General features: G+C 62.9%; 197 protein-coding genes, 4 tRNA genes, 1 pseudogene and 1 riboswitch. Of the genes and pseudogenes, 85 read left to right on the forward strand and 117 right to left on the reverse strand.

The features are described 5' to 3' along the window. Position 1: 1 nt before the first annotated feature. Positions 2-77: transfer RNA gene (locus VC352_RS07770), tRNA-Glu, on the reverse strand. 222 nt (positions 78-299) lie between these two features. Between VC352_RS07770 and VC352_RS07775 the strand changes: the two genes are divergently transcribed. Further along, complete coding sequence (locus tag VC352_RS07775; protein ID WP_322979010.1) at positions 300-1,067, forward strand: hypothetical protein; 768 nt, start codon at positions 300-302, stop codon at positions 1,065-1,067. Positions 1,068-1,125: 58 nt separating this feature from the next. Continuing rightward, a complete protein-coding gene (locus tag VC352_RS07780; RefSeq protein WP_322979011.1) occupies positions 1,126-1,788 on the forward strand; it encodes a glutathione S-transferase family protein in 663 nt (220 codons plus the stop codon). Positions 1,789-1,806: 18 nt separating this feature from the next. Here the strand turns inward: VC352_RS07780 and VC352_RS07785 are convergent, their stop codons facing one another. After that, the gene (locus VC352_RS07785) at positions 1,807-2,289 is read right to left on the reverse strand and encodes a GAF domain-containing protein (RefSeq protein WP_322979012.1); all 483 of its coding nucleotides are present in this window, start codon (positions 2,287-2,289) and stop codon (positions 1,807-1,809) included. Further along, positions 2,286-3,176 carry an ATP-binding protein gene (locus tag VC352_RS07790; protein WP_322979013.1) on the reverse strand — a complete coding sequence of 297 codons (891 nt, stop codon included), beginning with the start codon at positions 3,174-3,176 and terminating at the stop codon, positions 2,286-2,288. Before VC352_RS07790 ends, VC352_RS07785 begins: the two co-directional genes overlap by 4 nt. Before the next feature lie 110 nt (positions 3,177-3,286). Between VC352_RS07790 and VC352_RS07795 the strand changes: the two genes are divergently transcribed. Next, the gene (locus VC352_RS07795; protein WP_322979014.1) at positions 3,287-5,593 is read left to right on the forward strand and encodes a response regulator; all 2,307 of its coding nucleotides are present in this window, start codon (positions 3,287-3,289) and stop codon (positions 5,591-5,593) included. Here the strand turns inward: VC352_RS07795 and VC352_RS07800 are convergent. The 3 genes from VC352_RS07800 to pdxB all read right to left on the reverse strand — a co-directional run bounded on the left by VC352_RS07800 (position 5,582) and on the right by pdxB (position 7,909). Next, the gene (locus VC352_RS07800; RefSeq protein ID WP_322979015.1) at positions 5,582-6,049 is read right to left on the reverse strand and encodes a MarR family winged helix-turn-helix transcriptional regulator; all 468 of its coding nucleotides are present in this window, start codon (positions 6,047-6,049) and stop codon (positions 5,582-5,584) included. The genes VC352_RS07795 and VC352_RS07800 overlap by 12 nt on opposite strands. Beyond that, positions 6,046-6,531, reverse strand: coding sequence for a glutathione peroxidase (locus VC352_RS07805; protein ID WP_017679255.1), 486 nt, complete (start codon positions 6,529-6,531; stop codon positions 6,046-6,048). The genes VC352_RS07800 and VC352_RS07805 overlap by 4 nt, the downstream gene beginning before the upstream one ends. 247 nt (positions 6,532-6,778) lie before the next feature. Next, positions 6,779-7,909, reverse strand: a complete 1,131-nt coding sequence (gene pdxB, locus VC352_RS07810) for a 4-phosphoerythronate dehydrogenase PdxB (RefSeq protein WP_322979016.1) — start codon at positions 7,907-7,909, stop codon at positions 6,779-6,781. Between the two features lie 124 nt (positions 7,910-8,033). Here pdxB and VC352_RS07815 point away from each other — a divergent pair, with 124 nt between their 5' ends. Both VC352_RS07815 and VC352_RS07820 read left to right on the forward strand, forming a co-directional pair. Next, positions 8,034-9,407 (forward strand): MATE family efflux transporter, encoded by a 1,374-nt coding sequence (locus VC352_RS07815; RefSeq protein ID WP_322979017.1) that lies wholly within the window; start codon positions 8,034-8,036, stop codon positions 9,405-9,407. Positions 9,408-9,449: 42 nt separating this feature from the next. Continuing rightward, positions 9,450-10,508, forward strand: a complete 1,059-nt coding sequence (locus VC352_RS07820; protein WP_322979018.1) for a DUF3080 domain-containing protein — start codon at positions 9,450-9,452, stop codon at positions 10,506-10,508. A gap of 109 nt (positions 10,509-10,617) precedes the next feature. Here the strand turns inward: VC352_RS07820 and tusA are convergent, their stop codons facing one another. Next, positions 10,618-10,869, reverse strand: coding sequence for a sulfurtransferase TusA (gene tusA, locus VC352_RS07825; RefSeq protein ID WP_003460892.1), 252 nt, complete (start codon positions 10,867-10,869; stop codon positions 10,618-10,620). Positions 10,870-11,080: 211 nt separating this feature from the next. Continuing rightward, complete coding sequence (gene rlmM / locus VC352_RS07830) at positions 11,081-12,136, reverse strand: 23S rRNA (cytidine(2498)-2'-O)-methyltransferase RlmM (protein WP_322979019.1); 1,056 nt, start codon at positions 12,134-12,136, stop codon at positions 11,081-11,083. 191 nt (positions 12,137-12,327) lie between these two features. Between rlmM and acnA the strand changes: the two genes are divergently transcribed. The 7 genes from acnA (at position 12,328) to VC352_RS07865 (ending at position 19,773) form a co-directional block, all read left to right on the forward strand. Then, positions 12,328-15,069: an aconitate hydratase AcnA gene (gene acnA / locus VC352_RS07835; protein WP_322979020.1), complete on the forward strand. Its 2,742-nt coding sequence runs from the start codon at positions 12,328-12,330 to the stop codon at positions 15,067-15,069. A gap of 178 nt (positions 15,070-15,247) precedes the next feature. Next, entirely contained in the window at positions 15,248-16,813 is a 1,566-nt protein-coding gene (locus tag VC352_RS07840) for a PAS domain-containing methyl-accepting chemotaxis protein (RefSeq protein WP_322979021.1), read from the forward strand. A 287-nt stretch (positions 16,814-17,100) separates the two neighbouring features. Then, a complete protein-coding gene (locus tag VC352_RS07845; protein ID WP_322979022.1) occupies positions 17,101-17,799 on the forward strand; it encodes a hypothetical protein in 699 nt (232 codons plus the stop codon). A 325-nt stretch (positions 17,800-18,124) separates the two neighbouring features. Continuing rightward, on the forward strand, positions 18,125-18,448 hold the full coding sequence (locus VC352_RS07850) for a hypothetical protein (protein ID WP_322979023.1): 324 nt from the start codon (positions 18,125-18,127) through the stop codon (positions 18,446-18,448). 83 nt (positions 18,449-18,531) lie between these two features. Then, on the forward strand, positions 18,532-18,768 hold the full coding sequence (locus VC352_RS07855) for a helix-hairpin-helix domain-containing protein (RefSeq protein WP_322979330.1): 237 nt from the start codon (positions 18,532-18,534) through the stop codon (positions 18,766-18,768). Between the two features lie 31 nt (positions 18,769-18,799). Next, positions 18,800-19,162 carry a VOC family protein gene (locus VC352_RS07860; RefSeq protein ID WP_322979024.1) on the forward strand — a complete coding sequence of 121 codons (363 nt, stop codon included), beginning with the start codon at positions 18,800-18,802 and terminating at the stop codon, positions 19,160-19,162. Between the two features lie 74 nt (positions 19,163-19,236). Continuing rightward, entirely contained in the window at positions 19,237-19,773 is a 537-nt protein-coding gene (locus VC352_RS07865) for a DinB family protein (protein ID WP_322979025.1), read from the forward strand. A 4-nt stretch (positions 19,774-19,777) separates the two neighbouring features. Here the strand turns inward: VC352_RS07865 and VC352_RS07870 are convergent, their stop codons facing one another. The 6 genes from VC352_RS07870 to VC352_RS07895 form a co-directional block, all read right to left on the reverse strand. Then, entirely contained in the window at positions 19,778-20,974 is a 1,197-nt protein-coding gene (locus tag VC352_RS07870) for an N-acetylmuramoyl-L-alanine amidase (RefSeq protein ID WP_322979026.1), read from the reverse strand. Between the two features lie 184 nt (positions 20,975-21,158). After that, the gene (locus VC352_RS07875; RefSeq protein WP_322979027.1) at positions 21,159-21,866 is read right to left on the reverse strand and encodes a type 1 glutamine amidotransferase; all 708 of its coding nucleotides are present in this window, start codon (positions 21,864-21,866) and stop codon (positions 21,159-21,161) included. A gap of 79 nt (positions 21,867-21,945) precedes the next feature. After that, complete coding sequence (locus VC352_RS07880) at positions 21,946-22,308, reverse strand: ribonuclease E inhibitor RraB (RefSeq protein ID WP_322979028.1); 363 nt, start codon at positions 22,306-22,308, stop codon at positions 21,946-21,948. A gap of 222 nt (positions 22,309-22,530) precedes the next feature. Beyond that, a complete protein-coding gene (locus VC352_RS07885; protein WP_322979029.1) occupies positions 22,531-23,292 on the reverse strand; it encodes an SDR family oxidoreductase in 762 nt (253 codons plus the stop codon). Further along, on the reverse strand, positions 23,289-24,221 hold the full coding sequence (locus VC352_RS07890; RefSeq protein ID WP_322979030.1) for an alpha/beta hydrolase: 933 nt from the start codon (positions 24,219-24,221) through the stop codon (positions 23,289-23,291). Before VC352_RS07890 ends, VC352_RS07885 begins: the two co-directional genes overlap by 4 nt. Continuing rightward, complete coding sequence (locus tag VC352_RS07895) at positions 24,205-25,680, reverse strand: NAD(P)/FAD-dependent oxidoreductase (protein WP_322979031.1); 1,476 nt, start codon at positions 25,678-25,680, stop codon at positions 24,205-24,207. Before VC352_RS07895 ends, VC352_RS07890 begins: the two co-directional genes overlap by 17 nt. A 98-nt stretch (positions 25,681-25,778) precedes the next feature. On the opposite strand from VC352_RS07895, the gene VC352_RS07900 reads away from it, so the two are divergent. The 3 genes from VC352_RS07900 to VC352_RS07910 all read left to right on the forward strand — a co-directional run bounded on the left by VC352_RS07900 (position 25,779) and on the right by VC352_RS07910 (position 28,409). Next, entirely contained in the window at positions 25,779-26,798 is a 1,020-nt protein-coding gene (locus tag VC352_RS07900; RefSeq protein WP_322979032.1) for an AraC family transcriptional regulator, read from the forward strand. 231 nt (positions 26,799-27,029) lie between these two features. Then, positions 27,030-27,908, forward strand: a complete 879-nt coding sequence (locus VC352_RS07905; protein WP_322979033.1) for a DNA-3-methyladenine glycosylase — start codon at positions 27,030-27,032, stop codon at positions 27,906-27,908. 3 nt (positions 27,909-27,911) lie between these two features. Continuing rightward, positions 27,912-28,409: a methylated-DNA--[protein]-cysteine S-methyltransferase gene (locus tag VC352_RS07910; RefSeq protein ID WP_322979034.1), complete on the forward strand. Its 498-nt coding sequence runs from the start codon at positions 27,912-27,914 to the stop codon at positions 28,407-28,409. A 5-nt stretch (positions 28,410-28,414) separates the two neighbouring features. On the opposite strand, the gene VC352_RS07915 is transcribed toward VC352_RS07910, so the two are convergent. The 5 genes from VC352_RS07915 to aroC all read right to left on the reverse strand — a co-directional run bounded on the left by VC352_RS07915 (position 28,415) and on the right by aroC (position 32,026). Continuing rightward, the gene (locus VC352_RS07915; protein WP_099523074.1) at positions 28,415-28,972 is read right to left on the reverse strand and encodes a histidine phosphatase family protein; all 558 of its coding nucleotides are present in this window, start codon (positions 28,970-28,972) and stop codon (positions 28,415-28,417) included. Continuing rightward, positions 28,969-29,160, reverse strand: a complete 192-nt coding sequence (locus tag VC352_RS07920) for a PLDc N-terminal domain-containing protein (RefSeq protein WP_099523075.1) — start codon at positions 29,158-29,160, stop codon at positions 28,969-28,971. Before VC352_RS07920 ends, VC352_RS07915 begins: the two co-directional genes overlap by 4 nt. A 61-nt stretch (positions 29,161-29,221) precedes the next feature. Next, positions 29,222-29,761 carry an acireductone dioxygenase gene (locus VC352_RS07925; protein WP_322979035.1) on the reverse strand — a complete coding sequence of 180 codons (540 nt, stop codon included), beginning with the start codon at positions 29,759-29,761 and terminating at the stop codon, positions 29,222-29,224. Between the two features lie 16 nt (positions 29,762-29,777). Further along, positions 29,778-30,938, reverse strand: a complete 1,161-nt coding sequence (locus VC352_RS07930; RefSeq protein ID WP_322979036.1) for an MFS transporter — start codon at positions 30,936-30,938, stop codon at positions 29,778-29,780. After that, complete coding sequence (aroC, locus tag VC352_RS07935) at positions 30,935-32,026, reverse strand: chorismate synthase (protein ID WP_322979037.1); 1,092 nt, start codon at positions 32,024-32,026, stop codon at positions 30,935-30,937. The genes VC352_RS07930 and aroC overlap by 4 nt, the downstream gene beginning before the upstream one ends. Positions 32,027-32,293: 267 nt before the next feature. On the opposite strand from aroC, the gene VC352_RS07940 reads away from it, so the two are divergent. Together VC352_RS07940 and VC352_RS07945 are read left to right on the forward strand one after the other, a co-directional pair. Beyond that, complete coding sequence (locus VC352_RS07940; RefSeq protein ID WP_322979038.1) at positions 32,294-33,286, forward strand: alpha/beta hydrolase; 993 nt, start codon at positions 32,294-32,296, stop codon at positions 33,284-33,286. A 36-nt stretch (positions 33,287-33,322) separates the two neighbouring features. Beyond that, positions 33,323-34,117: a hypothetical protein gene (locus VC352_RS07945; protein ID WP_322979039.1), complete on the forward strand. Its 795-nt coding sequence runs from the start codon at positions 33,323-33,325 to the stop codon at positions 34,115-34,117. 141 nt (positions 34,118-34,258) lie between these two features. Here the strand turns inward: VC352_RS07945 and prmB are convergent, their stop codons facing one another. Continuing rightward, the gene (gene prmB / locus VC352_RS07950; protein ID WP_322979040.1) at positions 34,259-35,179 is read right to left on the reverse strand and encodes a 50S ribosomal protein L3 N(5)-glutamine methyltransferase; all 921 of its coding nucleotides are present in this window, start codon (positions 35,177-35,179) and stop codon (positions 34,259-34,261) included. A 351-nt stretch (positions 35,180-35,530) separates the two neighbouring features. Here prmB and VC352_RS07955 point away from each other — a divergent pair, with 351 nt between their 5' ends. The 5 genes from VC352_RS07955 (at position 35,531) to VC352_RS07975 (ending at position 38,218) form a co-directional block, all read left to right on the forward strand. Next, positions 35,531-36,127 carry a cysteine hydrolase family protein gene (locus tag VC352_RS07955; protein ID WP_322979041.1) on the forward strand — a complete coding sequence of 199 codons (597 nt, stop codon included), beginning with the start codon at positions 35,531-35,533 and terminating at the stop codon, positions 36,125-36,127. Positions 36,128-36,211: 84 nt separating this feature from the next. Further along, the gene (locus VC352_RS07960; RefSeq protein ID WP_322979042.1) at positions 36,212-36,532 is read left to right on the forward strand and encodes a hypothetical protein; all 321 of its coding nucleotides are present in this window, start codon (positions 36,212-36,214) and stop codon (positions 36,530-36,532) included. A gap of 81 nt (positions 36,533-36,613) precedes the next feature. Beyond that, positions 36,614-37,174, forward strand: a complete 561-nt coding sequence (locus VC352_RS07965; RefSeq protein WP_322979043.1) for a Smr/MutS family protein — start codon at positions 36,614-36,616, stop codon at positions 37,172-37,174. 68 nt (positions 37,175-37,242) lie between these two features. After that, complete coding sequence (folE, locus tag VC352_RS07970) at positions 37,243-37,788, forward strand: GTP cyclohydrolase I FolE (RefSeq protein ID WP_115297457.1); 546 nt, start codon at positions 37,243-37,245, stop codon at positions 37,786-37,788. Positions 37,789-37,849: 61 nt separating this feature from the next. Continuing rightward, complete coding sequence (locus VC352_RS07975; RefSeq protein WP_322979044.1) at positions 37,850-38,218, forward strand: glutathione S-transferase N-terminal domain-containing protein; 369 nt, start codon at positions 37,850-37,852, stop codon at positions 38,216-38,218. A 6-nt stretch (positions 38,219-38,224) separates the two neighbouring features. On the opposite strand, the gene VC352_RS07980 is transcribed toward VC352_RS07975, so the two are convergent. From VC352_RS07980 to VC352_RS07990, 4 genes and pseudogenes are all read right to left on the reverse strand, one after another. Further along, positions 38,225-38,815, reverse strand: coding sequence for a tRNA-uridine aminocarboxypropyltransferase (locus VC352_RS07980; RefSeq protein ID WP_322979045.1), 591 nt, complete (start codon positions 38,813-38,815; stop codon positions 38,225-38,227). 75 nt (positions 38,816-38,890) lie between these two features. Then, complete coding sequence (locus VC352_RS07985) at positions 38,891-39,910, reverse strand: methyl-accepting chemotaxis protein (RefSeq protein ID WP_416340126.1); 1,020 nt, start codon at positions 39,908-39,910, stop codon at positions 38,891-38,893. A 267-nt stretch (positions 39,911-40,177) separates the two neighbouring features. Further along, positions 40,178-40,456, reverse strand: a pseudogene (locus tag VC352_RS25365) (PAS domain-containing protein); the annotation flags it as partial. A 140-nt stretch (positions 40,457-40,596) separates the two neighbouring features. Further along, positions 40,597-41,490 (reverse strand): LysR family transcriptional regulator, encoded by an 894-nt coding sequence (locus VC352_RS07990; RefSeq protein ID WP_322979047.1) that lies wholly within the window; start codon positions 41,488-41,490, stop codon positions 40,597-40,599. A gap of 316 nt (positions 41,491-41,806) precedes the next feature. Here VC352_RS07990 and VC352_RS07995 point away from each other — a divergent pair, with 316 nt between their 5' ends. The 10 genes from VC352_RS07995 to VC352_RS08040 all read left to right on the forward strand — a co-directional run bounded on the left by VC352_RS07995 (position 41,807) and on the right by VC352_RS08040 (position 53,572). After that, the gene (locus tag VC352_RS07995; RefSeq protein ID WP_322979048.1) at positions 41,807-42,649 is read left to right on the forward strand and encodes a sugar phosphate isomerase/epimerase family protein; all 843 of its coding nucleotides are present in this window, start codon (positions 41,807-41,809) and stop codon (positions 42,647-42,649) included. Positions 42,650-42,658: 9 nt separating this feature from the next. Next, the gene (locus tag VC352_RS08000) at positions 42,659-43,699 is read left to right on the forward strand and encodes an isopenicillin N synthase family dioxygenase (protein WP_322979049.1); all 1,041 of its coding nucleotides are present in this window, start codon (positions 42,659-42,661) and stop codon (positions 43,697-43,699) included. A gap of 56 nt (positions 43,700-43,755) precedes the next feature. Next, positions 43,756-44,562: an ABC transporter substrate-binding protein gene (locus VC352_RS08005; protein WP_322979050.1), complete on the forward strand. Its 807-nt coding sequence runs from the start codon at positions 43,756-43,758 to the stop codon at positions 44,560-44,562. A 125-nt stretch (positions 44,563-44,687) separates the two neighbouring features. Next, on the forward strand, positions 44,688-46,202 hold the full coding sequence (locus VC352_RS08010) for an amino acid ABC transporter permease/ATP-binding protein (RefSeq protein ID WP_322979051.1): 1,515 nt from the start codon (positions 44,688-44,690) through the stop codon (positions 46,200-46,202). Further along, complete coding sequence (locus VC352_RS08015; RefSeq protein WP_322979052.1) at positions 46,199-46,921, forward strand: class II aldolase/adducin family protein; 723 nt, start codon at positions 46,199-46,201, stop codon at positions 46,919-46,921. Before VC352_RS08010 ends, VC352_RS08015 begins: the two co-directional genes overlap by 4 nt. Before the next feature lie 176 nt (positions 46,922-47,097). After that, positions 47,098-48,057, forward strand: a complete 960-nt coding sequence (gene speB, locus VC352_RS08020) for an agmatinase (protein ID WP_322979053.1) — start codon at positions 47,098-47,100, stop codon at positions 48,055-48,057. A 90-nt stretch (positions 48,058-48,147) separates the two neighbouring features. Beyond that, positions 48,148-49,530: a sodium:solute symporter gene (locus tag VC352_RS08025; protein WP_322979054.1), complete on the forward strand. Its 1,383-nt coding sequence runs from the start codon at positions 48,148-48,150 to the stop codon at positions 49,528-49,530. 96 nt (positions 49,531-49,626) lie between these two features. Further along, a complete protein-coding gene (locus tag VC352_RS08030; RefSeq protein WP_322979055.1) occupies positions 49,627-51,228 on the forward strand; it encodes a 5-guanidino-2-oxopentanoate decarboxylase in 1,602 nt (533 codons plus the stop codon). A gap of 179 nt (positions 51,229-51,407) precedes the next feature. Further along, complete coding sequence (locus VC352_RS08035) at positions 51,408-52,748, forward strand: cytosine permease (protein ID WP_322979056.1); 1,341 nt, start codon at positions 51,408-51,410, stop codon at positions 52,746-52,748. A 92-nt stretch (positions 52,749-52,840) separates the two neighbouring features. Further along, positions 52,841-53,572 (forward strand): MBL fold metallo-hydrolase, encoded by a 732-nt coding sequence (locus VC352_RS08040; RefSeq protein ID WP_322979057.1) that lies wholly within the window; start codon positions 52,841-52,843, stop codon positions 53,570-53,572. 6 nt (positions 53,573-53,578) lie between these two features. Here VC352_RS08040 and VC352_RS08045 read toward each other — a convergent pair whose 3' ends face one another. Next, positions 53,579-53,710: a PA1414 family protein gene (locus VC352_RS08045; protein WP_017362870.1), complete on the reverse strand. Its 132-nt coding sequence runs from the start codon at positions 53,708-53,710 to the stop codon at positions 53,579-53,581. Between the two features lie 233 nt (positions 53,711-53,943). Continuing rightward, positions 53,944-55,662 carry a bifunctional isocitrate dehydrogenase kinase/phosphatase gene (gene aceK, locus VC352_RS08050; RefSeq protein ID WP_322979058.1) on the reverse strand — a complete coding sequence of 573 codons (1,719 nt, stop codon included), beginning with the start codon at positions 55,660-55,662 and terminating at the stop codon, positions 53,944-53,946. 204 nt (positions 55,663-55,866) lie between these two features. Between aceK and VC352_RS08055 the strand changes: the two genes are divergently transcribed. Next, positions 55,867-56,757 carry a DMT family transporter gene (locus VC352_RS08055; RefSeq protein WP_322979059.1) on the forward strand — a complete coding sequence of 297 codons (891 nt, stop codon included), beginning with the start codon at positions 55,867-55,869 and terminating at the stop codon, positions 56,755-56,757. 228 nt (positions 56,758-56,985) lie between these two features. On the opposite strand, the gene cysK is transcribed toward VC352_RS08055, so the two are convergent. Beyond that, positions 56,986-57,957: a cysteine synthase A gene (gene cysK / locus VC352_RS08060; RefSeq protein ID WP_322979060.1), complete on the reverse strand. Its 972-nt coding sequence runs from the start codon at positions 57,955-57,957 to the stop codon at positions 56,986-56,988. A 207-nt stretch (positions 57,958-58,164) separates the two neighbouring features. Here cysK and VC352_RS08065 point away from each other — a divergent pair, with 207 nt between their 5' ends. Continuing rightward, positions 58,165-59,010, forward strand: coding sequence for an AAA family ATPase (locus VC352_RS08065; RefSeq protein ID WP_277700451.1), 846 nt, complete (start codon positions 58,165-58,167; stop codon positions 59,008-59,010). 127 nt (positions 59,011-59,137) lie between these two features. Continuing rightward, a complete protein-coding gene (locus VC352_RS08070) occupies positions 59,138-60,316 on the forward strand; it encodes a VWA domain-containing protein (RefSeq protein WP_322979061.1) in 1,179 nt (392 codons plus the stop codon). 66 nt (positions 60,317-60,382) lie between these two features. On the opposite strand, the gene VC352_RS08075 is transcribed toward VC352_RS08070, so the two are convergent. From VC352_RS08075 to VC352_RS08095, 5 genes are all read right to left on the reverse strand, one after another. Next, positions 60,383-61,444, reverse strand: coding sequence for a DUF2167 domain-containing protein (locus tag VC352_RS08075; RefSeq protein WP_322979062.1), 1,062 nt, complete (start codon positions 61,442-61,444; stop codon positions 60,383-60,385). Positions 61,445-61,573: 129 nt separating this feature from the next. Next, positions 61,574-62,098 (reverse strand): DUF2937 family protein, encoded by a 525-nt coding sequence (locus VC352_RS08080; protein ID WP_322979063.1) that lies wholly within the window; start codon positions 62,096-62,098, stop codon positions 61,574-61,576. 34 nt (positions 62,099-62,132) lie between these two features. Continuing rightward, entirely contained in the window at positions 62,133-62,906 is a 774-nt protein-coding gene (locus tag VC352_RS08085) for a class II glutamine amidotransferase (RefSeq protein ID WP_322979064.1), read from the reverse strand. Positions 62,907-62,909: 3 nt separating this feature from the next. After that, a complete protein-coding gene (locus VC352_RS08090) occupies positions 62,910-63,356 on the reverse strand; it encodes an HIT family protein (protein ID WP_322979065.1) in 447 nt (148 codons plus the stop codon). Positions 63,357-63,422: 66 nt separating this feature from the next. Then, the gene (locus VC352_RS08095; RefSeq protein ID WP_322979066.1) at positions 63,423-63,899 is read right to left on the reverse strand and encodes an MFS transporter; all 477 of its coding nucleotides are present in this window, start codon (positions 63,897-63,899) and stop codon (positions 63,423-63,425) included. Positions 63,900-63,988: 89 nt separating this feature from the next. Between VC352_RS08095 and VC352_RS08100 the strand changes: the two genes are divergently transcribed. Then, a complete protein-coding gene (locus VC352_RS08100) occupies positions 63,989-66,031 on the forward strand; it encodes a S9 family peptidase (protein ID WP_322979067.1) in 2,043 nt (680 codons plus the stop codon). A gap of 65 nt (positions 66,032-66,096) precedes the next feature. Here the strand turns inward: VC352_RS08100 and VC352_RS08105 are convergent, their stop codons facing one another. Next, on the reverse strand, positions 66,097-66,411 hold the full coding sequence (locus VC352_RS08105) for a hypothetical protein (protein ID WP_322979068.1): 315 nt from the start codon (positions 66,409-66,411) through the stop codon (positions 66,097-66,099). An 88-nt stretch (positions 66,412-66,499) separates the two neighbouring features. On the opposite strand from VC352_RS08105, the gene VC352_RS08110 reads away from it, so the two are divergent. Further along, positions 66,500-66,841 (forward strand): YajD family HNH nuclease, encoded by a 342-nt coding sequence (locus VC352_RS08110; RefSeq protein WP_104729658.1) that lies wholly within the window; start codon positions 66,500-66,502, stop codon positions 66,839-66,841. 47 nt (positions 66,842-66,888) lie between these two features. Beyond that, entirely contained in the window at positions 66,889-67,359 is a 471-nt protein-coding gene (locus tag VC352_RS08115; protein WP_322979069.1) for an RNA methyltransferase, read from the forward strand. 22 nt (positions 67,360-67,381) lie between these two features. On the opposite strand, the gene VC352_RS08120 is transcribed toward VC352_RS08115, so the two are convergent. From VC352_RS08120 to rnd, 5 genes are all read right to left on the reverse strand, one after another. After that, a complete protein-coding gene (locus tag VC352_RS08120) occupies positions 67,382-68,617 on the reverse strand; it encodes a hypothetical protein (protein WP_322979070.1) in 1,236 nt (411 codons plus the stop codon). A 102-nt stretch (positions 68,618-68,719) separates the two neighbouring features. After that, on the reverse strand, positions 68,720-69,169 hold the full coding sequence (locus VC352_RS08125) for a YcgN family cysteine cluster protein (RefSeq protein ID WP_322979071.1): 450 nt from the start codon (positions 69,167-69,169) through the stop codon (positions 68,720-68,722). 75 nt (positions 69,170-69,244) lie between these two features. Next, positions 69,245-70,177 carry a D-2-hydroxyacid dehydrogenase gene (locus VC352_RS08130; protein ID WP_322979072.1) on the reverse strand — a complete coding sequence of 311 codons (933 nt, stop codon included), beginning with the start codon at positions 70,175-70,177 and terminating at the stop codon, positions 69,245-69,247. A 3-nt stretch (positions 70,178-70,180) separates the two neighbouring features. Then, positions 70,181-70,474 (reverse strand): YcgL domain-containing protein, encoded by a 294-nt coding sequence (locus VC352_RS08135; protein ID WP_322979073.1) that lies wholly within the window; start codon positions 70,472-70,474, stop codon positions 70,181-70,183. Next, positions 70,471-71,604, reverse strand: a complete 1,134-nt coding sequence (rnd, locus tag VC352_RS08140; RefSeq protein WP_322979074.1) for a ribonuclease D — start codon at positions 71,602-71,604, stop codon at positions 70,471-70,473. The genes VC352_RS08135 and rnd overlap by 4 nt, the downstream gene beginning before the upstream one ends. A 128-nt stretch (positions 71,605-71,732) precedes the next feature. On the opposite strand from rnd, the gene VC352_RS08145 reads away from it, so the two are divergent. Next, on the forward strand, positions 71,733-72,797 hold the full coding sequence (locus VC352_RS08145) for an SMP-30/gluconolactonase/LRE family protein (RefSeq protein ID WP_416340118.1): 1,065 nt from the start codon (positions 71,733-71,735) through the stop codon (positions 72,795-72,797). A gap of 135 nt (positions 72,798-72,932) precedes the next feature. Here the strand turns inward: VC352_RS08145 and VC352_RS08150 are convergent, their stop codons facing one another. Continuing rightward, positions 72,933-73,613, reverse strand: a complete 681-nt coding sequence (locus tag VC352_RS08150) for a hypothetical protein (RefSeq protein WP_322979075.1) — start codon at positions 73,611-73,613, stop codon at positions 72,933-72,935. A gap of 132 nt (positions 73,614-73,745) precedes the next feature. Then, on the reverse strand, positions 73,746-75,083 hold the full coding sequence (gene gdhA, locus VC352_RS08155) for an NADP-specific glutamate dehydrogenase (protein ID WP_322979076.1): 1,338 nt from the start codon (positions 75,081-75,083) through the stop codon (positions 73,746-73,748). Between the two features lie 390 nt (positions 75,084-75,473). Here gdhA and VC352_RS08160 point away from each other — a divergent pair, with 390 nt between their 5' ends. The 3 genes from VC352_RS08160 to VC352_RS08170 all read left to right on the forward strand — a co-directional run bounded on the left by VC352_RS08160 (position 75,474) and on the right by VC352_RS08170 (position 78,420). Next, positions 75,474-76,328, forward strand: coding sequence for a sulfurtransferase (locus VC352_RS08160; protein ID WP_322979077.1), 855 nt, complete (start codon positions 75,474-75,476; stop codon positions 76,326-76,328). 202 nt (positions 76,329-76,530) lie between these two features. After that, positions 76,531-77,010, forward strand: coding sequence for a hypothetical protein (locus tag VC352_RS08165; protein ID WP_322979078.1), 480 nt, complete (start codon positions 76,531-76,533; stop codon positions 77,008-77,010). A gap of 150 nt (positions 77,011-77,160) precedes the next feature. After that, the gene (locus tag VC352_RS08170; protein WP_322979079.1) at positions 77,161-78,420 is read left to right on the forward strand and encodes an OmpP1/FadL family transporter; all 1,260 of its coding nucleotides are present in this window, start codon (positions 77,161-77,163) and stop codon (positions 78,418-78,420) included. A 783-nt stretch (positions 78,421-79,203) separates the two neighbouring features. Here VC352_RS08170 and VC352_RS08175 read toward each other — a convergent pair. From VC352_RS08175 to VC352_RS08245, 15 genes are all read right to left on the reverse strand, one after another. Next, positions 79,204-79,755, reverse strand: a complete 552-nt coding sequence (locus VC352_RS08175; protein WP_322979080.1) for a glutathione peroxidase — start codon at positions 79,753-79,755, stop codon at positions 79,204-79,206. Between the two features lie 62 nt (positions 79,756-79,817). Further along, positions 79,818-79,943: a hypothetical protein gene (locus tag VC352_RS08180; protein WP_322979081.1), complete on the reverse strand. Its 126-nt coding sequence runs from the start codon at positions 79,941-79,943 to the stop codon at positions 79,818-79,820. Beyond that, positions 79,940-81,145 carry an MFS transporter gene (locus VC352_RS08185; RefSeq protein ID WP_322979082.1) on the reverse strand — a complete coding sequence of 402 codons (1,206 nt, stop codon included), beginning with the start codon at positions 81,143-81,145 and terminating at the stop codon, positions 79,940-79,942. The genes VC352_RS08180 and VC352_RS08185 overlap by 4 nt, the downstream gene beginning before the upstream one ends. Positions 81,146-81,195: 50 nt before the next feature. Next, positions 81,196-81,600, reverse strand: coding sequence for a MarR family winged helix-turn-helix transcriptional regulator (locus VC352_RS08190; protein ID WP_322979083.1), 405 nt, complete (start codon positions 81,598-81,600; stop codon positions 81,196-81,198). A 72-nt stretch (positions 81,601-81,672) separates the two neighbouring features. Next, positions 81,673-82,404 (reverse strand): adenosylcobinamide-GDP ribazoletransferase, encoded by a 732-nt coding sequence (locus tag VC352_RS08195; protein ID WP_322979084.1) that lies wholly within the window; start codon positions 82,402-82,404, stop codon positions 81,673-81,675. Next, complete coding sequence (gene cobC, locus VC352_RS08200; RefSeq protein WP_322979332.1) at positions 82,401-82,976, reverse strand: alpha-ribazole phosphatase family protein; 576 nt, start codon at positions 82,974-82,976, stop codon at positions 82,401-82,403. The genes VC352_RS08195 and cobC overlap by 4 nt, the downstream gene beginning before the upstream one ends. Beyond that, positions 82,973-84,028 carry a nicotinate-nucleotide--dimethylbenzimidazole phosphoribosyltransferase gene (cobT, locus tag VC352_RS08205; RefSeq protein WP_322979085.1) on the reverse strand — a complete coding sequence of 352 codons (1,056 nt, stop codon included), beginning with the start codon at positions 84,026-84,028 and terminating at the stop codon, positions 82,973-82,975. Before cobT ends, cobC begins: the two co-directional genes overlap by 4 nt. Then, positions 84,025-84,546, reverse strand: a complete 522-nt coding sequence (gene cobU / locus VC352_RS08210) for a bifunctional adenosylcobinamide kinase/adenosylcobinamide-phosphate guanylyltransferase (RefSeq protein WP_322979086.1) — start codon at positions 84,544-84,546, stop codon at positions 84,025-84,027. Before cobU ends, cobT begins: the two co-directional genes overlap by 4 nt. Positions 84,547-84,586: 40 nt before the next feature. Then, positions 84,587-86,038 (reverse strand): cobyric acid synthase, encoded by a 1,452-nt coding sequence (locus VC352_RS08215; RefSeq protein WP_322979087.1) that lies wholly within the window; start codon positions 86,036-86,038, stop codon positions 84,587-84,589. Then, entirely contained in the window at positions 86,038-87,048 is a 1,011-nt protein-coding gene (gene cobD, locus VC352_RS08220) for a threonine-phosphate decarboxylase CobD (RefSeq protein WP_322979088.1), read from the reverse strand. The genes VC352_RS08215 and cobD overlap by 1 nt, the downstream gene beginning before the upstream one ends. Further along, the gene (gene cbiB, locus VC352_RS08225; RefSeq protein ID WP_322979089.1) at positions 87,041-87,949 is read right to left on the reverse strand and encodes an adenosylcobinamide-phosphate synthase CbiB; all 909 of its coding nucleotides are present in this window, start codon (positions 87,947-87,949) and stop codon (positions 87,041-87,043) included. The genes cobD and cbiB overlap by 8 nt, the downstream gene beginning before the upstream one ends. A 3-nt stretch (positions 87,950-87,952) precedes the next feature. Continuing rightward, on the reverse strand, positions 87,953-88,606 hold the full coding sequence (gene bluB, locus VC352_RS08230) for a 5,6-dimethylbenzimidazole synthase (RefSeq protein WP_322979090.1): 654 nt from the start codon (positions 88,604-88,606) through the stop codon (positions 87,953-87,955). Then, entirely contained in the window at positions 88,603-89,895 is a 1,293-nt protein-coding gene (locus tag VC352_RS08235) for a cobyrinate a,c-diamide synthase (protein ID WP_322979091.1), read from the reverse strand. Before VC352_RS08235 ends, bluB begins: the two co-directional genes overlap by 4 nt. Continuing rightward, the gene (cobO, locus tag VC352_RS08240) at positions 89,895-90,506 is read right to left on the reverse strand and encodes a cob(I)yrinic acid a,c-diamide adenosyltransferase (protein WP_322979092.1); all 612 of its coding nucleotides are present in this window, start codon (positions 90,504-90,506) and stop codon (positions 89,895-89,897) included. The genes VC352_RS08235 and cobO overlap by 1 nt, the downstream gene beginning before the upstream one ends. A gap of 175 nt (positions 90,507-90,681) precedes the next feature. Beyond that, positions 90,682-90,892: riboswitch (cobalamin riboswitch) on the reverse strand. 234 nt (positions 90,893-91,126) lie between these two features. Continuing rightward, on the reverse strand, positions 91,127-91,321 hold the full coding sequence (locus tag VC352_RS08245; RefSeq protein WP_322979093.1) for a hypothetical protein: 195 nt from the start codon (positions 91,319-91,321) through the stop codon (positions 91,127-91,129). Positions 91,322-91,360: 39 nt separating this feature from the next. Here VC352_RS08245 and VC352_RS08250 point away from each other — a divergent pair, with 39 nt between their 5' ends. After that, positions 91,361-92,806, forward strand: a complete 1,446-nt coding sequence (locus tag VC352_RS08250; RefSeq protein WP_322979094.1) for a diguanylate cyclase — start codon at positions 91,361-91,363, stop codon at positions 92,804-92,806. Between the two features lie 8 nt (positions 92,807-92,814). Here VC352_RS08250 and VC352_RS08255 read toward each other — a convergent pair whose 3' ends face one another. The 5 genes from VC352_RS08255 to moaB form a co-directional block, all read right to left on the reverse strand. Further along, the gene (locus tag VC352_RS08255) at positions 92,815-93,339 is read right to left on the reverse strand and encodes a C40 family peptidase (protein WP_322979095.1); all 525 of its coding nucleotides are present in this window, start codon (positions 93,337-93,339) and stop codon (positions 92,815-92,817) included. Between the two features lie 85 nt (positions 93,340-93,424). Further along, on the reverse strand, positions 93,425-94,057 hold the full coding sequence (locus tag VC352_RS08260; RefSeq protein WP_322979096.1) for a C40 family peptidase: 633 nt from the start codon (positions 94,055-94,057) through the stop codon (positions 93,425-93,427). Positions 94,058-94,113: 56 nt separating this feature from the next. Further along, positions 94,114-94,893: an NAD-dependent deacylase gene (locus VC352_RS08265; protein WP_322979097.1), complete on the reverse strand. Its 780-nt coding sequence runs from the start codon at positions 94,891-94,893 to the stop codon at positions 94,114-94,116. Between the two features lie 4 nt (positions 94,894-94,897). Beyond that, a complete protein-coding gene (gene glp / locus VC352_RS08270) occupies positions 94,898-96,112 on the reverse strand; it encodes a gephyrin-like molybdotransferase Glp (protein WP_322979098.1) in 1,215 nt (404 codons plus the stop codon). Then, positions 96,109-96,648: a molybdenum cofactor biosynthesis protein B gene (moaB, locus tag VC352_RS08275; protein ID WP_322979099.1), complete on the reverse strand. Its 540-nt coding sequence runs from the start codon at positions 96,646-96,648 to the stop codon at positions 96,109-96,111. The genes glp and moaB overlap by 4 nt, the downstream gene beginning before the upstream one ends. Before the next feature lie 65 nt (positions 96,649-96,713). Here moaB and mobA point away from each other — a divergent pair, with 65 nt between their 5' ends. The 5 genes from mobA (at position 96,714) to VC352_RS08300 (ending at position 99,475) form a co-directional block, all read left to right on the forward strand. Beyond that, positions 96,714-97,295: a molybdenum cofactor guanylyltransferase MobA gene (gene mobA, locus VC352_RS08280; protein ID WP_322979100.1), complete on the forward strand. Its 582-nt coding sequence runs from the start codon at positions 96,714-96,716 to the stop codon at positions 97,293-97,295. Positions 97,296-97,380: 85 nt separating this feature from the next. Continuing rightward, positions 97,381-97,602, forward strand: coding sequence for a YgdI/YgdR family lipoprotein (locus tag VC352_RS08285; protein ID WP_322979101.1), 222 nt, complete (start codon positions 97,381-97,383; stop codon positions 97,600-97,602). 118 nt (positions 97,603-97,720) lie between these two features. Then, positions 97,721-97,797: transfer RNA gene (locus VC352_RS08290), tRNA-Pro, on the forward strand. Between the two features lie 169 nt (positions 97,798-97,966). After that, positions 97,967-99,196, forward strand: a complete 1,230-nt coding sequence (locus tag VC352_RS08295) for a tyrosine-type recombinase/integrase (protein WP_322979102.1) — start codon at positions 97,967-97,969, stop codon at positions 99,194-99,196. Positions 99,197-99,259: 63 nt separating this feature from the next. Continuing rightward, on the forward strand, positions 99,260-99,475 hold the full coding sequence (locus VC352_RS08300) for a hypothetical protein (protein ID WP_322979103.1): 216 nt from the start codon (positions 99,260-99,262) through the stop codon (positions 99,473-99,475). Here VC352_RS08300 and VC352_RS08305 read toward each other — a convergent pair whose 3' ends face one another. The 3 genes from VC352_RS08305 to VC352_RS08315 all read right to left on the reverse strand — a co-directional run bounded on the left by VC352_RS08305 (position 99,476) and on the right by VC352_RS08315 (position 108,708). Continuing rightward, the gene (locus tag VC352_RS08305; protein WP_322979104.1) at positions 99,476-106,753 is read right to left on the reverse strand and encodes an LPD38 domain-containing protein; all 7,278 of its coding nucleotides are present in this window, start codon (positions 106,751-106,753) and stop codon (positions 99,476-99,478) included. A 468-nt stretch (positions 106,754-107,221) separates the two neighbouring features. Beyond that, entirely contained in the window at positions 107,222-107,818 is a 597-nt protein-coding gene (locus VC352_RS08310) for a KilA-N domain-containing protein (RefSeq protein WP_322979105.1), read from the reverse strand. 230 nt (positions 107,819-108,048) lie between these two features. Continuing rightward, positions 108,049-108,708: a DUF3800 domain-containing protein gene (locus tag VC352_RS08315; protein ID WP_322979106.1), complete on the reverse strand. Its 660-nt coding sequence runs from the start codon at positions 108,706-108,708 to the stop codon at positions 108,049-108,051. A gap of 160 nt (positions 108,709-108,868) precedes the next feature. On the opposite strand from VC352_RS08315, the gene VC352_RS08320 reads away from it, so the two are divergent. Further along, complete coding sequence (locus VC352_RS08320) at positions 108,869-109,312, forward strand: hypothetical protein (protein ID WP_322979107.1); 444 nt, start codon at positions 108,869-108,871, stop codon at positions 109,310-109,312. 4 nt (positions 109,313-109,316) lie between these two features. Here VC352_RS08320 and VC352_RS08325 read toward each other — a convergent pair whose 3' ends face one another. The 43 genes from VC352_RS08325 to VC352_RS08535 form a co-directional block, all read right to left on the reverse strand. Beyond that, on the reverse strand, positions 109,317-111,374 hold the full coding sequence (locus VC352_RS08325) for a hypothetical protein (RefSeq protein ID WP_322979108.1): 2,058 nt from the start codon (positions 111,372-111,374) through the stop codon (positions 109,317-109,319). Further along, positions 111,322-113,508, reverse strand: coding sequence for a hypothetical protein (locus VC352_RS08330; RefSeq protein WP_322979109.1), 2,187 nt, complete (start codon positions 113,506-113,508; stop codon positions 111,322-111,324). The genes VC352_RS08325 and VC352_RS08330 overlap by 53 nt, the downstream gene beginning before the upstream one ends. Then, the gene (locus VC352_RS08335; RefSeq protein ID WP_322979110.1) at positions 113,505-114,155 is read right to left on the reverse strand and encodes a hypothetical protein; all 651 of its coding nucleotides are present in this window, start codon (positions 114,153-114,155) and stop codon (positions 113,505-113,507) included. The genes VC352_RS08330 and VC352_RS08335 overlap by 4 nt, the downstream gene beginning before the upstream one ends. Continuing rightward, positions 114,155-115,099, reverse strand: coding sequence for a hypothetical protein (locus VC352_RS08340; protein WP_322979111.1), 945 nt, complete (start codon positions 115,097-115,099; stop codon positions 114,155-114,157). Before VC352_RS08340 ends, VC352_RS08335 begins: the two co-directional genes overlap by 1 nt. A gap of 3 nt (positions 115,100-115,102) precedes the next feature. Further along, positions 115,103-116,920 (reverse strand): hypothetical protein, encoded by a 1,818-nt coding sequence (locus VC352_RS08345; RefSeq protein WP_322979112.1) that lies wholly within the window; start codon positions 116,918-116,920, stop codon positions 115,103-115,105. 11 nt (positions 116,921-116,931) lie between these two features. Next, entirely contained in the window at positions 116,932-117,375 is a 444-nt protein-coding gene (locus VC352_RS08350; protein WP_322979113.1) for a hypothetical protein, read from the reverse strand. Positions 117,376-117,386: 11 nt separating this feature from the next. Further along, positions 117,387-117,884 carry a hypothetical protein gene (locus tag VC352_RS08355; RefSeq protein WP_322979114.1) on the reverse strand — a complete coding sequence of 166 codons (498 nt, stop codon included), beginning with the start codon at positions 117,882-117,884 and terminating at the stop codon, positions 117,387-117,389. Beyond that, positions 117,881-119,086 carry a hypothetical protein gene (locus VC352_RS08360; protein WP_322979115.1) on the reverse strand — a complete coding sequence of 402 codons (1,206 nt, stop codon included), beginning with the start codon at positions 119,084-119,086 and terminating at the stop codon, positions 117,881-117,883. Before VC352_RS08360 ends, VC352_RS08355 begins: the two co-directional genes overlap by 4 nt. Positions 119,087-119,239: 153 nt before the next feature. Beyond that, a complete protein-coding gene (locus VC352_RS08365) occupies positions 119,240-121,117 on the reverse strand; it encodes a hypothetical protein (RefSeq protein WP_322979116.1) in 1,878 nt (625 codons plus the stop codon). Between the two features lie 3 nt (positions 121,118-121,120). Beyond that, the gene (locus tag VC352_RS08370) at positions 121,121-121,804 is read right to left on the reverse strand and encodes a hypothetical protein (RefSeq protein WP_322979117.1); all 684 of its coding nucleotides are present in this window, start codon (positions 121,802-121,804) and stop codon (positions 121,121-121,123) included. A 10-nt stretch (positions 121,805-121,814) separates the two neighbouring features. Then, positions 121,815-122,276, reverse strand: coding sequence for a hypothetical protein (locus VC352_RS08375; protein WP_322979118.1), 462 nt, complete (start codon positions 122,274-122,276; stop codon positions 121,815-121,817). Then, entirely contained in the window at positions 122,273-122,884 is a 612-nt protein-coding gene (locus tag VC352_RS08380) for a hypothetical protein (RefSeq protein WP_322979119.1), read from the reverse strand. The genes VC352_RS08375 and VC352_RS08380 overlap by 4 nt, the downstream gene beginning before the upstream one ends. A 10-nt stretch (positions 122,885-122,894) precedes the next feature. Beyond that, complete coding sequence (locus VC352_RS08385; protein WP_322979120.1) at positions 122,895-123,398, reverse strand: hypothetical protein; 504 nt, start codon at positions 123,396-123,398, stop codon at positions 122,895-122,897. Then, positions 123,395-123,889 carry a lysis system i-spanin subunit Rz gene (locus VC352_RS08390; RefSeq protein WP_322979121.1) on the reverse strand — a complete coding sequence of 165 codons (495 nt, stop codon included), beginning with the start codon at positions 123,887-123,889 and terminating at the stop codon, positions 123,395-123,397. Before VC352_RS08390 ends, VC352_RS08385 begins: the two co-directional genes overlap by 4 nt. Continuing rightward, positions 123,886-124,440 (reverse strand): glycoside hydrolase family protein, encoded by a 555-nt coding sequence (locus tag VC352_RS08395; RefSeq protein ID WP_322979122.1) that lies wholly within the window; start codon positions 124,438-124,440, stop codon positions 123,886-123,888. The genes VC352_RS08390 and VC352_RS08395 overlap by 4 nt, the downstream gene beginning before the upstream one ends. Next, entirely contained in the window at positions 124,437-124,703 is a 267-nt protein-coding gene (locus tag VC352_RS08400; RefSeq protein ID WP_322979123.1) for a holin, read from the reverse strand. Before VC352_RS08400 ends, VC352_RS08395 begins: the two co-directional genes overlap by 4 nt. 77 nt (positions 124,704-124,780) lie before the next feature. Continuing rightward, positions 124,781-125,437 (reverse strand): DUF6682 family protein, encoded by a 657-nt coding sequence (locus tag VC352_RS08405; protein ID WP_322979124.1) that lies wholly within the window; start codon positions 125,435-125,437, stop codon positions 124,781-124,783. A 3-nt stretch (positions 125,438-125,440) separates the two neighbouring features. After that, on the reverse strand, positions 125,441-126,307 hold the full coding sequence (locus VC352_RS08410) for a RyR domain-containing protein (protein ID WP_322979125.1): 867 nt from the start codon (positions 126,305-126,307) through the stop codon (positions 125,441-125,443). A gap of 57 nt (positions 126,308-126,364) precedes the next feature. Further along, entirely contained in the window at positions 126,365-126,847 is a 483-nt protein-coding gene (locus tag VC352_RS08415) for a hypothetical protein (protein ID WP_322979126.1), read from the reverse strand. Positions 126,848-126,907: 60 nt separating this feature from the next. After that, positions 126,908-128,200 (reverse strand): DUF4043 family protein, encoded by a 1,293-nt coding sequence (locus VC352_RS08420; RefSeq protein WP_322979127.1) that lies wholly within the window; start codon positions 128,198-128,200, stop codon positions 126,908-126,910. A 32-nt stretch (positions 128,201-128,232) separates the two neighbouring features. Beyond that, a complete protein-coding gene (locus VC352_RS08425; protein ID WP_322979128.1) occupies positions 128,233-129,288 on the reverse strand; it encodes a hypothetical protein in 1,056 nt (351 codons plus the stop codon). A gap of 160 nt (positions 129,289-129,448) precedes the next feature. Beyond that, positions 129,449-131,743: a hypothetical protein gene (locus tag VC352_RS08430; protein WP_322979129.1), complete on the reverse strand. Its 2,295-nt coding sequence runs from the start codon at positions 131,741-131,743 to the stop codon at positions 129,449-129,451. An 11-nt stretch (positions 131,744-131,754) separates the two neighbouring features. After that, positions 131,755-133,035 carry a PBSX family phage terminase large subunit gene (locus VC352_RS08435; protein ID WP_322979130.1) on the reverse strand — a complete coding sequence of 427 codons (1,281 nt, stop codon included), beginning with the start codon at positions 133,033-133,035 and terminating at the stop codon, positions 131,755-131,757. Continuing rightward, positions 133,032-133,595, reverse strand: a complete 564-nt coding sequence (locus VC352_RS08440) for a hypothetical protein (protein ID WP_322979131.1) — start codon at positions 133,593-133,595, stop codon at positions 133,032-133,034. Before VC352_RS08440 ends, VC352_RS08435 begins: the two co-directional genes overlap by 4 nt. Before the next feature lie 126 nt (positions 133,596-133,721). Continuing rightward, positions 133,722-134,000, reverse strand: coding sequence for a hypothetical protein (locus VC352_RS08445; protein ID WP_322979132.1), 279 nt, complete (start codon positions 133,998-134,000; stop codon positions 133,722-133,724). A gap of 65 nt (positions 134,001-134,065) precedes the next feature. After that, entirely contained in the window at positions 134,066-134,359 is a 294-nt protein-coding gene (locus VC352_RS08450) for a hypothetical protein (RefSeq protein WP_322979133.1), read from the reverse strand. A gap of 10 nt (positions 134,360-134,369) precedes the next feature. Further along, entirely contained in the window at positions 134,370-134,537 is a 168-nt protein-coding gene (locus tag VC352_RS08455; RefSeq protein ID WP_322979134.1) for a hypothetical protein, read from the reverse strand. Between the two features lie 157 nt (positions 134,538-134,694). Then, complete coding sequence (locus VC352_RS08460; RefSeq protein WP_322979135.1) at positions 134,695-135,063, reverse strand: hypothetical protein; 369 nt, start codon at positions 135,061-135,063, stop codon at positions 134,695-134,697. A gap of 111 nt (positions 135,064-135,174) precedes the next feature. After that, positions 135,175-135,765, reverse strand: coding sequence for a hypothetical protein (locus VC352_RS08465; protein WP_322979136.1), 591 nt, complete (start codon positions 135,763-135,765; stop codon positions 135,175-135,177). Between the two features lie 26 nt (positions 135,766-135,791). Continuing rightward, a complete protein-coding gene (locus tag VC352_RS08470; protein WP_322979137.1) occupies positions 135,792-136,007 on the reverse strand; it encodes a hypothetical protein in 216 nt (71 codons plus the stop codon). Continuing rightward, the gene (locus VC352_RS08475) at positions 136,000-136,740 is read right to left on the reverse strand and encodes a hypothetical protein (protein WP_322979138.1); all 741 of its coding nucleotides are present in this window, start codon (positions 136,738-136,740) and stop codon (positions 136,000-136,002) included. The genes VC352_RS08470 and VC352_RS08475 overlap by 8 nt, the downstream gene beginning before the upstream one ends. Beyond that, positions 136,733-136,972, reverse strand: coding sequence for a hypothetical protein (locus VC352_RS08480; protein WP_322979139.1), 240 nt, complete (start codon positions 136,970-136,972; stop codon positions 136,733-136,735). Before VC352_RS08480 ends, VC352_RS08475 begins: the two co-directional genes overlap by 8 nt. Further along, on the reverse strand, positions 136,969-137,628 hold the full coding sequence (locus tag VC352_RS08485; RefSeq protein WP_322979140.1) for a recombination protein NinG: 660 nt from the start codon (positions 137,626-137,628) through the stop codon (positions 136,969-136,971). Before VC352_RS08485 ends, VC352_RS08480 begins: the two co-directional genes overlap by 4 nt. After that, positions 137,625-137,816 (reverse strand): hypothetical protein, encoded by a 192-nt coding sequence (locus tag VC352_RS08490; RefSeq protein ID WP_322979141.1) that lies wholly within the window; start codon positions 137,814-137,816, stop codon positions 137,625-137,627. The genes VC352_RS08485 and VC352_RS08490 overlap by 4 nt, the downstream gene beginning before the upstream one ends. Then, positions 137,813-138,379 carry a hypothetical protein gene (locus tag VC352_RS08495; protein WP_322979142.1) on the reverse strand — a complete coding sequence of 189 codons (567 nt, stop codon included), beginning with the start codon at positions 138,377-138,379 and terminating at the stop codon, positions 137,813-137,815. The genes VC352_RS08490 and VC352_RS08495 overlap by 4 nt, the downstream gene beginning before the upstream one ends. After that, positions 138,372-139,010: a hypothetical protein gene (locus VC352_RS08500; RefSeq protein WP_322979143.1), complete on the reverse strand. Its 639-nt coding sequence runs from the start codon at positions 139,008-139,010 to the stop codon at positions 138,372-138,374. The genes VC352_RS08495 and VC352_RS08500 overlap by 8 nt, the downstream gene beginning before the upstream one ends. After that, entirely contained in the window at positions 139,007-139,333 is a 327-nt protein-coding gene (locus VC352_RS08505; protein ID WP_322979144.1) for a hypothetical protein, read from the reverse strand. The genes VC352_RS08500 and VC352_RS08505 overlap by 4 nt, the downstream gene beginning before the upstream one ends. Then, positions 139,330-139,680 carry a hypothetical protein gene (locus tag VC352_RS08510; RefSeq protein WP_322979145.1) on the reverse strand — a complete coding sequence of 117 codons (351 nt, stop codon included), beginning with the start codon at positions 139,678-139,680 and terminating at the stop codon, positions 139,330-139,332. Before VC352_RS08510 ends, VC352_RS08505 begins: the two co-directional genes overlap by 4 nt. After that, complete coding sequence (locus VC352_RS08515; protein WP_322979146.1) at positions 139,677-139,850, reverse strand: hypothetical protein; 174 nt, start codon at positions 139,848-139,850, stop codon at positions 139,677-139,679. Before VC352_RS08515 ends, VC352_RS08510 begins: the two co-directional genes overlap by 4 nt. Further along, positions 139,840-140,589 (reverse strand): replication protein P, encoded by a 750-nt coding sequence (locus VC352_RS08520; protein WP_322979147.1) that lies wholly within the window; start codon positions 140,587-140,589, stop codon positions 139,840-139,842. Before VC352_RS08520 ends, VC352_RS08515 begins: the two co-directional genes overlap by 11 nt. Continuing rightward, entirely contained in the window at positions 140,586-141,575 is a 990-nt protein-coding gene (locus VC352_RS08525; protein WP_322979148.1) for a DUF1376 domain-containing protein, read from the reverse strand. The genes VC352_RS08520 and VC352_RS08525 overlap by 4 nt, the downstream gene beginning before the upstream one ends. Next, complete coding sequence (locus VC352_RS08530) at positions 141,562-141,759, reverse strand: hypothetical protein (protein WP_322979149.1); 198 nt, start codon at positions 141,757-141,759, stop codon at positions 141,562-141,564. Before VC352_RS08530 ends, VC352_RS08525 begins: the two co-directional genes overlap by 14 nt. A gap of 2 nt (positions 141,760-141,761) precedes the next feature. Continuing rightward, complete coding sequence (locus tag VC352_RS08535) at positions 141,762-141,965, reverse strand: transcriptional regulator (RefSeq protein ID WP_322979150.1); 204 nt, start codon at positions 141,963-141,965, stop codon at positions 141,762-141,764. Positions 141,966-142,301: 336 nt separating this feature from the next. Here VC352_RS08535 and VC352_RS08540 point away from each other — a divergent pair, with 336 nt between their 5' ends. Then, positions 142,302-142,775: a helix-turn-helix transcriptional regulator gene (locus VC352_RS08540; protein ID WP_322979151.1), complete on the forward strand. Its 474-nt coding sequence runs from the start codon at positions 142,302-142,304 to the stop codon at positions 142,773-142,775. 46 nt (positions 142,776-142,821) lie between these two features. Further along, complete coding sequence (locus VC352_RS08545) at positions 142,822-143,196, forward strand: hypothetical protein (RefSeq protein WP_322979152.1); 375 nt, start codon at positions 142,822-142,824, stop codon at positions 143,194-143,196. A gap of 126 nt (positions 143,197-143,322) precedes the next feature. Here the strand turns inward: VC352_RS08545 and VC352_RS08550 are convergent, their stop codons facing one another. Continuing rightward, positions 143,323-143,583 carry a hypothetical protein gene (locus tag VC352_RS08550; RefSeq protein WP_322979153.1) on the reverse strand — a complete coding sequence of 87 codons (261 nt, stop codon included), beginning with the start codon at positions 143,581-143,583 and terminating at the stop codon, positions 143,323-143,325. Between the two features lie 92 nt (positions 143,584-143,675). Between VC352_RS08550 and VC352_RS08555 the strand changes: the two genes are divergently transcribed. From VC352_RS08555 to VC352_RS08680, 26 genes are all read left to right on the forward strand, one after another. Then, positions 143,676-143,885, forward strand: a complete 210-nt coding sequence (locus tag VC352_RS08555) for a hypothetical protein (RefSeq protein ID WP_322979154.1) — start codon at positions 143,676-143,678, stop codon at positions 143,883-143,885. Positions 143,886-144,065: 180 nt separating this feature from the next. Beyond that, positions 144,066-144,425, forward strand: a complete 360-nt coding sequence (locus VC352_RS08560; RefSeq protein ID WP_322979155.1) for a hypothetical protein — start codon at positions 144,066-144,068, stop codon at positions 144,423-144,425. After that, positions 144,422-144,574 (forward strand): hypothetical protein, encoded by a 153-nt coding sequence (locus VC352_RS08565; RefSeq protein WP_322979156.1) that lies wholly within the window; start codon positions 144,422-144,424, stop codon positions 144,572-144,574. The genes VC352_RS08560 and VC352_RS08565 overlap by 4 nt, the downstream gene beginning before the upstream one ends. Then, the gene (locus VC352_RS08570; RefSeq protein WP_322979157.1) at positions 144,567-144,836 is read left to right on the forward strand and encodes a hypothetical protein; all 270 of its coding nucleotides are present in this window, start codon (positions 144,567-144,569) and stop codon (positions 144,834-144,836) included. Before VC352_RS08565 ends, VC352_RS08570 begins: the two co-directional genes overlap by 8 nt. Next, a complete protein-coding gene (locus VC352_RS08575) occupies positions 144,829-144,972 on the forward strand; it encodes a hypothetical protein (protein WP_322979158.1) in 144 nt (47 codons plus the stop codon). Before VC352_RS08570 ends, VC352_RS08575 begins: the two co-directional genes overlap by 8 nt. Positions 144,973-145,072: 100 nt before the next feature. Beyond that, positions 145,073-145,306, forward strand: a complete 234-nt coding sequence (locus VC352_RS08580; protein ID WP_322979159.1) for a helix-turn-helix transcriptional regulator — start codon at positions 145,073-145,075, stop codon at positions 145,304-145,306. An 11-nt stretch (positions 145,307-145,317) separates the two neighbouring features. After that, positions 145,318-145,980, forward strand: a complete 663-nt coding sequence (locus VC352_RS08585) for an ERF family protein (RefSeq protein ID WP_322979160.1) — start codon at positions 145,318-145,320, stop codon at positions 145,978-145,980. Beyond that, positions 145,977-147,635 carry a YqaJ viral recombinase family protein gene (locus VC352_RS08590; RefSeq protein WP_322979161.1) on the forward strand — a complete coding sequence of 553 codons (1,659 nt, stop codon included), beginning with the start codon at positions 145,977-145,979 and terminating at the stop codon, positions 147,633-147,635. Before VC352_RS08585 ends, VC352_RS08590 begins: the two co-directional genes overlap by 4 nt. Positions 147,636-147,708: 73 nt before the next feature. Continuing rightward, on the forward strand, positions 147,709-148,293 hold the full coding sequence (locus VC352_RS08595) for a 3'-5' exonuclease (protein ID WP_322979162.1): 585 nt from the start codon (positions 147,709-147,711) through the stop codon (positions 148,291-148,293). Between the two features lie 10 nt (positions 148,294-148,303). After that, entirely contained in the window at positions 148,304-148,798 is a 495-nt protein-coding gene (locus VC352_RS08600; protein ID WP_322979163.1) for a zinc-finger-containing protein, read from the forward strand. A 15-nt stretch (positions 148,799-148,813) separates the two neighbouring features. After that, positions 148,814-149,227 (forward strand): hypothetical protein, encoded by a 414-nt coding sequence (locus VC352_RS08605; protein WP_322979164.1) that lies wholly within the window; start codon positions 148,814-148,816, stop codon positions 149,225-149,227. Between the two features lie 10 nt (positions 149,228-149,237). Then, complete coding sequence (gene rdgC, locus VC352_RS08610) at positions 149,238-150,158, forward strand: recombination-associated protein RdgC (RefSeq protein WP_322979165.1); 921 nt, start codon at positions 149,238-149,240, stop codon at positions 150,156-150,158. 28 nt (positions 150,159-150,186) lie between these two features. Continuing rightward, entirely contained in the window at positions 150,187-151,200 is a 1,014-nt protein-coding gene (yejK, locus tag VC352_RS08615) for a nucleoid-associated protein YejK (RefSeq protein ID WP_322979166.1), read from the forward strand. Then, positions 151,193-151,405, forward strand: a complete 213-nt coding sequence (locus tag VC352_RS08620; RefSeq protein ID WP_322979167.1) for an Arc family DNA-binding protein — start codon at positions 151,193-151,195, stop codon at positions 151,403-151,405. The genes yejK and VC352_RS08620 overlap by 8 nt, the downstream gene beginning before the upstream one ends. 2 nt (positions 151,406-151,407) lie before the next feature. Then, positions 151,408-151,659 carry a hypothetical protein gene (locus VC352_RS08625; protein ID WP_322979168.1) on the forward strand — a complete coding sequence of 84 codons (252 nt, stop codon included), beginning with the start codon at positions 151,408-151,410 and terminating at the stop codon, positions 151,657-151,659. Continuing rightward, a complete protein-coding gene (locus tag VC352_RS08630; RefSeq protein ID WP_322979169.1) occupies positions 151,656-154,169 on the forward strand; it encodes a DNA methyltransferase in 2,514 nt (837 codons plus the stop codon). Before VC352_RS08625 ends, VC352_RS08630 begins: the two co-directional genes overlap by 4 nt. Beyond that, positions 154,166-154,999 (forward strand): phosphoadenosine phosphosulfate reductase, encoded by an 834-nt coding sequence (locus VC352_RS08635; protein WP_322979170.1) that lies wholly within the window; start codon positions 154,166-154,168, stop codon positions 154,997-154,999. Before VC352_RS08630 ends, VC352_RS08635 begins: the two co-directional genes overlap by 4 nt. Further along, positions 154,996-156,606: a DNA cytosine methyltransferase gene (locus VC352_RS08640; RefSeq protein WP_322979171.1), complete on the forward strand. Its 1,611-nt coding sequence runs from the start codon at positions 154,996-154,998 to the stop codon at positions 156,604-156,606. Before VC352_RS08635 ends, VC352_RS08640 begins: the two co-directional genes overlap by 4 nt. Continuing rightward, the gene (locus VC352_RS08645; RefSeq protein ID WP_322979172.1) at positions 156,603-157,028 is read left to right on the forward strand and encodes a hypothetical protein; all 426 of its coding nucleotides are present in this window, start codon (positions 156,603-156,605) and stop codon (positions 157,026-157,028) included. Before VC352_RS08640 ends, VC352_RS08645 begins: the two co-directional genes overlap by 4 nt. Further along, positions 157,025-157,390: a VVA0879 family protein gene (locus tag VC352_RS08650; protein WP_322979173.1), complete on the forward strand. Its 366-nt coding sequence runs from the start codon at positions 157,025-157,027 to the stop codon at positions 157,388-157,390. Before VC352_RS08645 ends, VC352_RS08650 begins: the two co-directional genes overlap by 4 nt. Positions 157,391-157,535: 145 nt before the next feature. Continuing rightward, the gene (locus tag VC352_RS08655) at positions 157,536-158,522 is read left to right on the forward strand and encodes a hypothetical protein (RefSeq protein WP_322979174.1); all 987 of its coding nucleotides are present in this window, start codon (positions 157,536-157,538) and stop codon (positions 158,520-158,522) included. Next, positions 158,519-159,082: a hypothetical protein gene (locus VC352_RS08660; protein WP_322979175.1), complete on the forward strand. Its 564-nt coding sequence runs from the start codon at positions 158,519-158,521 to the stop codon at positions 159,080-159,082. Before VC352_RS08655 ends, VC352_RS08660 begins: the two co-directional genes overlap by 4 nt. Further along, on the forward strand, positions 159,079-159,489 hold the full coding sequence (locus VC352_RS08665) for a hypothetical protein (protein ID WP_322979176.1): 411 nt from the start codon (positions 159,079-159,081) through the stop codon (positions 159,487-159,489). The genes VC352_RS08660 and VC352_RS08665 overlap by 4 nt, the downstream gene beginning before the upstream one ends. Continuing rightward, entirely contained in the window at positions 159,489-159,644 is a 156-nt protein-coding gene (locus VC352_RS08670) for a hypothetical protein (RefSeq protein WP_322979177.1), read from the forward strand. The genes VC352_RS08665 and VC352_RS08670 overlap by 1 nt, the downstream gene beginning before the upstream one ends. Continuing rightward, positions 159,641-160,147 (forward strand): hypothetical protein, encoded by a 507-nt coding sequence (locus VC352_RS08675; RefSeq protein ID WP_322979178.1) that lies wholly within the window; start codon positions 159,641-159,643, stop codon positions 160,145-160,147. The genes VC352_RS08670 and VC352_RS08675 overlap by 4 nt, the downstream gene beginning before the upstream one ends. Then, complete coding sequence (locus VC352_RS08680; RefSeq protein ID WP_322979179.1) at positions 160,144-160,689, forward strand: DUF4406 domain-containing protein; 546 nt, start codon at positions 160,144-160,146, stop codon at positions 160,687-160,689. The genes VC352_RS08675 and VC352_RS08680 overlap by 4 nt, the downstream gene beginning before the upstream one ends. Positions 160,690-160,782: 93 nt before the next feature. On the opposite strand, the gene VC352_RS08685 is transcribed toward VC352_RS08680, so the two are convergent. Next, a complete protein-coding gene (locus VC352_RS08685) occupies positions 160,783-161,019 on the reverse strand; it encodes a glutaredoxin family protein (protein ID WP_322979180.1) in 237 nt (78 codons plus the stop codon). Positions 161,020-161,066: 47 nt separating this feature from the next. Continuing rightward, complete coding sequence (locus VC352_RS08690) at positions 161,067-162,197, reverse strand: DUF5610 domain-containing protein (protein ID WP_322979181.1); 1,131 nt, start codon at positions 162,195-162,197, stop codon at positions 161,067-161,069. 241 nt (positions 162,198-162,438) lie between these two features. On the opposite strand from VC352_RS08690, the gene VC352_RS08695 reads away from it, so the two are divergent. After that, positions 162,439-163,770 (forward strand): OprD family porin, encoded by a 1,332-nt coding sequence (locus VC352_RS08695; protein WP_322979182.1) that lies wholly within the window; start codon positions 162,439-162,441, stop codon positions 163,768-163,770. Between the two features lie 87 nt (positions 163,771-163,857). After that, a complete protein-coding gene (locus tag VC352_RS08700; protein WP_322979183.1) occupies positions 163,858-164,133 on the forward strand; it encodes a Rho-binding antiterminator in 276 nt (91 codons plus the stop codon). Positions 164,134-164,140: 7 nt separating this feature from the next. Here the strand turns inward: VC352_RS08700 and VC352_RS08705 are convergent, their stop codons facing one another. The 7 genes from VC352_RS08705 to VC352_RS08735 form a co-directional block, all read right to left on the reverse strand. Beyond that, the gene (locus VC352_RS08705; RefSeq protein ID WP_322979184.1) at positions 164,141-164,680 is read right to left on the reverse strand and encodes a DUF2058 domain-containing protein; all 540 of its coding nucleotides are present in this window, start codon (positions 164,678-164,680) and stop codon (positions 164,141-164,143) included. A 119-nt stretch (positions 164,681-164,799) separates the two neighbouring features. After that, positions 164,800-165,630, reverse strand: a complete 831-nt coding sequence (gene mazG, locus VC352_RS08710; RefSeq protein WP_322979185.1) for a nucleoside triphosphate pyrophosphohydrolase — start codon at positions 165,628-165,630, stop codon at positions 164,800-164,802. An 89-nt stretch (positions 165,631-165,719) separates the two neighbouring features. Continuing rightward, complete coding sequence (gene relA, locus VC352_RS08715) at positions 165,720-167,963, reverse strand: GTP diphosphokinase (RefSeq protein WP_322979186.1); 2,244 nt, start codon at positions 167,961-167,963, stop codon at positions 165,720-165,722. A gap of 114 nt (positions 167,964-168,077) precedes the next feature. Beyond that, a complete protein-coding gene (gene rlmD / locus VC352_RS08720; RefSeq protein WP_322979187.1) occupies positions 168,078-169,430 on the reverse strand; it encodes a 23S rRNA (uracil(1939)-C(5))-methyltransferase RlmD in 1,353 nt (450 codons plus the stop codon). Continuing rightward, positions 169,430-170,335, reverse strand: a complete 906-nt coding sequence (gene cysM / locus VC352_RS08725) for a cysteine synthase CysM (protein ID WP_322979333.1) — start codon at positions 170,333-170,335, stop codon at positions 169,430-169,432. Before cysM ends, rlmD begins: the two co-directional genes overlap by 1 nt. Before the next feature lie 183 nt (positions 170,336-170,518). Further along, positions 170,519-171,856, reverse strand: a complete 1,338-nt coding sequence (locus VC352_RS08730; RefSeq protein ID WP_322979188.1) for a histidine kinase sensor domain-containing protein — start codon at positions 171,854-171,856, stop codon at positions 170,519-170,521. Next, positions 171,853-172,563, reverse strand: coding sequence for a response regulator transcription factor (locus tag VC352_RS08735; RefSeq protein ID WP_322979189.1), 711 nt, complete (start codon positions 172,561-172,563; stop codon positions 171,853-171,855). Before VC352_RS08735 ends, VC352_RS08730 begins: the two co-directional genes overlap by 4 nt. Positions 172,564-172,684: 121 nt before the next feature. Between VC352_RS08735 and VC352_RS08740 the strand changes: the two genes are divergently transcribed. Genes VC352_RS08740 through VC352_RS08755 form a run of 4 tightly spaced genes read left to right on the forward strand, consistent with a single transcriptional unit; the run spans position 172,685 to position 177,310 of the window. Continuing rightward, complete coding sequence (locus VC352_RS08740) at positions 172,685-175,441, forward strand: response regulator (protein ID WP_322979190.1); 2,757 nt, start codon at positions 172,685-172,687, stop codon at positions 175,439-175,441. An 11-nt stretch (positions 175,442-175,452) separates the two neighbouring features. Then, a complete protein-coding gene (locus VC352_RS08745) occupies positions 175,453-176,448 on the forward strand; it encodes a 2-hydroxyacid dehydrogenase (protein ID WP_322979191.1) in 996 nt (331 codons plus the stop codon). 27 nt (positions 176,449-176,475) lie between these two features. Next, complete coding sequence (locus VC352_RS08750) at positions 176,476-176,907, forward strand: hypothetical protein (RefSeq protein ID WP_322979192.1); 432 nt, start codon at positions 176,476-176,478, stop codon at positions 176,905-176,907. A gap of 1 nt (position 176,908) precedes the next feature. Then, positions 176,909-177,310, forward strand: a complete 402-nt coding sequence (locus tag VC352_RS08755) for an META domain-containing protein (RefSeq protein WP_416340121.1) — start codon at positions 176,909-176,911, stop codon at positions 177,308-177,310. A gap of 84 nt (positions 177,311-177,394) precedes the next feature. Here VC352_RS08755 and dinB read toward each other — a convergent pair whose 3' ends face one another. Further along, on the reverse strand, positions 177,395-178,447 hold the full coding sequence (dinB, locus tag VC352_RS08760; protein WP_322979193.1) for a DNA polymerase IV: 1,053 nt from the start codon (positions 178,445-178,447) through the stop codon (positions 177,395-177,397). A 136-nt stretch (positions 178,448-178,583) separates the two neighbouring features. Between dinB and VC352_RS08765 the strand changes: the two genes are divergently transcribed. Both VC352_RS08765 and VC352_RS08770 read left to right on the forward strand, forming a co-directional pair. Further along, a tRNA-Met gene (locus VC352_RS08765) sits at positions 178,584-178,660 on the forward strand. Positions 178,661-178,774: 114 nt separating this feature from the next. Beyond that, positions 178,775-178,851 (forward strand) — tRNA-Met (locus tag VC352_RS08770). Positions 178,852-179,028 lie beyond the last annotated feature (177 nt).

Here is a 179,028-nt window from a genome sequence, read left to right on the forward strand (position 1 = left end):
GTGGCGTCCCCTAGGGGACTCGAACCCCTGTTACCGCCGTGAAAGGGCGGTGTCCTAGGCCACTAGACGAAGGGGACACACCCCGGAACATCAAGCAACTTTCCGGCTTCCTTCGCTTCGCTTTAGGCTTTGCGCTGGAAGTGGCGCGCATTCTATGGAGGCTTTTAGAGGTCGTCAACCTCTCTCTAAAAAATTTTTAAAATCAAAGACTTCAAGCCTGAAATGGAGTTAGCGCTAGGAGCCTCGCAAGCAAGCCACTACACTCGGGCGAAAAGCCAGTAGTCGAGAGGTTCCAAGCAGTGTCCCCACTCGTGATAACCCTGCTGATCGTCGGTGGCATCGCCCTGCTGATGGTGATCGCGTACGTCAATCATGCTGTCGAGAATGGCAAGCTCGAGAAGGCCCGCCAGCGCGCCGACCTGCTCGACCGCATTCGCCGCTGCCAGGATCTGTCCGAGCGCATGCCCGGTCAGTTGATGACTCCGCGCCTCAAGCTGCTGCTCTGCCAGTTGCAATTGCAGCTCAGCGAGCGCCTGCAAACGCTGGATAAACAGAACACCGAACTGGGCAAGAGCATCGAAGCGCTACGCGCCCTGGTCGTGCAGGGAGAATCGATCAGCGTAAACAACCCGCCGCAGCCGATCCTCAACGAAGCCAAGGCCAAGGAAGTACGCTTCATCCTGGAAAACCTGCAAGGCCTGATCACCGGCTCGGTGCAGATCAATCTGCTGCCCATGGGCGAAGGCAAGCTCTGGCTCAAGCAGATTCGCCAGATGCTGGTGCAGGTCTATATAGAGTGCTTCAACACGCTCGGCCAGAGCGCCATGCAGCAGAATCGCCCCGGCCAGGCCCGCCTGGCATTCGAGCGCGCGGTGCAATACTTGCGCAAGCAACCCGAACCCGCGCTGTATCAGACCCAGCTCAAGCGTTTCGAGGAACTCCTGGCTCGTGCCAATGCCATGGTGCTCAACGCTCCGCCACCGGCCGTAGACGAGACCAGCGAACTGACCGAAGGCCTGAAAGGCCTGGACGACGAAGACTGGAAGAAGAAGAACATCTATGACTGAGCGCCGCTGACCGCGCTCGGCCCTCTAATTCCAAAAGCAGACGACGAGGCCAGACTCCATGAGCATGACCGTATACGGCGCCCCCCTCTCTCCGTTCGTTCGCAAGCTGTGCCTGTGCCTGATCGAGAAAGGCCTGGCTTACGATCTCGAACCAGTCATGCCGTTCAACCAGCCCGATTGGTTCCGCGAGCTCAACCCACTGGGCCGTATTCCCGCCTTTCGCGACGGAGATCTCACGCTCGCCGACTCCAGCGTGATCTGCCAATACCTCGAAGAACACTATCCGCAGAGTCAGCATCTCTATGGGGAAGATGCCAAGCAGCGCGCCACGGTACGCTGGCTGGAGAAGTACGCCGACTACGAACTCGCACCGCTGTGCACCTTCAGCGTGTTCCGCAACCGCGTACTGAAAACCAGCATGGGCCAGCAGTGCGACGAAGATCAGGTGCAGCAGACCCTCAGGGACAAACTGCCGAAGCACTTCGATTACCTGCAGGCGACCCTCGGCGAGGGGCCATATTTCCTCGGCGAGCAGTGCTCCATGGCAGACCTGGCGCTGGCCTGCCAACTGATCAACATGGAGCACGGTGGCGAAACCCTCGACGCGAGCCGCTGGCCAGCACTGGCCGCGCACTATCAGCGCGTCAAGGCACGCCCTTCGGTACAGCAGGTGCTGCCGCGCGAGCTGCGTACGCTGGAGAAGCTCGGCATCAAGCGCTGATCAACCGGCGCCCCCAACTCAGCAATCGCTGGCCGCGAGGAAGATTGCGGCCAGCGCTTCGATGCCGGCCTGATCGACCTCACTGAAACGCCCGACCTGCGGGCTGTCCAGATCCAGCACACCGACCAGACGCCCCTCCTTGATCAGCGGCACCACCAGCTCGCTGTTGGACGCACTGTCGCAGGCGATATGCCCCGCGAAAGCATGCACATCCTCCACGCGCTGGGTCTGCAGACTGGCAGCCGCGGCCCCACAGACACCACGGCCGAAGGGAATGCGCACGCACGCCACCTTGCCCTGGAACGGGCCAAGCACCAGCTCGCCCTCCTTGGCCAGGTAGAAACCGGCCCAGTTAAGGTCGGCCAGTTCGTGAAAGATAAACGCAGAAAACTGCGCCGCATTGGCGATGAAGTCACGCTCGCCACTGAGCAGCGCCTGTAATTGCGCACTGAGCAAACCATAGCCCTGCAGGCCGGCTCCGCTTTCGGAAAGATCGATCATGCGCGCTGCTCCAGCAGTTGCAGGCCAACCCAGTGGCGGGCGAACTGATAGGCACAGCGCCCATTGCGATTGCCACGCCCCAGCGCCCAGCGGATTGCCGCCTTTTCCAATGCCTCGTCCCATTCCCAGGCCAGCCCGACCTGCCGCGCCTGAGCCGTCACCCAGTGGCGCACCACGATCAGGTAATGCTCCTGGCTGAACGGATAGAAGGACAGCCACAGGCCGAAGCGGTCGGATAAGGCGATCTTGTCCTCGACAGCCTCGTTCGGATGCAGCTCGCCATCGACCATCTTCCAGTTGTCGTTGTCGCTCTGGCGCTCGGGCACCAGATGACGGCGGTTCGAAGTGGCATACAGCAGCACGTTGTCCGGCGCCTGTTCCAGCGAACCATCGAGCACGCTCTTGAGCACGCGATAATCGCCCTCGCCCGCCTCGAACGACAGATCGTCGCAGAACAGCACAAAACGCTGCTCCAGCCCCGCCAGGCATTCCACCACACGCGGCAGGTCGGCCAGGTGATCACGCTCGATCTCGATCAGGCGCAGGCCCGCCGCCGCATGCTCGGCCAGCAGCGCACGTACCAACGACGACTTGCCGGTACCACGCGCGCCCCACAGCAAGGCATGGTTGGCCGGCAGCCCGGTGACGAATTGCCGCGTATTGCGCGCCAGTTGCTCACGCTGCGCATCTACGCCAAGCAAATCGCTCAACGCCAGGTCGAGGCTGACGTCCAGCGGCTGCAGAAAACCACTGCGCCCGTCACGCACCCAACGCGCCGCCACGCAGTGGCTCCAGTCCACGTGCGGGCGCAGGGCCGGCAGCAGGGGCTCGATGCGCTCCAGCACCTGTTCGGCGCGGGTGAGAAAATCCAGCAATCGGGAATCCACGATCTACTACTCCTTTTGCGCAGAGCCGCACGTTGCAGGCTCTGCCGGTACAGGGTCGCTATCAGCTATGCTTGGCAAGCGCCCAAGGATCAGAGACGACGCACACATTCATGGATATTTCGCTCACCCATCGCCTGTCATTCAAACAGGCCGGCTTGACCGTTCTGGTGGCGTTCATCCTTGGCACGTTGCTCAGCATCATCCAGGTGGCGATCGATTATGCCAGCGAGGACGCCTCCATCAACCGCGAGATTCGTGCGCTGCTGGAAATCAGCCACAATCCGGCAGCCCGTATCGCCTACAACATCGACGCCGAACTGGCCCAGGAGCTGGTGCTCGGCCTGTTGCGTTCACCGGCCGTCACTCGCGCCGAACTGATCGACAGCAACGGGCAGATGCTCGCCAGCGTCAGCCGTCCACGCGCCGAGAGTCGCTATCGCGTCTTCAGTGACAGCCTGTTCGGCGCGCAGCGCGTATTCCAGGATCCGCTCTATGTCGCCCATTCGCCCAGCGAAGCGCTGGGTGTCCTGCGCCTGGAAGTCGACACCTTCGCCTTCGGCAATCACTTCCTAGAGCGTTCGCTGCTCACCCTGCTCACCGGTTTCGCCCGCAGCCTGTTGCTCTCGCTGATCCTGCTGGTGCTGTTCTACTTCATGCTGACGCGCCCGCTGGTGGACGTGATCGGCGCCCTGAGCCGGCGCAACCCGCAGGACACCGAACACAAACCCGTGCCCTGCCCCAAGGGCCACGAGCGCGACGAAATCGGCATCCTGGTGCAGGTCACCAATCGTCAGTTGTCGAACATCGCCGAGGAAATCGAGCAACGGCGCAGCGCGGAAGATCGCCTTACCCAGTACCTCGGCGAGCTGGAGAACATCGTTTCGGCGCGTACCGCCGAACTCAAGGCCACCAACGTCCGCCTCAGCCAGTCCAACCGCGAGCTGGAAGCGGCGCGCACCACAGCGCTGAACATGGCGCAGGCGCGCTCGGCCTTTTTGGCCAACATGAGCCATGAGATCCGCACCCCGCTCAATGGCCTGCTGGGTATGCTGGCCCTGGCGCTGGACGGCCCGCTCAGCGCCGAGCAGCGCCAGCAACTGGGCATTGCCCATGACTCGGGCAAGGTACTGGTCGAGCTGCTCAACGATATTCTCGACCTGTCCAAGTTCGAGGCCGGCCAGCTCGAGCTGGAAGCCATTCCCTTCGACCTCGGCGTACTGGTCGAGGAAACCGCCAGCCTGCTGTCGCAGAACGCCGCCGCTGCCGTCGAGCTCACCTGCCTGGTCGACCCGAGGCTACCGCCCCAGGTGGTCGGCGACCCGACCCGCGTACGCCAGATCGTCAGCAACCTGCTATCCAATGCGCTCAAGTTCACTCGCTTCGGCCGTGTCGACCTGCTGGTCGAGCATGACGCGGCCGGCATTCGCATCCGTGTTCGCGATACCGGCATCGGCATTGCCGAGGATGCCCAGGCGCGCATCTTCCAGCCCTTCGCCCAGGCCGAGGTGGGGATTACCCGAGAGTTCGGCGGCACCGGCCTCGGCCTGGCCCTGACTCGCCGCCTGTGCGAAGCGATGCACGGCAGCCTGACGCTGCAGTCGAAGGAAGGCTTCGGCAGCGAGTTCTGCGCCCTGCTGCCGCTCGCCGGGCAAGGCCAGCCGGCCAGCGTTCGACTCGGCGGCGATATCGTGGCGATGACCCCCAGCAGCAGCGGCCTGCACCAGATGCTCGAACGCTGGCTACCCGTCTGGGGCCTGAACTACCGACGCCTGGACACCGACGCCAGCCTGTTCGGCGTCCAGACCGACCTCTTGATCAGCGACTGCCCAGAGTGCCTGCTCGGCCTGCGCCCGACGCTGGACATTCCGATTCTGCTGGTCACCGCCTATGGCAACTTCCTGCCGCAGGAGCAGGCGCAACGCCTCGCCCCTCTGCAGCAGATCGCCCGCCCATTGGCTCGCAGCAGCCTGCTGCAGGCGCTGCGCCATGGTTTGCAGCACGACGCAACGGACAACCCGGCACCACACGCCAGCGACAGCCTGGAGAAACGTCGTGCACGCGTGTTGCTGGTCGAAGACAACCCGGTCAATCAAATGGTGGCCAAGGGCATGCTGGCCAAGCTCGGCTGCGAAGTGCTGGTCGCCAGCCACGGCGGCGAAGCCCTGGAGCAACTCGAACAGGAGCCCATCGACCTGGTGCTGATGGACTGCAACATGCCGGTGATGGACGGTTACGAAGCCACGCGGCGCATCCGCCTCAACGGGCGCTGGCCAGAACTGCCGGTCATCGCCCTGACCGCCAATGCCCTGTCGGACGAACGCGAACGCTGTCGCGCCGCCGGCATGAGCGACTACCTGGCCAAACCCTTCCGCCGCGAGGAACTGGCCAGCCTGCTGGAGAGCTGGCTACCCGCCTGACGCATCGAGACGCGCCAGCAGCCGATCCAGGCGCTGGCGCAACCCTTCCAGCTCGACCAGTTCGGCCTCTTCGATCTGACAGATCAACTGCGCCTTGAGCGGCATGACCTGCGCATGCAACGCTGCGCCGTGCTCACTCAGCGCCAGATGCACTTCGCGCTCATCCAGCGCGGCGCGGCGGCGCAGCACCAAGCCGAGGGATTCCAGACGCTTGAGCAAAGGCGTCAGTGTGCCGGAATCGAGCTGCAGGCGTTGCCCCAATGCCTTGAGCGTCGGCTGCGCCGGAGGCTGCGCCTGCCACTCCCACAGCACCAGCATGACCAGATACTGCGGGTAGGTCAGGCCGAGCCCATCGAGCATCGGCTTGTAGGCGCGGATCACCGCACGGGACGCGGCGTAAAGCTTGAAGCACAGCTGGTTGTCCAGTTGCAGCCCGGCGCTATCGAAAGCAGTCATTTCAACAGGGCTTCAATCTCGCTGCTCAGCTCTTCGGGCTTGGTGGTCGGGGCGAAACGCTTGACCACCTTGCCGTCCTCGCCAATCAGGAACTTGGTGAAATTCCACTTGATGCCCTGGCTGCCCAGCAGGCCTGGCGCGCGCTTCTTCAGTTGCACGAACAGCGGGTGAGCATCGCTGCCGTTGACGTCGACCTTCTTGAACAGCGGGAAGCTCACGCCGAAATTCAGCTCACAGAACTCGGAGATGGCGCCCTCGTCACCCGGCTCCTGCTTGCCGAACTGATTGCAGGGGAAGCCGAGCACCACCAGCCCCTTGTCCTTGTACTGCTGCCAGACGCTTTCCAGGCCCTTGTACTGCGGGGTAAACCCGCATTTGCTGGCGGTATTGACCACCAGCACGGCCTTGCCGCCGAAATCGGCCAGGGTCTTCTGCTCGCCCTTGATGGTGGTAACCGGGATATCGAAAAGCGCATTGCTCATGGGGAATCGTCCTGAATGGGCTGAAAGTGACGAACAAAGTAGCGAGCAATTAAATTGCATGCAATTTAATTGCTGCAAAATAAGGCACGCGAATGCATGCCATTCCGTAGGGTGGGTTAGCGGCGCCGAACACCGGACTTCAAGACCAGATGAAGGTGGTGCGCCGCGTAACCCTCCAGGCGGTGTGTCGCGCTGCACCGCTGGTGGGCCCGGCATAGCGAGCTGATCGACAACCGCGACAGGCGGTCTACGAAACAGTGGCGCCCAAGGCTCGCACCAGAGCCGCCAACGGCGCTGAATCCCCCTCAATACGCACCCGCAGCCCATCGATCTCACGGCGCATCGGGTAATGCTTGCGCAAGCGGTCGAAGGCCACACGACGCGCCTCGGCATCCCCCACCAGACTGCGACGAAAATCCGCATCATCGCGGCGCGGGTCATACACCGCACGGCACAGGCTGGCCAGCGCCCAGGCGGGATCGGCGCCGCCATCCACCGTCATCTCACTCAGCCAGGGCGCCGGCAGAAGATCGTCCAGACGCACCTGCTCGGGCACACCGAGCGCCCGGCAGCAGGCCTGGTAGATCTGCGCCGTGCCACGCAGCTTGCCGTCCAGGCTGTAACCGGCGATATGCGGCGTTGCCAATTGGCACAGTCCGGCCAGCTCGACATCGGCCTGCGGCTCGCCCTCCCAGACATCCAGGACGGCCTTCAGGTCGGTGCGTTGCAGCAACCGCGCACGCAGGGCAGCGTTGTCCACCACCGCGCCACGGCTGGCATTGATCAGCCAGGTGCCGGGTTTGAGCGCAGCCAGGCGCGCCGCATCGAACAGGTGTCGCGTCGATGTGTCCAGCGGTGTATGCAGGCTGATTACATCGCACTCATTGATGATCTGCTCCAGGCTGACGAAATCGCCCGCCTCGGTCGCCTGCCGCGGCGGGTCGCATACCCGCACCTCCCAGCCCAGGCCACGCAGCACTTCGACCAGACGCCCTCCCACCTGCCCGGCACCGACCACGCCGTAGATACGCCCGGCCGGGTCGACGCCTTCGCGCTCGGCCAGGGTAAGCACGCTGCCCAGCACGTAATCCACTACGCCACGGGCGTTGCAGCCTGGTGCGCTGCTCCAGGCGATGCCCGCCTCGGCGAAGTAATCGAGATCCAGGTGATCGGTGCCGATGGTGCAAGTGCCGACGAAGCGCACGCGGCTGCCCGCCAGCAGCGCCCGATCCACACGGGTTACCGAGCGCACCAGCAACAGATCGGCATCTCGTACATCCTGCGCGCTGATGGCACGGCCCGGCAGACGGCGGATTGCCCCGAAACCGGCAAAGAATTCATCGAGCAGGGGAATGTTTTCGTCAGCGACTATCAGCATGAGGCAGCTCCACGGCAAGGCGCGCATTGTACGCGAGGCGCCAGGCAACGTCGCATTCAGACTTTTCTGACCGGGGCGTCAAGGCGTAAACTGCGCGGTCTTCCGCCTCCCACGAAGACACGAAATGCCCAGCGAAAGCCGCCTGGGGCGCGTGCGCACGGAATTGCGTAACCTGCTCATTCTGGCCACCCCGATCATCATTGCCCAACTGGCGCACACCGCCATGGGTTTCGTCGACACCCTGATGGCCGGGCGCGTCAGCCCGCAGGATCTGGCCGCCGTCGCCCTGGGCAACTCGATCTGGGTGCCGGTGTTCCTGCTGATGACCGGCATTCTCCTGGCCACCACGCCCAAGGTGGCGCAGCGCTTCGGCGCCGGTGACGAAGCGGCCATCGGCCCACTGGTACGCCAGGCATTGTGGCTGGCCCTGGCCGTCGGCGGCAGCGCCGCGGCCTTGCTGTGGAACACCGAGGTCGTCCTGCATGTGATGAATGTCGACCCGGCGCTGGTCAACCCGGCCATGGGCTACCTGCGCGCCGTGGCCTGCGGCTTCCCGGCCGTGGCGCTGTATCACGTGCTGCGCTGCTGCAGCGATGGCCTCGGCCACACCCGCCCGAGCATGGTGCTGGGTATCCTCGGCCTGCTGCTGAACATCCCGGCCAACTACATCTTCATCTACGGCAAGTTCGGCCTGCCGGCCATGGGCGGCGTCGGTTGCGGCTGGGCGACGGCTCTGGTGATGATCTTCATGCTGCTCGGCATGCTGGTGTGGGTGAAGTGGGCGCCCTACTACCGCGCCAGCGCCCTGTTCGCCCGTTTCGACTGGCCGCAATGGGTGGTGATCAAGCGCCTGCTGAGCATTGGCGTGCCGATTGGCGTGGCGGTGTTCGCCGAATCGAGCATCTTCGCGGTGATCGCCCTGCTCATCGGCGGCCTCGGCGCCACCGTGGTGGCCGGCCACCAGATCGCGCTGAACTTCAGCTCCATGGTGTTCATGATCCCCTACTCCCTGGCGATGGCGGCCACCGTGCGCGTCGGCCAGGCGCTGGGCCGGGGTCAGCCGCGCGAGGCGCGCTTCGCCGCCGGAGTGAGCATGGGCGCGGCACTGGCCTACGCCTGTCTGTCGGCCAGCCTGATGTTTCTGCTGCGCGAACAGATCGCGCAGATCTACACACCGGACAAGGCCGTGATCGCAGTCGCTGCGACACTGATCGTCTATTCGGCGCTGTTCCAGTTCTCCGACGCCATCCAGGTCACCGCCGCCGGCGCCCTGCGCGGCTATCAGGACACCCGCATCACCATGCTGCTGACCCTGTTCGCCTACTGGGGCATTGGTCTGCCGGTGGGCTATGCGCTGGGGCTGTCTGAGCTGTTCGGCGAGCCCAGTGGTCCGAGCGGTCTGTGGCAAGGCCTGGTGGTCGGCCTGACCTGCGCCGCCGCGATGCTCACCCTGCGCCTGGCGCGCAGCGCGCGCAAACGTATTCGCCGCGCCACCTGAGCGCCACTTGGAGCCGGCAATGACGGCGTCTAGACTGGCGACATGACTCGCCTCTTATTCCTGATCAGCCTTTGCCTGCTGGCCGCCTGCCGCCCGGGTGACGACGGCCTGGCGCTGCAGGACGACTACCTGCAGCGGCTAGACAACGCGTTGGAAACCGATGGTTTCGCCGCGTTCGAGCCAAGCAGCCTGAGCCATTACCGCCTGCCGCCACGCCGCGAACGCCTGATCGACGTGCCCGAGCTGCGCATCAGCCTGCTCGACCTGGTCATCGACGCCCATAGCTGCCCTCGCCTGCAGCAACTGATCAGCCAACGCAACAGCAGCCTCGGCAAGCAACTGGTGCCCAGCCAACGCCTGGGCTACGAGGGCGATCTGCTGCGCGCCATCGACGACTGCCTGCCCGCGCTGCCGCCCGACACGGCGCTCCGCAACACCTTGCAGCAACTGGCAGGCGACAAGCGTCAGCAATTGCCGGCCGTGTTCTGGAATGCGCTCAACGGCAGCCAGGAGTTCGAGCGCTACCTGCGCTTTGCCGACCAGGCCCTGGCCGTCACGCCAAGCGAAGACAGTGCTGCACTCGACGCCCTGGAGCAACTGGCGCGCATCGGCGCCGCGCTGCCCGAGCGCCTGCCGCCCTCGGCCGGCGAGCTGGAGCCCTTGTTCTTCGCCCTCTATGCCAGCGAACAGGGCGGCCAACTGATCACCAGCCTGGCCAGCCTGCGCCACAGCCTCGACAGCGGCAGCGAGCTGCTGGAGCAACGCCAATCGCGCCGACCGATCTGCCCGCAGGGGCGGCCAACCCCAAGTGGCCGCATCCTGCAGAACATCTTCGTCAAGTTCTACGCCGGCGGCCTGCAGCCCTACCTGGCGCAGGTCGATCAGCGTGGCCAGCGCTGGCAGACGGCGCTGCAGCACCTGCAGGCCGTGGACGGCATTCCGCCGACCACGCGCGATTACCTGGAGCGCCTGGCGGGCGAGCAGGATTCGTTATGGCAGGATTTCCGAGCCGCCACGGCACGGCACGTCAAGGCCTGGCAGACGCTGCTCAACAGCTGCGGCCTGGCGCCGGGGCAGGCAGGATGGAATCGCGAGAGCTAACAAACCGTAGGTCGGGTGCAACCCGCCATCACGACCAACGACATCCGCTATTTGGCGGGTTGCACCCGCCCTACGAAAGCCGACGAAGCGAACAGCCCGCCAAAGCTGCCTAATCCGCCTTCTTGCGAATCCAGTACAGGTAGGTGCCGTCTTCCTCGGCCTGGCCGAGCAACTCGTGACCGAGAAACACGCAGAACTTGGGAATATCGCGACGGGTCGAGGGATCGGTGGCGATCACCTTGAGCAGCCCGCCAGGGGACAGGTCACGCACCTTGTTGTGCAGCATCATCACCGGCTCGGGGCAATTCAGGCCGCTGGCGTCGAGCAGGTCATCGTGATTGAGGGTCAGGGCTTCGGACATAAAGGGCTCCACAGGCAGGCGCGCATTGTCGCGCAAAGGAGCCCTGGCGGTCACCTGATGCGCACAACCTTGGATGGGCAGCGCCACCCAGGCATCTGAGGCAAGCTGCCTGCGCTCCAGCCTGCCAGGACGGCGCGCACGCCAGTACCGGGAGGAACCCGGTGCGAAGCGGGAGCCCGGGCCGGACAACGTCCGCGCCCGGCCAGTTACCTCACTTGCCGAGCCGGCGCAGGTGACAGGTCACTTCCTCGCGGTCGTGATAGAGCTGCTTGCAGCCGATGCTGACCTTCATGCCGCGCTCTGCCAGCCCCGCCTCGACGCGGTCGAGCAAGCGCCGTACCTCGGCGTAGCGCTGCTTCATCGGCAGCTTGAGGTTGACCACCGCCTCTCGACACAGCCCTTCACCCAACCAGGCCTCCATCATCGCCGCCGTGCGCGCCGGCTTCTCGACGATGTCGCAGACCATCCAATGCACCGGATGGCGTGGGCGGAAGGTGAAGCCATCGGCACGCTGGTGCACCACGAAACCCGAATACATCAGGCTTTCTGCCATCGGCCCGTTGTCCACGGCGGTGACGCGGATTTCCCGGTTGACCAGCTGCCAAGTCCAGCCGCCGGGCGCGGCGCCCAGGTCGACAGCGGTCATGCCGGCGGCCAGGCGCTGATCCCACTGATCACGCGGGATAAAGTGGTGCCAGGCCTCCTCCAGCTTGAGCGTGGAGCGGCTCGGTGCTTCACGCGGGAACTTCAGGCGCGGAATGCCCATCGGCCACATTGCCAGGTTGTCTGCCTCGGCGATGCCGGCGAACACCTCACGGCCGCTCTTGAAGGTCAGCAGCAGACGCGGCTTCTTCGCATCGTCCACCAGCTTGCCGGCCTTGAGCAGCGCCTTGCGCAGCGGCGCTTCGAACTTCTTGCAGAAGGTCGACAGCTCCTTGCCGTCGTTGGTGTCGAGCACCTCCAGCCACAGACTGCCGCACACCGGGTAATCGGCCAGGGCTTCGAGCAAAACGCTGATGCGGTCGCTTTCCGGCAGGCTGACGAAAGCACCGCGTGCCCACTGACGGGGGAAGATCAGGCGGTTGAAACGCGTCTGACGCATCAGACGCTCGGCACCATCGTCCTCGCTGCAAACGAACTCGGCGCAGGCGCTGCCGGGCTTGCTCTTGGGGTAGCCGGCGACCTCCAGCTGGGCAGCGAGGTCGGCGATCTCAGCGCACACCTCGCCCTCGAAACCGGGCCGGCAATGCAGAAACAGGGTATTCATCGAACGGACTCCTTGGGCCGGCCATGATACCCGAGGCGGGAACCTAGAGCCTGCTAACCTGTCCAGTGACTATGTGCCAGCAACCTTTGCCACGACGCTGGAACACCATGAAAGGATAAGGCTGCCTGGCGTTCTTGAGCCAAACAGCCACCGACCACGGCCCGAACCGTGTGGGCCTAAGGAGACGTGCAATGCCCTCCCTCAACAGCCTGAACTGCCGCCGCGAGCTGAAGATCGGCGACGCCACCTACCACTATTTCAGCCTGCCGGAAGCCGCGCAGCGCCTCGGCAACATCGACCGCCTGCCCAAATCGCTCAAGGTGCTGCTGGAAAACCTGCTGCGCAACGAAGACGGCCAGACCGTAATGCCGCAAGACCTGCAGGCCATGGTCGACTGGCTGGACAAGCGCGCCTCCGACCGCGAGATCCAGTACCGCCCGGCGCGCGTGCTGATGCAGGACTTCACCGGCGTACCGGCGGTGGTCGACCTGGCCGCCATGCGCGATGCCATGGCCAAGGCCGGCGGCGACCCACAACGAATCAACCCGCTGTCGCCGGTGGATCTGGTCATCGACCACTCGGTGATGGTCGACCGCTACGCCTCCTCCAGCGCCTTTGCCGACAACGTCGAGCTGGAAATGCAGCGCAACGGCGAGCGCTACGCCTTCCTCCGTTGGGGCCAACATGCCTTCGACAACTTCAGCGTGGTGCCACCGGGCACCGGCATCTGCCACCAGGTCAACTTGGAATACCTGGCGCGCACCGTGTGGACGAAGGAAGAGGACGGCATCACCCTCGCCTATCCGGACACATTGGTCGGCACCGACTCGCACACCACCATGATCAACGGCCTCGGCGTACTCGGCTGGGGCGTCGGCGGCATCGAGGCAGAAGCGGCGATGCTCGGCCAGCCAGTGTCGATGCTGATTCCCGAGGTGATCGGCTTCAAGCTCAGCGGCAAGCTGAAAGAAGGCATCACCGCCACCGACCTGGTGCTGACCGTCACCCAGATGCTGCGCAAGAAGGGCGTGGTGGGCAAATTCGTCGAATTCTACGGCGACGGCCTGGCCGACCTGCCGCTGGCCGACCGCGCCACCATCGCCAACATGGCCCCGGAATACGGCGCCACCTGCGGCTTCTTCCCGGTCGACGACATCACCCTCGGTTACCTGCGCCTGTCCGGCCGTCCGGACGCCACCGTGCAACTGGTCGAGGCCTACAGCAAGGCGCAGGGCCTGTGGCGCGAACCCGGCGACGAGCCGTTGTTCACCGACAGCCTGAGCCTGGACATGGGCAGCGTCGAAGCCAGCCTGGCCGGGCCCAAGCGCCCGCAAGATCGCGTCGCCCTCAGCCAGGTTCATCAGGCCTTCGACGACTTCGTCGGCCTGCAACTCAAGCCTGCGGCAAAGGAAGAAGGCCGCATGCTCAGCGAGGGCGGCGGCGGTACTGCCGTCGGTGGCGACCAGCAGAGCGGCGGTATCGACTACGAAGACGATGGCCACACTCATCGCCTGCAGGACGGCGCCGTGGTGATTGCCGCCATCACCTCTTGCACCAACACTTCCAACCCCAGCGTGATGATGGCCGCCGGCCTGCTGGCCAAGAAGGCGGTGGAAAAAGGCTTGCAACGCCAGCCCTGGGTGAAAAGTTCGCTGGCGCCCGGCTCCAAGGTGGTCACCGAATACTTCGACGCAGCTGGCCTGACGCCCTATCTGGAGAAACTCGGTTTCGACCTGGTGGGCTACGGCTGCACCACCTGCATCGGCAACTCCGGGCCGCTGCGCGAGCCCATCGAAAAGGCCATCGCCAAGGCCGACCTCACCGTCGCTTCGGTGCTCTCCGGTAACCGCAACTTCGAGGGCCGCGTGCACCCGCTGGTGAAAACCAACTGGCTGGCCTCGCCGCCGCTCGTGGTGGCCTATGCCCTGGCCGGCAGCGTACGCCTCGATCTGACCCGCGATGCCCTCGGCACCGGCAAGGACGGCCAGCCGGTGTATCTCAAGGACATCTGGCCGACTCAGGCCGAGATCGCCGACGCCATCGCCAAGGTCGATACCGCCATGTTCCGCAAGGAATACGCCGAAGTCTTCGCCGGCGACGAGAAATGGCAGGCCATCGCCGTGCCCAAGGCCGACACCTATGCCTGGCAAGGCGATTCCACCTATATCCAGCATCCGCCGTTCTTCGAGAACATCGCCGGTGACCCGCCGCGCATCACCGATATCCGCGAAGCGCGCATCCTCGCCCTGCTTGGCGACTCGGTGACCACCGACCACATCTCGCCAGCCGGCAACATCAAGGCCGACAGCCCCGCCGGGCGTTACCTGAGCGAACACGGCGTGGACAAGGCCGACTTCAACTCCTACGGCTCGCGCCGCGGTAACCATGAAGTGATGATGCGCGGCACCTTTGCCAACATCCGCATCCGCAACGAGATGCTCGGCGGCGAGGAAGGCGGCAACACCCTGCACGTACCCAGTGGGGAGAAGCTGGCGATCTACGACGCAGCCATGCGCTACCAGGCCGAAGGCACGCCACTGCTGATCATCGCCGGCAAGGAATACGGCACTGGCTCCAGCCGCGACTGGGCGGCCAAGGGCACCAACCTGCTGGGGGTCAAGGCGGTGATCGCCGAGAGCTTCGAGCGCATCCACCGCTCCAACCTGGTGGGCATGGGCGTGCTGCCGCTGCAGTTCAAGCCGGGCACCGACCGCAACAGCCTGAAACTCACCGGTAAGGAAGTGCTGGCCATCGAGGGTTTGGAAGGCGTGGAACTGCGCCCGCATATGCCGCTGACGCTGATCATCACCCGTGAAGACGGCCAGCAGGAGAAAGTCGAAGTGCTGTGCCGCATCGACACCCTGAACGAGGTCGAGTACTTCAAGGCCGGCGGCATCCTGCACTACGTGCTGCGCCAGATGATCGCCAGTTGATGCTCTACCCTGCCGCCACGCGGCAGGGGTACGCACCGTCGGGCCAGGGACGGCCGATGTCGCGACAAAAATGTGACGTCATTCAAAAAGCGATTACACTCGCGAAAACGGACTCTGCCCCTCAACTTTACCGTCAGGCGGTCGACTTAAAGGGGCATAACAACGACGGACACTTGCCATGCGTAACAACCAACCGGTCACCCAGCGCGAGAAGACCTTTCCATCGCAGCAACGCTTGATCTCCACCACCGACCTCAAGGGGCAGATCACCTACTGCAACGATGCTTTCGTCGAGATCAGCGGTTTCTCCCGTGAGGAACTGATTCGCGCACCGCACAACCTCGTCCGTCACCCCGACGTACCACCGGCCGTGTTCGACCATATGTGGACGACCCTGAAGAAGGGCCGCCCGTGGATGGGCATCGTCAAGAACCGTTGCAAGAACGGTGATCACTACTGGGTCAACGCCTACGTCACGCCCATCACCGAAGGCGACAAGGTGGTCGGCTACGAGTCCGTGCGGGTCAAACCGACCGCCGAGCAAGTGCGCCGCGCCGAAACGCTGTACGCCCGCATCAATGCCGGCAAATCCGCCATTCCGGCCAGCAACCAGTGGCTACCCATCGTCCAGGCCTGGATGCCCTTCATCCTGGTCAGCCAGATCGGCTTTCTCATCGGCCACTGGATGGGCAGCAACTGGGGCTTCATCCTCGCCGCCTGCCTCTCCGTGCCGCTCGGCCTGGCCGGCATCGCCTGGCAGACACGCGGCATCAAGCGCCTGTTGCGCATCGCCGAACAGACCACCTCCGATCCGCTGATCGCCCAGATGTACACCGACAGCCGCGGCGCCGAAGCGCGCCTGGAAATGGCCATGCTCAGCCAGGATGCGCGGCTGAAAACCTGCCTGACCCGCCTGCAGGACACCGCCGAGCAACTGACCCAGCAGGCCCGCGAAGCCGACAAGCTGGCGCACAACAGCTCAGCCGGCCTCGAACGCCAGCGCAGCGAGACCGAACAGGTCGCCACCGCCGTCAATGAAATGGCCGCTACCACCCTGGAAGTGGCCAGCAACGTCGCCCGTACCGCCATCGCCACCCAGGAGGCCAACCGCCTGACTGGCGAAGGCCGCTCCATCGCCGCCGAAACCCGCGAAGCCATCCAGCGCTTGTCGCAATCGGTGGGCGATACCGGTGAAACCGTCACCCGCCTGGCCCAGGACAGCAACGAAATCGGCGGCGTGGTCGACGTGATCAAAGGTATCGCCGACCAGACCAACCTGCTCGCCCTCAACGCCGCCATCGAAGCCGCACGCGCTGGCGAAATGGGCCGTGGCTTCGCCGTAGTGGCCGATGAAGTACGCTCGCTGGCCCAGCGCACCGCCGAATCCACCGAACAGATCCACGGCCTGATCGCCAAACTGCAACGCACCGCAGAAGAAGCGGTGATGACCATGGAAATCGGCCGCAAACAGGCCGACGAAGGCGTCGAACGAGTACTGAAAGCCGACCAGGCCCTGGCCGGCATCAGCGACGCCGTGGCCAACATCACCGACATGGCCAACCAGATCGCCGCCGCCGCCGAGGAGCAGAGCGCCGTGGCCGACGAGATCAACCAGAACATCACCACCATCGCCCAACTGGCCGACCAGACGGCAGGCGAAGCGCAGAACACCGCCAAACTCAGCCAGGCCCTGACCGGGACGGCGCAGGGGCAATATGCACTGGTGGAGCGGTTTAACCGCTGAAACGAAAGGCGCGGCGGTTAAACCGCTGCGCCTTCCTCTCCCCACTCTGCTTCTGTAGGAGCGAGCTTCCCTACTCTCTTCCAAACTTACCCCGCTTTTGCGTAACTGCCACTTGCCAGCAGTTATCCGACATGGTGTATAACCTGCAAAACACAGCGCCGCCTCACTGCAGTCTGCGAGCTAGTGAACATTCTTGAACATGGCCAGCTATCTACCCCAAATTACCATCTAGGTCATGCGCCATCAGGCATCTATTTATAGTTAGCCTCACGAGTTAGAGATCGAACATGGAAGAAACCTGGGCATCTGGCTCATTAGAATTATTGAGGCATGCTGATTCGCACATTCAGCTTGACACTGCTTTTGATAGCAGAATTGCCTTCATCAGCATTGACAACTCAGTTGAGACCTCTATCAGAACCTTCCTATCTCTCCCTGAAAAAATATCGGGCGTAAAATTTCAACGAAGGGAAGTAGAGGAAGCCGGAAATAGCTTTCCCAAAATGGTTGACCTTCTTTTTAGTAAAGCACGACCAAAACTTACTGGCCTAGATGATGGTGATATTGAGCACTACCACCGCATCAGAAATCAGTTGTATCACAACGGAACTGGCTTAGGCGTGGATCGTCGATATTTGGATGCTTACAGACAAATAGCAGCTGTTCTACTGAATAATCTTTTTGGCGTTAAGACCAACCCGAAAAGCTCAGAGACCACACTAGAAAATCTTATATTTTTATTTAACGAAGTGGAGACATTGATTCGCAAGGCACTCGATGACTCAGGCATTGAAACAGGCCATACATTCAAATGGGAAATAGCAATGCGCGAGGGGATATTAAAAATAGAAGATATCAATCAGCTTACTGAATTACGCACAATTCGAAACAACCAAGTACATTCCACAGCCGAGAATATCGATAAAAAGCGCATCAAACTCGGCATCGAAATTGCTGAGACATTAATCAAAAAACTGAAACCCTAACAAGGTATTACACCGAGCAAGCAGAAAAATTGGGACAGATTTATTTATATCACAGCGCCACTAGCCCAAAAATAAACCTGCTCCCTTTTCCACTCTACAAATATCAGCCACCATGCAATTTCAAAGCCCAGCCGGGATAATAACCCTGCTAAACGAGCCTTCCTATTCGTTCGGCTCTACCGACAATCATCGACAATACCCTATCGAGCAGCTACTTATCTCCTCTCACTCGCCGAATTCTATTCACGGGATTTTGTTAAACGACCGACCACTTATAGTCCTTGGCGATTCAGGCGGATGCACTGGAATTCATGAGCACTCGCTTATGCTGCATAACGAAGCTGTCTACGTGGCAGTTGGCCGTCACGTGGTCAAGCTAATTTTGCGCCCCTTCTCTGTTGCATGGGCCTTGCAGGTAGACGATGCGACTTGCTTCGGCGTATACATCAACGTGGAGCGCAATGCGTTAATGTCGCATGGAGAGATGACTGTATGTCGATTCTCTGAAACCGGTGCAGTCATCTGGTCAACTCACGGCGCCGATATTTTTAGCGAGGGATTTTCATTACACCCTGAGTACGTTCAAGTAATAGACTTCAACCATAACAGCTACAAATTTAGCTATGACCATGGCGATTCATGCTTCTAAGCAATAATTGACTCATAGCATTCACCTAGCGCCTCATGATCGGCTCTACCCGCCTACAACTCAATCACCTGGTGAGAACCCCAGTGCCCTTCCCAACAGAAGAACACCAAGCCCTTTTAAACATTAAAGGCGTAGGCCCAACTGTCGTGCAACGGCTCGAACAGATCGGCATCAACTCGCTTCAGGAATTGGCCGAAGCCAGTGTCAGCGATATTGTCGCTGCGGTAGCCGCTCAGCTTGGCTCGACCTGCTGGAAAAACAGCCCGCAAGCACGTACGGCTATTCAGGCCGCTATCGACCTGGCCAAATCACGTCAGTAATTCCCATTTTTTCATTGCCAAGGAACCCGGCATGCCCGCTCACGAAAAGATCAACTACGTCGAATACCCCACCCGCGACCTGCCCGCCACCAAGGCCTTCTTCCAGGCCGCTTTCGGCTGGCGCTTCACGGACTACGGCCCTGATTACGCCGCCTTTGCCGACGAGGGCCTGGATGGTGGGTTCTTCAGTGCCGAGATGTCCGCGCGCAGCGACAACGGCAGCGCGCTGATCGTGTTCTACAGCGCGCAATTGGAAGACACCCTGGCCAAGGTAGAGGCGGCGGGTGGGGCGATCATCAAACCGATCTTCGCCTTCCCCGGCGGCCGGCGCTTTCACTTCGTCGAGCCGGGCGGCAACGAGTTTGCCGTGTGGTCGGAGCCGGCCGCGAATTAAGCGCGCAGCTGTATCTGTCGATGCATCCGCCGCCGATGCATGCTGTTGCCTTTCATGGCTGAGGAGAGGCGATCATGCAACGCAGCGAACACGTGCAGCAGATGGCGGCTTATAACGCCTGGATGAACGAGCGGCTGTACGAAGCTGCGCGCAGTCTTCCCGACGCGGAGCTGGCGGCTCAGCGCGGCGCCTTCTTTGGTTCGATCTTGGGTACGCTCAACCATCTGGTCGTCGCCGACCGTATCTGGCTCGGGCGTTATGCCCGGCATCCCGCCTGCACAGAGGTGCTGGCGCCAATCGAACGGATCACGCCCGCTGCGCGTCTGGATCAGCCCATGGCCGACGACATTCGCGCGCTGGGCACATTGCGCGCGGGGCTGGACGAACTGATCACACGGCTGGCGCAACACCTGACCGAGGCCGACCTGGACAGCACACTCGCCTACCACAACACCAAGGGCATCGCCGCGCAGAAGAACTTCTTCGCCCTGCTGATGCATCTGTTCAACCACCAGACGCACCATCGCGGGCAAGCCACGACCCTGTTGCGGCAGGCGGGCGTGGATGTGGGCGTGACCGATCTGCTGGCGCTGATAGCGGACGCGCCCTGAGTCTTCAGGCCTGCTGCTTCGCCGCCATGGTGGCGATCAGGCTGCCGGGTGGCGGGCGCTTGCGGAAGTAACCGTCCACCCCGGCGAAGATGGCGTCAGCCAGGTTGCGCTGGTGACGGGCGTCATGCAGGCGCTGGCAGTCGCCGGTATTGGAGATGAAGCCGGTTTCCACCAGGATCGATGGCACCGCAGCAGACTTGAGCACGGCAAAGCCGGCCTGCTCGACCCGCGATTGATGCACGCCCGCAACCGAGCCCAGCCGCTGCAACACCTGATGCCCCAGATCCAGGCTGGTGGAAATGGTGGCGGTCATGGACATGTCCAGCAGTACGCCGGCCAGCATCGGGGCGCTCTGTTGCATCGCCGCCGGCAAGCCGCCACCGATGAAGTCGGCCTCGTTCTCGCGCTGGGCGATCCAGCGCGCCATCGACGAGGTCGCGCCTCGCTCGGACAGGGCGAACACCGAAGCACCGGAGGCGGTACGCCGTGGCGCGGCATCGGCGTGTACCGAGACGAACAGGTCGGCGTTGAGGCGCTGTGCCAGTTCGGCCCGCTTGCGCAGCGGGATGAACACGTCGCTACTGCGCGTCAGGCGCGCCTTGTAGCCCTTCTGTGCGTTGATTTTCCGAGCCAGCAGGGTGGCGATCTGCAGGGCGACGATCTTCTCCTGCTCACCCTTGGCACCAAGCGCCCCGGGGTCTTTGCCGCCATGGCCGGGGTCGATCACGATCAACAGGTCGCGATCAGTCGGCCGCCCCGCCGGCTGCGTCTGGCTGGCAACGGTCGGGCGCTGGCCGACCACCGGCGTCGATGCAGGCAATTGCAGTTGCAGAGTCGAACCGAGATTCTGCAGCGGCGGGATTGCCGCAAGGGCCTTGGCATCGATCAGATCCAGCACGATGCGCAGATCACCACCAGGCGTCAGCCCGCTGCGCAACGCGGTGATCGGCGTGCCGGCAAGAGGCAGACCATCGAGCGATGCGGCCAGCGTGGCGTTGTGCAGGTCGATCACCAGCCGCGGTGGCGCGTCGAGGCTGAAGCTGTTGGCCTTGACCGGCCCGGAGAGTTCGAGTTGCAGAAGGGTTTTGCCGCCCGCCTGTTGAATCCCGATACGGCGCACGGCCTGGGCGGCCTGAGCGCGGAGCGAGACCGGCAAGGCCAGGCCGGCGAGTAGCAGTTGCAGCAGTTTTCGTCTGTCCATGCAGGTTTCACAGCCTGAATGTGCGGGTGATCAGGGCTTCCCTACTCGGGCCGGGACGGTGACCGAGGAAGCGCCTTCGCAAAAACGCAACTTTATAACATCGTTATCAAAAACGATACGCTCAAGCTGAACGTATGCCAAACTAGCTTAAGCCTTTGAAAAGAAACACTATTAACCCGAATACTCAGAGCCCGGCCAGATTCAGCCAATGCGCATAGAAGCCTTCGGCCACCTGATTCAGCGCTTTCACCTTCTGCGCCAGGTGCACGCGCATTTGTTCGAGGCTCTGCTGGCTGGGCTGACTCGGGTCGAGGAGGTGCGACCAGTCCGTCAGCCATTGTTCGATCAGGGCTTCGGTCATCTCCGGGTGGCCTTGCAAGGCCAGTACCCTGTCACCCCAGGCAATGGCCTGGTTGGCGCACCAGCGGCTGGAGAGCAGCGGTTGCGCGCCCTCCGGAAGGGCGAAGGTGTCGCCATGCCATTGAAAGATTTCCACCTGCTCCGGCAGATGCGCGAGCCAAGGGCTGGACGCTGCATCGGGCAGACGCTGCAGGGGCTGCCAGCCGGATTCGGTGTAAGGCATGCGCGTGACCGGCGCCCCCAATGCACGCGCCAGCAACTGACCGCCCAGGCAATGACCGATGACAGGCACGTCGCGGGCAATCAACTGACGCAGCGCCTCGATTTCATCGGCGATCCACGGCAGCGGGTCGTTGACGCTCATCGGCCCGCCCATCACGGCGACAGCCTTGGGCCGTTGCAGGTCATAGCCCTGCAGCTCGCCGAGATCGACGCGCAGCACGTCATGGGGGATGCCACGGCGATGCAGCACCTCGGCCAGGTGCGCCGGAGGGCAGTAATCGATATGGGTGAGGATGAGAACATCAGACATGCCGCGCAGTGTGCGCGATGGCGAGGGGACAAGTCGAGCGCGCGAATCGGCCAGCAAAGGCCGATCCGCACAACTATCGCTATCTTGCTGGCTGCTGTAGATCCGACTTGCTGGGCCGAATCTCCTGAGTGACACCCCAACCGTCGAGCATGCCCCCCAGCGGGGCGACGATGGACTCCAGGTTCTGCTCGAACGCGCCGATACCGGCCTGGGTGGCGTACATCACTTTACTGATCTGCAGGTGCCAGATCCCGTCCTCGCGGGGCGTGACCTGAGCGTTGAGCGATTCGCCGCGAAACTGCCCGGCTACCATCCGTGCCCGCTCCTCATCGGGGAAGATGGCGTAGAACTCGATGGGGTGAAACTGGGCGAAATCGAAACCGCCCTCCTTCATCCGGCGCAGCACCGAGGTGCTGGCATCTTCATGCAAGGCTGTGCTCATGAAACGACTCCTCTCAGGCGATGGATGGATGTTCCCATTGCAACCGCTCGAACCGAGCGGTGGCGCGGCTGCCAGAGGCGCCGCCCCGAGGATCAAGCTGAACTTGAAGTGTGTTCCGAAGCGCAACGACGACCGCCCGGCGAAAATGCCGGACGGTCATCTACAGACTAGACGCTGCCAGTGAAGTTCGTCCACTCACACCACACAAGAGGCCGGCTGACGTCAGGGTCGACTCAGCCAGGCCATCATTGTGCGGGTAATCGCCGCCGGGGTGATCTGCCCGAGCGCATGGAGCAGGCCGAACTGCACACCGACGGTACGGTGTACGCGATGGTTCTGTACCTGCTGCCAGGCAGCCTCGGCGATATGCTCGGCCTGCAGGCGCACGCCCATGCGCCGAATGATCGGTGGACGCTGGCTTTGGCTGGCAACCATCGGCGTATCGACGAACGGCGGCATCAGATCGCCGACGCGAATGCCGTGAGCGCGCCACTCCAGCTCCAGCGCCTCGGTAAGCCCGCGCACGGCGAACTTGCTGGCCGAATAGCTGGCCATCAACGGTACGCCGTACAGCCCAGAGGCCGAGCCCATGTTGATGACCTGTGCGCCCTGCGCGGCCTTCAGGTAGGGAAAGGCCGCATGGATCAGGTTGAGCAGGCCCAGCACGTTGATCTGCAGCAGGCGCTGGTGTTCTGCCAGGTCGATGCTCTCGAACGCGCCGGTACGCAGGATGCCGGCACCGTTGAACAGTACGCGCAGCCGCCCGTCATGCAACTGGCAGAACGAGGCCAGCGCCTGTCCGACCGCCTGGGCATCAGTGACGTCCAGCACCCGACACCAGACGCCGCCCAGCTCGTCGGCCAGGCGGCCCAGCGCTACGCCATCCATGTCCAGCAGACCGACCTGCCAGCCACGCGCATGAAACAGCCGAGCCGTCGCTGCACCGATACCGGAGGCCGCTCCGGTGATAAGTATATTGTTCATGGCCAACCCCGTTCGTGGAGAAAGTCGACAGCCCGGCCAATGGCCTGATCAGCCGCCTGTAGCAACCCGACATGAGCCTGAAAGACGTGCCATAGCTGCGGGTAGCGCTCCAGACGCACCTCGACGCCAACAGCATGAGCGCTGGCGGCGAGGCGCAGGCTGTCGTTGCACAGCACCTCGTCTTCGCCCACCTGCAGCAGGGTCGGCGGCAAATCGCGCAGATCGGCATAGAGCGGCGATAACGCCGGATCGCCAGGCCTGGTGCCCTTGGGTACGTAGAGAGCGACGGCCTGTTCGAGCCAGCGCGGATGGATCAGCGGGTCGCCGGCAGCCGGCTGGTGCAATTGCCCGCAACCAAGGTCGGTAAAGGGCGAAAAGCACAGCAGCGCAGCCGGTGCCGGCAGGCCCAGTTCGCGGGCTCGCAGACACGCGATCAGGCACAGATTGCCGCCGGCCGAGTCTCCGGCGAAGGCAATCTGCTGCGCGGTATAACCAGCGTCGAGCAGAGCGCGATAGGCCGCCACGGCATCGTCGCGCGCAGCCGGAAAGGGATGTTCCGGTGCCAGGCGATAATCCAGCGCGCAGACCGCGAAGCCGCCGCGACTGGCCAGATGCGCGCAGATGGCGCGATGGGTGTTCGCCCCGCCGATCATGAAGGCGCCACCGTGCAGGTACAGTACCACCCGGTCGTTGCCGGCTGGCGGGCGATGCCATTCGCAGGGCCGTCCAGCCAGGACTTCGGCCGTGCGCTGCACCTTGCCGGGCAGCAGCGTGGCGAACGTGAGCAGGCGCAAGACCAGACGCTGCCCGGCAACCGGCATGGGCGGACGCACCAGGCCACGAAACAGCAGACGCAGCAAACCGCGCAGCACCAGACGCATCACCTTCTGCCCCGGCACGGGCGCGACGAACTCAGCGAACGCAGTCATAGTCGGTCATCTCCGGCATGCGAGTCTGCTGGCGATAGGTGAAGGTGTACCCTGGCCAGTTGTTGGTGTGCTTGCCGGCCGCCGTCTGGTACCAGCTGTGGCAGCCCTGCGCCCAGATGGTGCGCTGCGTTTCGGCCTGCAGATGCTGGTTGTAGCGCCGCTGCGCAGCCGGCTTGAGGTCGAGGTAGCGCAGCCCCTGCCCGCTTAGCGCCCGCAGGCAGCCCAGCACATAGGCGAACTGGCTTTCCAGCATGTACAGAATCGAGTTGTGACCGAGGTTGGTGTTCGGCCCATAGAGCAGGAACAGGTTGGGAAAACCACTGACGCTGATGCCCTTGTAGGCCTCTGCGCCGTCCTGCCACGCCTGGTTCAGTTCCAGGCCATCGAGGCCACGAATACGCATCGGCGCGAGGAAATCGCTGGCAGTGAAGCCGGTGCCGTAGATCAGCACGTCGCACGGGTGCTCACGGCCGTCGGCGGTCACCAGGGCGTGCTCGCGCACCTCGCGAATCGCCGTGTCGACGATCTCGACGTTGCCCTGTGCCAGCGCCGGAAAATAATCGTTGCTGATCAGAATGCGCTTGCAGCCCATGGGGTAATCCGGCTGCAAGCGGGCGCGCTTGGCGGCATCGGGCATCTGCCGCTGCAGGTGATCGGTGAAGCGCCCACGCATCAGGCGCAGCAGCCAAGGCCACTGCACGAAGGCCACTGCACGCGCTTCATGATGCAGATACTGCAGCAGGCGCACGCCGCGCTGCAGCCAGGGCAAGCGGCGCATCAGCGCGATTTCCCAGGCGTGATAGGCGCGATCCGGCTTGGCCAGCACATAAGCCGCCGACCGCTGGAACAGGCTCAGGCTGGCCACCTTGGGCTGGATCTGCGGCACGAACTGGATCGCCGAAGCACCGGTACCAATCACTGCCACGCGCTTGCCGGTCAGGTCGAGGTCATGGCGCCAACGCGCCGAGTGGAAAGCCTCACCTAGAAAGCGCTCCAAGCTAGGCAATTTCGGGTAGGCCGGCCGATTGAGCTGGCCGCAGGCACTGACCAGCGCCTGTGCCTCGATTACCTCGCCACCCGCCAGCTCGACACGCCAGAGGCCACGCTCAGCATCGAATTCGGCGCCGAGCACTTCGCTGTTCAGGCGGATATGCGGGCGCAGCCGATGCTTCTCCACGCACTGCAGGATATAGGCGTGGATTTCCGCCTGCGGCGCGAACTTGCGCGACCAGTCGTGCTTGGGCTCGAAAGAGAACGAATACAGGTACGAAGGCACATCGCAGGCAGCGCCCGGATAACTGTTGTCGCGCCAGGTGCCGCCGACCTCGCCGGCCTTTTCCAGCACCAGGAAATCGTCCTCACCGGCCATGCGCAACTGCATGGCCAGGCCTAGACCGGCAAAACCGCTGCCGATGATCAACACGCGCCAAGGCGCGTTCGTACGGGGATTGTTATGCATTGTAGTAACCCGTTTATGGTGACGAGCCGATGCTACTTGCGCCTCCGCGCTCAAGTTATGGCATAGTCGGCCAGGATATTGTGATTTTCGGACAATCTATGTCAGCCCCCTGGCCCGCCCGACGCAGCATTATCAGCATCCAGTTGCTCACCCAACTGGGGCTCGATCTTGGCCTGAGCCTGGATCGCTGCCTGCATGAAACGGGGCTCAGCCCGGTGCAGTTGGCCAGTTTGAATGGGGAGATCGAAGCGCACCGCGAACTGCAACTGATCGCCAACCTGATCGAGGCGCTACCCGCAGTCGCAGACCTGGGCCTGCAGGCCGGCCGACGCTACCACCTGACCACCTATGGCGCCTGGGGTTACGCCATTCTCAGCAGCGCCACGGTGCGCCAGGCCGCCGAGCTGGGCTTGCGTTATCACGGCCTGACCTATGCCTTCACCCGCATCAGCCTGAGCGTGGATGATGCCGTGGCCAGCCTGAGTTTCGACGACAGCGCCCTGCCCCCGGCGCTGCATGATTTCATCGTGCAGCGCGACATGCTCGGTGCCCTGGTGGTCGTGCGTGAATTGCTCGGCAGCTCGCTGCAATTGCTGACCGTGGAACTGCGCCAAACGGCGCCGGCTGATATGGCACCGTTCATTGCCGCCTTCGGTCAGGCGCCGCGCTTCGGTGCACCTTGCAATCGCATGGGCTTCGCCGCCGAGCTGCTGGACGCCCCACTGCCACGGGCCAACCCACAACTGGTCAGCGCCTGCGAGCAACAATGCCAGGCCTTGCTGGCGCGCCATCAATGGCATCAGGGCCTGGCCGGGCGCGTGCGCCAGTTGCTGTTGCAGTCGCCGGGGCAGATCGCCGATATGGAGCAGGTCGCGGAGCGTCTGCACCTGAGCAGCCGTACTCTGAGGCGCCGCCTGATCGACGAAGGCACCAGCTTTCGCGCCCTGCAGGATGAAGTGCGCCAGGCACTGGCCGAAGAGCTGCTGGCAGGTGGCGGCCTGAGCCTGGAGGAAATTGCCGAACGCCTGGGTTATGGCGAGCTGTCGAACTTCATCCACGCCTTCAAGCGCTGGAAAGGCATGACGCCGGGGCGTTATCAACGGGGGGCGATGGTGTAACCGTAAGCGCTGGTGGACTGTTCGCTACGCTCCTGAGTCCACCCTACGAGCTGGCGCTACGAATGATCGGCATTCAGATCCACCCTATGCTGGAAAGGTATGACGCCGGGGACTTAGATGTAGGGCGTACTCGCGAAGCAGTACGCCATCATGGAGTGGTCGCGGGCCTGCCGAGATTTGAAAGTCATCTTCACGCTGACAAGCCGCAAGCACCGCGCTAGGGTGCCAGCCATGAACATCATCACGCTGCTTCTGCCCTACCAACCTCCCTGGCACTGGCAACAGTTCCATAGCCATTTCGCCCTGCGCGCGATTCCCGGGCTGGAGACGCTGAGTGCGTACAGCTACAGCCGGGGTTTCAGCATCGACGGCACACCCGGCTGGTTCCGAGTTGCCCCGCTGCCGGGGCAGAACGCGCTGGAGTTGCGCTGTCGCCTGGCCTCGCCCGCGCATCTGGATCAACTCGAACGACGCGTACGGCGCATGTTCGATCTCGACAGCGATCCCGAAACCATTGCCTTGCACCTGAGCACTGATGACTTGCTCGCGCCACTGCTGCTGCCCAATCCCGGCCTGCGCCTGCCGGTGGCGTTCGATCCGTTCGAGCAGGCGGTTCGCGCCATCGTCGGTCAGCAGGTCACGGTCAAGGCGGCGGTCACCATCGTCGGGCGCCTGGTGCAGCGTGTCGGCACGCCCATCGAGACACCGGAAACGCTGGGTATCAGCCATCTGTTCCCCTCGCCGCAGGCGCTTGCCGAGTCTGATCTGACCGGCATCGGCATGCCCGGCAAGCGTGTGCAGTGCCTGCAGCATTTCGCTGCACGCATCGCCGATGGCAGCCTGAAACTCGATCTGCAAGACGGCAGTGCGGCGTTGATCGAACGACTCTGCGCCCTGCCCGGTATCGGCCCGTGGACAGCGGAGTACATCGCCCTGCGAGCGTTCGGTGAGGCCGACGCCTTTCCCGCAAGCGACCTAGGTCTACTCAAGGCGCCAGTGTGGGGAACGGAAGGTATCGACGCACGGCGCCTCAAGGCTCACGCCGAGGCCTGGCGTCCGTGGCGCGCTTATGCGGCGGCGCATCTTTGGCACAACTACTCGGGAGGCTGAAGCATGCATTACCGCTACCACGACAGTCCGGTCGGCCCGCTGTTTCTGGCAGCCGACGACAGCGGCCTGCAATTGCTGCTGATGGAGCTGGACAGCCGCCCCTGGCACATTCAAAAAGACTGGCAGCCCGCCGGCCGTGAGCTGGACGCTGTATGCAGCCAGCTGGACGAATACTTCGCCGGCAAGCGTCGCCAGTTCGAAGTGCGCCTGGCGCCCAAGGGCACGGCATTCCAGCAGGCGGTCTGGCAGGCGCTGCAGACCATTCCCTATGGCCGCACCTGCAGCTATTCCGAGCTGGCCAGCGTCATCGGCAGACCGCAGGCCGTGCGTGCGGTGGGAACCGCCAATGGCGCCAACCCGATCTCCATCATCGTGCCCTGCCACCGCGTGATCGGCCGTGACGGCAGCCTCACAGGCTACGCCGGCGGCCTGCCACGCAAGCAGCAATTACTGGAACTGGAAGGCGTGTTGCAGCCGGCGCAGGCGCAACTGGCTTTGTAGCCCTCTCAGGGCGCAGGTATACGTGCCAGTGGCTGAACCCGAGGGCGCAGCGGTAAAGGCAAAATCAGCCCCTCGCCCGAAGCGGGAAAGATGCCCGTCAAGGCAGTGATATTGACCTGATGGGAAACCAGCACCAACGGCGCACCCGCAGGCAACTCGTTGATCTGGCGAATTAGCTCGGCGGTCTGCTCGCTACCCTCCTCTGGCTGACCAAAGAACGAATCCAATGCCGGGAATGGCTGCACCGGGCCGCGCTGCATGGTGCTGGCCGTATCCTGCGCGCGGCACCAGCGACTGCTGAGAAGGCGTGGCTGCTCGATCCCCTGGCTAGCGAGCAACTCGCCCCAACGCCGGGCCTCGGCACGCCCTTGATCGTTCAGGTTGCGCTGGGTTTCGCATTGTCCCAGGCGAAAGTTCGCCGGGTCGCCCGTACCTGGCGCCGTGGCATGGCGCATCAGCAACAGCGCCCGGCCCTCGCGCAGCGCCTGCCAGGCGTCGGCGTTGTCTGCTGCCACACTGAACAGCGGCAGCAGCACGAGGGCCAACAGCCACAGGCGCTTCATATCCTGACGTTGCCGCGCGGCCCCATCAGCGCCCAGATGATCAGGCCGACCACAGGCAGCAGCACGATCAGCAGAATCCATAGAATCTTGATCCCGGTCTCGGCGCTGCTCTTGATCACGTTGAGGATGGCCCAGATATCCAGGGCAAGGATGACCAGGCCAATCAGGCCATTGAACATGGAACCCATGACGACACTCCTGTCTGAGAAGTTGCCTTCATAGGATAGTCAGCGACCGGCGCCGGTTCCCTCAATCGCCGAGGCGGGCAAAACGGCTGGCGATATCGTCATCGGTGCGCACGGGCGCTTGCGCGCTGGCGCTCAGGCGCACCACCAGCGCATGCGGCTCCTCACCCAAGTCGAACCAGTGGCGCGTGCCAGCCGGCAGACTCAGCAGATCGCCGCGCTCACCACGCAGGACATAGACGTAGTCATCCAGGCGCACACTGAGCTGGGCGAAACCACCGATGAACAGCCAGGCACTGGCGCTCGCCTGTGCCTGCTCGTCGAGATGACGTGCGCGCAGCTCCAGCTTCTGCGGATGATTGCGCTGCAGGTTGAACAACTCCTGCTGCACATGGCCTTCCTTGCTCATCAGCGCCTGCAGCCACAGGCCATAAGCCGCATCGAACTCGGCCTGCTCGCAGCCGGGGCGCAATTCGGCCGGCAGCTCCACCTGGCGATAGTCGATACCCTCCGCCGCCAGGGTGCTGGCGATGTCGTCGGCGTGGTTCAGTACCTTGTTCGGCAGTTCCGGAGCGGTGTGCAGATGGACGGCGAGGCTGCTCATGACGGGTTCACTCGATTCAGGGCCGCTCGGGCGGCAAGCGGGTGGCAATGATGAAGGCGGCGAGCAAGGCTACCAGACTGGCGATGGCAAACGTCCAGGCCGAACCCAGGCTCTTCCAGCTGTAACCGGCATATAGCGCACCGAAGGCTCCGCCGATCCCGGCCAGGCTGACATACAGCGCCTGGGCCTGGCCCTGCTGGCGGTCGGCGAAACTGCGCTGCACGAAGTGAATGCAGGCGGCATGGAAGGCGCCAAAGGTAGCGGCGTGCATGCACTGCGCCAGCAGCAGCACCGGCAGGTACTGAGGCAGATTGCCCAGCAGCAGCCAGCGCACGGCGGTGATCAGGAAGCTGGCCAGCAATACCGCACGCAGCGAATAACGCTGCAGCAGCCGCGCCATGATCAGGAACAGCAGAATCTCCGCCACCACTCCCAGCGCCCAGAACAGACCGATAGCGCCGCGGCTGTAGCCGACGCCCTCCAGGTGCAGGGTAAGGAAGGTGTAGTACGGGCCGTTGCTCAGTTGCATCAAGCCAACACTGGCGTAGAACGCGAGGATGCCTGGGCGACGCAGCTGGCGCAGAAAACCCTCCGACTCCAGCGTGCTCGGGCGCAGCACAGGCTGTGCATTGGGCACCCAGAAACTGCTGGCAACGATACCGGCCATGATCACCAGCAGCGCTGCCGGATAGGCATCCAGGCTCAGCCACTCGAAGAGCAGACCGAGGCCGACCACGGCGACGATGAAACCAATGCTGCCCCACAGGCGAATCTGGCTGTAGCGCGCCGCCTGCTCGCGCAGATGGGCCAGGGTAATGACCTCGAACTGCGGCAGCACCGCATGCCAGAAAAAGGCGTGCGTGGCCATGATCAGCGCCAGCCAGGCGTAGCTCTGGCTGAAGAAGATGCCGGCGAAGCAGACCAGGGTGCACAGCGCGCCAAAGCGCACGATCAGCAGGCGCTGACCGGTGTGATCACCCAGCCAGCCCCACAGATTCGGTGCCAGGCAACGCATCAGCATGGGAATGGCGATCAGCTCGCCGATCCGCGCCGGGGAGAAGCCCAGGTGATCGAAGTACAGCGCCAGGAACGGCGCCGTACCCCCGAGCAGGGCGAAGTAGAAGAAATAGAAGCCGGACAGCCGCCAGTACGGCAGGGCCGCGCCCGCCCGGATCACAGTTGCGGCAGCACCGGCGTGGCGACGCGCACGTCGGCGTTCTGCCCACGGTGGCGCAGCAGGTGATCCATCAGCACGATGGCCATCATTGCCTCGGCAATCGGCGTGGCGCGGATGCCGACGCAAGGGTCGTGACGCCCCTTGGTGATCACGTCCACCGGGTTGCCATCGACATCGATGGAGCGCCCCGGCGTGGTGATGCTGGACGTCGGTTTCAGTGCCAGATGGGCAACGATCGGCTGGCCGCTGGAGATGCCGCCGAGGATGCCGCCAGCGTTGTTGGAGAGGAAGCCCTCCGGGGTCAGCTCGTCACGGTGCTCAGTGCCGCGTTGGGCGACGCAGGCGAAGCCGGCGCCGATCTCCACGCCCTTGACCGCGTTGATGCTCATCAGCGCATGGGCCAGTTCGGCATCGAGGCGGTCGAAGATCGGCTCGCCAAGACCCGGCATGACGCCTTCAGCGACCACGGTGATCTTCGCGCCGACCGAATCCTGGTCACGACGCAGTTGATCCATGTAGGCCTCGAGTTCCGGCACCTTGTCCGGATCGGGGCTGAAGAAGGCGTTCTCCTCTACCGAATCCCAGGTTTTGAACGGGATCTCGATGGGGCCGAGCTGGCTCATGTAGCCACGGATGACGATGCCCTGGCTGGCCAGGTACTTCTTGGCGATGGCACCGGCCGCCACGCGCATGGCGGTTTCCCGCGCCGAGCTGCGGCCGCCGCCACGGTAGTCGCGCAGGCCGTACTTGTGGTGATAGGTGTAGTCGGCATGGGCCGGGCGGAACAGATCCTTGATCGCCGAATAGTCCTTGGACTTCTGGTCGGTGTTGCGGATCAGCAGGCCGATGGCGCAACCGGTGGTCTTGCCCTCGAACACACCGGAGAGGATTTCCACCTCGTCGGCCTCCTGGCGCTGCGTGGTGTGGCGGCTGGTGCCCGGCTTGCGACGATCGAGGTCGCGCTGCAGGTCTTCCAGGGAAATCTCGACACCGGGCGGGCAACCGTCGACGATGGCGACCAGCGCCGGGCCATGGCTTTCGCCAGCGGTGGTGACGGTGAACAGCTTGCCGTAGGTATTGCCGGACATGGGAAGACGCTCCGCGAGATTCAGCATCGACCTGCCACTGCGCAGGCCCGATTCACAAGGTGGGCGAGTATACCTGCCGCCTACTTGCAGTTCACCCCGAACGGGCATTTCTAAAAACGTAGGCGAGGCAGTCAGCACAAGGCTGAAAACAGGCGAAAAGCGGAGTTTACAGGCGTAAATGAGCATTTGAGCCTGTTTTCTAACGCAGTGATGACAACGCAGCTAGTTTTTAGAAGTGCCCGAACCTTGGCCGTCCGGACGCGTCCAATGCCAACCTGCCACTACCCTGCCATCATCATGCTGCGAGCCCTGCTCTTGTCCCTCACCCTGATCACCGGCCTGGCCCAGGCCAGCACCACCCGGCAACTGCCCATCAGCCTCGACACCGACCAGGGCACCCTGTACGGCAGCCTGCTGGTGCCACAAAGCGACAAGCCTGTACCGGTGGCGCTGCTGATCGCCGGCTCCGGCCCCACCGACCGCGACGGTAACAACCCCGAAGGCGGCCATAACGATGCCCTGAAGAAGCTGGCCCAGGTGCTGGCGCGCAACGGCATCGCCAGCCTGCGCTACGACAAGCGCGGCGTGGCCGCCAGCCGTGCCGCGACGCCGGATGAGAAAGACCTCAGCGTCGAGCGCTACGTCGCCGATGTCGAAGGTTGGGCGAAGTTGCTCAGGGCAGCCCCACGCTTCAACCGCCTCATTCTCATCGGCCACAGCGAAGGCGCGCTGATCGCCAGCCTGGCCGCGCCCGCCAGCCAGGCCGATGCACTGGTGTCGATCGCCGGCCCCGCCTACCCCATCGGTCAGGTGCTGGACATGCAATTGGCCATGCGCCTGCCGCCGCCTCTGTTGGCCGAAAGCCGGCACATCCTCGCCAATCTGATTCGCGGCAAGCTGCAGCCGCAAGTACCGCAAGAGCTGCAAGCGATCTACCGGCCCAGCGTGCAGCCCTACCTGATCAGCCTGCTGCGCCAGGATCCGGCGGAGAATTTCGCCGCACTGCAGATGCCCGCGCTGATCGTGCAGGGCACTCATGACGCTCAGGTCAGCCCGGACAACGCCGAGTTGCTCAAGCAAGCCAAACCCGATGCCGAGCTGGCGCTGATCCCCGGCATGAACCATGTCATGCGCATCACAGCGGCTGCCTGGAACGAACAGGTAGCGTCCTACAACGATCCAAAGCTACCCTTGGCCCGTGCGCTGGGCGAACGGATAGTTGCCTTCATTCGCTCCAGTGCCGAGGAAAACGGTCGATAACTGACTTGACCACTCCAAGACGCGCACAGGACGCCCATGAGCGAGAACCCAGCCCCGGAGGCTCAAACCACCGAAGCCGCCACAGCAGACGAAACGCCCGTCGCGCATCCCTGGGCTGATCTGCCTGCCGAGCAGTTCAGTCTGCTGCGCCTGGCGCCACTGCCGATCGACCGTGAAACCGGGCCTAGGCCGCTGCGTTTCGTCCAACTGGGCCGCGTGGAGCGTCATGCCAAGGATCTGAGCATGCTGCGTCTGACCCTTCAGGTACCGGGTCAGCGCCTGCATCGGCAGCAGAATCTGCTGGAAGTCTGGGCCGACCATCAGCGCAAGGAAGTACGCTTCGGCCCGGACAAGGGACTGAGCGTGGAGCCGGCCAATCGCGGCCTGGGGCGTTTCCTCATGGCTCAGGGCATCGCCTGGGCACGCAAGCAGTTTGCCCACTACAGCGTGGAGGGCGGCGCGCTGCCGACCAAGGACAACTTCAACGGAGCGGCTCGCGCCCGCCGCGATCACGCCGTCAAGGCGCAGGGCTTCACCATCGAATACAGCGATCCGCTGCAACTCAAGCCCTTCTACAGCGCGCCACGGGTCAGCTCGCTGCATGGCGACTGGCACGCCGAGAAGATACAGATCGTCGAGCTGCTGGATGCCGCCGCGATGCTGCAGCAGGCCGACCAGAACCTGCAGGAGCAAGACGCTGCGCTGCGCAAGCTGCAGGATCGGGTCGACCGCCTCAAGCGCGAGGACAGCGGCCTGCGCTTCACCATCACCTGCCTGGTGGCCTTCAGCCTGTTTCAGGCGGGGTTGCTGATCTGGATTGCAACACGCTGAGCAAGCGAATCACCCAAGCGCACCCGTAGGGTGGATCGCGCTCTATCGGTCCACCGCTGTGGTGGATGTAAAAAGCGACATCCACCCTACGCAACTACGCGCCCCCTGTAGGAGCGGCTTCAGCCGCGAAAAACCTTCCGCTCAGCCCTTCACTCGAGAACGGAACAGCTCCTGATGCTCTCGGCACTGCTTGGCTGCCAGCAGGAACACGCCGTGCCCACCGCGCTGGAAGTCCAGCCAGGTGAAGTCCACTTCCGGGTACAGCGCCTCGACATGCACCTGGCTGTTGCCCACTTCGACGATCAGCACGCCACGCTCGGTGAGGTGATCGGCCGCTTCGGCCAACATGCGTCGCACCAGATCCAGGCCGTCAGCACCACAGGCCAGGCCCATCTCCGGCTCGTGCTGGTATTCGGCGGGCATGTCGGCGAAATCCTCGGCATCGACATAAGGCGGGTTGGACACGATCAGATCGAAACGCTGCCCCGGCAGCTCAGCGAAACCATCGCCCTGCACGCAGTAGACGCGCTCTTCCAGGCCATGACGTTCGATGTTCTGGTTGGCCACCTCCAGCGCGTCGAACGACAGATCGCCCAGCACCACTTCCGCCTCGGGAAACTCGTAGGCGCAGGCGATGCCGATGCAGCCGGAGCCGGTGCACAGGTCGAGAATGCGCGCCGGCTCGGTCGGCAGCCAGGGCGCGAAATGACGGTCGATCAGTTCGGCAATCGGCGAACGCGGCACCAGCACGCGCTCGTCGACGATGAAGGGCAAGCCACAGAACCAGGCTTCGCCCAGCAGATAAGCGGTAGGCACCCGCTCCTCAATCCGACGTTTGAGCAATGCCTGCAGGTGGGCATGCTCGTCGTCTTCCAGGCGGCAGTCGAGGTAGGCATCGGCGATTTCCCAGGGCAGGTGCAGCGCACCGAGCACCAGTTGACGGGCCTCGTCCCACGCGTTGTCGGTGCCGTGACCGAAGAACAGTTGCTCGGCCTGAAAGCGGCTGACAGCCCAGCGAATGTAGTCGCGCAGGGTGCGTAAACGGGTGGTGAGAGCAGTCACAGGCGGCCTCCGGGTGAAAAAGCCCAGCAGTGTAGCCCAAGCCAGGTCGGGCGCACACAGGCCAACGGCGCCGACCGGCCTCAACGAAGCGCGCTACTCCTGCTCGTCTTCGCGGCGCAGCTCACGCCATACCGCGATAGCGACGGCCAGGGAGAACAGCAACCAGAAATACGGCGATATCTGCGAGATCAGTGACATGAGCAACTCCTTTTGCGTGTGACCTTCCATTTTCCCGGCGGGTTCCGGCCATCGGAAGTCTCTACACCAGCAAGTATTGCCGCGCAAGAGGTTCACAGAGCGCGTCAGCAAGCGGACAATGGCACTTCATCACCATCAGCCAGGAGCCCAGAGATGTCTCTTCCGCAAACCATGTTCCAGCTCACCGGTCGCGGCCATGCTCCGGCCTCCCTGGCGAATGCGACCCTGCTGATCATCGATGCTCAGGAAGAATATCGCAGCGGCGTGCTCGCCCTGCCCGGCCTGGATCCGGCGCTGGCCGAGATCGCCAGCCTGCTGGCCGCAGCCCGCGCCGCGGGTACCGACATCGTGCACGTCAAGCATCTCGGCATTCCCGGAGGCCTGCTCGACCCGAGCGGCCCGCGTGGCCGCCAGTTGCCGGAAACCGCACCACTGCTAGGCGAGACCGTGGTGGAAAAACGCCTGCCCAACGCCTTCGCCGGTACCGAGCTGCATGATCGTCTGCAGGCGCTCGGCCATCTGGATCTGATCGTCTGCGGCTTCATGACCCATTCCAGCGTCAGCACCACCGTGCGCGCCGCCAAGGACTATGGCTATCGCTGCACCCTGGTCGAGGCGGCCTGCGCCACTCGCGACCTGCCTGCACCGAACGGCAGCGTGATCGCCGCCGACGAGGTGCATCGCATCGAGATGATCGCCCTGGGCGACAACTTCGCCACCCTGGTGCCGAACGCCAAAGCATTGATCTGAACCGAACGGCTGCCCCCACAGACGGCGAGGAACCGGGGGGCACGCTCGCAGGTCTACCGCCGACAGCCCGCTGAGAGAACCGCCATGAAACTCTCCGACGATTTCGACGCCCGCAGGCTAAGGCCCCGCCAGCCTGGGAGCTGGCGTCTGCGTATCGGTGCCATGTTCGGTGCGCTGTTCGCCGCCTTCGGCATCCTTTTGTCCATGGCCGGCATCGCCTCGCTGGCCGGGCGCGGGCCGACCCTGGGCGCACTCAACGACTCGACAGGCGAGGCCATCGTGATGCTGGCGTTCGGCCTGCTGCTGCTCTGGGCCGGTATCGCCTTCTGGCGTCGCTGCAGACGCCGCCTGCGCCGGCCCGGTGGCCTGGGTCTGTCGCCGCATCTGTTGAAGAAGCGCAACTGAAACAGCGCCAAGACCGCCCCAGCGGGTGACTGCAAGCAGCGGCAACCCCTAAAATGTCTGCCTGTTTCGCGGAGCACTCCCATGCAAGACGACGATTTCTCCCTCTTCCAGGCCGAACTGCGCGGCGTCAAACCGATCAAGTACGACCGCGCCGACACCGGCAAACCCAAGGCTGATCGCAAGCAACTGGGCGCCCTGCGCCAGGCAGCGACCATCAGCCAGGGCGAGATCAAGGTCGATGGCCTGTCCGACCAGTTCGTCATCGACGTCGGCGCCGAGGATGCCCTGTACTGGGCCGCCAACGGCATGCAGGAAGGCCAGATGCGTAAGCTCAAGCTTGGCCAGATCCCCTTCGACGGCAGCCTCGACCTGCATGGCATGAGCGTGGAAAAGGCGCGCGATACGCTGTGGGAGTTCATCGCCGAGGCGACCAAGCTGGAGGTGCGCTGCGTGCGCGTGACCCATGGCAAGGCCGCGCGTATGGACGGCCGCAAGCCGATGATCAAGAGCCACGTCAACACCTGGCTGCGCCAGCACCCCTCGGTGCTCGGCTTCACCTCCTGCCAGGCCAAGCACGGCGGCACCGGCGCGGTTTACGTGATCCTCAAGCGCACGATGATGGACGGCCGCGACGAATACTGACCGAGCGCCCTTGCCAGCCAACCGGCGGCGCCCTACCCTGCGCCCTTCGTTACCCAACAGGAATCTCCATGTCCCTGGAACAACACTACACCGCCATCCTCGGCCAACTCGGCGAGGACGTCTCCCGCGAGGGCCTGCTCGACACGCCCAAGCGCGCTGCCAAGGCCATGCAGTACCTCTGCCGCGGCTACCAGCAGACGTTGGAGGAAGTCACCAACGGTGCGCTGTTCAGCTCCGATAACAGCGAGATGGTGCTGGTCAAGAACATCGAGCTGTACTCGCTGTGCGAGCATCACCTGTTGCCGTTCATCGGCAAGGCGCATGTCGCCTACATTCCCAACGGCAAGGTGCTGGGTCTGTCCAAGGTGGCGCGCATCGTCGACATGTATGCCCGCCGCCTGCAGATTCAGGAAAACCTCAGCCGGCAGATCGCCGAAGCGGTCGAGCAGGTCACCGGCGCCCTGGGTGTGGCGGTGGTCATCGAGGCGCAGCACATGTGCATGATGATGCGCGGCGTGGAGAAGCAGAACTCCTCCATGGTCACCTCGGTGATGCTTGGCGAATTCCGCAGCAACCCGGCGACCCGCGGCGAATTTCTCAACCTGGTTCGCTGAACCACCCCGATAGACGGCCGCTCGCAGCGCGAACGGCCGTCTGCATTTCAGGAGTCCGAACATGTTGCTCAAGGCACTTCGCAATGGCCTCGGCCAGTTGGTGATCTTCGCCGACTGGATCAGTCGCCCCCGCAAACTCAAGCGCACTGCCGAAGCCCAGGCCGAGGTCGAGCGCGCTACTGCCAACCTGGCGCTGTATCAGTTCCGTGCCTGCCCGTTCTGCGTCAAGGTGCGTCGCAGCCTGCATCGCCTCAACCTGCCGGTCGAGCTACGCGACGCCAAGAACGATGCTGGCCATCGCCAGGCGCTCGAACAACATGGCGGCCGGATCAAGGTGCCGTGCCTGCGCATCGAGGAAAACGGCCAGAGCACCTGGCTGTATGAATCCAAGGCGATCATCGCCTATCTGGATCAGCGCTTCGCTGGCTGAACCCTCTCAGCCATGGTTGCGGCGATAGGTCTGTTCGCCCATCGCCGCAATCTGCCCCTCAATCAGGGCGTCGAACGGCCTTAGCAAAGCCTGGAAGCAGCTCGGCGTTTCGAGCGTCTCCAGCGCGCTGACGATGGCCTCGATGGTCGACAACGCCCCCACCTCCGGCGCCTTGCGCAGGCGATAGCGCGACACTGGCGCATCGCTCAGGCTGACGCGCGGCAAGGCTGCCAGCAGCGGGTTGAGATGCAGCAGCTTGCGCGCCTTGCGCCAGGTGCCGTCCGGCACCACCAGCAGCAACGGCAATTCCCCAGCCTGGCGGGGCTGCAGCGGTATGGCAGCTTCGCCAGGAAACAACAGGCAGGCCTGATACCCCGGACGCGTGAGCCATTGCGGCAGTTGTTCGAACACTTCGCCTACCTGCAGCTCGGCATTGCGCAAGCCCAGTGCGGCCAGGCGCGCGGTATTCAGGGCATGAGCGGTCTCGCTCGGATGCTGCAGGATCAGCAACCGAGTCTGGCTATCGAGATCGGGAATCAGCGCGCACAGGCAACGGCTTAGCGGGCGCTGGCAGCGGGAACAGGTCGGGCGTGGCATGCCGCGCAGTGTGCCACGAACCCCGGCGTCCCGCGTAGCCCGGATGCAGTGCGCGCACTGCATCCGCCGGGACAGTCAGCGGTTGAAGCGTTCGGCCAGGCTGTGCAGGTAATCCGCCATTTCCTCCAGTTCACGGCTGATGGAGGCGCCCTGGTGCGCCTGAGCGGCGCTGTTCTCGGAGAGCTGAGCGATACGGGTGATCTGCTGGTTGATGTCCTCGGCCACGTGGCTCTGTTCCTCGGACGCCGCGGCCATCTGCTGACTCATCGAGGAAATACGCGTGACGGCGGCACTGATGCCTTCCAGCGCATTCTTCACCGCCTCCACGCTTTCCACGCTGCCCTTGGAAATCTCCTCCCCTCGCCCGGCGGTCACGACCGCCCGCTCGGCACCGGATCGCAAGGCCGAAATGATCTGATGGATCTGCTCGGTGGACTCACGGGTGCGTGAGGCCAGCGACCGCACTTCGTCGGCAACCACGGCAAAACCTCGCCCCTGCTCGCCAGCGCGCGCAGCTTCGATCGCCGCGTTCAGCGCGAGCAGATTGGTCTGCTCGGCGATCGAGGTGATCACGTCGGCGACACTGCCAATCGACTGAGTCGAGTTGGCCAGTTCGTTCACCGCATGGCCAATGTCATTGACCGCCTTGGCCATCTGCCGCATGGAATCCAGACTGCCCACGGCCAGGTCACGCCCCTCCCGGGCCAGACGATCCGCTTCGTCAGCAGCGTGCGAGGTGCTCTGCACGTTGTGCGTGACCTCCTGGATGGTCGCGGCCATTTCATTGATGGCGGTGGCCGACTGATCCGTCTCGGCACGCTGCTGGTCGAGCAGATTGGCGCCCGCGCTGGATACCGAGGCCGCCTCGGTGGCCCGCCGCTTGACGTTCTCGCCAGCGTCCTCCAAGCGAGTAAGCGCAGTCTGCAAGCGCGCCTCTTCGCTGAACATGGCCATGTCGAGCAGCGCCTGGGCGCCGCGGTTGTCGCTGTAGGTCAACGCCACCAGCTCACTAGTAAAGGCCTTGGGGTGATCATCGAGGGTACGCATGATCAGTGCCCGCGTGCGCTGCAACTGGTAGATGCCAAGCGCGATCATCAATGCAAAGGTAAAACCGATCAGCATCGCGCCACTCATGAAGGTTTCAGCGAACAGAATGATTGCGGCCACCAGGATCAATGGCCAGGAGCGCACCAGGCTGTAAGTCCAGCGCTCAACGGCAGGTACTGCCGGCTTGCCCTCGCGCAGGCGTGCATAGAGCTTCTCCGCCCTGCGCTTCTGCGCCTCTGTCGGTAGCGAGCGCACCGACTCGTAACCGACCATGCGCCCGCCTTCGTAAACGGGGGTGACATAGGCGCTGACCCAGTAGAAATCGCCATTCTTCGCGCGGTTCTTGACGATGCCCATCCAGGGCTTGCCCTGCTTGATGGTGTCCCACATATGGCCGAACACCCCAGGTGGCATGTCCGGGTGGCGCACCAGATTGTGCGGTTGACCAATCAGTTCTTCGCGCGTAAATCCGCTGATCTCGACGAATGCGTCATTGCAGTAGGTGATCCTGCTATCCATATCAGTCGTGGAGATAAGGCGTTCATCTGCTGGGAAGGTACGTTCCCGCTGGGTCACGGGGAGGTTCTGGCGCATGGAGGCGTCTCACGGAGGTGAAGGGTACTGCACTGCAGTAAGTAGTAGCACAGCGCCAGAGACGCGCTAATCGGCGATTAGTCGTAGCGGGTGCGACCGTCTTGTAAGGCTGTCGACCAAGCGGGCCGGGGCTTTAGCCCTCAACTCGCATTGAGTTGCGTCTTGAGCAGATCGCGGAAGGTCTGGATCAGCGGCTCACGTGAGCGCCCGCGACGAAGGATCAACGAAAATGGTGCCTGATAGCCGAAAGTCGCGGGCGATAACACACGCAAGCGCCCCTGATCCGCCCAGTGCTGGGCGTAATGCTCGGGCAGGTAGCCGATATAGGCGCCGGAGAGCACTAGAATCAGTTGCGCCTCCATCGATTCCACCGTCGCCGCACTGTGCTTGAAGCCATGACGAGCCAGCTCGGCCTGGCTCCAGTAGCCGCGGCCGACCATACGCTGCTGAGTGATCAGCTCGATGGGGATACGCCGCTGGTCGAATAGTGGGTGGCGCTCGCTGCAGTACAGCCAATGCTGTTCGCGATACAGCGGCTGGTAGACCAGGCCGTTCATACGTGTGGAGAAGGCGCCGATGGCCAGATCCAGACGGTTATCCAGAACCGCCAACTGCAGTTCGTAGGGGCTCATCACCGACAGGTGCAGGTGTACGCCTGGGTGTTCCTGGCTGTAGGCGCCGATCACCTCGGCCAGCGGCAGGGCCGGATCGCTGACGGTGGAGTCCAGCACGCCGAGGTTGAGGGTGCCGCGCAGCTCGCCCTTGAGCGCCGCCGAGTAGCGCTCGAAACCTTCCAGCTCACCGAGCAGGCGCAGGGTTTCCTGGTGGAACAGCTCACCCTTGCTGGTCAGGCTGAAACCACCACGGCCTCGATGACACAGCACGATACCCAGCTGGCTTTCCAGCTGGCTCATGTAGGTACTGATGGCCGAGGTCGACAGGTTCAGTTCCTGCTGCGCAGCAGCGAAACCCTGGTGACGCACCACGGCAACGAAGATTTTCAGCAGCTTCAGATCAGGCAAGGCAAAGGACATGAGGCACACAGCGGATGAACGGAACGCCAGTGTAGCGTCATGCAAGCACCGCAGATATCCAGGGAATGCGGTGCTCGGGCTCTTTCAGGAGCGGATTTATCCGCGATCATCGCGGCTGAAGCCGCTCCTACGCCCCAGCCAGGATAGTTCAGTAATTACTGAACTAAGTATTTGCTCAACGCGATTTAACCCATTCGCAGGCTGAGCCAACAATGCAGCCATAACCAGGCGCCGGCTCGAACCGGACGCCACCGGGCGATACACCACGCCCCTTTGCCAATCTGCCGCTGACCTTCGCCCTCTCCAGGAGACGGCCATGCGACTGGAAATTTTCCGCACCCTCTGGGGTTATCGCGGCAGTTGGCAGCAAGCGCTCGACGAGGCGCTCGGTGCCGGCTTCGACGGACTCGAAGCGCGTATCCCCGAGACCGCCGCGCAACGCGCCATCAATGCTCGCCTGCTGCGCGAGCAGAACATCCCCTATATCGCCACCCTGTTCACCTCCACCCCGGTGCTGCCACGTCAGAGCGACAGCCCGCAGGTACACCTCGAAGACCTGCGTATGAAGCTCGACTGGGCCGCCGAGCTCGGCCCACGACTGGTCAACGTGCTGCCCGGCAATGATCGCTGGGCACTGAGCGAGCAGGTCGACTTCTTTGCCCACGCCGTCGAGCTAGCCGATGCCAGTGACCTGAAGGTCTGCTTCGAGATTCACCGTGGCCGCTCGCTGTACAGCCCCTGGGTGACCCTCGACCTGATCCGCCAAGTGCCCGAGATGCGCTTCACCAGTGACATCAGCCACTGGCTGGTGACCTGCGAGCGCCTGCTCGACGACCCCGCCGACGACCTTTCCGCGTTTATCGAGCGGGTCGACCACATCCAGGCTCGCGTGGGCTACGACCAAGGCCCGCAGGTGCCGCACCCCGGCGCCCCGGAATACGCCGAGGTACTGGCCTTCCACCAGCGCCACTGGGAAAGCATCTGGAGCAGCCAGGAAAAACGCGGCCTGCAGACCACCACGCTAACCCCCGAGTTCGGCCCCGACGGCTACCTGCACCACCTGCCCTTCACCGACGTGCCGGTGGCCGACCTGTGGCAGCTCAACCTGTGGATGGCGCGCTGCGAGCGCCAGCACTTCCACCGTTTCACCAGTCGCTGAGGAGCCGTGATGAACACCAACGCCAAGCATTTCACCGAAATCCCCGTGGTCGACATCGCCGGCCTGTTCAGCAGTGATCCGGCCGCGCGCCTGGCCGTGGCCGAGAACCTGGGCCGCGCCGCCCGCGAGGTGGGTTTTCTCTACATCAGCGGCCACGGCATCGAGCAGGCGCTGATCGACGGCCTGCACCGTGCCGCCGAGGACTACTTCGCCCAGCCGCTGGACGACAAGATGCGCCATTACATCGGCGCCTCGGTCAGCCACAAGGGCTTCGTGCCCGAGGGCGAGGAGCGTTACGGCACTGGCAAGCCGGATCACAAGGAAGCCTTCGACATCGGCTTCGAAGTCCCCGCCGACAATCCTCTGGTACTGGCTGGCACGCCGCTGTTGGGGCCAAACGACTGGCCCACCCTGCCCAATTTCAAGGAAGCGGTGCAGGCCTACTACGCGCGCATCTTCCAGCTTGGCCGCACGCTGTTTCGCGGCTTCGCCCTGGCCCTCGGCGTGCCGGAAAACACCTTCGACGAGATGGCCAACTTCCCGCCGTCGAAGCTGCGCCTGATCCACTACCCCTTCGATGGCGACGCCCAGGACGCCCCCGGCATCGGCGCCCATACCGATTACGAGTGTTTCACCATCCTGCTCGCCGACCGCCCGGGGCTGGAGGTGATGAACGACCTCGGCCAGTGGATCGACGCACCGCCGCGCGAAGGCACCTTCGTCGTCAACATCGGCGACATGCTCGAGGTGATAAGCGCCGGCACCTTCGTCGCCACCTCGCACCGCGTGCGCAAGGTCAGCCAGGAGCGCTATTCGTTCCCCTTCTTCTATGCCTGCGACTACCACACGCAAATCCGCCCGCTGCCGCAGTTCGAGGCCACCGGCCAGAGCTACGAAACCATCAGCATCGGCGAGCACATGTGGAGCCAGGCGCTGCAGACCTACCAATACCTCAAGAAGCGCGTCGAGGACGGCCAATTACAGTTGCCCGAACGCGCCCGCGCACCGTCGAGCTTCGGCCACCTGAAGCACCAACCGAGCGCGCTGTGACCTTCCCTAAGAAGCCCCCTCTGCCAACACAAAAAACTGATCCGGAGATACGCACAATGGCAAACCCTACCCCGCTGCGCAGCACCGCCCTGGCCCTGGCCTGCACACTTGCCGGCCTGTTCGCCACAGCCCACGCCGCCGATACGCCCAAGACCCTTGCCAGCGGCGAGCTGAAGGTGGGCATGGAAATTACCTACCCACCGTTCGAATACTACGAAGGCGACCAGGTGAAGGGCTTCGACCCGGAAGTGTCGGCCGCCCTGGCCAAGCGTCTGGGCCTGGAGGCGAGCTTCAGCGACATCACCTTCCCCAACCTGATCCTCGGCCTCGACGCCGGCCGCTTCGACACCATCATCTCCGGCATGTACATCCTCCCCGAGCGCCTGGAGAAGGCCGACGCCATCCCCTACGCCAAAACCGGCGCAGCGATCATGGTACGCAGCGACGCCGAGAAGAAACCGGCCACCCCCGAAGAGCTGTGCGGCCTGACCGTCGGCCTGCAGCAGGGCACCTCGTGGATTCCCGCCCTGCAGAAAGTCTCCGACGGCTACTGCAAGGAACAGGGTGCCGGCGCCATCACCATCAACCAGTACCCGACCACCTCGGAAACCTCCCAGGCGTTGCTCTCCGGCCATATCCAGGCGCACCTGGAGATCGACGCCGCCTCGCTGCTGATCGTCGAAAAATCCCGTGGCCGCATCGCTATCAGTTCCAAAGGTTCGATCTACCCGCAGGTGCTGGGCATCTACGTGAAGAAGGGCAACAAGCAGTTGCTCGACGCCCTGAAAGCAGCGCTGGACGAGTTCAAGGCCAGCGGCGAGTACAGCGAACTGCTGAAGAAATACAACCTGGAAGAAGCCTGAAACCAACCCGTGGATGAGCCTTATGGCTCATACACGGGCGCTGCATGGCATGACCGCTTCACCCCGCTGGCCGGTACTCGCTCCGGCCAGCGGCCTTTTTTCGGCTTGAGTCGCAGGTGCCCCATATGCCGTTCGAATGGAGCTATTTCTTCTCCCTGTTTTCCATGCCGGCCTTCTGGGCCGCATGCTGGACGGTGGTCAAACTCAGCAGCCTGGCCTGGCTGCTCGGCCTGGTGCTGGGCTTCGGCCTGGCCAGCGCCAAACAGGCCAACAGCCGCTGGCTCAGCGCGCCCGCTGCAATCTACGTGTGGTTCTTTCGCAGCGTACCGCTGCTGGTGCTGCTGATCTTCGTCTACAACCTGCCGCAGCTCATCCCGGCCAGCGGCAAGGTGTTGTCGAACCCCTTCTATGCCGGCCTGTTCGCCCTGGTGCTGACCGAAGCGGCGTACATGGCGGAGATTCACCGTGGCGGCCTGCTTTCGGTGGCCAAGGGCCAGCGCGAGGCGGCCCGTGCCCTCGGCATCGGCCGGCTCGGCGCGCAGCGGTTGATCGTGGTGCCGCAGGCCTTCCGCATCGCCCTGCCGACCCTGACCAACGAGTACGTCACCATCGTCAAGCTGACCTCGCTGGTCTCGGTGATCTCACTCAGCGAGCTGCTGCTGGTCGGCCAGCGCCTCTATGCGCAGAACTTTCTGGTGCTGGAAACCCTCGGCGCGGTGGCGGTGTACTACGTGCTGATCGTCAGCCTTTTTGGCTGGGGCCTGCAGTACCTGGAGCGTCATCTCGACCTTGGCCGACGTAAACCGAGCACCCTGGGTGAGGCCAAGATGACCGAGCTGCGCAGCAGCCTGCCGCAGGTGACGGCCGGCAGCGCGCAGATTCGCCAGCCCGGCGCTCCGGCTGCGTTGTACCTGAGCAACATCCACAAGCACTATGGCGATCACCATGTGCTCAAGGGCATCGACCTGAGCGTGCAGCCCGGCGAGGTGATTTCCATCATCGGCCCGTCCGGCTCCGGCAAGACCTCGCTGATTCGCACCATCAACGGCCTGGAAAGCATCGACGAAGGCGAGATCGTGCTATTTGGCGAGTCGTTCATCCAGGCCGGCGACCGCCCCGAGAACCGCCGCCAGCGCGAAGGCGTGCGGCGCATCGGCATGGTGTTTCAGAGTTTCAACCTGTTCCCGCATCGCACCATCGTCGACAACGTGCTGCTCGCGCCGCGCTACCACGGCCTGGGCGAGACCGCCGACCTGCGCCAGCAGGCCCTGGCGCTGCTGGACAAGGTCGGCCTGCTGGCCCATGCCGACAAATACCCGCACCTGCTCTCCGGTGGTCAGCAGCAGCGCGTGGCCATCGCCCGCGCCCTGGCGATGAAGCCGGACATCATGCTGTTCGACGAGCCCACCTCGGCGCTCGACCCGGAACTGGTGGGCGACGTGCTCGCGGTGATCCGCGACCTGGCCCGCGAGGGCATGACCATGCTGATCGTCACCCACGAGATGGACTTCGCCCTGTCGATTTCCGACCGAGTGCTGTTCATGGAAAACGGCCACGTCCAGCTCGACGCCTCACCCGACGCCATCCGCACCGGCAATCACGAACGCGTACGCCGCTTCATCGGCCTGGAGAACGCATGAACGACATCGCCACCCTGCGCCGCGACCTGGCCGCGGCCTACCGCCTGGCTGCCCTGTTCGGCTGGGACGACACGCTATACACGCACTTTTCCGTACGCCTGCCGGGCGCTGGCGAGCCGCGCTTTCTGATCAATCCGTTCGGCCTGTTCTTCGAGGAGATTCGCGCCAGCGACCTGATCGTGGTGGACATGCATGGCCAGGTGGTCGAGGGCAATGCCGACTACAACGTTGCCGGTTTCACCATCCACAGCGCCGTGCACATGGCCCGCGATGACGCCCACTGCGTGATCCACACCCATACCCTGGCCGGCATGGCGGTGGCCGCTCAGGATCATGGCCTGCTGCAACTCAACCAGATCAGCACCGAATTCCACGGGCGCCTGGGCTACCACGCCTATGAAGGCGTGGCGCTGGATCTGGACGAACGCGTGCGCATCCAGGCTTCGCTGGGCGACAACATCGCCCTGCTGCTGCGCCACCACGGCCTGCTCAGCGTCGGCGCCAGCGTGGCCGATGCCTTCTATGTCATGCATTACCTGAACCGCGCCTGCGAGATCCAGCTTGCCGCCACCGGCGGCGGCCAGCCCTGCAGGGAGATCCCGGCGCACCTGGCGCAGCACGCCTGCGAGCAGTTACAGGGCGCCGAATGGCAACGTCAGCTGATCTGGCAGGCCTGGTTGCGCAAGCTCGACCGCCTCGATTCTAGCTACCGCTTGTAGGGCGGGTGCAACCCGCCGCATAGGGATGGCGGGTTGCACCCGCCCTACAGCCGCCCAGAAACGGGCACGCCATAAGTTCAAAAAATCCTGAACTAAGTTTTTGCCACCACTGATTCTTCCCGATACCTGACTGGCCGAGAATCCGGCCACAACCAGAACGAGCCTGAGGCCTACCCATGGACAATACCTTTCACCAGCCCCTGGGCGGCAATGAAATGCCCCGCTTCGGCGGCATCGCCACCATGATGCGCCTGCCCCATATCCAGAGCCCCGAGGAAAAACGCCAGCTCGACGTCGCCTTCGTCGGCGTGCCGCTGGACATTGGCACCTCGCTGCGCTCCGGCACCCGCTTCGGCCCGCGCGAGATTCGCGCCCAGTCGGTGATGATCCGCCCGTACAACATGGCCACCGGCGCCGCCCCCTTCGACTCGCTGAACGTGGCCGACATCGGCGACGTGGCGATCAACACCTTCAACCTGCTCGACGCCGTACGCATCATCGAAGAGGCCTACGACGAGATCGTCGAATTCGGCATCAAGCCGCTGACCCTGGGCGGCGACCACACCATCACCCTGCCGATCCTGCGTGCCCTGCACAAGAAGTACGGCAAGATCGGCCTGGTGCATGTCGATGCCCACGCCGACGTGAACGACCACATGTTCGGCGAGAAGATCGCCCACGGCACCACGTTCCGCCGCGCCCAGGAAGAAGGCCTGCTCGACAGCGAGCGCGTGGTGCAGATCGGCCTGCGTGCGCAGGGTTATACCGCCGAGGACTTCAACTGGAGCCGCAAGCAGGGTTTCCGCGTGGTGCAGGCCGAAGAGTGCTGGCACCAGTCGCTGGCGCCGCTGATGGCCGAAGTGCGCGAGAAAGTCGGCGGCGGCCCGGTGTACCTGTCCTTCGACATCGACGGCATCGACCCGGCCTGGGCGCCCGGCACCGGCACCCCGGAGATCGGCGGCCTGACCACCATCCAGGCGATGGAGATCATCCGCGGCTGTCAGGGCCTGGATCTGATCGGCGGCGACCTGGTCGAAGTCTCCCCGCCCTACGACACCACCGGCAACACCTCGTTGCTCGGCGCCAACCTGCTCTACGAAATGCTCTGCGTGCTGCCCGGGGTTCAACGCCGCTAAGGCGCCTCCCCCCAACCCGGCGCCTCGCCTGAGCGCCGGGTAGATCCTTGCTGCTCAGGCCACAACAACTACAAGAACTGGAGAGCCAACATGGCTTTAGATCTATTCGTCGTTCTGCTCTACGTCGCTGCCATGCTCGCGCTCGGCTGGTACGGCATGCGCTGCGCCAAAACCCGTGAAGATTATCTGGTCGCCGGCCGCAACCTAGGCCCTGGCTTCTACCTCGGCACCATGGCCGCCACCGTGCTCGGCGGCGCTTCCACCATCGGCACGGTACGCCTCGGCTACGTGTACGGCATTTCCGGCTTCTGGCTGTGCGCCGCGCTGGGCCTGGGCATCGTCGGTATCAGCCTGCTGCTGGCCAAACCGCTGCTGAAACTGAAGATCTACACCGTCACCCAAGTGCTGGAGCGCCGCTACAACCCGACCGCACGCCACGCCAGCGCCGTCATCATGCTGGTCTACGCGCTGATGATCGCAGCCACCTCGACCATCGCCATCGGCACCGTGATGCAGGTGCTGTTCGGCATGCCGTTCTGGGTCGCCATCCTGGTCGGCGGCGGCATCGTGGTCGCCTACTCGACCATAGGCGGCATGTGGTCGCTGACGCTCACCGATATCGTCCAGTTCCTGATCATGACCGTCGGCCTAGTGTTCATCCTCATGCCGCTGTCGATCAGCGATGCCGGCGGCTGGGATGCCCTGGTCGCCACCCTGCCGGCCAGCTACTTCTCCTTCACCAGCATCGGCTGGGACACCATCGTCACCTACTTCCTGATCTACTTCCTCGGCATCTTCATTGGCCAGGACATCTGGCAACGCGTGTTCACCGCACGTAGCGAACGTGTCGCCCGCATCGCAGGCACCACCGCCGGCCTGTACTGCGTGCTTTATGGCCTGGCCGCCGCGCTGATCGGCATGGCCGCCAAGGTGCTGCTGCCTGAGCTGGACAACGTCAACAACGCCTTCGCCAGCATCGTCCAGCACAGCCTGCCGGACGGCGTCCGTGGACTGGTCATTGCCGCCGCCCTGGCCGCCCTGATGTCCACCGCCAGCGCCGGCCTGCTGGCGGCTTCGACTACCGCCGCGCAGGATCTGTGGCCGCTGTTCGGTGGCCGGGACGAGGACGGCGACGTGCACAAGAACCGCGTGTTTACCCTGCTGCTCGGCGTCGTCGTATTGGCCATCGCCCTGGTCGTCAGTGACGTGATCAGCGCCCTGACCCTGGCCTACAACCTGCTGGTCGGCGGCATGCTGGTGCCCCTGCTGGGCGCGATCTACTTCAAGCGCGCAAGCACCTTCGCCGCCACCCTCAGCATGCTGTGCGGCAGCCTGACTGCGGCGCTGTTCATGTTCCTCGACGGCCTGGATGCCAATACGCCGATCTACTACAGCCTGGCGGTCGGCACCGCGACCTTCTTCGTCGCCAGCCTGCTGTCGCCACGTAGCGCAGCAGTCAGCCATGCGCTCTGAAACGCCTCATGCAATGCCCGCCCTCGGGCGGGATTCGGCGAAGGTGATGCACTCACCTTCGCCCCTTTATCTGTCCCGTGCGGAAGGAAGCAGCCCATGACCACCTGCGGCGAATTTCTCGTCAGGCAACTCGAAGCCTGGGGTGTCGACACCGTGTTCGGCATTCCCGGCGTGCATACCGTGGAGCTCTACCGTGGCCTGCCGGCCAGCGGCATCCGCCATGTCACCCCACGCCACGAACAGGGCGCCGGTTTCATGGCTGACGGCTACGCGCGCGTCTCGGGCAAGCCGGGCGTGTGCTTCATCATCACCGGGCCGGGGATGACCAATATCCTCACCGCCATGGGCCAGGCCTACGCCGACTCGATCCCGATGCTGGTGATCTCCAGCGTCAACGAGCGGTCGCGCCTGGGCCTGGGCAAGGGCTATCTGCACGAATTGCCCAACCAGCGGGCGATGACGGCAGGCGTCACTGCCTTCAGTCACACCCTGATGAGCGTCGAGGAACTGCCCGGTGTGCTGGCCCGTGCCTTCGCCGTATTCGAGGGTGAGCGGCCGCGCCCGGTGCATATCGAGCTGCCGCTGGACATCATCACCGCCGACGCTACGCACATGCCTCTGGCGCCGCGACCGATGCTGCGCCGCCCGGCACCGAACCGCACGCTGATCCGCGAGGCCGCCGGGCTGCTCAAGCAGGCTGAGCGCCCCTTGCTGCTGCTCGGCGGTGGCTGCGTTAGCGCCGAGGCCGAAGCCCGCGCCCTGGCCGCCGCATTGGACGCCCCTACCGCGCTGACCATCAATGCCAAGGGCCTGCTACCGCCGGGCCATCCGCTGCTGCTGGGCAGCAACCAGTCGCTGCGCCCGGTGCGCGACCTGGCGCTGGAGGCCGACGTGGTATTGGCCATCGGCACCGAGCTGGGCGAGACCGACTACGACGTGGTGTTCGACGGCGACTTCCGCCTGCCCGGCCGACTGATCCGCATCGACATCGACGCTCAGCAGCTGCAGCGCAATTTCACCCCACACCTGGCCATTCAGGGCGATGCGCGGGTGGCCATGCGCATGCTACTGGCCGAGTTCGATCCGCGCGGGCCCAATGCAGAAAGCCCTGGCGCCCAGCGTACGGCCGCCGTACAGGCGCGGCTCGATGAAGAATTAGCGGGCTGGACGCACTACCGCCAGTTGTTCGACTGCATCCTCGATGCGCTGCCCGATGCCCGCTTCGTCGGCGACTCGACGCAGACCGTGTACAGCGGCAACCATCTGGTCGAACTGGACGGCGCGCGGCGCTGGTTCAATGCCTCCACCGGCTACGGCACCCTCGGCTACGGCCTGCCGGCAGCCATCGGCGCCAAGCTGGCCGAACCGACGCGACCGGTGATCAGCCTGATGGGCGATGGCGGCATCCAGTTCACCCTCGCCGAGCTGGCCAGCGCCGTGGAAGCGCGGGTCGGCATTATCGTCCTGCTGTGGAACAACGCCGGCTATGGCGAGATCAAGCGCTACATGCAGCGCCGCGATATCACCCCGATTGCCGTCGACATTTACACCCCGGATCTGCTGGCCATCGCCCGTGGTTTTGGCTGCGCCGCCGAGCGTGCGCGCGACCACACCCATCTGGCCGAGCTGCTGCGTAGCGCGCCTGAAGACCGTCCCTTGATCATCGAAGTGCAGGAGGCTGCGCCCTTTCATCCCTGATTACATTGATCGCGGCTAAAGCCCCTCCCACAGGGGAGCCTCGCTTTGCGTGGGAGGGGCTTTAGCCGCGACATCCCGCACCCGGACTGCATCCGGCTACGGGCATAACCACAAGACTCAGCTGCATCACTGACTGCCGTACCAACAACATCAATAATCAAGCATCGGAGAGTCGTTCCATGTTCAAGAATCTCAGCCAGCATTTCGGCCAGGACGGCCTTGCCCCTACCGACCAGGCGCATCGCAGTCTCGGCCTGGGCGGCACCATCGCCCTGTGGCTGGGCGCCAACGTGGTGGTCACCACCATCCTCACCGGCATGCTGCTGGTGCCGGATCTGAAATTCACCCAGGCCATGCTCATCGTGCTGATCGGCTCGGGCATCGGCATCCTGCCACTGGTGCTGGTCGGCCTGATGGGTCAGCGCTCGGGGCTCACCACCATGGTGCTGGCACGCGGCAGCTACGGCTCGCGCGGCGCCAAGCTGCCGTCGCTGGTCAACCTACTGACCCTGCTGGCCTGGAGCTGGATCCAGGCGCTGCTGGCGGGCATGAGCCTCAACTACGCGGTGGAGCACCTGACCGGTTACTCCAACCTGCCGCTGTTCACCATCCTCTGCGAAACCCTGGTGCTGCTGATTGCCCTGCGCGGCCACCTGGGCATCGAGCGGGTCGAGCGCTGGGCCGCCATCGGCATGCTCCTGCTGGCCGGTGCGGTGTTCTACGTGATGGGGCAGAAATTCGAGTTCGGCAGTCTCCTGGCCATGCCCACCGAGCCGCGTAACGAGATCACCCCCGGTGTCGCCTTCGATATCGTCATCGCCACCGCCTTCTCCTGGATTCCGCTGGCCGCCGACTACAACCGCAACTGCCGTAGCCAGGGCGTGGCGGCGGTCGGCACCTGGGCCGGCTATGTCGCCGCCACCCTGCTGGCCATGGGCCTGGGCGCCACGGTATCGGGCTTCTCGGTGCTCACTGGCATGGAACAGACCTATGACCCGGCGGTGCTGCTGGCCGGTTTCGGTTTCGGCTTGCCGGCAGCCATCGTGGTGTTCCTCTCGGTGATGACCACCAACGTCATGTGTGTCTACAGCGCCTCGCTGTCGTACCTCAACATCAGCCCGAAAACCCCGTTCTGGAAACCGGCACTGGCCATCGGCGTGCTGTCGATCCTCGGCTCGCAGATCCCCGGCATCCTCGACAATTTCCAGAGTTTCCTGCTGGTGATCGGCAGCGTGTTCATCCCGGCCTTCGCCGTGCTGATCGCCGACTACTTCCTGATCCACAAGGGCGACTACGCGGTGGACGAACTGCTCAGCGAAGACGGCGGCCGCTACCGTTACCTGAACGGCTTCAACCCGGCGGCCTTCGTTGCCTATGGCCTGGGCGCGGTGCTGGCCTACTACTGGGGCTGGGTCTCGCCGCTGGCCTGGGGGGCTTCGCTGCCGGTGTTCCTGATTACCGCTGCCAGCTACGCGGTATTGCGTCGCTGGGTGCTGGTGCCGCGAGCACAGCTGGCGTAGCGTGATGACAATCGTGGCGGGTTGCACCCGCCCTACCCGCCATACGAATCTGTAGGGGCGGGTGCAACCCGCCAATGAGGCAAGTCCCCGTCATGAAAATCGTCAGTCGCGACCGCTGGTTCGAGGTGGAACACCGCCACGACGGCATCTGCCTGATCCACGAGCCTTACGTGCGTCCCTTCTACCGCTGCAACATGTGGCATGTGCAGGGGCGCGAACATGACGTGCTGATCGACTCCGGCTCCGGCCTGGTCAGCCTGCGCGAGCAACTGCCCTGGCTGACTGAAAAACCGCTGCTGGCGGTGGCCAGCCACTGCCACTTCGACCATATCGCCGGGCATCACGAATTCGATGAGCGTCTGGTGCATCCAGCCGAGGCCGACATTCTGGCCGCGCCGGACGGCACCAATACCCTGGCGACGGACTTCGTCGGCGACGACATGTTCGAGGCGCACCCGGATTGCCCGCTGTGCTACGCCGAATACCGCGTGCGAGCGGCGCCGGCCACGCGCCTGATCGAAGATGGTGACGTGCTGGATCTGGGCAATCGGGTTCTGCAGGTGCTGCACACACCCGGCCATTCACCGGGTGGCATCAGCCTGTGGGAAGCGAGTACGCAGACGCTGTTTTCCGGCGACATCCTCTACGACGGCCCGCTGATCGAGGACGCCTACCATTCGAATCTGGAGGATTACGCGCACAGCCTGACGCGCCTGCGCGAACTACCGGTATGCACCGTACACGGCGGGCATTTCGCGAGTTTTTCGGGGCAGCGGATGCACGAGCTGATAGACGCCTGGTTCGACGCCCATCGGCTCGCCTGAAAAGCTTCAGCGGCGCTGACGCGCTTCGCGCCGCAGGCGCTCCTGCTCGGCCTCGCTGATACGAATGGGCTGGGGCTGCGGGACGAGGCCAAGGGCCTGTAGCAGGGCTTGCAGTTGTTCTTGCAGCTTGGCGAGCATGGATACTACCTCCTGCCAAGTTGAGGGAAGAGCCCGCCGGGCTCACCTAACAGACCGTTGAAAAACTACCTGCGTTGGCAATACTGCGTTAAAAACGTCCTCAAAATGCTCATTTACAACACGTAAACTGCGCTTTTTCGGCCGTTTTTGCCTTGTCTTGCCTGCCTCGCCGACGTTTTTAAACGGTCTGCTAACAGATTAGGTCTGCCAAGGCGGATTTCAACCAGGCCCGGTCAAATTACCGGGCTCTTGCGTCGATACGGGAAGACGTCGATCACCTTGCCTGCACGAATCGCTTCCTGCAATTGCTTCCAGTAATTGGCGTCATAGAGATTGCCATGCAGCTTGCTGAATAGCTGACGCTGCTTGATATCGGCAAACAGGAACGGCGGAAACTCCTCGGGGAACACGTCCATCGGCCCCACCGAGTACCAGGGCTCCGAACTCATCTCATCCTCGGGGAAACGCGGTGGCGGAATGCGGCGGAAATTCACCTCGGTGAGAAAGCAGATCTCGTCGTAGTCGTAGAACACCACACGGCCATGGCGGGTAACGCCGAAGTTCTTCAGCAGCATGTCGCCGGGGAAGATGTTGGCCGCTGCCAGTTGCTTGATGGCCAGGCCGTAATCGTCCAGCGCCTCGCGCACCTGTGGCTCGTTGGCGCTTTCCAGATAGAGGTTGAGCGGGGTCATGCGCCGCTCCGTCCAGCAGTGGCGGACCAGCACGGTATCGCCCTCCACCACCACGGTCGAAGGCGCCACCTCCAGCAGCTCGGCCAGGCATTCCGGCTCGAACTTGGCCCTGGGGAAACGGAAATCGGCGAACTCCTGGGTATCGGCCATGCGCCCTACCCGGTCGACACTTTTCACCAGGCGGTACTTCTCGATCACCGTGTTGCGATCCACCGTCTTGGCATGGGCGAAACGATCCTTGATGATCTTGAATACGGTGTTGAAGCCCGGCAGGGTGAACACGCTCATGACCATGCCGCGCACACCCGGCGCCATGATGAAACGGTCGTCGGTGCTGGCCAGGTGGCCGATCAGCGCGCGGTAGAACTCCGATTTGCCGTGCTTGTAGAAACCGATCGAGGTGTACAGCTCGGCAACGTGCTTACCCGGCAGGATGCGCTTGAGAAAGCCGACGAACTCGGCGGGAACAGCCACGTCGACCATGAAATAGCTGCGGGTGAAGGAGAAGATGATCGACACCTGCGCCTCGTCGGTGATCGCCGCATCGGCCTGGATGCCTTGACCTTCCAGATGCAACAGGGGAATCGCCAGCGGCCACTGTTCATCGCGGGTATAGATGCGCCCGATCAGGTAGGCGCCCTTGTTGCGATAGAGCACCGAAGAGAACAGCTCGATGCACAGCTCGGGATCCTTGCACACCCAATCCGGCAGGCTGGCACGCAGCTGTTCTTCCAGACGTTGCAGATCGCGCGGCAGGTCTTGGTAGGGCACGTCGAAACGATAGTCGTCGAAGATCGCCTGCAGGGTCGCACCCAACTCACCCATGGGCCGGTAGCTGCGGGTCTGGGCGCCACCCGGACGGCCGCGCAACGATGGCCGAGTGGTATGGATGAACATGCAGCCGTCGCTGATCAGGTCATGACTGAACAGGCTGCAGAAGATCGAGTTGAACCAGGTCTCTGCCAGCTCATCGTCGAAACGCAGGTCGATCAGAGTGATGTAGGCACTTTTCACCAACGGCCACTGGCCCACCTCCAGCAATCCGGCTTCGAAGCCCTGCTGCAGCCGATCACGGGTCTGCGCCACCTTCTCTTCGTACAGATTGATGCGCGCCGCCGACGCTTGCTGCGCAGCCTGCCACTGCGCGTGCTCGAAACGGGCACGGGCGCCATCGGTGATCAGCCGAAACTGCTCGCGATAGTCATCGAAACCCTCGAGGATCAACTGAGCGATCTCGCCAGCCGGCCAGTGCTGTCCCATTACCCATGCCTCGTCCGCCATGATCAGCCGAGCTTAGCCGACAACATGGGGCTCGATGCAATCGGCAATCGCCCGTCGCGGCTAAAGCCCCTCCCACGCGCTCCTGCGACAATGCCCTGTGCAGGCATTCAAAAGCGCAATGTGGATTGCCAGCGTCTCGCCCAGCGGCAACACTCTCGCCCCCACCCTGCCGGATACTTCGCCTTGCGTACCGCCGACCTCTTCCGCCTGTTGCTGCTCGCCGCCATCTGGGGCGCCAGCTTCCTCTTCATGCGCGTTGCCGCGCCGGTACTGGGCAGCATGCCAACCGCCTTCTTCCGTGCCAGTTTCGGCACGCTGGGTTTGCTCGCTGTACTCCTGCTGCTGAGAACGGGCTGGGATTTTCGCGGCAAGTTTCGCATCTGCCTGGTGCTCGGCGTGATCAACGCCGGCCTGCCCTCGGCCATGTACTGCCTGGCGGCGCTGATCCTGCCAGCCGGTTATTCGGCGATCTTCAACGCCACCACGCCGCTGATGGGCGTGCTGATCGGTGCGTTGTTCTTCCATGAGGGCATTACCCAGAGCAAGGCCACGGGCGTGTTCATCGGCCTTTTAGGGGTGGCGGTGCTGACCCGCACCGGCCCGGTGGCCTTCGACCTGCAGCTGTTGCTGGGCGCCGGCGCGTGCCTGGTGGCCACCACCTGCTATGGCTTCGCCGGTTTCCTGACCCGGCGCTGGATCGGCCAGCAAGGCGGCCTGGATAACCGCCTGACCGCCTTCGCCAGTCTGCTTGGCGCCAGCCTGTTCCTGCTGCCACTGCTGGCCGGCAGCTTGGCCCTGCAGCCACCAGCAAGCTGGGGTGGTATCGAGGTATGGCTGTCGCTGGCCGGTCTCGGCCTGCTGTGCACGGCCTTCGCCTACGTGCTGTATTTCCGCCTGCTGGCCGATATCGGCCCGATCAAGGCCAGCACCACCACATTTCTGATTCCGCCATTCGGCGTGCTGTGGGGCGCGTTACTGCTGGGCGAGCCACTGAGCTGGGACTACCTGCCCGGCTGCGTGCTGATCGCCCTGGCCCTGTGGCTGGTAGTGCGCCCGAGCGTGGCAAAAACGTAGCCCGGATGAAATCCGGGAAACAAGCGATGAAAAACCAGAGGCCTTGCGGAACCACGAACCTGTAGGAGCGGCGCCCCGCCGCGAATCTGGGCAGCGCGAACTCGAATAGCGTCGCCCCGAGGCGGGGCTCCTACGAAAAGCGGCCATTCAGAACGGGTGGATCGCGCTTTATCGATCCACCCAAGCGGTGGATGTGAAAAGCGACATCCACCCTACGCCTGCACCTACTTACTGCTGCAGCTCCTGCTCGGTGAACATGTCGCTGAACAACATGCTCGACAGGTAACGCTCACCGGAGTCCGGCAGGATCACCACGATGGTCTTGCCCTGCATTTCCGGCCTCTCCGCCAGGCGCACGGCCGCCATCATCGCTGCACCACAGGAAATGCCGCAGAGAATGCCCTCTTCGCGCATCAGGCGCAGGGCCATGGACTTGGCATCGTCATCATTGACCTGCTCGACCCGGTCGACCATGGCCAGGTCGAGGTTCTTCGGCACGAAGCCGGCGCCAATGCCCTGGATCTTGTGCGGCGCCGGCTTGACCTCATCACCGGCCAGGGTCTGGCTGATCACCGGCGAGCCCACCGGCTCCACCGCCACCGAGAGGATCGGCTTGCCCTGGGTCTGCTTGATATAGCGCGAAACACCGGTGATGGTGCCGCCGGTGCCGACGCCAGAGACCAGCACGTCGATGGCGCCATCGGTATCACGCCAGATTTCAGGACCGGTGGTCTTCTCGTGGATGGCCGGGTTGGCCGGGTTTTCGAACTGCTGCGGCAGAAAGTAATCGGGGTTGGCGGCAACCAGCTCGTTGGCCTTCTCGATGGCGCCCTTCATGCCCTTGGCCGGCTCGGTCAGTACCAGCTCGGCTCCGAGGGCCTTGAGCACCTTGCGTCGCTCCAGGCTCATCGACGCCGGCATGGTCAGAATCAGCTTGTAGCCGCGCGCGGCAGCGACGAAGGCCAGGCCGATGCCGGTGTTGCCCGAGGTCGGCTCGACGATGGTCATGCCCGGCTTGAGCACGCCGCGATCCTCGGCATCCCAGATCATGCTGGCGCCGATGCGGCACTTCACCGAATACGCCGGGTTACGGCCTTCGATCTTGGCCAGGATGGTCACGCCTTTCGGGCCCAGGCGGTTGATCATCACCAGCGGCGTGTTGCCGATGGCCTGGGCGTTGTCTGCGAAGATACGACTCATGATGGAAGTCCTTGCGGGCAGGAAAAGCTCCAAGCCTATGCCGCGGCCTGACGCGCGTCCAGCCAGCAGACCGAAAGCAGGGTGACTCGCCATTCAGTGACTGAATACTGCGTCTGCGTTCACAGCCACCAAAGCAGCGCGTTATAGTCGCGTTCTGAATTTTTGCTGCGGGCCGGCCCCGCGCGTTACCGTTCCGAGGATTTTCCGATGAAGTTCGAAGGCACCCAGTCCTACGTCGCCACCGACGACCTCAAGCTCGCGGTCAACGCCGCCATCACCCTGCAGCGCCCGTTGCTGGTCAAGGGTGAGCCGGGTACCGGCAAGACCATGCTCGCCGAGCAACTGGCCGAGGCCTTCGGCGCCCGCCTGATCACCTGGCACATCAAATCCACCACCAAGGCACACCAGGGCCTCTACGAATACGATGCGGTCAGCCGCCTGCGCGACTCGCAGCTCGATTCCGACAAGGTTCACGACGTTCGCAACTACATCAAGAAAGGCAAACTGTGGGAGGCGTTCGAGTCCGACGAACGCGTGATCCTGCTGATCGACGAGATCGACAAGGCCGACATCGAGTTCCCCAACGACCTGTTGCAGGAACTCGACAAGATGGAGTTCTACGTTTACGAGACCGACGAGACGATCAAGGCCAAGCAGCGCCCAATCATCATCATCACCTCGAACAACGAGAAGGAGCTGCCGGACGCCTTCCTGCGTCGCTGCTTCTTCCACTACATCGCCTTCCCTGATCGCGACACGCTGAAGAAGATCGTCGACGTGCACTACCCCAACATCAGCGGCGAGCTGGTGGCCGAGGCGCTGGACGTGTTCTTCGACGTGCGCAAGGTGCCGGGCCTGAAGAAGAAGCCCTCGACCAGCGAGCTGGTCGACTGGCTCAAGCTACTGATGGCCGACAACATCGGCGAAGCCGTGCTGCGCGAACGCGACCCGACCAAGGCCATCCCGCCGCTGGCTGGTGCGCTGGTGAAGAACGAGCAGGACGTACAGCTACTCGAGCGCCTGGCCTTCATGACCCGCCGAGCATCCCGATAAACGGGCGGCTGCGCGTCGGCCAGCGCCTTTGTAGGGTGGGTTAGCGAAGCGTAACCCACCAACCAGCCGCCAGGCTGGCAAGCATGATGCCGACGGCATCAACGGATAATTCCGAGGGCACAGATAAATGCTGCTCAACCTGTTCAACGAAATGCGCGCGGCCAAGGTGCCGGTGTCGGTGCGCGAGTTGCTCGACCTGATCAACGCGCTCAAGCACAACGTCGTGTTCGCCGACATGGACGAGTTCTACTACCTGGCACGGGCGATTCTGGTCAAAGACGAACGCCACTTCGACAAGTTCGACCGCGCCTTCGGTGCCTACTTCAATGGCCTGCAGAACCTCAACCAGCACATCGAGGCGATGATTCCCGAGGAGTGGCTGCGCAAGGAATTCGAGCGCCTGCTGACCGACGAGGAAAAGGCGCAGATCCAGAGCCTCGGCGGCCTGGACAAGCTGATCGAGGAGTTCAAGAAGCGCCTCGAAGAGCAGAAGGAAAAGCACGCCGGTGGCAACAAGTGGATCGGCACCGGCGGCACCAGCCCGTTCGGCTCCGGCGGTTTCAACCCGGAAGGCATTCGCGTTGGCGATGCCGGCAAGCGCCAGGGCAAGGCCGTCAAGGTGTGGGATCAGCGCGAGTACAAGAACCTCGACGATCAGGTCGAGCTGGGCACGCGCAACATCAAGGTGGCGCTGCGCCGCCTGCGCAAGTTCGCCCGTCAGGGTGCGGCCGAAGAACTGGATCTGGACGGCACCATCGACCACACGGCGAAAGACGGCGGTCTGCTCAACATCCAGATGCGCCCGGAGCGCCGCAATACGGTCAAGCTCCTGCTGCTGCTGGATATCGGCGGCTCGATGGACGCCCACGTCAAGGTCTGCGAGGAGCTGTTCTCGGCCTGCAAGACCGAGTTCAAGCACCTGGAGTATTTCTACTTCCACAACTTCATCTACGAGAGCGTGTGGAAGAACAACCTGCGCCGCACCAGCGAACGCACCTCGACGATGGATCTGCTGCACAAGTACGGCGCCGACTACAAGGTGGTGTTCGTCGGCGACGCAGCCATGGCGCCCTACGAGATCACCCAGGCGGGCGGCAGCGTCGAGCACTGGAACGAGGAAGCCGGCTACGTCTGGATGAAGCGCTTCACCGAGAAGTTCAAGAAGATCATCTGGATCAACCCCTACCCCAAGGACACCTGGAACTACACCGCCTCCACCGGCCTGGTACGCGAGCTGATCGAAGATCGCATGTACCCGCTGACCCTGCAGGGCCTGGAAGACGGGATGAAGTACCTGTCCAAGTAAGCCCGCCCACAACGAAAAACGCCGCGAATCCTTTACAGGGTTCGCGGCGTTTTTATGGGTTCGAACTCAGCGCTTGTCGGCGTCATCCGGCTTGTTCAGATCCATCACCGTCTGCGCAGGCGCCTGCAGCGGTTCTTCCGGCTTGCTCTCGGCAGCCGCTGCCACGGGCGCGACCGGAGCACTGGCTTGTTCGCTCACGTCTTCCTTCTTGCGCAGGCCCAGGCGCTTGCCCAGCCAGCCGAACAGCAGCACCGGCACGATCCAGAACTTCTTCAACAGCACCAGCAGCATGGCCAGCAGACCGGTCTTGGCGGCTACCTTGCCGGCCACCAGCGCGCCCAGACCATAGGCGGCGACGGTGTCCAGATCGGGGTTGAACTCGGCGTAGCGCTGGCCCGGATTGAATTCGGTCGCAGCCAGTACCGCCGGCACATTGGCTTCGATTTCGGCCAGTTGATCCATATTGGCGACGAAGTTCAGCACCAGTACGCCCTTACGGCCCAGCACGCGAATGTTGTAGTTGAGGGTGTTGGTGTCGCTGTCGCCGAACTTCAGCTCCTTGGCCCAGTGCAGCTTCTTGCCTTCGGCGTCATAGCGCGGCTCGGCGGCCCAACCAATCAGTTGCACCGTCTCGTAGCCGTTTTCCTCACGCCAGGCGTTGGACTCGCGCATGTCGGCCTTCATGTCCTTGAGCATGTCGGCGTAGTCGATATCAGCGGCGTCCTCGTCGGATACGTAGCCGCTCTCTTCGTACTCGACCGTCACACCCCAGGACTCGTCGGCCAGCGGCGAAATGCCAGCCGGCAGGATCATGCCCAGCGGCGGGACGTCATCCGGCGGGTTGCCCCAACCGTCAACCAGCAGGCGCTGAGCGTTCTCGCTATCGAGAAACACCAGCGAGTCGGGCAGGTTGAGGGTCGCAAGATCATTGCCCAGCACAATGCGGCCGTGCTGGAAGTTCAGGCTGGCGACGAAGGCCTCCGGGTCGATGCCCTGTACACCTTCATCGGCCTGTACGCTTTCTTCGACGACGCTGTCCTCGGCTGGCGCATCATCAGCGTGAGCAAAAGACAGGAATGGTAGGAAGGCGGCCAATGCGGCAGCCAGGATCGAATCCTTGATCGACATGGAAACTCCATAACGGCGGGGTGGGTAAATGTAACGAGGCGTTACATTACCACGGCTCGATCCGGCCACAGGCGAACCAGCGCAACTTTTTGCGACCCGCCCGCCATCGCGGCCTGCTGTTTTCTGCGATTAGCGCCAGTGCCGCTGCTGCGTGCGACGTGTACGCCCGGCACCAAACATCCAGCCAACAGCCAGCGCCAGAAGCTCCATGCACCAGGCCAGCAGAAAGGCACTGATTACGCCCCAGGTAATGGCGCCAGGGGTCAGCAGTACCTGATAGCGGTAGGCGTCGAGGGTTTCCTTGAACAGTTCGGTATCCGCTCCGGTCGCCAGATGCCAGGCCTTGGCAAGCTCGCCGCCCTGCATGGCCTGCCATTCCTCGTCGAGCAAGGCCGCACGCTGCACCAGGTTGCCGACGCTGCGGGCGTCGCTCTGCATCACTGGATCGTTGCTGACGCGATAGTGCGCTACCAAGGCATCCAGATCGCCTTTGAAGAAACGCTGCGCCGTGTCACGGAAGCCCTGCAGGCTCTGCTGCGACTCCAGCCGGTGCGCCTCGACACGCTTGGCGTAGTCGTCGATGAAACCCGGCACCTGAACGCCGGCCAGCAGGCCTATCGCGAACAGCACCAACCGCAGGTAACTTCTGAACATCCTTCCCTCCCGAGGAATTTCCACGCGCTATCGATCAGGCCTTACCGCTGGCGATGCACTCGCCACGACGCCAGAGCCGCCATTCGCCCGGCTGATACAGCGACCATTGCTCGTTATCCGTTAAAGGCTCGGTGGCAACCACGGTGACCACGTCGTTGGGCGTGGTTTCCGCCTGGAAGTCCACCTTCAGATCAGCATCCTTCAGTTGCGCCGGCCCAAAGGGCGCACGCCGGGTGATGTGCGCCAGCTTGCTCGAGCAGAAGCTGAACAGCCAGTCGCCATCGCTGAGCAGGCAGTTGAACACGCCAAGTTGACGATAACTGGCGCAAGCGGCCACCAACACCGGCAGCAGCACCTCGACGCCAACCGGCTCGGGGAAGGCGCGGCGCACGCGGTTGAGCAGATCGCAGAACGCCGCCTCGCTATCGGTATCACCCACCGGGCGATAGAAGCTCTGTGCCCCGACCAACCCAGCCAACTGACCGTTGTGCGCGAAGCACCAATGCCGCCCCCAGAGCTCACGGCTGAAGGGATGGGTGTTGACCAGGCAGACCTGGCCGACATTGGCCTGGCGGATATGGCCGATCACCACCTCGCTCTTGATCGGGTAGCGTTGCACCAACTGCGCCACCTCCGATTCACTGCTCGCACGCGGATCCTGGAACAGGCGCAAGCCGCGCCCCTCGTAGAAGCCGATGCCCCAGCCGTCACGGTGCGGGCCAGTACGGCCGCCACGCTGCATCAGCCCGGTGAAGCTGAAGACGATATCGGTGGGGACATTGGCGCTCATGCCGAGCAGTTCGCACATTATTCAGCTCTCCTCAGCCAAGGCCCGGCGCAGGCATTGGGCTTCATTCGACAGGCGCGCCTCGAGACGCTTGCGTCCACCCGGCAGGAAACGCACCAGCAGACGCCAGATCAGCGCCGGCAAGTCGCCTGGGCGACGCGGAATCAGATGCAGATGTACATGGGGAACGTGCTGGTTGGCGTCCGGGCCGTCGTTGATCAGCAGATTGATCCCCGCGCGGCCATACCCTGCACGTCGCAGCGCCGCCGCAACCCGTTCGGACAACGCCAGCAGCCGGTCACGCACCGCTGGCGGCAGGTCACGCAAAAAAGGCGCATGCACACGGCTGACGATCAACACATGGGCCGGGCGCATCGGGAAGATATCCAATAGCACCATGAAGTCGTCGTCCTCGTACAGACGATGGGCCGGCAATTCCTGCTCGGCGATAGCACAGAACACACACGCCATGGTGACCTCCTGTCCACGAGGTCACCATGCTGAACGCCTGCCTGAACAGGCGCAAGGGGCGCAGTGCTAGATACGCGGCTCCAGACGACCGCCGCGCTCACGGGCATAGCCTCGCGGCAGCGGTTCATCCTCGTCATCTTCCATGCGTTCACGCAGGGTTCGCGGATCTTCGTGACCGGTCTCGCCACGCTCATCCCGGCGCCCTTGCCACCAGCGCTCGATAGGCCAGCGGATGGCGACGAACACCAGGTACACGGCAAAGGCGATCAGTGCATAGAGAGTGAGATCGGCGACCGCCCGCCAGGCGTTGTTGCCGACCTTGAGCAGCACATCCATGGCGGTGATGGCGATGGCCGGGGCGAAGAGCTCGCGCGCCGGATCGACGATGGTCGGGCTGAACAGCAGGACGGCCACCATTACGCGCAACGGCTCGCGGGCATAGCGCCACATCCAGCGGGTCATGCGCATCCATACCAGCAGGCAACCCAGGGCTGCGAAGCCATAGGCGGCCCAGGCCAGGAGGTAGTCGTTTTCGTTCATCATAAGCAGGGCCGGCGTGGCAGGTCTGGCAAAGGGGCGCTTATGATAACGGCTTTTGCCCGATGCGGCGCCCCTTCGTTCTGGAGCTCACCATGCCCTCTGCCCCCCTCGCCCGCCAGCAAGCCGGCAACGATCCCTATCGCTGGCTGGAGAACCGTGACAGCGACGAGGTGCTTGCCTATCTGCAGGCAGAAAATGCCTACCTCGAGGCTGTTCTCGCCCCACAGCAGGGGTTGCGTGAGGCCCTGTTCGAAGAGATCAAGGGACGCATCCGCGAAACCGACCTGTCGTTGCCCACTCCCTGGGGCGACTACCTCTACTACCAGCGCACCACAGCCGGCGACGAATATCCTCGGCATTATCGCTGCCGCCGCCCGACGGACGGCTCGCTGACGCCCGACGCCCCCAGCGAAACCCTGCTGCTCGACCCCAACGCCCTGGCAGACGGCGGCTTTCTCTCGGTGGGTGCCTTCAGCATCAGTCCCGACCAGCAGCGCCTGGCCTACAGCCTGGACACCAGCGGCGACGAGATTTATCGCCTGTTCGTCAAGGAACTGGCCAGCGACGAAATCAGCGAACTGCCCTTCGACGACTGCGACGGCAGCATGACCTGGGCGAACGACAGCCAGACCCTGTTCTTCACCGAGTTGGACGACACCCATCGCCCCTACAAGCTGTATCGCCACCGCCTCGGCACACTCGACGCCGAAGCGGTGTTCGAGGAGGCCGATGGGCGCTTCTTCCTGCACTGCTACCGCTCCAGCTCCGAGCGCCAGTTGATCCTGCAACTGGGCAGCAAGACCACCAGCGAAGTCTGGGTGCTGGACGCTGCAACCCCTGAAGCCGCCTTTACCTGCCTGGCGCCGCGCGAGGAAGGCCACGAGTACGACGCTGACCACGGCATGCTCGACGGTCAGTGGTGCTGGCTGATCCGCAGCAACCAGAGCGGCATCAACTTCGCCCTTTACAGTGCCGACGAGACCTCTCCGCAGCGCCCACACTGGCGCGAGATACGCGCTCACGACCCTCAGGTGATGCTCGAAGGCGCCACACTCAGCCAGCGCGCCATCGTCCTCGCCCTGCGCGAGGGCGGCCTGCCTATTCTTGAAGTGCTGCTACAAGGTGCAGCCGCCTACCGCGTGCAACTGCCGGACGCCGCTTACAGCCTGTACGTGCAGGACAGCCTGGAATTTCACAGCCCGGCGATTCGCCTGCGCTACGAAGCGCTCGGCCGTCCGGCACAGATTCGCCAGCTTGAGCTGGCCACGGGCGCACAACAGGTGCTCAAGCAGACCCCGGTGGAAGGCCCGTTCGATGCCGAGGCCTACGAAAGCCGCCGCCTGTGGGCAACGGCAGCCGACGGCACGCAGGTGCCCATCAGCCTGGTGGCGCGCCGCGACGTGTTCGCCGCCGCTCAACCGGCACCGCTCTACCTCTATGGCTATGGCGCCTACGGCGAAAGCCTCGACCCCTGGTTCTCCCACGCCCGCCTGAGCCTCTTGGAGCGCGGCTTCATCTTCGCCATCGCCCATGTACGCGGCGGCGGCGAGATGGGCGAAGCCTGGTATCGCGACGGCAAGCTGGAGCACAAGCAGAACAGCTTCGACGACTTCATCGCCTGCGCCGAACGTCTAATCACAGAAGGCCTGACCACCTCCGCGCAACTGGCGATCAGCGGCGGCAGCGCCGGCGGTCTGCTGATCGGCGCGGTGCTCAACCAGCGCCCCGAGTTATTCGCTGCCGCCATCGCCGAGGTGCCTTTCGTCGACGTGCTCAACACCATGCTCAACCCCGATCTGCCGCTGACGGTGACCGAGTACGACGAATGGGGCGATCCGAACCAGCCAGAAGTCTTCGCGCGCATCAAGGCCTATGCCCCCTACGAGAACGTGCGTGCGCAAGCCTATCCGGCGATCATGGCAGTGGCCGGCTACAACGACAGTCGAGTGCAGTACTGGGAAGCCGCCAAATGGGTCGCCAAGCTGCGCGCGAACAAGACCGACGACAATATGCTGCTGCTCAAGACCGACCTCGGCGCCGGCCACGGTGGCATGAGCGGGCGTTATCAGGGCATCAAGGACGTAGCGCTGGAATATGCGTTTGTGCTTCGTGTGCTTGAGATAGCGCACGCGTAGGAGCGGTTGGGTGCATTCCGCTTCAGTCGCGAAGCCCCGGGATCGCGGCTGAAGCCACTCCTACGTCATTGCCCCTTACGCTGCCCTTCCAGCCCCTGGCTGTTACGACGCAGTTGCTGATCGAGCTGCGGAATCGGCTGATCACCCCTGGACTTCGGCGCGCTGCCGGGGAGCGTTTGCCCCTGGGGCGGCGGCAAAAGAGGTGGCGAGCCCTGGCGCTTGCTCGGCATCGGTATCGACGGCTGGCCATAGGGCTGTGGCGTTGCCGTGCCCGGCGCACCGGGCTGTGCTGAGGAAGGCATGCGCATGGGTTGCTGCGCCCAGGTCAGCGAAGCGAAACTGGACGCCAGGATCATCGCGACGAGAATGGACATACGCATGATGGCTCTCCTGCTCGACTGGCTTTCGTTCTATTCTGGCAACATCTGCAGTCAAGCGTTCACCACCTTTCCGATCACAGGTTCTGCCATGAGCACCAGCAACAACCGCTACTACCTGTCCGCCCAGGCCGAAGAAGGCTACCGGCAGAAAGCGTTGAAAATGTATCCCCACGTCTGCGGTCGCTGCGCACGCGAGTTTTCTGGCAAGCGCCTGAGCGAACTGACCGTGCATCACCGCGATCACAACCACCACAACAACCCGGCCGATGGCTCCAACTGGGAGCTGCTGTGTCTGTTCTGTCATGACAACGAACACTCGCGCTACACCGATCAGCAGTATTTCGCCGAAGGCTCCACTGCCAGCCCGCAGGCTGCCAAATCGACCTACAAGGCCTTTGGCGATCTGGCCAGCCTGCTGAAAAAGGACTAGGGCGTGGCGCTCGGCGCCGTATAATCGGTGCTTTTGCGAGTGCCACCGTGGCCAACAAGAGATACGCCTGCATCGGCCTGTTCAATCCGAAATCGCCGGAAAACGTCGGCTCCATCATGCGTGCGGCAGGCTGTTATGGCGTCAGTTCGGTGTTCTACACCGGCACCCGTTACGATCGCGCCAAGGATTTCATCACCGACACCAAGAAGGTTCACCAGGACATCCCGCTGATCAACATCGACGATCTGCGCAAGATCCTGCCGCTGGGCTGCACACCGGTGGCGGTGGAACTGGTCGATGACGCCCGCGCCCTGCCCGCCTACACCCATCCGGACAGAGCGCTGTATATCTTCGGCCCGGAAGACGGTTCACTGCAGCAGGAAATTCTCGACTGGTGTGGCGGTGAAGTGGTGTACATCCCGACCCAGGGCTGCATGAACCTTGCAGCCACGGTCAACGTGGTGCTCTACGACCGCATGGCCAAAGGTAACAACACCCGCTCCGGCCCCTTGTTCTGACTCGAGACCGGAGCGCTGACACTCAACGCAGCAAACGCGTGTCCAGGGTCTTCGACGGGCCACCAATGACGTTCTCGGTGATGTCGATGAAGTCCTTGGTGCTCACCTTGTCCAGGCGCATCAGGCCACGGGTCACGTCATCCAGGGACAGGTTGCCCTTGTCCTTGGTCTTCTGACGGATTTCCCGATCCAGCTCCTGCAACAGCAACACGGCACGTGCGGTGACCGCACCATTGGAGTTGTCGGTGCGCAGGCTGGTGACAGGCTTGCTCCAGCTAATCAGTTGCTCGCGAATCTTCTGGTAGCGCTCCTGACTGACACCGCCGGCGCGGCGCATCAGCTCGATGGAGTAATACTCGGCCAGGCCCTCGGCGATCCAGTCACTGCGATCCCGTGCATAGATGCGCCCGAACACGTGTACCAGCTCGTGCACCAGGGAACTGGTGCCATTCTCGCTGACCAACGGACGATCCGCGTGCATGTAGTAGGAGTTGGAAGCCGACAGGCCACCGCGCCACATCGGGTCACCAGCGCCAACGATCAGCAGTTTGGCGGGGTCGCGCGGGAACACCTGCTGGATCTGCGGCCAGACGAAGGTGAGGAAGGTCATGATGTCCATGCGGCGCATACCCTCGCCCACCGGCGCGGAAATCGCCACCTCGGTATCACCCAGCTGGGTGCGCCGCGTGCCCAGTTTGCCGGCCAGCATCCAGCCGGTCGGGCGGTCGAACTTGCGCTGCGGGTTGTCGATACGGAAACGGTTCTTGCCGATCCGTGGCCAGCCGGTCTCGACGCTTTTCCAGTCCTTGGGCAGGTCGAACTGCAGGCGCGCCACCAGGTCCGTCTTGTCTGCCATGTCGAGCGCCGCCGGCGGTACCAGATCGTCACCCCGCAGCAGGGTCCAACCCTTGGTCATACGCGCATCGTAACGACCCGGCTTGCGCTGGTGATCGATCAGTACGCGATAGCTCAGGGTGCTCTTGCCCTTGCCCGGCTGCCATTTGCCACGCCCAGCGTCTTCGGCCCATTGACCGTCAGCCTTGAAGTCGCTGTAGCGGCCCTGCTTGCCCAGGTTGAAATCCAGGCTGCGCACATGCTCGCCCTTCTCCAGGGTGATACTGACCTCGGCCTGATCGCTCTCCGGCAGGAAGCGCACCCGATAATCCAGATCGACTTTCTGTGTCGCTGCCCAGGTCGGCAGGCTGAGACTCAACAACAGCAGGGACGAATACAGCGGCAAACGAGACGAAGACAGCATGCAGGACTCCTGATGCACGAAGGGCAGTTGGCCTTGAGACAGCCGCGCCACGCGCCAATTCCGTGGGGCGGCGGACAGATTTGCCACGAGGGCTGGGATTAATCAACCGGCGCGAAAAATCAGATGTTCTTCCCAATCATCCTCGGCCACCTCGTTCTCGCTGAGCATGCGACCGGCCTGGGAGATACGCTCGGCATGCACCGCCTCGGGGTCGCCGCAGACCAGGTGATGCCAAGGCGGCAGATCCTTGCCTTCGCTGACCAGGCGATAACCACAGGTCGGCGGCAGCCACTTGAACTGATCGGCCTGCGCCGGGGTGAGCTGGATGCAGTCCGGTACATGCGTAAAGCGGTTGGGATAGTCGCTGCAGCGGCAGCTTTGCAGATCCAGCAGTTTGCAGGCGATGCGCGTGTAATAGACGGCGCCGTCGTCCTCATCCTCGAGCTTCTGCAGGCAGCACAGGCCACAGCCATCGCACAGCGACTCCCACTCGCCTGCATCGAGCTGGGCGAGGGTCTTACGTTTCCAGAAGGGTTCGGTGGAAGTGGCCATGACCAATGTACGGATTCGGGCGGGAAAAGCGCGGCAGTCTAGCCCCTGGCCCGTAACAGGCCAAGGGCTCTGCGCTCAGTAACCACGGGCGAAATCCACTTCGCCTCGCAATGGATCACCGGCCTGCCAGCATGCCAGGTTGTCGAGAAACAGCCCGCTCATCAGGCTCGGGTCGGTCGGTGCAGCGCTATGGCCGGTCAATAGCAGGTTTGGCGCCGTCCAGAACGGATGTCCCTGTGGTAGGGGCTCCTCACGGCAAACGTCGATAACCGCCCCCGCCAGGGCTCCCTGCTGCAGGGCCGCGAGCAGATCCGCCTCGACCAGCGAGCTGCCACGCCCAGCATTGATCAGCAGCGCCTCGGGACGAAAGCCCGCCAGCAGCCGGGCGTCGTAGAGATCACGGGTCGTCGGCGTATCGGGCAGCAGATTGATGACGAAATCGGCCCAGCCCACCAGCCGTGGTAACCCCGACATGGCTGCCACCTCGGCGAATGGCGCCTGCTCACGCGCCTGGCTGGCCACGCCACGCAACTCGACGCCAAAGGGGGCGAGAAAGCCGGCCACGGCCTGGCCGATATCACCACAGCCGACGATCAGCACCCGCCGGCCGGCCAGGCTGCGCGGCAGCATTGGCGCCCAGCGCTGCTCGCGTTGTGCCTGCTGGCGCTCGAACAGGCGTCGCTCGTGAGCCAACAGGTGGCCCAGCACGTACTCGGCCATCACCTGGCCAAAGATGCCCACCGCCCGGCTCAAGCGATAATCGCGTGGCAAGTCGCTGGCCAACAGCGGCGTGATGCCAGCCCAGGTCGACTGCAGCCACTGCGGGCGCAGGCCCTGACGCAACAGCGGCGCCAACAGCGAGGGCTCGCCCAGCCACAGCGAGCGATCGACAGCAGCAGCCGCCAGCGCCTTGGGATCGTCGCTGGCGAACAGATCGAGTTCGGGGCGCGCGGCACGAATACGCTCTGCGTAATAGGCATGATCCGCTTCGGCAATCAGCAGGCGCATGGTTCAGACCGGGTCGTTGCGACGCAGTAGCTCGTCCGGCAAATGCTCGATGTAATCCTCTTCGGGCGGCGGCATCTGCAGGTGGTAGCCCTGCTTTTCGAGATTCTCCAGCACCTGGGCGATGTCCTCACGGGCCAGTTGGCGCTCCGGGCTGAGCACCAGGTCGAAGGCGTGCGCAGGCGGGCCGAATACCGTCAACAGCCCTTCGGGCACGCGGGTCAGGGCCTCGGCCTTGAGCACGTAGAGGTACATCTCGTTCTTGCGCGGGCTCTTGTAGATGGAACAGATGCGTTTCACGCGGATTCTCCTTCAGCGGCCAGGCAGTCGAGCAGCGCCTGGCCCATCAACTCCCGGCGCCAGCCGCGCAGGGAATCGGGCAATTGGTAGGGGCCGTTGGGATAGCCGCTCTTGAGCAAGGCTTCCAGGGTTTTCTTGCGCAGCATCAGCTCGGGGACGATATCCAGGCGCTCGCCCTCTTGCTGACCGACAGCGCGCAGTTTCTTCAACAGGGCAGTGGCTTCCACCGGCAGCGGCTCGGGCAGTGCCTCGGGCCATTGTTCGGGCGGCAGCGCGGCCGCTTCGCGGATCAGCGCCAGCAGCGTCTCGCCATCCTGGCGCACGGTCTTCGGGTGCATGTCCTCGATGCGCGCCAGCGCCACCAGGTTGTCCGGCTGAGTGCGCGCCAGCGGCCATAGCGAATGCTCGCGCAGCACGCGGTTGCGCGGCTGGTTGCGTGCCCGCGCCTGGCGCTCCCGCCAGGCACACAGGGCGCGCAGCACGGCTTGTTGCTGGCGCGACAGTTTCCAGGCCAGCTTGGCCTCGCGCCAGGCATCCTCGGGTTCGATCTCGCGGCCCAGGTTGGCCACCAGTTCGGCACAATCCTCAAGAATCCATTCGACCTTCTGCGGTGCCAGACGGGCCTTCAACGCACGGTAGACCTCGACCAGGTGCGACACGTCTTCGGCGGCGTAGCGCACCTGCAGCTCGGACAGCGGGCGTTGCAACCAGTCGGAGCGGGTCTCGCCCTTGGGCAGCTCGATGTCGAGCAGCGCCAGCACCAGGCGCGAATAGCCCATGGAGAAACCGAGGTTGAGGTAGCCGGCGGCGATCTGCGTGTCGAACAGTGGCGTCGGCAGGCTGCCGGTCAGGCGCAGGAAGACCTCCAGATCCTCGCTGCAGGAATGCAGCACCTTGACCACACTCGGCGCACGCAACAAGGCGGCGAAGGGACTCCAGTCGTCGATGCACAGCGGGTCGATCAGCCAGGCGCCGTCGCCACCGCTGACCTGCACCAGGCCGGCAATGGGATAGAAGGTGTCGACGCGCATGAACTCGGTGTCCAGCGCGATGAAGGGCAAGGTCTGCCAGGTGGCGCAGTGCTCGGCCAGGCTGGCGTTGTCGCGGATCCAGTGAATGTCGTTAGCCACGCGGCGCTCCCATGAACATTGGCGCGCAGTATATATGCCTGCGCGCATCGACGGGCAGCCAGCTGCCGCCGCGCCCGGGAACTGTGTAATCTGTGCCGCGCAATGCCTCCCGACACGGAAGAACAACAATGCTGAAAAAACTGCTTGCCCTGGTGGTCGTGCTACTGGCCGCTGCCACCGGTTACCTGGCCATTACTCCCAGCCCGATCGATCCGCTGCCCTGGGACGCCGCGCCCGCACCTGCCATGACCGGCGTACTGGAACCCAACGACACCCTGATGAAGGCCGAACTGCTGGCGCAAGGCAAGATCCACGGCCCGGAAGACACCGCCGTCGACGCCGAGGGCCGCGTATACGCCGGCCTGCATGACGGGCGCATCGCCCGCGTGCTGAAAGACGACAGTGTGGAAACCTTCGCCGAAACCGGCGGCCGCCCGCTGGGCATGGACTTCGATGCAGGCGGCAACCTGATCATCGCCGACGCCTACAAGGGCCTGCTGAGCGTGGACAAGACGGGCAAGATCAAGGTGCTGAGCACCGAGGCCGACGGCGTGCCCTTCGCCTTCAGCGATGATCTGGATATCGCCAGCGACGGCACCATCTATTTCAGCGACGCCTCCTCGCGCTTCCAGCAGCCCGACTACCTGCTCGACCTGCTCGAAGCACGCCCCCATGGCCGCCTGCTGGCCTTCGACCCAACTACCGGGCAGACCCGCGTGCTGCTCAAGGATCTGTACTTCGCCAACGGCGTGGCGCTGTCGGCAGCCGAGGATTTCGTGCTGGTCAACGAGACATACCGGTACCGCATCACCCGTTACTGGCTCAAGGGCGACAAGGCCGGCCAGCACGACGTGTTCATCGACAACCTGCCGGGCCTGCCGGATAACCTGCAGGGCGACCGCCAGGGCACCTTCTGGGTCGCCCTGCCCTCGCCACGCAAGGCAGACGCCGACTTCCTGCATCGCCACCCCTGGCTCAAGGCACAGATCGCCAAACTGCCACGGGCGCTGTGGCCCAAGCCGATCGCCTATGGCCTGGTCATCGCGATCAACGAACAGGGCGAGATCGTGCGCAGCCTGCATGACACCAGCGGCACCCACCTGCGCATGATCACCTCGGTCAAGCCGGTGGGCGACAGCCTGTATTTCGGCAGCCTGGACAACGACCGCATCGGCAAGCTGCAGATTCACTGAGACGAGATTCCACCCGCGAATGACAGCAAAAAGACGGAGCGGTCATTCGCGGTGGTGCGCCAAGCTGGTGGGCTAAAGCGGATCGCCGACTACTGTAGGGTGGGCTTCAGCCCACCAAATCGGAAGGCTGCAGGCTCAGACCTTCTGGGCAATCCAGATGGTATGCCGCGTGCCTCTATTACCATGGGCATACACCTGCACCGCCTCGCCCTTGAAGCCCGCCTTGCGCACCTTCTCCGAGAATGCCCGGTCGGCGCTGGACGACCACACCGCCAGCATACCCTTGGGCCTCAGCGCCTTGGCGCACTGACGCAGGCCGTCCATGCTGTACAGCCAATCGTTGCCCTTATGGGTCAACCCCTCAGGGCCGTTATCGACGTCCAGCATGATCGCGTCGTAGCGCTGCTCGGCGGCCTGCAGCACCTTGGCGACGTCCTCCTGAATGATCACTGCACGCGGATCGTTCAACGGATAACCGGACTTCGCCCCGAGCGGGCCACGGTTCCACTCGACCACCCCGGGCACCAGTTCGGCCACCGCCACCTCGGCATCCGCGCCCAGATGCTGCAACGCCGAGGCCAGGGTAAAACCCATGCCCAGGCCGCCGATCAATACCCGCGCTTGTGGGCGACTGGCGATCTGCTTGCAGGGAATCGCGGCCAAAGCATCTTCCGAGCCGTGCATACGGGTATTCATCAACTGCCCGCCATCGCCGCCAGCGATCTTGATGACGAAGTCTTCGCCGTATTCGAACAGGTTCAGCGCGCCATTGGTGCCTGGGATTGGGGCGGTGTCGAGCAAGACAAAACGTTTCATGCAGAACGCAGACCTGTGTAGCGAGCGTGGGGGCAGGCAGCATGCCTGAATCGGCCGAGTAGCACAGCCCCGCCAGAAACGACAAGGCCCCGCGTTGACACGCGAGGCCTCGTGGCGAAAAAACGGGATCGATCAGACCACGCCTTGCGCCAGCATGGCATCGGCCACCTTGACGAAACCGGCGATGTTGGCGCCCTTGACGTAGTTGATGCGGCCGTTTTCTTCACCATGGTGCACGCAGGCATGGTGAATGTTCTGCATGATGCCGTGCAGGCGCTCGTCCACCTCACCAGCGCTCCAGTGCAGGCGCATGGCGTTCTGGCTCATTTCCAGCCCGCTGGTGGCCACGCCACCGGCGTTGGAGGCCTTGCCCAGCGCGTAGCAGATGCCGGCCTCGACGAACAGATCCACCGCTTCCAGGGTCGAGGGCATGTTGGCGCCCTCGGCCACGCAGATACAGCCATTCTTCAACAGCATGCGGGCGTCGTCGCCATTCAGTTCGTTCTGCGTCGCGCAGGGTAAGGCGATATCGCAGGCCAAACCCCAGGGGCGCTGCCCGGCGAGGAACTGCAGGCCATAGTGCTCGGCCATCTCGCGCAGGCGGCCACGACGCACGTTCTTCAGCTCCATCAGGTACTGCCACTGCTCATCACTCAGGCCGCCCTCGGCATACAGCGTGCCTTCGGAATCGGACAGCGAGACCACCTGCCCGCCCAGCTCCATGACCTTCTGCGCCGCATATTGAGCGACGTTGCCGGAACCGGAAATGGCCACACGCTTGCCCTCGAAGCCCTGACCGATGCGCTTGAGCATTTCCTGAGCGAAGTACACGCAACCATAGCCAGTGGCTTCCGGGCGAATCAGGCTGCCACCGTAGCTCAGGCCCTTGCCAGTAAGCACCGAAGTGAACTGGTTGGACAGGCGCTTGTACTGGCCGAACAGGTAGCCGATCTCACGGCCGCCCACGCCGATGTCACCGGCCGGCACATCCAGATCGGCGCCGATATGGCGATACAACTCAGTCATGAACGACTGGCAGAAGCGCATCACCTCGCCTTCGCTCTTGCCTTTGGGGTCGAAGTCCGCGCCACCCTTGCCGCCGCCCATGGGCAGCGAGGTCAGGGAGTTCTTGAACACCTGCTCGAAGGCCAGGAACTTGAGCACCCCGAGGTTCACCGAGGGGTGGAAACGCAGGCCGCCCTTGTACGGGCCGATGGCGCTGCTCATCTGGATGCGATAGCCGCGATTGACCTGCACCTGACCACGGTCATCGACCCAAGGCACACGGAACAGGATGGCGCGCTCGGGCTCGACCATGCGTTCGAGGATGCCGGCCTCACGGTAGCGAGGGTTGGCTTCGAGGAAAGGCCACAGGCTACGCACCACCTCTTCTACGGCCTGGTGGAATTCCGGCTGGTCAGGATCGCGCTGCTTGAGGCGCGACAGGAAAGCATCCACGGACAACGACATGCAGCACCTCGACACCACAGAACAAAATAGTGGCCGGCACTCTATCAGGCAGCAGCGCACCAAAACAGATCAAAATGTCGCCTTTATGAAACTTTTTAGTGCGTAGGCCTGACCAGCCCTGATTCTCATGAGTCCAGGCCTGTATCTCGACGACCCATACGCACCAGAATAAAACCTCATTGCGCACGCTTTTAGAGCACCGCATCAGCAATGCACCCTGCGCTGGCTCTTACCGGCAGCGGCTCCCGCGAATGAGCGGTAACCCCGGTTCATGCTGCACGTGAGCGGCTGCCAGCCGCATTGGTACTCTGGATGCGGCGACGGCGCACGTGCACGTCGCCAGCTTGACGGTATGATGCCGAGAACCCTCTCACGACACAGGCCACGCTCATGTCTCTCGCTCAATTGATCAGCCCGCAGGCGCTGGCATCGCGCCTGCAAAGCCCCGACCTGGTAGTGCTGGATTGCCGCTTCGCCCTCGACGACTCGACCTATGGCCGGCGCAGCTACCTGGATGGGCATATCGCCGGCGCGCATTTTCTCGACCTGGAACAGGATCTCTCCGCCCCCGTGATCAAGGGCGTGACCGGTCGTCACCCGCTGCCTGATCCCTGCACGCTGGTGGAACGGCTGCGCCTGTGTGGCGTGAGCGAGGACAGCCAGGTCGTGCTCTATGACGACGGCCCTGGCGCCTTCGCAGCCCGTGCCTGGTGGCTGTTGATCTGGCTGGGCAAGCGCGACGGGCTGTACCTGCTCGATGGCGGCCTCAAGGCCTGGCGCGACGCCGGCCTGGAGCTGACCACGCAGCAGTCGGAAAAAGTCGCTGGCAGCCTGGCCGCAACCCCCGACCAGAGCCTGCTGCTGAGCGCCGAACAACTGGCGCAGCGCCTGGGCAACCCCGAGCTGACCCTTCTCGATGCCCGCGCGCAGCCACGCTTTCGCGGTGAAGTCGAACCATTGGATCCGGTCGCAGGCCATATCCCGGGCGCCCAGTGCGCGGTCTTCACCGACAACCTGGGCGCCGATGGCCGCTTTCTGTCAGCGGAGCAGTTGCGAGCACGCTTCGATGCACTGCGCGGTACACGCCCGGCGGAAAGCCTGGTGGCCTACTGCGGTTCCGGGGTTACGGCCTGTCACAACCTGTTCGCCATGAGCCTCGCAGGCTACCCGCTGGCACCGCTCTATGCCGGCTCCTGGAGCGAGTGGATCACCGATCCGTCGAGGCCGGTAGCGACAGGCGATTGACCGGCGCTTTTAAGCACCGAAGGAAATATGCCCAATCACTCAAATCCGAAATCAATTTAAAAACAGCTCTTTACAGGATAAAGGTCGCACTAGACTTGAAATTGAGCGGCTAACCCCGCTCCCGGTGGGGCCTTTATCGAATAGCTAGACAAACCCGCTGCCAGGCGCCCGGCCCCACCGGTATCTTGTTCGAGAGGATGCCATGGGAATAGCCGCCCGCGAGCTCAGCCAGCACGTCATCCACCCTACCCTGCTCTACCTGCAACGCCAGTCACCCGCAGCCGAGGCGCTTCTGCTGGGGGCAGCTGCCTGTCAATCTGCGCTGGGCAGTGCCTTGGACAACCAGCGAGGCCATGGCCTGTATGGCATCAGCGCCCAGCGCCACCTGGCCCTGTGGGATCGCCATCTGGCGCGATTCCCCGATCTGGCCAGCCGAGTGCGCGGCCTGGCCAGCCAGCATGCCTTTCTCGAAGCCCCACACCTGGAACTGACCGTGAACCTGCGCTACGCCACGGCCATCGCCTGGCTACTGGTGGAGCAGCAGGCCATAACCCTGCCAGCCGCCGATGACCTCGATGCGCTTGGGCGAATCTGGTGCAAGGTGTTTCACCCACGCGGGCGCCCGCATGATTTCGTCGCCACCTGGCAGCGTTGCGTGGAGCCTGCCAGCCAGGTGGCATGAGAGATCCGCCAACAGCGCCATTACCCGCAAGAAGCTAACCGGTTAGGCGAAATTGTCAGACAATCCATAATTTTTCTTGAACTTCATCGGGTTGGCAGGTGTCAGCAAACGAGGTAGTTTGCACCCCCGCCTCACCACAGGAGTTCCCCCGTGAGCAGACGTCTTCTCAAGACCGGTCTGGCCATCACCCTGGCCGCCACCTCCAGCCATGGTTTCGCCAGCGGCTTCGCCCTCAACGAACAGAGCATCAGCGCCATGGGTACGTCCTTCGCCGGACGCTCATCGGCAGCCGACGATGCCAGCACGGTATTCGGCAACCCCGCCGGCATGGCCCGCCTGAAACGTGATGAAGTCAGCGTCGGCGCAGCCGTGATCCACGCCAAGAGCGACATTCGTCATGCCAGCGGCAGCTCGCCAGCTGGCGCCCTGGCTGGCAGCAATGACGGCGACATGGTGCCGGACACCGGCGTACCCATGGGCTATTACGTCAAGCCGCTGGATGAAAAGGTCGCGCTCGGTATCGGTGTCTACGCCCCCTTCGGTCTGATGACCGATTACGAGCGCAGCTTCCAGGGCCGCTATCAGGCGGACAAGAGCTATGTTCGCGTCATCACCATCCAGCCCACGCTCAGCTACCGCTTCAATGATCAACTGTCGGTCGGCTTCGGCCCCACCTTCAACCACATCGAGGGCGAACTGACCTCGTCGCTGTTCACCCCGCTGGGTGACGGCAAGGTGAAGGTCGAGGGCGACGACACCGCAGTCGGTTTCAATGCCGGCGTGCTCTACGAATTCAGCCCACGCACGCGCGTCGGCGTGACCTACCACTCGCGGGTCAAATACAAGCTCGAAGGCAATACCAAAATCGACGCTGCAGCGGCGACCAACCTTGCCGGCAAGTACGACGCCCAACTCGACCTGACTACCCCCGAGTCGGTGGACATGTCGATCACCCATGAGCTGAACGACGCCTGGACGCTGTATGCCGGCAGCACCTGGACGCGCTGGAGCCGCTTCAAGGAAATCCGCGTGGAGAACGACGCCAGCACCCTGCCGGCCAGCCTCAATACCATCGTCGAAGAGCAAAACTGGCACGACACCTGGGCCCATGCCATTGGTCTGGCTTACAAGGTCAACAAGCAGTGGACGCTGCGTACCGGTATTGCCGTGGATCAGTCGCCGATCAACAACACCGACCGCTCGCCGCGCATCCCTTCCGGCGATCGCACCATCTTCAGCCTGGGGGCTGGCTGGAGCCCGAACGAGGACATGACCATCGACGTGGCTTATTCCTATCTGCAGGAAGAGTCGGTGGATGTGAACCGCAGCAGTGCCAGCCGTGGCAGCTACAACGCAACTTACAAGAACAGCGCCCATGGTTTGGGGGCGTCGCTGACCTACAGGTTCTGATACTACGCAAGAAGGCCCGCGAAATGCGGGTCTTCTTTTTGGGTGCATCGAGGAATTTCGGGGAGGCCGGGCTTGATACCGGACGGGCAAGTTTGTGTGTCGGTTGTACTGGTTTCTGTTCCGAATCGCCGCGTTCTTGTTGATGTCTTTGGTTTCGCCTTCCCAGGCGAGTCACTTTGCGGGCAAAGTAACCAAACCCTCCGCCCGTTCATCCGGCCCTGGCTGCGCCAGGGTTCGCTCACTCCATCATCGTTCCAGAGGCCCGCCACGAAGGGCCATCCCTGGCCCATCGTGTCTCTCGCGACATCCATGTCGCTCAACCTCTTCCACGACGATTCCGTTCGCCCTACTGGGCGGGCTCTGCACGCGCCTGAACCCGGGGTAACTCAGGTGTAGCTGGGAGTGTTCTGGCAAGAGCAGAGCAACAGCGAACCACCACGGCAGTCGAATCAAACCCGAAGTCTCAGGCGCGCGAATGGCCCGTCCAGGAGGGTGAGTGGAATCGTTGCGTAGAGGGGCGAGCAGCATGGATGCTGCGAGAGGCGTAATGGGCCAGGGATGGCCCATGTACGCCGACCCTCGGAGCGACGATGGAGCGAACGAACCCCGGCGAAGCCGGGGCCGGATGTCAGGGCCAAGACCTTTTGCCTTCTTTTGTGGCGTTTGACAAAAGAAGGTCGCCGGGAGGCGAAACGGGAGCTATCAGCAGAACTCGATAAACAGCTTTAAAACGAAAGCCCACTCACACAAACTCGCCAACCCAGCATCAAGCCGTCTCTCCCCTCAAGGCTGACTGGCAATCGCCTGCTCCACTGCCTTGATCAACTCAGGATCATCCGGCTTGGTCAGACTGGAAAAACTCCCCACCACCTTGCCCTGACGATCGACCACATATTTGAAGAAATTCCAGCGCGGCGCCTTGCTCTGCTCGGCCAGGCCCTTGAACAGCGGAATCGCATCGTCACCACTGACCGGCTGCGGCTCGGTCATGGTGAAGGTCACACCGTAATTGACGTAGCAGACGGTCGCCGTCTCCTTGCTGTCGGCCGATTCCTGGCGGAAATCGTCAGACGGCACGCCCAGCACCTCAAGCCCCTGATCCTTGTAGCGCTGGTACAGCGCTTCAAGCCCTTTGAACTGCGGCGTGAATCCGCAGAAGCTGGCCGTATTGACCACCACCAGCGGTTTGCCGGCGAACTGACAGAGTTCGACGCTCTCGCCCTTGGCGCGCAACTTGGGCAATTCACCTTGCAGCAACGCCGGACACTCCGCTGCCAACACAGGCAGAGTCAGGCAGGAAAGCAGCATGGAACAGGCAAGACGATGAAAGGGCATAACGATGACCTCTAACGGTGGCAGCATTTCGCCACGCTACTCGCAGGCCGCACCACAGGCAACTAGCAGATACCGACACCCAGTTGCAGCAGTGCCAGCCCACCCTGGCGCCAGCCCCACCAGGCCAACGCCAGCAACAGACCGAAGCCCAGTGCAAGCGCGACGCCGGTGATCCAATCGCGACTCATGCCGGCGCGCCCTGCAGGCGCGCCACCGGCACCTCACGCACCGGCCAGTTGAGCGCGGCGGCCATCAGACTGAGGCCGATGGAGATTTGCCAGACCAGGTCGTAGCTGCCGGTATGGTCATACAGGTAACCACCCAGCCAACCACCGAGGAAGGAACCGATCTGGTGGAACAGGAAGACGATCCCGCCGAGCATCGACAGGTTACGTACGCCGAACAGCGTGGCCACGGTGCCGTTGGTCAGCGGTACCGTCGACAGCCACAACAGGCCCATGGCGATACCGAACAGGTAGGCGCTCCACTGCGTCAACGGCGCCACCAGAAACAGCGTGATGACCACACCGCGCAGCAGGTACAGGGCGCTGAGCAGGCGCGGCTTGGCCATGCGCCCACCCAGCCAACCGGCGATATAGGTGCCGAAAACATTGAACAACCCAACCAGCGCCAGCACCGTGGTGCCGGTGATCGCGGGCAAATGATGATCGACCAGATAGGCCGGCAGGTGCACCGCAACGAAGACCACCTGAAAACCGCAGACGAAAAAGCCAAGCGCCAGCAACCAGAAACCGGAATGCCCGGCGGCCTCGCGCAACGCTTCGAGCAGGGTCTGCTCAGAGCCGTTGCTGACGGGTGCGGGCGCCTCGTTGATCATCGCGGCCAACGGCACGATCAGCGCCACCAGCAGCCCCAGCGCCAGCAGCGCCGACGACCAGCCCAGCCAGCCGATCAGCCCGAGCGAACCCGGCAGCATGGCGAACTGGCCGAACGAGCCGGCAGCGGCAGCGATGCCCATGGCCATGCTGCGTTTCTCCACCGGTACGGCCCGGCCGACCACGCCGAGAATCACCGAGAACGAAGTACCGGAGAGGCCAATACCGATCAGCAAACCGGCGCTGAGCGACAGTGACAGCGGCGAGTCGGCCATGCCCATGCACAGCAGCCCCAGCACGTAGAGCACGCCACCGATGACGATGGCCTTGCGTGCGCCAAAGCGGTCGGCCAGCGCGCCGGTAATCGGCTGCGCCAAGCCCCAGATCAGGTTCTGCAGGGCAATGGCGAAGGCAAACACCTCGCGCCCCCAACCGAATTCCGCGCTCATCGGCGGCAGGAACAGACCGAAGCCGTGGCGGGTGCCGAGTGACAGCGCCAGAATCAGCGATGCGCCGAGCAGCAGCCAGGTGGTTGAACGCCATGCAGTTGTCATTGTTATCTCCAGCGTACGGCCACTCGGGCCGCAAGGCAGTCAGTGGGTCGTCAGACCAGTTCTTCGAGCAGACGCATCAACTCGGCTCGGCGATCCTCTCCAAGCCGAGCATTCAGCTCGCGCTGCACCTGTTCCCATAGCGGCAGCGCTTGTTCGATACGTTGCAGGCCGGCTTCTGTGAGCCGTACCTCGCGAGCACGTAAATCGCGCCCTTCACCCAGTTGCAGCAACCCCTGTTCCGCCAGCACCCGGAGGTTGCGCCCCAGCGTGCTGCGATCCAGCCCCATGGCCTCGGCCAGCACGGAAATACTCGGCTGGCCGAGCCGCTGAACATGACGCAACAGGGAAAACTGCGCGGCACCGAGCCCGACGACCGCGAGAGCATCGTCGTAACGACGGGTCACACCACGGCTGGCGCGGCGCAGTTGAGTGCAAAGACAGGAGGTCGGCAACATGAATACAGGTATATACCCGCATCAACTATTGGCACTCATACAGTTACGCAGTACGTCGCCATAACAGTTGCGTCAGAGGCTCAATGCCAGAGCCAGCAGTGCAGCGCATTCGCCCAGTTCGACCAGGGCACCTGCGGTATCCCCGGTGGTGCCGCCCAGGCGCTGCAGCAGCGCACGGCGCAGCCAGACGAACAGCAGCGCGCTCACCGCCAGAGCCAGCACCCCCCGCCAGCCGAACAGCAGAATGCCCAGCAGATGCGCGCCCAGCACCCAGGGCAGTTGCTGGCGCGGCAGATGATCGACCAGCGCCTGGCCCAGGCCACCCGCGCGCACGTAGGGCGTGGTCGCCAGCAACACAGGCAGCAGGCTGCGACCCAACCAGGGCAGCAGCAGCAGATAGACACCCTGCCCGGCCTGCAACAGGGTCAGCAATGCGGCGAACTTGAGCAATAGCACCACCACCAGCACCACTACCGCGATGGGGCCGCTGCGTGGATCCTTCATGATCGCCAGGGTGCGCTCGCGATCACCGAAGCCGCCAACCCAGGCATCGGCCGTATCGGCCAGGCCGTCCAGGTGCAGGCCACCACTCAAGCCGACCCACAAGGCGAGCAGGATCGCCGCCTGCAACGGCGCCGCCGCCTGCCCCAGCAGCAGGTGAGCGCCCCATAACAGCAACCCGAGCAGCAATCCCACGAACGGGTACCAGAGCAACGAACGGCCAATCTGTTCCGGCGTCGGCATGCCCGGCAGGCTGACCGGTAGGCGCGTAAGGAACTGCAAGGCGATCAGCAGCGGGATCATGGCAGCTCCGTCAGTTGCCCGTCGGCATTCAGGCGCAGGCGAAAACGCTGGGCATAGCCGACATTGACCTGCAGCAGCTCCTGCCGTGGCAGGCCGCGCGCACGCGCCAGCAGCAGACGCATCACCCCGCCATGAGTGACCAGCAACAGGCGCTGGCCGGTATGGGCCTGGTACAGCCTGCGCAAGGCATCGAGCACCCGCGCCTCGAACGTCAATAGCGGCTCACCATTGGGAGGCGTAAAGCCATAGGGGTCGGCCCAGAAACGCCCCAGCGCCTCGGCATCGGTTTCCATCAATTGCGCCGCGCTGCGCCCTTCCCAATCACCGAAATGCAGTTCCTGCAGATTGGCCTCATAGTGCAACGGCAGCCCTCGGGCTGCCGCGACCTCCTCGGCGAAACGCGCGCAACGTTGCAACGGCGAGCTGATCAGTCGATCCCAGGGGCCGGCATCCAGCAGCGCAGAGCGCAACTGCGCCCAACCGTGCTCGGTCAGGGCATCGTCCAGGCTGCCACGCAGCCCGCCACCCTGCTCGGTTTCGCCGTGGCGCAGCAGTTCCAGTTCAAGCATCAGGCTGGTCGCTCCGCCACCGCTGCCTCGGCGAACGTGGCCATCTGCCCGTGCAGCGCGCAGGCCAGACGCAACAGCGGAACCGCCAGCGCCGCACCACTGCCCTCGCCCAGGCGCAGGCCCAGCTCCAGCAATGGTTCGGCCTTGAGCGCCTGCAGCACCAGCACGTGGCCCGGCTCGGCACCGTGGTGGGCGAACAGCAGCCAGTCGCGGCAGCCCGGGTTGAGGCGCACCGCCAGCAAGGCGGCAACGCTGCAGATAAAGCCGTCGACCAACACCACCACGCCTTGCTGTGCGGCCGCCAGGTAAGCACCGACCAGCGCGGCGATCTCGAAGCCACCGAGATGCACCAGCGCCTGCAGTGGCCCGTCGATCTGCGCCTGATGCAGCTCCAGCGCGGCGTCGATAACGCGCGCCTTATGCGCCACGCCCGCCCGATCCAGGCCAGTGCCCGGCCCAGCCAGCTCAGCGGCAGGGCAATCCAGCAACCAGCAGGCCAGCGCGGCGGCCGCCGTGGTATTGCCGATGCCCATCTCGCCACCGACGAACAGGTCGCAACCCACGGAGCGCGCCCGCTGGATACTGTCCCGCCCGACTTCCAGGCAGATCATCAGTTGCGCCATCGTCATGGCTGGATCACGCGCGAAGTTCTGCGTACCGGCGCCCACTTGCAGATGACGCACGCCCGGCAGCGGTGGCAAGGGCTCGGCGGTACCCAGGTCGATCACTTCCAAAGCAGCGTCGAGCTGGCGTGCGAGCACGCTGATCGCCGCGCCACCGCTGACGAAGTTGCCCAGCATCTGCCCGGTGACAGCCTGCGGGTAGGCCGAAATGCCTTCGGCCACCACGCCATGATCGCCCGCGAAAATAGTGATCCACAGGCTGTCCAGGCTCGGTTTCTCACGCCCCTGCAGGGCCGCGAGATGAATAGCCAACGTTTCCAGACGCCCCAGCGCACCAGCAGGCTTGGTCAACTGGCGCTGACGGGCCTCGGCCTTGAACCGCGCGACGTGATCGAGCGGCTGGCAGGGCCCCTGCCACCATTGCAATGTCATAACGCGTCTCCCTTGAGCAGCATGGGCAGGCCAGCGACGGTGAACACCACCCGCTGACTTTTCTCGGCCAGGGCCTGGTGCAGCCAGCCAGCCTCATCGACATAACGGCGAGTCAGTTCCCCGAGCGGCACCACGCCCAGGCCGGTTTCGTTGCTGACCAGCAGGATGCGCCCGGGCAACTGCGCTACACAGGCCAACAGCGCGTCGCGCTCTTCCTGCAAGCGCGCGGAGTCATCCTGCATCAGCAGATTGGTCAACCACAGCGTCAGGCAATCCACCAACAGGCAGCGCCCCGGCCCGGCCTGCTCGCGCAGTACCCGGGCCAATGCCAGCGGTTCCTCGACCAATGCCCAGTGCGCGGGGCGCCGCGCCCGATGCTGGGCGACGCGCGTGCTCATTTCACCATCGAGCGGCTGGCTGGTAGCGATATAGACCACGTCCAACCCGGATTCACTGGCAAGCTTCTCAGCCAGCCGGCTCTTGCCGGAGCGGGCACCACCGAGGATCAGTTCAAGCATTTCCACTCCACAGGCGCGTGTCGCGCACCATTCGATGCGCTCAGGCCAGGCCGCACAGTTTCTTGAGTTTGACGGTATCCAGGTGCTGCTCGACCTGATCAGCCAGGCGCTCGATATCACGTTCACGCAGGGCGTGGTAATCCACCGCCTGCACGTCACGCAGTCCAGCCCAGCGCAGCAGCGCGGCAAATGCCGAGGGCTGTTCGAACAGGCCATGCAGGTAGGTGCCGAGCACCTGGCCATCGGCGCTCAGGCCGCCATCATGGCGACCGTCGTCGAGCTGCACGGCTCCGTTGAGCCCAGGCCCCTGGCTGACGCCGGCATGGATCTCGTAGCCGCTGACCGCTGCCTGTTCCAGGCACAGCCGACCGCGTACGTTGCGCAGTTGCTTTTCCGGCTCCAGCAGCGTTTCGAAATCGAGCAGACCGAGGCCCTCGCTGCTGCCGGCAGCCCCCTCCAGCGCATGCGGATCGTGAATCTGCCGGCCCAGCATCTGCAGGCCGCCGCAAATACCCAGGAGCTTGCCACCATAGCGCAGGTGCCGGCTGATGGCCGTATCCCAGCCCTGCTCGCGCAAGCGCGCCAGGTCAGCGCGCACGCTCTTGGAACCGGGCAGGATGATCAAATCGGCCGGTGGAATCGCATCACCAGCCTTGACGAAGGTTAGCTGTACCTGCGGATGCAGACGCAACGGGTCGAAATCGGTGTGGTTGCTGATACGCGGCAGCACCGGCACCACGACGCGCAACGCCTGCTCGGCCTTGGTCTGCTGGCGGGTGTCGACGGCGTCTTCGGCTTCCAGGTGAAAGTCCATCAGATAGGGCAAGACGCCGAGCACCGGTTTACCGGTGCGCTGCTCAAGCCAGTCGAGCCCCGGCTTGAGCAAGCCGATATCGCCACGGAAACGGTTGATCACGAAGCCTCGGATGCGCGCCTGCTCGCTTGGGCTGAGCAACTCAAGCGTGCCGACCAGATGGGCGAATACACCGCCCTTGTCGATATCGGCGATCAGAATTACCGGGCAGTCCACCGCCTCGGCGAAGCCCATGTTGGCGATATCACCGGCACGCAGGTTGATCTCGGCCGGCGACCCGGCGCCTTCGACCAGCACCAGCTCGTACTCTTCGACCAGCCGTGCGTGAGACTCCAGCACCGCCGCCATGACCACCGGCTTGTAGCCGTGATAGGTCAGCGCCTGCATGTTGCCGATGGCGCGGCCGTGAATGATGACCTGGGCGCCCATGTCACTGTTGGGCTTGAGCAGTACCGGGTTCATGTCGGTATGCGGCTCGAGGCCGGCGGCCTGCGCCTGCACGGCCTGCGCCCGGCCAATCTCTCCACCGTCTACGGTCACCGCCGAGTTGAGCGCCATGTTCTGCGGCTTGAACGGAGCCACGCGCACGCCCTGGCGTCGCGCCCAGCGGCACAGCGCGGTGACCAGCGTGCTCTTGCCGGCATCGGAGGTGGTGCCCTGCACCATAAGGGTGGGCATCAGTTCGATTCCTCGAGGCTGCTGAGGATCGGCGCACAGTCCAGCAGGCCCTGCTCCAGACGATGCCAGCCCACCTCATCGGCCGGCAGGCCGAAGCGCAGGCTGTCCAGTTCGGCGAACAGCCTTACCAGGATGCCGCGCCGCGCCAGCAACTCCATGCAGGGCACCGCGCGCCGCGTGCAGCAGAACTGGAACAGCGCCGAGCCGCCCGTCGGCGGTAAGCCGCAATCGCGCAATAGCGCCGCCAACCGCGCACCGTCGGCCAGCAGGCGCTCGCGCTGCAGGCACTGACCAGCCTCATCACGCAGCAGGCTGAGCGCCACGCTGCGCGCCGGACCGCTGACCGCCCAGGGGCCAAGCCAGTCATCCAGCTCATCGAGCAAAGCCTGCGCTGCGAGAACGAAGCCCAGACGCATGCCGGCCAGGCCGAAGAACTTGCCGAACGAACGCAGCACGATCAGGCCAGGCAGGTCGCTGAATGGCGCCAGGCTGTGCTGCGGCGTGCAATCCATGAAGGCTTCGTCGACCACCAGCCAGCCGCCACGTTCGGCCAACTCATGGTGCCAGTCGAGCAAGCGTATCGGCTCGATCAGGCGCCCGGTGGGGTTGTTCGGGTTGACCACCACCAGCACGTCGAGCTGCGGCAAGGCGCGATGCGTAGAGCCTTCGCTGAGCTTGGTGACCCGATGCCCTTCACGGCGCCAGGCCGCACCATGCTCGGCATAAGTAGGGGCGAGAATGCCAACGTTGCAGGGTTTGCGCAGGCGCGGCAGCATCTGGATGGCGGCCTGCGAGCCCGCCACGGGTAGCAAACCGGGGGCGCCATAGTAATCACGGGCTGCAGCTTCCAGGCCGTCATTCACTTCGGGCAGACGCATCCAGGCTTCGGCCGGCACCGAGGGTAGCGTCCAGCCATAGGGAGCGACGCCCGTGGACAGATCCAGCCAGTCCTCCAGCGCGATGCCATAGCGCTGCGCGGCTGCGCGCAGACGACCGCCATGTTCAAGCACCCAACACCTCCCAAGCCAGCAGGCATACCAGCCATATCGCCACGCCGCCGATCACCCGGTTCATGGCGCGCTCGATATCACGCGCATGCGGCGCCGGGCCTTCGCCCAGTTGCGGGCGTTCATGGCGCTCACCATGGTACTCCGCCGCCCCGCCCAGGCTCACGCCCAGGCTGCCCGCTCCCGCAGCCATCACCGGGCCAGCATTGGGACTGTCCCACAGCGGCGCCTGCCTGCGCCAGCACTTGAGCGCCAGGGCGGTGCGCCCCAGCAATGCGTAGGTCAACGCCACCAGGCGCGCCGGAATGTAGTTGAGCACATCATCGATCTTCGCCGCCGCCCAGCCGAAGCGCTCGAAACGTTCGTTGCGGTAGCCCCACATGGCATCGAGGGTGTTGCTCAGGCGATAGAGCACGACGCCGGGCGCACCGGCGACGATGAACCAGAACAAGGCGGCGAAGACGGCATCGGAGCCATTCTCCAGCACCGACTCGGTACCGGCGCGGGCCACCCCGGAGACGTCCAACGCTGTCGTATTGCGGCTGACCATCCAGCCGACGCGCTCACGCGCCAGTTGCAGATCGCCCAGGCGCAACGCCTGCGCCACCGGTTGCGCGTGCTCGTAGAGGCTGCGCAGGCCAAGGGCGAAGTACAGGGCAAAGATTTCCACCGCCCAGCTCAGCCCGCTGATATGCGCCAGCAGCCAGGTCAGCAGGGTCAGCGGCAACACCGCCAGGCACCAGGCAGTCACGCCATGGCTGCGCCAGCCGCCACCGGACGGGTTGAAACGTTGCTCCAGACGCTCGGCCAGACGCCCGAAGGCCACTAGCGGATGCGCACGGCGCGGTTCGCCCAACACGGCATCCAGTGCCACGCCGGCACAGGTGATCAGCGCCAGGCTCATCGTTCAGTCACCCTGCTCTCCCCATCGATTCTCGAACAGCAACTCGCTCAGTGGGCGCGGCGTGGCCCAGCCCTCTTCCACCAGCATGGGCTTCTCATAGAAGGCCTGCACCGGCCCCAGGCACAGCAGCGCCACCGGTTTGCTGCCTGCCGGCATGCCCAGCAACTCGGCCAGCGCCTCTGGGTCGAACAACGACACCCAGCCCAGCCCCAGCCCTTCGGCCCGCGCGGCCAGCCACAGATTCTGAATGGCGCAGGCGACCGAGGCCATATCCATTTCCGGCAGCGTTCGTCGGCCGAAGATATGCGCTTCGCGCCCGTCCATCAGCGCCACGGCCAGCAGCTCGGCGCAATCACGAATGCCCTCGACCTTCAGGCGCATGAACGCGTCGCTGCGCTCGCCCAAGGCTTCGGCGGTACGCACCCGCTCGGCCTCCACCAACGCATGAGCCGCCTCACGCAGTTGCGGATCGCTGATACGCAAAAAGCGCCAGGGCTGCATCAACCCAACGCTGGGCGCGTGGTGCGCCGCTTCGAGCAGGCGCGCCAGAACCTCGGGCGGCACCTCGCCACCGGCGAAATGACGCATGTCGCGACGCTCGGCGATGGCGCGGTACACCGCCGCGCGCTCCTCGGGGCTGAACGCGTGCTCGCTCATGGGCGCAGCAGCGCGGCGGCCGCCTCCGGGTTGGACGGCAAATAGAAGTGGATGTAGCTGGCGGTCAGCCGGCCGAGACGATAGACCGCTTCGGCCACTGGCTTGCCATTCGGGCAGCGACCGAGCGCCAGCGGCTCTAGCGGGCTGTCCAGGCGCGAATGATGGTAGCTATGCCCACGCAGCTCGCCTTCCGGTAGCGTCACTGCCTGCAAGGCCAGCGCAGTCAGGCGCGGTTGCAACGCGGCGCTGCCGGCCAGCAGACCGAGCATGCGCCCGCTGGCTCCTTGTTTGTCCCGTAACTCGTCGAGCAGATAGAGCATGCCGCCACATTCGGCGAGCAACGGTTTGCCGGCCTGATGATGGGCATGGATCGCCGCCGCCATGGCCTGATTGGCTTCCAGCTCGGCCAGGTACAGCTCGGGATAGCCGCCGGGCAGGTAAAGGCTGTCCACCTCGGGCAGCTCGCTATCGGCCAGCGGCGAGAAGTAGCACAGCTCGGCGCCGAGCACCTGCAGCAGGTCGAGGTTGGCCTGATACAGGAAGGCGAACGCGGCATCGTGCGCCACGCCGATGCGCACACCGTTCAACAGGGGCGCAGGCTCGTCGATCTGCGGCGCAGCAAAGCTCACCGCTGGCGGCAGATCGACATCGGCACTGGCCGCCAACGCATCGGCGGCGGCGTCCAGGCGCGCATCCAGATCCGCCAACTCGCCCGCCTGCACCAGGCCCAGATGGCGGCTGGGTAACTCCACCGCGGCGCTGCGCGGCAAGGCGCCGAACCAGCGAATGCTCGACGGCAGGGCATCACGCAGGATATCGCCATGACGGCTACTGGCAACGCGGTTGCCCAGCACACCGGCAAAGGGCAGATCCGGCTGAAAGGTGGCCAGGCCATGGGCCAGCGCGCCGAAGGTCTGCGCCATCGCCGCACCATCGATCACCCCCAGCACCGGCACACCGAAGTGGCGCGCCAAGTCGGCGGCCGAGGGTTTGCCGTCGAACAGGCCCATCACCCCTTCGATCAGAATCAGATCGGCCTCGCCAGCGGCCTGCCACAGCAGACGACGGCTCTCCGCCTCGCCGACCATGGCCAGATCGAGCTGATACACCGGCGCGCCGCTGGCACGGGCGTGGATCATCGGGTCGAGAAAGTCCGGGCCGCATTTGAACACCCGCACCTTGCGCCCCTGCCGGGTGTGCAGGCGCGCCAGCGCTGCGGTAACGGTGGTCTTGCCCTGGCCGGACGCCGGCGCGGCGATCAGCAGCGCCGGGCAGTGACGTGTCGTCATCAGAATTCGATGCCTTTTTGCGCCTTCACCCCGGATTTGAAGGCATGCTTGACCAGGCTCATCTCGGTGACCGTATCGGCCGCCTCGATCATCCCCGGCAAGGCGCCCCGGCCGGTCACCACCACGTGCTGCAGCAGTGGCCGGGCCTCGATATCGGCCAGCACCGCGTCCAGTTCGAGATAGCCGTGCTTGAGGGCGATGTTCAGCTCATCCAGCACCACCAGGCCAACGGATTCATCGCTGAGCAGGCGCCGGGCCACGGCCCATGCCTCCTGCGCCTTGGCGATGTCGCGCTGGCGATCCTGGGTTTCCCAGGTGAAGCCCTCGCCCATCACGTGATAGCTGACTTCCTCGGGGAAGCGGCGAAAGAAGGTTTCTTCGCCGGTGCTGGCCGCGCCCTTGATGAACTGCACCACACCAACCTTGATGCCGTGACCGAGGGCACGCGCGACCATACCGAAGGCACTGCTGCTCTTGCCCTTGCCATTGCCGCTATGCACCAGCAACAGGCCATATTCATCCTGGGCCTGGGCAATCTTCTCGTCGATCAGGGCTTTCTTGCGCTGCATGCGCGCCTTGTGGCGGGCATCGCGTTCGGCGGATTCGCTCATGCTGTGTTCCCGTACATCAGGCGCCGGCACCGTCATTCGAAGGTGCGACGATGGTGAGGAAGCATGCGAGTGCACGCGACGTCTCCAGGCGCTGGTGGCTGGTCAGGCAGGCGGAAGACGCAAACACGAACGCCCCGGTTGAACCGGGGCGTAAGCCGGACAGCGCCCTCCGCGATGCCGTGAAACTGCGACAGGCCGGTCTCCGGGCTCGTGAGCGACGCCAATGGCACCCCGCCGCGCCTTCCCGTGCCTTGCACAGTGGCCTGAAGCGGCGTTTGACTCACCTACCGTTGCGGGGGCAGCGCCGGCATGCGCACCGGCTTCCCTGTTTCCCCCCTCGGTCGCCGGTTACAGCGACGCGGGGCACCTGAAGCAAGGCGCGCAGGGTAGAGGCTGGCAGGGCTGCGCGTCAATCTTCGGCGCTGCGCCGTCTCCGCCCATGCACCCGGATTAATGGCACAATGCGCCCTCGCGCCTAAACTAATGCCCATAACCGAACTCAAAGCCTGCGCGCGACGGCAGATTCCGCTCGCACCAAATCCTGAACCCCTATTCGCGCCACCCATTTTCACGAACGTGGAGTCCCAATGCTGTTCACGTTTGCCTTCAACGGGTCGCATTCACCTCTTGCGCAAGCCTGCTTGCCACTGCTGCGGCTCGCCTGCACGCACACGCATGCCTCCACGGCGCTCGTGCTGGAGAAAGCGCCGCATCAGGCTCACGTCGTCGCGTTCAGCGGACAGCCACTTGCCGATACGCCCGCCCAGCACCCAGGGCAGTGGCCCGAAACCGCACGACATCTCGTAGATCGGCAAGCGATCGCCCGTCAGCTCGGGATGGATCCGCCGGATTCCGTGCAGGCCCTGAGCCTGCTCCCGCTGGCGGCCGGCAAGGCTTTGCTGTGCCTTTTCCACGAGCGCGCGCAAACGCCCGATGACAGCGATCAGACGGCACTGAGCGATATCGTCAGCAGCCTCGACACGCTGCTGACAATCACCTGGGAACAGCAAGCCCTGATGCGCCGGGAACAACGCATGGCGCTCGCCATCGACGGCAGTAACACCGGCATCTGGGATCGCGACCTGAACAAGGATCGCATTCACTACTCGCCACGCTGGAAGGCGTTGATCGGCTATGCCGAGCATGAAATCGGCGACGACATTCACGACAGCTACAAACGCATCCATCCGGACGATCTCGCCCGCGTTCAGGCCACCATAATCGACCACCTGGAACAACGCACCGAAGCCTACGAGGTCGAGCACCGCATCCGTCACCGCGACGGTCATTACCTCTGGGTGCGCAGCCGTGGCAAGGTGGTGGAACGCGACCGCAGCGGCAAGGCACTGCGCATGGTCGGCACCACGACCGACATCAGCGCGCTGCGCAACATGGCCGAGCAGCTCGAGCAGACGGCCGAACTGATGAGCGCACTGAGCAACGAAATCCCCGGCATGGTCTTCCAGTTCCATGCCCAGGCAGACGGCAGCGGCCAGTTCACCTACATCAGCGCCGGCTCACAGGAGATCTACGGCGTCTCCCCCGCCGAGTTGCAGGCCAACCCCCAGCGCCTGCGGCAATTACTGCACCCGGATGATCTTGGGCTGTACATGGGATCGCTGGAAAGCGCGACCCGCAACCTCACGCCCTGGCGCCTGGAATATCGGGTCTGCCGCAGCGATGGCAGCCATACCTGGTGTCAGGGCGCAGCCAGACCAACTCCCCAGGACGACGGCAGCGTGCTCTGGCATGGCTTCATTACCGACATCACCGAACGCAAGAACTTCGAGGTCGAGCTCAATGTTCTGGCAACGACAGACTCGCTGACCCAACTCTCCAACCGCCGCCATTTCATCCGTCAGCTCGACGCGGAACTGGCGCGACTAAGGCGCTCGATCATCCGCAATGCCACGCTGCTGATGTTCGATCTGGATCACTTCAAGGTAATCAACGACAGTTGGGGCCATTCGGTGGGAGATCAGGCGCTACGCCATTTCGCCGACGTGATCCGTGCCCACCTGCGCAAGACCGACGCCGCGGGCCGTATCGGCGGAGAAGAGTTCGCGGTCGTGCTGTGCGATGCGGATCTCGATGCCGCCCTGCGCTTCGCCGAACGCATCCAGCAGGAGCTGGCACGCACGCCGTTGCAGCATGGCGATCAGCAGACTCACCTGGCGACCAGCGTGGGTGTAGCGACCCTCAGCAATGACGATCAGGCTGCGGAGGCGGCCTTGTCACGCAGTGACATGGCGCTGTATCGCGCCAAGCGTGCCGGGCGCAACCGCATCGAGCATCAGTGAATGACGCTTCAGGGGTTATGCGCCAGTTCGGGCGTCAGCACGCGCTTGGCACTGAGGTAGGCGCTGCGCCAGTAGCGATTGTCCAGGCTGTCCAGACGTACCGTGCCGCCAGTGGAGGGCGCGTGCACGAAGCGCCCTTCCCCCACGTAAATGCCGGCATGACTCACCGCACCGCCACCATTGGTGGCGAAGAACACCAGATCACCACTGCGCAACGCATCGCGCGCAACGCCCGGGCGACGCATGGCACTGAGTTCACGGGTCGAGCGCGGCAGGCTGATACCTGCCGCGTCACGGTAAACATAGCCAATCAGGCCGCTGCAATCGAAACCACCATCCGGGGTATTGCCGCCATAGCGATACGGCGTTCCCACCAGGCCCAAAGCACGGAACAACACATCCTCGGCAGCGCCGGGCGCGTCGAGCGATATGGGTGGCGGGTTGTAAGTGGGTTGGGGCGCGGGAGGAGAACTGCTGCAGGCACTCAGCAGAGCGATGGATGCGATGAAGGCAAGACGGAGCGTGAAAGGCATTGGCGGGACGATCCTGAGCCTGAGTGCGCCCTACTCTGCCGATAAGCGACGAACGGCGCAAGCCTGTCAGGCTGCGCCGTATCGATCAGGGGTGCTGGGCGTGGAGTTCTTCCTGAGGGGCCAGTGCGAGAACGCGCTTGGCTTCCAGGTAACTGCGATTCCAGTAGCTGTCATCGAGACTGTCGATGCGCACGCCGCCACTGCGACGACTGCTGGAATGGATGAACTGGTCGTCACCGATGTAGATACCGGCATGACTGACCCGACCACGGCCACGATCATTGAACAGGATCAGATCACCCGGCTCGAGATCGGCACGCGCCACCTTGGGAGCATCCAGTTTGATCAGATCACGCGTGGAGCGCGGCAGTTGCAGCCCCAGCTCTTCCCGGAACAGATAACCAACGAAGCCACTGCAATCGAAGCCGGACTGCACCGAGGTACCGCCATAACGGTAACGGGTGCCGATCAGCGAGCGACCAAGATCCAGCAGGCTGTCAGCCAGTTGAGGCATTTCGTAAGGTTTGCCGTTGAGCGCGGCGGCAGCAGCTTCGTCGCTGTCGACGCCGTCCAGTTGAGAAACAGGACGCGAAGGGAAGTCCGGTTGCACTGCGACGGCTTTGTCATTCTGCGGCTGCGACTGCGGCGAGTGACCTGCGCAGGCAGCGAGAAACACCGTGAGTGCGAGGGGCACGAGGGGTGCGAAGCGTTTTAGCATGGGCACGACCGTGTCGATGAAAGTTCGTAAGTACGCGACTATGCCCTCTATAAACGCTATTTGCAAATTCTATCGTTAGAAATGTGACTCAGTAGTTTTGGCAACACATCTAAGGCCGTCCCCACCAAGCGGATATCCACCTCGGCACTCAAGGGTGTCAGGCCCGGATTGATCTCCACCGCCAGCCCTCCACGCTCACACGTACGCAGCACTGGCTCGACGATATAAGGAAAGGTCGAGCTGGTTCCCACGCTGAGGGCCACATCGAAGCCCTTGCGCAGCTCGGCATACAGCGTCGCGATGGCCGCCTCGGGCAGCATTTCCTCGAACAGCACCACCGGCGGGCGCAGAATGCCGCCGCACAGGCGACAGCGCGGCGGCAACGGTCGTTGCAAATGCGCAGCCAGCTCGTCGTCCTGCGCCGCGCAGGACTGGCAGTACAACGGCGCCAGCTCGCCATGAATCTCGATCAGGCGCTCCACCGGACTGCCGGCAGCACGGTGGTAGCCATCGATGTTCTGGGTCAGCACCCAGCAACCCGGAATCAGCCGCTGCAACTCGGCGATGACCAGATGCCCGGCATTGGGCGCTGCCTTCAGGCAGGCCCCGCCGAGTTCAGCGAGGTACTTCCAGCACAGGGCTGGATCGCGCTGCAGCATCGACCCGGACAGCGCCGCCTCGATGGGCAGGCCATCTGCGGTGCGTCCGTTGTAGAGGCCGCCAATCCCGCGATAGGTCGGCAGCCCGGAGTCGGCGGAAAGCCCCGCTCCGGTAATGATCAACACCCGCTCGGCCCGAGCAAGGGCTGTAGCCACCTCGCGCAGCGCGGCGTCCATGCGCTCAGCCCAACAGTTCGCTGAGCGGAATGAAGCGCAGACGATCACCTTCAGCCAGGGTTCGCCCTTCCAGCACCTCGGCCAACCCCTCGGCCCAGGCGGCGCTGCGCAACACACCGGAGCTCTGATTGGCATAGGGCACCACGCACCCCTGCTCGATGCGCGCGCGCAGGTATTCGCGACGCTGCCCAGCCTTGCTCCAGATGAAACCGGCAGGCATCTCGAAGGCCAACGGCTCGACCCGCTGCACACCCATGCGCCGCAGCAGATAAGGCCGAGCCAGCAGCCCGAAGGTCACCAGGGTCGAGGCCGGATTGCCAGGCAGACCGATCACCGGCACACCTTGGTAATGCCCGAAGGTGAGCGGCTTGCCCGGCTTGATCGCCAGCTTCCACAGTGTCAGCTCGCCGGCCTCGCGCAGGGCAATACCGAGAAAGTCCGCCTCGCCTACCGATACCCCGCCAGTGGAGAGAATCAGATCGACACCCTGCAGCGCCGCCAGCGCCTCTCGGGTTCGCGGAAAGTCGTCCGACAGGATGCCGCCGTCGACCACCTCGCATCCGAGCCGCTGCAGCCAGCTAATCAGCAGACGGCGATTGCTGTTGTAGATCTGCCCGGCCTCCAGCGGCTGACCAGGCTCGACCAGCTCATCACCCGTCGACAGCACCGCCACCCGCACGGCGCGCCGAACCTCGACAGTCGCAACACCCAGCGACGCAGCCAAACCCAGCTCGATGGGGCCAAGGCGCGTGCCTGCCGGCAGCACACATTCGCCTACCTGGGTTTCCTGCCCCCGGGCACGAACGTTCTGCCTAGGGCGCAACGCCTGGCGAAAGAGCACACGCCCGTATGCATCCAGCTCGACGTTTTCCTGCATTTCCACCGTATCGGCGCCTGCAGGCATCGGAGCCCCGGTAAAGATTCGCGCACAGCTGCCCGGCTCCAGCGGCTGCGGCGCGGAACCGGCGAGAATGCGCTGACTGACGGGCAAGGCAACGCCCTGCCAATCGGCCAAGCGCAGCGCGTAACCGTCCATTGCGCTGTTGTCCCAGGGCGGCAGGTCGAGCGTGGCGACCAGAGGCGCGGCCAGCACACGTCCGTCAGCCTCGGCCAGCGCAACGCATTCGGTTTCCGTGATCAGGGAAGATTCGGCCAGTGACAACAGGCGCTGCTGCGCCTGCTCCAACGGCATCAGTCCAGGCTGCGCGCCACCGCTCATCCGCGGCTCTCGCAGGGCGCGGCCTTCTTCAGGTGCGGCACGAAATTGCAGGGGCGATGACGGGCGTCGAGCTGCTCGCCAAGAATACCGTCCCAGGCGGTGCGACAGGCATTGGTCGAACCTGGCAGGCAGCAAACCAAGGTGCCATTGGCCAGTCCGGCCAGCGCACGCGACTGCACGGTGGAGGTGCCGATATCGGCGACGGAAATCTGCCGGAACAGCTCGCCAAAACCATCGACCTGCTTGTCCAGCAGGCAGGCGACCGCCTCCGGGGTGCTGTCCCGACCGGTGAAGCCGGTGCCACCGGTGATCACCACCACCTGCACTTCATCCTCGGCGATCCAGGTCGCGACCTGGGCGCGAATGCGGTACAGGTCGTCCTTGAGCAGCACGCGCGCGGCAAGGTGATGCCCCGCCTCGCTCAGTCGATCCACCAGCAACTGACCGGAGGTATCGGTTTCCAGGGTACGGGTATCGCTAACGGTCAGAACCGCGATGTTCAGGGGCACGAACAGCGCATCCGCTTTGTGGTTCATGGCAGGCTTCCAATTGGGAGACAATGCGCGAAGTTATATCACAGGCCGCCCTCGGAGACTGAGCCATGCCCCTGCCGTCCTCACCTGTTATCCCCTGCTCGGTTCTGCTGCTCGCGGGTGGCCGCGGGCAGCGCATGGGCGGGCGCGACAAGGGCCTGCTCGACTGGCAGGGGCGCCCATTGATCGCCTGGCTTCACGAGCAGGTGCGCCCCTTGAGCGACGACCTGATCATCTCCTGCAACCGCAACCATGAACGCTACGCAGCGTATGCCGATCACCTGGTATCGGACGACGACCAGGCCTTTCAGGGCCCCATGGCCGGCATTCGCGCAGGCATGGCCATCGCCAGGCACCCCCAACTGCTGGTGTTGCCATGCGATGCACCACGGATAGATCGACAACTGCTCGATGCCCTGCTGGCCGGGGCTGGCGATAATCCTGTCGTGGTACGCCAGGGGCCATACTGGGAACCGCTGTTCTGCCTGCTGCCGACGCGACTGAAAGGTGATCTGGAGCAGGCCTGGGCGCGCGGGGAGCGCAGCCCTCAGCGCTGGTTCATCCAGCATCACCCCATCGCCCTGGAATGCTCATCCGATGATCCGCGACTGGCCAATATCAATACGCCACAAGCGCTGGAAAACCTTTGATTTCACGAGGGATAGCGGGGAACTCCGCTTGCTTTGCGACGTCAGAGCCAGGGTATAACCACTGCATCGCCCAAGGAGACAAACCATGACTCAACGGATCGTTCCTGCCCTGTTCCTCGCGCTCGGTCTCGCCACCCTCGCCGGCTGCGCTTCGCCCTCGGTCATCACCCTGACCGATGGCCGCGAGATCCAGACCGTGGACAAACCGACCTATGACGAGGATTCCGGCTTCTACGAGTTCGAGCAGCTCGATGGCAAGCGCGCCACGATCAACAAGGATCAGGTGCAAACCGTCAAGGAACTCTGAGTACGGAGATCGGGCCTGCCAAGCAGGCCCGAGAGACGATCCGCCGCCATAGCGCTAAAAAATTTTTAGGCTAACCCCTTGTGCGGTAAAAGTTTTTCAGTAGAATACGCACCACATTCGGAGTGTAGCGCAGCTTGGTAGCGCGTCTCGTTCGGGACGAGAAGGTCGCAGGTTCGAATCCTGTCTCTCCGACCAATCCTCTGTTCTGGCATGTGTCCACATGTACTAGAACCCCAGAAAACCCGGCCATCGCGCCGGGTTTTCTGTATCTGGAAGTACCAGTTAGAACCGGCCTATACCTACCTGTTTGGTATGCCCGTTGGTATGCTGCCCCGCTCGCTAGAACTCGGCATACCTCGACAGCATGAAACGCTCTGATATCAAGCGCCGGCCGATGGCCGATACCACCCTTGCCAATCTCGAACCCGAAGAGAAAACCTACCGCGAGCACGACGGCCAGGGTCTCTATTTCCGTGTGAAGCCAACCGGCCAGAAGCTCTGGGAACTACGGTACTCGAAACCAGGCTCGAAAGCTCGAACCTGGCTTGGCCTTGGCCCATACCCCAGCGTTAATGGCGCCGGCGCCCGGGCGAAAGCACAGGAGGCGCGCGAGCTGATCGCCAAGGGCATCGATCCGTCCACTCACCGTAAGGCCGAGGTCGCCCAGGAGAAAGCCAAGGCCGAGAGCACTTTCGAACCATTGGCGCGAGAGTGGTATGCCGCAAGGGTGAAGGGCTGGGGTGAAGGGTATGCCAAGCGCGTAATGGGCGCACTTGAACTGCATGTATTCCCGAAGATGGGCAAGCGCTCCTACGTCGATATCACCCCGATGGAATGGATGGAGTTCTTCCGGGGCATGGAGAAGAAAGGCATCCTCGACCAGATGGGCAATGTGCGCCGCTTCTGCAAAGAGATCTACGACCTGGCCAGGGTGACCGGGCGCGCCACCACCAACCCGGTGGACGGCCTCGACAAGTTCCTGCAGAAGAAGCAGAGCGAGAACTATGCGCACGTCGACCATGCCGACCTCCCTATGCTGCTGCAGTCGATCAGCGCCTACACCAACCGCGTGGTACAGATCGGCCTGCGCCTGCTGATTCTCAACGGTCTGCGCCCTAGCGAGGTTCGCGAGGCGCGCTGGTCAGAGTTCGACCTCGATGCCGCAATCTGGGAAATCCCTGCCGAGCGGATGAAGAAACGGCGCGAACACATCGTACCGCTCTCTACTCAGTCCCTGAACCTGCTGCAAGAGCTGAAGATTTATTCCGGATCCTTCGACCTGCTGTTTCCCGGCCGGAACGATCGCACCAAGCCCCTGAGCAACATGGTTTTCAACATGGCTCTTCGCCGCATGGGCTACGAAGGCCAGCAGACCGGCCACGGCTTCCGCCACATCGCCAGCACCATCCTCAACGAACAAGGATTCGACGAGAACCACATCGAGGCTCAGCTATCGCACGCGAAATCCGGCGTTGCCGGCGTATACAACAAAGCGAAGTACTTGGAGCAACGTCGCGTGATGATGCAGTGGTATGCCGATTATCTTGACGCCCTGGCTGCTGGCACCGCCAAGCAACTCAGCCGGAGGCCCTGACCAGGCCCTTGCCCTACACCTCCAGCGCGCCGAAACTGGCCTTAGGTTTTTGGGAGACACCCCATGATTCAAGTCTGGATCGGCGCCATCCTACTGGTGCTCGGCATGTTCATGCTGTTTGCAAACCCGGTCGCCGGCGGCATCCTGATCGGCATCGGATACCTGCTTTACAAGAACACCAGCAAGTCCACACGCGCCGCGGCTGAATCCACGTTCTGGGGCATCTGCCTGCTGTGCGGCGTGATTGTCGGTGCCGTGGCCATCCTTGGCCTTGCCTGATCAGAAGTCCCCACCCGCCAGCTTCACGATCCTTTCCGCAATAGCGTTCGAGCGCAGTTGCAGCGCATCCAGCCGCTGGCGTTTCTGCTCGGGCGTCATGCGGGTGTCGCGATAGACCGCATCCATCTGGTTGCGCACGTTGCCCAACTGCTTGCGGGCGAAGCCCAGCGCCGGCCGGTGGCGCAGTTTCTCCCTGTTCGCCGCCAGCAGTTGCTCAGCAGCGTCGACGCGCCCCTCTTCCCTGTACGCTTTGATGGTTCGGCTGAGTTGGTCGGCCTCGCGCATCATGTCGTAGAACTCGGCCTGAAACTTCGTCGTTCGAGGCGAATCGCCCTGGTACAGCACTTTCAGGATGGGGATATCGCCCGAGCGACTGGCTGGTCGATCAGCATCGCTGACGGTGCTGGCTAGCAGGCTCGACATATCAAGCACGTACTGCCCGAGGGTTCCGGTGTAGGCCGCGATCAGGTGGTCGAGCTGCTTCGGCGACAGTCCGGCAACCGGCCCGGTCACCTGGCCGAGCAGGCGACTGATCGCGCTTGTGCGCTCGTCGTAGCGTGCTTCCGGCAGTTTCCCTTCGTCGCTCATATCCTCGATCGGCGAGTCACGGAAGAAGTTGCGGTTGGCCTGCAGTTCTCGAATCGGTTGATAGAACTGCGGTACCGGATTGAATGCCAGGGTCTGGAACACGCCCTGCGATACCGCCTTGGCCAGGTCGCCGCCATCCTGAGTGCCGGTCATGGCATGCAGGATCCGCTCGGGCACGGTACCGAAGATCAAACCCAGCTCGAACGGCTTGGGAATGCGGAAGTGCTGATCGCCCAGGAATACATGCCAGTGCATGTCTTTATCCCAGTCCTGCAGGGCCTGGTACCGGTCATCATCGTCGTTGAGCCCGGCCAGCAGCAGGGAGAACAGCGCGATATAGCCGCCCTTCATTGCCACTTCTTTGGCCAGCAGAGTCTTGTCGCCCTTCACCGCCCGGCCGAGCTTGTACAGGCCCTGCAGGCGTGCATTCAGGAACGGCACCACGTCAGTGAACCACTGCGCCGCGGCGAAGTTGCCGCGCAGGCTGTAATCCATGAGGTCTTTCGCCTCGAACGCCGCCTGGCGCTTCGACTTGCCGGCGGCCAGCGCCGCCTTGTATGTGCTCAGCCGGTTGGCGTTCTCCACCTTGTCGCCAAGTTCGCGGTACTTCTGCCAGCCCTTGCCCAGCATGGCAGCGGCTTTGGCCGGCGTGTTCACCAGGCTGCTCAGGTAGGCATCTTGCTGGGTGCGAGTGAAGCCTTTCTTCTCAAGTGCCCGACGGATGATCTGCGCCGAGGCCTCTGGATCAGCACCGTGCACATAGCCGCCTTGGAAGCTGCCGCCGGCAAACATCAGGTCGCGATAGTCCTGATCCTCGCGCAATGCGTCGCGCATGCCCTTGAGCGAGTCCGTGCCCAGCGTGAAGCCGTCTTTGTTGATCAGCCAGGCATGCGTTGCGTCACGGATGAAGTTGCGCAGGATGAAGTCAGGCGACGCCGTAACACCCGTGGTGAGGATCCGCTTGAACGTCCGGCCGATCTTGGTGATCGGGTCATTAAACACGCTGCCTTCCATGAATTTCAGGCCGCGCAGCAGGCTCTCGTCGTTGACCCGGTAGTATTCGTTCTTGCCGTCGCGCTGCACACGGATGATGTCCGGGTCGGTCGGCGCCACGCGCGTCCACAGTTTCTCGAAGCCTTCGTTTTCCGGCTTCATCATGGCGTTCAGTACCTTGATGGCGTTGGAACCGGCCGGCAGGTCGAGCAAGTCGGCGGCCAGGGCCAGAGCCTTGCGATCCTTGCGGATCTGCTGTGCGATCTGGTCACGGGAAACCACCACCTGCTGCCAGCGTGGGCTTTCGTCTGTCAGGTACTCGCTGCCCTGCAGGTTGTCCACCACCTCAAGCAATGCTTTGTTCTTCATCGCGGCGTCGATGCGCTTCGTCCAGCCGGCGAGCATGTTGGCCAGCAGGTCGTTGGTCGGGACGTTGCCGCCCTTGAGCGCCTTGATTGCTGCCGTCTGGTGCGACAGTCCGCGCTTGCTGCGCGGCGCAGTGAATACGCCATCTTCTTCGCTCTGGCGGTAAAACGGCACGTAGTAATCCGTCAGCCACTTCGCCCGGGCGTCCTGATCGATCAAGCCGGCCTCTTGCGCCAGGTCGAGAACCGCCTCGTTCACCTGGGCATATTCGCGATACACCTTCTCGAAGAGTTCTTCCTTGCCCCGCCCCATTGCCACCAGTTCGGCGATTTCCGCATCGGTCAGGTTGTTCTCGCGCCCCTGCGCTGCCAGCAATTGGGCGCGCTTGCCACCCAGCCATGCGAGCCACGGAGTCAGGTTGTCCGGCCCCAGGTCGCCCAGGATCTCCAGCACACCGCGCGTGCCTTCCTTACCGGCAACCGTGCCATTGCGCCACTCTGGCGCCGCGTAGTGCAGTACGCCATGCATCACGTCTGCGATGCCGCTTGCCAACCGGGCAGAGACGTAACCTTGCTGGTTGGGATCGGTAACGCCCACGGCTTCCTCGGCACGGCGGATGCCGGCCAGGCCGTCGAAGATGCCTTCTTCACTGCGCACCGACCAGTCTTTCAGCTTCGCCTGCAGGCCGCCCAAAGTCAGGTTACGCACCTGATCCAGCAGGTTCTGCGCCTCGCTGCCAGCCAGGCCGAGCTTGCGCAGCGCCTCGGTGTCGCGCTGGCCAGCACGGGAATAGCGAATGTCCGGATCTACATCGTCGAATGCCCCGGTGTTGTTCGTCGCGCTCTTCACTTGATTGTTATAGAAGGCCACCCAGGTGCCGGTACCGGCAAGCTGGATGCCGTCATAACCTTCGCGCTCCAACTTCTGGCGGAACGCGATCGACGCCTCTGGAGTCTCGATAGCCATCGATTCGGCGAGACGCATCCGGTAAGGATTTTTGATCGACGCGAACAGCGGCATGATGTTGGCCAGGCCAGGCATGCCATCGGCGGCCTGCTCAGCATAGGAGCGCGCCATCCGGCGGTCAGCAGTGATGAAAATGCCGAGGGGCGCCGTGGCATGGCCGGTGCTACGCCCTGCCCTGCCCTGGTCAAACACGGTGAAGTCGGCGCCTGTGCCGTGGTACATCACAAGCGGCTCGCCACTACCGTCCGTCACCTTGGACACGTCCTCTGGATTGACGCGCGCCAGCGGTCGACGTACAAAGGTGTCCAACGCCTTGGTATTGGCCGGGAGCGACCCCTGAGCATCACTGCTCACATCGCCCGGAGAGACTGCCAGGGCGTTCTCTTTTCTGTCGACGGTCACCGTGTTGTAGAACATCCGACCGTTGGCGTCCTCCCGCACGGTGAACACCGCAACCAGCGGAACCCCGTCCACATCGATCGGCGCCAGCAGCTTGTGATAAGCCGTGGTCTGGCCGTTCTGATTTGACAGCGAGCTGCTGGCATAGATGGAGTGCTCGAACGCCTGTTGCAGGCGAGTCAGCACCGCCTGTTTCGCCGGGTCAGCAGCAGAAGATGCCGCCTTCTTCGCCCCCGACATAGCCATGGTCACGTCGCCCAAGTCGTCATGCGGCAGCGCTTCGCTCTCTCTGGCCATGGTTTTCAGCGAGGCCTCGACCTTTGCCAAGCGTTCACGCTCAGTGAGCCCTTTCCACGTCTCCGGCATGCGCAATTTCAAGGGTGCCTTGGCATCCAGGCGCGCCTGCGCATCAAGAGCCTGCCAGTCACCGAACCAGCGCTTGAAGTTCTCGCTGCGCGCCTGGTGCCATTGCTTCTGGGTGAGAGCCGAAGGCTTCCCGTTCGGCGCCAGCAGGCGACCCTGCTCGTCGACCATTTCAACCAGACGCCCGCTGTCGCCGTTGCGCGAAAACACGGTGCGGCCACGGCCACGCCCCTTGCCCCGCTCGATGTAGCGACGAGCGTTGGCAAGCAGGCCCTGGATATCACCCTCAGTCCAACGCATGTCGAAGCCGATCGAGCGCGCCGCATTGCGCATAGCGGTCACCAGACGCTGCCAGAAAGGCTGCTGCTGGATCGTGCCGGCGCCAGCCATATCCGCCAGTACTTCCTCCATGGCCACGGCCGGCGAGTAATTGAACCGGCGCACCAGCACGTCAGCCTGGGCCTTCATGTCTGCATTGCCGTTGTAGATGCTCATGAGCAGCGGCGTCAGGCGCTGGCCATAGGCGCCCTGCAGGCCTGCGTGCCCGAGCACCTCATGCTGCAGCACGAAAGCCGCATGCCTGGCGTCGCGCAGGTTGTCGGCCACCAGATACACCTGGCCTTCGGAGAAGATGCCTTCCACGTCGAAGGCACCATCGCGCTCTACCTGGCGGCGCTGGCGGTCTGGCAAATCCTTGATCGACTGCACCACCTTCACATCCGGCGCGTTCTGCCAGGCCCCGGTCAGGCGCTTGAGTTGCATACGCAACTGGCCGGCGCGTGCGCCTTGGCCCTGCTCTGGAGCACGGCGGTAGCTGTTGCGCGAGTACTGCTGGCCGAACTCCTGCCGCAGCGATTCCCATGCCTGGCGGTTCACGCCTTCCGGGCTGTCGCTGTTCAGGGCGTTGTACTGCTCAAAGGTGATGCCGGCCGAGGCGCGATCAACGTCCGCCTCGTATTGATCCTGCAGGCGCTGGATGGCCTGTTCATAGCCTGGAGAACCCTTTTTGATGCCGGCGGCCTTGGCCTGGCGATCGATGTAACGCTTGCGCGGCGTCGCCAGGATCTCCGGCAACACCTGCGCCTGCTCGCTCGCTTGATCTGGTGTAGTTTCTGCACTGATTGCGGATTGATCTGCAGCAGGAGCATTCTCGCGCGCTAGCTTGATTCGCCCGATTGCTCGCTGCGGTAACCGTTTGAAATCGCGCTCCATCGTCGCATCAAGCTTTTTCCGGCTCATCTCCATTTGCTTGGCAAGGGCGTTTTTTTGCACATCGCTGAGCGTTTCCCACTCGGCCCTGGCCTGCTCTCCGAGCTGATCGCTATTGCTCTTGGCATTTGCAAATCGCTCGCTCAACTGCCGCTCTTGCTCCTTCTGATAACGACGCGACCCTTCCGTTATCTGCGCATCGAGGCTTCCACCACCGCGCTTATCCAGAGGTAAATTCACCACTCCATGGTCAAGCCGCTGGGTGGCGTCGCTCAGTGCACGCTGTCCGTCTGCCCCTTGAACTGCAGCAGGAACACCAGATCGACCAGCTTCTGCCGATCGCCCGGCAGCGGCAGGCCGTTCAGCCATAACTGGCTCTCGCGCCACGTTATCTGCCCCATCCGACACAGCAGGCGGATTGCCTGCGGCTCGGTCATCAACAGCCCCTGGCCGACTATCAGCACTTTGCACCTCCTGAGACGCCTGGTCAGTGAACGAACTAGGAAACTCGCGCGCCAAGGGCAGCAGTTCGGCCATTGGCGCGTTCAGGCGGATCACCTTCACGTCACCGCCGGCCTCGCGCTGCGCCAACCACTGATGATGGCCATCAAGAACATAGCCATCGCCAGACACCAGAATGGAGCGCTCAGTACCCTCCCGAGCAGTAGCTCGCCCGACTCGCTCCGGGCTGAACTCCGCTTGAGTCGGGCGTAGGCTGCGAGCCGGCACCGTCTGTTCTTCATGGGTAACGCCACGCGCGTTCATGAAGTTGACCATCGCCCCTCGATGATCGGCGCGGATCTGCGGCATTTCCGCGCGCGGCACGCCAAGGCTGCCTGACTGCCGGTTGAACCCAACCCAGCCACCGCCCAGGTCATCACCCTGCATGTCACGCGCATAAGTTTTGGTGTCACGCGACCCGTCACGTGACAGGTCTGTGACCTGCCGTGACGGCGCAGGCGCCTGTCGCTCCATTCCAGGCCCGCCAATCGGCCGCACCTGAGCGCTCGGATTGACGAAAGGCGCCGTAGCGCCGCGCTGAGCGTTGCCCTGGCTGTCCACCACCATAGTGCTCGGCGCCGGCAGGCCCAGTGGCGCTGGTGGTGGCACAGGCTCACGCGGTACAGCCACGGCCCAACCGCCTTCGTGCGGAACGATGATGGGACGCTCGCCTTCTCGCTGCAGTTGGTTGAACAGCCCCAGCAGCCGTACATCGCGCTCACCTCGGAACGGGCGCCCGTTCTTCTGCACACGGATCTCGAAGTTGGGATCGCCGGCCACTGGCGTCGCCTGCACCTGCTCGACCGGCATCGGCCCGGTGTCCGACTCAACGGTCGGCACCGGTAGCGGCTGATCAATCTGCTCTACTTGCTGAGGGCCACTGTCTGCCTCAACAGTTGGCAGCGGCGGCTGCGCCGGCAACTCGTCTACCTGCGGCACCAATTCGCCAAGGCCGCGCGGGTCTTGCGGGTCAAATCCCTGGCTTGCCCAGGTATCCAGTTGGCGCTTGGCGGCAGCCAGTGCATCCTTTTCCGGCACCTCAACCATCGTCTGCAGGTCGCGGTCGTAGCGGTAGAAGCGCAAATTCCCGTCAGCATCGAGATCGGTCGGGAACAAATCCTGTGCCAATGCCAACTGCTGGTCGATCGGCTGGTAGTTCTGGCCAGGCTGCGGCTCAGGCGCCCCGTCCATCAGCCGAGAGCGCGCGGCATCACGCACCGGGGTCGACGTGCTATCCACGGCGGTAGCAGCAGCAGCCGAAAGCGGGCCGGCAGTCGGGTCGAGCCCCATCTGTTCGGACGGTCGGCGCGCGATGTTCACAGCCCCGCCGATTGCAGAACCTGCCAGAGCGCCTTCGACGGCAGCGCGCGGCACACCCTCCATCAGAGGCTTGCGCTCTGCCCAGTTCTGAAGCATCTGCTCTTGGATCGACTGCGGCAGCTCCTCGAGTACGCCCTCGGTCAACGCGCCGCCGGCGACACGCCGCCCCAGATTCGGCGCCTTGCCGGCAACCTGGCCAACGCCGCCAGCCAGTGCGCTTTCCACATCGATCAAGCCAGCCTTCTGCGCCAGCCGTGCGCCGAACCCACTCAGCGCACCGCCCAGCACGCCAGCACCTGCAGACGCGACAGCAGCACGACGAGGGTCGACCTCGCGGTCGATCTGATCCATGGTTCCGCCAGCGATCACCGCACCTTCACCGCCGGCCCCGGCCACCACCGCCTGGCGCGCCGCCTGTGCCGCCGTTGCAGGCGCAGCCACCAGGCCGGTCGCCCTGGCTCCGGTCAACGCACCGCGCCCCAGCACACCACCAGCCAGCATCTGCGGCAGCGACTCGGCCACCAGGCCGGCAACCTTTCCGGGATTTCGCGCATAGGCGCCAGCTACATCCATGGCGCTACCATCCTGCCAGGCCTGGTCAATCTCTGCCGTGGCCTGCTGGCGGGCTGGACTGTATTCCTGCTGCGCCTCTTCCTGCCACTTGCTGGGCTGGAAGCCGGTGGCTTCGCCGATCTTGTTCGCCGTATCGTCAACGAACCGTTGCCCGGTCACCGCACCGGCCACCACGTCGCCAAGGCCAGTGAGCACGCCTGGCAGTTGTTCCACACCGCGCTTTAGGTCGGTGCCAAGGTCACCGAGAAGGGAAGTGTTCTGCTTGGGTTTTTGCTGAGTGGCAGCATCGCTACCGTAGTCACTCCACGGCCCGCTAACCTCAGCTTCGCTCTGCCCATACTGTTCCCAAGGCCCGGCCATACCACCCTCCAAATGAAAAACTCCCGCGATAGCAGGAGTTTCCGAGGTGAAGCATGGATGGCCTAACCCTACAGGGGGTTAGGCCTTGGGAAGGCGCTATGTCACTGGTCAGGAGAACTCAAGGCCCAGGATCATCTGCAATTGCTCACGTCGAATTTCGACTTCACGCTCAAGCGGCGGCTTCTGCTTCTTCCAGATGGCCAGATCCCGACCGCTCTGACTGGCTCTCTTCTTGCCATCATCCAGGCGCTTGCATGCCTGATCGAAACGCTGCTTCTCGGTGAGTTCACCACGCAGCAAGGCGTCGATGTGTAAGTCGCACCAGACGGCGAAGCCCACATCAAGCCACCTGGCGAAGAAAACTGCCAACTTCGGGTGCAGCCAGGTTCCGCCACCATTGATCGGTGCTCCGGCCTTTGTCTTCACCAGCCCTATCCCCTTCACCAGCCGCAACACCCTTGCTTTAGACGCTGCTCTTGAAGAGTCTAAGCTATTGATTTTATTGAACTCCTGCAAAATCTCCGGTTTGATTTCAAGCCCCAATCCGGTAGCCAGTGCCATCATGTAGGACATGGTATCGACAGATACCAGCCACGCATTCGGCTCCTTTCCGAAACGAGACGATATGGCAGTTGCATCAAGCCATCCATCAGCACTGAAGTGGACAGGGTGGCCTTCGTAGTGGAACGGAATCACATTGTTCATGGCTCTCTCCTTCCGCCCAGGAAGGGAAAGCAGGCAGGGGCTTGGGCGGAGCGACTTCCATCCCTTTTCGGCTGATCGGGCCTAGCCTGCTTCGGCGCACCCAAGGGAGGCCGGCCCGGTTTTCCCGAGGCCTTCACGACGCTATGTCACTGGAAGGCCACGGCAACCACCTGGCAGTGCCAGTGTCGGAAAGGAATTTTCGGGAGACGAACCCTACAGGGGGTCAGCGATCAGAAGAACAGAGTTTTGTAGCTGATATCATCGCGCAGCTCTGCCCAGGCAGCAGAGTTACCATCTTCGAAATGGGTCTGCACCAAACCTGAGAGCATGTCCGAAAACTGGATCTGAGTAGACTGCATGCTGTCGCAAGGATGGGTAGTCAGGATCGTTGCAGTCTTCTGCTCAAACCAGAGCTGAGTCTGCAGGTAATCATGCAGGCTGTTGCCGCTTTTTACCTTTACGCTGCGCGGATCAGGAACGAAGTACACTTCATCGTGCTTGCTCATTTCGTTCAGCAGAGCCTGGCCAATCATGAAGTTGTAGAGCTTGTTTTCGTCCTGGCGAATGTGCCCGTGGACGTTCTCTTTCTTGACCGTGATGGAGATGTAGCGGAAATGGTCGGGATTATCGGCCAGTAGTTTTTTAGCTGCGGAGGCAAACGCAAGACGCTCTTCTGGCTTCATGCCAGACCACTTTTTCTCTACGTTAGTGGGCCACTTGAAGCGGTCGTAGAGACGCTTGACAACACGCTTGGGAAGGTGGCGCTTGGCATCACTTGCGACGAGCGCCGCAATGGTAAGGTATCGACTGGAGCCGCCTTTTCGGTAAGGCGCGTCGAATTTCCATCCGAGATCACCGCTTTCGTCTAGGTAGATGAATATCTTCGTCATGAGAAAGCAGTGTGGGAAAGGTGTGCGCAACCCCTGGGGCCGACGCTCTTACAGAGCGCTTACGATACGAAACGCGTCGCGGATTACCCAGGCTTTACTTGCGCAAGGCCAGTATTATGCTCATGCACCTAGGTTTGTCAAACGTTTCTGCTGTACCTTCATGCCTCTGCTTATCCCAGCATGCATTATTATACTCAGCAGCATGACCGGAACCGAGGCTACCAGAGCCATGATGCGATCACTAGCAGCCACACTCCTTCTAATCGCTGCATGCTCTACCGTACAAGCGAGCAACTACGCCACCTGCCTGCTCGACAAGCTGCCAGGCGTTGAGAACCATGGCGCCAGCGTGTCAGCCGTGCGCGTCTGCCAGAGCAAGTACCCTGGCGGCCTGGCCGGCGTGGAACAGGGCGCCGGCCGTGGCCTGTTTGCCGCCTATGAATCAGGCGACGAATGCACCTACGACAAGGCAAAGAACACTCGCTATACCGGTGCGGTTCGCGTCATGGCTGAAGCATGCATGAAGCTGTATAACAAGCCCCAGCCAAGCGCCAAGGAAACATGCAATAAGCAGAACCCTGGCCCCTGGTGCAATTACAAATAGCGACCTACACCCGGCGCCAACTGCTTGGACTCGCCGGATCACCGCCGATGAACTCATAGCCACCTTGCTGAGTACCAATTGCAGGCGCCTGGCGACTAGCCATAGGAACCTGCGCCCCCCCACCCTGAATAGCCCGTAGCGCTGGCTGCAGCCATTCCTCGAACGACATAGGCCGAGCATTGTCACCCTCGCCGATCATGGGTGGCGTATTCAGGCTGCTGAACGACTTGTAGAGGTCGCCGATCAGCCGGTTCTGCTGGGTATTTGCATCCTGCTGTGCCTTGAGGCGTGCATCCGGGGAGATCGACAGCGCGTTGTAAGCGTCCAGCGCCTGGGCGCGCTGCTGCTCGCTCAGGTTCGGGTCGTTGATCTGCGCACGCAGTTGGTCGATACGTTGGCGATCCTGCATGGACAGGTTGCCTTCATCGATCTGCTGCTGCAGGCGCTGTTGGGTGAGCTGATCGCCCTGTGCCTGCCGAGCATCCTGCCCAGCTTGCAAGCCTGCCTGTTGCTGCCGGATGTCGGTTTCCGCCTGCATTCCCTCGAGTCGAGCGCGCAGGAAGTCGTCACGGGTTGGAGCGCGGGAGCTGTCACGCACGACAGTAACCCGCCCACCGCCCTCGCCGATCTGTCCCTGCCGGCTTTCTCGGATGGTCTGCGCGCGGATATCGTTGGCACGCCCGAAGCGATCGAGCGCGAGCTGTGCATCACCTGGCTGCCCGACCGAGAACGTCCCGCGCCCATCACCGACACCTGCCATGCCGCCAGTTGGCATCGTGCGCGCACCTGAAACGGCCGTGCTGTCGTTGGTGAACTCAGGCACTCCGTCGGCGCCATTGCGCATGGCGATACCATTGCCGGCCTGGGTGTAGCCGTTACCGGCAGGAGAAGCAGCAGCGGGAACAGGATCTGCAGCAGGAGCGTCAGCACCAGCGCCAGGCGCAGTGCCAATATCCCCTGGCGACAGCGTGTTACCCCGTGCAGCCGACGATGCAGTCGGCGCGGCTGCCTGGCCACCGCCAGCTTCCGGCACGCCGGTCGCGCTTCGCAGCCCTGCACGAACATTGTTGAACAGGTTGACGTTGGCATCAGCGAAGTCAGATGCCCCCTCGGCGGTCTGGCGTGCAAGCTCAGCCGTTCGCGGGTACCCAGGGTGAGGTAAAGGCTCACCACCGATAGCACGGCGGCCCAGGTTGACGGCAGCGGTGCCGGCCACGTTTGCAAATTCGCGCGCAGCAGCCACTGGCACCCCGAGAGCGCCACCAACCATCCGCCCGATGCCGGCACTGTCATCCTTCACCAGCCCACCGCTGGCAAATTTCTGGATACCAAGACGCGGCTGCGGCATTTGCTCACGCTCTGCCGTAGGACGGGGCATGCCCAGACGCGGCTGCGAATCCATGGTACTGGCCTGGCCTTGGCTTTCAGCCTGCATTACCGGCTTCCTGCCAGGCATGCCGAGACGAGGTGCATCCTGCTGCATGCGCCCGGATCTTGGCTTAGGCATGCCAAACCCACGGCGCTCTTGATTGTCCACCACGCCGCCATTGGCAAAGAACTGTCGCGGGCCATCGTCCTGCTGCCCTTTCGCGGCCATCATGACCGCCTTGGTCAGCCCGAAGCCTTTCTGTTCATGCGTGGCGTTCTTCAACTGATCAAGCACAGCAGCGCCGAGCGCGTGCACGTCCTGCGGCGGCATTTCGTATTCGCCATTACTGACGGCCACCGGTACCTGCTTCTTGGGCATGCCAAGCCGCGGCTGTTCCTTATCTGGCATCTTGGGGTTTCCGTTGTAGCCAGGCAGGCCGAAGCCGAGCTTCTCCGTCGTGTCGGCCGGCAGGATGTAGGTTCCTTCCGGCACGGTCTTTTCGATTGAATCAGAGGTGCCAGTACCAGGGCCGACGATCAGGCCGCCACTGGCCGCCTGCTTGCGTTTGGGAAGTCCGTACATTGCCTGTCTCCCATGAGTGATGACTGATTGTTGTCCCGCCAGATCTGAGCGCCAAACCCTACAGGGGGGCGGCCTTTCCCGAGAGAAAGCTCCTTCCCGTGCTTCGCCCAACCCTTGCAGGCGCTATCGGCGAACCAAGGTAGTAGACCGGGCCCCGATCATAGAAACCGCCAGGCGTTCCCCAGATCCCTATTGTGCGAAGGGTCTGCAAGTCATCGACCCGGTAAAGGAATGATGGATTCCCCTTCACCGCCTCAGTCAGCAGCAGCTTGGCGAAGCGTGTCAGGTTCCCATCTTCGTCTACAGCACCCTGCTCCACGCAGGTGACGCTCCACTGGGTAAGGTTGTAGGTGCCGGTCAACTGTTCAACGGTGAAAGGCAGCTCGAACGCAGATAGAGCGACCAACGCACCGTCGCTGACTCTCACCACTGCTAGCCTGGCAACCTGATCCACGTTCAGGAACCCGGCCTTTGGCGCCACGACGACAGCCAGCATCCCAGGTGCGTACCAACAAACAGGCGCCGGGCGCACGACGTTGCGGTTCGGATACCGGGCGGTATAGCTGCCATAGCCAAACCGACAATCAGGCTTGCTGTAGCTGTAACCAGGGTTTGCCGTCGGCGTCGAGACGGCGCCGCTCGATGGATAGAACACTGGATAAAGGTTGCCCAGGTCAGCAGATCGACTGGATCCATCACCGAGGATGATTTCGAGCGTCACATCGTCGGCCTGTGTCGCAACCCCGCGAAACCAACTGCGCCCGCCTCCATTCATCACTGCCGGCGAAGAAGCAGCGCGCACGCACACGAACAGCGTTTGCTCGACCTCCCCCAACCTCACTACATCGGTCAGCACGGGGGCATAAATGGCGCGCTTTTCATTGCGCAACGCCGGGTCATGCACAGCATAGGTTGATCGGTAGATGGCCCGTACCGTCTTACTGCCATCGTCGGCAAACCTCACCAGATAGGTGACGGTGTGGTTGTAGCGTGACAACAGCTCGGGAACCTCCATCGTTATTTCGCTGGACGGCGAGGCATCGAACGGCGAATACAGGTAGGTTGCCGATACCAGAGCGACCGGCCTGTCCGTCACCGCCGTAAACAGCACGTCGACGCCGCCGGCATGCGCAACGCATGCTGGTTGTTCTGCCCAGAACGATGGATAAGCAATCGGGGTAGAGCTCGTTTTCTGCAGCCCTTCGAACATGCCAAACGCAGAAAACTGATAACGGGCGCCCGGCTCTGGCGTCGGGTCATCGTAGACCTGCGAATCAGGAAACTCGGTGTTGAAGTCGCCATTCAGGTGCAATCGAGCATATGAGCCGGAGAATGGCCCAGGATGGTTCCATGTGAAGTCCTGCGGCGCGTCCTCAGCCAGGAAGTCACCCACGCCAAATGTCGCAAGGCTCGATGCCGTGAGCACGCAACTAGCTTCTTCTGGCAGCGCATCGCGCACACTCAGTTTAGCCACGGCAATCTGCGGCATAGGGTCGTTGTATCCCCCATTGACTGGGCTGTACGGCATGCCGAAATAGACCAGATAGCCGTTGGCGCTGTCGTAGAAGCTGGCGATCGCCGCTTCGCCGAATCGGTGATCAGGGGCTACGCCTGTTGCCTCAAGCGGAACATGCGCAATGCGCCAAGCGCCGACAGTCGTTGGTTGATCGCCAGTGATTGGCGATAGGTCAAAATCCGTATCCACAGTAGGCGCTGCTGGCTTGATTCGCAGCACATGCACGTCAACGAAAGGATCTCCATCACCACCCCCTCGTTTGCTCAGGTGGGTGAATGTGAGTTGGCGCAGACCGGCTGGCAGATCAAGCATCGCCCCCCAACCAAACGGCTGCCCCCATGCCTTTCCGCTCGCCGATACGTAGCCCTTTGGCCCTATCAGTTTCAAACCGAACGCAGCCGAGTACATTGGGCTGCGCTCAGTGACCAATGGCCATGTCATATTCCCCGGATACGCCTGCCCGTCAACCGAAACCAGGCGATAGCCAGGCCTGCACGAAAATGCCAACGAACCGTCATCAGTAACCGAGTGCAGAGCAGCAACGAACAGGTCACCCGGCATGTCGATCACGTCCGCAACCGCTGATGATCCGCGACGGGACACCAACAGCAGAAACCCGTCATAGACTTGGCGCAGAACCCCGTTTATACGAATGCTCTGCGCAAGGTCATAGCATCGTTTCTTTGTGCTAATCGCGAAGTCGACCAGTGGCCTGAATACCAACTTCATGGCGTCTCGGCCGCACGGATGATGTTCGTCCAGAACTCCCCAACCACAGGCCCTTCGCCCTGCACCACAACGCTGCTCACGCCGACCAGGGGTGTGTTTCCAGCCGTGCGATTGGGTGAAAGCAGCAGCAGAACGCTCAGGTCAGTGCCGAGCGGCGCATAAAGCGTGAATGGCCCAACCAGCACGCCATTCGCGTACAGAGAAGCTGCAGAGGATCCAACGATGCCAACGATGCGGATCGTGTGCGTCCGCGTCGCCGATTCGCTACCAGACGACAGCACCACACTCGCCGGCGCGCCGAGGCCATCCGATGCAACCACGCAATAGCCAGCGTTGCCGACGTTGACAGTGAACCCAAGCCCACCGTCATCATTTCCAAGTGCTGCACCGGCCGACACGGTGCCGGTAACCGATCCCGGCATCACCTCGAGTTCGACCACGATCTCAACGGTGCCCGACACAAATAGCGGCTCAGCCACCTTTGCCTGAGACGTGAATACGGAGTAGCCCGGCCGCTGGTAAACAACGCCGCCACCAACATCGAGAGTACCGCCCTCAAAGACATTGACCCAGCCAGCTCCCGAGTCAGATACATGAGCCAGCAAAGTACCTGTGCCATCGAACCTGTCTTCGAAAAGAATGGCCATCAGACGTTCTCGATCTGCGCAGTGAGCGAACCACCGGCCTGAGAAGCACTGCCAGCAGTATCAGCGAATGCGTTGACAGCAGACGCCAGTGCTCCGGCGACGGACGTGTACAGTTGCTGCTGAGAAATGCGCGATCTATCGACATCGATATCGACACCGGCCTTCAGTTGTGCGGCACGCAGGCGCAGCTCTTCGAATGAAATCTCCACGTTGTAGTAGGACGAAAGCGCTCCGTAGAGCGATGACATGGCCTGCGCCTTGATCCTGGCGCGCTCGATATCCTTGTCCGGCAACGTCACCCATACCCGGTAGAAGTCAGCCAGGCTGGCCATGATGGCGGTTTTCATCTGTGTGGCCAGTTGCAGGCCAATTTCCAGCATCCGCTGCTTGATATCAGCATCCTTGATCGCCTGGTCACGGCTCACATCATGGATAGCGTCCGTAGCGCGCTGCTGAGATTGGCCAATCGCGTCGATCAGTTGCCCAGGCGGCATGCGGAAGCCACGGGCCGAGAAACTTGCTTCGAGCGTGCGCTGCTCACTACTGGCAGCACGCTGCACACGGTCGCGCGCCTGATGCCACACCAGTTCGAAGATGGTGCGATCAACACCGAAAGGCTTGGTGCCACTGAGGATGCCTAGCAGCGTCTCTTCCGGCATATTCTTGAAACCGCTGCTCAATTGCGGGAAGTACTTGGCGATGAATGCATCGCTCTGCTCGTTCATGTACTGCAGCGTTGGATCAGTGCTGTCTCCCCCGACGAATAGATCGGCGAAAACAGGCGGCTTGCCGATGTTTGGCTTGCTCAAGCTGACTGAAAAATTCGGACTGCGTAGCGCCATGGCCGGCGGCAGCGAGTAGATCCGCGACGCATTGTTGCCGGCCTGGGTCAACGCATCTTGAGCAATGCCCTGCAGAAATGATGTGGTGCTGTCGTAGCTCATGCCTTATCTCCCGCGCAGGCGGCGCTGCGAGGCGCCAACCAGCACCTCCATGGAATCCAACTCGAAATAGCTGGCGTCCTCGAACTCCAGCGTGATGTTCCAGAGCCTGCCGTTGAGACCTTTGCCAGGCACACCCCTGGCCATCGGCCCACGCTGCTCAACCGGGTAGCCGTAGGATCCTCCATCAGTCTCCAGTTGCATCCTGGCGCTGCCGTCAGTCTTCAGGCCGAAATAGGCCGCATCCATCCGCTTGATCTGGTTGACACCGAAGTCATAAGCCCCGAAGTCCACCATCCCCTGCAGCGGCTCGCCCTCGTCGTCGCCAGCGCCGATCAGGTAGACGCCATCCTCGCGGCAGGCATACAGGGCATCGCCAGCCCTGGCATACCCGGAGAACGCGCAATCGAGGTAGAGCGTCGGCGCACCGGTCGCAAGATTGACGGCCAACTGCAGCGGCTGATCCGCCAGCCGGCCAAGAATGCCTTCGTCTTGTTCGGCGCCACGGAAGCGGCTGCCCAGCAGCAGACCAGACCGATATCCGTCCTCGATGCCGTACTGACTGAAGAACCTGCTCCCGATCAGCAACGCAGAGACAATGCCGCCCTCTGCCAGCACCCTCAGGTCGAACGTACTGCCGATGCGCAATCCGCTGCGGTATCCAGCAACTGCTATCTCTGCCGGCCGGAAGATGCTGCCGATCGCCAGAGGGCTGCGGATGAAGCCGACGGTATTGTTCGGCTCGCCACCTGTAGCAGATCCGGTGAAAGCGCGCAGAGATCCGGAGACTGCCGCATACGGTCGATCAGCAGCCCACCCTGAGAATGCCGGCAGGCTGCCTTCCAGACTGGCAACCTCGCCTGTCAGCCCTACGGCATAACCACTCAGCGGCGCCAGCACGCCCTGAATTGACGCAACCTGCAGTTCAGGGAACCCTCCTATCACCTCACCGGAAAAAGCCGGCAGCGCTCCAGATACAAAGCCATAGCTCTTCCTGTCAGACGCCCATCCAGTGAACGCCTGCAGCGTGCCACCACCACCCTGGATCATCCCGCCCTGGGCCACACCACTGAAAGCCGGCAGCGTTCCAGTCACGAACGCATATTCACCACTCTCGCTAGCCACACCAGTAAAGGCTGGCAACGTCCCGTAAACGCTGCCGCCCGCCACCACTTCGGCGAGTTGAGGGTCGTCAACGAAATCACCGCTTGAGTACAGCGAAACATCCAGCACCACCGGCCCCTGCGACGGGACGCTACTGGTCAGCGACCAGCCATCAGCCTCATAGGTGACGCGATCGCCTTTGCGCGTAATGCTGTAAACGATGGGGCCGTCGTGAGCGATTACCGACGATGCGACCACCTGGCCGCGCTCCATCACATCCACCTGGCCTCGGTGCACATAGAACGCATGGGTCTGCTCATTCGGCAGCGTCGACGCATCGTTTCTCGATAGACCAGCCACCACGCCAATCGCGCTTTTTGCGATCTTGAAGGTGAACTGGCCATCACCATTCATGGTGACTTGGCTGCGCGCCCCGCTGTTCCACCCGTTAATGGCGGTATAGGTGGTCTTCGCCGGTACAGCAGGCCGCTCTGGCGTGGCCGGATAGCACACCCGGTCATAAACCGTCTGAGCCGGCCGCTGCTCAAACACTGGAATGTAGAAGGTGACCCCGTTCTGCGTCACAGCCGTGTAACGCACGACAACCGTGCGCGCCGGTTCCTGCCTGGCCACCAGCACGCAGCGAGCTGGTAGCGCAGGCTGGTACGGCACACCAGGCGTGTACTTCGTCAGCGCAAGCTTCTGCAGCCGGTTGGCCATGGGTTATGCCCTTACTGGAGCGGAAGCGCGATAGCCAGGCTTTCGATCGCCTGCGGCGCACCAGAGGTTAGCGCAGTGCTGGAGATGTTACAGAAGCGGCCGGCAATACCAACGTCGCCCTGCACCCGCACTTCGGTGGTGCTGGAGGTACCCGTATCGGATGACAGTTCGAGGCGGCAGAACGATGCGGTACCGGTTGCGACACAGGTGCCACGCCAAACCTCGCTGGAGTTCTTTTCCAGCACGTTCTGCACCGCGCTGGCCTCGAACGAAAGCGCATCGCCCGTGTCATCCACGGTGATCGTGCACAACAGCACCGCCGCGCCAAGGGCTGCATCAGCCGTCGCCGGCTCAGTGCCCGCATAGATCTTCAGGCGCATGCCGGTCAGCATGCTCTTGAAACTGCCGGTGTCGAGCACGCCTTTTGCCAGAGCGGTGCTGATCTTCATACCCATGATGGTTATCCTCAGAAGTCGGTGGGAACGAGCGGGATTGCCGCCCAGCAACTGAACACCGTGCCGGCCGGAAGAACTTTCGGTGTGGTGAAGCGACCGATCGAGGTCATCACGCCACCGCCATCCGCCTTGGTGGCGCTGGACACGATGAATGCGCCATAGATGGTTTTGTCGGCAGTCAGAGTGAATTCGGATTTCACGTTCTCATTGCTGAGCGTGCCGACACCATCGTATTCGCCCTGCCAGATCGGGCGGGACGCCTCTGAATACGCGGTGCACTCGCCGATCGAGGACGGAATATCCGATGCCTTGGTCGCCGAGGTTGGCAGATAGTTGCCCTCGAAAATCCCCATGTACCAGGTGCCGATGGCAGGCTGGTTTGCCAAGAACACATCCGCCCAGTAATCGACGCCCTGTTGCGGGATCAGGTTGTGGAACACGTCCTCGATCACCTGCCCGTCGGGCAAAATGAAGCGGCAGTGATACTCGAAGCCGTTGAGCAGGCTCATGGTCTTACCTCACCGAGAAAGCGATCGGTACTTGCCAGGCTTGCGCCCGTGCGCCCGATCAGAGTCGAAACGATCAGTTGATTACCGTTGAAGTCGAGGGCTCCGGCCGCGCCGCGCACCGCATCCCCGGGCACGAACTTGCCAGCGTTGATAAGGCTCACGCCGTCGGCGCCAGCGATCGCCACGCCATACCGGGTCAGCCATGCCGCGCGCCCATCCGGCAGCAGCACGCCAGTACCTGGCACCGCAGGAAACTCCAGCGCCCTGCTCTGCATCACCTCGCTGGTTTCCGCAGCGCCGATGGCATGCACGCGATCTGAACTGACGAACAGGCGCCCTTGAGTGCTCAGGAGCATCCCCACGCGGCGCGGGTACTGGAAGAAGTCACGCGCACGGTCGACGAGATGCGGACGCAGCGGGCGGGTAAGCTGCACATGGCTGTCGATGGCAACGGCCACCGTGCCGTTATGCGCGCAGACGATATGCCCAGGCCGCGGGGCGCGGCAGAGTTGCGATTCACAACGCGCGGTGTCGTCGGCGACAGATCCGATATCGACGACGCCAGCGAGCGAAACCTGGCGCTGCAAGTACAGAGTCGATCCACCTGGCGCGCTCACGTAGACATTCGCCTTGCAGCCAGATGGAAGTGCCGGCACGGTCACCTTCAGGCTACTGCCAGCCGGCACGCTAATGACCAGCGCCAGGTCGGTGCCGCCCTCGCGTCCCCATTGATCGGTGTAGGTCATGGCCAATTGGTACGGGCCTGCCTGCAAAGTTCCGCCCTGCTCGATCACAACCGCCGGCTGCAGCAGCACGTCAGGCACACCCCACGGGCGCACATGCGCGCCGTCATACTCAAGCGCTTCATCCGCGGTGCAGAAGTACAGGCGATCATTCAGCACGTCGCCGACCATCGGGCCAGCGCCAACAATGGAACGCAGCACCCGATGGCTGTTGGTAGCGATATCGAACTCAACGAGGTTGGTACCGTCTGCGATCAGCAGCTTGCTGTGCAGGGCCAGCACGGCACGAACTGCAGTACCTGCATATTGGCGCTGGTACCGCGCTCTGGCCGCGAGCCTGCCGCCAGGCAGCGGGTCGACATTCACCCCAGCGCGTAGGCTCGCCTCGGGCAGGCGATCGCGCGGGGCGATGTTGTTCGCCCCCGCCAACCAGCTCCGAATACGTACAGGCTCAACCATGGATATCTCGCCACCATGCCAGGCAACACCGCCCGGCTCAGCAATGAGTGTCCATAAGGGGAAAGAAAGGGGCGACCCCTACAGGGGGTCAGAATGCGCACCCTCACTTCTGTGAGGGCTACGCGATGTCACTGGGTACAACCTGTCCAGCAATCACATTGCAGACGTCTTGATGACAGTGATCACCCAGTCACCGGCTGGCACGTCATGCGCTGTCGTGGAATTGTTCTCGATGCGAATGCGCAGCCGGTTGGTTGCCTCAAGGCTCCAACTCCATACACATGGGCCAGTGTTGCCGGGCGGTGCCACGATTACGGTGTCACCAGCAACAATCATTGATGCGCCGAAACCGTCGAGAGTCGCGTCGAGGTTGCCACCGATTGTAAAACGATCGCCTGGGCCTACGCTGATCAGCCCCTGATTCATGCGGTAGACACGACCGGCCAGCAGCGCGCCAGTTGATGCCGGCGTGACGACGACGAAACTGTCGGCATACGACGGATTGCAATGCTGCACGCCGGCTGGCACGGAGTTGTTTTCGATGCGATTACCGGTTGAGCTAGTTGTTAATACAGATACGAAGTTGGGCGTACCTGCCAGTACTGAAAAAACAATGTTGTCACGCACGCGCATGTGCTGGATAGAAAGACCTGACGTAGCGCTAACGATCAAACCGACAGCGCCATCACCGCACAATATGTGTTTATTGCGCTCATACGTCGTTAGTGTCGCGCTGGATGACATAACCACTGGATAATTAACGCCCGACAGCGTGTTGTCGCTTATGTCGTTGACATTGCCGACAACTGAAAACGCAGTTTGAATACGTCCTGCCGGGCCCGATCGAATCCGGTTGTGGTGGATTGATATGTTGTTACACCCAGCTCCCAGGTTTACAACCTTGCCGTCTAAACCAGCGCCCCAGTTGTAAAATTTATTTCCTGCCACCTCACCAATGGTTTGCGATCCAGAATTCAGCCGAGCCAACGACAAGGCCGTTATGTCGGTAGCAGTACCGAAGTTGAAAAATCGATTGCGAACAACATCACCATCGCTACAGTTGTCGCGAATCAGCAACCCAGTTGCTCTGCCAGTAGTTGTTTCTCCAGAGCGCAGAACGTGGGTATTGCTGACATAGTTGTAATCTTGAATATGGTTCAGTTCAGCGCAGCAATCTATCTGAGCGAACGTCTCAAACCATGACGCATCAATATCAACGTCAACCCCAGGATTACTAACTGATGGGCCTAATATGTAAAGCTGGTTGTATCGCGCAGGGATATTATTAATGAAGGTCGAGCGTTTGACTTTAATGCGAGCCAGCGAGCTGTTGTATGCAGCGTTTGAGTCGATATACAGGCCAGGAATGTTGCTGACGTCACGAACGCGCAGGCCATCAACGTCGATATCCTCGATAACGTGACCTGTCCCTGTCAGTGCACCAAGCAGCACAGCCCCGCCCGCCTCGTTGCCGTCGCCGAAATCGGAAATGCCAACATCACGAATGCGCAGTTTGCGGATAGAGCCCGCCCGCAGGCTGATGCACTTCATGTCATGGCCAGTGGTCGTCGCCGTGGTCTGGTATGGACGATTGCCAACAAGTGAAACGCCGTTGATCACCCCGCCATCAATGCTTTCGTAAGCCTCGAACATGTTGCCTGGGGCCAAGCGGTTGCTCTGTTCCCATGCCAGCGTACCGCCTCCCAGAATGCAGAACTCAGGTGGAAGCAGCAGGTAGTCGATGAAGTGAGTTTGCCCAGCGGGCACCCAGATAGGGACACCTGCGTCCAGCGCATTCTGGATGATCGCCGTGTTTGCACTGGCTGAAGATGGACTTCCCGGCGCGCAACCGAGCACGTCTACCCGCGCTATTGCACGGGTAAGATTTACCCACTCTCGCGTCGACAGCGTTCCGCTTTCGTTGGCAATAAGCAGGTTTCGCAGTTGGTCTAAACCACCCGCATCAAACCGTGCGTTGCCGATCCGATAATTCGGCAGCAGCGTGCCAGCGAGGTCGCTCAACCACCGCATGGATTAGCTCGGGATCACGTAGGAAACGAGCATGCGCGCAGCCCCCTGCGTTGCACCGCCTGCGCTGTATGTAGCGATCAGATCCTGGGCGGTTGCTTCAGCCGCTGCAGACGGGTCGACCTCGAACGTGGTGCCAGCGGCAGCGGTCAGATCGACCTGCGTGCTGCCAAGGTAACGCGACAGTTCGCCGGTAACACCGATAGAGAGCGACGGAGTGCCGTCGAATGCGGTGTCGATGACGATGGCCACCAGGCGTACCACGGCATCGGCAGGCAACTGGAACATGGCCACAGTGCCGGTCGAGTTGAAAGCCAGGTCGGTGGTGTCGGTGGCTTCGAGGTTGGTGGCCGCTGCAGACGATGCCCAGGACAGATTGCCGGCGCCGTCAGTGGTCAGCGCAAAGCCTGCGGTACCGTAGTTCGCCGGCATCTTGAAGTTCAAGGCCTGGCTCATGCCTGTAGATGGGCGACTGATGGTCAGCGTCCAATCCTCGCCTGCGCCGGCCGCGTCCTCGTTCAGAGTCAGGCTGTCGCCGCTGGCAGCGATGGTGCTGCCGACCAAGGGGGCGTCGGCATCGTCGGTGGCGTTGCGCGCGCGGATCTTGCCGCCCGTGCTCTTCAGTTGCAGGCCGCCGAGGCCGAGACGGAACAGGTTGCTGAGCGTGCCGCGTAGGTCGAGAAAGCGCATGTTGGTTACCTCAGTTCAGGTTGAGCACAACGAAACCAGAGCCGGCTGTTGCGCCTGCGCCTGGGGTGATTTCGAGATAGATGGCGGTGCCTGCGGCGAGCGATGCGCCTGGTGTTGATTCGTAGGTCGCTGGGAAGTCAGGCGCCACCTGATCGCTGTCGAGCAGCACGGCGCCGGCCTGAGTGCGGATGCGCAGCGCGGCATCCTCGCCGTCGAACGGGGTGCCGATGATCAGTTGCACGGACACCAGCAGGGCGGAATCTTCAAGCAGGTGCAGCAGACGCGGCGACGCATCGCCGAACGCGAACGCGATGGGCGGAAGCGCCTGGCCGCTCTCCCCTTTCGGCCCGCGCAGTCCTGCAGCGATGACCGCGCGCGGTGCCTGCTGGCGGGTTGCAATCGGCCCTGGTCGCTTCTGTACGACAGCAACGGCCGAGCTGGTGCGCGCAGTGCGGGTGGCGATCGCTGTCACGTCGTCACCTCGCGAGTTACCTCAATCGGACTGATCGCGGTGAGCTTGTAGACCTGGCCGCCCGGGGCGATGACCTCGGCCTCATAGACGCCCTTGCTCCACTCCAGCGCCTCGGACTGCGCAGCGCTCATGGTCAGAACGAACTGGCTCAACGCAACGTCGACGATCACCAGGCTGTCAGGGTTCTGTGCAGGGTCGCTGTCCCAGGTGTGCAGCAGTTCGCCGCCAGGCTTGGTGCGCACCTGAGCCCGACACCGCCATCCCGTCAGGTCTGCCGGCTTCGGCACGATCAGCAGGCCGGTACCTGAGAACGGCTGCCAGCAGTGGGCGTTCACGTCGTTCAGTTCGAGCGTGTCGGCGTCGATGACTTTCGGGTAAACCCAGTCATCATCAGGCGTGTTCAGCTCGATCGGCTTCTTCACGCACGCGACGCGCACGGGCCAACCATCCGGAACACCGTGAGACGGCACGATCAGCCTGGCCGGCGCCGTCGACGCCATCCCAGTGATCACCGGATATGGCGAAACATACTCGCCTTCGGCATACATGATGCCGAACTCGAACGTCTCGCCACGGTAGATGGTGATGGGGATTTCAGGCGCCGACATGCCAGTCTCCTTACTCGCTGCTTTCAGCAGGACGCGCAGTGCGCGGTGGAAAGATCAGCGGGACATTGGCGGGATGGGCGAGAACCACCGCATCGTGATAAAGCTCGAGCGGTATGCCCTCGACCTTCACGACCGCACCTTTCTCAAGGAATACGCGCACGCATTGATCCTGCTCAGCAGCCAGGTCGATGCCGATAGCAGGCTTGCCAGCGAGCTGGCTTTCCAGGGATTCGGTCTTCGCTGCCTGGCCCTTCTGGTAAGGCATCCATTGGGCGTAGAAGCTACCGACAATCACGTCACTGCCTTCCTGCACCAGGGGCACGCTGCACACGCTGAACTGCTCGCCGTTCTGATCCCAGACGGTGAGATTCACCATGGTGTCGCTGTGGACGTAGGCGATAATGGCAGCCAGAGGCTGCGCAGGATTACCGAAAGCCTGCTTGCGACTGGCCATGTAGTCGGCGGTGGGAATGAAGTGCAGCACGCGGCCGACGGTTGGGGCGATATGGGTCATTGTGGTACTCCAATGATCTTGCACTGCCTGTGCAGGGATACGAGCTGCTCCTGCAACTTCAGGATTTGGTCGCGCTGGACTTCGAGGCCGGCGACGAGGGCTGGATAAGCTCGTCGAGCAGCGGCTGTAAGCTCTGGGGTTCCTGCATCAGGCTCGCCGGCAGCGGTGGTGGCTCCGTCCACTCGCACTGCGGGGCAGGTGGCAGCGACTCGCAGCCCGCAAGTACCGTCAGCGAGGCAGCGATGCAGAGAATCGGCACGGTCTTCAGCACGTTGTTTCCCCTTCAAGAAGACGTCTTCGCGTGCGGCCTGGTCGTTGGCCAGTTCGCGCTGCAGACGGTTGGTGTTGCGCAGCGACTCGACCGAGGCGGCGTGCTGCTTGGCCAGGGTCACGGCGTTGTCACGCTCGACCACCACGGTGTCGAGGCGCAGATAGAGCAGCGCCAGGGCAATGGCCAGTCCGGCGCAGGCGGCAACCAGGGCGCGGATCATTGGACGCTCCAGCACTTGGCGTGGCGCTCAAGCTGGCGAGTCCATACTCCCCAGCAGCGCTGGTTGGGCTTTCCGTTCACCAGGGTCGAGCAGTCGTAACCAGCAGCGTGCCGCCACTTCAACAGAGCGTCGCAGGCCTTCGGGTACTCGCCGGCCAACAGATGGCGGCGCATCGAGGACGCCCGCCAATTGCCGATGCCGTACTGGCCGGTGAAGTCGATGTAGAGGTCGTATTCCTCTTGGAAAAGCTTCACGCCCGGCAGCGAGGCTTGGAATCGGCGCTCTTCCTCGCTGTGCAGCGCCCTGGCCAGTTGCTGGGCGCGCTCGCGGGTGATGGGCGGATCTGCGAGGGTGACGGGCGTGCCGTCTTCGTAGCGGGTCGAGCCGTGGCCGATGGTCGGCACGTCGCCTTTGGTCGGGATGTGCGGGGCAAGCAACTCGACGCCATCCTTTTGCACCACCGGGCTCTCGCCCTCGCTCTTGATCCAGGCGCCAAAGCCGGCCAGGCTGAGCGTCAGCGCCGTGACGGCAATTCGGTTGCGGATGCTCATTGCTGGCGACCTTCAAGCCCGCACCGCTCGCGCAACGCCTCAATGCGCGCCAGGCTCTCGGCCTGCTCCCGCTTGTCGCGTCGGTGCTGGAAGTAGAAATTGCAGGCCAGGCCGAGCAGTGCGATGACAACGCCAGAAAGCCCGATCCAGTTGATCTGAGCCAGCCAACCAAAAGCCCCTGCAATGGCGCCGCCGAGCATGCTCTTGTTCGTGACCGAAACGGCTACCGTGTCCACGGTGCTTTCGTTGATTTGAAGTGCCATGCTCGCTCCCGTGCTGGCTGGTCTGCGTTGACGGGATGCTATGAAGCGGAGCGGAGAGTGGCGAACCCTACAGGGGGTCAGACCCAGGCCTTGTTGTGATGATCAACGTCCTGGCGGGTGATGCGGCGCAGGTCGCAGTTCGGGTTCTCGCCGAAATAGGCGGTGAATGCGGCCAGGGCGGCATCGGCACGGCCAAGATCCAGCGTCTCGCTGTCCGGCACGCTGAAAGCGCGATGCAGCGCCCAGTGCACCAGATGACGATGGTGGGCCTGATTGATCTCTGGCTTCGAAGCCTTGTCGACGGTGAGCCCACGAACAGGTAGCCGGTAGCCTTCGAGCTTGAGCACACCACCAAGGCGCGGCGTCGGTACCAGGCGGATGCTGGTATCGCTCTGGATGGCGAAGCGCGGAATGTCGGCGCGGTCTCGCCAACCTGGCATGTTGTCATCCAGCCATTCGCGCGATACGAGCTTAACTGGGCAACGCTCAGTAGAACCCGCCTCAAGCAGGCCCAGGTGATCGATCTCGTACAGCCCCTGGCTCAGCGGGTATACGGATTCACCTGCAGCGATGTCGATCTCGAAACTCGAATCATGCAGCAGGCGCCCGCGAATGCAGGCCTCCTGCTCTGCCTCAATGAGCCAGCGCGCAACATCAGACTGATCGAACAGGAACGGCTGCACCGTATCCTGGGCGGAGACCCTGAAATCCTTGCTCAGCTCGTCGAGGGTCATTGATCACACCACCCCGAACTGGTCGATCATGCCGGTGACCGCCTGACGCAGTTCGGCGACAGACTTGCGCTTGTCGAGGTTCTGCTTGTAGTTGGTCATGGCGTACTCGGCCAGCGATTCCTTGGTCATGACGTTGATCTGCTGCTTCAGGTCGAGAATGCGATTTTCCTTATCGCGTTGCTCGTCCTCGAGCTTCTTGGCCTCAGCCAGTTGGCGAGCGGTGTCGTCATCCTGATCATCGACCTTGTCCGGCTCTGCCTGCGCTTCGGTCACAGCCGTGGCGTCGCCTTCCTTGAACATATCGGGGTGACGCAGGAACTTGCGGGCGATATCGACCGGCATGGCGCGTTCCTGGCCTTGGGTGAAGCTCAGGCCGGTGCCATACAGGTGATCGGTGTAGGCTGGCTTGCGGCCGATGTAGACCACCGCCAGTTTGCCCGGGCCGGCAGGAGCGCTCTGCGCCGTCTGACCTGGCGCAACCTTGGCCAGCGCAGCAGCAACTGCAGCAGCGGCGGCCTCGTCAGCATCCGGCAGATCCTTCAGCGCATGCACGGCGGCATGCAGGATGGCGGCTTTCACACGATGCTCTACGGGGAGCTCAGCGAACGGCAGCAGCAACGGGTGGGTTTTCGGGGTCGTATCGATCGCCTCACCATGCACCCAACCGTCAGCCTGCTTGGCTTCGAGCCACTTCTGATGCTCCAGTTCAGGGGTCATGTCTGGATTCTCGAAGTACGCAGTAACGCCAGCAATGATCCCTTGCTGATAGCTCTCGCCAGCATCTTCCCAGGCGACAGCAGTATCGCCAAACACCTGGCTGATCGACGCAATAAGCGCGTGAGCAGCACCAGCAATTACGATGACTTTCATGTTCGTGTCCTACCTTGCGGAAAAAGAAAGGGGCCGAAGCCCCTCCCAAGCTGCGTATCAGCGGGCGCCTTGCAGCTCGCCGGTCACCAGCACCTCGATCTTGCTGGCCTTGGCGTTGTCAGCAGCCGCGGTGGTCAGGATCAGGCGTGCCGGCTTCGGCAGAGTCTTCAGGGCTTTACCCGCGTTGGCACGCAGGCGCGCAGCGGTTGCCAGGGCGAAGCCGGTACCGAAGTACGCGGCGTCCTGGGGCACGGTGGTGTCATCCACACCATCCTCGTAGGCGAAGCCCAGCGAGCCGGTGATGGTGGCGGTCATACCGGTGCTGACGATGATCGACGCATCATCCAGGCGCATGCCTTCCGGCAGCGGGCCCAGGTCGACCACATCGGCCGCAGCGATCGCCGAAGTCGAATCAGCGTTCAGCGCGGCACCGTTGGAGCCGGTTTCCAGGGTGAACTTGAGGGTGGTGGTATTGCCGTAGGCACCAGCAGCACCGCCGAACTGGCGGACGCCGAAGGTCTTCAGGGTTACTTTGGCCATGATGGGCTCTCCTTCAATGGGGTTCAGTAAAGGCGGGCCGGTGTTACCCGGCCCAACCCATCACTTGCGAGCGCCGATGATCGGCACAGCGGTATCGATCGCGGTGGCGCCGTAGTCGGTGAACTCGACACCCTCGCCGGTCTCGATCGCGAAGCGGATCTTGCTGACGCCACGGATGGCGCCCAGCAGCAACTCGATCTTGTCGCCGTGGTCGAGCTCCTTCTCGCTCCAGAAGAACGGGATCTTCGACTTCTCGCTGGCGGCCATCGCTTCGGCCACGGCCTGGCCACCCAGCAGGATGGCGCGGTCGATGGCGAAGTTATCGCCGAAGCTCGAAGGCACGATGCAGGTGCTTTCGGCTTCACTGTTGCTGGCCGCGCAGTAGCGGATGGTGTCGCCGGCGTAGAAGCGGATCGGCTTCGGCATCTTCACGATCAGCACGCCATTCCACAGACCTACCTCACCCAGGAACAGCGGATGGCCCTTGGCTTGCTGGGCACGCGCCATCGCACTGGCCTGCAGTTGGCGGAAGTTGGGATCGGCTGCGAACAGGTTGTACTGAGCAGCGGAAACCAGCATCACGCGCAACGGCGAGTCGTTGGCAGCGGCGTCACCCTCGAAGATCACCGGGGGCGGCGGCAGTGCCACCTGATCGAGATAGGTGCGCACACCGTCTACGGTGTCCATCTTGAACAGGTCGGTGGTCGCCAGATCGACTTCGCCAGCGTTCACGGTGAACGGCTTGATGCCGTTGCCGCCGTCGGCGATGAAATGGCGGTTCTTGGTCGGCGCTTTCACGCGGTTGACCATGATCTTCGCGAAATCAGGGTGCGCCTCGGTCGGCACAGCCCATTCGATGTTGTTTTGGAAGCCACGGGCACCGGCCATATGCACCAGCAGGCTCTGGTCGACGTAGGCATCCATCTTGGCCTGTGCGACAGGGCGACCCAGGCGACGGAAGTCGGCCGGGCTGCGGATGGTGGTCATAGTGTCGCCGAGGTCGATCGGGAAGCGCGCCTGGTTCACGCGCAGCTTGTCCTCGGACAGCTTCATGCCCACACCGCGACCCTCGGCGTATTCGCTACCCATGATCGGGTAACCGCCTACCGGGTTCAGCAGGTGGAAGGTGACTTCATCGCCGCGGCCCTTGCCCAGATCTTGGCAACGCACAATCGGCATGTGCTGAGTGGTCTGCTTGCGCAGGGTTGCCTCGGCACCAGCGGTACCCTTGGGCATCTTGCCGGTGAGGCGGTTCATGGTGGTGTTGCGCTGGGTATGAACAGCGAACAGGCCGACGGCCTGCTCGACCATCGCCTGCGGGTCGCCGTAGCGCATGTGAGTCTTGTCGGTCACGGTGAATCTCCTTGATCACGGGACACGGAGCGTCAGACGCTCCGGTTCAGATATGCCTCGATCTGTTCCGGGCTCTTGTCCATCAAGGCCTCGGCCATATCTACGGCGCCTAAGTTCGCCAGTGCTTCGTGGCCAGTGGCTGGGCCTGGTCGACCGCCCGGAATGTCCGAGAGGCTTACAGGTACTGCCGGCTTGGCCGCTTCCACGGCTTGCTTGGCTGCTGCCTGAACGCTCGCACTGGCGGGCGCCGCGGCGGCTGCCTGAGTTTTCCCAGTGGCTTCCTTGTACGTGTCGATGAACTCGATAACCTCTTGCGCCGTGCCCTTCCCGATCACTTCGCGGTACGCATTGCGTGCGAAGCTGGGCTGCGACTCGATCCAGGCATCAAGTTCCGCGCTCTCGATAATCGAATCGAGGTCGGGATGCTTGGCGTAGATCGCCTGCGCGTGAGCTTCCTGCTCGGTCATGTGCTGCTTCTGCTGCAGGGGGGCCACTTGCTGCTTAACCAGATCTGCCAACAGTGTCGGAGCACTCTTGGCGATCAAGGCTTGCACGCCCTTGGCCAGCGCTTCCGGGGAAAAATCCCCGAAAATATCCGGGTCGATACCGGCATCCATAGCGGCCTCAGCGGTCGCCAGGTTCTTGTCGGCATCGGTCGGCGCAATCCCTGCATCCGCCCGTTGTTGCGCTTGATTCCTGAGCGCTTCCAGCTCCTGCTGTGCGCCCTGCAACTTCTGCAGTAGCTCCTGCTCGCGGGCTTCCGCTGCCTGCCGTCCTTCTCGCGCTTCCTGCAGGCGCTGATACGGAATGGTGTGGACGTTGTCCTTCGCCATGATCACGGACTTGGCCGGATCTTCCGTTTCAACACCTGCTGCTGCGTTATCGGTGTTCGATACGTTGTCAGTTGCCTGTGCGCCGTCGGCTGCTTGTGCGGCTTCTGCAGTAGCAGCGGCGGGCGCGGCGCTGCCAGTGTCCGGGGTCGGTTCCCCGGTATCGCCCATGTCCACCAGCTCAAGAAGCTGGGCGGCCTGCTCTGCCGTCATTTCACCGTTCGGTGCGTGCTGCTGGATAAACTCGTCTGGTTTCATGCCTGTCCCGCCACATGTCGCCGTGGCCGCAAGGGTTCAGCAGTAACGAGGCGTCGCCGCCTCGCGCATCGCCAGGTCGCACCTGGCTTGCAAACGAGTGTCGCGATGGGATCGGAAAAGAAAAAACCCTACAGGGGGTCAGCGCTGCAGGGCTTTCAGGTCAGGCGAGGTTGTCGGTGGTGCTGGCAGTCTCGATGCCACGCATGCCGGTTCCGGGTTCTGCCGGTACCGGCGGGAAGGCCGGACTGGTGTTCTCGCGCGCTGGCGGCATGCTGTCAGGGCCACCTGGCTGCACATAAGGCGTCTTGATGTTCATCGCCGCAGTATCAGCCGCCTGTGGGAAGTTCGGATCATCGCCGCCCTTCTGCTTGTACCCTGCGCCCTTCATGATCTCGTCCGCTACCGGGGCAATCATCGGCATCTGAGCGATCTGGGCGCCGCCCTGCATGGCCGAGTACGCCGCCTGCACGCCGATCTGCACGGCCTGAGCCATGATCCGCTCAATCTCTGCCTCATTGCGGCGTTCCTTGAGTGCCAGCTCGCGCATCTTGAACTCTACGCCCGACTTGGCCAGGGCATCCTCGACCGCCTGCTTGATGCGCTGTTCGACCTGTTCTGGCGTCTCCTGCTGTGCTGCGGAGCGAATGGCCTCGACCACCTCGCGCTTGAATGGCACGTCCATGAGGGACACAAGGAACGGCAGTACAGCCGCCTGGTACTGCGGCGGCAGGCTCTTGACCGCCTCGGACAATGCCGACAGTTGCTGCGCCCGATAGCTGTTGGAACTCGGCACATCCTCCAAGGCGACCTTCAGTTGAGTGCGCTGCAGGTCGTTCGACAGGTAGGTGTATCCAGCAGGATCTTGTTCTGGCTTGTTGATCACCACCGTGCGATCGGCACGCACTGCATCGCCCTCGATGACGATTGTCTGCTGCTGCGAACCAAGGTCATCAATGATCATGGACAGCAACAGCTCGCCAACCATCGTCCGGCCGGCGCGGAAGTTGTCCATCATCACGCCCAGCGCCTGGTTGCTCTGCTCGATCTGCATAGCCTCCTGCCGGCCGCTGGTGGCGGTACCTTCCTTGCCCATGAACCCGGTGGTGACCGCCGAGACGCGCTGAATCGCCGAGCGGTTGTCTTGCAGCATCTGGAACTGCTGAGCGTTCAGTTCAAAATCGCGCTCGATCTTGAAGATCGAACCCTGCTTGGCCATGTGAGCTTGATCGAGCACGATATCGGCATCGACCCTGCCCACCTGGTTACGCACCTGGGCGTCCTTCATCTTGGTAGCGCCCTCAGTACGGATGGTGCGCACCGACGATAGTCCCCAACGCAACTTGCTGATTCCGCTGTTCAGACTGTCCTGCGGATAGATCATGCCACGCACGTAGCCATAGGGGACGTTGGTGCCGTCCTCACGGAAACCCCAGAACGGCACGTACTGGAAATGGCGGTGCGAATAAGGTGTCGGGCCATCGTGCAGGCAGTGCGGGCCGAGCCAGTAGCTGCGGCGCACCCGCGCGACCACGGCACGGCTGTACTTCGACATGCCGCTCGCCAGCGCCACCTGATGGGCCATGTTGTTCTCGTCGTACTCGACCACGCGCCCATCGGGTGCGGTGATCACGCCGACCTCGACCCAACGCCGGTACCAGACTTCTGCCAGGCAGATCTCCTTCGAGGTCGGGTTGTACCAGCGCTCTTCTTGCACAGTCCATGCGCGTGCATCTGCCCAAGCACTATGCAGGCCGGTCGAACTACCTCCGTCATTCGCACCGGTCGCGGTATCGATCCACCACTCAGCCCCATGCTTACCCACAGCCTTGATCAACTCGGCATGCTGCGGGAAGGCGCGCACAATTCGTTCACACATCAGCCAGCGCTGACGGCGCAACCAGCGCGCATCGCTCAGGTCGGGTTCTTTTGCGGTGAAGTCCCAGTGCATTTCGTTGCGGTGCACGGCGCTGCAACGGCAAGGGAACTTGAAGGGATCGCTCTCGCGGCTCACCTCTACCCAGCCCAGGCCTACGGCAATCTGCGAGCGGAATGCATCGCTGCACGCACGGTCTGCCTTGCTGTGTCGCTCGGCCTGATTCAGCTTGTAATTCAGCGCGTCGGCCACGTCCTGGCCGCCCACATCGCCATCGGGCGTCACGCGCCAGTCGGTACGGGTAGCACTCTCGTAGCCACGAATGGAGAGCAACGCCGGGCCGATCAGATCCTCGACAGCAGGAGGAATGCCCAGCGCACGCTGGCGGGCCAGCAACTCGCTGTCGAGTTGGTTACCGTCGGCGTAGTCCATTTCCTTATCGGCGGTGCTGCGCCACTTCGGCTGCTCTTCGATCTCATGCATGATCTCGGTGTATTCGTCGAGCGTCAGCGCCAGGTCGTCATGCTCCTGCTCTTCGTGCTCTTCGTGCTCGTCATGCTGCTTGAGTGCGGTAGCGTCCATCTTGTGGTTCCTCACGTGCGCCAGTCAGGTGCTGGGGCTTCTTCGTATTTGGGTTCCATGTCGTTGGGCATCACCTCAACGGCCTGGCCGATGTAGCGGAACATGTCGGATCCGTGGCTAAACTCGTCGTGCAGCGGCCCCAAAGGCTCCCTGGTCTGAGCGTGCAGGGCACGGCGATACCGCTTCAGGCATTCGATCAGTCGCGCAGTCTTGTCCTTGTCGAAGTAGCAGCGCGGGAACATCATGCGCACCGCCTTGATGCCTTCCTCGACACTGGTTTGCGCCAGGACGATTGGCTTTCTGCCCATGGCCTGCAGTTGCTCTTCGGTGCTTTTGCCGGTCTGGTAGTTGCGGGTGCGGCCGTCGTGCGGCAGGTAGTCATGACCCCATCGATACGGGCGCTTCTCGATCTGCGCGACATACCAGTCGAGCGTCCGATGGCTGTCCTCGATGTAGTCGATGATTCGCACGTCCATCGGGCCGCGCTGCACGAAGCCGATCGTCATCGCGTCGTTCCACCCAAGATCCCATACGGTATGCACTGGCAGGGTTGGGTCATACGGCACGCGCTGGACTCGGCCGCCACTGATCAGGTCGATGATTTCGTGTTTGTAGATCGCACCATCGGCAACGGTGCGCGGCTTGCCTTCCCAGATATGCTCGTAGTCTTCCTGGCTCATGGCACGCTTGGCGCGCAGGCGTTCGTCGTTCAGCACTGACGGGAACCATGGGTTGTCGCGCCAATTGATCTCGCAAACCCACATGTCTTCGTCGGCGTTCTCGATGAAGCGCGTGTAGGTTTCGTCTGTATCCATGTCCGGGTTCAGGGTCAGCCAGATCTCGCTGCCCTCTTTCCGAATCGTCGGCACCAGCACGTCCCAGGACTTCTTACTGACGCCGTGGGCCTCTTCGACCCAGACGATATCGACACCCTCGAACGACTTGATCGAATCGACGGTATGCGACTGCAGGCCGGTGAACAGGAAGAGCGTTCCGTTTTTTCCGCGTATCTCGGTATCGAGCACGTCATAGAACGATTCGAGGCCGAGCTTGACGATGTAGTCCTTCAGCAGCCTGTGCACGGAATCGCGCATCGACTTCTGCACTTCCCGGGCACAGAGGATGCGCAGCGGGTTGCGCGCCCCCATATCGAGCAGCACCTGGGCGACGCCGTGCGACTTACCGCCGCCGCGACCACCATGCATGACCTTGTAGCGCATCGCCTCGTACAGCGGCGCGAGCTTGTAGGGCAGCGTCAGGTTGAGCTGCAAGGGCTGCACGGAAGCGTTCATTCGTCCTCAGCCCTCGCCGGCGGGCGAACGAATGTCACAGTGCTGGCCACCTGAATCGCGCCACCGTTGGCGCCAGTGTGCTCGGCCGTGATCTTGTCGCCGTACTTCTTGGGCGCCATCTTGCTGGCCAGCCACTTGCGGGCATCGACACGCAGCCTCGATCGCGCGATCACGTCATGGTCGACGAACACATTGCCGTCTTCGTCGACCTGGGTGTCGTTACGCCCGTCATCAGCAATCTGCAAGATCTCTTCAGCCAGCAAATCGGCCCTGTCCTCGCGCGCACGCGCGTACTGTGCGCAAAATTCGGCACGCTCTTCATCGGCCAGCCAGCGAATCACCGTCGATACGTCAGGCATCCCAGGCAGTGCGCACGCACTTCGCAAGCTCATTCCCTCTGCGATAGCAGCACACAGGGCGATACCGATTGCCTCGGTGTAGGAGCTTGGTCTACCTGGCTTACGAACACGCGCAGTCGAGCCGGTCGCCTTCTTCTTGGCTACCGGCTTCTTCGCTGGCTTCTTGGGTGCGGGCTTGGCGCCCTGATCTTTCGTGGTCATGCCCGGAGTCTTTCCGGGCGGGGGATAGGGTGTCGAACCCTACAGGGGGGCGCAGGCTATGACTGGCAAGGGTTTGGGCAGAGACAAGAAAGCCCGCACTGGGCGGGCTTTCTCTGCATCACAGGGTCAGGCGCTCGATCGCGCCCAATGCAGCACCTGATCATTCGTGCGGTTGAACACCATGCCGGCACTGGCGATACGCATGTCACTGCGCAGCACGGGGCTGTGCGTTCGCTCCAGGCTGCGAGGCTGCATGACCTCGGCCAGGCTGCGCTGACGCTCTGCGGCGATGTGGTGATCGGCGTAGACCTTGAAGGCCAGGTGATCGGCCGGTACCGGCGAAGCCAGCACCAGGCCACAGGAGAGATACAGGACTGCAAAAACGCACAGCAGGACTTTCTTCATCTTCGGACGCCTCGACAGGTTGAGGTATTTGGCAGTCCGAGTGTTCTATATGCGCCTTGGCGGGCTCAAACCCTACAGGGGGGGGACGGCTGAAGATTCCGGTAATCGAACCCGGCCTGCAGCTCGCTTCCCACGTTGACCATCTGAATATCACCAATCCAGATCACCGGCACGCCGTCGACGCAGAACTCTTCACCTGGCTCGCCTTCTATGGTTTTGCGCTCCAGTCGCCCCACAAGGGCCGGCAGATCGAGAGTGTCGACACCCAGATGCCGCTTCACGGCGGCGGATATCAGATCGTCCTTCTGGCGTGCCATGGCGGTGGCCAATCTGCTGCTGATCTCACTGAAAACGCTCATGCCATCGCCCTCATACGCCGACGTGATCCCGATACCCCTTGATCAGCGCCTCGACCACATCAATTTCGCCGTAGACATAGACGTCATGGTTTACGCCATTTTCCGCCCGCAAGGTGGCCCTGTAGTAGACGCTCGCCTGCCTGATGTCGGTAGTTGGTTCGGCATTGTGCCAATCCATCCGCACTGGGCACTTTGTCTTCGGTATAGATTGCAGGCTTGGCTGGCCACGCATAACGGTCTGACGCATCCCGTCACATGGCCCACCAATAAGCAAAACCTCTATCGTTTCCATCAAAGCAACCTCCGAAAGACCAGCATCCGTGCCGGATAGTAAATCAAACCAGTTCGTTCGGCGTGAACGTCACATCGAACTCGCCCATCAGCGGCACCGTCTGGCCAGCAGCCTGAACATTGCCATAGTGCAGATGCCGGCGCTCGGTGCGTTCTTCGCTGCGATCATCACCAGGGAAGAACTTGGCGTTCATGTGCATGTGGTTGCAGATGATGCCGGCCATTGCACCGAGGTCGGCAGGGCCAGCATCTGGCACCAGGCAGGCGGTGCTCAGGCTGCCGCCATCGATCTCGACCGAGAACAAGGCGATAGGATCCTCGCCATGCTCGTCCTGCTGCAGCGCGTAGTGGACGACCATCGGCATCATCTTCGCCTGCTGGGGAATGCCGCTTTCTTGAATTGGATTGCTCACAGTGATTGCCTCCAGGGCATGTTCGTGAAATCTGCACGGGCGATTTGCGCCCCTTACCACCTACAACCGACCGTCACACAAGCGTCACAGCCAAACCGTCACATGTGACGCCTAAGTGACGCTCTTCTGCGCCGCCTCCAACTTGCGCTTACGCCAACGCTCAGTCCGCAAAGCGCCTGGGCTGCGCTGCTTTTCCTGAATGCCATGCAGTTGCTCATGAGTCACACCATGCGTCACAGGCGTGACGCTTCCATGCGTCACAACTCCATCAAATGTGACGCCCTGAAATGCCCCGCCTGGCGCCTTCCCGATAGTCCTTTCGACCCGATTCAGACGCCCCTGAATCTCCCCGTTGAGCAACGCGGTTTGATGCCCGACTTCGATAGTGGCAGCCTGCATCATCACCCCCGCCTGGATCTTGGCGAGCATGCGATCCTCGGCCGGCGTGAGGATTAGCACCTGATCGCCGATCTCAAGATTCACTGTTCCGTCCGGCAGCAGCGTCTTACTCATGGGGCGAGCAGGTGGATGCTGTTCTGCTGGCACAAACACCCCCCTGCCCACCCGAACAATCAACATTTCCTCAATGAGCGCCTTCAGCCGGTCGTCGATGATCGAAAGTTTCAGCCCGGTCAACTCATGCAGCGTCTCCCGTGTGACGATCTGCTCCTGCTGGTGCAGGTCGCGCAGTGCGTCGAGCACGATCTGTGTCGATGATCTCTTCGCTGTCATCGCTCGCTCTCCCCTGTGTCGCGGATAAGCCCCTGCTCACGCAGGATTCGCCATTGCTCGGCCAGCCAGGCCTGAAACTCGGTATCAGCCAGGTACCATGGATCTCTGCGCAGAACTTCGAGCATGCTCGGCCTCTGCGGCGCCACCATGGCCATGTACAAGCCATCGCCACCATCTGGCGTGCTGATGATGGCTACCTTCCCCTCATGCATCGCCGCCGCCCTTCCACTCCAGCGCCCTGGCGTTATCCAGGGCTGACTTCACGCTGCAGGCGGCATCGTGCTGATCGACCGACACGCAGTTGTCTTCGTCCTCTATCTCGTCGCGCATGTAGCCCTGCAGGTACACGTCAGCGGCGTCGCGGAGAGTGCGCAGGGCTTCCAGTTCGGCGTATAGGCCGGCTGGGATGCGGTTCACCTGGGCAGGCTGTGGGTCGGTGTAGAGCGCTGCCGTACGCATTGCCGTGAAGCACGACATAGCGCTGTGCTTTCCTCGCGCCACTTCGTCCTCGATGTCGCTGAAGCGCTTGCGCATCGCCTCGAACGGATGCGGCTTGGCCAGCAACGGATCGGCCGGCACTACGCGCTGGTTCTCTGGTGCCAGGGCCTGTTGCGCCTGGCTGGCGGCGATCGCTCCGTCGACGATCAAGCCAACCTCAGCAGCAGATGAAGCCTTGGCGCACGAATGAAGAGCTGCGCGTAGCGCTCGCTGGCCCATCTCAAGAGCATGGAGCTGGGCTACTACTGCATGATCCTGTGCCGCCTCCAACATCCCCTTCAGCCTTGCGATATCGGCCTCCAGCGCCTTGCGCGTTGCCTCCGCCGACTCCATGTAGTCGGTCTTGTGCTGACGCAGCGCCTTGATCTGCTGCTGCATGTAAACCGGGCACGTCTCGGCGTGGCTGTCGGGGTTCCAGGCGCAGTTGCATTCAACTTGATCAGTCATTTCGATTCCCCTGCTGTCCGGCGTAGTAGTCCGCCATGTCGCCCATCTGCTCTACGATTGCCGCTTCCTCGGCCTCATGCGTGGCCATGATCGTGTCCTTCCACTTGAGGCAACGCTTGCAGTCGACGCGGCTCCAGTTGCTGGAAAGGTCACTGGCATCGCCAATCCAGATACCGCACGGTGCCTGCTCTGGGCCGTCGTCATCCGGGTATCGGGAAAAGTGCGTGCTCACAGTTGCACCTCCTGCTTTTTCAGGTCGCGCAGCAGCGCCCGGTAATTGGCCTTGATCTGCTGCAGGTCTTCGATGGTGTACTTCTTGGGTTCGTGGGGGCCTTCGAGCCAGGCCACGGCGTCGGCGCCGATGCGTTTCACCAGACGGATGCGGTACTCGACGACATTGCCCGACAGGTGCTGGTTGCACTTCACGCACTGGCGGTGCACGTTCAGCGGCTCGAAGCGCAATTCGGGGCAGGCGCCGACAGAACGGTAATGGCCAGCATCCCAGCGGCTGCCGGTGAGCAGGTCAGAATCACCTGGCTCGGCGTCGCAACTGATACAGGCCAGGCCACGGTCACGCTCGCGCACCCATTCGTTGAAAATGGCCTGAGTCTCGCGGGTGTGGTCGCCTTTGCTTTTCAGCTTTTCCTTGCGCACCTTGATCTCGCGCCGCTCCCGCTGCTCGATCGCCATGCGCGCCTTCTTCTGGTTGGCAGGCTGATCAGCGATCGCCAGGCCGCACTGCCAGCAGCAGACCTTCTGGCCGATCTTGGGCGTGAATTTCACGTCGCACGCGGGGTTGTCGCACTTGCGCTGCCGCGGCTTGCGCTCGGCAATGCCGCTGGCCTTGGCCTTCAGCGGCGTCTTGCGCTTCAGTTCGGTGCGCTTCATGGCTGCACCTGCAGATAGGTCTGCGCCCTACGGTGCGCCATGTTCTTGCGAAACCCCAAACGCTCCATGCTCCTGTCGGCAGGGCCTGCACCGATGTAGCGGTAGCACGCCAGATTGAATCGGGCGCGCTCAGTCCAGAACGCACGGTTGGCCACTGGGCAGCGGCTGATCTCTTCCAGAGTCGTCACTGCTCACGCTCCCCAGGCATCAGGCCGGTCATGTTCTCGATCGTTTCTTCGGTGAGGCCTGGCCAGTAGTTGGCGATCAGGTGCTGGCAGATGCCGCGCCAGAACTCCTTGAAGCGCTCTTCGGTCATGTAGTCGAAAGCGATCGACTCAGGCACCTGGCGCATCACCCGGCCCAGGTCGGGAATGTCGAAGGCTTCGAACGAGCAGCACACGCCGGCGTCAAGCTGCAATTTCTTGATCGTGGTGTGGGCGTCGAGACCCTGGAATTTGTCGATCTGCTCGGCGACCGTGCGGCCGAGGGCGTGCACCAGGCGGTGAAACTTCACGTTGCGCGCCTGCTTGATCTCGCAGCGCACCTGATCGCCGATGCGATACTCACGCTCGCGGCACAGGAATCGGTCGATGCTGCTGTCGGCCACCAGGGCCTTGATCACCTCACCGGTTTCCTGATCAACCACCGGGCGCCAACGCATGTAGATCGGGCGCTGGGCGCGCGCCTGGCGCTTCTTCCTGGCCTCGGGTGTCTCGGGCTTGGTCGTTGTCGCTGTCGCTGCCTTAGCCATTTGCAAGATCCTCCGCGCGCTTGGCCATGGCCTCGTCGATCCGCGTGCGCAGATCCATACCGCAGTGTTCGGTGCGGTAGCTCTCGCCGAACTCGTCACGGTCATCGGTGATGATGCAGCCGCTGTCGAGACGGGCCTTGTCCTGCTGCAACTGCTCAAGTTGGGCGCGCAACTCGCGCTGTTCATCGCACAGGCGACCAATGATTTCTTGGTTCTCCTGATCGGCCTGCTTCCACGTCACCGGCCACAGCGGGCCACAGCCGTTCGGGCATGGCTCGGTCTTGTTGTCGCCGGCACCGATGGTGCCGCTGCCCATGCAGATAACCCGCTTGGTAAGCTGGAACTTGCACTTGGCACAGTGCATCTGTCCGGGGATGAACGAATCGGCCAGCAGCGTCTGGGCGCGCTCGGCATGGCTGGCTGCCAGGTAGGACATGCTCTCGAAGGCGGTATAGCTGCGCTTCAGCTCGTCCAGCAGCGACAGGATGTTCTGCGCCTCGCTCAGGCGCTGGTACTCTTCGATCTGCGCCGGCAGCACGGCGGCCTGCTCGGCGGTGAAGTCTTCGCCGTGCGCGTCTCGGAGCATGATCAACGCCAGTTCGTGCAGGCGCTTTTGCTGTTCTGCGTTCACTGGGCCACCTCCTGCACCAGGGCGATGATGCTGGCCACGCCCTGGGCGAAGCTCGCAGGCTTGGACTGCATGCACTGGCGCAGACGGTCGGCCAGTTGCGAGCGACCACCCTGCAGCTCGAGCAGCAGGCGACCATCGCGGACGATATCGAGCGCGTGCTTGCGGCCTTCGAGATAGCCAACGCGGTCGAAGTGGCCGCCGTCAGCGATAGGCGCAGGAACTGGAGCAGGTACCGGCGCGGCCGGCAGCACTTCGGCAGCCGGTACCGGCCTGGCTCCCCTGGCCAGCGCGCGAGACAGGGCTTGCTGGGCGAGCAGGTTCATTGAGCACCTGCCTTGGCGTGCGCCAGAATGCGTGCGAGGTCTTTCAGGAACTCAGCCCCATGGCTGTTCGAAGACTTCAGCGTGCGCACGCGCTCACCAAGCACGGCCAGAGCATCGCCAGGGCTCTGCATGTTGAAAGCGTTCCCCTTCGGCCAGTACACAGCTTTCCATGGGGCAAAGTGGTCTGCCTGCTGCACGTACTGCTCCAGATACCAACTACCGCAGCGGTAGTCGAACTCGAAGTAGCAAGGCTTCGATAGGTCGATCTCGACCTTATCGATCTCGTACCAGTCCAGTACGTAGCGAAAGCGCTCTACGCTCACACTCTTCGTATTGGCTCGCGTCACCGCACACCTCCCCGGCCGATCACGGCCAAACGCCCGTCGGCCACCAGCACACGGCGCTGGCCACGGATCAGAATCAGTTGGTCACCCTCACGGGCCATGTCGTAGCCACGGGAGAGCAGGAAATTGACGGAGCCCCGCAGGTCACCCTGCAGGCGGCGTTCAAGCTTCATGGGTGTCACCTCGGCGGATGCGGAGCTTGGCCAGCAACTGCTGGCGGGCCTGTTCTCCGGTGAGTTTGTCCAGGCCCTGCACGCGCATGACGCGCTGTGCGAAGCGCTCGCTATGGCGCTCGGCCTGCTCTGGCGTCAGCTCGCGGCCTTCGCTCTGGTCTTCGATGCCCTGGCGCGGCTGCTCCAGCGGCAAGCCCATCGAGGCACGGCGGCGAAGCTGGTAGTACGCATGATCGAAGCGCTTGCGCAGCGTCTCTTCCGGAATGCTGCTGCAGCGCAGGTTGAACCAGCCGACCGCATCGCCAGCCAGGCGCACGGCCTCATGGCTCCAGTTGTGCCGGCCAGGGTTCGCGCAGTGGCGCACAACCTCGCGCCAGGCGATATCGTCAGCGGGAAACCCAAGATCCTCGGCGGTCGGCGTGCACAGCTTCACGAACTTGCCAACGCTGGGCGCGAAGTCGGTTTCGAGCTGGCGGCAGGCCTCGATGCCGTACCGCAGTTGGTCGATGGTGTTGATCCCCGAGCGCATGAACCCTTTCACCCAGGAACGCTTAGCACGGTTCTCTGCATCATCGTTCGGCCAAGCCTGGCGCCACGCCGGGAAGATGCTCTTCAACTCGGCGAACAGCTTGTTGACGATCACTGCAGTCTCGGCGCTCGGCTTCTTGGCCGCGTTGTCCCGAACCGGCTCAGCAGGCAGGTTCGGCAGCGTCTTCACCACGTCGATTGCGGGTTTCATACACCATCGTCCTCTTCGATCCAGCTCGTATCACCAGGCGCACCAGGCGGCCTACCACCAGACCCACCACCGCCACGCCGCTCAATGTCGTCCTGTGCTCGGCGCATCCAGTTGCGCCATGTCGACGGCCAGTCAGCCATCGGCTTTCCGGTACCCGTCCAGTAGTCACAGAAGCGCTCTGTCTCCCGATCGAGGTTCACCGCCGGGGCTTTCTCCTTCGCCCAGGCCAACATCTCGGGCGTCATCAGGAACGGCATCTGCAGCGGCTTCTTGGGCTTGGCCCGAGAGCCTTCTGGCTTCGCCCTCGCCGCCGGCTTCTTCGCCGGCTGTCCCTGTGACTGGTCACCAAGGGGGACTACAGGGGGTTCTAATCCCTCTCCCTCTCCCTCTCCCTTCCCTGTCCCTCTCTTAGCCGTGCCAGGTGCGTGACCTGTCCGCGTGACAGGTGCGTGACTGGCGCGTGACTCGTCACCGCTTTCAAGCTCTGCAACAGCAGCACGCAAGGTGCTGGTCGGCGTGTTCCACGCCAGTACCTGGCCGGCCTCGCGCAGCACATCGAACATCCGCGCCCGGTCTTCACGTTCCTTGCGCTTGCGCTCTGTCTCGTTCGCTGTCTTCTCCCGGTGCTCGACCCGCTGAGCCCAGGCGTCGATCGCTTTCTCAGCGACAACCGGGTGGTACAAGCGCCCGTCCGAACACTCGACGAAACCGCGCAGCGCGCCGGCGGCCACCTTCTTCCAGCCCTTCACGTCCCGGCCGAAACCGGCATACGCCGCCATGGCCTGGTCGTTGTTCGGCAGCGAGCCGGCCGGTACCTGATTCCAACTTGCGCACCACAGCAGCACCGCAGCGCGGAACTCGTCGCCGCTCGCCTCGATCGCCAGGTCGCTGTCACGCAGCCGATTCACATCCAGCGGCATGAACGGCAACCCGCGCAGATCAACGTCAGCAGGCACCAGCGGCGCCGGCAGATCAGTGGCTGTCATCAGCACCCTCTGCCGCCAGGAAATTCGTGACTATCTGCGCCACTGCCTGCTCGGTCGTGACGCCTTTGCTGCGCGCGTAGTGCTCAAGCCGAGTGCGCTGGGTCGCCGACATTTCGGCGAGATAGCGCGCGCTTTCTTCAGCGACTTGCTGTGGTTGAGGCTGCTTGAACTGTCGGATGCTCATGTTCAAGCAACCTGAAAGATGTCTGGTCGCAGATCGAATGCGGAGACGGCACCACCGCATGCATCGACAACCGCACGAACCCTGTGAGCAGGAACGCCACGTGTTTTCCACTGGGTGATTGCCATGGGTGTAACGCCAACCTTTTCGGCCAGCGCCTTGGCTGACCCAACCGCCTCGATAGCGGTTTCAAGAGGTGTCTTTTTCATAAACGGATCGCCAGTTCTCTCATAAACACAAATCAACGATACGTTTATTTATGTCTTTGCACAAGCGGCGTAAACTCTTTGTTTATGGAAAAAGAACATTCAGGCATACGCCTACGCTCCCTACTCGAAGAGAGAGGGATCACGTTTGTAGACTTTGCGAACTCTCTCGGCCTGCCCGCCCCGCAGAACATCCACAACTGGTGGACTCGCGGTGTGCCGAAAGGGAAGGTGCGACAAGTCTGCGCACTCTTAAACGTCAGTCAGGAATGGCTGGAGGATGGCGCACTGCCAGTTGAAAGCCCCCCTCCAACTCGCCAGATAGCTGCCGAGGCAGTCATGAATGGCCCGATAGAGGCCTGGGACGACGACACCCCACTGCCAGATGACGAAGTCCTAGTGCCGTTTCTCAAAGAAGTAGAGCTTGCCGCAGGGAGCGGGCGCATGTCCGTTGAGGTCAACACGAAAAGGCGACTGCGCTTTGGCAAGTACAGCCTGAAAAACCAAGGCGTTGATCCAGCAAACGCGCGCTGTGTCACCATCATCGGCAACAGCATGGAGCCAGTGCTACGCAACGGGGCGACCGTCGGTGTGGACGTTGGCAATACCCGCATCATCGACGGCGACCTTTACGCCATCAACCACAGCGGTCAACTACGGGTTAAGCAGGCCTACCGCCTCCCCGGCGGCGGCCTACGCCTTCGCAGCTTCAATCGTGACGAACACCCGGACGAGGAGTACTCCATCGCCGACATAGAGCGACATGAAATCACCGTGATCGGGCGCGTTTTCTGGGGAGCGATGTTCTTCTAGCAACCTCATTGCACCAGGGAAATTAGGCATATTCAGAGGTAGGCCAATGGCAGGGAATAAAATGCTTGAAGAGCGCATGCGGCTTGTAACGCCACATACGTACAACGCACTGACGCAATTGGTTATGGCTCTTGCCGGAGCAGCTAACAATCTCGGCAAGAAAACATGGTTCGGCCGGGACAAAGGGGTAATCGCCTACGAAAAGCTTATTGATAAGCTCCGCCACACCGTAACGGCCATGACGCTGGACGGACTGATCCAGCCTGTAACACCCACTCCAGAGGTGATAGACAAGATCGTTGATAGCCTGGATTTTTTCAGCCAGGCACACCCCAATTGGCAAGATGCTTACCATTTCGCCAGCTACTTCTTCATAGAAGAGCGCGATAACGCAATTGCCATCCTTCAACGCATGAGATAGGCAATCTCGCCATAGACCAAGAATGAACTGGTTCAGGTTCTTCGATGCACTCGCCAGGGGCGAGAAGTGGGCGACCAGAGCTATCCTCTTATGGGCACTTACGGTCGCCGGTCTCGCCGTGCTGCTCTATCTGCTCCGATGAAGACCATCAAGCCTGCGCTCAAGGAGATATGCCCTGCTGATGCTCAAGGCCAGCGCCAGCAAAGCAATTGCATCAATTGACCGCATAACCAGTTTGCCCATGGTGCTGGTTACGAAAGCGCTTTCTGCAACCGGAACCACCAGAGCAATCACCAGAATTGCCGCAAAGGCTATCCGTAGCAATCGCTCGACTCTCGCCTCAATCGCCCTTCTTTCTCCGATGCTAATCTGCTGCTTCTTTGACATGTCGCTGGCGCCTCCAAATGTACTTGGTATTTTTCGTTTCTGCCTTTCGTTCCTGACCGGTCTACGCTTTACCCTTCATCCTGGAGGCAGCCATGAAAGACCCACTTCTTGCCCTGCTCTACCGCATCAACCAGAACCAGAACGCTATTGGTGCAGCCATTGAAGAATTAGCGATCTGGATTGAGCAGCGCGGATCGGTCGATACCGCCGATCAGATCAAGCACCACCTGCAGGTTCTCGTCGACAACAGCGACACCATTTCCAAGGCCATGGCCGAGCTGATTGCAAGGTCTGGCGAATAGCCTGTTAGCCACCATCCAAGCCCGGCCCAGAGCCGGGCTTTTTTGTTTCCGCCGATCAGCCAGAGCGACCTCGATCATGCCACAGATAAACAAAATAAACATTTAGTGTTGACGCATAAATAAACGCGATGTTTAATTGCCTCCAAGCAAAGCCGAAAGGCCACCACACGGAGGCAAACCATGTACCTGCATCCCAACCTGATCAACAGCGCCCAGCCGCTGCCGCATCCGGGCCTTCCGGAGCGTGAGCAACTCCGCAAGCTCACTCTGGATGTGATGCGTCGCGTCGTGCTGAACGATCTGCAGCAGGGCGTGCCGGCACTGTGCGAGTCCTTCGCCCAGTTCTGCGCTGACCGCCTCGACAACGACACTCGCTATTTGCTGTGCATTTCCAGCATCACCCAGGCGAAAGGCGCCCTGGCCATGACCAACAAATGGCTGGCTGAGCACGTCGACAAGTGCCGCCCGCTGTTCGTTGAGGAAGAGATCGAGCGCCGCATTCTTGCCGAGAAGTTCGCCGCCCAGGAGCTGCCGCAATGATCCGCGCCAACAACTGGCGCCGGAACCTTGATCCGCGCGACCCCGACTATCTCGACCAGCTCACCGATGAAGAGCTGGCCGAGCAAGAGGATGACGAAGCCTGGCTGGCCGAGTGCCGCGAGCAGGATGCAGAGGTGGCTTATGTCTGAGTGGCAGAAGAACAAGGCCAAGCACCTCATTGCCCAGGCCATCGGCAAGCTGGCGATGACCGTCGATCAACCGATCCTGATTCAGGCCATGGCCAAGGAATACGCCGACGGTATGAACCAGATGGCCTATGCCACCGGCCTGATCACCGATGCCGAGTTCGACGACTACCAGGCTCACATCGTCGCCATCGGCAAGCGTAACGGCCTGCTGCCGACCACGCCGAGCAGTTCGGGCGATGCCCAGGTGGTGGCCCGTGCTTAAGACCATCACCGCCAGGAAGTTTAACGAGGCCGTGCAGCGCGTATCCGACGCCGGCATCACTCACCCCCAGCAGCAGATCAAGCGAACCGTCCGCCGTCGCGGAACTTGGTTCATCACCTGCGAGGTGCCGGCATGAACCGCTTCACTCGCGAAGTTCTGCGCCAGTTCGCCATCTGGCTCGCTATCTGGGGCATCGGCCTGGCCGCAGCCCTCATTCAGTACGGAGTACCGCACGCATGACAACAACAGCCACACCTCCCGCCGACCGCTTGATGCGCCTGCCGGAGGTGCTGAAACAAACCGGCCTCTCACGCACATCGGTGTACCGACTGATGGAGGCCGGCGATTTTCCGACCAAGCGGAAGCTGATGGGCACCGGGCGCAGCTCTCCCATCTGCTTCTCGGCCAATGAAGTACAGGCCTGGATCAACAAGCGCATGAACCCCGCCACCGATGGCGAAGAACAGTAGGAGCCAGCAAGATGGAACAGACCAACAAGATGGCGTTGCTTTATGCCGCCCTCGCCAGTGCTCAGGCCGAGTACTCACCGCTGGCCAAAAATCGCACCGTCAAAATTCGCACCCGCACCAACGGCGAATATGAGTTTCGCTATGCGGATCTTGAGGCGGTTTTCAGCAGCACCAGGCCCGCGCTAACCAAGCACGGCATCAGCTTCATCCAGACCATTCAGCCTGCAAACAATCGCAGTTCGCTGATCACCATGCTCGCCCACAAAGACGGCGGCGTTTTGACCTCTGAGATTGAGTTCAGCATGCCCCAAAGCGGCGATATCAAGGATTTCGGCGCGCACCTTACCTATCTGCGCCGCTATGCAGCGACCGCCCTTCTCGGCGTTGCCGCCGATGACGACCTCGACCAGAACGGTGATGGCGCCGGCGAAGGCGATCGTAAGCCAGCCAGCCAGCAACCGCAGAACGAACCGGCGCCGGAGCAACCCACCACCGGCAAGCCCGCCTATTCCGACAAGAAGCTGCAGGAAATGCTGCCGAAATGGCGCGACCTGATCACTTCCGGCCAGAAAACCGCTGATCGAATTATTTCCACCGTCAGCAGCGGCAACACCCTCTCTGAAGACCAGATCGCACAGATCCGTGCGCTCGAAACCGAGGAACCACAAGCATGAAAATCCATGACGTAACCCAAGGCTCGCTCGAGTGGCACGTACTGCGCAGCAGCCATTTCACCGCCAGTGAAGCGCCGGCAATGATGGGCGCCTCGAAGTACATGAGCCGCGCCGAACTGCTGCGCCAGAAGAAAACCGGCCTTTCCCAGGACGTGAGCGCAGCCAAGCAGGAACTGTTCGACCGTGGCCATGCAGCCGAAGAAGCGGCGCGCGAGATCCTGGCAGCCCGCATCGGCGAAGACCTCTACCCGGTCACCTGCTCCCGCGACAATCTGCTGGCCAGCCTCGACGGCATGGACATGGCAGAGAAAGTGCTCTTCGAGCACAAGCTGTGGAACGAGAAGCTGGCCGCCCAGGTTCGCGCCGGGCAGCTCGAAGCGCACTACTACTGGCAGTTGGAACAGCAACTGCTGGTCACTGGCGCCGAGAAAGTGATCTTCGTCTGCTCCGATGGTACCGAAGCCAACTTCGTGTCCATGGACTACTACCCGGTGCCCGGCCGCGCTGAAGCCCTGGCAGCAGGCTGGAAACAGTTCGCCGCCGACCTCGAAGAGCAGGAAGCACCTGCTGCCAAGCCGGTCGAGAAGATCGGCCGCGCACCGGAAATGCTGCCGGCGATTCACGTCGAAGTCACCGGCATGGTCAAGCACTCCAACCTCGACCATTTCCGCACGCTCGCCCAGGAAGCAATCAGCAAGATCAACACCGACTTGCAGGACGATCAGGACTTCGCCGATGCCGAACTGACCGTCAAATGGTGCAACGATGTGGAATCACGTCTCGCGGCTACCAAGGATCACATCCTTGGCCAGGCTCAAGATATCGATGCGGTCATCCGCACCATGGATGGCGTCAACGAAGACGTCCGCCAGGTACGTCTGCGCCTCGAAAAGCTGGTGAAGAACCGCAAGCAAGAGATCCGCGACAAGATCGTGATGGATGCCAACGAGGCATTCCGCAAACACATCGCCGACCTCGAAGCCGGCTTCGGCGGCAAGATCCGCATGCCAGCCGTAGGCATCGACGTGGCCAGCGCCATCAAGGGCAAGAAGACCATTACCAGCCTGCGCGACTCGGCCGATGCCGAACTGGCACGCGCCAAGGTAGAAGCCAGCACTATCGCCACCGGCATCAACCACAACCTGGCCACCCTGCGTGATCAGGCTGCCGGTTTCGAGTTCCTGTTTCACGACGCTCAGCATCTGGTGCTCAAGGCCAGCGAAGACCTGCATGCGGTGATCACCAACCGCATCAACGAACACAAGCAGGCCGAGCAGCTTCGCCAGGATCAGGAGCGTGAGCGCATCCGTCAGGAAGAACTGCAGAAGATCGAAGCCGCCAAGTTCGCCGAGCAGCAGGCAGCCGCCCAGCCTGTCGAACCAGCCGCCGCACCCGAACCGGTAGCCGCTGCACCTGCAGCAGTTCAGCCGGCCAAACAGCAGACCACCGCCGACGATGGCCAGCGCATCAAGCTCGGCGACATCAACGCCAGCCTCGGCTTCACCGTTACCGCCGAGTTCCTGCGCTCGCTTGGTTTCGACGCTGTTGATCGCAAGGGCAATGCGGTGCTGTACCGCTCCAGCGACTGGCCGCGTATCTGTTCCGCCCTGGTGCAACACATCAACAGCGTAGCGACCCAGAAAGCCGCCGCCTAACCCAATCCCTGAATAACCGACCGCGCCGGCCATCCGGCGTGGGTTGGGGTTCCTACACCCGGAGCAAGCAAAAATGACCGAGAACACCAACGTATTCGACTTCGAAACCACCGGCATTCCGGACTGGAGACAGCCCAGCGAAGCCAGCCACCAACCTCACATCGTCGAAGTCGCCGCACTGCTGTGCGACGCCGCCGGCAACATCATCGACCGCTACCAGGCGATCGTCCGCCCGAACGGCTGGGAAATCTCGCCGGAAATGACCGAGATCCATGGCATCAGCCAGGAACAGGCCATGGACGAGGGCATCCCGGAAATCGAAGCGCTCGAAGGCTTCCTGGCCATCCATGCCCGCGCCGGCATCCGCGCCGCCCACAACGCCACCTTCGATGACCGTATCGCGCGCATCGCCATCAGCCGCTACCTCGGCAAAGAACAGGCCGATGCATTCAAGGAATCCACTACCAAGTTCTGCACCTGCTACGAGTCGCGCCCGGTGCTGAACCTGCCCGGCAAGAAGCTCCCGACCCTGGCCGAGGCCTTCAAGCACTTCACTGGCGAAGACCTGGTGGAAGCCCACCGCGCCATGCCCGATGCCCTTGCCTGCGCCCGCGTGTACTTCGCCCTGAAGGGCGTGGCCATGCCGGCCGCTGCTTGAGGCCGAAGCCATGATCGATCCTCGCGCCAACAGCCCAGAACGCATTGTGCCGCCGGCACCGCTGCCAGTAGTGAGCCGTCGCCGCCTGCTCAAGATCAAGGACGCATTCCCCATCCCCACCACCTGCAACTGCTGCAGCGGCAACCGCGTGCGCCTGGTGGAGAACTCCGAGATCTACAACGGCAAGTCGTTCGGTGAATGGCCTTACGCCTATCTCTGCATGGACTGTCTCGCCTACGTCGGCCTGCATCCTGGCACTGATCTGCCTCTGGGCACGCTGGCCACCAAGCCCATGCGCAATGCCCGCAACAGCAGCAAGGCCGTTTTCAACCGCATCTGGCGCGAGGGCCACATGAGTCGTGACGCCGCCTATGCCTGGCTTACCCGCCAGCTCGGCGTCCAGGCATCCGAATGCCATTTCGGCCTGTTCGATATCGAGCGCTGCGCCCAGGCCCAAACCGTCTGCCAGCAGTTCATGGCCACCGCCAACCGCCGCAAGGCCTGAGCCCAGGAGAACGCCATGCACCACGAAACAACACTCAACCTGCCGTCCCCTTCCTCGAAGGAAGCAGAGCGCCAGTGGCTGGCCGACAAGCTGGCCGAGTTTCAGGCCCGGGGCGCGCAGGCAATTGAAGCACCGATCGAGAAGCGCCCGCTGGTCAGCGGCCAGTGGCGCTCTTCCGACATGACGATCATCACCGAGTCCCGCCGCCACGAACAAGCCGCCAAGGCCCATCGCAAGGCAGGCGGTCGCCCCATCGGCGCCGTCGTCGTGGATAGCCCTGCCCTGGTCGAGCGCGCCCGCGCCATGGCCGGTCTTGGCCTCTCCAAGTACGCCACCGCCCGCAAGTTGGAGATCGGCACCGCGCGCCTCGAGCGCATGGCCACGACGCACGGTTTCCAGTTCGCCACCAAAGCCCCTAAAGCCGCCTGAGGAAAACGCCATGTGGTTCCGTAACCTGTTGATTTACCGCATCACACAAGCCATCGAGCTGGCCGCCGAAGCGCTGGAAATCGCCCTGGCCAGCAAGCCCGCCCGCCCCTGCGCCAGCCAGGAACTGTCGAGCTACGGCTTCGCCGCGCCACTCGGCAAGGGCGATAACGCGCCCCTGGTGCACGCCGTAGAAGGCATGCTGCTGATCAGCACCCGCAAGCAAGAACGCATCCTGCCTGGCTCGGTAGTGCGTGATGCGCTGAAGGAGAAGGTCGACGAGATCGAAGCGACCCAGATGCGCAAGGTCTACAAGAAAGAGCGCGACCAGCTCAAGGACGAGATCGTCCAGGCCTTCCTGCCGCGCGCGTTCATCCGCAAATCCAGCACCTATGCAGCGATCGACCCGGTCGCCGGCCTGATCTACGTCGACGCCAGTTCACCGAAGCGCGCCGAGGATCTGCTGTCGACCCTGCGCGAGGCCATCGGCTCGCTGCCGGTGCGCCCCATCACCGTCAAGATCGCCCCCACCGCCACCCTGACCGACTGGCTCAAGCAGCAGAAGGCGGCCGAAGGCTTCTTCGTGCTGGATGAATGCGACCTCCGCGACACCCACGCCGAGGGCGGCAGCATCGCCGCCAAGCATCAAGACCTGACCAGCGAAGAGATCCAGTTGCACCTGTCCACCGGCAAGCTTGCCACCAAGCTCTCCCTGGCCTGGCAGGACAAGCTGAATTTCGTCATCGACGACAAGCTGCAGATCAAGCGCCTGCGCTTCGAAGACCTGCTGACCGACCAGGCCGCGCAGGACGGCGGCGATGACGCCCTGTCCCAGCAGTCCGCCAGCTTCTTCCTGATGATGCGCACCTTCCGCGACTTCGTACCCGAACTGCTCACCGCCCTGGGCGGCGAAGAAGTGCCCACCGGTATCTGACCAGCCAGCAGCGAACAGGAAACCCATCATGCCAATCCGTCACAGCATCATCCATCTGATCGACAAGAAGCCCGACGGCAGCCCTTCCGTGCTGCATGCCGTCTCTCACGCACTTCCCGACTCGCAAGCACGCGACAACCTGCTGGCCGACCTCAACGACAGCTACAACGCAAAGCCCAAGGCCTGGGGCCTGTTCCACGAGGAATCTGGTGCCTATCCGTTCAGCGGTTGGCTCAAGGCCTACCTCGACGGCCAGCAGGACTTCACCGCCTTCAGCCGCCAGGCCGTCGAGCATCTGCAGAAGTTGATGGAGGAATCCAACCTGTCCATCGGCGGCCACGTCCTCTTCACCCACTACCAGCAGGGCATGACCGACTACCTGGCCATCGCTCTGCTGCACCACAGCGAAGGCGTGGCGATCACCGAAGACCTCGACGTCGTACCGGCCAAGCATCTCGACCTGACCCAACTGCACCTGGCTGCACGCATCAACATCAGCGAGTGGCGCAACAACCCGAACTCGCGCCAGTACATCTCGTTCATCAAGGGCAAGGGCGGTCGCCGCGTCTACGACTACTTCCGCGACTTCATCGGCTGCCAGGAAGGCATCGACGCCCCTGGCGAAACCCGCACCCTGCTCAAGGCGTTCAGCGACTTCGTGGAAAGCGAGGATCTGCCGGAAGAGTCCGCCCGCGAGAAGACCAACACCCTGGTCGGGTACGCCGCCAGCCAGGCCAAGCTTGGCGAGCCTATCAGCCTGGAAGAACTGGCCGCCCTGATCGACGAAGAACGCCCAGCAGCCTTCTACGACTTCATCCGCAACAAGGACTATGGCCTGTCGCCTGAAATCCCGGCGGATAAGCGCACCCTCAACCAGTTCCGCCGCTTCACCGGCCGCACCGATGGCCTGTCGATCAGCTTCGAAGCTCACATGCTGGGCAACGCTATCGAGTTCGACCAAGCGCGTAACCAACTGGTGATCCGCAAGGTACCGCAGCAACTGGCCGACCAGCTCAAGCGCGAGGTGGCTCGCCATGGGTAACTCTCGCACCGCTGACAAGTTCGTTGTCCGCCTTCCGGATGGCGTCCGTGCCCGTGTCGACGCTGCTGCTCAGCTCGACCACACCAGCATGAATACCTTCTTCGTGCAGGCGATCGAGGAAAAGCTGGCCCGCGCCAAGCGCCAGGAACTGCTGCTGGATGCCCTTGAGAAAGCGGTCGGTCAGGCTCGGGTGGAGGATCTATAACCATGAGCCTGACCAGCAAAGCCAAGACCTTCCACGTCTGCGTTGCCGTCAGCTACGTGATCGCCCGGGCGCGCCGACCGCGCGCCCTGGATGATCTGCTGAGCGAGCGCGGTACCGGTCGCCCAATTCCCGGCGAAGAGGCCGTAGCCATCGCCCTGGATTGCGCGCAACGAGGCTTCACCATGATCCCGAGTTGCGACCACCACGGCGAGCATGGCCAGTGCCTGGGCCATCCTGTGGAGACCTCGGCATGACAGTCTGCTATGAGAAGTTCCTGCGCGGGAAAATCCGCCTTGCCGACTTCGCAGGCTTCGAGGTTGACGATGGCGATATCAACCCGATCCTCAAGCCACACCAGCGCGCAATCGTGCGCTGGGCGGTTCGCGGCGGTTGCCGTGCGATCTTCGCCGCCTTTGGCCTGGGCAAGTCGGTCATCCAGATCGAGATTCTGCGCCTGATCCAGCAGCATGCCGGCGGCCAGGTACTGATCTGCATACCGCTCGGCGTGCGCCAGGAGTTCCGCCGCGATGGCGCAATGCTCGGCGTAACCTTCAGCTTCATCCGCTCCCCTGAAGAGATGGAGCCAGGCCAGGATTTTTACCTGACCAACTACGAGAGCATCCGCGACGGCAAGCTTGATCCGAACCTGTTTTCAGCAGTGAGTCTGGATGAAGCCAGCGTGCTGCGCAGCTTCGGCTCGAAGACCTACCAGACGTTTCTGGATCTGTTCTCTACCGTCAGGTACCGCTTTGTTGCCACCGCAACGCCCAGCCCTAACCGCTACAAGGAGCTGATCCACTACGCCGGTTTCCTGGGCATCATGGACACCGGCCAGGCGCTCACGCGCTTCTTCCAGCGCGACAGCACCAAGGCCAACAACCTGACGCTCTACCCGCACAAGGAGCGCGAGTTCTGGTTGTGGCTGAACAGTTGGGCGATCTTCCTGCAGCGCCCGAGCGACCTCGGTTTCAGCGACGACGGCTATGAGTTGCCGCCGCTGCAGGTGATCTTCCACGAGGTTCCGGCCAACCATGCAGCGGCAGGTACCGAACGCGACGGACAGGCCCTGCTGTTCAAGAACGTTTCGCTTGGCGTGCAGCAGGCCAGCGCCGAAAAGCGAGACAGCCTAGCCGGCCGCGTCAGCAAGATGCTGGAGATCCTGCAGGCCGACCCGGAAAGCCACTACATCCTCTGGCATGACCTCGAAGACGAGCGCCACGCCATCCAGCAGGCCTTGCCTCAGGCGGTCAGCGTCTACGGCGCCCAGGAACTGGACGCGCGCGAACAGGCCATCGTCGATTTCAGCGAAGGCAAATTCCAGTACCTCAGCGCCAAGCCGGTGATCGCCGGCAGCGGGTGCAATTTCCAGCGCCATTGCCACAAAGCCGTCTTCGTCGGCATCGGCTTCAAATTTAACGATTTCATCCAGGCGATCCACAGGATCCAGCGCTTCCTCCAGCAGCACCCGGTGGAGATTCACATCATCCACTCAGAGGCTGAACGCGAGGTACTGCGCACGCTCATGGACAAGTGGCGCCAGCACACCGAGATGGTTTCCAACATGACAGCAATCATCAAAGAGCATGGGCTCAACAGCCTTTCCATGCAGGACGTGCTTGCCCGCACCATCGGCGTTGAACGCATCGAGGTGAGTGGCGACCAGTTCCGTGTAGCGAACAATGACTGTGTGCTTGAGGCCCAGGCCATGGCCGAAAACTCGGTCGACCTGATCGTCACCAGCATTCCCTTCTCCAATCACTACGAATACACGCCTTGCTATGAAGACTTTGGGCATACCGAGGACAACGCTCACTTCTGGGAGCAGATGGATTTCCTGACGCCTCAGTTGCTGCGCATCTTGAAGCCAGGTCGAATCTACTGCTGCCACGTGAAAGACAGGATCCTGTTCGGCAATGTCACTGGTGCCGGCATCCCAACTGTCAGCCCCTTCCATGCCGAGGCGCTTTTTCATGGCATGAAACACGGCTTCGACTACATGGGCATGATCACCGTAGTCACCGACGTGGTACGCGAGAACAACCAGACCTATCGCCTTGGCTGGTCGGAGCAGTGCAAGGATGGCACGAAGATGGGCGTCGGCTCCCCCGAGTACATCCTGCTCTTCCACAAACCACAGACCGACCGCTCGAAAGGTTACGCCGACGAGCCGGTGCGTAAGGACAAAGCCGACTATACCCGCGCTCAGTGGCAGGTAGACGCTCACGCCTTCTGGCGCTCAAGCGGCAACCGCCAACTCACCGCCGACGAACTAGCCACCCTTGGCCCGGACAAGCTGGCGAAGGCCTTCACCGAATACAGCTTGGCCAACATCTACAACTATGAGTTTCACGTGCGTATTGGCCAGGAACTGGAACTGCGCGGCGCCCTTCCCTCGACCTTCATGTCTCTGGCACCTGGCAGCCACCATGCCGAGGTCTGGCACGACGTAAACCGCATGATCACGCTGAACGGACAACAGACCCAGCGCGGCTTGCAAAACCATGTCTGCCCTCTCCAGTTCGATATCGTCGACCGCCTGATCAACCGCTACTCCAACCCTGGCGAAGTGGTGCATGACCCGTTTGGCGGCCTGATGACCGTGCCTTATCGCGCACTGAAGCTCGGTCGCCGCGGTAGCGCCAGCGAACTCAACACCGGCTATTTCTTCGACGGCGTGCAGTACCTGCAGGCGGCAGAGAAAGACATGGCCATGCCCGACCTCTTCGCCCTGCTCGATGCCGAGCAGCAGGAAGGTGCGGAATGACGGAGCGCGCACCAATCGTCGTCGCCTACGGCGTGGGCACCAACAGCACCGCGCTGATTGTGGAAATGGTTCGTCTGGGTTTGCCGATCGACGCAATCCTCTGCGCAGATCCTGGCGGTGAGCGCTCGCGTACCTATGCGTATCGGGACATGTTCTCTGAGTGGCTTGTTCAACGCGGCTACCCAGCGATCACTGTAGTCCGCTCACCCAACGTCACCCTGGAAGAAGACTGCCTTCGTCGCGCATCACTTCCTGCGCTTTCCTACGGGTTCAAAACTTGTTCGCTTCGCTTCAAGCAAGAGCCGCAGACCAAATGGCTGAACCACTGGGAAAAGGCAAAGGAGGCGTGGGCCAACGGACTGAAGGTGGTGAAACTGATCGGCTACGACATGGACGAGCCACACCGCGGCAAGCCATTCGAAGACGACAAGTTCGTAAACAAGTATCCGTTGCTTGAGTGGGGATGGGGCCGCGAAGAGTGCGTGGAAGCGATCGCCCGCGCCGGGCTTCCACAGCCAGGCAAATCGTCGTGCTTCTTCTGTCCGGCGATGACCAAGCCCGAGATCCTGCAGCTTAGAAAGGAAGAGCCCGAGCTGCTGATCCGCGCCCTGAACATCGAGAGCACTGCGAAGGCCGCCGGCAACCTCAACAGCGTGAACGGCCTTGGCCGGCGCCTCAACTGGGGCGAGTTCGTCGAGCTCGCGGCCGAGGCAGAAGCCAACGACCCGTCCGCCTTTTTCCTGCGCCAGCAGGACTTCCCAACCCCTCCCCCGTGCGGCTGCTACGACGGTAGTGCACCGGACGATATCGCCAAGGAATCAGCCGAATGATCACCTACGGCTCAATCTGCAGCGGCATCGAGGCCGCAACTGTCGCCTGGCACCCGCTGGGCTGGCGGGCTGAATGGTTCGCAGAGATCGAGCCGTTCCCGTCGGCGGTGCTCGCCTACCGCTGGCCCGAGGTTTCCAACCTTGGCGACATGACCAAGCTGGCCCGCCAGGTGCTGGCCGGCACCATTACCGCGCCGGATGTGCTGGTGGGCGGCACGCCCTGCCAGGCCTTCTCTGTCGCCGGCATGCGCGCGGGCCTCGACGATCCGCGCGGCCAACTCACCATCAAATATGTGGAGCTTGCAGATGCAGTTGACCATGTTCGACCAGCAGGCGACGAGTGCATTGTCGTCTGGGAAAACGTCCCCGGCGTCCTCTCCGACAAAGGCAATGCGTTCGGGTGTTTCCTTGGCGCCCTGGTGGGCGAATCCGATGCGCTCCAGCCGTCAGGGGGAAAATGGACGGACGCTGGTTGTGTGTATGGCCCCCGCCGAACAGTCGCATGGAGGGTGCTGGATGCCCAATATTTCGGCCTGGCCCAACGACGCCGCCGTGTGTTCGTTGTCGCAAGTGCTCGAGCAGGGTTCGATCCCGCAGCGGTACTTTTTGAGTCCGAAGGCGTGCGCAGGGATCATCCGCCGCGCCGAGGCCAGGGGCAAGACCTTACCGGCCACGCTCCTTTCCGCCCTGCGCTCCAGTGCGGATGCGGCTGCACCTTCGACGAGCAGTTAGGCAGCTACGGCTGCCCGAACTGTGAGGGCGATGAAGGCCCGGCCGTAAGCGTCATTGCTGGCATACCGGCCTACGGCGGTCACAGCCTTGGCGGATCGGTAGAGCAGGCTGCAACCCTCACCGCGAAAGACACCCGCATGGATATGGAAAGCGAGACGTTCTTCGTTGCTCCGACCATAGCCGGCGGCGGTCAAAAGGCTGGCGGATACAGCTATGACGATATTCCTATCACAGCAGGTACCCTCACGCGCGAAGCATTCAGCGGAGGATTGGGCGGTAGACCTGAAGGAGCAGCGGCTGGCCATTTCATCGTGGCCGCCACCCTGGATGCCAGCTATGGGCGTTTACAAGGTTGCTCAGGGCAGGACGCAAACCACGGCCATAGCCATCTTGTGGTGCACGGCACGCAAGACCCCGACGTGCTCAACGATCAGGCGCACCCACTGGGCCGAAACCACGGCCAAGAAAACGCCGTTATTGCCTTCGACACCACCCAGATCACCTGCCCTACCTGCCGCAGCAATCCTCAGCCTGGTGATCCGTGCCATACGCTATCCGCCAGCCAACACCCACCAGCTCTGGTTTCTTCTGCCGTCCGCCGCCTCACCCCGCGCGAGTGCGAGCGCCTGCAGGGCTTCCCCGACGACTACACGCTGATCCCAACCTGGGACGGCTGGCGGAGGATGGATGCCGCCGAAACGCCGGAGCAATGCCTTGCTGACGGCCTTGATATCCGCCAGGCGAAGAAGAGCAAGCGCTGGTACGTCAAGGATGCCGACGGGCCTCGCTACAAAGCGATCGGCAACAGCAAGGCGGTGCCTGTTGTTCGCTGGATCGGCCGGCGCATTCAGCGCGAGTTGGAGCGTGCCCAATGAGCCGCCGCAAGCAGAACAGCGCCCAGGCATCAGAGCAGCCCTGGACTGCAGCACATTGCGCCGCACTCCAAACTGGTCGCCGCGCACCGGTAAAGCCAGGTGATCACGTCGGCAAGGAACTGGGTGGCGACTTCGATAAGCAGATCGCGGAGAAAGTGTTTCATGGAGGATCAGCCCTCTGGGTTGGTAACGCCCACAGTCTGCTGTCACGACCTCGACAGCTTCCTCTTGTGGGATTTCCAACCCAGTTTCAACGAGGCGCAACCCATCACCTCGAACGACTTTCCCATTTTCCGAAGGCGTCACGACCGGCGCCACGTCAAGCCATGAACACCCCTATCTACTGCCGCGAAACCGGTCTGCGCATCGGCGTATGCCCGTGCCCGCGGTGCAGCCAATCAAAGAAGGATCAGCAGCAATGAAGACCATGCAACTCGAAGAGTTCCGCCAAACCCTGAAAGGCCAGGGCGTGCCACGCGAGCACCTGGCGTTTCGCTGCCCCATGTGCAGCACCGTCCAGTCCGCGCATGACCTGATCGCAGCCGGCGCCGGCGCTGATTTCGACAGCGTCGAGAAGTACTTGGGATTTTCCTGCGTCGGCCGCTTCACCGGGGCAGGCAGCCCGGCTGGCACCAAGGGCAAAGGCATCGGCTGCAACTGGACGCTGGGCGGCTTCTTCAGCACCCACGAACTAGAAGTCGTGACCGAGGACGGCAAACACCACCCGCGCTTCGAGCCGGTCACGCCAGAGGAAGCGCAGGCCCACCAACAGGCCAAGGCCTGAAACCAGCCCGGCCGGACTTCCCTGCCCGATGCCGCCGGCCAGGCCAGTAGACCAACAGTATCCCACACCTGCGAGGTGACCTATGAACAAGCAATGCACGAACTGCCCAGGACACACGGATCACACTACGGCGGACTGCCCGGTGATGACCGAACAGATGAAACCCATCCATCCCGCGCATGCGGCGTTGCTCATGGGGAAACGCCCAGAGCCGTGCGAACCATTCGTGGAAGTCTCCAGCAAAGCACTATCGCGCCTGCTGGATGTTGTCGAGTTCGGCGACCAACTCGAGCGCGTCGAGAAAGACAAGCTGCTGTCCTCGATGAAGGAACTGCTGGCCATGGAGCAGCCCGACCTGTGGGTGGTTCACAGCGTAGGCCCTGGAGAACTGCACCCGATGATCTCCAAGGAAGCCGCCGACAGCCAGGCCGCCGAGTTGGCGGAAATGTTCAAGGAGCACGTCGGCAAGCTGGGGCTTCGCTTCGACGTCATCCGCTCGCCATTCACGCCGCTTGAGCACTTCGAGAGCCTGGCAGAAGAACTCACCGAGCATCGCGACAACCTGCTGCAGCATTGCAAGCATCTGGAAAACAAGCTGGCCGAAAAACTGGCAATCGAACTACCGATGCCGGTTATGCCTGAGCAACCAGAAGGCGCGATCGACGACAGTTGGATGGACGGCTACAACGCCGCACTTCGCATGCGCGAGCAGTGCCAACGCGCTATCCAGGCCGCTGACCTTCAAGACGTGAGCGGCCTGATCGAGGCACTGAAGTACTACGCCAATGGCGATCATCTGCTACTGGCTGATCCAGACGCTTGGGATACCTGTAGCGGCGAGCCGGTGAACTTCCTACACGATGAAGCAGGCACCGCCAGCGTTGAGGATGGATCGATCGCGAAGGCTGCCCTTGCCGCGCACCGCTCCGGCCTGGAGCCGGATCAACAATCCATGTCCGAACTGATCCGCAGGTACCGCATCGCCATTACTCCGGAGCACGAAGGCCAGTGGCATGCCGACCTTTACGGTAGCGAGGCCGAACCCCTGGCGCGCGCCGAAGGTGCCACGCCAGAGGCAGCGGTCGCCACTGTTGTAGCGCTCTACCAATCCCTGCAGGAGCAGCAGCCATGATCGTCGATGACGTTATGACCGACAAAATCACCCTGCACGGCCTGGGCTTTGTGCAGGTTCAGCTACCGGCCGACCAGCGTCTGCACGTCTGGCACCCTGAACTGCCGCGCCGCCACTGCTTCGAGCATTCGGCGATCCACAACCATCGCTTCTCGTTCTCGTCGCGCGTACTGGTCGGCGAACAGATCAACATCGAGTTCGACGCCACCAAGCTGGGCGACCCGACCCACGTCCTTTATCTGCACGAAGGGCCGCGCACTGCGCGCGGCGGGCGCCCATGGGTTACGGACGGCGAAGCGCGGATGATCGAGAAATGGCGTAGTTCCTGCCATCCCGGCTGCACCTACAACATGCGCGCGTATGACTTCCACCGAACCGAACCAGGTGGCGACGGCAAGGTGGCCACCGTCATGACCAAGACCTTCGAAGGCCAGCAAGGCGCGCACTCCACCTGCTTGATCGGCATAGACCCTGATGGCGATTTCGATCGCTACCAGTGGTCGCCGGCGCAACTGTGGGAAATCGTCAGCGATGTTCTGACCGGGAGCAAGCAGCCATGACCAAGAAACTGCGCTGCTACTTCGCAGGCCACCGGTACCCGGACGAATACCCCTATGTCGAGGCCTGCTTTGCGTATAGCCACAAAGAGGCAAAGCCCCTGCTGTGGCGCGACGGATCAGAGATCAAGGCCGTCTGCGACGGCCAGTACTTCGATATGTCGGTGAAGCACCAGCCCGAGCACGACGGCCTGGCTGCGAAGTACGGGATCACCAACCCCCGCGTTATCGGTGACGACAAGTTGCTGCGTGAAATGGGCTGGAGCATCGAAGGAGACTCACGCTGCGCCAACTGCAACCTGGCCGAGTATGACGGTGAATATCCGCTCTGCGAGCACTGCGACCAGTGCGAGGAATGCGGCCATCCGCACGACTGCCCGGAGCACGGCAAGGCTGTGGAGGTGTCGTGATGTGCCCAACCAACGATCCATCCTTCTACCGCCCCACCGTCTACGACTGGAACGCCACCTGCGATATCTGCCTGCGCCCTCGCAGTGCTGGTGGCCACCAGAAGTGCTCGAAGAAGCGCCAGGCCATGCGCCGGCAACAGGAGCGCAAAGCATGAACCCTCGCATCATGAAGAAGCTGAGCAAGCGAATTGCCGTGCATGCCGAAGCGCTGGGTTACAGCGTCGATATCGACGGGCCGTGCGCAGTCGAGCTGACCGAGAAAGGCACCAGCCGGAAAATCTCGCACCGAAACCGGTGGCGTGATCGCGAGTCAGTCCGCCTCGGCTCGATGCTCACCCTGCAGCGGACGCCTTTCTTCTGCTGGACAGATTACGGCCCGGATGGTGCAGAGGGTGATGGCGCGATTGCCTGGGAGCACATGCGCCATCTGGTGCGCAGCCGATTCGACGACCTTGCCAGGGACTGGTCGCACCCTTCGGCAGAACGTGGCGAGTGGCCTCCGTACATCGAAGGTAAAGCGCCAAGGCTTCCCCGGTCGACCCCCGAGGTTCTGCGAGCCATTGAGCATTACGCGCTCGTCGAACTGGAACGAAAGGCCATCAGACGCCTGGCCGCTCAACAGAGGCGCGCTGCATTCATCGCAGGTGACAAGCCATGAACTACCAACCCAAAGCCGGCCGTTGCCGTGCCTGCACCAAGCTCTGGGAAGACTGCAGCGCGCTACCCTTCCACACGATGCCTGTTCACAGCCATGACGGTACCGACGCGGTGGTGATCTGCAGCGAGTACGTCAAGGCGGACGGCCCAGCACCAAGAAACGAGCCACGGCGGATATACCTGAGCGGGCCGATGACCGGCCTGCCCGAGTTCAATTATCCGGCGTTTCACGCCGAGGCCGCTCGCCTGCGCGCCCTCGGGTACCACGTCGAGAACCCCGCCGAGAACCCGGCCCAGGATAGCTGGGAGGCATACATGGCCGTGTGCATCCCGCAGATGGCCACATGCGACACGATCGCCCTGCTACCGGGATGGTCGGAGTCGCGCGGAGCGCTGCGCGAAAGGCAGGAGGCGGTACGCCTCCGGATGATGATCATGCCGGCTGCAAAAATCATCGAGCCGACGAACGGCAAAATGGCCGAAAAGGCAAATGGTATGCCTATTGGTATGCCAGAATTTCAGGAAACCGCACCAGCCCAATAACGACAGGCCTCACAGGCGACCGTTAGAATCCTGTCTCTCGACCAAATCAGAAAACCCGCCCTAACCGGCGGGTTTTTTATTGCCCGGATTTTCTCAACGCAGAAAATCGGCCACCTGCGTACCGTCGAAGGGCCAGTCCAACTCCGCACCAGTGTCGCAGCGACGCAACACGGGAATGCGCAGGCCATAGCGTTCGACCATCGCCTCCTGCTCGGCAATATCGATCAGCTCGACCAGCAAACCATTTTCCACGAACGACATGAGAACGGCTTCAGCCACCTCGCAGAGGTGGCAACCTGGTGTACCTAGCAGTTGGCATTCCGGCGTCATGAGCGCAGCTCCGCATTGACTGGGCGCGCAGTCTAACATCGGTCAGATCAGCGCTCGTCAGGCTGTACCGGCAACAGCGACGAGAGGCCATCGAGCAGGCTGTTGTTGAGCGCGTCCGCCTTCTCCAGGCGCGGCAGATCGAAACGATCGTCGAGGGCGAAGCCTCCCTTGAGCAACTCCTTCAGCATGCTGCCGGCGTTGCCGGTCAGATCACTGGCACTGCGCAGCGCATCGAGCAGGCTCTGCGCATAGGACTGCAGATCGCCATTGACGGCGCTGCTGCCCTGCCCCGCCACTGCGCCATAGGCATCGGTTGCCTGACGCACACTGGTCTGGGTCAGACGCAGCGACATGGATGCCAGTTGCTCACCATCCATGTTCAGCGACATGGCGCGGTCGAAGGCACCAGTGAGGTCACCGGCATAGAACTTGTCCGAAAGCTCCTGCACCTGGCCGAAGAGTTTCTCCAGTGCCTTGACCTCGTCGTCGTCGAGCTCACCCTCGACATCCACCTGCCAACCGCCGATGCGCAAGCTGCCGGACTGGCTGCTGGCCGACACCACACTGCTACGGCCATCACTGGCGGCCGACACGCTGCTCTGCGACCAACTCGCCGAAGCCTGCGCCACGGAGATGCGCAGCTTGTCACCGTCGCGCGTGGTCACCTGCATGTCGAAGGTTTCTGCCAGGGCACTGAAACGCTCGCTGTACGCCGCCGCAGCCAGCGAGCCGGAGGTAGCCGGCGCAGCCTCCTGACCGAAGCGTTTGCCGAGATCATCGAGCCCGTTCTGAATCTTGCCGTAGGTGGCGTCGACATCGCTGGCGACCTGACCTTTCAGCACGCCCATGCCATCAAGAATCTTGCGCGCATCGGCAAAGCCCTTCTCCACGCCCTCGCGCGCTTGACTCAAGAGCTTGCCCAGCTTGTCCGGATCGGCTCCAGCGGCAGCCTCGCTCTGCAGACGCTGCTCGACGAAGCCGAGAACCCGCTCGGCCACCTTCTCGGGGCTGTAATCCGCCTGCTTGCCGCTCAGCGCACCCGGTTGCAAGCCCAGTTTGTCCGCCAGGCGGTTGGCCAGCGTCGCCTGTGCATCGGCACTGGCCGTGCGCGCAGCCTGAGCTTGGCCGAGCTGAGCAAAGCGCGAGGCGGAAGGATTGAGTGAGCCCAGAGTGTTCATGGCGGCAGTCCCAAGAGAAGGTCTGCCGGGGTTAACGGCAGCCAGGAGGCAGACTTTAGTCGAGGCTGACCAACGGTCGCGAAGCCGATAGTGCCGCCTAGACCGCTCGGCATGGTTGAAGGAAAAGCGGCACGACTAAAGTCTTACAGTCGCCTCGTCATGCAGGTGCTTTATTTCATGCGCCGTAACCGAATGGTCACAAAAAGACCAATGACAATAATAATGAGGAGACACCCACACCATGAGCAAGACGCCCCTCGCCCGCGCCGTGGCCTTCGCCACATTGGGCGCCAGCTTTGCCCTGCCCGGCATGGCTCACGCCGACTTCATCGGGGACAGCAAGGCCTCCCTGGAACTGCGCAATTTCTACATGAACCGGGACTTCCGTCAGGATCTAGGCCAACCCAACCCGCCCGCGGTGACCGGCAAGAGCCCCACCGAGTACCGCAGCAAATCCGAAGAGTGGGCACAGGGCTTCCTGCTGCGCTATGAGTCCGGCTACACCGAAGGCACCGTTGGCTTCGGCGTCGATGCCATCGGCACGCTGGGCCTGCGCCTCGACTCCGGGCGAGGCACCAGCGGCACCGGCCTGCTGCAACTCGACCGGGAAACCGGCCGAGCCCAGGACAGCTATGGCGATTTCGGCGTGACCGCCAAGGCCAAGGTATCCAACAGCACGCTCAAGCTCGGCACCCTGATGCCCAAGCTGCCGGTGGTCATGTCCAACGACTCACGCCTGCTGCCGCAGAGTTTCCAGGGCGGCTGGCTGAATTCGGCGGAACTCAGCGGGCTGAACGTCGATCTGGGTCGGCTCAACCGGGTCAACCAACGCGACTCGTCCGATCACGAGGTCATGCTCGTCACCAACAGCCGTAACGCCAGCACCGGCGCAGGCGGTGCACGCAACATCACCTATCGCGGCGGCACCACCAGCGACGAATTCAACTTCGGCGGCCTCAGCTACAAGTGGAACGACAGCCTCACCACCAGCTACCACTACGGCGCGCTGGACAACTTCTACAAGCAACACTACCTGAGCGCGGTGCACGTATTGCCATTGGGTGACAAGCAATCGCTGAAGAGCGACCTGCGTTTCGCCCGCTCGACCGATGATGGTTCCAGCAACGTCGACAACAAGGCCCTTGGCGCCATGTTCACCTACAGCCTGGGCTACCACAGCTTCGGCCTGGGTTATCAGAAGATGAGCGGCGACACCGGGTTCGCCTACATCAACGGTACAGACGCCTTCCTGGTGAACTTCGTGCAGATCAGTGACTTCGCCTTCAAGGACGAACGCTCCTGGCAGGCGCGCTATGACTACAACTTCGCCGGTCTCGGCATCCCCGGCCTGAGCCTGATGACCCGCTATATCAGCGGTGACAACGTCGACCTGGGCGCCAATCGCGACGAAGGCAAGGAATGGGAGCGCAACACCGACATCACCTACGTGATCCAGGAAGGCCCACTGAAGAACCTGGGCATCAAATGGCGTAACGCCACGGTACGCTCCAGTTTCGGCAACGATCTGGACGAAAATCGCCTGATCGTCAGCTACACCCTGCCACTGATGTAAACGCCGCACTCGCACAAAGGCCCGCTCGGCGCAGCGGGCCTTTTTCATGGCAGTGGACTAAGCTCGGGAAACCCCGGAGGCGCCGCAATGGAACACAACTATCAACCGCTGGCCTGCGATCTCTACGACCATCTGGAGATCGCCTGCATGCACCGCTATCGGCTGCTGATCGAACTGGTCGACGGCAACAGCCTGCTGGGCCAGGCCCTGACCACCGAAACCACGGCGAGCAAGGAAGAGTACCTGCACGTGCTGACCAGCAGCGGCGAGCAGCGTTTGCGCCTGGATCGAATACTGGCCATCACCCCGCAGGATGCCGGCGCCCGCTTTGGCCGCGTGCTGCTGAACCGCCCTGGCTGCTAAAGCGCACTCACCACATCAGATCATCGGGTATCTGGTACGCGGCGTAGGGATCGTCGGCATCCGGCGTCTCGACATGGGTGTTGAGCAGGACAATGCGCGACGGGTCGCGCTCCTGGATCTTCACTGCCGCCTCACGCGGAATCACCTCGTAGCCACCACCATGGCGGACGATGGCCAACCAGCCATTGGACAGTTTGTTGCGCATCAGCGCATTGACCGCCAGGCGCTTGACCTTCTTGTCGTCGACAAAGTTGTAGTAGTCCTCGCCTTGCAGCTTGGGCAGGCGGGAGCGCTCGATCAGTTGCTTGACCTGTGCGGCGCGCGCCTTCTGCTCGGCCTTTTCCTGCTGCTGGCGGTTCAGCTCCTGATCGCGAGCAGCCTTCTCGGCCTGCGCCTGCAGAGCAGCCTGGCGGGTGGAGTCGTCCAGTTCGGCCTGGCCCTTCTTGGCCAGACGCTGTTGTTTCTGTTGCTGCTTGCCGGCCTGCTTGGCCTGTTTTTCATTGACCAGGCCGGCTTTGAGCAGCTGGTCGCGCAGGGAAAGACCCATGACTTAACGATCCCACACTTGATTCAGACCGGGCGGCGCCAGGGGCGCCACCATGAAAGGTGCCCAGCATAAGGGCTAAGACGCCGGGGCTCCAGTACGGAAGCCAGCCCATGGCCCGCTCAACAGCCGGGCGCCTGCTTTTCCTGCTTCTTCGCTTCGCCCCAGAGGGTATCGAGCTCTTCCAGCGAACAGCCTTCCACGCTGCGGCCCGCTTCACGCACCCGCTGCTCGATGAAACGAAAGCGTCGCTCGAATTTGCCGTTGGCCGCCCGCAATGCTGCCTCCGGGTCGACCTTGAGGTGGCGCGCCAGGTTGGTGACAACGAACAGCAGATCGCCGATTTCCTCCGTCACCGCCTCGGCATCGTTCTCGCTCATGGCTTCGAGCACTTCATCCAGCTCTTCGCGCACCTTGTCCACAACCGGCAAGGCTTCGGGCCAGTCGAAGCCGACCTGCGCCGCGCGCTTCTGCAGCTTGGCGGCGCGCGAAAGCGCCGGCAGCGCACTGGGCACGTCATCGAGCAGCGACAGTTGCTCGGGCGCAGCGGCCTTCTCGGCACGCTCCTCGGCCTTCAACTCTTCCCAACGCTGCTTGATCGCAGCCTCTTCCAGCTTCGCCGCATCCGGCGCGCCGTACAGGTCGCCATCGGGGAATACATGGGGATGGCGGCGCACCAGCTTGGCAGTGATGGCGTCGACGACACGGGCGAAGTCGAAACGCCCTTCCTCCCGCGCCAACTGGCTGTAATAGACCACCTGGAACAGCAGGTCACCCAGCTCGCCCGGCAGGTGTTCGAAGTCGTCACGCTCGATGGCATCGGCGACTTCGTAGGCCTCTTCCAGGGTGTAGGGTACGATGCTCGCGTAGGTCTGCTTGAGATCCCAGGGGCAGCCGTATTGCGGATCACGCAGGCGCGCCATCAGGTGCAGCAGGTCGTCGAGTTGATACATAAGAGCTCCTGAGCGGCATGCCGCACGCTGCAAGTGCAGCGCTCATGCGCTCTCTCGCAGCTTGCGGCTTGAAGCTTGCCGCTGGCAATTCAACTGGCGCGCTGGCGACGCGCCTCGATGATGTTGGGCAACTGGCTGATACGCGCGAGCAGGCGACCCAGCGCATCCAGGCCGGGGATTTCCACGGTGATGGACATGGAGGCGGTGTTGTCGTCCTTGTTCGAGCGGGTGTTGACTGCCAACACGTTGAGTTTCTCGTTGAGCAGCACCTGGGTGACATCGCGCAGCAGGCCGGAACGGTCGTAAGCCTTGATGGCGATTTCCACCGGGTAGGTCTGCACCGGTACCGGCCCCCAGCTCACCTGAATCATCCGCTCCGGCTCGCGCCCGGCCTGTTGCAGCACGGTCGGGCAATCCTGACGGTGAATGGTGACGCCACGGCCAAGGGTGATGTAACCAACGATGGGGTCGCCCGGCAGCGGCTGGCAGCAGCCGGCCATCTGCGTCAGCAGGTTGCCCACGCCCTGGATCTGGATGTCGCCACGCTTGCCCGGACGATAGCCCAGGGCCTTGCGCGGAATCAGCTCCAGTTGCTCGTTGCCGCGATCCGGCTCGGCCAGTTGTTGCGCCAGGTTGACCGCATGAGCAAGACGCACGTCGCCCGCGCCGAGCGCAGCGAACAGATCCTCGGCGGTCTTCAGGTTGGCTTTCTCGGCCAACTTGTCGAAGTCCACGCTGGGCAGCGCAAGGCGCGTCAGTTCGCGTTCGAGCAGTTGCTTGCCGGCGGCGACGTTCTGGTCGCGATCCTGCAGCTTGAACCAGTGAACGATCTTCGCCCGCGCACGGCTGGTGGTGACATAGCCCAGGTTGGGGTTGAGCCAGTCGCGGCTCGGCGAGCCCTGCTTGTTGGTGATGATCTCGACCTGCTCGCCGGTCTGCAGGCTGTAGGTCAGCGGCACGATGCGCCCGTTGATCTTGGCGCCACGGCAGCCATGGCCGATCTCGGTGTGCACGCGGTAGGCGAAGTCCAGCGGCGTTGCGCCCTTGGGCAGGTCGATGGCGTGACCGTCCGGGGTGAACACGTAAACCCGGTCGGGTTCGATGTCGACACGCAACTGCTCGGCCAGGCCGCCAATGTCGCCCAGTTCCTCGTGCCACTCGATGACCTGGCGCAGCCAGGAAATCTTCTCTTCGTAGTGGTTGGAACCGGACTTGACGTCGGTGCCCTTGTAGCGCCAATGCGCACAGACGCCCAGCTCGGCTTCCTCGTGCATGGCGGTTGTGCGGATCTGCACCTCCAGCACCTTGCCCTCCGGGCCGAGCACGGCGGTGTGCAGCGAGCGGTAGCCGTTTTCCTTGGGGTTGGCGATGTAGTCGTCGAATTCCTTGGGAATGTGCCGCCACAGGGTGTGCACGATACCCAGGGTGGTATAGCAGTCACGCACCTCCGGCACCAGCACACGCACCGCACGCACGTCGTAGATCTGGCTGAACTGCAGGCCCTTGCGCTGCATCTTGCGCCAGATCGAATAGATGTGTTTCGCCCGGCCGCTGATGTCGGCCTTGATGCCGGTGGCTTCCAGCTCCTGGCGCAGGTGCGCCATGGCATCGTTGATGTACTGTTCGCGATCCAGACGGCGCTCGTGCAGCAGCTTGGCGATCTGCTTGTACTGCTCCGGCTCCAGGTAGCGGAAGGACAGATCCTCCAGCTCCCACTTGATGTGGCCGATACCCAGGCGATGAGCCAATGGTGCGTAGATGTCGAACACCTCGCGCGCCACACGCTGGCGTTTGTCCTCGTCGGCCTCCTTGACCGCACGGATGGCACAGGTGCGCTCGGCCAGCTTGATCAGCGCCACGCGCACGTCATCAACCATGGCCACCAGCATCTTGCGCAGGTTTTCCACCTGCGTCTGCGAGCCCAGCACAACCGACTCGCGCGGGTTGACGCTGGCGCTGATCGCGGCCATGCGCAGCACGCCTTCGATCAGCTTGGCCACCACCGTGCCGAACTTTTGCTGCACGGCGGCCAGGGTGATCTTGCCCTCGCGCACGCCGCGGTAGATGACCGCAGCGACCAGCGAATCCTGGTCGAGCTTGAGGTCGGCGAGAATTTCCGCAATGTCGAGGCCGGCGCGAAAACTCGACGCCCCCTCGCTCCAGTGATGCTCGGTGGTCTTGGCCTGCTGCTCGACATCGCGGGCAAATTCGCAGGCCTCTTTCAGCGCCTGGCGATCCAGTGCCGGATCGACACGGGCTACATGCTCCAGCCAGGCCTCGAGATTGATGCTGCCGTCATCGTTGATCGGCTGTTGCGCTCTCACCTGAACCATCGTCTTACCTTCCCTACGGTGCGCACGCGCTGCACCGAACAGTCGCCGGCCTTCTCCGAGCCGGTCGGATTAACTTGAAGAACGCGCGTCCTGCACGTCCCCGAACCACAACCGCTACATCTTCTCGAACAGCGCCATGGCTTCGACATGCGCCGTCTGCGGGAACATGTCGAGGATACCGGCGCGGCGCAAACGGTAACCCTGAGTCGCCAGTTCGGCCGCATCGCGTGCCAGCGTGGTGGGGTTACAGGATACATAGAGCACCCGTCCGGCACCCAGCGCCGAAATACCTCGAACCACTTCCAGCGCACCGTCACGCGGCGGGTCGAGCAGGATGGCATCGAACCCGCCGCGCGCCCAGGCCGCTTCAGCCAGCGGCTTGGACAGGTCTGCACGAAAAAAGTGCGTGCCTTCCAGGCCGTGCCGACGCGCATTGTCAGCCGCCCGCTCGACCATCGCCGCGACGCCTTCCACAGCCACCACCTGCGCACCCTCGCGCGCCAAAGGCAGAGCGAAATTGCCCAGACCGCAGAACAGATCCAGCACTCGCTCGCCAGGCTGCACACTCAACCAGTCTAGCGCTTGCGCCACCATTGCCTCGTTGACCGCCGCATTGACCTGGACGAAATCGCCCGGCCGATAAGCCAGTTCCAGCGCCCAGTGTGGCAACGCAAAACCCAGGCTCGGCACGTCGCCATCGGCCTGCGGTTCGCCCTCGCCTTGCAGCCAGAGCTGCGCCTGATGCGCCGCGCAAAATTCGCGCAGCAGAGCCAGGTCGCCCTCGCCCAGTGCTGCGGTATGGCGCAGCAGCAGCGCCGTATGGGTGCCACTGAACAGCTCGACATGGCCCAGCGCTTGCGGTTTGCCGAGGCGTCGCAACAATTCGGGTAACGCCTGCAGTACAGGCTGCAAGGGCTGTACCAGCACCGGGCAGTGCTCGATGGCGACGATGTCCTGGCTGGCCTCTGCCCGGAACCCCACCTGCAGCTGGCGCGCCTTGGCATCCCAGCGCACGGCGATACGGGCGCGGCGGCGGTACCCGAACTCAGGCCCGACCAGGGCGGCAGCCCACTCGTCGGGCTGCACCGACGCGAGGCGATCCAGTTGCTCGGCCAGCGTGCGCTGCTTCAGCGCGAGCTGATCGGCATGCGCCATGTGCTGCAGGTTGCAGCCTCCACAACGGTCGGCATGCGCGCAGGGCGCAGTGCGCCGCGCGCTGCTGGCAACGATGATGCGTTCGCTACGCGCCTCGACGGTCTGACTACGGGCGCCCAGCACCCGCGCCTCGACCTGCTCGCCAGCCAACGCGCCACTGACGAACCAGGTACGCCCGCCCTCGAAGGCAATGCCTCGGCCGTCGCCGGCCTGCCGCTCGATGCTCAACAGCTGCTTCTTGCCAACCGGCACTGCCTGCGCGCGGCTGCCACCGCTGGGCTGAAAACGCAGGCTCGGAGTGCGCCTGGCCATCAGTGCGCCGGATCTTCGTAAACGCCGGTCGACAGGTAGCGGTCGCCACGGTCACAGATGATCGCCACCATCACGGCGTTTTCCACCTGGCGCGACAGGCGCAGCATGGCTGCCACCGAACCACCGGAAGAAACCCCGCAGAAGATGCCTTCCTCACGGGCGAGACGACGCATGACCTGCTCGGCTTCGGCCTGGCTCATGTCCACGACCTGATCGACACGTTCGGCCTGGTAGATCTTCGGCAGGTACTCCTGCGGCCAGCGACGGATGCCGGGAATGGCCGAGCCCTCCTGCGGCTGCAGGCCGACGATCTGGATCGCCGGATTCTGCTCCTTGAGGTAACGCGAGGTGCCCATGATGGTGCCGGTGGTGCCCATGGAGCTGATGAAGTGGGTGACGGTACCGCCGGTCTGGCGCCAGATTTCCGGGCCGGTGCCGGTGTAGTGGGCCTCGGGGTTGTCGCCATTGGCGAACTGGTCGAGCACCTTGCCGCGGCCTTCGGCCTGCAGCCGCTCGGCCAGGTCACGTGCGCCTTCCATGCCCTCTTCCTTGCTGACCAGGATCAGCTCGGCGCCATAGGCGGTCATCGCCCACTTGCGCTCGGCGGTGGAGTTGTCGGGCATGATCAGGATCATCTTGTAACCCTTGATCGCCGCCGCCATCGCCAGGGCAATGCCGGTATTGCCGCTGGTGGCTTCGATCAGGGTATCGCCTGGGTGGATCGCACCACGCAGCTCGGCGCGGTTGATCATCGACAGCGCCGGGCGATCCTTGACCGAGCCGGCCGGGTTGTTGCCTTCCAGCTTCACCAGCAGCGTGTTGCTGGTTTCACCGGCCAGACGTTGCAGGCGCACCAGGGGCGTGTTGCCGATGCAATCGGCGATGGTGGGAAATTGCAGGCTCATGGGGATGTGCGAATCCAGACTGACGCGAAGGGGCGTCATGATACGCCGAACCTGCGAACGCATCACGCCATGATCGGTTTCACGACACGACGTCTCGTAGATGAATGGCGCCTCGCCTTCGAGAGCGAGACACTCGCACAGGTGCCCGAGCCCAATTACATGGGCGACGCGGACGACATCGCCTCATGCGCCCTGCAGGCGCAGCTTGAGGCGCAAGCCGGGCCTGGCGTTCTCCGCCCAGAGTTGGCCGGACTGGGTCGCGATCATGCTCCGCGCAATGGCCAGCCCCAGGCCAAAGCCGTCACCGCCCGGCCGAGCCGCACTGAGCCGGATAAAGGGCTGGAAGATGGTGTCCAGTTCACTTTCAGGCACACCTGGCCCCTGATCCTCGATCCACAGCAGCCATTGCCCACCCTCGCGCCGCCCGGCCAGACGCACTACACCCGCTTGCGGCGAATGACGAATGGCATTGCGCAAGATGTTTTCCAGCGCCTGCGCCAGGCCATTGAGGTTACCCAGCACTCGGCAGTCGGCCGGCAACTCACAGGGCATGCGCTCGATGGGCCAACCGGTCTCGAAGCTGGCGTTTTCCCGCAGCACGTCCCAGAGCCGGACGATGTCCACCTCCTCCAGCGGCAAGCTGGGGCGCTCGGTATCCAGCCAGACCAGCTCCAGCGCATCGCCCACCAGCTTTTCCATTTCCTCTACTTCACGCGCCATACGCTGGCGCAGCGCCGCTACATCCTGCTCGCTGTCCCCTGCCACGCGCAGGCGGGCCAACGGCGTGCGCAGTTCATGAGACAGGTTGCGCAGCAACTGACGCTGGAACGCCACCGTCCCGTCCAGGCGTTCAGCCATCTGATCGAAGGTGCGCGCCAACTCACCGAGTTCGTCGCGCCGCTGCGTCATCGTCGTGCCCAGACGGGCCGACAGATCGCCAGCACTGAGCGCAGCCGCATGCCGGCGCAAAGCGACCAGCGGCGCGATCAGCACTCGATAGAGCACCACACCGAAAAGAATCGCCAGCAACGCCGGCAGTACACGCTGCAGTAAAAGGTTCCACAGATCGCTGTAACGCCGCGGACTGAGATGCCAGGGCAGCTCCATCACCAGACGTCCCTGACCGTCGCTGAACGGTATATAAAAGATGGGCGTTCCACCCGGTCGCCCCACCGGGAAGTCCAGGCGGCGCACGAAGTCCAGGCGCTGTCGCTCGTCTTCATCCAGCGACCGGGTAGCCAGCGAGGTCTTTCCGGCATCGACGACGACAGCCCATACCAGCTCGCGATCGCTCAGCCGCTGCAGGAAGGCATCGACACCGGCGCTGCCGTCCTGGCGCCAGGCCGTTTCGGCTTCATCAGCGTAGCCACGCAATACCTGCCGGCTCGATGGCGACAAATAGGAAGATGCCTCCATCAGAGTACGCCCCAGGTCGACATGGAGGCTGGCCAGCAGCATGCAGAACAGCGCCAGCGCCCCCGTCAGGCGCCAGAGTAGCGAGTGCCTGCCCGGCAACGTCACGCGCTCACCTGTACCAGCATGTAGCCCTTGCCCCAGACCGTCTCCACCCGCACCGCGCCGTAGCCGGCGACCTGCAGCTTGCGACGGACATGGCTGACATGCATGTCCAGACTGCGATCGTGCTGCGAATAGGCTCGGCGCAACGCCTGCTGATAAAGGAAGGCCTTGCTCAGGGCCTCCTCGCGATGCCGCCAGAGCAGCTCCAGCACCCGATACTCGCTGGGCGTCAACCCGACCCAGCGGCCGCCATGTGCGACATCGCTGCGCCCTTCGTCAAAATACAGGCTGCCGTCGTCGCTGGCGGGTGATTGTTCGCGGCGCTCGTAGGCCACGCGGCGCAGGATGGCCTCCACCCTTACGCTCAACTCGTTCAGGCTGAACGGCTTGGGCAGGTAATCATCGGCACCCTGGCTGAAGCCGGCGATACGGTTCTGCTCGTCGCCCAGCGCCGACATCAGCAGCACCGGCACGCTACGGCGACGGCGCAAACGCTGCAGCGCCTCCAGGCCATCGATGCCGGGCAGCAAGATGTCCATCAGGATCAGGTCGAAGTCCTCATTCTCGGCCAGCCGCAGGCCTTCGCCACCATCATGGCTGAGCACGACGTCGAATCCGCTGTCACACAGGTGCGCCTGCAGATGGCTGGCCAGCAGGGGGTCGTCCTCGACGGCCAGAATCCGAGCACAAGAGGAGGCAGAGGTCATCATGAATTGAGATCAACTGATAGCAAATGGGAACGATTCTACATCCTGTGTGCGAATCACTCACCTACAGATTCCACCGCGCCAAATCGCTACACTGGCGCCCAGTCACCAAGGGAGGTCAAGCGTGTTCAAGGAACTAGGCATCAAGGGCCGCGTGCTGCTACTCACTCTGCTACCCACGACACTGCTGGCCCTGGTGCTCGGCGGCTATTTCACCTGGGTGCAACTGTCGGGGTTGCAGGCTCAGCTGCTGCAGCGCGGCGAGATGCTGGTCGAACACCTGGCCCCTCTGGCCGCACCGGCCCTGCAGCAAGGCGACGCAGGCAAGCTCGAACGCATCGCGCGCCAGGCTCTGGAACACCCGGACGTGCGCGCCGTCAGTTTCCTCGCCCCCGAACGCACGCCACTGGCCTACGCCGGCCCGAGCATGCTCAACCCGGCGCCAGGTGACGAAACCGGCCTCAGCCGCCTCAGCGGCCAGGATGCGACACGCTTCCTGCTGCCGGTCTACGACAGCTATCTGGCTTTGAGCGGTGACCTCGAAGAAGACCGGGCGGCCCGCCTGCTCGGCTGGGTAGAGCTGGAGCTGTCGCATCAGGGCACCCTGCTCAGCGGCTACCGCAGCCTGTTCGCCAGCTTGCTGCTGATCATCGGCGGCCTGGGCGTCACCGCGCTGCTCGCCCTGCGCATGGGCCGCAGCATCAACGAGCCGCTGCGGGCCATCAAGGCCGGTGTCGCGCAACTCAAGGACGGCAATCTGGAAACCCGCCTGCCGCCGCTGGGCAGCCACGAGATGGACGAACTGGCCTCGGGCATCAACCGCATGGCCGAAGCCCTGCAGAACGCCCAGGAAGAACTGCAACACAGCATCGAGCAAGCCACCGAAGACGTGCGCCAGAACCTGGAAACCATCGAGATCCAGAACATCGAACTGGACTTCGCACGCAAGGAAGCCCTGGAAGCCAGCCGCATCAAATCCGAATTTCTGGCCAACATGAGCCACGAGATTCGCACACCACTCAACGGCATCGTCGGCTTCACCCACCTGCTGCAGAAGAGCGAGCTCAGCCCACGCCAGCAGGACTACCTGAGTACCATCGAAAAGTCCGCCGAAAGCCTGCTGGGCATCATCAACGAGGTACTCGACTTCTCCAAGATCGAGGCCGGCAAGCTGGTGCTCGAGTCCATCCCCTTCAACCTGCGTGACCTGCTGCAGGACACCCTGACCATTCTCGCGCCGGCCGCCCACGAGAAAGAACTGGAGCTGGTCAGCCTGATCTACCGCGACACCCCGCTGGCCCTGCGCGGCGACCCATTGCGCCTGAAGCAGGTACTGACCAACCTGGTGAGCAATGCGATCAAGTTCACCCGCGAAGGCACCATCGTCATGCGCGCCATGGTCGAGGACGAGAGCAGCGACAGCGCCCAGCTGCGCATCAGCGTGATGGACACCGGCATCGGCCTCTCCGACGAAGACCTGCGCGCGCTGTTCCAGGCGTTCAGCCAGGCCGACAATTCGCTGAGCCGCCAGGCGGGCGGCACCGGGCTCGGCCTGGTCATTTCCAAGCGCCTGATCGAACAGATGGGCGGCGAGATCGGCGTCGACAGCACGCCTGGCGAGGGCTCGGAATTCTGGATCAGCCTGACGCTGCCCAAGGCCCGCGATGACGCCGACGATCTGCCGCGCGCTCCGCTGCAGGGCCGTCGCGTAGCGGTACTGGAAACTCACGAGCTGGCTCGCCAAGCCCTGGCGCATCAACTGGAAGACTGTGGCCTGGAGGTCGAAAGCTTCAACAGCCTGCCCCTGCTGCTCGAAACCGTCGCCAAACGCCAACAGGGCGACAAACCCCTGAGCCTGGCGGTACTCGGCCTGACCATCCAGCAAGTCAGTCCGCAAGCCCTCAGCCAGCACCTCTGGGAACTCGAGCGCATGGGCTGCAAGGCACTGGCACTGTGCTCGACCACCGAGCTGGGCGCCTATCACGAGACCCTGCCGGACGCCTACCTGCAGTTGCAAGCCAAACCGCCCTGCACCCGCAAGCTGCACAAGGCCATGGTCGAGTTGGTCTGCCCGCACCGTCCGCTCAGCGAACCGGCGCCCAGCAGCCCGAGCGGACGCCGCCCGCAAATCCTCTGCGTCGACGACAACCCGGCCAACCTGCTGCTGGTGCAAACCCTGCTGGACGACCTCGGCGCGCAGGTCACGGCTGTCGACAGTGGCTTTGCCGCGCTGGAAGCCTTCCAGCAAGACAGCTTCGATCTGGTCTTCATGGACGTGCAGATGCCTGGCATGGACGGCCGCCAGGCCACCGAGGCGATTCGCCAATGGGAGAGCAGCCAGGGACGCAGCGCCACCACGATCGTCGCCCTGACCGCCCACGCCCTGGCCAGCGAGAAACGCACCCTGCTGCAATGCGGCATGGATGACTACCTGACCAAACCCATCAGCGAACGCCAACTGACCCAGGTCGTGCTCAAGTGGACCGGCCTTTCACTGCGCGGCCAGCCCTCGCAGAGGGCGGCAGAAAACGCGCCGGCGCCCAGTACGCAGAACAAGGTACTCGACGCCGAAGAAGGCTTGCGCCTGGCCGCCGGCAAGGCCGATCTGGCCGCCGACATGCTGAGCATGCTGCTGGCCGGCCTGCCGGGCGACCGCCAGGCCATACGCCAGGCCCGCGACGCCGGGGAGCGCACCGCACTGATCGAACGCGTACACCGCCTGCATGGCGCCACCCGTTATTGCGGTGTGCCGCAGTTGCGCGCCGCCTGCCAACGCAGCGAAACCCTGCTCAAGCAGGACGACCCGGAAGCTCAACGCGCACTGGATGAACTGGATGCGGCCATTGCCCGCCTGACCGAGGCGACGGCGCAAGACGCCTGAGGATAGAACCCATGCGTATCTGCCTGTTCAGCAGCAAAGGTTACGACCGCGACAGTTTTCTCGCCGCCGAGCGGCCGACCGGCTGGCAACTGCATTTCCAGGAAGCACGCCTGACGCTCGACAGCGCCCTGCTCGCGGCCGGCCATGAGGTGGTCTGCGCCTTCATCAACGACGACCTGTCCGCACCGGTGCTGGAACAACTGGCCGCCGGCGGCACACGCCTGATCGCCCTGCGCTCGGCCGGCTACAACCATGTCGACCTGAGCGCAGCCCAGCGCCTGCAGTTGCCGGTCGTGCGCGTACCGGCCTATTCGCCGCACGCCGTCGCCGAACACGCCGTTGCGCTGGTCATGGCGCTCAACCGCCGCCTGCATCGCGCCGTCAACCGCACCCGCGACGGTGACTTCAGCCTGCACGGGCTGACCGGCTTCGACCTTTATGGCAAGACCGTCGGCGTGGTCGGCGGCGGCAAGATCGGCCAGGTCTTCGCCCGCATCATGCACGGCTTCGGCTGCCAGGTACTGATCTACGACCCCTTCCCGCTCAGCGATCTCGAAGCACTGGGCGCGCGCCAGGCCGAACTCGACGAAGTGATCGCACAGAGTGACATCCTTAGCCTGCACTGCCCGCTCACCGACAGCAGCTACCACCTGATCGATGCCGACTGCCTGAGCCGCATGAAGCATGGCGCGATGCTGATCAACACCGGGCGCGGCGCACTGGTGGATGCACCCGCGCTGATCGATGCACTTAAAAGTGGCCAGCTCGGCTATCTGGGGCTGGATGTCTACGAGGAAGAGTCGGAGCTGTTCTTCGAAGATCACTCCGACCGCCCCCTGCAGGACGACACCCTCGCTCGGCTGCTGAGCTTCCCCAATGTCATCGTCACCGCGCACCAGGCCTTCCTCACCCGCGAAGCCCTGGGTGCAATCGCCCAGACCACGCTGGACAACATCGCAGCCTGGACCGAGGGACGCCTGAGCAATGAGGTAAAAGCCGGCACGTGATAGCATGCCGGCTGCTCCGGAGGACTCATGGCCGAACACGATTTCCGTTACACCCTGCTCAACCCGCAACACACCCTTACCGAATGCCGCGCCCTGGCGCCGGGCCGTTACCAGGTCACTGGCAACGGCGGCTCGATCCAAGCCCATGATGTGCTACTGGTCACCCTCAAGGGCAGCCGCGACCTGCACATGCGCCTGCAGGTCGAGAAGGTACGCCACCTGATCAACCCGCCCGGCCAATGGCTGGCGGTGTGCCAGGGCCCGCAGTTCAAGGAACTGGCGATCCACAATTGGCAAGTCAACTGCGACGGCTGTGGCAAACAGCTGGATTTCGAATTCGCCGTCGATGCCGCGCTCGGCAAGGCTGCCCAGGCACCAGCCGCCGAGGCACGGATTGCCGAACTGGGCTGGCGCAACGACGCCGGCCGCCATCTGTGCCGCGCCTGTCAGGAGGCCTGAGATGATCTACCGCGCCCTGCCCCTCGCCCTGTTCGCCGCCACACTGGCCGGTTGCGCCAGTGATGCCCCGCAACTGGAAACCGAACGCAGCTATCGCGTGGAATGGATCGGCGAGCGCCCGCTGATTGACCGCAGCCACCTGACCATCACGTTCGCCGCCGATGGCCGCGCCCACGGCAATGCCGGCTGCAACCACTGGTTCGCCGGCTACAGCCTCAAAGACGATGCCATTCGTTTCGAGACGCCGGGGAGCACGCGCAAGCTCTGCGCACCGGCGCTGATGGAACAGGAGCGGCGCTTCCTCGAGGCCCTGGGCCAGGTGCAACGCTGGGACTTCAACGTCATTGGCCAACTGCAACTCTGGCCCGCCAGCGGCAAACCGATTCGACTCTGGGCCGAGTGAAATCACCGCGTATTTCGTAGGGCGGGGGAACCCCGCCAGGTTGCGACGGCGGGTTGCACCCGCCCTACGCGAATGGCTCAGCCTTCAGGCAAACAGCTCCAGTTGCTCCTGCTGCCCACGCAAATCACGCAATCTCACGCCGACACCGAGCAGGCGCACCGGTTTGCCGCCCCGCGCATGGGCAGCAGTCAGCAGTTGCCGATAGCTGTCCAGATCACGACTGGCGCCAGCCTGCTCCAGGGTGGTCTGGGTGAAGTCATGGAACTTCACCTTGACGAAGGGTTTATCCGGTCGATAGCTGGCATCCAGCCGTTGTAGCCGGCCATGCATCTCTTCGAGCAACACCGGCAGCTTGTCCAGACAGCTCTGCAGATCCGGCAGATCCTGCTCGAAGGTGTGCTCGACGCTAAGCGACTGCCTGCGACTGTCGACCTTAACCGCCCGCTCGTCGATGCCCCAGGCCAGGCTCCACAGGCGCTCACCGAAACTGCCGAACTCGCGCGCCAGCGCCAGCCGATTCCAGTCACGCAGATCCAGACAGGTACGGATACCCAGGCGCGCCAGCTTATCCGCCGTGACCTTGCCGACACCATGCAGCTTGCTCACCGGCAGCGCCGCAACGAAATCCTCCACCTGATCAGGCGTGATCACGAACAAACCATCGGGCTTGCGCCAGTCACTGGCGATCTTGGCCAGAAACTTGTTCGGCGCCACACCGGCGGACACCGTGATGTGCAGCTCCTGCGACACCCGCCGCCGAATCTCCTGGGCGATGCGCGTGGCGCTGCCGGCAAAATGCGGCGCCTCACTGACATCCAGATAAGCCTCGTCCAGCGACAACGGCTCGATCAGGTCGGTGAACTGGCGAAAGATGCCGTGAATCTCACGCGACACCCCGCGGTACACCTCGAAGCGCGGCTTGACGATCAACAGATCGGGACACAGCTTCAGCGCCTGGTGCGAGGACATCGCTGAACGCACGCCATAGGCACGCGCCTCGTAATTGCAGGTAGCGATCACCCCACGCCGCTCCGCCGCGCCACCGACCGCCAGCGGACGATTGGCCAGACTCGGGTCGTCACGCATCTCGATGGCGGCGTAAAAGCAGTCGCAGTCAACGTGGATTATCTTGCGCACAACACCCTCGAAAGCCTTGCCAGGTCTGGTCGGACTCGCTGAAGTCTAACAGCTGTTTGAGGCTAACCATCTGAGTTGAAAACAGTTTTTTGAAGATAGTAGTTGACGTAAGGCTTTCTGCCGGTAGAATGGCCGCCGCGGGATGGAGCAGTCTGGTAGCTCGTCGGGCTCATAACCCGAAGGTCGTAGGTTCAAATCCTGCTCCCGCAACCACCTTCCGAAAAGGCCACTCTAACGAGTGGCCTTTTTGTTTGCCTGCCGATTAGTATTTTCGATTAAAAGCAATAAACCGATTGACAACACTCTCTCCCTGAGTAGAATGGCCGCCGCGGGATGGAGCAGTCTGGTAGCTCGTCGGGCTCATAACCCGAAGGTCGTAGGTTCAAATCCTGCTCCCGCAACCACCTTCCGGAAAGGCCACTCTAACGAGTGGCCTTTTTGTTTGTCTGCCGATTAGTATTTTCGATTAAAAGCAATAAACCGATTGACAACACTCTCTCCCTAAGTAGAATGGCCGCCGCGGGATGGAGCAGTCTGGTAGCTCGTCGGGCTCATAACCCGAAGGTCGTAGGTTCAAATCC

It is taken from the genome of Pseudomonas sp. C11 (assembly GCF_034683865.1).
GTDB lineage: Bacteria > Pseudomonadota > Gammaproteobacteria > Pseudomonadales > Pseudomonadaceae > Aquipseudomonas.

Coding starts and splice junctions, on each gene's coding strand:
- VC352_RS08265 (WP_322979097.1), bottom strand. CDS start 94,893: ATGGACGCCGCGCTGCGCGAGGTGGCTACAGCCCTTGCTCGGGCCGAG.
- VC352_RS08090 (WP_322979065.1), bottom strand. CDS start 63,356: ATGGCGTGTGTGTTCTGTGCTATCGCCGAGCAGGAATTGCCGGCCCAT.
- VC352_RS07960 (WP_322979042.1), top strand. CDS start 36,212: ATGAAACTCTCCGACGATTTCGACGCCCGCAGGCTAAGGCCCCGCCAG.
- VC352_RS08305 (WP_322979104.1), bottom strand. CDS start 106,753: ATGGATGTAGCTGGCGCCTATGCGCGAAATCCCGGAAAGGTTGCCGGC.
- VC352_RS07975 (WP_322979044.1), top strand. CDS start 37,850: ATGTTGCTCAAGGCACTTCGCAATGGCCTCGGCCAGTTGGTGATCTTC.
- VC352_RS07870 (WP_322979026.1), bottom strand. CDS start 20,974: ATGGACAGACGAAAACTGCTGCAACTGCTACTCGCCGGCCTGGCCTTG.
- glp (WP_322979098.1), bottom strand. CDS start 96,112: ATGAGCGGTGGCGCGCAGCCTGGACTGATGCCGTTGGAGCAGGCGCAG.
- VC352_RS08365 (WP_322979116.1), bottom strand. CDS start 121,117: ATGCGGTGGTTGAGCGACCTCGCTGGCACGCTGCTGCCGAATTATCGG.
- VC352_RS07805 (WP_017679255.1), bottom strand. CDS start 6,531: ATGAGCAATGCGCTTTTCGATATCCCGGTTACCACCATCAAGGGCGAG.
- VC352_RS08545 (WP_322979152.1), top strand. CDS start 142,822: ATGGCAGGGAATAAAATGCTTGAAGAGCGCATGCGGCTTGTAACGCCA.
- VC352_RS08345 (WP_322979112.1), bottom strand. CDS start 116,920: ATGGCCAACCGGCTGCAGAAGCTTGCGCTGACGAAGTACACGCCTGGT.
- VC352_RS08215 (WP_322979087.1), bottom strand. CDS start 86,038: ATGCCCACCCTTATGGTGCAGGGCACCACCTCCGATGCCGGCAAGAGC.
- VC352_RS08350 (WP_322979113.1), bottom strand. CDS start 117,375: ATGGGTATGAAGATCAGCACCGCTCTGGCAAAAGGCGTGCTCGACACC.
- VC352_RS08125 (WP_322979071.1), bottom strand. CDS start 69,169: ATGGCCACTTCCACCGAACCCTTCTGGAAACGTAAGACCCTCGCCCAG.
- VC352_RS08045 (WP_017362870.1), bottom strand. CDS start 53,710: ATGCTCGCCAAGCTGCAAGAACAACTGCAAGCCCTGCTACAGGCCCTT.
- VC352_RS07850 (WP_322979023.1), top strand. CDS start 18,125: ATGCTGCATAACGAAGCTGTCTACGTGGCAGTTGGCCGTCACGTGGTC.
- VC352_RS08320 (WP_322979107.1), top strand. CDS start 108,869: ATGCCTCTGCTTATCCCAGCATGCATTATTATACTCAGCAGCATGACC.
- VC352_RS07890 (WP_322979030.1), bottom strand. CDS start 24,221: ATGACTGCGTTCGCTGAGTTCGTCGCGCCCGTGCCGGGGCAGAAGGTG.
- VC352_RS07945 (WP_322979039.1), top strand. CDS start 33,323: ATGAGCGAGAACCCAGCCCCGGAGGCTCAAACCACCGAAGCCGCCACA.
- VC352_RS07905 (WP_322979033.1), top strand. CDS start 27,030: ATGAACATCATCACGCTGCTTCTGCCCTACCAACCTCCCTGGCACTGG.
- VC352_RS07920 (WP_099523075.1), bottom strand. CDS start 29,160: ATGGGTTCCATGTTCAATGGCCTGATTGGCCTGGTCATCCTTGCCCTG.
- VC352_RS08085 (WP_322979064.1), bottom strand. CDS start 62,906: ATGTGCGAACTGCTCGGCATGAGCGCCAATGTCCCCACCGATATCGTC.
- cobU (WP_322979086.1), bottom strand. CDS start 84,546: ATGCTTGAACTGATCCTCGGTGGTGCCCGCTCCGGCAAGAGCCGGCTG.
- VC352_RS08565 (WP_322979156.1), top strand. CDS start 144,422: ATGATCCGCGCCAACAACTGGCGCCGGAACCTTGATCCGCGCGACCCC.
- VC352_RS08685 (WP_322979180.1), bottom strand. CDS start 161,019: ATGACGCCGGAATGCCAACTGCTAGGTACACCAGGTTGCCACCTCTGC.
- VC352_RS08100 (WP_322979067.1), top strand. CDS start 63,989: ATGCCCTCTGCCCCCCTCGCCCGCCAGCAAGCCGGCAACGATCCCTAT.
- VC352_RS08380 (WP_322979119.1), bottom strand. CDS start 122,884: ATGTCGGCGCCTGAAATCCCCATCACCATCTACCGTGGCGAGACGTTC.
- VC352_RS08355 (WP_322979114.1), bottom strand. CDS start 117,884: ATGAGCCTGCTCAACGGCTTCGAGTATCACTGCCGCTTCATTTTGCCC.
- VC352_RS08470 (WP_322979137.1), bottom strand. CDS start 136,007: ATGCATGAGGGGAAGGTAGCCATCATCAGCACGCCAGATGGTGGCGAT.
- VC352_RS07820 (WP_322979018.1), top strand. CDS start 9,450: ATGACTCGCCTCTTATTCCTGATCAGCCTTTGCCTGCTGGCCGCCTGC.
- VC352_RS08755 (WP_416340121.1), top strand. CDS start 176,909: ATGATCTACCGCGCCCTGCCCCTCGCCCTGTTCGCCGCCACACTGGCC.
- VC352_RS08175 (WP_322979080.1), bottom strand. CDS start 79,755: ATGCCCTTTCATCGTCTTGCCTGTTCCATGCTGCTTTCCTGCCTGACT.
- VC352_RS08315 (WP_322979106.1), bottom strand. CDS start 108,708: ATGACGAAGATATTCATCTACCTAGACGAAAGCGGTGATCTCGGATGG.
- gdhA (WP_322979076.1), bottom strand. CDS start 75,083: ATGTCGTTGTCCGTGGATGCTTTCCTGTCGCGCCTCAAGCAGCGCGAT.
- VC352_RS08550 (WP_322979153.1), bottom strand. CDS start 143,583: ATGTCAAAGAAGCAGCAGATTAGCATCGGAGAAAGAAGGGCGATTGAG.
- cobT (WP_322979085.1), bottom strand. CDS start 84,028: ATGACATTGCAATGGTGGCAGGGGCCCTGCCAGCCGCTCGATCACGTC.
- VC352_RS08410 (WP_322979125.1), bottom strand. CDS start 126,307: ATGAAAGTCATCGTAATTGCTGGTGCTGCTCACGCGCTTATTGCGTCG.
- VC352_RS07840 (WP_322979021.1), top strand. CDS start 15,248: ATGCGTAACAACCAACCGGTCACCCAGCGCGAGAAGACCTTTCCATCG.
- VC352_RS08190 (WP_322979083.1), bottom strand. CDS start 81,600: ATGTTGCCGACCTCCTGTCTTTGCACTCAACTGCGCCGCGCCAGCCGT.
- rlmM (WP_322979019.1), bottom strand. CDS start 12,136: ATGAATACCCTGTTTCTGCATTGCCGGCCCGGTTTCGAGGGCGAGGTG.
- VC352_RS08590 (WP_322979161.1), top strand. CDS start 145,977: ATGAAAATCCATGACGTAACCCAAGGCTCGCTCGAGTGGCACGTACTG.
- VC352_RS08535 (WP_322979150.1), bottom strand. CDS start 141,965: ATGAAAAAGACACCTCTTGAAACCGCTATCGAGGCGGTTGGGTCAGCC.
- VC352_RS08450 (WP_322979133.1), bottom strand. CDS start 134,359: ATGAGCGTTTTCAGTGAGATCAGCAGCAGATTGGCCACCGCCATGGCA.
- VC352_RS08120 (WP_322979070.1), bottom strand. CDS start 68,617: ATGCTGTCTTCGTCTCGTTTGCCGCTGTATTCGTCCCTGCTGTTGTTG.
- VC352_RS07860 (WP_322979024.1), top strand. CDS start 18,800: ATGCCCGCTCACGAAAAGATCAACTACGTCGAATACCCCACCCGCGAC.
- VC352_RS08165 (WP_322979078.1), top strand. CDS start 76,531: ATGGGAATAGCCGCCCGCGAGCTCAGCCAGCACGTCATCCACCCTACC.
- VC352_RS08130 (WP_322979072.1), bottom strand. CDS start 70,177: ATGCGCCTGCTGATTGCCGAAGCGGATCATGCCTATTACGCAGAGCGT.
- VC352_RS08650 (WP_322979173.1), top strand. CDS start 157,025: ATGAAGACCATGCAACTCGAAGAGTTCCGCCAAACCCTGAAAGGCCAG.
- VC352_RS08455 (WP_322979134.1), bottom strand. CDS start 134,537: ATGGATTGGCACAATGCCGAACCAACTACCGACATCAGGCAGGCGAGC.
- cysM (WP_322979333.1), bottom strand. CDS start 170,335: ATGAGCCTGCAATTTCCCACCATCGCCGATTGCATCGGCAACACGCCC.
- VC352_RS08555 (WP_322979154.1), top strand. CDS start 143,676: ATGAAAGACCCACTTCTTGCCCTGCTCTACCGCATCAACCAGAACCAG.
- cysK (WP_322979060.1), bottom strand. CDS start 57,957: ATGAGTCGTATCTTCGCAGACAACGCCCAGGCCATCGGCAACACGCCG.
- VC352_RS08585 (WP_322979160.1), top strand. CDS start 145,318: ATGGAACAGACCAACAAGATGGCGTTGCTTTATGCCGCCCTCGCCAGT.
- VC352_RS08330 (WP_322979109.1), bottom strand. CDS start 113,508: ATGAAGTTGGTATTCAGGCCACTGGTCGACTTCGCGATTAGCACAAAG.
- VC352_RS07990 (WP_322979047.1), bottom strand. CDS start 41,490: ATGTCCTTTGCCTTGCCTGATCTGAAGCTGCTGAAAATCTTCGTTGCC.
- VC352_RS07885 (WP_322979029.1), bottom strand. CDS start 23,292: ATGAACAATATACTTATCACCGGAGCGGCCTCCGGTATCGGTGCAGCG.
- aceK (WP_322979058.1), bottom strand. CDS start 55,662: ATGGGACAGCACTGGCCGGCTGGCGAGATCGCTCAGTTGATCCTCGAG.
- VC352_RS08690 (WP_322979181.1), bottom strand. CDS start 162,197: ATGAACACTCTGGGCTCACTCAATCCTTCCGCCTCGCGCTTTGCTCAG.
- acnA (WP_322979020.1), top strand. CDS start 12,328: ATGCCCTCCCTCAACAGCCTGAACTGCCGCCGCGAGCTGAAGATCGGC.
- VC352_RS07985 (WP_416340126.1), bottom strand. CDS start 39,910: ATGATCGCGCTTGGCATCTACCAGTTGCAGCGCACGCGGGCACTGATC.
- VC352_RS08075 (WP_322979062.1), bottom strand. CDS start 61,444: ATGTCGATCAAGGATTCGATCCTGGCTGCCGCATTGGCCGCCTTCCTA.
- VC352_RS08745 (WP_322979191.1), top strand. CDS start 175,453: ATGCGTATCTGCCTGTTCAGCAGCAAAGGTTACGACCGCGACAGTTTT.
- VC352_RS07845 (WP_322979022.1), top strand. CDS start 17,101: ATGGAAGAAACCTGGGCATCTGGCTCATTAGAATTATTGAGGCATGCT.
- VC352_RS08255 (WP_322979095.1), bottom strand. CDS start 93,339: ATGCCTTTCACGCTCCGTCTTGCCTTCATCGCATCCATCGCTCTGCTG.
- VC352_RS08675 (WP_322979178.1), top strand. CDS start 159,641: ATGAACCCTCGCATCATGAAGAAGCTGAGCAAGCGAATTGCCGTGCAT.
- VC352_RS08430 (WP_322979129.1), bottom strand. CDS start 131,743: ATGGACGCTACCGCACTCAAGCAGCATGACGAGCACGAAGAGCACGAA.
- VC352_RS08680 (WP_322979179.1), top strand. CDS start 160,144: ATGAACTACCAACCCAAAGCCGGCCGTTGCCGTGCCTGCACCAAGCTC.
- tusA (WP_003460892.1), bottom strand. CDS start 10,869: ATGTCCGAAGCCCTGACCCTCAATCACGATGACCTGCTCGACGCCAGC.
- VC352_RS07955 (WP_322979041.1), top strand. CDS start 35,531: ATGTCTCTTCCGCAAACCATGTTCCAGCTCACCGGTCGCGGCCATGCT.
- VC352_RS08370 (WP_322979117.1), bottom strand. CDS start 121,804: ATGCGCTTTCTCGACCTACGCGGCACGCTCAGCAACCTGTTCCGTCTC.
- VC352_RS07780 (WP_322979011.1), top strand. CDS start 1,126: ATGAGCATGACCGTATACGGCGCCCCCCTCTCTCCGTTCGTTCGCAAG.
- VC352_RS08630 (WP_322979169.1), top strand. CDS start 151,656: ATGACAGTCTGCTATGAGAAGTTCCTGCGCGGGAAAATCCGCCTTGCC.
- pdxB (WP_322979016.1), bottom strand. CDS start 7,909: ATGCTGATAGTCGCTGACGAAAACATTCCCCTGCTCGATGAATTCTTT.
- VC352_RS07965 (WP_322979043.1), top strand. CDS start 36,614: ATGCAAGACGACGATTTCTCCCTCTTCCAGGCCGAACTGCGCGGCGTC.
- VC352_RS08285 (WP_322979101.1), top strand. CDS start 97,381: ATGACTCAACGGATCGTTCCTGCCCTGTTCCTCGCGCTCGGTCTCGCC.
- VC352_RS08185 (WP_322979082.1), bottom strand. CDS start 81,145: ATGACAACTGCATGGCGTTCAACCACCTGGCTGCTGCTCGGCGCATCG.
- VC352_RS08540 (WP_322979151.1), top strand. CDS start 142,302: ATGAATGGCCCGATAGAGGCCTGGGACGACGACACCCCACTGCCAGAT.
- VC352_RS08705 (WP_322979184.1), bottom strand. CDS start 164,680: ATGGGTCTTTCCCTGCGCGACCAGCTGCTCAAAGCCGGCCTGGTCAAT.
- cbiB (WP_322979089.1), bottom strand. CDS start 87,949: ATGAGCCTGGCGCTGATCACCTGTGCCGGCGTGGCACTGGATGCCGTG.
- VC352_RS07815 (WP_322979017.1), top strand. CDS start 8,034: ATGCCCAGCGAAAGCCGCCTGGGGCGCGTGCGCACGGAATTGCGTAAC.
- VC352_RS08310 (WP_322979105.1), bottom strand. CDS start 107,818: ATGAACAATGTGATTCCGTTCCACTACGAAGGCCACCCTGTCCACTTC.
- VC352_RS07925 (WP_322979035.1), bottom strand. CDS start 29,761: ATGAGCAGCCTCGCCGTCCATCTGCACACCGCTCCGGAACTGCCGAAC.
- VC352_RS08515 (WP_322979146.1), bottom strand. CDS start 139,850: ATGAAGCTTGAACGCCGCCTGCAGGGTGACCTGCGGGGCTCCGTCAAT.
- VC352_RS08700 (WP_322979183.1), top strand. CDS start 163,858: ATGGAACACAACTATCAACCGCTGGCCTGCGATCTCTACGACCATCTG.
- VC352_RS08040 (WP_322979057.1), top strand. CDS start 52,841: ATGAAAATCGTCAGTCGCGACCGCTGGTTCGAGGTGGAACACCGCCAC.
- VC352_RS08640 (WP_322979171.1), top strand. CDS start 154,996: ATGATCACCTACGGCTCAATCTGCAGCGGCATCGAGGCCGCAACTGTC.
- VC352_RS08065 (WP_277700451.1), top strand. CDS start 58,165: ATGAAGTTCGAAGGCACCCAGTCCTACGTCGCCACCGACGACCTCAAG.
- VC352_RS08110 (WP_104729658.1), top strand. CDS start 66,500: ATGAGCACCAGCAACAACCGCTACTACCTGTCCGCCCAGGCCGAAGAA.
- VC352_RS08195 (WP_322979084.1), bottom strand. CDS start 82,404: ATGATCCCGCTGCTGATCGCCTTGCAGTTCCTTACGCGCCTACCGGTC.
- VC352_RS08385 (WP_322979120.1), bottom strand. CDS start 123,398: ATGACCCATATCGCCCCAACCGTCGGCCGCGTGCTGCACTTCATTCCC.
- VC352_RS08070 (WP_322979061.1), top strand. CDS start 59,138: ATGCTGCTCAACCTGTTCAACGAAATGCGCGCGGCCAAGGTGCCGGTG.
- VC352_RS07795 (WP_322979014.1), top strand. CDS start 3,287: ATGGATATTTCGCTCACCCATCGCCTGTCATTCAAACAGGCCGGCTTG.
- mobA (WP_322979100.1), top strand. CDS start 96,714: ATGCCCCTGCCGTCCTCACCTGTTATCCCCTGCTCGGTTCTGCTGCTC.
- VC352_RS08595 (WP_322979162.1), top strand. CDS start 147,709: ATGACCGAGAACACCAACGTATTCGACTTCGAAACCACCGGCATTCCG.
- VC352_RS08015 (WP_322979052.1), top strand. CDS start 46,199: ATGAACGACATCGCCACCCTGCGCCGCGACCTGGCCGCGGCCTACCGC.
- VC352_RS08180 (WP_322979081.1), bottom strand. CDS start 79,943: ATGAGTCGCGATTGGATCACCGGCGTCGCGCTTGCACTGGGCTTCGGT.
- VC352_RS07915 (WP_099523074.1), bottom strand. CDS start 28,972: ATGAAGCGCCTGTGGCTGTTGGCCCTCGTGCTGCTGCCGCTGTTCAGT.
- VC352_RS08095 (WP_322979066.1), bottom strand. CDS start 63,899: ATGATGAACGAAAACGACTACCTCCTGGCCTGGGCCGCCTATGGCTTC.
- VC352_RS07895 (WP_322979031.1), bottom strand. CDS start 25,680: ATGCATAACAATCCCCGTACGAACGCGCCTTGGCGCGTGTTGATCATC.
- VC352_RS08340 (WP_322979111.1), bottom strand. CDS start 115,099: ATGAGCTACGACAGCACCACATCATTTCTGCAGGGCATTGCTCAAGAT.
- VC352_RS08620 (WP_322979167.1), top strand. CDS start 151,193: ATGGGTAACTCTCGCACCGCTGACAAGTTCGTTGTCCGCCTTCCGGAT.
- speB (WP_322979053.1), top strand. CDS start 47,098: ATGGACAATACCTTTCACCAGCCCCTGGGCGGCAATGAAATGCCCCGC.
- cobO (WP_322979092.1), bottom strand. CDS start 90,506: ATGAGCGAATCCGCCGAACGCGATGCCCGCCACAAGGCGCGCATGCAG.
- VC352_RS07800 (WP_322979015.1), bottom strand. CDS start 6,049: ATGACTGCTTTCGATAGCGCCGGGCTGCAACTGGACAACCAGCTGTGC.
- VC352_RS08300 (WP_322979103.1), top strand. CDS start 99,260: ATGATTCAAGTCTGGATCGGCGCCATCCTACTGGTGCTCGGCATGTTC.
- VC352_RS07865 (WP_322979025.1), top strand. CDS start 19,237: ATGCAACGCAGCGAACACGTGCAGCAGATGGCGGCTTATAACGCCTGG.
- VC352_RS08695 (WP_322979182.1), top strand. CDS start 162,439: ATGAGCAAGACGCCCCTCGCCCGCGCCGTGGCCTTCGCCACATTGGGC.
- folE (WP_115297457.1), top strand. CDS start 37,243: ATGTCCCTGGAACAACACTACACCGCCATCCTCGGCCAACTCGGCGAG.
- VC352_RS08005 (WP_322979050.1), top strand. CDS start 43,756: ATGGCAAACCCTACCCCGCTGCGCAGCACCGCCCTGGCCCTGGCCTGC.
- VC352_RS08435 (WP_322979130.1), bottom strand. CDS start 133,035: ATGAACGCTTCCGTGCAGCCCTTGCAGCTCAACCTGACGCTGCCCTAC.
- VC352_RS08605 (WP_322979164.1), top strand. CDS start 148,814: ATGCACCACGAAACAACACTCAACCTGCCGTCCCCTTCCTCGAAGGAA.
- VC352_RS08635 (WP_322979170.1), top strand. CDS start 154,166: ATGACGGAGCGCGCACCAATCGTCGTCGCCTACGGCGTGGGCACCAAC.
- VC352_RS08570 (WP_322979157.1), top strand. CDS start 144,567: ATGTCTGAGTGGCAGAAGAACAAGGCCAAGCACCTCATTGCCCAGGCC.
- VC352_RS08425 (WP_322979128.1), bottom strand. CDS start 129,288: ATGAAACCAGACGAGTTTATCCAGCAGCACGCACCGAACGGTGAAATG.
- VC352_RS08335 (WP_322979110.1), bottom strand. CDS start 114,155: ATGGCCATTCTTTTCGAAGACAGGTTCGATGGCACAGGTACTTTGCTG.
- VC352_RS07910 (WP_322979034.1), top strand. CDS start 27,912: ATGCATTACCGCTACCACGACAGTCCGGTCGGCCCGCTGTTTCTGGCA.
- VC352_RS08030 (WP_322979055.1), top strand. CDS start 49,627: ATGACCACCTGCGGCGAATTTCTCGTCAGGCAACTCGAAGCCTGGGGT.
- VC352_RS08445 (WP_322979132.1), bottom strand. CDS start 134,000: ATGAAGAAAGTCCTGCTGTGCGTTTTTGCAGTCCTGTATCTCTCCTGT.
- VC352_RS07900 (WP_322979032.1), top strand. CDS start 25,779: ATGTCAGCCCCCTGGCCCGCCCGACGCAGCATTATCAGCATCCAGTTG.
- VC352_RS08530 (WP_322979149.1), bottom strand. CDS start 141,759: ATGAGCATCCGACAGTTCAAGCAGCCTCAACCACAGCAAGTCGCTGAA.
- VC352_RS08670 (WP_322979177.1), top strand. CDS start 159,489: ATGTGCCCAACCAACGATCCATCCTTCTACCGCCCCACCGTCTACGAC.
- VC352_RS08415 (WP_322979126.1), bottom strand. CDS start 126,847: ATGGCCAAAGTAACCCTGAAGACCTTCGGCGTCCGCCAGTTCGGCGGT.
- VC352_RS08260 (WP_322979096.1), bottom strand. CDS start 94,057: ATGCTAAAACGCTTCGCACCCCTCGTGCCCCTCGCACTCACGGTGTTT.
- VC352_RS08735 (WP_322979189.1), bottom strand. CDS start 172,563: ATGATGACCTCTGCCTCCTCTTGTGCTCGGATTCTGGCCGTCGAGGAC.
- VC352_RS08235 (WP_322979091.1), bottom strand. CDS start 89,895: ATGACGACACGTCACTGCCCGGCGCTGCTGATCGCCGCGCCGGCGTCC.
- VC352_RS08750 (WP_322979192.1), top strand. CDS start 176,476: ATGGCCGAACACGATTTCCGTTACACCCTGCTCAACCCGCAACACACC.
- mazG (WP_322979185.1), bottom strand. CDS start 165,630: ATGTATCAACTCGACGACCTGCTGCACCTGATGGCGCGCCTGCGTGAT.
- VC352_RS07995 (WP_322979048.1), top strand. CDS start 41,807: ATGCGACTGGAAATTTTCCGCACCCTCTGGGGTTATCGCGGCAGTTGG.
- VC352_RS08505 (WP_322979144.1), bottom strand. CDS start 139,333: ATGAACCTGCTCGCCCAGCAAGCCCTGTCTCGCGCGCTGGCCAGGGGA.
- moaB (WP_322979099.1), bottom strand. CDS start 96,648: ATGAACCACAAAGCGGATGCGCTGTTCGTGCCCCTGAACATCGCGGTT.
- VC352_RS08440 (WP_322979131.1), bottom strand. CDS start 133,595: ATGACCACGAAAGATCAGGGCGCCAAGCCCGCACCCAAGAAGCCAGCG.
- VC352_RS08525 (WP_322979148.1), bottom strand. CDS start 141,575: ATGACAGCCACTGATCTGCCGGCGCCGCTGGTGCCTGCTGACGTTGAT.
- VC352_RS08600 (WP_322979163.1), top strand. CDS start 148,304: ATGATCGATCCTCGCGCCAACAGCCCAGAACGCATTGTGCCGCCGGCA.
- VC352_RS08560 (WP_322979155.1), top strand. CDS start 144,066: ATGTACCTGCATCCCAACCTGATCAACAGCGCCCAGCCGCTGCCGCAT.
- VC352_RS08645 (WP_322979172.1), top strand. CDS start 156,603: ATGAGCCGCCGCAAGCAGAACAGCGCCCAGGCATCAGAGCAGCCCTGG.
- VC352_RS08475 (WP_322979138.1), bottom strand. CDS start 136,740: ATGACTGATCAAGTTGAATGCAACTGCGCCTGGAACCCCGACAGCCAC.
- VC352_RS07940 (WP_322979038.1), top strand. CDS start 32,294: ATGCCAACCTGCCACTACCCTGCCATCATCATGCTGCGAGCCCTGCTC.
- VC352_RS08150 (WP_322979075.1), bottom strand. CDS start 73,613: ATGAAACGTTTTGTCTTGCTCGACACCGCCCCAATCCCAGGCACCAAT.
- VC352_RS07980 (WP_322979045.1), bottom strand. CDS start 38,815: ATGCCACGCCCGACCTGTTCCCGCTGCCAGCGCCCGCTAAGCCGTTGC.
- VC352_RS08625 (WP_322979168.1), top strand. CDS start 151,408: ATGAGCCTGACCAGCAAAGCCAAGACCTTCCACGTCTGCGTTGCCGTC.
- VC352_RS08485 (WP_322979140.1), bottom strand. CDS start 137,628: ATGAAGCGCACCGAACTGAAGCGCAAGACGCCGCTGAAGGCCAAGGCC.
- VC352_RS08010 (WP_322979051.1), top strand. CDS start 44,688: ATGCCGTTCGAATGGAGCTATTTCTTCTCCCTGTTTTCCATGCCGGCC.
- VC352_RS08025 (WP_322979054.1), top strand. CDS start 48,148: ATGGCTTTAGATCTATTCGTCGTTCTGCTCTACGTCGCTGCCATGCTC.
- rdgC (WP_322979165.1), top strand. CDS start 149,238: ATGTGGTTCCGTAACCTGTTGATTTACCGCATCACACAAGCCATCGAG.
- VC352_RS08520 (WP_322979147.1), bottom strand. CDS start 140,589: ATGAAACCCGCAATCGACGTGGTGAAGACGCTGCCGAACCTGCCTGCT.
- aroC (WP_322979037.1), bottom strand. CDS start 32,026: ATGTCCGGCAATACCTACGGCAAGCTGTTCACCGTCACCACCGCTGGC.
- VC352_RS08400 (WP_322979123.1), bottom strand. CDS start 124,703: ATGGCACTTCAAATCAACGAAAGCACCGTGGACACGGTAGCCGTTTCG.
- VC352_RS08105 (WP_322979068.1), bottom strand. CDS start 66,411: ATGCGTATGTCCATTCTCGTCGCGATGATCCTGGCGTCCAGTTTCGCT.
- VC352_RS07785 (WP_322979012.1), bottom strand. CDS start 2,289: ATGATCGATCTTTCCGAAAGCGGAGCCGGCCTGCAGGGCTATGGTTTG.
- VC352_RS07880 (WP_322979028.1), bottom strand. CDS start 22,308: ATGAGCACAGCCTTGCATGAAGATGCCAGCACCTCGGTGCTGCGCCGG.
- VC352_RS07875 (WP_322979027.1), bottom strand. CDS start 21,866: ATGTCTGATGTTCTCATCCTCACCCATATCGATTACTGCCCTCCGGCG.
- VC352_RS08295 (WP_322979102.1), top strand. CDS start 97,967: ATGAAACGCTCTGATATCAAGCGCCGGCCGATGGCCGATACCACCCTT.
- VC352_RS08160 (WP_322979077.1), top strand. CDS start 75,474: ATGTCTCTCGCTCAATTGATCAGCCCGCAGGCGCTGGCATCGCGCCTG.
- VC352_RS08405 (WP_322979124.1), bottom strand. CDS start 125,437: ATGACCCTCGACGAGCTGAGCAAGGATTTCAGGGTCTCCGCCCAGGAT.
- bluB (WP_322979090.1), bottom strand. CDS start 88,606: ATGAGCGAGCACGCGTTCAGCCCCGAGGAGCGCGCGGCGGTGTACCGC.
- VC352_RS08000 (WP_322979049.1), top strand. CDS start 42,659: ATGAACACCAACGCCAAGCATTTCACCGAAATCCCCGTGGTCGACATC.
- rlmD (WP_322979187.1), bottom strand. CDS start 169,430: ATGGCCAGGCGCACTCCGAGCCTGCGTTTTCAGCCCAGCGGTGGCAGC.
- VC352_RS08395 (WP_322979122.1), bottom strand. CDS start 124,440: ATGAGCATCCGCAACCGAATTGCCGTCACGGCGCTGACGCTCAGCCTG.
- VC352_RS08580 (WP_322979159.1), top strand. CDS start 145,073: ATGACAACAACAGCCACACCTCCCGCCGACCGCTTGATGCGCCTGCCG.
- VC352_RS08495 (WP_322979142.1), bottom strand. CDS start 138,379: ATGGCTAAGGCAGCGACAGCGACAACGACCAAGCCCGAGACACCCGAG.
- VC352_RS08035 (WP_322979056.1), top strand. CDS start 51,408: ATGTTCAAGAATCTCAGCCAGCATTTCGGCCAGGACGGCCTTGCCCCT.
- VC352_RS08080 (WP_322979063.1), bottom strand. CDS start 62,098: ATGTTCAGAAGTTACCTGCGGTTGGTGCTGTTCGCGATAGGCCTGCTG.
- VC352_RS08665 (WP_322979176.1), top strand. CDS start 159,079: ATGACCAAGAAACTGCGCTGCTACTTCGCAGGCCACCGGTACCCGGAC.
- relA (WP_322979186.1), bottom strand. CDS start 167,963: ATGGTTCAGGTGAGAGCGCAACAGCCGATCAACGATGACGGCAGCATC.
- VC352_RS08660 (WP_322979175.1), top strand. CDS start 158,519: ATGATCGTCGATGACGTTATGACCGACAAAATCACCCTGCACGGCCTG.
- VC352_RS08360 (WP_322979115.1), bottom strand. CDS start 119,086: ATGGTTGAGCCTGTACGTATTCGGAGCTGGTTGGCGGGGGCGAACAAC.
- VC352_RS08655 (WP_322979174.1), top strand. CDS start 157,536: ATGACCGAACAGATGAAACCCATCCATCCCGCGCATGCGGCGTTGCTC.
- VC352_RS08390 (WP_322979121.1), bottom strand. CDS start 123,889: ATGATCCGCGCCCTGGTTGCCGCCTGCGCCGGACTGGCCATTGCCCTG.
- VC352_RS08145 (WP_416340118.1), top strand. CDS start 71,733: ATGCTGAAAAAACTGCTTGCCCTGGTGGTCGTGCTACTGGCCGCTGCC.
- yejK (WP_322979166.1), top strand. CDS start 150,187: ATGCCAATCCGTCACAGCATCATCCATCTGATCGACAAGAAGCCCGAC.